Below are 197,091 nucleotides of genomic sequence, written 5' to 3'. Positions count from 1 at the left end.
CGCCTGACGACCATAGCACGCGTGAACCACCTGATCCCTTGCCGAACTCAGAAGTGAAACCGCTTAGCGCCGATGGTAGTGTGGGGTCTCCCCATGCGAGAGTAGGTCATCGTCAGGCACTTATACCGCAGAAAACCCAGCCAACCGGCTGGGTTTTTTGTTGCCGGGAAGAAAAGTTTCCCTCATCCAGATTGCCGCGCTGCGCTCGCAATGACAGAGCTAACGGTAGTGCGGCTGAGGTGACAGAGCCATGTCATGGCGAGGAGCGCAGCGACGCGGCCATCTCAAGTCTGCGGCCGCATACTTCAAAGATTGCTTCACTGCGTTCGCTTTTAAAAAGCTATCGCCATTTGTGATGTTAAAGCAGTTGTTTTAAATTCATCTAGAACAATAGCTTGTGCATTTACTGTGGTATTGTTGCCAAGCAACATCTAGTATGATGATGCAAGTACCCATTGTAAAAATCTCAGGAGGAGAAACGATATGACGACGGAAATAGCCAAAAAGTTAGCAATTGCTCTATTCATGGCGTTAATGGCAGGCGGGTTGGTCGCTTGTGATGACCAAGGTCCTGCCGAAGAAGCGGGCGAAAGTATTGATGAAAGTGCAGACGAAGCCGGTGAGAGCATGGAAGAGCTCGGCGAAGATATGGAAGAAGCTGCCGAAGATTAAGTGGGCGCCATCTGCATTTTTAAATTAGCTAAGCAGCCGCTGAAAAGCGGCTGCTTTGTTTTTGTAGGGTGTCTATCATGGTGCTAATAACGATAAAAACGAGGTAAGAGCATGCAGCTACAACGGGATAAAAGTCTTCTGTTAATGGTCGATTTTCAAGCTGGCCTTCTGCCTGTCATTGCGGGTGGTCAAGAAGCAGCTGGCGAGGCGGCCTGGCTAGGCGAAATGGCTTGCTTACTTGAGGTGCCGGTGTGGTTGACAGAGCAAAACCCAGACAAGCTAGGGGGTATTGCATCATCTCTGTTGGCTGCACTAAGCAACTATCAACGTTGGCAAAAACAGCATTTTGGCATCATGGCAGAAACTGATTTTGTCACCGCATTAAAGGCATCAGGAAGAACCCAGATCATACTGTGCGGTACAGAAGCGCATATCTGTGTACTGCAAACGGGCCTAGGGTTATTGGCGGCAGGCTATAAGCTCTATTGGCTCAGCGAAGCATCAGCCAGCCGACGACCGCAAGAGGCAATGTTTGCCCGTGAGCGCGCCTGCGCAAGTGGTGCGGTGGGTGTGACAGCCGATATGGTGGCTTATGAGTGGCTGCATCGTTGCGACACGGCACAGTTTAAAGAGGCGCACCAGCGGCTCTTAAAGCCGCGCTCTTCACGCCCCGTACGTTTTTTCTAGGCCGCCTCTTGCGTTAGCGATCGGCTTCTTTGCGAGTAAACACGAAAGTATCGCCCTGAGAAGATGCCGCATCAAAACGATAGCCTGCCACATCGAACGTCTTAAGTTGGTCAGGCTCATTGATCTGTTGCTGAATGAGCCATGCGCTCATCATTCCCCGTGCTTTTTTGGCATAAAAGCTAATGATTTTGAACGTACCATTCTTCTCGTCTTTGAATACCGGCGTAATTACCCGTGCATCGAGTTGCTTAACGTCAACTGATTTAAAGTACTCATTAGAGGCGAGGTTAACCAGCACCTTGGAGCCACTTTCAGTGATAGCTTCATTGAGGGCAGGCGTTAAAACGGGCTTCCAATAGGCGTAAAGATCCTTGCCAGCTTGGTTAGCCAGCTTTGTCCCCATCTCCAGCCGGTAGGCTTGAATCAAGTCGAGGGGCCTTAGCAGGCCATATAGGCCTGAAAGGATACGCAGATGCGATTGCGCATAGCGGTTCTCAGCCGCACTAAAGCTTTCAGCTTGTAGACCAGTGTAAACGTCGCCCTGAAATGCCTGTGCAGCGGGTTTGGCATTATTCAGAGTGAAAGGAGGCTGCCACTCTTCGAAACGAGCGGCATTCAGGCCCGCTAACTTATCGCTGATGCCCATGAGCTCACTGATCTGCTGCGGCGAATAGTCGCGTAAAATGTCGATTAGCGTTTGGCTTTGTTCTAGAAAGGCGGGCTGGGTAACCTGCTTGGTGGTGGATGGGGTTTCAAAGTCCAGCGTTTTGGCGGGAGATATAACGCTCAGCATTGCATGCTCCTGTACGTGCCCAGGTAAGTAAAAGCCGCTTATAAGTGGCCTTAGTATACCAAGCCTCGGCGAAGGCCGAGGCTATAATGGCGATAGCCTGCCAATAACCCCACTGGCGGGCTAATTGGCCGGCGTTTTTAAGGGCAGGGATTGGGCATGCGGCGATGAATATTGTCGATGGCCTCTAGTACCTCGTCATCTAGCTTGAGGCTTTCGCTGGCTAGGTTGCTTTCCAATTGTTCCATCGTGGTCGCGCCAATAATGTTACTGGTCAGGAAGCTGCGCGAATTAACAAATGCCAGCGCCATTTGGGCAGGGTCCAAATCATGCTGCTTGGCCAGCGACACATAGGCTTGCGTAGCGGTTTCTGCTTCCGGTGAGGTGTAGCGCTTGAAGCGCTCATATAGCGTTAGGCGACCTTTCGGCGGCTGGGCGCCGTTAAGGTACTTACCGGAGAGGACGCCAAACCCTAGCGGCGAGTAGGCAAGTAGGCCAGCATCTTCACGATGCGCAATTTCAGCCAAACCGACTTCGAAGGTGCGGTTGAGAAGGTTGTAAGGGTTTTGCACCGAGGCGACCCGCGGTAGGTCCAGCTTGTCGGCAAGTTGCAGCGAGCGCATTACCCCCCAGGGAGTATCGTTAGAGAGCCCAATGGCCCTTACCTTGCCTGCATCCACCAGCTCTTTTAGTGCTGAAAGCGTTTCTTCTAAGGGTGTCGCCTCTTCGTCTTCGCTATGCACATAGCCTAATTTGCCGAAGAAATTAGTTTGGCGGTCAGGCCAGTGTAGCTGGTAGAGGTCAATATAGTCGGTATTTAACCGCTCTAGGCTTGTGTCAATCGCTTGATGGATATGCTCGCGCGTTAGGCGTGGGCCGCCCCGAATATGGTCAAGCCCTGGGCCTGCCGCCTTGGTCGCAATGATGAGGTCATCTCTAGCACCACGCTGTTTTAACCAACTGCCGATATAGCGCTCAGTAAGGCCCTGGGTCTTGGCCATCGGTGGCACTGGGTACATTTCAGCGGTATCAATAAAATTGATTCCAAAAGCCACGGCACGGTCAAGTTGCTCGTGGGCTTCGGCTTCGCTATTTTGCTCGCCGAACGTCATCGTGCCTAAGCAGAGTCGGCTGACCTCCATGCCGGTTCTGCCAAGTGGGCGTGTTTGCATTTTTATCTCCTTGTTTAAGGCGGAATTGCCACAAGATAATCTGCTATTACCAGAGTGGTTTACGACGTATGTAGCGCATGTTAGCGAGGCGCTTGGAAAGCAGCAAATTAATGGGGTTGAGTCGTCGCCAAGGCAGGCGTATGCTTGCCAGCCCATCGACCGGCTAAAGGCCGGTTTCTCGTGTGGTCGGTAGCAATAATAGAAGTGGCTGCTGGCCCAAGGTCCCAACAGATAGGCAGGGTGGTTTGCCATGCTGCAGGCATCAACGTTGTTTACTCAGCTAGAGTTTCGTCTAGCTGAAAGGCTGTTTCATAATCGCTGGTTGTTACCGCGTTCTCCGCGTACCCAGCGTTTAACGATGCGCTTGTTTAAGCGTTGTGCGGAGGCGGGTCACCCTGATGCGCTCTCCGTTTACGGCCATATGCTCTTTCATCGCAGTCAGACGCCGCAAGATAAAGCGCGCGGTGCACGATACGTTCTGGAAGCAGCGCATGCTGGGGACTTAAAGTCGCAGTACCAAGTAGCGCAAATCCATGAGCATGGCTGTGTGCAATATCCGCGTCGCGAAGATTACGCGGTGACGTGGTACGCACGCGCTGCCCAGGCGGGGCATTTTTTAGCCGCCGAACGCCTTGCCCGCGCCTATCGCCTGGGTGAGCTAGGCTTGACGGTGGATGATGAACGAGCCGCATACTGGCAGCGACAGGCGGATCAGCAGTCGCTAGATGACGTGGCCGTCGCATAAAGCGCTACCGCGTTCTGATTGAGTGAGGAAGGTTGTGTCCGAGACGCTACCCACAGTACTAGATATTGAAGCGTCCGGGTTTGGGCGTGGCAGTTATCCCATCGAAGTAGGCATTGCACGTGCCGATGGAAGCTGTTGCGCCTTTCTCATTCAACCATTAGACGAGTGGACGCACTGGGACCCGAAGGCAGAGTTGTTGCACGGTATTTCCCGAGAACGCCTTATTCAGGAAGGCTACCCGGTTCGCCAAGTAGCCCACTGGCTGAATGACGAGCTACGAGAGCTAGGCAAGGCCTACAGCGATAGCTGGGGTTACGACAATACGTGGCTTTCACTTCTGTTCCATCATGCGGGTATGCTGCCGCGTTTTCGTCTTGAAGCGCTCAGGATCCTGCTTAGCGAAAAGCAGCAGGCGCTATGGAGCGACACCAAAGAAACGATGATCGCCGAACGCGGCATTCACCGCCACCGAGCAGGCGAAGATGCCCGATTGTTGCAATTGACCTATCAACATACCCTCCGGCTGACCGGTCACGCGAACTTTTAAGTGCTGCTGTTCTGATGAGCGTTATAGCTGGGCTTCTAGGGCATCAAGCAGTTCATTCGGTGTCGAGGCGTCAAGCAACATATCGCGTGTCGCAGTGGCTAAAAAACCATGGCTAACGGTATTGTCTAAAAATGTGAGAAGCGGCGTGTAAAACTCATCGATGTTGAGCAGTCCCATGGGTTTTTCATGCAAGCCTAGATAACCCCACGTCCAAATTTCAAATAGTTCCTCAAAAGTGCCTATCCCGCCAGGTAAAGCAATAAAGGCGTCGGCGTTAGCTGCCATGGTGGCTTTTCGCTCGTGCATGTTACGCACCCGAATCAGCTCGCTTAATCCAAAATGTGCCTGCTCTCGATCTACTAGGTGATCGGGCATTACGCCAATCGCCTCGCCGCCCGCATCAAGTGCTGCGTTAGCCAGCGCTCCCATCAGGCCGATACGTGCACCGCCATATATCAATGTATGGCCGCGTTCGGCGAGCGCGCGCCCCAACGTCGCCGTTGTCTGTCGAAAAGCTGGGCTATTGCCTTCCCGAGAGCCCAGATAGACACAAATTCGAGCCATTCGTTTTACTCCCTTAGTGCTTAAAAAAATGAAACATGCCTGCTCCGCTCTTAAGGCAGGCAGCGATCGACATGGTGGTGTTGATCCATCCACTGGCCTATCACATTGTTACCGCATAAGTGGTGAGCATACTGAGTATGCAGGCAGCGCACTTGGTGCCAATTACTAATGCCGCCAATGCCGCGTTCGGTCATCACATCGGTGTAGCCCAATTGCGCAACGTCGTGCCGCTGTGCATCGCTCATATAATCCCAGCGAGCGGCCACATAATCGCGGTGGCTTTGCAAATAAGCCGCAAGGAAGTCTGGCTCTTCCTGAAGCCGCTGTTCAAGCGCTTTGATAACGCCAACGGCTTCAATGCGGGAAATCTCTACTTTCAGCACATCAGAGCAGAGCCAATACAGCGTAGGGAAGGGTTTGCCATCAACGATGGGGGCCATACGTAGCACTAGCGGGGTGCCTTCACCATCGGTAGCAGCCACGGCTTCGATCCCACGTGGTGCACGGCCAAGCTGTTGAGCAATAATAGCGAGCTGACGTTCGTCAGGCGCCTGATTGGTACGTATCACCATCGGGTTGGTCTCTCACAAATTTGTTAGAGCGGCCAACAGCACGGAAAAAGCAGCGGTTGAGCTGTTCGGGCGACGCGACATAGCACCACGTCCGCTCACAGTATTCAGCGGCTCGTGCCATTAGCACATCATAGAGGCGGTTGAAGGGGGCATCATAATCGTAGGGGTCTGCACCAAACAAGCGGATATGCGGATAGTCGGCGAAGCGCTCAATAAAGTAGTGTTCAAGATCCGCCTCAACGGCACGGTGTTGCGCAACGTTATCCGGGTCTATCCAAAGGTTGTAGCGGATGGCCATAAGCGTGGCTCCTATTGCCCCGGCAGCGTGGGTCAGCGTCAATTAGGCGGACTCAGGCGCATCTTGCAGATGCGCCGTTAGCGCCTCGCGTAGGTTGCCCTCGATGGGCATGGCGCACTTGGCTTGGTGATCGTACTGCACCATCACGGTGTGGCCCAGGTTGGTGAGCTTGCCGTGCTGACGGGCCTCTTGGGTCACCGTAAACGAACTATTGCCCAAGCGCGTTAAATACGTGCGTATTTCAATGTCGTGGCCGTAAAACAGTTCAGCGCGGTAATCGACTTCCATGCGGGCCATGATTAAGCGCCACTGCTTGGGGTTTAAATCAGGCGTAAACAGTTTGAATAAGTCGTTACGGGCAAGCTCAAACCACGCCGGTAGACGCGTATTGTTGATATGACCGAGGGCGTCGGTATCGTAAAACGCAGGCTCAATGGTGCGCGTAAACATGGTGTGTCCTTGTTTTTGGTGAAAGGTTAGTAATGACGGCTTGTTAATGGACGAGATTAGCAGTCGCACTCAGGATTAACCCAAGCAAGCGCTTGGTCAAGTAAAGCGGCGTCGATACCATGCCATTAGTTGCATCCAGCCCAGTAGCCATAGTGTCGCCGCCGCAAATCCTGCCAAGCTGCCCCACAATAGCCCTAGCGTTGGGTAAGTATAAGAAACACATAGCGTATAACTCAGCAATGAGCCAAGCCCCATCGGGTAGTGTTTGATGACAGTGGCCACCGGGGCCGCACCGTGATTGAGATGCAGGATCAGCAAAAAGGGCAGCATGGTGACAGGAAAGGCGGCCAGTGTTCCTGCCCATGCGGGCGGCAGCCAATGCGCTAAGCTCGTAATGGCAAAGATGATCGCGGCAGCAAGGCAGGCCCGTGCAGCAAGGGCAGGAAGCGAAAACGAGCGACTCGGTGGGCTTTTTACATCTGGAATAGGGCGGAACAGCAGGCTAAAAGCGGCAATAGCCCCTAGGGTGACCAGCGTGCCGCTGAACCGAGTAAAATCAAACTGGGCGAGTAGCGTGCTGGCGGCCAACCACGCACTGAAACCACCTAACAAGCCGCTGATCATGCCTTTAACACCGGATTGGCGTCCTGCTAGCCAATAACCGGCACCTAGCGCCATCGTTGCAGTAAACCCAGCCAGTGTATGTATTGCACTTTGGGTCGCAAACGCGGGCGAAATTTCTAAGCCGATAAAAAATAGCGCCAGTGCCGTGCCCAATGGGTAGCCCGCCAGCAGCCCGGCCATACGCGGGCTGGCGCGCACTGCAATGGCCCCTAGGCCCAGCACCATACTGATTGAGAGGCCGAGCTTTGCTAGCTGCCAAGTGAGCGGAATTTCTATCATGCGGCGTGTTCCTTACTGTTATTGTTTTGATGCGGTTGATACATCGCTTTTTATCAAACTATTTCGCGGTCGCGGTCGCGACCGCTTTGGCTTTGGAACAGCACGTACTGCTAATTAGACTAAACGCAGCCCTTGCTGGTCGCGCCAAGCGGCTTCGAGTGCCTCTTGCAGGGGCGATTTTAAGTGCGCAGGAAGCGCATCTTGAGCGGCTTGAAGGGAATCAAAGGTGCGGTTACGCAACCAGCAGTAGGCCCAGGCACAGGCTTCAGCATCGCTATCCGGCGTTGGGCGGGCAGGCATCTGGTTAAGTAAAAAGACCGCGGTTTTGGGCGCCCATAAGGGAATTTCATCGGCGTTAGCCGTACTCCACTTATCCAGTGTTGCGCCGCTGGGCGTCGCCTCGGGCTCGCCCAGCTTTGCCACCCGAGCCGTCTCCGCGAGAATCAACGCCAAGCGATCAGCATCGGCTTGGCCAAGTGCACGCCACTGCCGCAGCAGCGCGGGCAGTCCCGCCCGCATCTTGGTATAAAAGTCATCTTGCGGCATGCTTGGTATTACCTCTGTTCAATAAGTGAGATTTTCATGGCCTATGATTTTGCCACGCCTGTGGAGCGACGCCACCCAGAAGGTGGCTGGGCATCGCAAAAATGGCACCGCTACGCTAGCGAGGTGCTGCCGCTCTGGGTCGCCGATATGGACTTTCGCTCTCCACCAGGGGTAGTGGAAGCGCTGCAGGCAAGGGTAGCGCATGGTGTCTATGGCTATGGCGAAGTGCCTGCTACGTTAACAGAAACCCTGTGCCAATGGAGCGCCGAGCATTATGACTGGCCCATTCAGCCCGAGTGGCAACAGTGGCTGCCGGGGGTAGTGCCTGCCCTGCATTTGGCTGCGCTCGCGCTAACCGCGCCTGGCGATGGTGTGTTAACCGTTGCGCCCATCTATCCACCATTTCTGGCCGTGGCAGAGCGCACCGGACGGCTATCCCAGCAAGCCATGCTGAAGGCGCCCTCATCGCCCAATGAGGAGTGGCAGTTGGACATTGCCGCCTTGGAGGCAGCGATTACGCCACGTACTCGCTTGCTATTGTGGTGCCAGCCGCACAACCCGACAGGCCGTGTATGGCGGCATGAAGAGCTGGCGGCGCTGGCAGAGCTAGTCGAGCGCCATGACCTTTGGGTGGTGTCCGATGAGCTTCACTGCGATCTGTTGTTGGCTGAAGGCGCGCGTCACCGCCCTTTGGCGGCTGCATTTCCTGTCCTTGCCAAGCGCACCATCACCCTATGGGCGCCGTCTAAAACGTTTAATCTGGCGGGGTTAACCAGCGCCTGTGCCGTTATTCCCGACCCTGAATTGCGCCAGCGTTTTGCGACAGCGTCGAAAGGGCTCCTGCCCGATGGCAACGTGCTGGGCTTAGTCGCGGCGGAAGCGGCTTATCGTGATGGTGAGCCCTGGCGTCAGGCGTTGTTAAGCGTACTTCGCGAGCACCGCGCCACGTTAGCGGCACGCATAGCGAACTGGCCGGGTGTTGATTGGTGCGCCCCGGAATCGACGTACCTTGCGTGGTTGGATATGCGTGAAGCTGGATTGGGGGAGGCGCCGTATAAGGCGCTGTTAAAACAAGCGGGGGTCGCGCTTTCTGACGGAGCGGCCTTCGGCTGCCCCGGCTTTGTGCGGCTTAACTTTGGCACCACCGCTTCGCAATTGGAAGCGGCGTTATCACGCATGGATACAGTGCTAAAAAGGCAGTAGGCCTGCTTAGTAAAGCATGGCAAACAATTTACGGCGGTAGGTAACGGTGAGCGGGTGGTCGGCGCCGAGTGCGTCGAACAACTGCAACAGCGTTTTACGCGCCGCGTCATCGTTATAGGCGCGGTCCTGTTTCATCAGCGCCAGCAGTGCTTCCAGACCTGCATCGTACTGGCCGTCGGCCACCTGCCGCAGGGCACGCTGGTACTGTGCTTCGCTATCGGTGCGCTCACCGAGGGCCGCAATCTCCTCAACTGAGAGCGCCTGTTCGCCAAACTCGATGCTGGCCCGAACGCCCCGTGCCGGCGCTGCATCGCGCTCTTCCGGCGGTAGGTTATCGAGCACTTCACGGGCCTCGCTGCCACGCCCTTCAGCCACCAGCACCCGGGCGAACGCGACTTGATAAGCGTAGTGTTCCGGGTATTGGGTCATCAGGGTTTGATAAATGTCGCGCGCGCCTGCGATATCGCCTGCTTGCAATGCTTCTTCCGCCTGCTCTTCCGGGGTGGGAGGCGCTTCACCGGGGGCGGGGAAGTAGCGATTCAGCCACTCACGGACCTCCTTCTCGGGCAGCGCTCCCTGGAACCCATCTACTAAGCCGCCTTGGCTAATCAGCTTCACATCGGGCGCTGAACGCACGCCGAGCTGACCGCCAATTTCCGCATTTGCCTCTATATCGAGCTTGCCGAGTAAGAAGGCGCCTGCGTACTCCACCACTAATTTTTCGAGTACTGAGAGCAGGGTACGGCTGCTAGCGGTGGAAGGCGAATAACAGCCCATCAGCACCGGCACCTGCATGGAGGCTTCCAGCACTTGCTGAATATTGCCTGCGTTCAGCTCGATAATGACGTCTTCAGGACGCACCGCCGCACTCTCATTAGTGGGGGCAGCAGCATTGGTATTTCCAGTCTCCGCGGTGAGCGGTTTACCTGAACGGGGATCAATAATCGACATGGGTAGACTCGTCAGCAAAAAATGAATACTAGTTACCCATGATATGCAGGCATCGTCCGGCGGATTCAAGGAAAAGGAGGGAAATAAAGCGCTATTGGCGAAAAAACCGCAGTTTAACGATAACGGTTTTTCTGGGTCTTTTTACATAACGCGCGGACACAAAAAAACCAACACCCATAAAGGTATTGGCTTTTTTGTAATTTATAGTGGGCACTCCACTTATCTTATAGGTTACTAATGACACGTTGTTATTGATTCCCCTCTGCAAAAAAAGCATGGCACATCTGGGACATCACTCATACAGTTACAGCTTATGAAAATTTAAAAAAAGCTTGAGGGTGAGGCGTCATGGCGACACTTGAAAGGGTTATGTATGTTGAGGACGATCCTGATATCCGAGAAATTGCAGCCATGGCGCTGGAGGACGTGGGTGGATTAACTATTAGAGTTTGTGCATCTGGTGAGCAAGCTCTTCAGGAAGCAGCTGAGTTTTCTCCTCAGATGTTTTTGCTAGACGTGATGATGCCTGGCATGGATGGTCCCGATACTTTACTGGCGCTAAGGTCCCAGGGACATATTACCGAAGCGACTGCCGTGGCCTTTATGACCGCCAAGGTGCATCCTGAAGAGATTGAGCGTTATAAAAAAATCGGTGCAGTAGGTGTCATTTCAAAACCGTTTGATCCAATGGCTCTCGCTGACGATGTTCGAGCTATTTGGAGGGCTTTCCATGGTTGACCCAACTACTTCCCATGCTTTTAACGTACGGATGCAAAAGCTCACCGCGGCGTATTCAGTGCGTCTCAAAGGTGAGTTTGAACAGCTTAAAAGAATTGCTGAAAGGCTGACAGAAAAACCTTCATGCCCTAAATCCCTTCAGCAGTTAAATTCAGCATTGCACTCACTAGCGGGCTCCGCAGGCACCTTCGGATATGTACAGCTTGGCCGTCAGGCCCGTGAACACGAGCAGATGGTGGCAAAAGTGGTAGAGCTGCCAGCCGATGCCTCGCAGCCCTTGCCTGTTACGCAATGGGTTTCCCAATTAGAAAAAGCGCTTGAAACAGACGAAAATCAAAAAACGGCAGTGTGCATCGAGACCTCCAAAGTGGGAAATGTAGAAGGGGAACCCTCCATTTGGCTGATAGAGCGTGATGCCATGTTGGCTGACTATATGATTCAGCAGCTTCACAGCTTCGGTTTTCGAGTACGGCATTTGAATGATGCACAAGAGCTCGATCAAGAGAAAAATACACTACCTGATTTGATATTGGTCGATCATCGTGCCACTCAACTTGCAAATCGCCAGGCTAATCCGGTTACTGTTTGGCAGCGCCATTTAAATCGATTTACCTGTCCGGTTCTCTTTACTGGTACTGAAGAGAGCTTCACTGCACGTCTCCACGCTTTGCGCAGTGGAGGAGTCAATTACTTTGTTAAGCCTCTGGATACGATTAAGCTCGCTTCTTATATGGCGCAGTTGATTAAATCGACAGATAGCATGCCAGAGCGGGTGATGGTGATCGAAGATGATGTCGAATTGGCTCAATATATCCAATCTGTACTGGAAGAAGCGGGCATGCAGGTCTCAGTGCTTGAGCATCCCGTTGTGCTGTTCGAAGCGATTAATGAATTTAATCCTGAGCTGATTCTGATGGATCTTTGGTTGCCCGACGTTACCGGTGCAGAGTTGGCAGCATTGTTAAGGCAGCTGGAGCGTTGGTCAGAATTACCGATTGTATATGTGTCGGCTGAACCCAATGCAGGGCTTCGAGGCCAAGCTCTACTGAAAGGAGGGGATGCTTTTCTAGAAAAGCCTATCGACACTGATCTTCTTATCAACCTGTGCAGAACCCGTGTTAAGCGCCTACGTAAGCTGGAACAAACCAAAAATCGCGATGGCCTTACAGGACTATTGAAGCACGCCAGCATTAAAGAAGCGTTGCAAGATCAGTGGCAACTAACGAAACGGAAATCCCAAGCCTTTTGTGTGGTGATGCTCGACATTGATCACTTTAAATCAGTTAACGACACTCATGGACATGCCGTAGGCGACTTAGTGATTGCCGCCGTAGGCACCTTGTTGCGGCAGCGCTTTAGAAGTACCGACAAATTGGGAAGATACGGAGGTGAAGAGTTTACATTGGTACTTATTGACTGCACTGCCAACAATGCTTTACTCATGGTGAACACCCTCCGCGAAGATTTCGCTGCTATTAAGTTCACCGGAGGCGGTGAACGGTTTTCCTGCACCTTGTCTGCAGGCGTGGTAGACAATAAACATTTTCCTGACGACTCGGCAGATGCGCTACTTAACCGAGCTGACCAAGCGCTTTATAACGCGAAAAACAGTGGCCGTAACAGGGTCTGTCTGGCGGCAGAATAGCATTGTCAGTGAAGCGGCAGCGGAGTTGGAAAATGAAGGCACCACTGATCCCCAAAAATGAAACTGAACGCCAGTACGCGCTGGATAAGACGGGGTTACTGGGATGCAATTCAGAAACTCGTTTTAACCGCATTACGCGCCTGGCGCGTCACCTTTTTTCAGTGCCCGTTGCGGTTATCTCTCTCATCGACCAAGATCGGCAATGGTTTAAATCGTGCCAAGGGCTTGATGTTAAAGAAACTCCACGCAATATTTCCTTTTGTGGTCATACCATTTTAGTCAGTTCGCCATTGATTATTGAAAATGCGCTGAAAGACCCACGCTTTGCCGATAATCCTCTTGTCACCGATTCGCCCCATATACGCTTTTACGCCGGCGTGCCGCTGCACACCGGCGAGGGATATCGCATTGGTACGCTGTGCCTGATTGATACGCAACCGAGAAGCTTTTCATCTGAGCAGATTGAAATGCTTACCGATCTAGCGGCGACGGCAGAAGAGCTAATACAAGCCGATGAGATTCTTGTTAAATCATGCTCAAACCTTGAATCAGAACTGCTTACCAGCCGTGACAACTTAGCATCTCTGGTTAATAACATGCCTGGAGTAGCCTACCGCTGCTTGGCCGATAAGTGTTGGGAAATGTTATACATCAGCCCGCAAGTAGAGCAAGTATGCGGCTACACGGCGGAGGAATTGGTGGGTAGTCAAAGCATCTGCTATGCAGATTTGATTCACCCTGACGATGCGCCAGCACTAGAAGAGGCCGTGGCATCCGCCGTGGCAAAAAGCGAAGAGTGGCATGTTGAATACCGTATACGTCACCGCAATGATACCTGGCGTTGGGTAGAAGGGAGGGGCAAAAGTGCTCGTGACGATACGCATTACCTCGAAGGCTTTATTGTCGATATTACCCGTGAGCGACAAGCACTGAGCCAATTGAACCGGCACCATGAAGCGCTTGTACTACTCAACGATATTGCGTTTACACCATTCGCTACGCTGGATGAAAAAATCGACCAGGCTCTAAGAAGGGCCAGACACTATCTTAAGACAGATTTGGCTATCGTCAGCCAGGTTGAGAGTGACATCTATACAGTGCGTTGGATGAATGCCTTACCCGATATTCCTGTAAAAGCAGGGCAGCAATTCATTCTCAAGTCAACTTGGTGCCAACTAATTTTTTCTGGTGTTTCGAAAGAAGAGCGCGAACTTTTCCGGGCTAATGTCCCCAAAAGCGAGCTCCTTAACCACCCTTGTTATCAGGCACATCCATTAGGCACTTATGCAGGAATTGTAATTGAGATAGAAGGTCAGGCATTTGGCACCTTGAATTTCTCCGCTGCTCACCCCCGTCCAGAAGAGTTTGATGAAAGTGAACAGCTATTTGTACGCTTATTGGCACGCTGGTTAGCCGATACTTTAACCAACAGTCTCAACAACGAACGGCTGGTCAAATTAGTGGCTCAGATGCCGGGAACGGCCTACCAATTCCGCCTTTATACTGATGGCCGTATGACTTTCCCCTTCAGTTCACCGAAAATACAAGAGCTTTATGGAATAACGCCAGTACAGGGTGCTGTGGACGCTACTCCAGCGCTCGAATTAATCCATCCTGATGATCTCGAAGCTGTCAGCGCGGCCATCGAGCGCTCAGCCCTTACACTGGAAGAATGGCAAGTAACTTATCGTGTGTGGCATCAGAAAGGTAACTATCGCTGGATCATGGGACAAGCCAAACCAGAGCGTCTTATGGATGGCAGCACCCTATGGCATGGTTATCTGCAAGATATTCATGAACAAGAAGTGTCACGCCTTGCCTTACAGTACAGCGAGGCTCGCTTAAGGGGGCTATTTGAATTTTCACCCGTGGGTATTGCTTTGAATGATCTTGAAACAGGCCAGTTTATCGACCTGAATGACGCATTAATTTTACCAACAGGCTATACCCGCGATGAGTTTGTGTCACTGAGCTATTGGGATGTTACTCCTCAAAAATACCAGCCCGAAGAAGAAAAAGCGCTTTCAAGCTTAAAAGCAACGGGGCGCTATGGCCCTTTTGAGAAAGAGTATATTCGTAAAGATGGTAGCCGCTACCCTGTACGTCTACAGGGCATTCTAAGTCAAGATCAAGATGGTCGACAGGTGATCTGGTCATTGGTTGAAGACATCACCGAACGTCGCAAACTGGATAAGATGAAAGACCAGTTTGTTGCTACGGTCAGCCATGAATTGCGTACTCCCCTTACCTCGATTAAAGGCTCGCTAGGGCTGCTTAGTGGGGGTGTGGTGGGGCCCCTGCCCGATAAGGCTCAGGCTCTGGTAAGTGCTGCTGAACGCAATGCTCAACGTCTGTCCATATTAATTAATGATTTATTAGATATGGAAAAACTGGTGGCTGGCAAAATGCCGATGAACTTAAGCGTGCAATGGCTGGCCCCTTTACTTGATGAGGTCGTCGAGTCCATGAGCGGCTATAGCGAACGGCACCAGGTTTCTATTCAGGCGGCTGATGACTGGCCCAGCGTTCAGGTTAATATCGATGCGCTGCGTTTGGCACAAGCACTTACCAATTTATTGTCCAATGCGATTAAATTCTCTCCTCAGGGTGAAACCGTAGAGCTACGCGTTAAGCCTTATGAGGACACTATCGAGATTTCTGTGTGCGACCACGGCCCGGGCATTGAACCGGCATTTCGCGCTCATTTGTTCCAGCGTTTTACTCAAGCTGACGGCAGTGATACCCGTAAGCTACCAGGCACGGGGCTTGGGCTGGCCATTAGCCAAGAAATATGCCAGCAAATGGGTGGCCAAGTTGGTTACCGTGACGCGATAGACGGCGGGGCCAACTTTTTTATTGTATTACCAAGGGAAATGTCATGAAAAAAGCACCGCTGAGCGTACGAATTGTTCTGCTCGTGTTGGTTACGAGTGGCATTTTGGTCAGCGGAATGCTGGCAACTGTTTATCAGTTTTTGGTCACCGATTACGAATCTTTAGTGACACAGCGCGAAACCGCCGTGATAAAGCGCCTAGCCTCCGAGCTTGAACTGTCACAGCAGCAACGAATGCTGGGGCTGGAAGCGTTCGCTACCCGTTTACTCACCGATGATGGGCAACTGCGTAACAGCGAAGCGTTACAATCACTGCTGCGGCAGCCATCTGTAGCGAGTGATCTGTTTCCAGATGGCTTGTTTGTTTTTGACGCTGATGCCACTGCTATTGCAGAAGATCAATATGTTGCGGGCCGTTTGGGCACCAACTATGCTGACCGCCCTCACATGCAACGCGCTATGAGCACCAAACAGGCGGTAATCTCAGAACCGATTTTAGGGCGTACTACCGGGCTGCCGTTAATTTCATACTTGCAACCTATTTTATCTCCCGATAGCGACATTCTCGGTTACGCAGGTGGACTTGTTAATCTCGCGAACACGCCTCTCATTGAATCCCAAGGCGTGTCTGAAGCCGAATCCAACACGATTACCTTGATTATTGACCCAAAGCACCGCTTGTTTGTATCAATGCAAGAGGTATTCGACACCCCCGAGCCGTTGCCTGAGGATGGTGCAGATCCCCTAGTAGATGCGGCAATGGCCATCAGTCCGGCAGGAACATTAGTAGAGTATGAGCAACAGCAATATTTGGTAGCCAGCCAAAAACTGGACTCGCCGAGTTGGATTATCATTCGCGCAATTCCCTACAATGAAGCCATAGCACCAGCAAAAGCATCTTTTCGTCAATTTCTGCTAATTGCATTAATGGCCATGGCAATCGTTGGGTTAATAGGGGCATGGGTTGCACGCGGCTTAACCCATCCAATAGAAAGAATAACCCGTCGTATCGATCATATGGCTGACGATGCCCGTTTCGACAGTGATTTTCGGGAAGAGGGAGGTCCGGAAGTAAGAGCACTTGCTCGAGCAATGAACCGACTGGCAGAGGAACGAAAAGCCGCAGATAGCGCTATTCGCAAAGCCAAGCACTTCTTATCCAGCGTGTTTGATGCCGCCTCTGAGGTCGCCATTATTGCCACCGATAATACGGGGGTCATCACGGCCTTTAACAAAGGCGCCGAGAATATGCTTGGTTACGGCAAAGCAGATATGGTGGACAAACAAACCCTAATGAAAATGCACCTGGACGATGAGTTGAATTCACGTTCGGCGCGGTTAAGCAGTGAGATAGGCCAGCCTGTGAAGGGCTTCAGGGTGATCGTGGAAAAAGCCGAGCAAAATGGCTCAGAGAAACGGGAGTGGACCTTCGTTCATCAGGATGGCCATCATGTACCCGTGGCAATGGTTGTCACGGTTATGCGCGACAGTGCGGGTAAGGTTAGCGGTTATCTTGGTGTTGCTGAAAACATTGCCGAGCGTAAGCGCGCAGACAAGTTGAAAAGTGAGTTTGTGTCTACCGTCAGCCATGAGCTGCGTACACCGCTGACATCGATCTCGGGGGCGCTAGGGTTAATGGTAGGAGGTGGCTTTGGTGAGCTGCCTGAAAAAGCCGAGAAGCTCCTGAATACTGCCCATCGTAACAGCAAGCGGTTGGCTCACTTGATTAATGACTTGCTGGACATAGAGAAGATAGCTGCTGGAAAACTGCATTTCGATATGCAGCTTTGTTCATTATCGTCCTTAATTGAACAAGCACTGGAGTCTAACCGCCACTATGGCAGCAACCGGAATATTACACTTGCATTGGCAGGTAATGCGCCGGATGTACTTGTCTACGTTGATCAACAGCGGTTTATGCAAGTGCTCTCCAACTTGTTATCGAATGCTATCAAGTTTTCACCAGACGGTGGAACGGTGAAGCTTGCGGTGGAATCTAAGAAAAACAAGGTGATTGTCAGCGTTATTGACAATGGCCCCGGCATCGCCAGGTCGTTTCGTGAACACATTTTCCAGCGCTTTGCTCAAGTGGACTCCTCAGATACTCGCGCAAAAGACGGTACTGGTCTTGGGTTAGCCATTACGCGCGAACTGGTGGAACACATGGAAGGCAGGATTGATTTTGAATCCACCGAAGGGGAAGGATCACGCTTTTTCATTGAGTTTCCCATATTCCATGAGAATTTAGAAGACACGCAACATAGGCCTGCCATTGAAAATAACCAGGCTCCCCGCATTTTAGTTGTCGAGGATGATAGAGACGTTGCTAACCTGTTATGTATCATGCTCAAGGATGCTGGATATCAGGTTGAAACCGTTTTTACTGGCACCGACGCGCTGAGCCGTCTGCAACAAATGCATTACGACCTACTAAGCCTTGACTTAATGCTGCCAGACATTGGTGGGCTGGAGATTATTCATAAACTACGACAACAACCAAATACCGCAGACTTACCGATCGTGGTGGTATCGGCAAGAATAGAACAAGGTCTTTTAACGATAAAAGGTGATATAACCAATATTGATTGGCTGGCTAAACCCATTGAACAGCATCAGTTAATAGATCTAGTTCAACGACAGTTATCGGCCAAAAGCAAGGCTTATCCCCACGTGCTGCACGTTGAAGATGATGTCGACTTACATGAAGTGATTTGCGCCATGGCTGGTGATAGCTTCTCTTTTGAAGCGGCCCTCACATTAAAAGATGCTCGCAAACGATTAGTGCAAAGCGCGTTCGACGTTGTGCTCCTTGATATTGGACTGCCTGATGGGTCGGGTTGGGAGCTAGTATCTGATATTCGTAATTACCAGCCTGAAGCTACAATAGTCATTCTTTCAGGGGCTGATATGTCACAGCAACAGCATAGGCAAGTTGAAGCTGTTCTGCTTAAATCTAGGTTGTCGAGAGATACTTTGATTAATAGTATTAGTGCTCGTATTAAAGCGTTTCAATCAACGAAAAATTCACCTAAAAATCATCTTATTTAGTTTCATTGAAGCGCCTTTTGCGTGAGATACACTTAAGCCCGCCGCTGATCGGCAACGTAGTGCTATACCCATTGAGTTCGTTCAAGCTCGTCTGCTAGCATGGGCTTGGCTGTTAAAAAGCCTTGATATTCATCACAACCTAGCTGAGATAAAAAATCTAACTCTGTATTATGTTCCACACCTTCTGCAATCACCATCATATTCATGGTCTTCCCTAGTTGTATCATTGTTTTTAGCAATCTTGCATCACCGGTATGGGTCCAATGTCGAATGAAACTCTGGTCAATTTTTAATTTAGCGGCATCGATACGCTGCAAATAACTCAGGGAGCTATAACCGGTTCCAAAATCATCTAACGCTAGACGAACGCCTAAATCTTTCAGTTTACGGAGCAAGTATCGAGTGTGCTGCCAGTCGGATAGTAGTAAAGATTCTGTGATTTCAAGGACAATGCGCTCTGAATCTAGATGGTAGCTTGACAATAATGATGCCAAGATATTTAGAAAAAGTGGTTTTTGAATGTCTCGCGCGGACAGGTTAAGTGACAGGAATAATTCAGGATGTTTAGACTGCCAAACAGCAAACTGTGATAACGATTGTGTCAGCATCCGCTCAGTGAGAAGGGAGATTAAACCTTGTTCTTCCATAAGAGGAATAAACTCACCAGGCCCCAGTATGCCTCTGTCAGGGTGCATCCAGCGAGCTAAGGCCTCAACCCCCACCATTTTACCTTCATTTACCGTAAAAATGGGTTGGTAAGCGGCTAAAAACTGATTAGAGGCAAGCCCTTCTTTGATAGCATGTCCTAAGAAAAAACGCTTCTTTTGGACTTCTTTCATTGACTGGTCAAAATAGCATACGCTAGGCAGTATTGATTTTTTAGATTTAAAGACAGCCGTGTCTGCATTATCAAGCAGCTCTCCTGCACTGCTGATGCTTTGTGAGGCAAATGCAACACCAATATCTACTGAAAGCGCAATGGTGCCTTGGCTAGATGTTATATGGATGTCTTCTATTGCTTTAACCAAAGATTTAATATAATGAGCTATCGCGGCTTGGCTGCCGTAGCTATTGGTGAGAAGCATAAACTCATCGCCGCTTTGCCGATATAGAGTGTCTCCTGTATTTATGCATTGGGCCAACTCCCAGGCAAGTCGCTGTAATATATCGTCGCCGAAGTAATGGCCGTGTAAGTTGTTAATAGAGTGAAAGTCACGAATATCAATTTTTATGACAGCGGTTATTATGTCGGGATTTTGGTTTTTAAGTGCGTCATCAATATCAAGTCGTAATTTTGAAAGCATAGGAAGAGCTGTTAAAGGATCCTGGCTGACTTGTGTCTCTGCTACTGTTAAAGAGCTAGAATGGGTTCGGAAGTAACGTCCCTTTGTGACTCTAGATTTGACCACCATTAATAGCCGCCATAACTCTATCGGCTTATTGATAAACTCATCGTTAGCCAATCGAGCACAGGCTAACTGCATATCGGTATCAGCTTCTGCTGACATGAAAAGTAACGGAATGGTAGCAAATTCTTCATGTTGACGAATAATTTTACCCAGCTCAATGCCATTGCAACCCGGCATGTAAACATCTATCAGTATCAACTCGGGATGACTGTGATCTAACAGGCTTAAAGCATCCTGTGCGTTAGTTGCACTAGTTACTTTATACCCCGCTTCTACGAGTAATGACCCATATAGGCTAAGTAAATCACTGTCATCGTCCACTAACATCACTCGATAAGGATCACTTGGGGCAAGCCTCAGTTCAGAATGTAATAGCGATAACAGTTTGGGGATATCGATAGGCTTTCTTAAAAAGTGGGTACCGCCTGCACGCACTGATGCTAAACGTAGGTCAAAGGAGTCATGCCCGGATATAAAAAAGACGGGCAGGGGGGCCCCGTCTTTTTGATGCCATGTACGCACCTGATTTGCTCCTGCAAATCGTTGGCCAGAAAAGTCCATATCCACAATCAAAGCTAATGGCTCATATTGTGCAATTGCTTGATTTAGTTGATGGATATCTTCTTGGTAATGAATGCAGTAGCCGTACTGTGTAAGTACCTCTGTCAAATTTGCTGAAAAATCAGGGTCATCATCAATTAACAATATATCAATCGTCTCGGCGATATCTCTTTCACAGGTTGTATATATAGGAAAATTATTGGTTAGCCTCTCTTCATCCTCTGTAGATGAGTCTCGCTCAAGGACATTGAGCAATGCACGCAATGGACCGGATATAATGGATGTAGAATCTGTTAGTAGTAGGTGACGAGCTGTTTCACAGGCCTGCTCAAGCTCATTGGCTAATTGGGACAATTCTGCAAAGCCATAAACCTTTCCAGAGCCATTCAGTCTATGAGCTATGCTCATGATATTTTCAAAGCGTCTGTCATCCTCGTTTACTGCTAACCACTCCCATTCGAGCTCAGCTTTGTACGTCAGCAATCGATTCCTGTAAGCGGATAGCAATTTTTGCATTTTCTTGTGGTGCGAGCTGTTCATTTGGCTACCTAATCGCATATCTAATTTTGTGCTAATGTTTACTTATGTTCTTTTGCTTTTTTATTAAAAACAAGAAGTTAAATGTCATGTGTATGCTGAATCTTTAGCTTACAATCTTCTGCAGCACTGATCTTTTGTTTGTCTTATGGTAATTTCATTACAGGTTATCCACTGATAGAGATATTTTATTTCTGCCCACCACATTTGAACCAACCTTCGTATGAGCGATGTGTTTTTTATAGTACTTAGCTCAAATTTTAGCCACAAAATGCACTGAGAAATAAAATTTATTTAGTATTCGGTTGTCATAATTGTCAATCCCATTTTTTGGTCCTTTTGGGAAAGCTCCGAACAAGCCTCAAATCAGCGAAAATATAGCCATCGTCGCCAACCTAGGATTCATTACTGACAATCCCGTCCGACCCTGAGTAGCAAGCAGAGTATGAAGAGCCCCACTCGAGTCTTTGGAACGAGTGAGAGCTAGTCTTTAAAGCAGTTAGAGAATAAAGCCGCTTGCTGCTAATCCAGTGTCCATCTATGAGGGAGTCCGCCATAATCCTGCTTGTCTATCTTCTGAGCGCGATTTCCCTATTTAAAGGAGGGATTATCCATGGCTGCAAAATTATTATGTTTCTCTAATAAGTAAATAGCCCCGTGAGTAGAGCTAGAGTCAGGAGATATGCTATGCCCATAATTCAGTTGTGCGATGGGCTGCTTGAATTTTGACGATAATCGAGAGAGGGAAATAGAAGGGTGAAGAAGTGAGAGCGATGAGTGGCCTGAAGCTTGTAAGAATAAAGTTCAAAGTCAGCATCTAAGTGAATATGCCAGAGGAAGTTAGCAAAAAAGCAAAACCAAAAAAAGCAGATCAGTAAGATGCTGATCTGCCTTTCGAAATATTGGTAGCGGGGACCGGATTTGAACCGATGACCTTCGGGTTATGAGCCCGACGAGCTACCAGACTGCTCCACCCCGCATCAACGTGTGGCGTATTTTACAGTGATTTTACGTGAAGTCAATAGCGGTATTAACACGTTCGGCTTATGGCAGTGGCGGGTTTACTGCTGCAACATGAAGGGAGTGCAGCTATGCTTCAGGTAGCGATAACAAAAAGCTTACGTTGGTGCATTGCTCAAGCCAATAATGCACTAGGGTAGTACAAGCGCAGTCGCGCTTTTTCACAATGGCTTGCGGCGCAATGTGCGTGCGGTTAGATCCAAGCCATTTGTCATATCAGGGAGGTAGTCAATGGCCAATCAAGCCCCCGTCGCCTGGGTAACTGGTGGAACTGGTGGTATCGGTACGGCAATTTGTCGTTCGTTGGCAGAGGCGGGTTATCTGGTTGTCGCGGGTTACCGCAACCCCGATAAGGCCAAAACCTGGCTCGAGTCGCAGCATGCTGACGGCTATCAAAATATCGAATTGTCCGGTGTCGATCTTGCTGACCACAACGCCTGCCTGGAAGGTGCCCGCGAAATTCATGACAAGTACGGTCCCATCAGTGTACTGGTGAACTGTGCGGGTATTACCCGCGATGGCACCATGAAGAAGATGTCGTATGAGCAGTGGTATGAAGTGCTCGACACTAACCTCAACAGCGTATTTAACACCTGCCGCAGTGTTATTGAGATGATGCTTGAGTCTGGCTATGGCCGGATCATCAATATTTCATCCATCAATGGCCGTAAGGGGCAGTTTGGTCAGGTTAACTACGCGGCAGCGAAAGCCGGTATGCATGGTTTGACCATGTCGCTGGCGCAGGAAACAGCGACCAAAGGGATTACGGTGAATACCGTTTCGCCTGGCTACATTGCTACCGATATGATTATGAATATTCCAGAAAAAGTGCGCGAAGCCATTCGGGAAACGATCCCCGTGAAGCGCTACGGCACGCCAGAGGAGATTGGCCGACTGGTGACTTTCTTAGCCGATAAGGAGTCCGGGTTTATTACTGGCGCTAACATCGATATCAACGGTGGGCAGTTTATGGGCTAGCAACAAGTCCTAAGCGCATCAACGCTAACTTCCCTACCGGGGAGAATGTAAACGGGAGGCTATCAGCCTCCCGTTGTTATTGGTGCGTTTGTTAACTGCTAAGGCAACGGAACGTTTGCCAATCGGTTTAGCAGGTTATCCAGCTCTTCTACCTCAGCGGCCCATAGCGTCGCAGGCATCGGCCCTAGTGCCAAAAGCGCGACGAGAATATCGTTGACCTCTTGATCACGGCTGCGCTCCTGATTAAACCCTTCGTTCAAACGTTCTACCTGGATGGCTAATCGCAGTGGCTCGTCGCTTTGCCGTACGCTACCTATGGCCAGCATCGAGAGGTGCACCCGCAGTCGTGCAAGAGATTCCGCCAGCTTGGCATGCTCTGCGTCGGACAAAGGCGCCTGCGTGCCATGGCGCTGCTGGTTTCGGGTGTGGTGGGCCTCTTTAAAGGCTGTGGGAAGCGGGACGCTGAGCACTGTCTGCGCAACCACATCGTCGGGCGCTTTTTCGGTTAAGTAGCGCTGGTCAGCCGCTAAGTGAGCATTTACTAATGGCATGATGGCATGCCACTGCTGAACCGTGCGGGCGACGGCAAGACGATTTAGGCGTTCGCGCCGTGCTCGCACAATGCCACTCATTCGTCGCTGCATGCCTTCACTACGGCGATTCCGTGGCAGCGGTTCCAACTGGTTGGCTTGGTCAAGAAAGCTATCCAACGTGGCGGCTTCGCTGGCCTCATTGGGTTGCCAGCTATCCATTTGGTCGATGAGGGCTTGCATCTCATCCAGTTGTTGTTGCTGGCGTGCTGCCTGCTCATTTTTATGCGCATCACGCTGGGCAAAAAGTTGGTCACACTCGTGACGGAAAGTTTTCCACAGCGTTTGCTCTTCACCTTTGGGCGCACGGCCTAGCGCTCGCCACTGCTGCTGTAGCTGCTTGGTTTGGTGAATGCGTTGTGCCAAGGGCTGGCTGTCTTCATCGCGCAGTGCGGCGACCTGGCTAATTAATGCGCGCTTCTGTGAGGCAATCGTGTCAGCGCGCTGATCGATGAGCGACTGCAGCTGGTGGCGAATTGTGCCAAAGCGTCGGCCAACGGCTTCTGAACGGTCACGGGGCACCGGACTATAATGGCGCCATTGGTGGCGTGCTTTGTCGCGAATTTGCCGAAGTACATCGGGATCGGCGTCTTCAGCAGGTTGAGCCAGCAAGCTTTCAAGTTGCTCGCAAAGTGCTTCTCGGGCGCTGAGGTTGGCTTCGCGCTCTTCGCTCAACTGCTCCCGCCAGGGAGCTAAGCGTTCATGAATGCGATCCGAAGCGCTACGAAAGCGCGTGGCCTGTTCGCGATTGGCCGCGGCATCGCCGAGCGATTTCCACTCTTTGACGAGCTGATGATGATGGCGGTCAAGCGCCTCTTCCGCCATATATTGATCGTTGGCTAACGCTTCAATGCTGGCACATAGCTGTTCTCGCTTGGGTCCGGCGACAAAACCACGCCAATCGCGCAGTTCTGCCAGCCGAGCTGCTAAATGTTTCAAGCGAGTTTTAAGCGGTTGAGCGGCAGCGCTTTCGAGCCCTTCAATTCGTGGCTTCAGCCGCTGATGGAGGCGGCTGGCGCTTTTAAACGCGCCACGCTCAAGTAAGCGCTCAAAGGAGTCGAGCTCGCCCGCATAGGTGCTGAGGGTGGCTTGATCCTCCACTGGTGGCGAGGGAGTGGTCGTTTCATCGCTAAGCACTGCCTGGGCACGTCTGAGCAGGGCGGGTGGCGTTAAGGTGTCGGGCCATTGGCATTCGTTAATGTATGCCGACAGGGTGGCGTCATCGTCATTCGCCAGCGCCGTTTCGATGCCAGTGCTCACCGTACACCAGCGCTGCCACGCCTCTAAACACTGGTCATAGTGCTGAATGGCCAGGGTATAACGCTGGCGCATGGTCTCGCTCGGCGGATGCATATCGGAAAGCGTTTGCCAGCGCTGACCGAGTAGCTGGCGCTGGGCGCGCAGGCTATCAATATCCTGAATGGTCATGGCTGCCGCGTGGCACAGGCCATCCAGGGTCTCTTCTATCCCTTCCAGTAATTGCTCACGAGTGTTTTCGGCTTCGTCGCGGCGCTCGGCGCTTTGTTGGCGAGCCTGCTCCTGCGTCGCGTGATCGTGCAATGTTTTGCGACAATTGAGCAGCGCTTGATGAAACCTTTGCTCCTGCTCAACGCTGGGCGGCTGTGTTAGCTGTTCCCACTGGCGTTCAAGATGGCGGAAACGCCCACCGTAAAGGGGCTCCCAAGGCGCACGCGCGTGCTGCTCCAGTTGGTTGAGTAGCGTTTCACGCTGCTGTGCTTCCGCTTCCAGCCACTGCGCGTCGCTGCGCAAACGGTTGAGGCGCTCCCGTGCTAAACGAGATACTTGGCGATCACGGCGTGCTTCTTTTAGTAAGCGCTTAAGCCCCTCTTCATCCTCAATGCGCTCGGCAGCTTGATGACGTACGGCCGCAACGCCGTTATGGCAAGCCTGATGAATCAAATCATCCTGCTCAGTCAGCCTGCTAAGCGCCAATAAGCGTAACGTTAGATTGTCGGCCTGTAAGGCAATCGCGTTTAACGCTCGCGGCTCTTCAAGACGCTCGACCAGCGCTTGGCGTTGCTGTAGATCCGTGTGGCCTTCACGCCCGCTGAGCCGTTGGCAAACCGCATTGAACCACGCTTCATCCTGCTGGTGACGCGGATAAGCATCGACTAAGCCTGCGCAGTCATCCAAGGCCAGCAGCGCGGCAAGGCGAATCTGGCTATCGGTATCTTGTGAAAGCGACTGAAGCGCTTGGCGCTGTTCTGCCTGTTGTGGGTCCAGTCGCTGGAGAGCCTGACGGCGCACTTCGGGGTCGGGGTGTTGCCATCGAGGTGCGAACAGGCGTCTTAACAGTCCGTGCATGGATCATCCTGCTGGTGCGTAGCGTGAAAAAAATCGTTAGTCAGCCACACGGCGGTTGCAGTCGCCGGCGCTGTCGCTTAGCTTGGCCTTACTATTTTGTAATAAGCATGGTGTGGTAAGCGACTATTTTCTAGACCACAATGCGTGATAGTACGCTACCTTTAACTTATCTGAACATGACAGGGAGTTCGGCCATGAGCCTTAATGTGGATAGTGCCGCAGTGGCCTTTACCTTCAAAGGCGGCATGCTACCGATGACCGTCATGGAGCTAAGTAGCGCTGACCCGGAACGAATCCGGCAGCAGTTGGCTGGTAAGCTTTCCCAATCGCCTGCTTTCTTTCAGCATACACCGGTTGTGCTCAGCGTGGAAAAGTTGGATGAACCGCACTTAGCCCTAGAGCGTATTTGCGCCGTGTGCCGCGATCATAAACTGCTCCCCGTGGCGGTTCGCGGTGGTTCTGAGCCGGTCCGTCAGTCGGCCTGGGCGCTGGGGCTGGGTTGGTTCCCTCCGGTAGAGGAGGGGCGCCCACGAGTGCTCGAAAGCGTTGATACTTCTCCCGTGCATGAAGTCACCCGAGACGACACGCAAGTCGGCGGTATAGATGCTCCTGCGCTCGCCACTCGCCTCTATCGGGGGACCGTTCGCTCGGGCCAGCAGGTAAGCGCTGCCGAGGGAGATTTGGTCGTTATCGGGGCTGTCAATGCAGGCGCAGAAGTATTGGCCGCTGGCAGTATTCATGTTTACGGCGCTCTGCGGGGCCGTGCACTGGCGGGTATTCATGGCAATACCCACGCGGGTATTTACTGCCGTGAGCTGGAAGCAGAATTGCTCTCGGTGGCCGGTAATTACAAACGTTTAGAAGATATTGACTCACAGCTTCTGGGACGGCCCGCAGAAGTTCACTTTACAAAAGAACAGCTTGAAATTAAGCCATTAGGTTAAGGTCTTTTTATGAGCGCGCAATGGTGTTTCATCTTTAGCGACGCCGAAGGCGCTATCCGTTACAGTATGGCTTGTTGATGACATTGACGTTCCTGTTATGCGCAAAGCGCCAAATGAGCTGCGCTCGCGATGAACGACTTCAAGAAGGAAGTGACTCTTGGCCAAGATAATTGTAGTGACCTCTGGTAAAGGAGGGGTCGGTAAAACCACCAGCGCGGCAGCCATTTCAACTGGCCTTGCCCTGCGCGGTAAAAAAACCGTTGTGATCGATTTTGATGTGGGCTTGCGTAATCTCGACCTGATCATGGGTTGCGAGCGTCGCGTTGTGTACGACTTGGTCAATGTGATTCAGGGCGAAGCGGGACTTAATCAGGCGCTGATTCGTGATAAGCGCGTCGAAAACTTGTTCATTTTGCCGGCTTCGCAAACCCGCGATAAAGACGCTTTGACTCAGGAAGGGGTCGCGGAAATTCTCGAAAAGTTGAAAGAAGACTTTGATTACATACTCTGTGATTCACCCGCTGGTATTGAGCGTGGTGCGCAGTTGGCAATGTATTTTGCCGACGAAGCCATTGTCGTCACCAACCCCGAAGTTTCTTCAGTGCGCGATTCGGATCGCATTTTAGGGCTGCTTGCCTCTAAAACCCGACGTGCTGAGCAGGGCGAAGACCCCATCAAGGAGCACCTGCTGGTAACGCGTTACAATCCGGAGCGCGTTACCTCTGGCGATATGCTGACGCTGGACGATATTCGCGAAATTTTGGCGATCAATCTGCTGGGCTTGATTCCTGAGTCGGAGGCTGTCTTGCGTGCTTCCAACCAAGGCGTGCCTGTTACGCATGATATTTCAAGCGACGCTGGCCAAGCCTATAGCGATACCGTATCGCGCCTGCTTGGTGAAGACATGCCGCTGCGCTTCCACGAAATGCAGCGTAAAAGCCTGCTGAGCCGCATGTTTGGGGGAGGTCGTCGATGAAACTGCTGGAGTTCTTGAAGCGTGAGCGCAGGAAATCCGCCTCGGTAGCCAAAGAACGTTTGCAAATTATTGTAGCGCATCAGCGTAGCCAGCGCGGCCAGCCTGACTATATGCCGCTACTTGAGCGTGAGCTGTTAGAGGTGATTCGCCGTTACGTACATGTAGACGACGATGCCATTCAGATTTCATTAGACAGCGAAGACAACTGTTCGGTGCTGGAGCTAAACGTCACCCTGCCCAAAAGCTAATCTTAACCGCAGATCTTCACCGCTAATCAAAGTGCGTAAGACGCGGCGAAAGGGGTGGCGGGTGTGCTACGCTTGGGCTTTTCATTGCCCAGCGGAGTGTTAGTGCATGGCGCCACCCAATGCTGCCCCTGCCAGTTTTCTTTGGCATGACTATGAAACCTTCGGGGCTGACCCGCGTCGCGATCGGCCCGCCCAGTTTGCCGCGCTTCGCACCGATGCCGACCTCAATGAGATCGGTGATCCCATCGAGCTTTACTGCAAACCGGCCGATGACTATCTGCCTCATCCCACGGCCTGTTTGATTACCGGCATCACGCCTCAAAAAGCCCAGCGCCATGGTCTCCCCGAAGCCGAATTTGCGGGTGAGATTCAGCGCCATATGAGCGAGCCGGGCACTTGCGTAGTGGGCTACAACAGCCTGCGATTCGATGATGAGGTGTCACGGCATCTTTTTTACCGCAACCTGCTCGACCCCTATTCTCGCGAGTGGCAAAACGGTAATTCCCGCTGGGATTTGATTGATATTGTGCGCGCCTTCTATGCGCTGCGCCCGGGTGGCATTGAGTGGCCGCTACGCGATGACGGCTCACCCAGCTTTAAGCTTGAGCATTTGACGGCGGCGAATGGCATTGCCCATGAGGGTGCCCACGATGCGGTAGCCGATGTGCGGGCGACGATTGCGCTGGCCCGTTTGCTCAAAGCGCGTAATGCCAAACTGTTCGACTATCTGCTTGGCCTGCGCGGTAAGCGCGCAGTGGCGACACAGCTCGACCTGCCCGGTGCCAAACCACTGCTGCATATCTCCCGCCGCTATCCCGCCAGCCGAGGCTGTAGTGCGTTAGTCATGCCGCTGGCCGAACATCCGACAAATCCGAATGGGGTGATCGTTTACGATTTAAGCGTGGACCCCAGTGATATGCTGAGCATGTCCGCTGAGCAGGTTCGTGAGCGCGTGTTTGTTAGCCAGCAGGATTTAACCGAAGGCGAGGCGCGTATCCCGCTGAAAGTGATTCATATCAATCGCTGCCCCGTGGTTTTTCCTGCGAGCGCCCTAAAAGATGTCGATGGGCCGCAAAAAGGCGAATACGGCACTATTGTAAAACGCTTAGGCTTGGATATGACGGCCTGTCGGCAGCATTGGAAAACCTTGCGCGATGCCAGCGGCGTGGCCGACAAAGTCGCCGAGGTGTTTAACGCAGGCTACGAAGAGGCACCGCAAGACCCGGATCTAATGCTCTATTCAGGCAGCTTTTTCTCTGCCGCTGACCGGCAGCAGATGGAACGAGTGCGTGAAATGGAGCCATGGGACTTGGTGGGGCAACGATTTGCGTTTCAAGACTCACGCCTGGAAGAGATGCTGTTTCGCTTTCGTGCGCGCAGTTATCCCGACACGCTGGAAGGCGAAGAGCGGGAGCAGTGGGAGGCGTTTCGCTGGATGCGCATTAACGACCCTGCGTTAGCAGGCTTTACGCTGAAGGCGTTTGCGCGGCAAATCGAGCAGTACAACCAGCAAACCCTCACTGATCGAGAGCGCCAGATCCTGGAAGAGCTCGTCATGTTCGTGGAAGCGATGATGCCTGCTCAGGCGTTTGACGCCTGAGCGGCTTAAGTTGAGTGATGATGCGTTACGGGGCGGCTTGCTCTACACGCACGTTGGGCAGTGGTGAGAGGCTCTCCCGATAATGGCTGACATCGCTCGGTTCATCGCCAGGGTTGAAGCGCACATCGAGCATGTGCTCACGCAGCGATGGCCAAAGCGCCTTGATGTCATCGAGGCTGACGTCGAGGACTAACTCCGCCAGTTGGTCACGGCGGTCAAAACGCACGTCTTCCAGGGCAGTTGCCTGCCAGTACCGGTTGGCCATGCCAGGTAAGCTCGTATCGCGCTGGCGCAACTGGTCGTGTACCGCTTGGCGATAGGGAGCTAATGCTTCATCGGTTAACGGCTCGAGACGTTGGCCTGCCTCCTCCAGAAACGTATCAATGCGCTCGGCGATGGTGTCGCTGTCGACATCCGGTGATTGCACCACTAGCGCAATACCAGCCGCTTCGAGAAGCGGCGAATAGCCCGCGTTAACGATGTAGCCGAGCTGCTGCTCAGTGCGTAACTGCTGATAGAACGGCGTATCTAGCCACTGGGCAATCACGCTCGTCGTCGCTTGTTCCTCCAGCGTTTGATCGCGGGCTTGCAGATAGCGCAGCACCAATGATTCATCTCGCGAGCTATGCGGGTGTAGTACCGCATGCGCTTCATCCGCTGCGAGAGGGGTTAGGTTAGGGATCTCATCGCGGGTTAGCCGTGGGCGCAGCTGGGCGCGCATTAACTGTGCCTGTTCGCGAGCCAGCGCTTCATCAAGGTTGCCGACCGCCATGGCATCGACATAAAGGTTTTCCAGAAAGCGTTGGCGAAAATCCTCTAAATGATGACGCTCAAAGCGGTCGCTGGCGGCAAGCAGTTCAGCAGTCGACCACTGTGGTGTGAGCAAGGCTTCGCCCAGCATTCGGCTGGCTTGGCCATATAGCGATGATTGAGGGGCGTTGCGCCATTCACGCTGCAGTTGATAACGCACACGCTCGAAGGCGCTGTCGGTGATCGGCGCGCTTTTGAGTTGTTCAATCGCCTGTTCGATCAGGGGCGTTTGTCCATCCCGCCAGCCTGAGAATGAGAGCGTCATGCCGCGGGAGTGCGGGTAAGCGCTAAAGGATTGGCCTGCCAGCCATGCTGGGTAGAGCGATTCATTCAAACTGTCGTTAAGCCAACTGGCCAATAAGCGTGTTAACACCGCCTCGTCGGGGGAATAGCTGGCGGTTGGGTTTTGTAGGCTGACGCGCCACTCGACGCTCGGCGTATTAAAGCGCGCATCCTGCATGTGCCAAGCGGTAAATGACGGCGTATCGACCAGCAGGCTGGGATGATCATCCTGCCCCTCCAGTAAGGTTAAATCACTGGCAATAAAGGGGTTGGGGCCGGGCAGTGCCAGGCCGCTTAACGCCTGGCCCGGTTGGTCGGGCGTCTGCTCTTTCCACTGCGTGTTGAACCATGGTGAAACGGTATCGCTCTCCACGTCAGGCCCCGAGTAGAAGCGCAGCATGTTATCGGCCGTTAGCGCATCCAGATAGGCTTGCTGACGCTCGGCATCGGGGCCATCCATGCGGTAAGCCGCGTATTGCACGTCTTCGACCGGATAGCGCGATAGGCTCATGGAGAGGCGAGTGGCTTCCTGTTGTGGGGCGCCGTGCTGTTGGAAGCGGAATCCCTGCTCGTTGAGGTCTGCTTGTTCCTCGTAGCGCCACTCGGCGAGGCCGTCATTGCGCAGTTGTTCAATGGCTGCCAACAGTGTGGCTTCAATATCGTCCAAACGTTCGGCGCCTGCGGGCGTCAGGCTGATAGAGATAGTGAAGAGCGCTTCGTTACCGTCACCACGACCAATGCCAGCGGAAAGCCCATCGGCCAGCCCGGAATCGCGCAGCACCGAGAGCAAGCTGCCATCGCCTTCGTCACCAAGCAGATGCGCAATAAGCTGTGTTGGCTTACTGCGGTAGTCATCGGTAGGGTCGGGCACCGGGAAATAAAAGCGTAGCTGACGACGATCTTGGAGCGATTGCCGTTCGATGTAGCGCGGCAGCGTGTCAGTATCGATCAGCGGCGCGTCAATGGTCGGCGCGCTTAGGTCTCGGTCGGGAATAGCTGCAAAGCGTTCGGCGACCCATTTTTCTAACTGATCCAGTGGCTGGGGGGCCACAATCGCCAAGTTCATTACGTTGGCATCGTAATGTTGGTGATAAAAATCAATCACTCGCTCACGCAGCGGCGTTTCGCCCTCTGGCGGGCTGGCAAGTGTCTTACGGCTACCCACGGCAAAGCCGGTGGTGGGGTTTTCAGGGTTTAAAAGCTGATTCAGCACATCGTTTTCACGGCGGGATTCGTCACGGATCCGCGCCATATACTCCGAGTGAACGATATTGCGTTCACTCTCCAGGTGGTCTGCATTAAACAGCGGCGAAAGGAAAAATTCGCTGAAGCGATCTAACGCCCCCGGCAGCGCCGATGGCTCAATGTCAAAGAAGTAATTGGTGTCCTGTTGGGCGGTAAAGGCGTTGTGCGAGCCGGCGTTATTAGCAATGTAGCGCTGATAGCCGTCGGACTCAGGATACGGCTCTGTGCCTAAAAAGAGCATGTGCTCCAGAAAGTGGGCCAACCCCTGAAGGTCGTCAGGGTCCTGAGCGCTGCCTACGCGAACGTTCATTGATGCGGCTGCTTTATCTGCCTCGGGGTCGCTGACCAATAGCACATTGAGGCCATTTTCAAGCGTTAAAACCCGGTAGTCGCGGCTGTCATAAGGACTGGTGATCGGTGTGACGGTTTCTTTAACAGCGTCTCCTGCGTCCGTATCGGCAATGACCTCATTGTCGGCGGCTAACGCGAGCGGCGCTACCCAGAGGCTTATGATGACACCGAGCAATGCACGCCGAGGCAGGTGATGCCAGTGCTTTAAACAAGGGGGTTGCAACATTACAGCTCCTGAGGCACAGCCCAGCGCAGCATAGACCCGGTAGGATGGGCGCAAGTCGATGACTGATAGGCGGGATTGTTGACATGTTTAGATACCGGAAAAGCGCCCAACAGTTCCAAAGGCGCGGGTGTTAATAGCGAATTAAGTGTGTCGGTATCGGTATCTGGGTTGAGCCAGGCGGATAACGCATGGCTGGGAATGATGGCAGGGAGACGATCCGTGAGCGGTGAGAGCAGAATATTAGCGGGTACGGTAATCAGGGCAGTGGAATCGGTGAATGCCGTTAAGGTGGTGTGATAGCGGCACCACAACGCGCCCAGTAGTAGCGGCGCCCGGGATACCTGCGTCACTAGATAAGGCTGTTTACTGCGTGGCTGTGTTTTCCATACATAGAAACCGCTCACCGGGATAACGCAGCGCCGGGTGCCGAACGCATCGCGAAACATCGCCCGTGATTCCAAGGTTTCAGACCGGGCGCAGTGGGGGGCGTGATCCAGCACTTCTAGCCAAGGAGGTGTCAGGCCCCAGAAAACCGACGCGAGCCGATACTCGCCCTGTTCAAGGCGAATCGCCGAAATAGGTCGCCGAGGCGCTAAGTTAGCGGACTCAATCAACGGGTCCTGGCGATCAAGCGTTGGCAATAAACGGGTGAGCGGTAAATTTTGCACATGCAGTCGACCCGTCATGCCTGTCTCCTTAAGCAAAATCGTCGTGGAAGTGGCCCTGGACGCGAGGGACTTCGCGCAATAAAGCACGAAATGTAGTGTTTTAGTGTCGAAAACAGTGTTCGATGTAAGGTATCCTATATTACCTCTTGCTCCCGCTAAAGTGCAGTGAGGCATTCCTCCTCGTTTGCCGTTGACCTTAAGAGATCGCCATGGCCCGTCCTAGACAGCATGCGCCCGATGCCCTCCATTCTCAGGTCATGCACGCTTGTGATGAATGGTTGGCTGAGCAGCCAGTCCATGGACTTTCACTACGTGCTCTGGCCAGGGAAGTTGGCTGCGCCCCCAGTACGCTACTTAAACTCTATGGCAGCTTCAATAACTTATTGCAGCACGTCAATGTGGAAACACTGGCGCGTTTGCAGCACACCATTACCAGCCTGGTGGATGATGATCCTGAGCCGTGGTTGCGTTCGCTAGCCCGTGCCTATTGGCTTTTCGCTGAGCAGGACTGCTACCGCTGGCAGTTGCTTTTTGATTACCCGCTGGCGAAAGAGGGTGAGCTTGATCAGCGCCAGAGTGATTTGATTGAAGCGCTGTTTACGCAAGTGGAAGCATCGCTCAAATCTTATCAGCCCGCCTTGGACGACCTTGAAGCTCGCCGTTTGGGGCGTACGCTGTGGGGCAGTGTGCATGGGCTCGTCCAGCTTGGCCTGAACGAGCGCCTGGGCTACTGGCAAGGCCAGCAGTTGAAAGTGGACGAGCTGCTGGATCAACTGATGAGTACCATTCTGGCGGGCTTACGCCATCGTGAGGCGATAACGTGACGGGGTGGGTGAATGCGACTCGCCAAGTGCTGCGCTGGCTGATTTTTATCTCTATGCGCCTTTGCTACCGGCTGCAGGTGCATGGTCGCCAGCATATCCCCGCTCATGGGGCGGCGCTGGTGGTGTGTAACCACGTAAGCTTTATGGATGCCCTGGTGCTCGGTGGCGCTAGCCCCCGGCCATTACGCTTTGTGATGGATCAGCCGATTTTTGACTCCCCTTGGCTTAAGTGGTGGTTCCAGCTGGTGGGCGCTATTCCCATTGAGTCTGAGCGGCGCAGTCCTGGCGCACTGAGGCGCGCCTTGGACGACGTTAGCACCGCGCTTCGCCAGGGGCAGGTCGTGATGGTCTTTCCCGAAGGCCGACTGACCCCAGACGGTGAGATTCACACTTTTCGCCGTGGATTGGAGACCATACTGGCCAGGGATGACGTGCCGGTTATTCCGGCTGGGTTGGCGGGTCTATGGGGCTCCTGGACGTCTCATCATGGTGGCAAGGCGCTGAAGAAGTACCCAAAGCGGTTTCGGGCGCCGGTGAGCTTGCACTTTGGCTCACCGCTCAACCGTTTGGATGCCGATGATATGGCGCTGCGGCGGTTTCTAGAAGCCAGAGTGAGGGCGTTAAAAGCAGCGGCCGATCAGGATCTGGCCAGCCGCCGTTAAGCTTTTTTTGGGCTCTCTCTTTAACTTAATCCTTCGCCTTTATCGCCGCTTAACGGCGTGGTGTCCGCAGCTTTTGCCAGCAGCGCGCCGAGGTAATGAGATTATCGCGAATCTCTAAAATCTCCATGCGCATGTTATCGATCTGTAGGCACGCAGGGCCTTCAGGGAAGGCCTCAAGGTGCTCCAGAATTAAACCATTGAGCGTTTTGGGGCCATCGGTAGGTAACTGCCAGCCAAGCATCTTATTAATTTCGCGGATGTTGGCAGTGCCTTCGATGACGTGGCTGCCATCGTCCTGCTGGTGAATCTCTTCATCTTCAGAGACGTCGGTGGTGAACTCGCCAACGATCTCTTCGAGAATATCTTCCAGCGTGACCAAACCCTCAACATCGCCATACTCATCCACCACAATGCCAATGCGCCGTTTCTGCTTTTGAAAATTGAGCAGTTGGGTATGCAGCGGCGTCGACTCGGGAATGAAATAGGGCTCACGGGCTTCCTGTACGATGGACGCTTTGGTGACTTCGTCCCGGGAGAGGAAGCGTGCCGCGTTGCGCAAATGCAGCATGCCAATAATATTGTTGATATCGCCTTTGTAGACAGGTAAACGGGTGTGCTGGCTGGTACGAATCTGGGTCAAGATATCTTCAAGCGAATCATCCAGATCAATACCCAATACCTCGTGGCGGGGCACCATGATGTCGTTGACGGTCACGTTCTCAAGGTCAAGAATCGACAGCAGCATGGCGCGGTGCCGGTAAGGAATTAACGTGCCCGCTTCGTGAACCACCGTACGCAATTCATCACGGGTTAGGCTGTCACCGCCGTTATCCACGCTTTTAACGCCAACCAGCCTAAGCAGACCGTTAGACATAACATTAACTAACCAGACCAACGGGTAGAGCAGTTTCAGCAGTGGCTCTAGCGCGTAAGAGGTGGGGTAGGCGATCCGCTCAGGCTTGATGGCTGCATAAGTTTTCGGCGTTACTTCAGCGAAAATCAGAATGGTAATGGTCAATAGGGCGGTGGAGATGGCCGGCCCCGAGACATCACCAAAGAAGTGAATAGCAATAATGGTGGCAATGGATGCGGCCAAGTTATTGACAAAATTGTTGCCGATCAGGATAACGCCAATCAGGCGGTCTGGACGAGTGAGCAGGCGCATGACCCGTTTGGCTCTGCGATCGCCGCTGTTGGCCTGATGGCTCAAGCGGTAGCGGTTGATCGACATCATGCCGGTTTCAGAGCTGGAGAAGAACGCAGAAAGCAGTATTAGTAAGGCTAGCAGGCCGAACAGTAATCCCAGAGGGAAGTCGTCGCTCAAGTCGAAAAGTCCTTTATGGCGTATTAAGCTCGATTTGTAGAAGGTCGCGTGTAGTGTGTCAAGACAACCAAAGGTGTGGTTTGCGCCCTTAAGCGGTTATGCTGCTATCGGTTGAGTAAGATTTCGAGTACAAACTTGCTGCCAAAGTAGGCCAGCACGAGCAGGCCGCAGCCACCGAGTGTCCAGCGAACGGCACGCATACCGCGCCAGCCAAAGCGATAACGTCCAATCAACAGGATTGTGAAAATCACCCACGCCAGCAACGAGAGCACGGTTTTGTGTGCCAAGTGCTGGGCGAAAAAGTTGTCCAGAAAAATAAGGCCGCTCGCAATAGAAAGGGTCAACAGAATAATGCCTGCCCAGACTAACTCGAAGAGTACTCGTTCCATGGTTGTAAGCGGGGGGAGCGACTGAACGATGCCACGAATGTGATGATGGCGCAGCGCTTGGTTCTGTAGGCCAACCAGTACGGCTTGAACGGCGGCAATCGCCAACACGGCAAAGGCCAGTGCTGAACTTATCGCATGCAATAAAATGCCCGGTGTCAGTCCGGTATGGCCGCCCTGATTGGGTAGCCAAGTGGCGGCGAGTAGCGCAATACCCGCCAGCGGGAAGAGTGCAATCCCGGCGTTAAGCACCGGCTTGAAAAGACTGGCAACCAGCACGACATTGACCGCGACCGCCATCAGCAAGGTGGCACTAGTGGTAAAGCCAGGCAGTAGCCCAGGGGATTGGCCGACTAATTTGACCACGACGGGAATATGCAGCAACAAACCCAGCACGGCGAGCAGGCGTACCATACCCTGGCGGGGCGGCACACGCCGGAATAACGTCATGCCCTGCCAAATAGCAGCGGCAACGTAAAGAACAAAAGCAATCGTGGCGAAAGGGAGCGCCTGCATGATGCTATCCGTGCGCCTTGCAGCGCGGTTCAGTGAACAGATTAACGAACTAAGCGAAATTACGACTAAAAATCACGCCACTACTATAACGAATCCAAACGGCGTCGCACAGCAGTACAAACACAGTAAAATAGCCAGAGCGCTGAATACCCCCCCCATGGAGACTCAAGGCGTGAGCGCGTATAATCGCCCCAAACCAGTTCATGGCGTGCGCGCCGACGGCAGTGACGGAGGCAGAGAGGCCCCATGTTTCAGAATCTAAGCGAGCGTCTTTCCCAGACGTTAAAGTCGATTAAGGGTCAGGCTCGCCTGACCGACGACAATATTAAAGATACCCTGCGCGAGGTACGCCGCGCCCTGCTTGAGGCCGACGTTGCATTGCCGGTCATCAAGGAATTCATTGAGCGCGTGCGCGAGCGGGCGGTTGGGCAGGAAGTATCCAAAAGCCTGTCGCCGGGTCAGCAGTTCGTCAAAATCGTCCAGCAGGAGCTGGAAGCGATTATGGGCGAAGCCAATGACGGCTTTGTACTTAAAGGCTCTCCCGCCGTTGTGTTGATGGCTGGCCTGCAGGGGGTGGGTAAAACCACCTCTGTGGCCAAGCTGGCCCGTTACCTGCGCGAGCGCGAGAAGAAGAAAGTATTGGTGGTGTCTGCTGACGTTTATCGCCCGGCGGCGATCGACCAGCTCGAAACCCTGGCCAAAGAGGTCGAGGTGGATTTCTTCCCCTCACGCTCTGACCAGCAGCCGGTCGCGATTGCCGAAGCAGCCATCAAGCACGCCAAAATCCAGTTCCACGATGTGGTGCTGATCGATACCGCGGGTCGTTTGGCGATCGATGAAGCGATGATGGCGGAAATTCAGGCGCTGCATAAAGCGGTCTCCCCCCAAGAGACGCTGTTTGTCGTCGACGCCATGACCGGTCAGGACGCTGCCAATACCGCCAAAGCGTTTAGCGAAGCGCTGCCGCTGACCGGGGTAATCCTGACCAAGGCTGACGGTGATGCCCGTGGCGGTGCGGCGCTGTCGGTACGTCACATTACCGGCAAGCCAATCAAATTTATGGGTGTCGGTGAAAAAGTCGACGCCCTGGAGCCGTTCCACCCAGACCGGGTTGCCTCGCGCATTCTGGGCATGGGCGACATGCTATCGCTGATCGAGGAAGCCGAGCGCACTGTCGATAAATCCAAAGCCGAGCAGTTGGCCAAAAAGGTCAAGAAAGGCGACGGCTTTGATTTAGAAGATTTTCGCGACCAGCTTCAGCAGCTCAAGAAAATGGGTGGCATGGGGGGCTTGCTAGGCAAGCTGCCTGGCATGGGTCAGATGGCTGAAATGGCCCAAGGTCCCGGCCCTGAGAAAGAGCTGGGCAAGCTAGAAGCGCTGATCAACTCCATGACGCCGAAAGAGCGCCGCAAGCCCGATATTATCAACGGCTCGCGCAAACGTCGTATTGCTTCGGGTGCTGGCCTGCAAGTGCCAGACCTTAATCGGTTGCTCAAGCAGCATAAACAGATGCAGAAGATGATGAAGAAAGCCGGCCAGAAGGGCGGCATGCAGAAAATGATGCGCGGAATGTCAGGCATGATGGGTGGCGGTGGCCCCGGCGGACCAGGTGGAATGGGCGGCCCCGGTGGCATGGGCGGAATGGGTGGTCCAGGCGGATTACCTCGGCGTTAACACGCCCGCCGCAAAGTGCTGATGCGCTTGGTAAGGTTGACGGCCTATCAGTTTTCTGGCTGTCAGGCTTTCCAAGCCGAGCGCATTTGCGTAGAATGCGGCCTCTTCATGCGTGGGTGTTGCCTAAAATACGTTAAAAACGTAGCGGTAACAGTCTCGGTGAAGGTCGTAATGGCGCTAAGCAGGCTTTGCGCAAGCATAGCGTCAAGAAAACAGCACGAAGAGTGTTCCGATAGCGGTTAGCGCTAACAACACACTCTCGTAACCTCAACCGAAGGATAGTTATCGTATGGTTACCATTCGTTTGGCCCGTGGTGGCGCCAAGAAGCGTCCCTTTTACCACCTGACCGTTACAGATTCTCGTAACGCGCGCGACGGTCGTTTCATCGAACGTATCGGCTTCTTCAACCCGGTTGCCCGTGGTCAGGAAGAGCGTCTGCGCGTTGACCTAGACCGCGTTGTTCACTGGCAGAGCCAAGGCGCCCAGCTGTCTGGTCGTGTTGCTGAGCTGGTTAAAGAAGCACGCAAACAGGCATAAGCCTGCTTGTGGAATAGATTTTCTGAGAAATAGGTTCTCTGAGAAAGTGAGTGCTGGGTTAGCTGAGGTCGTCAATGACGCGTTTTGAAGTAAGCCAAACTGACGACACGCATGTGGTGCTAGGCAAGCTGACTAGCCCTTATGGGGTGAAAGGTTGGCTCAAGGTGTACTCCTACACCAGCCCAATGGACAGCATTCTCGAATACCCAGAATGGTGGGTGCGCCAGGGTGAAATCCTTAAGCGTATAAGCATCGTTCAGGGGCGTCGACAAGGTAAGGGAATAGTCGTGCAGCTTGAAGGCGTCGATGACCGTAGTGCGGCGGAGGCATTAGCCCAAACGGATATTTTGATGCCCAAAGAAGCACTGCCTCAACTTGCTGAAGACGAATACTATTGGCATGAGCTTGAAGGCATGGCGGTCTTCACTCAGGCCGGCGAGCGTTTAGGACGGGTAAGCTACCTGTTTGAAACCGGCGCCAACGATGTCATGGTGGTTCGCGGTGATTCAGACGCAATCGACAAGCGCGAGCGGCTGCTGCCCTTTTTGCCAAACGATGTCATTGTCGAAATCAGTTCCCAAGAGGGCCGCATGGTCGTCAATTGGGATCCCGAATTTTGAGCGAGATGAACAGTGACAGGATGGCTGACTCGATAGAGCCGGACATGGGCAATGAGGTTGTGACGCCTGCCATGTGGATTGGTGTCGTGTCGTTGTTTCCCGAGATGTTCGACGCGTTAACGCAACAGGGCGTGGTCGGGCGAGCGGTAGAGAAACAGCGTATCGCACTGGAGTTTTGGAATCCGCGGGATTATGCCACTGACCGCCACCGCAGCGTCGATGACCGCCCTTATGGCGGTGGTCCAGGCATGTTGATGAAAGTCGACACCCTGCGCGCAGCGATCTTTGCAGCCCAGGAACGGGCGCAGCAAGCCACCGGCTTAGTGCCGACGGTGATCTACCTTTCGCCCCAGGGGCGTAAGCTGGATCAGCAGGGCGTTCAAGCACTGGCTTCCGCCGGCCCTTTAGTGGTCGTGGCAGGACGCTATGAAGGCATTGATGAACGCGTGGTGGAAAGTGACATCGATGAAGAGTGGTCGATTGGCGACTATGTGCTGAGCGGCGGTGAGCTGCCGGCAATGGTGTTGATCGATGCAGCGGCAAGGCTGATTCCCGGCGTGCTGGGCCATCAGGATTCCGCTGTCGAAGACTCGTTTAATGACGGCCTGTTAGACTGCCCGCACTACACCCGTCCAGAAGTCATTGACGGGCGCCAAGTGCCGGATGTGCTGTTAAGCGGTAATCATGCAGCCATCAAGCGTTGGCGGTTAAAGCAGTCACTTGGCCGTACATGGCAACGTCGTCCAGATCTGCTGGAAGGGCGATCGTTAGATGCCGAACAGCATAAGCTGTTGAACGAGTTTATCGAAGAACACGCTCTGTCAGCTAAAACTAAGTAGACCAGAGCGGCGGTGCAGGGCGGACAAGGCGAGTAGTTTTTAGATAATAGCCAACGCACCTGTGTCACCCATAACGACTCCCGCGTAGCTCGTTTTGAGCGCCGGGATCACGGCTTCCGCCACCCATGATTGAGCGGTCAAGCCAACACGTTATTCAGGAGTATGATGATGAGCAGTAAAAGCAAAGTGATCCAGGCGATCGAATCTGAGCAAATGGGCAAAGAAATTCCTGCCTTTGCCCCAGGCGACACCATTGTCGTTCAGGTAAAAGTAAAGGAAGGCACTCGCGAGCGTCTCCAGGCGTTTGAAGGTGTGGTCATCGGTAAGCGTAACCGTGGCCTGAACTCCGCGTTCACCGTGCGTAAAATTTCACACGGCGTTGGCGTCGAGCGTACCTTCCAGACCTACAGCCCGCTGGTTGACTCGATCGAAGTCAAGCGTCGCGGTGATGTGCGTCAAGCCAAGCTTTACTACCTGCGCGAGCGCAGCGGTCGTTCTGCACGTATCAAGGAAAAGCTGGCTTAAACGCCACTCTTCTGTGGGCGTGCGCGGTGCTTTTGACGCGTCGCGCCCAGATACTAAGACCCCGTCACCGCTTTGCGGGGCGGGGTTTTTTTATCTCAATGCATGTTTATGCCGCTTATCCAAAACGGCTGGAGACTGCTGACGTATGAGCGTTATCGATGCATTTTTAGATGCTCTCTGGCTTGAGCAGGGCGCCAGCGACCATACGTTAGCCGCCTACCGGCGTGACTTAACCGCTTGGCAGGCGCATTTGGATAGCCATGGCGAAGCGCTGGTGGCGCCGCCACCGGAACGCATTAGCGAATGGTTTGCTAGCCGCCGTGAACAGGGCTACCAACTGCGTAGCAATGCCCGGCTGCTGTCGACATTACGTAGCTTCTATCGTTGGGGGCGTTTAAATAATCAAGTGGCGAGCGACCCGCTCACTGATATCAAGCTGCCGCGAGTAATTCCTGGCTTGCCAAATACGCTGGAAGAAGATGAGGTCGAGCGGCTGCTATTGGCACCCGATACACAGACGCCGTTAGGTGTGCGTGACCGCGCCATGCTGGAGTTGCTTTACGCCTGCGGCCTGCGAGTCTCTGAGCTAGTAGGGTTAACCGGGGATGCGGTTAACCTTCGCCAAAACGTAGTCAGGGTGCGCGGTAAAGGCGATAAGGATCGCCTGGTGCCGATGGGTGAAGAAGCCGCCGATTGGCTGGCCCACTATATGAAGACCGCGCGACTGGCGTTAATGAGTGACCCAACACGCCCGGCACTGTTTCCCGGGCGGGGTGACAAAGCGATGACCCGGCAGACGTTTTGGCACCGCATCAAAGTGCATGCCATTACCGCGGGAATCAACCGACCGCTGTCACCGCACACGCTGCGCCATGCATTTGCCACTCATTTATTGAATCATGGGGCCAATTTGCGAGTCGTACAATTGCTGCTGGGTCATAGTGATCTTTCGACGACCCAAATTTATACCCATGTGGCCCAAGCGCGCTTGGAAACGCTACATGCAGAACATCACCCACGAGGTTGAATTGATGATGCGTCAAGGCCGTTTTTTAGTCGTTCCGTTCCTAATCGCGGGTAGCTTATTGCCGGCTGCTGTACAGGCGGATGCAGTGTCAGACCGCTTGGCTGAATCGCTTAGCGTTAATGGTCAGGCGATGCCCGTGGAAGCGGTGGCAGAGACGCCAATCAGCGGTATCTACCATGTGCAGCTGGAGAGTGGAGAATCCTTCTACACCAATGCGGATGGCAGCTATTTCTTGGTTGGTGACCTTTATGAAAATACCCCTGAGGGGTTGGTTAATCTGACCGAGCAAGAGCAGAACCAAGTGCGTGCGGATGCGTTGGCCGCCGTCCCTGACAGTGAGCGCGTAATCTTTCGTGGGGCCGATGAACCCAAAGCGACCATCACGGTATTTACCGACCCCACCTGCCCCTACTGCGCGCGTTTGCACGACACCATTCCCGAACTCAATGAGCGCGGCATCGCCGTTCATTACTTGGCCTTTCCACGCGCTGGCATGGGAAGTCAAGCGGCTACCACGCTCCAGCAGGTATGGTGCTCGGATAACCGCAGCGAAGCGATGAATCAGGCCAAGGAGGGCGATGCCATTGCCAGCGCAGCAGACTGTGACAACCCGGTCGCCGGTCAATATGAGCTTGGCAAAGCTTTGGGAGTGCAGGGTACCCCAGCGATTATTTTGCCTGATGGGCAATTAGTGCCTGGATTTGTGCCCCCCGAACGGCTCACCGCCATGTTAGGCTTGGATGATAACTGAAACAAACAAGCGTGCTGCTTAAACTAGGCGGCTAACAACGCTGAGATACTGTCTTGAGATCCGCACCGTCAGGTGCACGACACGAAAGGGGAAGTATTTTGAAACCGGTAAGAGTAGGTATTTGTGGTTTAGGCACTGTCGGTGGCGGCACCTTCAACGTATTGACCCGTAACGCTGACGATATTATGCGTCGCGCTGGCCGCCCTATTGTGATTGAGCAGGTTGCTCATCGCAGTATTCATCCTGACTGCGATATTACCGGCATCAATGCGACCTCTGATGTGTTTGACGTGGCCACCAACCCCAATGTCGATGTCCTGGTGGAATTGATTGGCGGTTACGATATCGCCCGCGAATTAGTGCTAACGGCGATCGCCAATGGCAAGCATGTGGTGACTGCCAACAAAGCGCTGATTGCTGTGCACGGCAATGAAATTTTCAAAGCTGCTCACGAGAAGGGCGTTATCGTAGCGTTTGAAGCCGCAGTCGCGGGCGGTATTCCGGTCATCAAATCGCTGCGTGAAGGCCTGGGCGCCAACCGCATCGAGTGGGTGGCGGGCATTATCAACGGCACCGGCAACTATATCCTTACTCACATGCGTGACGAAGGCCGTGCCTTTGAAGATGTACTCGCAGAAGCCCAGGCGTTGGGTTATGCCGAATCTGATCCCACCTTTGATGTGGAGGGCATTGACGCTGCCCACAAGCTGACGATTCTAGCCTCGATTGCCTATGGCGTACCGCTGCAGTTCGAGAGAGCCTTCACCGAAGGTATTTCACGGATTACCGCGGAAGATGTCGAGCAGGCCGATAACCTCGGCTATGTGATCAAACACCTGGGGATCTCCAAACGCACCGATCAAGGCCTAGAGCTGCGCGTGCACCCTACCCTAATTCCCAAAGAGCGCCTGCTGGCCAATGTGCATGGTGTGAAAAATGCCATTGCGATTATGGGCGATGCGGTTGGGCCGACGCTCTATTACGGTGCCGGTGCAGGCGCCGAGCCGACTGCTTCAGCGGTCGTGGCCGATCTGCTCGATGTGGCGAGGGATATCTCTACCGATCACCACTACCGGGTGCCTTACCTGGCGTTCAGCGGTATTGATGAAGATGTCAGCCAGTTGCCCATCATGCCGATGGAAGACATTACCACCGCCTACTACCTGCGTCTGCTAGCGGTAGATCGCCCGGGCGTGCTGGCGCGAGTAGCTACGATTCTGGCCGAACAGGGCATCTCTATCGAAGCGCTAATTCAGAAAGAGGCTACCGAGGGCGAGCTGGTTCCCATCATTCTGCTGACGCACCGTACGAAAGAGAAACAAATGAACGATGCGATTCGTGAAATCGAATCCATGGCCGATATCGCTGGGCCGTTAACGCGTATTCGCGTGGAAAGCCTGGACGAAGGGGAGTAAGCACAAATGCGCTATATCAGCACGCGTGGGCAGGCGCCCGCGCTCTCGTTTGAAGAAGTTGTGCTTACCGGCATGGCCAGCGACGGCGGCTTGTATGTGCCGGAAACACTGCCTGAGTTTTCTCATGAAGAGCTAGCCGAGATGGCCGGGCTCTCCTACGCGGAGATCGCTTTTCGAGTGATGAAGCCGTTCGTCAATGGCGAGATCGATGATGCGACGTTCCGCAGTATCGTCACCGAAGCCTACGCGACGTTCAATCACGATGCGGTCGTGCCGCTTAAGCAATTGGATGCCAATCACTTCCTGCTCGAGCAGTTTCATGGCCCGACCTTGGCGTTTAAAGACGTGGCGCTACAGTTGCTCGGTCGCCTGCTAGATCACTTCCTGAAAAAGCGCGGCGAGCGCGCGGTGATTATGGGCGCGACCTCGGGTGATACCGGCTCCGCGGCGATTGAAGGCTGTCGCCACTGCGACAACCTGGATATCTTTATTCTGCATCCTCACAACCGGGTCTCGGAAGTACAGCGCCGTCAAATGACCTCAGTACTGGCCAATAACGTCTTCAATATTGCCATCGAGGGTAATTTCGACGACGCCCAGGCGATGGTCAAGGCAAGCTTTGCCGACCAAACGTTCCTGAACGGTACGCGACTGGTGGCGGTGAATTCGATCAACTGGGCACGCATCATGGCGCAGATCGTGTACTACGTCGCCTCAGGCGTTGCGTTGGGTGCACCGCACCGCGAGGTGAGCTTCTGCGTACCGTCGGCTAATTTCGGTAATGTGTTTGCGGGCTATATGGCTTACAAGATGGGACTGCCTGTGAAGCAGTTCATCATCGCCACTAATGCGAACGATATTCTGCACCGCACCCTGACCGCTAACGACTTCTCCAAAAAGGAGTTGGCGGCCACCCTGGCGCCCTCTATGGATATTGTCGTGTCGTCCAACTTTGAGCGGCTGCTGTTTGACGCCTACGACCGCGACGGGCTCGCCGTGGCAGCGCTGCTTGAGCGCTTCCAACAGGAGCCAACGGCTCTGGCGGATGCACCGCTTGCCAAGCTGCGTGAGAAGTTCGCCAGCTACAGCGTGGATGACGCAACAATTTTGGAAGTCATCCGCGAGGCCCATAAGCGTACCGGCGAGATGCTCGACCCGCACACCGCGACTGGCTATCGTGCTGCCGAGCGCGCGCGTATCGATCAGTCCACGCCGATGATTACTCTGGCGACGGCACATCCGGCCAAGTTTGCGGAAGCGGTCGTCAAAGCGGGTTTCCCGGGCGTACCGCTACCGCCACATATGGAAGATTTGATCGAGCGTGAAGAGCGTTATACCGTGCTGCCTGCCGAGCTTGCCGCCGTGCAGCAGTATGTCGCGGAACATCGGCGTTAACACGTTGATGGCAGAGCTACCCCATAACACGCTGTCCGCTAGCACACTTTCGTTTAGCAAGACCGAGCCACGTTTAGAGCCTCGTCCAGTGGATGAGGCGCTTTACGCCCGTGCCCAGGCAGAAGGGTTAAGCGAGCTTCAGGCACGGCTATTGGCTTCCCGGTTACCCGGCTACAGCGGCGAGCTGTTGCCGTTAATTTCGCCTAGCCTGCGCTACCTAGTGCATCCCGAGAAGCTTGCGGATGGTCGCCGCGCTGCTGAGCGTATCGCCCAGGCGGTGGCAGAGGGCGAAGCCATTGGTATTCTTACCGACTACGATGTGGATGGCATTACTTCCCATGTGGTGATCCGGCGCACGTTGGTGGAGCTGTTCGGCGTGCCTGAGGGTAAACTGCATAGCCTGATTGGCCATCGTATTCACGACGGCTACGGGATTAGCCTGCCGCTGGTAGAGCGTACCCTGGCGCAGAAGCCGTTTCCCACCCTGGTCATCACCGCCGACTGCGGCAGCTCCGATGAACCGCGTATTGCGCGTTTGAAGGCGGCGGGTATCGATGTGGTCGTTAGCGACCACCACGCGCTGCCGGTGGAGGGGCCGCCAAGCTCAGCATTTGCCTGCGTTAATCCTACCCGGGATGATTGCGACTACCCCGACAAAACCATCGCTGGCTGCATGGTGGCGTGGCTATTGATGTCGCTTGCCCGCAGTGTGCTGATTGAGTGGGGGGCGCTATCGGAATCGACGCCCAAGCTTTCGCCCTGGCTCTCTTACGTCGCGTTGGGCACGGTCGCGGATTGCGTCTCCTTGGGCGGTAGCCCCGCCAATCGCGCGGTAGTTAATCATGGATTAACACTGATCAATCGCATGGACGCCGCCTGCTGGCGCGCCATGGCCACTAGGCTAGGTGCCGACAGCGTGCCCTTTAACGCTGAGACGTTAGCGTTTCAAATGGGTCCGCGCATCAATGCCCGTTCACGGCTGGATGACCCCTACGCGGCGCTGCACTTTATGCTGGCCGAGAACGATGGGGTCGCCAATCGTCAGCTCGATGTACTGGACCAGGATAATCAGTCGCGCAAAGCCATCGAGGCGGATATGGCTGCCGAGGCGCGCACCTTGGCGGCGAGCGCCCTGAGGGCCGATGAACCCGCGGTGGTGGTGTTGCTGGAAGATGGTCACCCCGGCGTGCAGGGTATTGTCGCGTCGCGGTTGGTGCAGGCTTATGGCCGACCGGCACTGGTGCTCACCCAAGCGGCAGCCCCTGGCATGTTGACAGGGTCTGGGCGCTCGATCGACGGGCTGCACCTGCGCGACGCCCTTCAGCGCACGTTTGAGCTTGCGCCCCAGGCTTTGCCACGCTTTGGCGGCCATAGTGGCGCGGCCGGGGTAGGCGTGCCACGGGAGCAGCTTGACGTCTTTAAAGCGGCCTTTCTCCAGGCGGTAGACGAGCAGTTGGAGGGGCGAACTCTCTACCCGCGGCTGTGGACTGATGGCGAACTTTCAATGGCGCAGCTTTCGCTGACCACCTTGCAAGAGATCGAGATGCTTGGGCCCTATGGTCGAGAGTTTGACCCGCCGCTGTTCGAAGGCCGCTTTATCGTCGAGGCGTTGCGCCCGGTGGGAGCCGAAGGCTCGCACCTGATGCTGGAGCTTTCCACGGGCCCGGTGACCTGCAAAGCGATCTGGTTTCGTGCCTTAACGCCAGGAGAGCTGCCTGGTTTTAACGTGGGCGATACGCTGCACTGCGCCTATAAGCTTAACCGTAATCGCTGGCGCGGTCGTGAGACGCTCCAGTTGATGGTCGAGCATGCCAGCCTAATTTGAGCGACAAATCGTAAAATCTACTCACCCTTTAAATAAGGACGCACTATGCGCGTGGAAGATTTACCCAAAGATCAACATCGCCCCTACGAAGATGTGATGGCGATGCTGCTGGGCACGTTCTTTGTCGCGCTGGGAGTGACTTTTTATACCCATGCGGTGCTACTCACCGGCAGTACCGCCGGCTTAGCGCTACTGCTCAGCTATATGACCAGTAGTCTCACCGGTTGGGGTTTTGGGGTATATTTCTTCGCTATCAACCTGCCATTTTACTATTTGGCGGTTAAACGAATGGGCTGGAGTTTTACCCTCCGCACGTTTGCCGCCATCGGCCTGGTCTCGCTGTTTTCGGAGCTGACTCAAGGCTGGGTGCAGTTTGCCAGCGTGCCTTCGATCTACGCTGCGTTAATGGGCGGCGCACTGATGGGGATCGGCATGCTGATGCTGTTTCGCCACCGCACCAGTCTCGGTGGCATCAATATTCTCGCGCTCTACTTGCAGGATAAACACGGCTTTCGTGCAGGCTACGTTCAACTGGCGATTGATGGCGTTATCTTGCTAATTGCGCTGACCCAATTACCGCTGGATCGTGTGGGTTATTCGGTACTAGGGGCGTTGACGCTTAATCTGATTATCGCCCTGAACCATAAGCCAGGGCGCTATATAGGTGTGAGTTAGATAGCGTTCAGCTAAGCCAGAACCACCACACTATTAACGCGATGAGACCCACGCCTGCCACGTTGATCAGTAAGCTCATGAGGCGTCCTCCTGACGTGGGGATTTCCACAGCCGCAAGCGGTTGGCATTACTCACCACGGTGATGGAGGAGAGCGACATGGCAGCACCGGCAATCATTGGCGATAACAGCGTGCCCGTCAGCGGATAGAGTGCCCCCGCCGCGATAGGAATACACAAAAGGTTATAGCCAAACGCGCCCACCAGGTTCTGTTTGATATTGCGCAGCGTGGCGCGGCTGATCTCTATCGCTGATGCCACACCGTGCAGCGAACCGCGCATTAGCGTGATACCTGCGCTCTCAATGGCCACATCGGTGCCCTGGCCAATGGCAAAGCCTACGCTCGCCCGGGCCAGCGCCGGGGCATCATTGATGCCATCGCCCACCATGCCAACGATTTCCCCCGCCTTTTGACGGCGCTCGATCTCGGCGTGCTTATCTTCAGGCAACAAGCCTGCGCGGTACTCATCGATGCCTACTTCTTGAGCAATAGCCTTGGCAGTGTGCTCGTTATCCCCGGTTAACATCACGATGGTTAAACCGTCTTTTTGCAGGCGCTTGATCGCGGCCACGGTATCGTGGCGAAGCGGGTCACTGATGCCAAACAGGGCGGCCAGCTTGCCATCCACCGCTAGGTACACCAGTGTGCGGGCCTGTTTCTCCAGAGCACGGGCCTGCTCTTCACCCGCGTTGAGATCCACGCCGGCTTCGCTTAACAGGCGCGCATTGCCCAGCAACAGCGCTTTGCCGTCGGCGGTTTGGGCTTTTACCCCGCCACCGGTCACGCTGTCGAAACCATTAATCTCGGCAGGGAGAGCGTTGTGTTCATCCGCGTAATTCATTAACGCTGCTGCCAGCGGGTGCTCGGAGCCGCGCTCAAGCGCGTGCACCCATTCCAGCGCGGTGGATTGCTCAACATCAAACAGTTGCGCATCGGTAACGCTAGGCTTGCCCTGGGTGAGCGTGCCGGTCTTATCGACGACTAACGTGGTCAGCTTGCTAGCGGTTTGCAGCGCCTCGCCGCTGCGTACCAGCACCCCGTGCTCTGCTGCTTTACCAACACCGATCATGGTCGAAATCGGCGTCGCCAAGCCCAGTGCGCAGGGGCAGGCAATGATCAGCACGGTGGTCGCCGTGACCAGCATATGAATCACCTGGGGGGCGGGCCCAACGTTGAACCACACCAAGGCGGTGAGGACGGCAATAATCATCACCGAGGGTACAAACACGCTGGACACCTGATCGGCGAGCTCGCCAATCGGAGGGCGCGAGTTTTGAGCGCTCGCTACCTGTTCGGTAATCTGGCCGAGCCGCGTATCGGTGCCTATTCGCGTTGCTTTATACACAAGCCCGCCGCGGCCATTTACCGTGCCCGCGCTGACGTCATCACCCGCCTGTTTTGCTACAGGTACCGGCTCACCGGTGAGCATCGACTCGTCGATATGGCTTTGGCCTTCGGTTACCTGGCCATCTACAGGTAAGCGTTCACCAGGGCGGACTCGGATCTGGTCGCCCACCTGCACGGCATCGATCTCAATCTCCTGCTCGTGTCCGTTGCGAATCACCCGTGCAGTGTGGCTCTGCAGGTCGAGCAAGCGCTTCAAGGCATTGCTGGTGCGGCCGCGAGCGCGCAGTTCCATGGCATTGCCAAGCAGGATCAGCCCAATCACCATGGCAGAGGCTTCAAAATAGATGCCCTGAGCAACTTCCGGCAGCCAAGGTGCGAACAACACGACCACCATGGAATAAAGCCAGGCGGTGCCGGTACCCATCGCGACGAGCGTATCCATATTGGCTTGGTGGTGTTTAACGCTCTTCCAGGCGTTAACGAAAAAGTGGCGCCCAGGAAAGGCCATGATGCCCAGCGTTAATAAACCAATGACCAGCCAATAGAGACGTCCTAAGCCCATTGGGTGAGGGTGGAAAAACAGCATACTCACCATAAGGGGAATCGCCAGTGCCAACGAGATGGCACTGCCGCGAAGCCGTTTCTGATAGGTCTTGGCCTCCTGTTCACTGCGCACGCGTTCCGCTTCGCGCATGTCCACAATTGGCTCAGCGCCATAGCCCACCGATTCAACGGCGGCGATCAATGCCTGTGTATGAGCACTGCCAAACACCTGCGCTGAGTGGCTACCGAAATTAACGCTGGCGGTATCAACGCCCTCGGTACGCTCAAGCGCCTTTTGAACGCTTTTAACGCAGCTGGCGCAGGTCATCCCGCTAATGGCCAGCCGCTGTTTCTTGCCTTGCCCTTGCAAATGGGAATGGGCGCTGGCGGTTTTTTCAGTGTCTGGAGTAGGCGCTGCAGACGCTTCATTCTGGCTCGCTCCGCCACGGGCCGTTTCATCTGCTGCCGTTTTGACGGGCGGGTAGCCCGCATCGCTTAACCCCTGGTCGAGGTCAAGGTCAGGCAAGCTTGTGAACACTTCAAGGCGTTTCTCATCAGGCGTGCCAGTTACCTCGGCACTTGGGTCGAGGCGTTGAATAGCCTCACGCATGCGTTTTACGCAGCCTTGGCAGCTCATGCCTGGAATGGACCGCACGGCAGCGCCGGTGCTCATCGAAAAGGGGGTGTGACGGCCAGAGGAGTCGCTCATGGGGTCTCCTTGGTAGACGGTGAGTCAGGAAAGCTTTCGATTAAGCGGCATACGCTATGCCCGTCAGGCGTGCCATCGGGCATGTGTTGCCAGCTCTCTAGGGCATGCTCCATGCGCTCGGCCAGTGCTTCGAGTTCGGCAATGCGCGCCCGGATTTGAGGCAGCCGACTGGCAAGCAGGTCACGCACCAAGGGGCAGGGTGAGTCGCCTTGGTCGGCGTGACCCAGAATGTCGCGAATTTCGGCCACGCTAAACCCCAGTTTGCGTGCCCGCTGGATAAAGCGAAGCCGCTCTAAGTCAGTATCTGAAAAGAGTTGATAGCCGTTATCGGGATGCCGCTGTGGGACGAGTAGCTGCTCACGCGCATAGTGGCGCACGGTTTCGGCGGTGACGCCGCCGCGTTTAGCAAGCTCGTTAACCTTCATACCTGTCCTCCCGCCCAGCTAAATAGTCACTTTATCAGTGTAGAACCTATGGGTAACCCATAGGTCAAGGGTGCCTTCTTATCTCAGTCAAAATTACTAAAACACTGATTTAAAACGAGCGTGCGACTAATGTATAAGGTAAAAATAAAATAAAACGCTCGTTTGCCCTTGAACCTTTGGCGCAGTTGAGAGAAAACAGTCATGTAAAAAACAAAGAGAGTGGATCGTCGGTATCCACTGGATCATCGGGAAGAGAGGCCCACTATGAATAATAAATTTAATAAGCTCACCCTGGCCGCTGCCATAACAGCCGCCTTCGCCAGCCAAGCCCATGCAGGCGGGTACCAAATCAATGAGCAGAGCGTTAGTGGGCAAGGTTATGGCCATGCAGGACGTAGCTCGAATGTGCATGATGCCACCATCGTCTATGGCAACCCGGCGGGCATGTCGTTTTTAGACCGGGCTCAGGTGACCGTGGGTGGCACTTATCTAAACGTAAAAACAGATATAGACAACGCTTCAGCCAGCCGTTCTTTGCAAACTCCAGCAGGTGCATTGCCTCTGGGCTCGGTAGCTGGAAGCAATGATGGCGATATGGTACCAGGGACACTGGTGCCTTTTGCCTTTTACGCGCAGCCGGTCAATGACCAGCTAGCCTTTGGTTTTGGGGTGTATGCGCCTTTTGGTTCAAAAACCGAGTATGAAGACGATTTCCAAGGGCGTAATCAGGGTAACTATACCGAAGTCAAGGTGATGACCGCCCAGCCAACCGTCTCCTATCGCTTTAATGAACAGTGGGGCGTGGGGGTAGGCGTTACGTATAACCGCGTAGAGGGTGAGCTGCGCCGGCAAGTGCCTGTTGCCGTTGGGCAAGCACCGAATGGGGCACCTATTATTACTGAAGTCGACTCACGCGTTGAAGGTGATGACGAGGCGTGGGGCTATAACCTGGGGGTAATCTATCAGCCAGTGCCGGAAACCACGCTCGGCTTGACGTATCGCTCGAAAGTGGATTTCAACCTGGAGGGCAACTTCTCTGCAAGCTCGCCTGTGCTAGACCAACTAGGTATCGGCACCGTAACCGATACTGCTGCGCTGGATTTAACCACGCCTGAAACGGTTAACTTTTCGCTGACTCAGCAAATGAGCGACAACCTTAAGTTGATGTTTGGTGCTTCCTGGGCGCGCTGGAGCGAATTTGACCAGATTCTGGTCACCGGTACCGAGCGTGGCGAGATCACTAACGAGCAGCAGAATTACTCTAACGCTTGGGCCTTCTCCACTGGCGGCGAATATCAATTGACGCCTCAGCTTGCCTTGCGTGCCGGCGTTGCACTTGACTTTACCCCAACCCAGGATGAAACGCGTAGTGTACGGATTCCGTCGGATGATCGGCGTATCTTCTCAATCGGTGCTGGCTGGAGCCCCACACCAGACCTGACCGTGGATGTAGCGTACTCTTATCTGACCGAGCGTGGCACCCAGGTAGATCAGTCCAAAACCGACAGTTTCACAGTGGCCGGTCAGCGCACGCCGCCCATCACATCAAACTACTCAGCTGATTATAAAAACGAAGCCCACGGTATTGGCGCGCAGTTAACCTATCGCTTTTGAGCCCTTACAGCGTTAATCTCCACCGAAACCCGGCACCCGCCGGGTTTTTTATTGCCTTGAGAAAGGCGCATTGGATGCGGGGCGTGTCGGCTTTCGTTACACTATGCGCCTTTCTGATGAATACACCCTGTACGATCAGGCACAGCAAACGCTAGGGCGATCCCATGTTGGAAACCAACCCGATTCACAACCAGATCAAGGACCTGTCTGAGCGGACAGACGTTCTTAGGGGGTATCTTTGACTATGCCGAGAAGAAAGATCGGCTAGAAGAGGTTACCCGCGAACTGGAAGACCCCAATGTCTGGAACGATCCAGACTACGCGCAGAAGTTAGGTAAAGAGCGCGCCTCCCTCGAAGCCATTGTGGCCACCATTGATGATCTTGAGCAGGGCCTTGGCGACAGCCGGGATCTGTTGGAGCTTGCTGAAATGGAAGAGGACGAAGGCACGGTCGATGAGGTGCGCCAAGAGCTGGACGTTATGCAGGCAGCGTTAGAAAAGCTTGAGTTTCGGCGCATGTTCTCCGGTGATATGGACCAGAACAACGCTTACTTGGATATTCAGTCCGGCTCCGGTGGTACGGAAGCCCAAGACTGGGCCAATATTTTGCTGCGCATGTATCTGCGCTGGGCGGAGAGCCACGGCTTCAAAGCCGATATCACTGAGATCTCGGCGGGGGAAGTAGCGGGCATCAAGTCGGCGACGGTACACATTCAGGGCGACTACGCTTTTGGCTGGCTGCGCACCGAAACCGGTGTACATCGTCTTGTGCGTAAAAGCCCGTTCGATTCCGGCGGCCGTCGACACACTTCTTTTGCGTCGGTATTCCTGTCACCGGAAATTGACGACAGTTTCGAGGTAGAGATTAATCCCTCGGACTTGCGCGTTGATACCTACCGCTCCAGCGGCGCGGGCGGTCAGCACGTAAACACCACCGATTCGGCCGTGCGGATTACCCACGAGCCGACCGGTATTGTCGTGGCCTGCCAAGGCCAGCGCAGCCAGCACGCTAACCGCGACTTTGCCATGAAGCAGTTGAAGGCGCGTCTGTGGGAGCACGAGATGCAGAAGCGCAACGCCGCCAAGCAGGAGGCCGAGGACTCCAAGGCGGATATCGGCTGGGGCAGTCAGATTCGCTCTTATGTGCTTGACGATCAGCGCATCAAGGATTTGCGCACCAGCGTACAGTCCAGCAACTGCGATAAAGTGCTCGACGGGGATATTGATCAATTTATCGTCGCCAGCTTGAAGCAAGGTTTGTAATCTTTTTAGCGTTTGAACATGAACAGGGTGCCCCATGGCTAACCAAGACGCGTCTTCTGCAGACAACGAAAACCACCTGATCGCCGAGCGCCGTACCAAGTTGGCGGCTCGCCGCGAGCGTGCCAATGAGCAGGGAAAAAGTGCGTTTCCCAACGATTTTCGCCGCGACAGCTTAACCGTTGAGCTACAAAACGCCTTCGGCGATAAAGATAAGGCCGAGCTTGAAGCGCTGGATCACCACGCCGCTGTGGCAGGTCGTGTGATGCGTCAACGGGGCCCCTTTATTGTAATTCAGGATGTGGCCGGCCAAATCCAGCTCTACGTGGATAAAAAAGGCCTACCCGCCGACGTACTTGAGGACGTTAAAAGCTGGGATATCGGTGACATCGTCGCCGCCCGTGGGCCGGTACACAAATCCGGCAAGGGCGATCTGTATGTGATGATGAAAGAAGCCCAGCTGTTAACCAAGAGCCTGCGCCCGCTGCCGGATAAGTTTCACGGCCTAACCGATATGGAAGCCCGCTATCGTCAGCGCTATGTGGATCTGATCATGAATCCGCAGTCGCGCAAGGTGTTTGAAACCCGCGCGGCGGTCATTAGCTCCATGCGTCGCTTCTTTGAAGCGCGCGGCTTTATGGAAGTGGAAACGCCGATGCTGCAGCCGATCCCCGGCGGCGCGGCGGCACGGCCTTTCATTACGCATCACAATGCGCTGGATATCGACATGTATCTGCGCATTGCACCGGAGCTTTACCTCAAGCGTTTGGTGGTGGGTGGTTTTGAAAAGGTGTTTGAGATTAACCGCAACTTCCGCAACGAAGGGTTATCCACGCGTCATAACCCAGAATTCACTATGGTGGAGTTCTACTGGGCGTACGCGGATTATCGCGACCTGCTCGATATGACCGAAGCGATGCTGCGCACCGCGGCGGAGGAAGTGCTGGGCAGCGCGGTGATCGAGTATCAGGGGGCGAGCTACGATTTCGGCAAACCGTTTACCCGCTTGACGCTGCGTCAGGCGATTCTTGATCACGGTGACGGCATTGCCGACAGCGATTTGGATTCGTTGGAGGCGGCGCGGGCAACCGCTGAGAAACTGGGCATCAAGGTCAAAGAGAGCTGGGGCCTGGGTAAGGTGCAAACGGAGATATTTGAAGAGGTGGCTGAGCATAAGCTCGACCAGCCGACCTTTATCACCGAGTACCCGGCTGAAGTGAGCCCGCTTGCCAGGCGTAACGACGCCAACCCCTTCGTCACCGACCGCTTTGAGTTCTTTGTCGGTGGGCGCGAAATCGCCAACGGTTTCTCGGAGCTCAACGACGCTGAAGATCAGGCCGAGCGCTTCCGCGCCCAGTCGGCGGAAAAAGACGCTGGCGACCTGGAAGCGATGTACTACGATGCGGATTATGTGCGCGCATTAGAGTACGGCATGCCGCCTACTGCAGGTGAAGGTATCGGTATTGACCGTCTGGTGATGCTGTTTACCGACAGCCCTTCCATTCGCGATGTACTGCTATTCCCGGCGATGCGCCCTGAAGTGGGTTAAACCGTTCAATAGCGGATGAAAAGTTGGTAAGGGCGCGTTATAGCGCCCATAATGGTCAACGTTTCGACGGCGAGGAGAATCCCATGAAACTGCTTAATCGCTCCGCACTGAGCGTCAGGCCGACCCAGCCCTTTGTGGACTGGATCAACGCGCTGGAACCCACCATGGGAGACGACGACCTGACCCTGGACGACGTCGAACGTGAAAGTACCATTTATCTGATTCCAGAAATGGATACCCCAGAGGCGCTGGAAACCTTTGTGCGCGATCGTTGCGTAGAAATTCTTGAAACTGAGCTACGCGCTTGGGAAGAGGATGAGCGTCAGTGGCCCGATAAAATCGACTGGGCGCTGTTTCAAGAGTTTGTACGCGTTGAGCATAGCTATTTAGCGATCGATTTGGACGATGAGACAGCCCTTGAAATTTCCGAAGTGGATGATGCGCTGTTGTTAGACAGTGAGCAGGATTAGCGTGCTAATATTTTAGCCAAGCTTTGTTTGCTTGCACGGCGCTTTGATATGACTGCTTGGCGCATGATGAAACCGGCTTAGGCCGGTTTCTTTGTTTTCGATAAAGTAGTTTTGAAGACAAAAGTTTAGCTTTTTCGATTAGCAACACGCCTGCCTAGGAACTTCGCTATGCGTCTGTTTGAAACCCGTCCTGGAGACGATGGCCTGCCGGGGCCCGAACGTGCCTTGGCCGTGCTGGCGTTGGTGACCGGCACGTTAATGGCGGTGGTCGATACCACCATGATCAATTTAGCCCTGCCTACCATCGCCGCAGATTTAAACGTGTCGGCCTCCCGTGCCGTGTGGATTACCAACCTTTTTCAGGTTGTCTGTGCCGCGTTTTTGCTGGTATTTGCGGGCGTCAGCGAGTTGATTACCCGGCGTCGGCTCTACCTGTTCGGGCTGGCCACCTTTGTCGCCGCTGCGCTGGGGGCAGCGCTGTCGCGTAACCTGGAAACGCTGCTGGTGTTTCGCGCTTTCCAGGGGCTGGGAGCGGCCGCCACGCTCTCCATCGGTCCGTCGCTGTATCGGGCCATTTTCCCCTCGCGCCTGCTGGGCAGCGCGCTGGGCTTAAGTGCCTTGGTGGTCGCGGGCGGTTATGCGGCCGGGCCTACGCTGAGCGGGGTGATCTTATCGTTTGCCGACTGGCCCTGGCTGTTTGCCTTGAATGTGCCGCTGGGCCTCTGCTCGCTATGGTTGGCCAAGCGTGCCTTGCCCCAAGACGAGCCGCGAAAAGGCAGCTTCGATGTGGCTGGGGCGCTGCTCTCTATCGTGATGTTGGCGAGCTTTTTTATCGCCATGGACGCTGTCAGTCATGCAGCGCCGATTTGGCAAAGCGGTGGCTGGGCGTTACTGGCGGTGCTGGCCTGTAGTGGGTTTATTGCGCGCCAGCGTCGTGCGCCTTATCCATTGCTGCCGCTCAGTGTGTTTGCCGAGCCACGCTTTACGCTGGCGGTCTCTGCCTCAGGGCTTGCCTTTATAGGCCAGGGCCTTACGTTTGTGGCGCTGTCGTTTTTCTACCAGGAGCAGATGGGCTTTTCACCGCTGGAGACCGCTTGGCTGTTCACTCCCTGGCCGCTGGCGATCATGCTTGTTGGCCCCATTGCCGGGCGCTTGGCCGACCGCATCAATCCCAGCATTCTCTCCAGTACGGGGCTTGGCTTGCTGATCATTGGCTTGGTGGCGCTGGCGCTCGTCGACGAGTCAACCGGGGTGGCAGGCAGCCTATGGCGCACCGCGCTATGCGGTATTGGTTTTGGGCTGTTCCAGCCGCCCAATAACCGCGAAATGATGGGTAGCCTGCCGCCGGCGCGCAGCGTCAATGTTTCTGGGGTAATGAGTACCACCCGCACGGTAGGACAGTCGTTCGGCGTTGCCTTGGTCGGTGCAGCGCTGGCGTTGGGGTGGCCTGTCCAGGTAACACTCTGGCTGGGGGCGGGCACGACGCTACTGGCACTGTTGGCAAGCGTGGCGCGTATGCCGCTGGCAAAGCGTGCATTACACGCTCGTCGGGCATCGTCTGCTGGCCCGTAAGCGCGTACAATAAACTGGTTTGTGATCTCAAGGAGAACCCCATGACGCTGCAGACACAGATTGAGCAGAAGTTAGCGGCACTCGCGCCGGACGTGCTGCAGGTTGAAAATGAAAGCCACATGCATAACGTGCCCGCCAACTCTGAAACGCACTTCAAAGTGACGCTGGTCAGCGATAGCTTTGACGGCCTGATGCCAGTCAAACGTCATCAAAAGATATATGCCCTGTTGGCCGATGAGCTGTCAGGCCCGGTCCACGCCTTGGCGATGCATCTTTATACGCCTAGCGAGTGGCAAGCCCGTGGCGGTGATCGGCCTGATTCTCCCCACTGTCGTGGCGGCGGCAAGTGAATCAAGAAGTCACACGGCGCCACTATTTGGATGCCATGGGCATCACCAGCTGGGGTGGCCGCTATCAGCTTCCCAATGCGCGGCCTTCTGAGGCCTGCGAGTGGGAAGACGCTGCCCCGGACGCTATACCCCCCCGGGAGCGGCTGCAGGCCCTGCTGGATGACGCTCCTTCGCCCAAGCGTCAATCGTCAAAACCTCAAGCGACCGAATCCCCGGTCTCAACTGAAGCCATAGCATCCCCTTCGGCGGTGCGGGCACTGCTGGGCCAAGACAAGCCAACACCGCAGAAGCAGGCGTCAGACAAGCCGGTAACGGCTGATCCCGCTACCTCAGCGCTCTCTGCTGATGCAGCGCCTGCTGCGCGGGCCAAACCACTCGCGTTTGCGCTTTCCTGTCTATGCCTTAACGGACGTTGGCTAATGCTGCAGGCTGGGGAAATGAGCGCACTTGAACGGCAGTTATTGGCCAACCTGCTGCACGCGGCGGGCGTCCATCGCGGTGAACTGCCTCAGGTGACCCACTTCTCATGGCCGCCAATGACCAATGCGTTTGCGGTTGAGGATCCACTCGCAGAGGCGCGTGAAGGAGTAGCGGCGTTTATCGAGGGGCAGGCAAGCCGGCAAGGGTGGCAGTTAGCGCGGCTACTGTGGTGGGGAGAACTGGGCAGTGAGCAGGCACCGCTGGATAACGTTCTGAATATAGCGGAAGGTCACAGTAATACGCTCTCGCTGCCGGTGTGGCAGGGCCCCACGCTGGCTGCCCTGCTGGAGGGGGCTCGTAGTAAGCGTGATGTGTGGCCAGCACTACGCGCACTCGACCAGCAGTGGACCCAGGATAATTCAGTGGCCGCGGGGCCAAATGCTGATGATCACTGAACTCAGCGTTGACCATCTAGCTTTACTCACAGCATTGGAGCGACACGTGCAAAGCGGCAGCTCCGATTCACAATTGCTTGAAGCCCTGGGTAGCCAAGATGCCAGCGTATTGGGTTGGTGGCATGACCAGCAGTTGCGCGGGTATGCCATCGTGGCACGGTTGCCGTTTGAGGCGGAGCTGCAAGCGCTAGGAGTGGTGCCGGAATGCCGGCGAAGTGGCGCAGGCTTGGCGCTGATGGAAGCCGTTTTAGCGCAGGCTCAGCGCTGGGCGAGTGAACGGCTGCTGCTGGAAGTACGGGTGGGTAATCTGAGCGCTATTCGCCTCTACCAGCGCTGCGGTTTTGGCGAAGACGGGCTTAGGAAAGACTACTATCCGGGCAAGGTTTCTCCTCTACCCCCGCACGACCCGGCGGCTCCCATCACCGCCGGACGTGAGGATGCGCTGCTGATGTCGAGAGCGCTTTAAGCGAGGCGTTAGCAACCCTCGAGGGTAAAGGCTAAACGAGGGTAGAGATTAAGAAGCGCTGGTGGTATCGAGGCTGTCGAATTTGCTGAGCAGGCTATTGAGACGACGCTCCCACTCTTCACGCTCCTCTTTGAGCTTGGCGTTTTCGCCGCGCAGCTCTTCATTTTCCAGCTTCATCATTTCCAGCGCATCAACAGTATCAGTGACTTTCTGTTCAAGCTGGTTAAATAGTTCCAAACTCATGTATGTCTCCCAAGCGTAAATACGAGAACCCAAAATCGGTTGCTTACAAAGTGCCCAAAATAACAAGCGGAAAGCTTGCTAACAGGCACGAATGTGGCGAGCGTAACGCCACTGCTGCGCGGCGGCAAGCGCTGTTTATAGCGGGTGGCGTTGATAAAGACGCGCGGTGCTTTCCCCTGCCTGGGTTTCACGGTGTAATTGCCAGTTAGCTGGCACGTTAGGCGTCAGGGATGTCTCTGTTTCAAGGTAAATCATCGCCTCTGCGCTTAACCAGCGGCCCTCTTCTAACGCTGAACAGCAAGGCTCGGCTAACTGTTGATGAAAGGGCGGGTCGAGAAATACCAAAGAATAGGATTTGGCAGGCCGTGCCAAGTAGGCCTGGACATCAGTCACATGCACGGGACTTGAGGTAATATTAAGGGTGGTAAGATTTGTTGACAGCTGCGCTGCCACGCTTGGATCGTGCTCGACGAAATCGACACAGGCTGCGCCACGGGAAACGGCTTCAATGCCAAGCGCGCCAGTGCCTGCAAATAAGTCCAATACCTGTTGACCATAAAGCTGTTGGCCTAGCCAATTAAACAGCGTTTCTCGCACGCGGTCAGGGGTTGGGCGCAGGCCAGGGCTATCTAGTATGGGTAACTGACGACGGCGAAACTCGCCACCGATAATGCGTAATTTACCCACTGGCTTACCCAGTGGTTTGCCGGCCCGCGGCGAAGTTGAACGGCGGGACGCAGATGAGCGGGAAGAGCGTTGTCGTGTCATGGAACGGATTGTAGCGGCCCGCTTATCCAAAGTCTTGGTCTGCGGTGGTAGGATGGCGTTAATGTTCACTATTTATGTCGAGTAACACACATGTTTGGTTTTTTTAAGCGTAAGCACAAGCAGGACCCACAGCAGGCCCCTCAAGATACACAGCAGGCAACTGAAGAAGAACAACGTCTAAAAGAGCCCCCTCAAGAGCGGGCTGATGAAAAGGAAATTGAGGCCCCCGAGACCTCTTCGGAAACTGTTGAAGAGGCCACGCCCGTGCCGAAGACTGTGCCAGAGCCAGAGCCAGAGCCAGAGCCAGAGCCAGAGCCAGAGCCAGAGCCAGAGCCAGAGCCAGAGCCAGAGCCAGAGCCAGAGCCAGAGCCAGAGCCAGAGCCTGTGCGTGAAACGCCGCCTCCTGCTGCATTGCAAGAGAAGCCTGGCGCGAAAATAAGTGGGCAGCAAAGCGAACAGAAAGGTTGGTTTGCACGCATTAAATCCGGCCTGGGTAAAACCCGTGCGAATCTCTCGGATGGCATTGCCGATCTGTTTTTAGGTAAGAAGCAGATTGATGACGAGCTGCTGGAAGACCTGGAAACGCAGCTGTTGATGGCCGACGTGGGCATTGAAGCGACGACCGAGATTATCGGCCGCTTGGAAGCGCGTGTCTCGCGCAAAGAGTTAAATGACCCTGAAGCGCTCTATCGTGGTCTTCAGGAGGAGTTGACCAGCATGCTGGCGCCCGTCGCCAAACCGCTAGCGATTGAGCCGCCGTTACTTGAAAACGGTCAAACGGGCCCGTTTGTCATCTTGGTCGTTGGCGTCAACGGGGTCGGTAAAACGACCACGATTGGCAAGCTGACCCAGCGTTTTCAGCGTGAGGGTAAAAGCGTCATGCTGGCGGCCGGCGATACCTTTCGCGCGGCCGCCGTTGAGCAGCTCAAGGTTTGGGGCGAGCGTAATCGCGTGCCCGTAATCGCTCAGCACACCGGTGCGGACAGCGCCTCGGTCATTTACGACGCCGTCGCGGCTGCCAAGGCCCGCGGTATTGATGTACTGATTGCCGACACCGCAGGACGCCTGCATAACAAAAGTCACTTGATGGAAGAGTTGAAAAAAGTCCACCGGGTCATGCAAAAACTGGATGCCACCGCGCCCCATGAAGTGATGCTCGTGCTGGATGCAGGCACCGGCCAAAACGCCATCTCTCAGGCCAGCACCTTTAATGAGGCGGTACCGGTTAGCGGGATTACCTTGACTAAGCTGGATGGAACCGCCAAAGGCGGCATTATCTTTGCTCTGGCCAAACAGTTGGAAACGCCGATTCGCTTTATTGGCGTGGGGGAGGGAATTGATGATCTGCGCCCCTTCGAGGCCAAGGATTTCGTTCATGCACTGTTTGATCGCCAAGGGGACGATGCTAGCGCATGATCGCCTTTGAGCATGTGGGAAAACGCTATGGCGGGCGCTTTGAAGCGTTGGCGCATCTGAATTTTCGCGTTGCCCGTGGCGAGATGGTGTTTCTGACCGGTCATTCCGGCGCAGGGAAGAGTTCCCTACTGCGCTTAATTATGCGCCTTGAAAAGCCCAGTCGTGGCCGCGTGGTGGTGGCTGGCCACGATATCGCCCAGTTGCATGCCAGTCAGGTGCCTTTTTATCGGCGCCAGATTGGCGTGGTGTTTCAAGATCACCAGTTGCTCTTTGATCGCAGCATTTTTCATAATGTCTCGTTACCGCTGGAAATCCAGGGAGTCGAGCCTCGTGAAGCCGGCCGGCGAGTACGCGCCGCGTTGGATAAGGTGGGATTGCTGCACCGGGAAAAAGCGTTGCCCATCGAACTTTCTGGCGGTGAACAGCAGCGCGTCGGGATTGCGCGGGCAGTGGTTAACAAGCCTGCCCTCCTGCTCGCCGATGAGCCCACGGGCAATCTGGACCCCCAGCTCTCGGCGGATATTATGGCGCTGTTCGAGGACTTTAACCGCATTGGTACCACGGTCATGATTGCCAGTCACGATTTGGCCCTGATCGCTCGGTTGCGCCATCGGATCCTGCGTTTAAGCGATGGTCGGCTGGTAGCCGATGAGGGAGCCTTATGAAACCCTCCGCCACGCCAAAGCGCCGCTCGGGTGCCGCCTTGAAAACACCGCGCAAACCTGTTGCCAAGCCAGCGGCCGATAAGGCTTCACAGCGGGGCGCAAGGTCACAGCAAACGCGATTCTCCAGCCGCCTGCGTGCTTGGGGTCGCCATCACCGCAGCATGGCATGGGATAGCTTTCATCGCCTGATACGTTATCCGTTAGGTAATCTATTGACCATGCTGGCCATCGCCATTGCGTTGGTGCTGCCCGCCGCGCTGTGGTTGACCTTGGACAGTGCCCGCCTACTGGATGCCGAACTTGATGAAAGCGCTACCCTGACGGTTTACTTGGCGCTGAGCACAGATGACGCTCAGGCAAGCCGTATCGAAGAGGCAGTCAACGCCGAGCCGAGTGTGCTTGAGACGCAGATGATCAGCGCTGAGCAGGGTATGGCAGAATTTCAGCAGTCATTGGGACTCGATGATGCCTTGGCAGGGCTGGAAAGCAATCCGCTGCCCATCAGCATCGTAGTGCACCCGGCTAGCATCAGCCCAGCCGCCATGGAGCAATTAGCCACTACGTTGGAAGGGCTCTCAGGGGTCGATGAGGTACGCGTTGATCTGGCATGGGTGGAACGGTTAAGGAATCTGGCCGAACTGGGCAGGCGCGTTGCGCTAGCGTTAGGGGCGCTGTTTGGCCTGGGGGTGCTATTGGTGGTGGGCAATACGATTCGCCTGTCGGTAGAGAGCCGCCGTCGGGAAATTGAAGTGGTGATGCTGATTGGTGCCACCCATGCGTTTGTTCGTCGGCCGTTTCTGTATAGCGGTGCGTGGTACGGCGTGGGCGGTGGTTTATTAGCGCTTGGCCTGCTGGGGTTAGGCAACCATTGGCTCTCCTTGCCAGTGGCCGCGTTGGCTGCCAGTTATGGCGCCAGTTTTTCATTACCACAACTTGACGTGACAGGCTCTACAATTCTGCTATCTTGCAGTACACTACTAGGCTGGCTAGGCGCTTGGTTGGCGGTTACGCGCCATCTCTCAAGTATCCGACCACGATGAGCACGATGGTTAGCCGGGCGACGAACAGTGTAAGACTGACGCCACTATTTATATCGCAGCAACAGCAGGCGGGGCAGCCATTTCTATCTGTGCTGTATGGCTCCGCGGGAACCTTATCCAAGCGATAAGGTCTTTGTAAGACAGCGACATTGTAATAGGTTATTGATAACGTGCTAAGTCAACCACGATGGGTTACAGGGGAGACCACCTGCACATGAGCACTAGTCTTCTACCGGTTGGGCAACTTTCACCAGGCGGCGATCTGGGCGGTTATATCCGCGCGGTCAATGGAATTTCGGTTTTAAGTGCCGATGAAGAGCGGGAGCTAGCATACCGTCTTTATGATGAAGGTGACCTTGAGGCGGCACGCCGCTTGGTCATGTCGCATTTACGCTTTGTCGTTCATATCGCACGTAGCTACTCCGGTTATGGGTTACCCCAGGCGGATCTGATTCAAGAAGGAAACGTTGGCTTGATGAAAGCCGTCAAGCGCTTCGACCCGAATCAGGGCGTTCGTCTCGTCTCTTTTGCTGTGCACTGGATCAAGGCGGAAATCCACGAATTTGTGTTACGCAACTGGCGAATCGTCAAAATTGCCACCACAAAGGCGCAGCGCAAGCTGTTCTTCAATCTACGCAGCGCTAAAAAGCGCTTAGCTTGGCTGAACAACGACGAAGTCGACGCCATCGCTAAAGACCTTGATGTTAAGCCAGAGGTTGTGCGCGATATGGAAGGGCGCCTCTCCTCTTACGACGCAGGCTTTGATGCGCCCGCTGGCGAAGATGAAGAAAGTACTTACCAAGCGCCCGTGTATTTCCTGGACGATGCGGCGTCCGACCCCGCTACGCAGCTTGAGGACAGCAACTTCGAGGAAGACTCGACCCGCCGCCTGCAGGTCGCGCTTGAAGGCCTCGATGAGCGTTCGCGGGATATCCTCCAGCGCCGCTGGTTAGCTGACAGCAAAGAGACGCTGCACGACTTGGCCGATGTGTACGGTGTCAGCGCAGAGCGTATTCGTCAGCTAGAAAAGAATGCGATGAAAAAGCTGCGCCAGAAAATGGGCGAGCCGATGGTGGCATAAGCCATCTACATACTATGTGTCGTAATACCATGCGTCGTATAAAAAAACCGGCCCTTACAAAAGGCGCCGGTTTTTTTGTACTTTGCGATGGTGGTTGGCTCTAGGGCCCGTGGTGGTTGGGGCTAGGCGGGCTGCACCGCAGCGCGCAGTAATTGCGCTGACAGCAGCGACCACTGATCTTCCCAATGTTCGGTCGGCAGGCGCTTAAAATCGCTACGCACGTACTGCGAAATTCGCCCTTCCGCCTGTGCCGCCAGTAAGTTGGCTGCGGCGGAGGCGGGGATGGTTGGGCGAAGCCCTTCACGTAGTTCGGCCTCGCGCAGGATCTGCTTGAGCTGTAACTCCAAGCGTTCGAACAGTTGATTAACCCGCTGTCGGAGTCGGGCGGTTTCGCCAGTGAGCACGTCGCCTCCCATTACCCGAGCCAAGCCAGGATTTTTTTCGGCAAAGCCGAGCAGCAGCGCGAGTATCGTGCCGCATCGGGTCATAGCGTCGGGTACGTCGTCTAAAATGCGCGTAATGCGTTCAAAAATACTCTCTTCGATAAAGTCGATCAGCCCCTCGAACATACGCGCTTTGCTGGGGAAATGACGGTAGAGTGCCGCTTCAGAAACGCCTACTTGGCGAGCGAGAGCGGCGGTAGTAATACGTTTACCACTGTCTTCTTCAAGCATTAATGCCAGGGCTTGGAGTATCTGCTCGCGGCGGCGTGGTTTTTGATCTTCGCTCATAATGTGCCCTCCGTCGCGGTTAGCTCGCGTCCGTGATTAGGGTGCCCACCCCAGCATTGGTGAAAATTTCCAGTAGCACCGCGTGGGGAACACGGCCATCGATAATGTGCGAGCTATTCACGCCGCCCTTGACCGCATCCAGGGCACAGCGAATTTTGGGCAGCATTCCACCATAGATGGTGCCGTCTTCGATCAACGCGTCGACTTGCGTGGTGGTTAAGCCGGTGAGCACCTCGCCTTCAGCATTCATTAAGCCAGCGACATTGGTGAGCAGCATCAGCTTTTCGGCGTTGAGCGCTTCGGCAATCTTGCCTGCTACCAGGTCAGCGTTGATGTTGTAGCTATGACCAGCAGCATCCACGCCGATCGGCGCAATAACCGGGATAAAGTCGCGAGCCGCCAGCATCTCAATCAGCTCAGTAGAGATCGATTCAACTTCACCCACATGGCCGATATCGATAATCTCTGGGGCCGTCATTTCGGGGCTTTGATGTTCGACCTTGAGCTGGCGGGCGCGAATTTGCGCGCCGTCTTTGCCGGTCAAGCCGATTGCTTTGCCACCGCTTTGGTTGATCAGGTTGACGATGCTTTTGTTAACCAAGCCGCCCAGCACCATTTCAACCACGTCCATGGTTTGCGAATCGGTCACCCGCATGCCGTTGACGAAGCGCGACTCGATGTTGAGCTTTTTGAGCAGATCCCCGATTTGTGGCCCGCCACCGTGCACCACCACTGGGTTAATGCCGACCTCTTTCATTAACACGATGTCGCGTGCAAAGGAGTCGATCAGGGTGCTTTCGGTCATGGCATTACCGCCGTATTTGACCACCACGGTTTTACCGGAAAACTGCTGAATGTAGGGGAGGGCTTCGGAAAGCACCTCCACAACGACCTGCGGGTCGCGACTGACTGAACTCATGAGGTTGTCCCTTGCGAACGTTTATTATGCTGCTAACGTTTATGCTGATTTATTGTTGAGGGCCGCGCTTTCTAAATGTGCGTGGTCCCTTCGGCGCTGAGCGGTTATTGAGGTAGCTCTAGGTCAGGCGCAATACGCTTTAACGCGTCATTAAAAACCGTTTTGATACGTGCTAGGGCAGCGGCACTCTTCCCTTCAAAGCGCATGACGAGGGCAGGGGTAGTGTTAGAAGCGCGACATAGCCCCCAGCCATCCTGATAGTCAACGCGAATACCGTCCAGCGTGGTTTTGATACCTTCGCCGAAGTCGCCCTCGCGAGCAAGCTTATCCACCAGAGAAAATTTGTTAGCGTCGGTAACCGCGATATTAATTTCCGGCGTGCCAATGTCCTGGGGAAAGTGGGCGAAAAAAGTATCCGCATCGTCGGGCTGGTTGGCGAGAATTTCCACCAGACGAGCAGCAGCATAGAGCCCATCATCAAAACCGTACCAGCGTTCTTGGAAAAAAATATGGCCGCTCATTTCCCCGCCCAGCTGAGCGCCGGTCTCTTTCATACGTGCCTTGATCAGCGAGTGACCGGTGCGCCACATCTCCGGCTCACCGCCTGCCTCGCTGATCACCTTGACCAGATTGCCGGTGCACTTGATATCAAAAATGACCTTGGCGCCGGGCTGGCGCGTGAGCATGTCGGTGGCAAATACCATCAACATGTGGTCGGGATAAATCAGCTTGCCCGAGGGGGTGACCACTCCCAGGCGGTCACCGTCCCCGTCAAAGGCAAGCCCGATATCGGCGCCCGTTTCTTGTACCTGGCGCATCAGGTCCAGCATGTTTTCCGGCTTGCCTGGGTCTGGGTGGTGATTCGGAAAGTGACCATCGACCTCGTCGAACAGAGCAATCGTTTCAATGCCCAGGCGAGCTAGCAACTGTGGGCCGAGTTCGCCAGCGACGCCATTGCCACAATCGACTACCGCCTTGATAGGCCGGTTGATACGAACATCACCCAGGATGCGCGACAGATAGGTTTCCCGCAGATCCTGCTGGGTGATGCTGCCTTGGCCTGTTGCCAGCGCACCGGACTGTATACGTTCAAACAGCGCCGTAATCGCATCGCCTGACAGCGTTTCGCCGCTTAGCACGATTTTAAAGCCGTTATAATCAGGCGGGTTATGGCTACCGGTGACCATCACGCCTGATTGGGTGCCCGCCAGTACATGCGTGGCGAAGTAGAGTACTGGTGTGGGCACCATGCCAATGTCGATCACGTCGCAGCCTGCGGCGTTAAGGCCACGCATCAGCGCCGCCTGTAGCCGGGGGCCTGAAAGACGCCCATCGCGCGCAACTACCACGCTTGACTCACCTCGCGCAGCGGCTTCAGAGCCCACCGCACGTCCAATCATTTCTACCGTGTTTTCGGTGAGCGTGTCATCAACGATGCCGCGAATGTCATAGGCGCGAAAAATCGAAGCGGGTACGGTCTGTGCGTTCATAGGCTTCCCAGCTAATCAGAAATGGCCTTGTAAAGTTTCATGCGCGCTATCCTGGCCGCTGTTACTGACTTCCGGTACTGCCAAACCCACCGCTGCCGCGTGATGAGTCTTCGAAAGCGTCCACGAGAGTGAGCTCGGCCTGTACAACAGGGACAAGCACGTACTGTGCCAGTCGGTCGAACGGGGTAAGGGTGAAGGTGCTCACCCCCCGGTTCCAGACCGAAATCATCAATTCGCCCTGGTAATCAGAATCGATCAGGCCGACCAAATTGCCCAGCACAATGCCGTGCTTATGCCCCAAGCCGGAGCGCGGTAAGATCATTCCAGCCAACGTCGGGTCTTCAATATAGATGGCAATACCCGTGCGCACGAGTTGGCAGTCGCCAGGGGCCAGGGTCAGAGGCGCGTCGAGTAGCGCACGTAGATCCATGCCTGCAGAGCCTGCCGTTGCGTAAGAGGGAAGATAGTCGTGCAAACGTTCATCTAACACTTTGCACTGCAGACGGGGGCGGGGGCTCATAACGGCTCTCCAGAAGCTTCGTGAAACTTTTTAGGGGGTTAATGGGGTGTTTTCGCCGATAGGAGAACGAGCGCCTGATGAATGATCGTAGCGGCCAGTTGGCGTTTCGGCTGAGGGGCTTCTGTTCGGCTTTCTACGCCTTTTGCGGTTCGCCATAGCAACCAAGCGGCATTCTGGTCGCTGCCGAAACCCAGCCCAGCCTGAGAAACATCGTTGGCGACGATCATGTCTAGTCCTTTGCGCGTGAGCTTGTCCTGCGCATAGCGCTGTATGTCTTGGGTTTCGGCGGCAAAGCCAACCACCAGCGGGCGCTGTTCAGCGGGCAACGCCGCTATGTTGGCAATAATGTCGGGGTTCTTGACCAGGGTGAGGGTAAGGGTGTCGTTACCATCCTGCTTTTTGAGCTTATGCTCGGCAGGCGCCGCTGAACGATAATCAGCAACCGCCGCGCAACCAATAAACAGCGAAGCCTGAGGCGCTAGTCGCTGAGACTCGGCGTGCATCTGCTCGGCAGACGTCACATCAATTCGCGTGACGCCCTGCGGCGTGGGTAAATTGACCGGCCCACTCACTAGCGTTACCCGGGCACCCACGGCGGCGGCGGCAGCGGCCAGGGCGAAGCCCATTTTTCCTGAGCTATGGTTAGAAATGTAGCGAACTGGGTCTAGCGCTTCGCGCGTCGGACCTGCGGTAATCACGACATGTGGCGCATTGGCACGAGGCGTGGTCAGCAGCGTCGTGACGGCGCTAAAGATAGCGTCGGGCTCGCTCATGCGGCCAGGACCGACGTCGCCGCAGGCCTGATCGCCAGCGGCGGGGCCAATTTGCTGCCAGCCATCGTCTTGAAGCTGCATTACATTGCGCTGCGTGGCCGGGTGGCGCCACATCGCCTGGTTCATTGCCGGGGCAATCATTTTCGGTGCTTCTGAGGCCAGGCAGAGCGTAGTGAGGAGATCGTCAGCCATGCCGTGAGCTAAGCGAGCGATTAAGTCGGCAGTGGCCGGCGCAATCAGCACCACATCTGCCCAGCGGGCGAGTTCGATATGGCCCATGCCTGCCTCGGCTTCCGGGTCCAATAACGAGGTGCGCACTGGCTCGCCGGAGAGCGCCTGCAGGGTGAGCGGGGTAATAAAGGCCTGGGCTCCGCTGGTCATCACCACGCGCACCTCGCAGCCTGCCTGCTTGAGCAGGCGCACAAGCAAGGCGCTCTTGTAAGCAGCAATACCGGCGCTAACTCCCAGTAGCACCCGCTTGCCAGCAAGCGTAGACGCCGTGGTGAAAGCGTTGGTCGGGGTGCTTGTTGTGTCAACAACAGAAGCCATGTCAGTCATCCGCATCAGCGTTCGTGAGGAGGCCTACCATACCACTGGCATCATCAATTTGGCATATATGGGGGAAACAAGGGTAAGCTAGGTTTACTGAGGCTGATCGTCGTGGGCGGGGTTGGCGACGGTTGGTGTTAATTACCAAGGGTATGCAACGCGGGAAGGTGCGATGGGAATCAATCACTGGCCAGAGGGTGAGCGGCCCCGGGAGAAGTTATTAAACGCAGGGGCACAGGCGCTTTCGGATGCTGAGCTGTTAGCGATTTTTTTGCGCGTTGGGGTGCAGGGGCGCTCGGCGGTCGATTTGGCGCGGGACTTATTGGCAAGCTTTGGTGGGTTGCGCCAACTGCTGGAGGCGGACCAAGCGAGCTTTTGTAGCGCCCGGGGATTAGGCGCCGCAAAGTATGCTCAGCTCCAAGCCACGCTTGAATTATCGCGTCGCCATTTGGCTAGCCAATTAGCGCGTGGCAATGCGCTGACATCACCGGCCTTGGTGCGCCATTACTTGAGTTCACAGCTACGCCATTTAGGACATGAAGAGTTTGCGGTGCTTTTTTTGGATACACAGCACCGAATTATTCGCTATGAATCGCTATTTCGCGGTACCCTAGACAGCGCATCTGTTTACCCCCGCGAAGTTGCCAAGCGCGCATTAGAACTTGGCGCTGGCGCTGTTATCCTGGCGCATAATCACCCCTCTGGTGTGGCAGAGCCAAGCGATGCTGATCGACGAATCACTGAACGTCTAAAAGACGCGCTCGCTCTTTTTGAAGTGCGCGTGTTGGATCATTTCGTGGTGGGAGATGGAGACGTGGTCTCTTTTGCCGAGCGTGGCTGGCTGTAAGCAGGATCAATACGCAGTGCGCTATGAAACATTGATTAAGTAAAATGAGCAAAAAGGCGCTTTTTTAGCCTTTTTGTGGGTTTTGCTTGCTGCAAGTCGGGTGCTCTGGTATAAAGTGCCACCTTTAAACTTGGGTTGAATAACGGATTTGGATAAAGCTTGGCGGTTAACGGCGCCGATACCTTCCCTGCTCCGGTTTGCCCGACAGTTTTGAACACTCAGGTAATCATATCCTGGCCAAGCAGTTGGAGGCTCTAATGTCCAAAGTATGTCAGGTTACCGGCAAGCGTCCGGTAACTGGAAACAACGTTTCACACTCCCAGCGTAAGACACGTCGTCGTTTCTTGCCAAACCTGCACACCCACCGTTTTTGGGTTGAGTCTGAAAACCGCTTCGTCAAGCTGCGCGTTTCCACTAAAGGAATGCGCATCATCGACAAGAAAGGTATCGACACAGTTTTGGTCGCTATTCGTAAGCGCGGCGACGCTATCTAAGTAAGCCTATTGGGAGAGTTGAACCATGCGCGATAAAATCAAGTTGGTGTCTAGTGCCGGTACAGGTCACTTCTACACCACTGATAAGAACAAGCGGAACACCCCGGATAAGTTCGAATTCAAAAAATTCGACCCGGTCGTCCGTAAGCACGTTATCTACAAGGAAGCCAAGATCAAGTAATCGCGTAAGCGATCATGATCGGCTTTCTCTGCAGGCGAGCGCCTGTTCAAAAACCCGGCCTCAAGCCGGGTTTTTGCATGCACGCTTTTTATGCCCAGCGAGCTTGGCTAACCCATCTTCATTAGGCTGTCATCACTAGCCGTTACGATGCTCAACTATGCCTGAATTGCCCGAAGTTGAAACGACCCGACGCGGGATTGCCCCTTATATCGAAGGCCAAGAGGTCACCGAAGTGCGGGTGCGCCAGCCGCGGCTGCGAGTGCCTGTGCCTGATGATTTCGCTGAGCGGTTGGTGGGTGCACGCATCGGTGTCTTGAAGCGGCGTGCTAAATACCTGCAAATACCCATTCACTCTATACCGCCATCCGGTAGTGCTGATGCTACGCTGCTGTGGCACCTTGGCATGTCGGGCAGTTTACGCATTGCTAACGTGGGTGATTTGCCTAAAAAGCATGATCACGTCGATGTGGTTACCGCCAATGGCTATGTGTTGCGCTACCACGACCCGCGTCGGTTTGGCTTTGTGGACTGGCAGGCCGATGACGAGACGCAGGATAGGCGTCTTGCACATCTAGGCCCCGAGCCCTTGTCCGATGCGTTTAACGGCAAATGGCTCTACAGCCTCTCGCGCAACAAGCGGGTGGCGGTAAAACCCTTTCTGATGGATAACCAGGTGGTGGTGGGTGCCGGTAATATCTATGCGGCAGAAGCGCTGTTTATGGCGGGCATCGATCCCCGCCGGGCAGCGGGGCGAGTTTCCCGCGCTCGCTACGACGCTTTAGCTCTTGCCGTGAAAGAAGTGTTGGCGGCGGCGATTACGCAAGGTGGTACTACGCTGAGAGACTTTGTCAGTGGCCAGGGCGAGCCCGGCTACTTCGCCCAGCGGCTGAATGTTTACGGCCGCCACGGCCAGCCCTGTTTACGCTGTGGTGCAGAACTACGCCGCATTACGCTAGGTCAGCGCGCCAGCGTGTTTTGCCCTGGCTGTCAGCGTTGATGACGGACGCTTAAAGCGACCTTGCGCTATTAATATCGATTGTTTCTTATGTGTGATTGCTTTGCTTACGTTTTTTGGAGATTGTTGTGACCCAACGCCTGCGCCTGAATAAAAATGCTGACCGCCGCCTTAAAGCGGGCCATCTCTGGATCTACTCCAATGAAGTGGATATTAAAGAGACCCCCTTGAAGAACTTTGCAGCAGGCGAAACCGCTCTGGTAGAAGCCTCCAACGGAAAAGTCATGGCGGTGGCTTACGTTAATCCCCATTCGTTAATTGCAGCTCGAGTCATGTCGCGTGACCCTGAAATGCGTTTGGATCGTTCGCTGTTTGTCCATCGCTTTAACCAAGCGCTGGCGCTACGTCAGCGGCTTTATGATCAGCCCTATTACCGCTTGATTCATGGTGAAGGCGATCTGCTGCCAGGCTTGGTGATCGATCGCTTTGGCGATGTGCTCGTCGTGCAGCTCAATACGGCCGGCATGCAGGCGTTGGCGGATGAAATCGTGGATGCACTGGAAAAAGTCATCAAGCCGGAAGTCATCGTCTTCCGTAATGACACCGGCGGTCGTCGTCAGGAAGGGCTCGAGGCCCATGTGGACGTCATTAAAGGGGCGCTGCCGGACGAAGTGGTGTTGGAAGAGAACGGCGCTCGCTTTATTGTGCCGGTTCTCAATGGCCAAAAAACCGGTTGGTTCTTCGATCACCGCGTTAACCGCGAGTGGCTTAATCGCCAAGTGGCGGGTAAGCGCGTACTGGATGTCTTCAGTTACGTGGGTGGTTGGGGCGTTCAGGCCGCCGTTCATGGCGCGCAAGAGGTAATGTGCCTAGACTCTTCAGGCCCAGCGCTAGACCAAGTCGCACGCAACGCTGAACTGAATGGCGTGCAGGATAAGGTGGCTGTTAGTGAGGGCGATGCGTTTGAAGCCTTGGCAGCCTTGAAAGCTGACGGCAAAGAGTTTGATGTGGTCGTTCTTGATCCACCCGCCTTCATTAAAAAGCGCAAGGATATTCCTAGCGGCGAGCGTGCCTATGCCCGCTTGAACCGCGAAGCGATGCGCTTGCTGGGACGTGATGGTCTATTGCTGTCGGCCTCTTGCTCGATGCATTTGGCACCCGAGCGGCTGATGGACGTAGTGCGTGGTGCGGTTCGCCACCAGGATCGTCACGGTCAGGTGATTTTTCAAGGCCACCAAGGCCCTGATCACCCCGTTCATCCAGCTATTCCTGAAACGTCTTATCTGAAAGCGTTGGGCGTACGCGTGTTCCGCGACTAGTTTATGAGAGTCAGGATAAAGAGGAGCCAAGGATGGAGTGGGCGCTGTCCGATCCGTTTGTGATCGATATCGATGTGTCTGATGAGGCGATCGATGCCTATCAGCACGTCAATAATAGCGAATACCTACGCTGGGTTGAGCAGATTAGCTGGGCGCACTCGGTCGCGCTCGGCCTCTCTATCGAGCGTTACCGAGAACTTGACCGGGCAATGGTGGTACACCGCCACGAGCTGGATTACCTCGCGCCGGCTTTTGCAGGCGACGCACTTCAATTAGCAACCTGGATTGTCGATTGCGATGAGCGCTTCAGTTTGACCCGTCGTTTTCAGTTAGTGCGCGTTAGCGATGCTAAAACGCTGCTGAAGGCCCGCACACGCTTTGCCTGCGTGGCGCTCTCAACGGGGCGGCCCAAGCGTTTACCCAGCGAGTATCGGCGTATTTACGGCAGCGCGGTTATTGTCGAGTGACGCTGGGTGGAGTGGATTTTTTCGTGCAGAAACGGTAATCGCTAGATTTTTCTCCTAAAAAACGCCTTAACCGGCGTTTTTTTTGTTTTGCATTCCTGGGGTGGTGGTCAGCGTTGGCTGTGCTGTAATTTGCTTAACAAGACCGCTGACCTTAAAAGCACAGGGAAAAACCAATGCAAATCGCCGTCCCCAAAGAGATTAAAAATCACGAATATCGTGTAGCGTTAACACCCACTGGTGCGCGGGAATTAACCGGACGTGGCCATCAGGTCAGCGTTCAAGCGGGGGCCGGTGAAGGTGCCGGCTTTGCCGATGCTGATTATCAGGCCGCCGGTGCCCAAATAGAAGCCGATGTGGACGCTTTGTGGCGCAATGCCGAGCTGATCCTCAAGGTGAAAGAGCCACAGCCGGACGAGGTGGCACGCCTCACTTCACGGCACACGCTGTTTACCTATCTGCACTTAGCCGCCGAAGAGCCCCTTACCCGCGGGCTGATGGAGAGCGGTGCCACCTGTATTGCCTACGAAACGATTACCGATGCCCGTGGTGGTTTGCCGCTACTGGCACCGATGAGCACCGTCGCTGGGCGCATGGCCGTGCAAGCGGGGGCCCACAGCCTGGAAAAAGCCCAGGGTGGTGCAGGTGTGCTGCTGCCCGGTGTGCCCGGTGTGGCGCCGGGTAAAGTGACCGTCATTGGTGGCGGTGTGGTGGGCGAGAACGCCGCTCGCATGGCGCTAGGTTTGGGCGCTGAAGTGACTATCTTAGATAAATCTCTAGCGCGTCTGGAAGTGCTGGATGACCGCTACCAAGGGCGTATTAAAACGGTTTACTCCACCGCAGACGCGTTGGAAACCGCCACGCGCGAGTCGGATATGATTATTGGTGCGGTATTGGTGCCCGGCGCCGCTGCGCCCAAATTAATCACTCGCCGGATGTTGGCTGGAATGAAGCCTGGCAGCGTATTGGTCGATGTGGCGATCGATCAGGGCGGCTGTTTCGAAACTAGTAAGCCCACGACTCATGCCGAGCCGACCTTCATTGTCGATGGGGTGGTGCACTACTGTGTCGCCAACATGCCCGGTGCCGTGGCCCGCACGGCTACTCAAGGGTTGACCAACGCCACACTGCCCTTTGTACTAGCGTTGGCGGATAAAGGCTGGCAGCAGGCGCTACGCGACGACCCGCATTTTCTTCCCGGCCTTAACGTGCACGCAGGCCAAGTCACCTACCAGGCTGTGGCAGACGCTTTCGGGCTAGCAAGTAGTGATCCTGATAAGATGGTGAGAAGTTAAACAATAGAAAGTGACTGGCTAGGCACTGGCTTAATCTAGGCACTGGCTTAATAGTGTGGCGGAAGTTCATCCTCAGGGCGCGGGCCGCTCTGGGGTTCGCTTGTTTGAAGGGCCTGATGCTGCTCACGTAGGCGTTCTCGCATCAAGCCGCTTAGCTGCTCAAGTTTTTCCAAGCGGCGTTCCTGCTGCACCACGGCTTGATCGAGTGTGTCGAGCCAGTGCTCTTGATGCGCTAAGCGGCTTTCCAAAGATTCAACAAGTTGAGTCAGCTCAGTGGGCGATAATTCGTGGGTCATGATAACATTGCAACCTTATGTAGTAGTATGCCGGTGCTATTGGGAATGGGCCTGATAGTGCGGGTATTGTCCTTCGTCTGTTACCCATACAACAAGAGAGCTTTTATTTTCTATGAACCCAAAAGTTGTGTTTCGCTGTTTCTTAATCAGTGTATTACTTGCCGCCCCCACGCCACTTTTGTTGGCGGGGATTGTTCGTTTAACCGATAGTACCCTCGCGGAGCAGTGGATGGCCGAGCTGGCCATTAGTGGCGTTAGCGGTATCTACATTGCCGTTGCGATAGGGTGTTTTATTGTTCTCTGGATTGCCACGTTAGCGTCTGCGGCGTTTGCACCCTCGGTCGTGGTAGCGTCTGATGTGGTGGCGCGTTCTAAGCCCGTATCACGCCAGCCCCAGGCGCCCGCTCCTATGGACGATGAGGAAGAGGATATCATCGACCCCAATGATGGCCGTGAAGAAGGGGAAGTGAAGTGGTTCAATACCAACAAAGGCTATGGTTTTATCACTCGCGATAATGGTGAAGATGTCTTTGTACACTTTCGCGCCATTCGTGGCCGTGGCCCGCGTATGTTAGCTGAAGGCCAAATTGTGCGTTACCACGTGATTAAAAATGAGCGTGGTTTGCAGGCCGACGATGTGAGCATTATTGAGTAAACGCAAGTTGAGTAAGTAAAAGTCGAGTGAGCAATAAGCGAGTTTGTTAAAAAGTGCTAGTAAACGACCCCACTCCGGTGGGGTCGTTTACGTTGGGGCTATTAACGACCCGAATCGGGCCACTCGATCGCTCTCTCCTGGCCGTCGGGCAGCACTTGCCAGAAACGGTCCGGGTCATCGCCAGGGTTCCAGCCGCCCAACGAGCATCGTACTTCGGTCTGAAGCGCCTCGGCGGCTTGCTGGGCACACTCTTGATCGGTCAACCAAGGTGTGTGGTTGCTATCAAACCATAGGCTGGCAAAGCCATCGGCGGCTTTGTCTACGAATAATACCGGCACGCAGTCGCCCTGATACTGACCACGGGTTTGCCATTTGCCTTTGCCTGCTGGGCTAAGGGGTGGTGCTATTAGCGTGCTTTTAAGCCACTCATTGAGCGCCTCCAGCGAGACGCTGGCCAGGTAGATTTCTATATCGGGGTAACGCTCCATCATACGTTTACCTCGCCAGATATAAGCAGCGCCTGCAGTGTCGCTTCATAAATCCGACTCAAATCATCGAGGTCGCTAGCGCGCACGCGCTCATTGACCTTATGGATGGTGTCGTTCAGCGGGCCTAGCTCGACCACTTGGGCGCCTAGGGTGGCAATGAAGCGGCCATCAGAGGTGCCGCCGCTGGTCGATAGCGCTGGGCGCTCGCCAGTCACCGCTTCAACGCCTTTGATGACAGCATCGACAAGCTCGCCTTCAGTGGTCAGGAAGGGCTCGCCGTTCAGCGTCCAGTCTATCTGATACTCCAAGCCATGGTGCGCGAGAATAGCCTCGGTGCGCGCTTTGAGCTCATCAGAGGTCACTTCGGTCGAGAAGCGGAAGTTAAACACCACTTCCACATCGCCAGGGATCACATTGGTAGCCCCGGTGCCTGCGCGTAGGTTGGAAATCTGAAAACTGGTAGCGGGAAAAAAGTCGTTGCCAGCATCCCAGTGTTCGTTAACCAGCGCATCGAGTGCTGGCATCGCCTGATGAATAGGGTTGCGCGCTAAATGCGGATACGCCACATGGCCTTGTACCCCCTTGATGTGCAACGTTGCCCCGAGGGAGCCGCGTCGGCCATTTTTGATCATATCGCCTAGGCGCTTGGTGGACGAAGGCTCGCCGACGATGCAGTAATCGAGGCGCTCATTGCGCTCGCGGAGATGCTCAACCACGGCGCGGGTGCCGTCGACTGCCGGGCCCTCCTCATCAGAGGTGATCAAAAAGGCGATACGGCCATCGTGCGCCAGGTTTTTTGTCACAAAGCGCTCAACGGCGGTCAGCATGGAGGCCAAGCTGCCTTTCATATCGGCAGCACCGCGCCCACATAGCATTCCCTCTTCATCGATACAGGGCTCGAAGGGCGGGTACTGCCAGTTGACATAAGGGCCGCTGGGCACTACGTCGGTGTGGCCGGCGAATGCCACGACGGGGCCGTGATGGCCGCGAACGGCCCAGAAATTCTTCACATCCCCAAAGGGCAGCCGCTCAATAGTGAAGCCGAGCGCTTGTAAACGCTCGATCATGAGTGCCTGGCAGCCTTCGTCATCCGGTGTCACCGATGGTCGGCTAAGCAGCTCAAAGGCGAGTTGCAGCGTCGGTGACAGCGTTTCAGGCTCAGTTGTGGGCATGCAACGCCTCATTCAGGGCGATGGCGGTTTTGTTCGTCAGGCACTCGATGCGACCATTCTGCGAATTGCGGCGCCACAGCTGATCATCTTGACCAGCAAGCTCGCGGGCGGCGACGGTATTCACTTCCTGGCCCTGGTCATCCAGCAGGGTCACTTTGGAGCCTGCCGTGATATAAAGCCCCGCTTCCACCGTGCAGCGGTCGCCTAGCGGAATGCCGATGCCCGCGTTGGCGCCGATTAAACAGCCTTCGCCGACTTTTATCACGATATTGCCGCCGCCGGAGAGCGTGCCCATGGTCGAGCAGCCGCCACCGAGATCCGAGCCTTTACCCACCATTACGCCTGCTGAGATGCGACCTTCAATCATTCCTGGGCCTTCGGTGCCCGCATTGAAGTTGACGAAGCCTTCGTGCATCACGGTGGTGCCTTCGCCCAGGTAAGCGCCTAGACGAACCCGCGCTGTATCACCGATGCGGATGCCCGTCGGCACCACGTAGTCGGTCATTTTGGGGAACTTGTCAACGCAATCCACGGAGAGTGCACGCCCCGCCATGCGCGCCTTCAAACGGCGTGCAGGCAGCTCTTCAATATCGATCGCGCCTTCGTTGGTCCAGGCAATATTGCGTAGCAGGCCAAACATGCCGGTCAGATCCACCCCATGGGGCTTCACTAAACGGTGGGAGAGCAGGTGTAGTTTGAGATACACCTCGGGAGCCGTTTGCGGCGGCTGGTCGGTGTCTAGGAACATGGCAACTAGCGGACGCTGGCTAGCGGAAAGCGCTTCAGCAAGCTCTGCCTGGGCAGAGTGCCCAGTGGCTTCTAGCGCTTTTGCTAAGCGTGTGCAGTCTTCTGGCAAAAAGCTAATGGCGGCGTTGCCTTGGGGAGCGTCCAGGGCTTGCTGAGCGGCCTCCACCAAGCTTGCCGCCGGGTTGAGCAATGGTGCCGGATAGTAGATTTCCAGCCAGTCGCCCTGGGTGTTTTGGGTGCCGATTCCAAGCGCAAAGCTCAACATAATAGAGTTTCCTGTAGTGATGAGTCGGGGAGAATAAAGAGTGAGTGCGGCTAAGCGATTAACCGCTCAGCTTGTCGTAATCGCCGTCGCGGTAGCCAACTAAAATGGTCGAGTCGTCTACTTCTAGTAGCGGTCGCTTCAGTAGCGTGGGATGTTTCATCAGCACCTGACGGGCAGACGTATCGAAGGCGTCTTTCTCTTCTTGAGGGAGGTCGCGCCAGGTTTTGCTGCGCTTGTTGACGACATCGACAAGCGGTACCCGTTCTAAAATATGCTCAAGCAGACCCGCCGAAAGGCCATCTTTGCGCAGGTCGTAGGTCTTGAACGCAATACCTTTGCCTTCCAACGCTTTTCGCGCCTTACGGCAGGTGTCGCAGGTGTTGATAATATAAAGCGTCAGCATACAGCCTCCATCAAGCAAAGCGTTATCGCGGTTAACCGCGCTCAATTAGATGACGAATACGCTGAGCCGCTTCCAGCGTAGGCGCCAATTCGGCCACCAGTGCTAACCGCACGCGCCCAACGCCTGGGTTGATGCCGTTTGCTCCCGTGCGCCCCATTAAGCTGCCGGGCAGCACGCTAACATGCTGTTCGGCAAACAGGCGCTGGGTGAAAGCAATGTCGTCGCCGCCCGGTACTGCGGGCCAGAGATAGAAACTGGCTTGAGGTGCAGGGAAGCTCATGACAGGCGCAAGCACATCGGTCACAGCGCTAAATTTCTCCCGGTAGGCATCGCGATTAGCGCGCACATGCTGCTCATCCTGCCAAGCGGCAATAGACGCGTGCTGAATGGGCAGCGACATGGCACAGCCATGGTAGGTTCGGTAACGCTTAAACGGCGTGAGCAGGGCTGCATCGCCCGCTACAAAACCGGAGCGCAGGCCGGGCAAGTTAGAGCGTTTGGAGAGCGAGTGAAACACGATACAACGACGATAGTCATCGCGACCCAGCTCGGCGCAGGCTTGTAATAGCCCGGGCGGTGGGGCGGTCTCGTCTAGATACAGCTCCGAATAACACTCGTCTGAGGCGATGATGAAGTCGTGCTCATCGGCCAGTGCAATGAGCTGCTTGAACTCCTCAAGAGGCGTCACGGCGCCGGTGGGGTTGCCCGGTGAACAGATAAACACCATCTGCACCTCGCGCCATGTAGCGGCAGGCACCGCACTAAAGTCAGGTCGAAAATTGTTCTCAGCGATGCAGTCCAAATAGAGCGGCTCACCGCCTGCCAGCAGCGTTGCACCTTCATAAATCTGATAAAACGGATTGGGTACCGCGACTTTCGCCGGCCGTGTGCGATCCAGCGCTGCCTGCACAAAGGCAAAGATGGCCTCCCGAGTACCGTTGACCGGAACGACGTGCCGTTCGCTGTCGAGTTCGCGTAGCTGAAAGCGTTGGGTTGCCCAGTTAGCGATGGCTTCACGTAGCGCAGGTAAACCGTTGGTGGCGGGGTAGCGGGCCATTTCCAATTGGTGCGCTACTAATGCTTCCAGCGCCGCGGAATAGGGGGCGTGCTGGGGCTCACCGATGGTCAGCGGGATAGGCGCCAAGCCGGCTGGGGGCGTTAACTCAGCTTTCAGCGCGGCCAGCTTTTCAAACGGGTAGGGATGCAGGGCGTCGAGGTCGGCGTTCATGGTATGTCCGTTGATGGCTGGCGGCGTAAGCCGACGATTATAGGCAAGCCCCGGTGCAGGCTCAAACCTAACCGGGGTTGGGAAGAGGCTTAAACCCCTAACACTTCAATCAGCCGCTCACGTAGCTGCTGTTGTCGTTCAGGGTCGGTCAGTGGTTCGCCTGCCTTGGTGGTAATGAAAAAGACGTCCTCCACCCGCTCGCCAAGGGTGGCGATTTTCGCCGCCGAAAGCGAAATATCCTGCTCCATGAAGATCCGCCCCACGCGGGCCAGTAGGCCGGGGCGGTCGGGGGCCGTTAGTTCCAGCATGGTGCGCTCATTGGCCGGGTCCTGCTCGATAAGCACCTCGGTGGGTACCTTGAAATGCTTGAGCTGGCGCGGTGTATGACGCGTGACGATATCCGGGTAGTCATCGGGGTCATCGAGCTCTTCCACCAAGTGCAGTCGCATCTCCGCGATGTGCGCAGGGTCGCGAATCGGTTGGCCGTGGCTGTCGAGCACAATAAAGGTATTGAGCGTCCAGTCGTTGTGGGAGGTGGCAATGCGGGCGTCGTGGATCGACAGCCCCAGTTGCTCCATGGCAGCGGCGGTGGCGGCGAACAGGTCATCCACTGAGCGCGTATGGATAAACACCTTGGTGCCGCCTTCGGCCATGTCGGCAGTGGGGGCGCTGATCAGCACCAGCGGCAGCGGCGACTGGTTATGATTGAGGATCCCTTGGGTCTGCCAGACAATTTCGCTAGGCGCGTATTGGAGAAAGTAATCCTCGCCGAGGGATTCCCAGAGCTGGTCGATTTGTGCCCGGTTGACGCCGATGGTTTGCAGCAGCGAGCGTGCCTCGGTGCGCGTTTCGCGCACCCAGTCGTCACGGTCGGGCGGGTTGTTCAGGCCACGCCGCAAGGCGCGCTTGGTTTCGGCGTGCAATTGACGCAGCAGCGACGCCCGCCAGCCGTTCCACAGCGTCGGGTTGGTCGCGTTGATATCGGCCACGGTGAGGACATAGAGGTAGTCGAGGCGGGTTTCATTACGCACCACCAGAGCAAAATCACGAATCACATCGGGGTCGCTAATGTCGCGCTTTTGCGCGGTCATCGACATCAATAAATGGTGCTCCACCAGCCAACTGACCAAATTGGTATCGTGGGGCGAAATATGATGCCGCTGGCAGAACTGTTCGACGTCTCGGGCGCCGATTTCCGAGTGGTCACCGCCACGGCCCTTGCCAATGTCGTGAAACAGGCCGGCCATCCACAATAGATCCAGCTTGGGAAGCTGCTGCATCAATGCTGCCGCTACCGGGAAATCACCCTTTGCCTCCGGTTTGCGGAAGCCGTGCAGAAACTTGAGTAATCGCAGGGTGTGGGCATCGACGGTGTAGATATGAAACAGGTCGTGTTGCATCAATCCCACGGCGCGCCCAAATTCGGGCAAGTATTTGCCCAAAATGCCGTAGCGGTTCATGCGGCGGAGCTGGCGCGGCACGTTACCGGGGGCGCGCAAGATAGCCATGAAGAGCCGCTGGTGGCGCGGCTCCTCCCGGTAGTGGTCGTCAATTTGGTGGCGGTGGTCGCGAATTAGCCGGATGGTGTCGGCACGTACCCCTTCGATCTCAGGGTGCTTTGCCATCAGCAGAAACAGCTCCAGCATGGCGGCGGGCCGCTCGCGAAACAGGTTGCGTGAGCGCACCTGAATATAGCCGCCTTTGGTCTCGAAGCGCTCATTCAGCTTGACGGTCTCCAGCGCTTCCTTTCCACGTAGGATCACTTCGTCAAAGTGCTGCAGCAGCATGTCGTTGAGACCCGCCAGCGCAGTGACATGCCGGTAGTAACGCTTCATGAACTGCTCAACCGCCAGCCGCTCTGGCGTATCACGGAAGCCGAACATCTCAGCGATAGTGCGCTGATGGTCAAACAGCAGACGGTCTTCGGCGCGGTCGGTCAGCATGTGCAAGGCATAGCGCACCTGCCATAAAAAGGCCTGCCCCTGGCTTAAAATGCGTAGCTCGGCATCATTCATAAAGCCGTTAGCGACAATGTCGGTGTACTGTTCGGTGCCGAAGTGGCGCTTGGCCACCCAGCCGATCATCTGGATGTCACGCAGCCCGCCCGGCGAGCTTTTGAGGTTTGGCTCCAGGTGATACTCAGAGTTGTTGTAGCGGTAGTGGCGAGCAATTTGCTCCTGCCACTTGGCCTCAAAGAAGCGGTCAGCGGGCCAAATATGCTCGGCGCTGAGGCGCTCGCGCATCGCTTCGCGCAGCGCCTCGGGTCCTGCGATCAACCGTGATTCGAGCAGATTGGTAATCACGGTCACGTCAGCTTCGGCTTCCCGTTCGCAGTCGTTGAGCGAACGCACGCTATGCCCGATCTCTAGGCCAATATCCCATAAAAAAGTGATAAAGGCGGTGAGCGGTTCGCGGTAGGCGGTGTCGTCGTCCTGCGCCAGCAGTAGCAGCAGATCGATATCGGAGTGCGGGTGCAGTTCGCCCCGGCCATAGCCGCCGACAGCGACTAGCGCAATGCCGTCATCGGGCCACTCGTGTTGCGCCCAGGCAATCGCCAGTAGCTGATCCAAGTACCAAGCGCGGCCACGCACTAGATCACGGATATCCGCCCCGGTGCGAAACTGGTCATCCAGCCGCGCTTGCAGTTCGCGCAGCGCTGCCTTGAAAGGGGTAACCGGCGAACGCGAGCCAGCAAGCTCGGTACGGAACAGGTCTAAGTCAAAAAGCGAGGTGTCCGGTTCAAACCGGTAGTGGTGGAGAAGCATCAGTTGGACAAAAAACTGAAGTCTTCATCGCTGCGCGCGGTTAGGACTTCAACACCGGCCTCGGTCACCAGCAGCGTGTGTTCCCACTGGGCAGAAAGGCTGCGGTCTTTGGTGACGGCGGTCCACCCATCGCGCAGTACCTTGGTTTTATAGCCGCCGACATTAATCATCGGCTCGATGGTAAAGCACATGCCCGCGGCGAGTTTAATGTCGGCGTCCGCTGCGTAACCGTCGTAGTGCAAAAATTGCGGCTCCTCGTGGAAGTCAGCGCCGATACCGTGCCCACAGAAGTCACGCACCACCGAGTAGCCGTGCTCTTCGGCATGCTTTTGAATCACTCGCGCCAGTTCGGAAAGGCGCACGCCCGGTTTCACCCGCTCAATGCTTTTATACAGGCACTCTTGGGTGATGCGGCATAACCGTTCGCCCTGAATGGTGTCGCCGATCACGAACATGACACTGGAGTCGCCGTGATAGCCGTCTTGGGTCTTTACGGTGATATCCAGGTTCATGATGTCGCCGTTTTTGAGCTTCTTGGCGTCATCAGGAATGCCGTGGCACACCACATGATTGATAGACGTGCAGGTTGCCTTCGGAAAGCCGTGATAGTTCAGCGGCGCCGGGGCTGACCCCAGCTCATTAACGATATAGTCGTGACAAAGGCGGTCAATTTCCCCCGTACTCACCCCGCCCTGAATATGCGGCGTGATCATTTCAATGACGCTAGCCGCTTGGCGCCCGGCTTCGCGCATGTGTTCGATTTCAGAAGGCGTCTTGATGGGAACGTTCATGAATGCTCGATATGGGTTCTGGATGGATAATTGGATGGCGCAATTTAAGACCGTCAAACCGGGTGCGACTTCATCTTGGCAATGATCTATGGTATAAAGCCGCGCGCTTTCCTGCAATCGTGTTTCCGAGCTTCTTGGCTGGGAGAGACGGCAGTAGGGCAGGGCGATGAATCCGCAGCGTGCCTTTCAAGCGTCATGCTGCTTGATTAATCACTAAAAACATCAAGCCTTAAAAACACACATGCACCGGCACATGGTCCCGGGTGCCGCTGGCAGCGTCTAACGTGGTCAACGGTCGGATCCATGGGGTGCGTGGAGGCCTAACCCGAGTTTCAGGAGTTTTACCATGTCTCACGTTAATATGCGTGACCTGCTCAAAGCAGGTGCTCACTTCGGCCACCAGACCAAGTACTGGAACCCGAAAATGAGCAAATTTATCTTCGGCGCGCGTAACAAGATTCACATCATCAACCTCGAGCACACCCTTCCGGCGCTGAACGAAGCGATCGATGTGGTCGAAAAGATGGCGGCATCCAACAACAAAATTTTGTTTGTTGGCACCAAGCGCAGCGCAAGCAAGGTAATTAAAGAAGAAGCGAATCGTGCAGGTCAACCGTTCGTCAACCATCGCTGGTTGGGCGGCATGTTGACTAACTTCAAGACCATTCGTCAGTCGATTAAGCGTCTGCGTGATCTTGAAACCATGCGCGAAGACGGCACGTTCGAGAAGCTGACCAAGAAAGAAGTCCTGATGGCGACTCGCGAGCAGGACAAGCTTGAGCGTTCTATCGGCGGTATCAAGAACATGGGCGGCCTGCCGGACGCACTGTTCGTGATCGACGTTGACCACGAGCGTATTGCGATCAACGAAGCCAACAAACTGGGCATCCCGGTTATCGGCGTGGTGGATACCAACTCCAACCCCGATGGCGTTGATTACGTAATCCCAGGTAACGATGACTCTATCCGCGCTATCCAGATTTACGTTAAAGCGATTGCGGATGCGTGTGGTCGTGCCAAAGAAGGTAACGCTCAAGAGTTCGTTGAAGTGACCGAAGAGGCCGCTGCAGCTGAAGACAACACGGCTGCCGAGTAATCGCAGCCGTGGGTGCGGTAAGTAGAAGTGCCGCATCAAGATAAAGGGGGCTATGCCCCCTTTTTCCCGCGACAGATGAACCGTCTGGGCGGAAGAATTTGCCGGCACTCGATACCGGCCCCGCAATACAGAGAGACATAGGGCAGCGTGATACATGATGGTCATTTATCATGCCTATACTCTGTGTTGCGTTTAACTCTCATAGAACCATTTCAGAGGTGAATTCTCATGGCAGCTATCAGCGCCTCTCAGGTCAAGGAACTTCGCGAGCGTACCGGTCTCGGCATGATGGAGTGTAAAAAAGCACTCACCGAAACTGACGGTGATATCGAAGTTGCGATTGAAAACCTGCGTAAAAGCTCAGGCCTAAAAGCGGCTAAGAAAGCCGACCGCATCGCCGCAGAAGGTGTGGTAGTAACGCGTGTAGCGGAAGACGGTAGCTACGGCGTAATGGTCGAAATCAACTCCGAGACTGACTTTGTTGCTCGTGATGATAACTTCATCGCGTTTGCCGACAAGATCGCCGGTGCTTTCTTCACTGCAAAAAGTGAAGATGTTGCCGCCGTCATGGCGGGCGAGCTGGAAACGGCGCGCGAGCAGCTGGTACAGAAAATCGGTGAAAACATTGGCGTGCGTCGTGCCGTAGTGGTTAACGCTGCTGACGGTGGCTTGGTCGGTGAGTACGTCCACGGTGGCCGCATTGGCGTTTTGACCGTGCTGACCGGTGGCTCATCGGAAGTTGCGAAAGATGTGGCCATGCACGTGGCGGCGATCAATCCCTCCGTTGCCCATCCGGAAAACATGCCTCAGGAAGAGCTGGACGCTGAAAAAGCGATTATCCTGGCACAGCCAGACATGGCTGGTAAGCCGGAGCAGATCGCTGAGAAGATGGTTCAGGGCCGCTTGAAAAAGTACCTGGCAGAAAACAGCCTGACCGAGCAGCCGTTTGTAAAAGACCCGAACCAAACCGTTGCTGAGTTCGTCAAAGCCGCGGGCGGCGAAGTGGTTGGTTTCACTCGCTTCGAAGTGGGCGAAGGCATCGAGAAAGAAGAAGTCGATTTCGCCAAGGAAGTTATGGAACAGGCTGGCCGTCGCTGAGGTCAGAGGTTTCAGAAAGATGATGGCGTGCGCGCGAGCGCACGCCTTCGTGTATCCGGCCCTTGTATAATCGCTGCTAATATAACCGGCTATTTTATACCGGTTTTATAAGTTAACAATTTTATACATAGGGGCTGCCCCGCCTGCCTGTATTCAGGTCTGCCTCAGGAGAGATGCCATGTCACGTGATGTTCAAGAGTCTACCCCCCACGTAGCACCCAACAAAGGCAACGCTGAGAGTTCGAAGTCAAAATACAAACGTATTTTGCTCAAGCTTTCTGGTGAAGCGCTGATGGGTGAGCACGATTTTGGTATCGACCCAAAGGTGCTTGATCGCATGGCACTGGAAATTGGTCAGCTCGTCGGCATTGGGGTGCAAGTCGGTATCGTGATTGGCGGCGGTAACTTGTTCCGTGGCGCGGCGCTCAATGAAGCGGGTATGGATCGAGTCACCGGCGACCATATGGGTATGTTGGCCACTGTTATGAATGCGTTGGCCATGCGGGACGCTTTAGAGCGCTCCAATATCCGTTCGCGGGTGATGTCGGCCATTCCGATGAGTGGGGTGGTCGAGCACTATGATCGACGTACCGCCATTCGTTACTTAACCTCAGGGGATGTGGTGTTATTCTCTGCGGGGACAGGCAACCCCTTCTTCACCACCGACTCTGCTGCTTGTTTGCGTGGTATTGAAGTCGATGCGGATGTGGTGATTAAGGCGACCAAAGTCGATGGTGTTTACAATAAAGACCCGGTAAAAAATACCGACGCTGTGAAGTATGACCAACTCTCTTACGATGACGCCCTGGATCAAAAATTGGGCATTATGGATTTGACCGCTATCTGCCTGGTACGTGACCATAATATGCCGGTGCGGGTATTTGATATGAATAAGCCTGGTGCCCTACTGAATATGGTTGTAGGGGGCAAGGAAGGCACGCTGATATACAGAGGGTAATGACGTGATCAACGATATTAAGAAAGATGCCGAATCGCGCATGAAAAAAAGCGTTGAGGCGCTGCACAGTAACTTTAATAAAATTCGTACCGGCCGTGCTCATCCGAGCATTTTAGACGCCGTGACTGTGGATTATTACGGTAGCCAAGTACCGCTTAGCCAGGTGGCCTCGGTCAACGTTGAAGATGCCCGTACGCTGACGATTGCGCCGTGGGAACAGGGCATGGTGCAGAAAATCGAAAAAGCTATTATGACTTCCGATCTGGGTTTGAATCCGGCCAGCGCAGGCAACGTGATTCGTGTACCGATGCCGATGCTGACCGAAGAAACCCGCAAAGGTTACATCAAGCAAGCGCGTAGCGAAGCCGAAAATGCGCGCGTGGCAGTACGTAATGTTCGCCGTGATGCCAACGGTGATTTCAAGTCACTATTGAAAGATAAAGACATTACCGAAGACGATCAGCGTGAAGGCGAAGATGCGATTCAAAAGTTGACGGATAAGTATATCGCCGAGATTGATAAAGCGCTGGCCGCGAAAGAGCAGGATCTGATGCAGGTGTAAGCCTGCACTTTATGCAGCCGCGGGCAGCTTATGCTGCCCGTTTTGCCACACTCTGGCTGGTTTTTTTATGACTGATCTTTGGGGCAAGAATCCATGACGCCACCGCAGCTTCCTGAAGGACAGCAGGATCAAGCCTGTGCACCTTCTCAGGCCGGGGAGGCGCCGCCGTCTCACGTTGCTATCATTATGGATGGCAACAATCGCTGGGCGCGCGCGCGCGGGCTTTCAGGCGTCCGTGGGCACCGAGCAGGGGTGGAAACGGTACGTGCCGTCATTCAGCGCGCCGCAGAACGCGAGGTGAAAACACTCAGCCTGTTCGCGTTCTCTAGTGAAAACTGGAAGCGCCCAGCGGCGGAAGTTAACGCGTTGATGGAGCTGTTTTTGATGGCGCTAAAGCGTGAAGTCAAAAAACTCAATGAACGTAATGTTCGTCTTTCCATTATTGGCGAACAGCGCGGCTTTTCTCATGCTATCCAGAAGCACATTCAGCGTGCTGAAGCACTGACGGCGCACAATACGGGCATGCACCTGGTGATTGCTGCTAACTATGGTGGCCAATGGGACATCGCCCGCGCGGCACGTACATTAGCCGAGCAGGTGGCAAAGGGAGAGATAATACCTTCAGATATCGACGAGTCGCGCTTTGATACCGCGATGGGAGTCGCCGATATACCGCAGGTAGATCTGTGTATTCGCACCAGTGGCGAGCAGCGGCTCTCGAATTTTATGCTTTGGCAGCTGGCTTATGCCGAGTTGCACTTTTCACCCCTGCTATGGCCTGATTTTGGTGCGGATGCGTTTGATGCCGCACTAAACGACTTTTGCCATCGCCGTCGTCGCTTTGGCATGACGGACGAACAAATAGAGGCGCAAGGTGCTTAAACAGCGGATTATCACTGCAGCTTGGCTAGCGCCGCTGGTGTTAGCTGGCCTGTTTGGATTAGAGGGAGGTGCCTTTGCGCTGTTTACGGCGCTGATTGTGCTTCTTGGCACCTGGGAGTGGGCCAATTTAGCTGGCGTCACCCGCGCCGCGCAGCGTGCTCAGTGGGTGGCCGTAATGGCCGCATTGATGCTGGTAATGTGGCTGGCGGGTGCCGCAACGTCGGCATGGCCGCTATGGGTGGCTGCTGCTGGGTGGTTAATCAATTTTTACTGGGTGATTCGCTATCCAGCAGCAGGTTATCAGTGGCAAGCCACTACGCGGCGACTAGCGATGGGGTTGTGGGTGTTGTTGCCTTGCTGGGTCGGCTTTAACGTACTGCGTGAGAGCGGTATGGCTTGGCTGCTGTTCGTGCTGCTGCTTGTCTGGTGCGCCGATATTGGTGCCTACTTTGTAGGGCGCAACTGGGGGAAGCGTAAACTGGCACCTCGCGTCAGCCCTGGTAAATCATGGGAGGGTGTTTACGGCGGCTTAGCGACAACAGCGCTTCTCGCCATCGTATTTGCCGTATGGCTATCACTGGATATGGCCGGGAGTCTCACGCTCATGCTGGTGACGGCAATCGTTACCTTGACCTCTGTGCTTGGGGATCTGCTTGAAAGCATGCTCAAGCGCCACCGTAATATCAAAGATTCAAGCCAGCTGCTGCCAGGCCACGGCGGGGTGTTGGATCGCATCGATAGCCTGACGGCGGCAATTCCGCTGTTTGCACTGTTTTACCTTGAAGTGCTGGTGCCTGTTCTGGCTCAGGGGCAGCCGCTATGAGCCAACACTGGCATCAGCAAGCGAGTTCGTCCAAGCAGCGCGTAACGGTGCTAGGTTCAACCGGCTCTATCGGCACCAGCACGCTGGATGTGATTGGCCGCCACCCCAACCGTTATAGCGTCTATGCGCTGACTGCGCATACCTCCAAAGAGTCCCTGTTAGCGCAATGTTTAGCGCATCGGCCTGAGGTCGCCGTGCTTGACGGTGAAGTCGACGCCGCTTGGCTACGCCAAGAGCTCAAACGTTCTGGCCAGCAAACTGAGGTCCATTCAGGTCCTGACGCGCTGTGCGAGGTTGCCCGAGATGCTAGCGTTGATTGCGTGATGGCGGCCATCGTGGGGGCTGCCGGTTTATTGCCTGCACTGGCGGCCGCTGAAGCAGGCAAACGCATTCTGTTGGCCAATAAAGAAGCGCTGGTGATGAGCGGCGCACTGTTTATGGACGCTGTTTCGCGTTCAGGCGCAACGCTATTACCGATTGATTCCGAACATAATGCCATTTACCAGTGTCTACCTGCTGAACATCGCGGCGGCTTGGCGCGCCACGGCATTAGCCAACTGATGCTTACCGCTTCCGGGGGGCCATTTCGGACCTGGGGGCAGACCGAGATCGACAAAGTCACACCCGAGCAGGCCTGCGCCCACCCTAACTGGTCCATGGGGCGTAAGATCTCCGTGGACAGTGCCACGTTGATGAACAAAGGGTTAGAGCTCATTGAGGCCTGCTGGCTTTTTGATGCCACGCCTGAACAGATTCAGGTGGTGGTGCACCCGCAAAGTGTGATTCATTCCATGGCGGCGTATCATGATGGCTCGGTGATTGCGCAGTTGGGTAATCCTGATATGCGAACGCCTATTGCCTATGGTTTAGCGTGGCCTGAACGAATCGATGCGGGTGTCGAGACGCTGGATCTCTTTCAGGTGGCGCGGCTAGATTTTGAAGCCCCCGATGAAGTCCGTTTCCCGTGTTTGGGACTTGCCCGTGACGCGATGCAGCAGGGCGGGATGGCACCGGTGGTATTGAACGCGGCCAATGAAGTCGCCGTCGATGCCTTTTTACACCGCAAACTCGGCTTTACAGCCATTGGGCAATTGGTCGCCGAGGTTTTATCGTGCCCCTATGAAGGCCAAGTTGATAGTCTAGAGAGCGTTTTAGCCACCGACCAATGGGCACGGCAGCAGGCATTAGCGTTAGTCACAAGGTGGTCCGCTTAAGCATTCGCTGAGCTGGTCGTTAAGCGCGGGGCGTTAAGGAGTGCAGTGTGGGCCTGATACAGAATATTTTAGCGGTCATTGTAGTGCTGGGCCTGCTTGTCACTTTTCATGAGTTTGGCCACTTTTGGATGGCCAGGCGTTGTGGCGTCAAAGTGCTGCGTTTTTCGGTAGGTTTTGGCAAGCCGCTATGGTCACGGGTAGACCGTCAAGGTACTGAATATGCCATAGCCGCCATACCGTTGGGTGGCTATGTCAAAATGCTCGATGAGCGTGAAGCGCCGGTACCAGAAGAGCAACTCGACCAAGCGTTTAATCGCAAGACAGTGTGGCAGCGCATTGCTATTGTGGCAGCCGGACCAATTGCCAATTTCTTACTGGCGATTGTGGCTTACTGGGCACTGTTTGTCGCAGGAACCACGGTGGTTTCGCCCATGGTGGGCAGTGTGGCGTCTGGCTCTCCGGCTGCTGAGGCAGGGCTTTCCAATGGCGTTGAAATCGTTGCCATTCAGGGCGATGAAGTGCGCTCTTGGGAAGATATAAATCTAAAGCTAGTGTCGATTATTGGCTTCAGTGGTGAGTTGGATGTCGACGCACGCTCTGAGGGCGCCACTGACACCCAGCGCTTTTTATTACCGGTGACTGATTATTTGGTGCGCCAAGATCCGCCCCAGCCGCTGCAAACACTGGGGATTACTCCTTGGCAGCCTGAGTTCCCGGCAGTGTTAGGCCAGGTGGTCAGCGGAGAAGCAGCGGAACAAGCAGGCCTCATGGCGGGCGATACCATGGTCGCAATTGACGGCGAGCCTGTGGATGATTGGATGCACTTCGTCAATATCGTGCGAGGTAGTGCTGGCGAAACGCTGCGACTCACCTACGAACGTGATGACGAGCAGAAAACCGTTAATTTAACGCCCGGGCGTAATAGTCTAGAAACAGGCGTTGAGATTGGTTATATCGGTGCGGGTGCCGAGCAAGTCGAGTGGCCGGCTGCGTTTCAGCGTGAAATCCGTTACGGGCCTGTTGAGGCGGTAGGTCAGGCATTATCGCGTACCGGAGAAATGACGCTATTAACCGTCGATGCCATACGGAAAATGCTAGTAGGGCTCATTTCGCCTTCCAATCTGTCGGGACCGATCACCATCGCGCAGGTCTCTGGCGATTCAGCGCGAGCAGGGATGGAAGCGTTTATTGGTTTTCTAGCGTATCTTTCTATCAGCCTTGGGGTGCTTAACTTACTGCCTATCCCGGTGCTCGATGGTGGCCATTTGCTTTATTATTTTATGGAGGTCGTGCGTGGACGACCAGTCTCTGAGAAAACCCAAGCTGTAGGATTGCGCATTGGGCTTGCCATGGTCGGCACCCTAATGTTGATGGCTCTCTATTTTGATCTGATGCGCCTGTGGTAATGACGCGTGTAGCGTGCGGATGGCCTTGTCATCTGCCTGCACAAATGTATATGGTGCCTTTCTGGAATGATAGGCAGACCAACGCGAGCGAATTGACTGCATGAAAATCAAGACCCTTGGAATGGCGGCACTCTTGCTGGCAGGCGCCAGCGGCGCCCAAGCACAATCCTTTGATGTTTCAGACATTCGAGTGGAAGGACTGCAGCGGGTATCCGCCGCCTCGGTCTTCAATGCATTTCCGGTGAGCGCCAACGAGCGCGTCAGCGAAGCGCAGTTGGCTGCCGCTGCCCGTGACTTGTTTGCTACCGGATTATTTGATGATGTCTCTCTGGCACGTGAGGGGGATGTGCTGGTTATTCAAGTGGTTGAGCGTCCAACCATTGCACGGCTAGATATTAGCGGCAATGACCAGATATCCGAAGAGGATCTGCGCAATGGTTTGCGTGAGTCGGGGCTGTCGGAAGGACAAGTGCTTGAGCTCTCAACCCTGGAGGAGATTCAGCGCGAACTGGAAGGTGTTTACCAGTCTCAGGGCCGCTACAGTGCAAGCATCGACACCGAAGTCGAAGAAGTTGATGAAGGCCGGGTCCAGGTCAATATCAATATCAACGAAGGCGAAGTCGCCAAGATCCGGCAAATTAATATTGTCGGTAACGAAGCCTTTGACGACGAAACGCTGCGTGAAGTGTTCGAACTGAATGACCGCCCTGGACGCATTTTCGGCTGGTTCTCTAGCGACGAGTACTCCCGTGAAGCGCTATCCGGCGACATTGAACGACTGCGTTCGTTTTACTTGGATCGTGGCTATGTCAATTTCGATGTCACCTCAACACAGGTGTCGATTGGGCCGGAAAAATCTGAAATCTTTATCACTTTAAACGTGGATGAAGGTACGCAATATCGTGTTGGTAATATTCGTTTCGCGGGCGATCTACAGATCAGCGAAAACGAAGCTCGCCAACTGCTGACCGTTGAAGAGGGTGAGATTTTTTCCCGCGGCGATGTCAATACGTCTACGGAAGCGCTACGCCAGCGTTTAGGTGCTGAAGGTTTCGCTTTTGCTGACATTCAGGGCGTTCCTGAAATGTCAGACGACGGGGAAACGGTGGACCTGGTCATTGCCGTCAATCCTGGTGAGCGAGCCTATGTACGTCGTATCGAGTTCTACGGTAATACCACCACTCAGGATGAAGTGTTGCGGCGTGAAATGACACAATTGGAGGGCGCGCCTGCCTCCACTGAGGCCATTACGCAATCGCGTCAGCGACTGGAACGCCTGGGCTTCTTTAGCCAAGTGGAAGTGGATACCCAGCCGGTGCCTGGTGAGCCAGATTTGTTGGACGTGACCTATAACGTCGAAGAGCAGCCTTCCGGCTCTGTCTCTGCAAGCGTGGGTTTCTCTCAGAGTGCTGGTGTTATTTACGGCGTAGGCCTATCGCAGAATAACTTCCTCGGTACGGGTAATCGCGTCAACGTGGGTGCGCAGCGCAGTGATACGTTTACCAGCGTTAACTTTGGCTTTACCGACCCGTACTGGACGTTGGATGGCATTTCTCGCGGCTACAATCTGTTCTACCGCGAAACTGACTATGCCGACTCGGACATTTCGACATTCTCGACGGATGCTTATGGGGCCGGTATCAACTTCGGTTACCCTGTTAGCGAGCTGTCGCGGCTTAACTTCGGCGCCAGCGTTGAAGACCTCACGGTAAAAACCTATTTCGATACGGCTTCGGAAATTCGTCGTTACGTCCAGGACGAGGGTGAAGATGCGCAAAGCCTGAAGCTGACCGCCAGTTGGACACGTAACAACCTCAACCGCGGCATTATGCCAACGGATGGTAGCTATCAACGTCTGTCTCTAGAGACGGGAGTGCCAGGCAGCGATGCGGAGTACTACAAGCTGCGCGCGCGCGCTCAACAGCTGTTTCCGATTAATAATGATGAAACCTGGGCGTTCAAATTTACCGGCAATGTCGGCTATGCCGATACGCTGGGCGGCAACGAACCCTTCCCCTTCTATGAAAACTTTTACGCAGGCGGCCTTGGCTCAGTGCGCGGTTTCACCTCGAATACGCTTGGTCAGCGCACAACACCTGCAACCGAAGGCGGTCGTGATCGCACCCTAGGTGGTAATGTTTCCATCGAAGGCAGCGCCGAAATTATTTTCCCGATGCCCTTTATTGAAGATCAGCGTGCGCTACAAACCTCGCTGTTTTTGGATGGCGGCAACACTTTCCTGAGTTCGTGCTACGACGTGCTTGCAGAAGATGCTGCCCGTCAGCAGTGTAACTCCGGTGTTGATCTTGGTGATCTACGCTACAGCGCTGGTATTGGCCTCTCTTGGCTGACGCCGGTGGGCCCGCTGACCTTTAGCGTCGCCGAGCCATTGAACGATGAGAGCGGGGACGATACTCAGTTCTTCCAGTTCTCATTGGGACAAACGTTCTAATTTTGCTAGACCGCGTGCCATGGCGGCGCGCGGCTGGCGTGACCTAAGGAGTTAACACAATGCGTAAGCTGACAGCAGTTGTATGCCTGTTGGGCGCGATGATTTTGCCTGCCCACGCTGCGGAAGTTGCCGTATTGGACTGGCGTGCGGCGCTGATGAATACTCAGTCTGCACAAGCATCAATGAGCACCCTGGAAGGGCAGATTGGCAATCAGCAGCGTGAAGCGCAGAATCTAGGCAATGAACTGCAACAGCTGCAGCAGCGTCTTCAGAACGAAGGCGAAACCATGGCACAGTCCCAGCGCGAGTCGCTGATCAGCGAATTGCAGCAAAAGGGCAGTCGCTTCGAACAGCTTCGTCAAGAAGTCATGCAGGCTCAGCAACGCTCTGAACAGCAGTTTTTAGAAAATGCTGAACCGAAGTTGGAGCAGGCAGTTGCGCAGGTACTTGAACGTCACGGTATTGATGTACTGGTCGAACCCCAGGGTGTGCTCCACTCCGGTGTGGATTTGCCCAATGTGACCGACGAAGTCACACAGATTTTTGATACCCTGAACTAAATTTAAATGCTACTTGGTGTGGCCCGTCCACACCAATGCTTCCTTGGGCTCTCATGACGCACGCTTCTCATCACCTCACTCTTGCAGACATTGCGCGACAGCTGGGCATTTCCGTTAGCGGCAATGCCCAGCAGCCGATACGTGGTTTGGCGACGCTAAAAGAAGCGCAGCCTGATCAAGTGGCCTTTTTAGCGAATCGCGCTTATCTGAAAGATTTAGCGACCACCAAGGCAGCGGCGGTGCTCCTGCACCCTGAGCATGGCAAACACTGTCCGGTACCGCGTCTTGAGATAGAGAATCCCTATTTAGGTTACGCCAAGCTTTCTCAGCTGTTCGATCCGTTGCCCGCCCGCGACATCGTGGGCATACACCCAACCGCGGTCGTGGCGGACAATGCGCAAATCGGTGCCGATGTGTCCATTCAGGCACATGCAGTGATCGAGTCCGGCGTCGTTCTGGGTGACCGAGTTGTCATTGGTGCTGGTAGCGTGGTCGGAGCTGACAGCATTATCGGCGCAGAAACGCGCTTGCACGCCAATGTCACGCTTTGCCATGGTGTGGTGGTGGGTAAACGCGGCATCTTACAAAGCGGTTGTGTCATCGGTGGCGACGGGTTTGGTTTTGCCCACGATGGCGCAGGCTGGCATAAGATTGCCCAGTTGGGTGGCGTTGTCCTGGGAGATGACGTTGAGGTCGGCAGTTGTTCGAGCATCGACCGTGGTGCGCTGGGTGATACGGTGATTGGCAATGACGTCAAAATCGATAGTCAGGTGCAAATTGCTCATAACGTGACCATTGGCGATCATAGCGCCTTAGCTGGCTGTGTGGGAATCGCGGGCTCTACCAAGGTAGGTAAACACTGTATGCTAGGGGGTGGCGTGGGTCTCTCAGGGCACCTGACCATCTGCGACGGTGTTCAAGTGACGGGGATGAGTTTAGTCACGAACTCAATCCATGAACCAGGGGTCTACTCCTCTGGTACTGGCGCCATGGCCAACACCCAATGGCGTAAAAACGCAGTTCGATTTAAACAGCTTGATGACATCGCTAAACGTCTAGCGAGGCTGGAAAAAAAACAGCGCAATGAGTAAGCGCTTTGGGTCGTCGCTGTGCGTTTTACCACTGCTGGCTTGAGGCTAAGTAGCAGTGGGGTATAATTCTCAGCCTTTTAATCAGCAGGCGTGCTGATATTTGCCTGAAGCTCTTCATGAGTTCCAGGTTTTTTGTCATTTTAGAGGTCGCTACGATGGTTATGGATATTAATGAAATTCGCGAGTACTTGCCCCACCGTTACCCCTTTTTGTTGGTGGATCGAGTAACGCAATTAACCACCGGCGAATCCATCGTGGCGTATAAAAACGTCAGCATCAACGAACCGTTTTTTAACGGTCATTTTCCCCATCACCCGATTATGCCCGGTGTCTTAGTATTAGAAGCACTGGCTCAAGTATGTGGCATTCTGGGTTTTAAAACGGTCAACAAACTACCTGCCGATGGTTACGTTTATTATCTGGTCGGCAGTGATAACGTGCGCTTCAAGCGCCCGGTAATGCCGGGTGACAAGCTCACGCTCGAAGCTGACGTTATCAAAGGCAAGCGGGGTATTTGGAAGTTCGCATGCCGAGCCACGGTGGATGGCGAATTGGCTTGCGAAGCAGAAATTATTTGTGCCGAGAGGAAGGTGGCTTGATACATCCTACTGCACTTGTCGACCCGACGGCGCGTCTTGCTGACGATGTTGAGGTAGGCCCTTTTAGCATCATCGGCCCCGACGTCACTATTGGCGCTGGTTCGGTGATTGGTCCGCATGTGGTGGTGAAAGGGCCCACCACACTGGGCGAGCGTACGCGTATTTTTCAATTCGCCTCGGTAGGGGAAGACTGCCAGGATAAGAAATACGCAGGCGAACCAACGTGGTTGGTAATGGGCGACGATAACGTGATTCGAGAAGGCGCTACGCTGCATCGTGGCACGGTACAGGATCGCAGTGAAACGAAGATTGGTTCTCGCAACCTATTCATGGCTTATGTCCATGTAGGTCACGACTGCGTCATTGGTAGTGACTGCATTTTGGCCAACCAGGTCACCCTCGCTGGCCATGTGACCATTGGCGATCATGTCATTTTGGGCGGTCTCGCAGCGGTTCACCAGTTCTGCCATTTTGGTGATCATGCCATGGCCGGTGGCGGCTCGATCATCACCAAAGACACGCCTGCGTATATCATGATCAACGGCAACCCAGCCGAAGCGCGAGGCTTGAATCTGGTAGGACTGAAGCGACGTGGTTTCAGCCGTGAAGCGATAAGTGCACTAACGGCCGCCTACAAGATGGTCTATCGCCAAGGGCTGACCACCGAACAGGCGCTCGCTGAAATGCGCAGCCGCTTTGAATTACCCGAAATCGAGCATTTCGCTGCCTCCATTGAGCGCTCGACCCGCGGTATCACCCGCTAATTTATGCTAAGCCGTCTGTGATTATGCAATGATGACCCTGCAACGTGTCTACCTCGTGGCTGGGGAACTCTCCGGCGATATCCTAGGCGCTGGACTGATGCGCGAGCTTAAAGCGCGCCACCCTGGCGTCGAGTTTCGTGGCATTGGCGGGCCTCGTATGCAGGCGGAAGGCATGGAGAGCCGTTTCCCCTTAGAGACCCTCGCGGTAATGGGCCTGGTTGAAGTACTTAAACACCTCCCCGAACTGATCCGTGTGCGACGTACCCTGAAAGCCGAAGCCTTGGCCTGGCAGCCGGATATTATGCTCGGCATTGATGCGCCTGACTTCAATTTAGGCTTGGAGCGACAGCTTCGCGAAGCGGGCATTACCACCGCTCATTACGTGAGTCCTTCGGTATGGGCGTGGCGCCAGGGGCGGGTGAAAGGCATCGCCAAATCGGTAGACGGCATGCTGACACTGCTGCCCTTTGAGGCCGCCTTCTATCGTGAACACCGTGTCCCCGTCGCCTTTGTGGGCCATCCCCTGGCCGACGAAATGCCGCTGGAGAATGATCGTGCTGCCACCCGGCAAGCGCTGGAACTGTCGCCAGATAGTCAGGTATTAGCGCTGTTGCCCGGCTCGCGAGCCAATGAAATTCGTTTTTTGGGGGACACTTTTCTTAAGGCCGCCGAACAGCTCTGCCAGCGTCATCCTGCGCTTAAGGTAGTGATTCCCGCGGCCACCGCTGACCGCCGCTATGAAATTAGCGCGCTGCTGACTAATTACCCTGTGCTTGCGGAGCGCACGACACTGCTGGATGGTCAGGCCCGTGAGGCCATGGTAGCGAGTGATGTGGTATTGCTGGCCTCAGGCACTGCCGCACTGGAAGCCATGCTGTGTCACCGCACCATGCTGGTGGCCTACAAAATGGCTCCCGCCACTCACTGGTTGGCTAAACGAATGGTGAAAACTCAATGGGTGTCGCTGCCCAATTTGATTGCCCAGGAAACGCTGGTGCCGGAACTGATTCAAGACGCCGCCTCGCCGGAGGCGATTGCTGACCAGCTCAGTGGCATGCTGGCAGATGAGGCAAGCCGCCATGGGTTGGAAACACGCTTTGCCGAGATGCACGCGACACTCCAGCGCAACGCTAGTCGGCGCGCCGCCGAGGCGATCAGCCAGCTAGCAGCAGGTCAGCCACTGGAGATTGTTGATGGCAATTGAGCATTGGTTGATTGAGCACAAGGATTTTCAATCGCTAGAAATTACTTACAGTGGTGAGCGTCTGGCAGGGGTGGATGAAGTAGGACGCGGGCCGCTGATCGGCAGCGTGGTGGCCGCAGCGGTCATTTTAGATCCTGCTCAGCCGATTGAAGGTCTCACCGACTCCAAAAAACTGACTGCCAGTAGGCGTGAAGCGTTGGATAGCCAAATTCGCGAGCGGGCATTAGCCTTTGCCGTGGCAGAAGCCAGCGCTGCCGAAGTGGATTCACTGAATATTTATCACGCCACCCACTTGGCCATGCGTCGAGCGATTGATGCACTGGCACCGGCGGCGGAATACCTACTTGTCGATGGCAACAAATTACCTGGCCATCTGCTGCCTGGGCAGGCCGTGGTAAAAGGCGATGCGCGTCACGCGGCCATCGCCGCCGCATCCATTCTGGCCAAGGTCGCCCGGGATGCCCAGATGGTCGCCTTGGATGAGTGCTATCCTGAGTATGGTTTCGCGCGCCATAAAGGCTACCCGACCAAAGAGCACCTGACGGCGCTTGCAGCTCACGGGCCACTGGCCGAACATCGTCGTAGCTTTGCGCCGGTGCAGCGCCAGTTGGCGCTGCTTTAACGTATTTCTTCTTTATCTAGCGTTTTCTGAGAGTCCCATGACGGTCCCGTTCGTTCATTTACGTTTGCACAGTGAATACTCCCTGGTCGATGGCCTGGTTAAGCTCAAATCGCTGGTCAGCACGACTGCTGAGCGGGCGATGCCAGCGCTGGCCTTGACCGATGAAACCAACCTGTTTGGTCTGGTCAAGTTTTACAAAGCCGCCCAGGGTGCGGGTTTAAAGCCGATCATTGGCAGCGATTTATGGCTGCAGAACCCTCACGACGAGTCGCACCCTTACCGGCTAACGCTGCTGGCTATGAACGATATTGGCTATCGCAACCTGACCGAGCTGATCTCGAAGGGCTGGACCCATGGCCAGCGTCAGGGCCGTGCCATTCTCGATAAACAGTGGGTGCTGGAACAGAGCGAAGGGTTGATTGCGCTGTCTGGTGCACGAGAGGGCGAGATTGGCCGTCATCTGCTCTCTGATCATGAGCGTGAGGCGCGGCAACTGCTTGAAGAGTGGCAGGTCGCGTTCCCTGATCGTTTTTATTTAGAGCTGGTGCGCACTGGGCGCCCGCTAGAAGAGACTTGTATTCACGCCAGCGTCCAACTGGCGATTGAAACCGGCACGCCGGTAGTGGCCACCAACGACGTACGCTTTTTAGAGCGCGAAGATTTTTGGGCGCACGAAACTCGCGTTGCCATCGGTGAAGGCAAGGCGCTGGACGATCCACGCCGTGAGCGCCGCTACACCGAAGAGCAGTACCTAAAAAGCCCCGACGAGATGGCGGCGCTGTTTGCCGACATCCCCGAAGCGCTGGAAAACAGCGTGATGATCGCCGAGCGCTGCAGCGTGGACGTGCGGCTGGGTGAGATTTTTCTACCCGAGTTCGAGATCCCTGAGGGCATGACCCAGGATGAGTTTTTCCGCAAGGTGTCACACGACGGCCTAACGGATCGCCTCGACTTTCTCTTTCCCGCCGAGCGCTATCCCCGTGAAAGCGATGAGTATAAAGCGATTGACCAGCGCTACCGTGACCGGCTGGAGTTTGAGCTCAACGTTATTATCCAGATGGGTTTCCCCGGCTATTTCCTGATCGTGATGGACTTTATCCAGTGGGCCAAGGACAACAGCGTCCCGGTAGGCCCCGGACGTGGTTCCGGTGCCGGTTCGCTGGTGGCTTACGCGCAAAAGATTACCGACCTGGATCCGATCGGCTACGACCTGCTGTTTGAGCGCTTTTTGAATCCGGAACGTGTCTCCATGCCCGACTTCGACGTCGACTTCTGCATGGAAAAACGCGACAAGGTGATCGAGTACGTGGCCGAGCGCTACGGGCGCAACGCGGTTTCTCAGATTGTCACCTTTGGCACCATGGCGGCCAAGGCCGTAGTGCGAGACGTCGCCCGAGCCCAGGGCCGCCCCTATTCGCTGGGGGATAAGCTATCCAAGCTGATCCCCTTTGAAGTGGGCATGACCCTGGCCAAGGCCATCGAGCAGGAACCGGCGCTCAAAGAGTTCATCGGCAACGATGAAGAGGCCGAAGAGATCTGGGAAATGGCGCTCAAGCTCGAGGGCACCACGCGGGGCACCGGTAAGCACGCTGGTGGCGTAGTAATTGCACCTACCAAACTGACCGATTTTTCACCGCTGCTCTGCGATGAAGATGGCGCCGGTTTAGTCGTTCAGTTTGATAAAAACGATATTGAAGAGGCCGGGCTGGTCAAGTTTGACTTCCTGGGCCTGCGAACGCTGACGATTATCGACTGGGCGCTGGAAATGGTCGATAAGGTGCGCAGCGTCAATAGCCAGGGGCCACTCAATATCGACAGCATCCCGCTGGACGACGCGCCGACCTTTGAGATGCTCAAGCGCGCCGAAACCACCGCGGTGTTCCAGCTAGAATCCCGCGGCATGAAAGAGCTGATCAAGCGCCTGCTGCCTGACTCGTTAGACGATATGATCGCCCTGGTGGCGCTGTTTCGCCCCGGCCCCCTGCAGTCGGGCATGGTTGACGACTTCATCAACCGTAAGCACGGTCGGGCAGAAGTCTCTTACCCACACCCGGATTACCAGCACGAGCTGTTGAAACCGGTGTTGGCGCCCACCTACGGCATCATCCTCTACCAAGAGCAGGTCATGCAGATCGCTCAGGTGATGGCGGGCTACAGCCTCGGCCAGGCCGATATGCTGCGCCGGGCCATGGGTAAGAAAAAGCCCGAAGAGATGGCCAAACAGCGCGATGGCTTTATGGAAGGCTGCGCCGCCAACGGTATCGATAAAGATCTGGCCGGTAACATCTTTGATCTGGTAGAGAAATTCGCCGGTTACGGCTTCAACAAGTCACACTCGGCCGCCTACGCCTTAGTTTCCTACCAAACCGCGTGGCTCAAAGCCCACTATCCGGGGCCCTTTATGGCCGCCGTTATGTCCACGGAAATGGACAACCTGGATAAAGTGGTACCGCTGATTGAGGAGTGTCGCAACCTTCGGCTCACCGTGACGCCGCCGAACGTTAACGTGGGCGGCTATAAATTTACCGTCGATACCGATGCGCGGGTGGTTTACGGCCTGGGCGCCATTCGGGGGGTGGGCGAAGGACCCATTGGCGCCATTGTCGAAGCGCGCGAGGCCGATGGTCCGTTTAAGGATATCTTCGACTTCTGTCGTCGTATCGATTCCAAGCGGATGAATAAACGCACCCTGGAAGCGCTGATTCGCTCCGGTGCGCTGGATACGATAGGTCCCAATCGCGCGGTGCTGTTTGCCGCCATGGAAGACGCGCTAAAAGCAGCAGCACAGAACCATGCCAACCAGAATCTAGGCATGCTCGATATGTTTGGCGATGCCTTTAGCAACGATGCAGAGGCCGGTGAAGGCGACAGCAACGTTTACGTCGAATATATCAATGCCCGCGAGTGGACCGATCGCGAACGGCTCTCTGGAGAGAAAGATACCCTGGGTCTTTACCTCACAGGACACCCGATCGACGAGTACGAGCGGGAGTTAAAACGTTTTGTCTCCACGCGGATCAGCGATTTAAAGCCTTCTCGTGACCCACAGCGGGTTGCTGGATTAGTGGTCGGCGTGCGCACCATGAAGTCCAAACGTGGTGATACCATGGCGTTTATCACCCTGGATGACCGCACTGGACGTATAGAAGCGTCGCTGTTTGGGGAGCTTTTTGAGCAGTTGCGCGGTCAGATTGAGGCCGATCAAGTGTTGATCGTGGAGGGCGAGGTTTCCAGCGATGAATTCTCTGGCGGTTTGCGTCTGCGCGGCAAGGATGTCACGCCGATGGTGACGGCGCGCATACGCTACGGTCAGGCAGTGGAGCTCGCCCTGGATGCGGGGCAGATCAATGGGCGTTTGATCGAGACGCTGCGCGACAGTTTAACGCCCTATCGTGATGAGGAAGGCTTGCCGGTGAGGCTGCAGTACCGTCACCCAGCGGCAGTGGCTTGGCTGGAGCTCGCCGACGAGTGGAAAGTAGCGCCCAGCGATGATTTATTGCTGGCGCTTAGGGATGTTCAGGGCCAGGCGGGTGTTCAGTTACGTTATCGTTAAAGTACCGTAAGGTAGGCACTCAACTTGCGTAGCAAGGTCAGGGTGCGATAATGCTCATTATTCTCTCATTGCTTATCAATAATTACTTTGATCAGGCTTGTTTTTTACAAGCAGCTTATAGGCAGCGCCGATGAATCCTAACTATCTCGATTTTGAACAGCCCATTGCCGAACTACAGGCAAAAATTGAGGAGCTGCGTTTAGTCAGCTCCGATAGCCAAGTCAACCTTTCCGACGAGATCTCTCGGCTGGAAGAGAAAAGTCGCAAGCTGACGGAATCGATCTTCAAGGATTTGACTCCCTGGCAGGTTTCCCAACTATCCCGGCACCCCCAGCGCCCTTATACGCTTGACTATCTAGAGCACGTCTTTACCGATTTCGACGAGCTGCATGGCGATCGTAATTTCGCCGATGATGCCGCGCTAGTCGGTGGCATCGCGCGCTTGAACGACTCGCCGGTGATGGTGATTGGCCATCAAAAAGGCCGCGATGTAAAAGAGAAAGTTCGCCGCAACTTCGGTATGCCCCGCCCTGAGGGCTACCGTAAAGCGTGCCGCCTGATGGAAATGGCCGAGCGCTTCAAAATGCCGATTCTGACGTTTATCGATACCCCTGGTGCTTACCCCGGCATTGATGCGGAAGAGCGCGGTCAATCTGAGGCTATCGCCTACAATCTAGCCGTTATGTCGCGGCTGAAAACACCGATTATCTCCACGGTGGTGGGCGAAGGTGGCTCCGGTGGCGCGTTGGCCATTGGCGTCTGCGATGAGCTGCAGATGCTGCAGTACTCCACCTACTCGGTGATCTCGCCGGAAGGCTGCGCCTCGATTCTATGGAAGAGCGCCACCAAGGCTTCTGATGCTGCACAGGCCATGGGGATTACCGCTGAGCGTCTAAAAGAACTGGGCTTTGTCGATTCGTTGATCAAAGAGCCGCTCGGTGGGTCTCACCGTCACCCGCTCACCACTGCCGAACGCGTCAAAGAGGCGCTCACGGCGAGTCTGGAGCGCTTGCAGGCGATGGATACTGACGCGCTATTAGAGCGCCGTTATAAGCGCTTGATGAGCTATGGCGCCTCAGCCGCTTAATACGCTTGAAGGCTTGCTCAACGACGCCCTGGCGGAAACCCCGTCGGGGCGCTCTATTTGGGTGGCACTTTCGGGCGGTTTGGACTCGTGCCTAATGTTAACGCTGGCCGCCGGGGTCTGCGAGCGAGCTGACCGTCGCCTGCGGGCCATTCATGTCAACCATGGCTTACAGGTGGCAGCATCAAGATTTGAAGCCCACTGCCGGACGCTGTGTGAACGCATCAATGTGCCGTTATCCGTCGTCGAGGTGGCAGTGGACACCCACGGCGACGGTATTGAGGGCGCGGCGCGCAATGCTCGCTACGAGGCCTTTTTTGCCACGCTACCCGCGGGCGATACGCTTTGGCTCGCCCAGCACCAGAACGATCAAGCCGAAACCTTTCTGCTGGCGGCCCTGCGCGGCAGCGGCATACGTGGTCTGGCGGGTATGCCGTACCGGCGTGATACCCAGGGCATCACGCTGCTGCGGCCGTGGCTAACCCAGGGTCGGGAAACGCTTGAAACCGTTGCGCGGTCACTGGCTCTCGCCTGGTGCGAAGACCCCACCAATCGTGATGTTGAGCTTGATCGCAATCGCCTACGCCACCGGGTGCTACCGGCGCTGCGTGAGCGTTGGCCAGCGGCAGAAACGGCGCTGGCAAGTAGCGCCCAACACGCCAGTGAAGCCGACACCTTGCTGTATGAATATGCCCAGCAAGAGCTACAAACGCTGCTAGGTGACAGCCATTCCCTCATGATTAACGCCCTGCGGTCACGCTCTCGCCCCCGGCAACGACTGCTGGTGCGCACGCTCTGCCAACAGCAGAGCTTGCCAACGCCTCCCCAAAAACGTTTGGAGAGCCTGTTGGATCAGCTACACGCCAAACCCGATGCCGCCGTATGCGTCGAATGGCCGGGCGCTCAGGCGCGCCTGTGGCGCCAGCGGCTCTATCTGATGGCGGCTCTTGAGCCGCTACCGGCGTGGGAAGTCAGTTGGGATGGTCAAGCGCCCCTGGAAACGCCCATCGGGCCGCTGGGCTGGCAAGTGTCCACGTTAAAAGCGCCATCCCAGCCGTTCTCTCAACCGCTCAGGGTCACCTGGCGTCAGGGGGGGGAGGTCATTCGCTTGGCTGGGCGTGGTAGGCGCGATGTGAAGCGACTGCTGCAGGAGGCGGAAGTGCCGCCCTGGGAGCGTGAACGGCTGGTGGTGATCATGCAGGAATCAGCGTGTCTGGGAGCGATTGATCCCGCCGGCAAGCTGCTTTGGCAAGCCGAGGGGGTCGCCTTTACGCGTCTGACTTTGTCTACTGAATTAAAAGCTTGAACCCGGCGGCTTCCATGAAAGCCTGCTCTTGCTCCAAGTCGGTGCTCAGTAGTGTGGGTTCATCGCTTTCCGGAAGTGTGATGATCAAGCTATCGCTGTCGGCGCTTATCGCTGGCAGCGGGGGGGCGTTTTCAGGCCGCGAATGGTTGAGCAGTACGGCTAAACGCAGCAGCCTGGCAAGCTTCTGAGTCACGGCCTGCTGCGCGTCAGGCAGTGCCTGCCACTCTTTCAAGGGGAACTTGCGACGATGAGCCCGCACCAAAAAAGCTAATTGTCGCTGTTCAGGGCGTGAAAAACCAGCGAGATCGGAGTGCTCCAGCAGGTACGCACCGTGGCGATGAAACTGGCTATGAGAAATGGCTAAGCCGATTTCATGCACGTGGCTGGCCCACTGCAAATAGCGCCCTTGATCAAGGTTTAGTGACCACGCATGGCGTACCCGTTGAAACAGTCGCTCGGCAGTGTCGGCAACGTTAAGCCCCTGGCGGTTATCAACATCGTAAGTGCGCTGTAGTGACTCCAGGCTTTTCGAGCGCGAATCTTCGGCGGTATTACGCCCGGCCATGTCGTAGAGAACGCCTTCACGCAGCGCGCCGTCGGCGAAGCGCATCTGGGTTAAGTCAAAGGCTTCAAAAATCGCCCCAAGAATGGCGATCCCCGCTGGGAAGACTTTGGCGCGGTCGGCCTTGAGGCCTTCCAGCTCGACTTTGTCCAGCTGTTTGCACTTGAGTAGGCGCTCGCGCAATTTCTTCAATCCGTCACGGGTGATAACACCTTCATGAGGCGTATCGCCATAGGCGTGCAGTATGCTGGCGGCGGCCTTGATCGTGCCGCTTGAGCCGACCGGGTCGTCCCAGCCCAGACGTTGATAAGGGCGTTGAATATTGGCCAATTCCGAAAGGGCGGCCAGCTCGGCGCGGCGCATGCGTTTTTCGTTCAATTCACCGTCGGGAAAGAAGCGCCGGGAAAAGGTAACGCAGCCCATGCGCAGGCTTTCCAGTGCCTTGGGCTCAAAGGCTTCACCGATGATAAATTCGGTCGAGCCGCCGCCAATGTCGACTATCAGGCGTCGGCCGTTTTCAGCCAGCGCGTGAGCGGCGCCGAGATAGATCAGGCGCGCTTCCTCGCGGCCGGCAATAATTTCGATGGCATGGCCAAGTTGGGCCTCTGCGCGCTCAATAAATGCCTGGCTATTGCGTGCGTCACGAAGCGCGTTAGTACCTACAACGCGCAGGTTGGCATTGGTAATATCGCTTAAAAAGGGCGCGAAGCGGCCTAGGCAGTCCAACGCGCGCTGCATAGCAGCTTCACTCAGCATGCCGTCATCGTCTAGGCCCGCGGCGAGCTGCACTTTTTCACCTAAACGAGCCACCACCTGAAGTCGTTCATGCTGGTAGTTGGCCACCAGTAGGTGAAAGCTGTTAGAACCCAGGTCAATGGCGGCTAAGCGCTGTGGCGCACCGTTGTCTGCCTCAGTGGCAGGGGTGTCAATGGGGAGCAAAATGTCCTTGGGCATGAGCTTTCCTTCGTGTTGGCTGTGCCAAGGTTGCGGTGACCTCCATCTATTGTCAATTGCAAAGCTTGCGTTTGTCGCAGCGCTTGACTACCATCGAACAACTGGCTTGATCTGACCTAGTTAATTAGCGTGTCCATAAGCACTGCGCTGTTAAGGTTAATGATTTAGATTGATTAGATAAATCACCTTGCACGCGTCGTTCAAGTACGGCACCTTGGTCACCCCAGACGTTATTTACTGTTTATGCTGTTAGCGTCAGCCAGAATTCCAAGTCGTCAGATAGCCCACTGGTTTAACCACTCTCCTGTGGTAACCAGAGTAGACAAGTGTTAGCACCCTCGAGTTGAGTCTTAATAACAACTAGCAGCAGCGTTGTTAGCTAAGTCCAACGCCGTTCCTTTCATCTTCGAGCTCGTGCCTTTACCGGGGTCTGAACGCATCACACGGCGTCACTTTCACGCCTCCTGTCTTACTCCCGGCGCCTGGCGCCCAGCTTCCATGAGCAACTTTCTAACACACCGATGAATCTCACTGAACTCAAGCAAAAAACCGTTCCCGAGCTCCTCGATATCGCCCGTGAAATGGGTATTGATAACTTGGCCCGTTCGCGCAAGCAGGACATCATTTTCGCCATCCTCAAGAAACACGCCAAAAGTGGTGAGGATATCTATGGCGACGGTGTGCTGGAAATTCTCCAGGATGGCTTTGGCTTCCTGCGTAGCGCTGATAGCTCCTATCTCGCCGGTCCCGACGATATCTACATATCGCCTTCACAGATCCGCCGTTTCAATCTGCGTAAGGGTGACTCCATTTCCGGCAAAATCCGTCCGCCGAAGGAGGGTGAGCGCTATTTCGCCCTGCTGAAAGTCAGTCAAATCAACTTTGACCGTCCGGAAAATGCCAAGCACAAGATTCTGTTTGAGAACTTAACGCCACTGTTCCCAGACGATCGTATGCGTATGGAGATCGGTAACGGCTCCACGGAAGACCTAACCGCGCGGATCATCGATCTAACCGCGCCGATCGGTAAAGGCCAACGTGGTTTGCTGGTATCGCCGCCCAAGGCGGGTAAAACGCTGATGTTGCAGAACATCGCTACCTCCATCACGCGCAACAACCCAGAGTGCCATCTGATCGTACTGCTGATCGATGAACGCCCTGAGGAAGTGACCGAAATGTCACGCACCGTGCGTGGTGAAGTGGTGGCGTCGACCTTCGATGAGCCGCCTGCGCGTCACGTGCAAGTGGCCGAAATGGTCATCGAGAAAGCCAAGCGTTTGGTTGAACACAAGAAAGACGTGGTCATCCTGCTCGACTCGATTACTCGCTTAGCGCGTGCTTACAACACTGTGGTACCCAGTTCTGGCAAAGTGCTCACCGGTGGTGTCGATGCCCACGCCCTTGAGAAGCCGAAACGTTTCTTTGGCGCGGCGCGTAATATCGAAGAGGGCGGCAGCCTGACGATTATCGCCACGGCGCTGGTAGATACTGGCTCCAAGATGGACGAAGTCATCTTCGAAGAGTTCAAGGGTACCGGTAATATGGAAGCCCACCTGGACCGCAAACTGGCCGAGCGTCGCGTCTTCCCAGCAATCAATATCCGTCGTAGTGGCACACGTCGCGAAGACCTGCTGGCCTCTGAGGATGAAATGCAGCGTATGTGGATTCTGCGTAAGCTGCTCAACCCGATGGAAGATACCGCCGCTACGGAATTCCTGATTGACCGTCTGAAAGATACCAAGACCAATCTTGAGTTCTTTGAAGCGATGAAGCGCCGCTAGCTGGTCTTAGAAAGAGCGCCGCTAGCTTGTTGAGGGAATAAGCGCCGCTAGCTTGTAGTCAAAAAGAGCGCCGCTAAAGCGGCGTATTCGCCAGCCAGGGAGCGTGCCTTGAAGTACAAAGACTTGCGTGAGTTCATCGCGGCGCTTGAAGCCCAAGGTGAACTCAAACGTATCCACGTCGAAGTCGATCCTTACCTGGAAATCACCGAAATTTGCGACCGCACGCTGCGTGCCGGTGGCCCGGCGTTACTGTTTGAAAACGTCAAAGGCCACGACATGCCGCTGTTGGGGAATTTATTTGGCACCCCCAAACGGGTCGCGCTAGGGATGGGGCAGGATTCGGTAGAGGCGCTAAGAGAAGTGGGTAAGCTATTGGCGTTTCTTAAAGAGCCTGATCCGCCCAAGGGCTTGAAAGATGCTTGGGACAAGCTGCCGATCTTCAAGCAAGTGCTCAGTATGGGGCCCAAAAACGTCAAGCATGCGCCGGTACAAGAGGTGGTGTATGAAGACGATGAGGTCGATCTTGGTCTGCTGCCGATTCAGCATTGCTGGCCGGGCGATGCAGGGCCTCTGGTGACCTGGCCACTGGTGATTACCAAAGGGCCGCTCAAGAAGCGCCAAAATCTAGGGATTTACCGACAGCAGAAAATCGGCAAAAACCGTCTAATCATGCGCTGGCTTTCCCATCGTGGCGGCGCCTTGGATTTTCTCGAGTTCCAGAAAGCCCACCCAGGCGAGCCTTTTCCGGTGGCCGTGGCGCTGGGTGCCGACCCTGCGACCATTTTAGGTGCGGTTACGCCCGTGCCGGATTCGCTTTCAGAATATGCCTTTGCAGGCCTGCTGCGTGGTTCGCGTACGGAACTTGTAAAGTGCGGCCATGCGGATCTTGATGTGCCTGCGTCGAGCGAGATTATCCTCGAAGGCTTTATCTATCCGGATGACATGGCGGCGGAAGGCCCCTTTGGTGATCACACCGGTTACTACAATGAGGTCGACCACTTCCCGGTGTTTACCGTCACGCGAATGACCATGCGCCGTGATGCGATTTACCACTCGACCTATACCGGGCGTCCGCCGGACGAACCGGCCATTCTCGGCGTGGCCCTGAACGAAGTGTTCGTGCCCATTCTGTGCAAACAGTTTCCCGAAATTGTCGACTTCTACCTGCCGCCGGAAGGCTGTTCCTACCGCATGGCGGTCGTCACCATGAAGAAGCAGTATCCCGGCCACGCCAAGCGCGTAATGATGGGGGTATGGAGTTTCCTTCGCCAGTTTATGTACACCAAGTTCGTGATCGTGCTGGATGATGACGTGGACGCGCGTAACTGGGAAGACGTGATTTGGGCGATCACTACCCGTATGGATCCCGCACGCGACACCGTGATGGTTGAGAATACACCCATCGATTATCTCGATTTCGCCTCACCGGTCTCAGGGCTCGGCTCCAAAATGGGGCTTGATGCCACCAACAAATGGCCAGGCGAAACCGATCGCGAGTGGGGTACTCCCATCGTGATGGACGAAACCGTCAAAGCGCGGGTGGATGAACGCTGGGAAGCGTTAGGCATTGGCCTTGAGCTGCCGCCCGCTCGCCTTTAAATGCGCTGTACCGCTGACCGAATTTGTTAAAAGAGGCTTTCATGAGTGCAAGGACGTTGACTTGCCAAGTCACCGAGGTTGAAAACTTAAACCCCGATGTGTTTGGCGTAACGCTAGCCGGGCGCGCCGAAGCCATGCAGCATGCCCCGGGGCAGTATTTAGAGCTGAAGTTAGACGATACGACGTGGGTGCCGTTTTCCATCGCCAGCGCTGAACGGGGCGATGGCATCATTGAATTGCATATCCAACACTGGCCGGAGCGAGATAACTCCGCGCGGCTACGTGAGCTGCTGCAGGTGGCCAACCAACTGACGTTGCGCCTGCCGGGAGGCGAGTGCGTACTGGACCGTCAAAGCGAGCGGCCACTGATGTTGATAGCGGCGGGCACAGGTTTCTCCCAGATGAAAGCGATCATCGAAGCGGTGCTTCATGAGCAGCCGACGCGTGAAATTTCGCTATGGTGGGCCGCACGCGAACACCGCGATCTCTATTTAGAGCAGTTGGCCAGCCAGTGGGCGCAAACCCACGTCAACGTCGCGTTTCATGCTGTGACCGAGCTGCCACTGGAAGAGCCATTGGCCGCCGGAGAGAGCATCCATCATCATCTGGGGCGCATCGATCAAGTGTTGCAAGCTGCCGAGATTACCCCAGATACTCATGATGTGTATTTATCAGGCTCTCCAGGCATGGTCTACGCCTGTCTGGATGTGCTCGACGCTAAGGGTGTGCCGCTTGAGCGCGTGTTCTCGGATGTGTTTGCCTACGCCCCGCGAACTACTTAATATGACCTCATATTTTTGAATTCACTGATATAGCGTTGATAAAAAGGAGGCTAACATGGCCCATCACGACGAAGATTTTAAAGACGACTCGGGTTTTCTCGCCATTTTCCTAGGCGTGGTTGTGCTCGTTAGCATAACGGCACTGCCGGCGACGATTGGTTGGTTGCAAGCTTTTAGCGGTTGAGTGTTGCCATTTACAACGCTTGCAGGCAGGATAAAACCACAACGCCATTGCGGTAGCCCAATAGGCTATTTATTACTAACGGAAGCAACCATGCAGTCATTCATCTCCACACACAGCGTTAAGCAACAGCCAGAGATGGCTGGTGGCGTGCGTGTGGTCATGAATCGTGCGGCTTCTTATTGGTATTGGTTTAGCCACGGTGTGCCCCTGGCCGACGCCTAACGTCGCGCCACCAGGCACACCACTCGGTTGCCTGCCGCAAGCACAGAAGCCCCGGTCGGTAACCCCGCCGGGGCTTTTGGCGTTTTGGATCTCTGCTATTGACGGGGTTGGTCAATTTTCATCGTTTTTACATCAAGGAGCAGCATCATGATTTATCGTGCACTGACGAACGCTTTCGCAACTGGCTATGTGGGCTATGGCTATGGTTGGCGATTTAGCGACGCGCGGTCGGTGCTAGCTGCCACCTCCGACCGCGTTTGCCTGGGTGGTCACTTAGTCAAACGATGTAAGATTTCGGAGAGTTAATTATGAATGCGCCCATCAGCACTGTTGTCAATCACCCGATCACTAGCACGGCCCAGGTCGCTATGCGAAGCGCCTTTAAAACCACGGCCAAAAGGCTGCCCACCCCTGCCGAACTCCGTCAGCACCTACCTCTAAATGGCGCTTTAAGTGAGCAAATTGAGCGCCAGCGCCATGCCGTCCAGCAAATTTTAAATGGGTACGATGACCGTTTGCTGGTGGTCGTGGGCCCTTGCTCGGTGCATGACCCAGACGCCGCGCTTGAGTACGCCGACCGCTTGGCGGCACTCAGTGAAGAAGTGAGTGGGCAGCTATTACCCGTTATGCGTGTCTATATTGAAAAACCACGCACCACCGTGGGCTGGAAGGGGCTGGCCTATGACCCAGACTTAGATGGTAGTGGCGATATGCCCCGTGGTTTGACATTGTCCAGGGAGCTAATGCACGCCGTGGCCGCGCGTGGTCTGCCGGTGGCTACCGAACTGTTACAGCCGATGCTGGCACCTTACCTGGATGACTTGCTGAGCTGGGTCGCGATTGGCGCGCGCACCACCGAATCCCAGCTGCATCGCGAGCTGGCCAGCGACCTTAGCGCTGCCGTCGGCTTTAAAAATGCTACCAGTGGCGATATTCAAGTGGCCATTGATGCCATGCAGGCCGCAGTCCACCCCCACCAGCGTTTCGCCGTCGATCCTCAAGGCTTCCCGATCGTCCAGCAGTCCGAAGGCAATCCCCATACCCATGTGGTGCTGCGCGGGGGGCACGGTGAGCCCAACTACCAGGCCAAGCACGTGAGAGCGGCGACCACTGCGCTGCGTAACGCAGGCCAAAACCCGCGACTGATGGTGGACTGCAGCCACGCCAACGCGCGTAAGGATCATCGCCGTCAGAGTGAAGTGATGCTGGATGTGTTGGCGCAGCGTCAGGCGGGTGATGCCAACCTAGTAGCGCTGATGTTGGAAAGCCATCTATTTGAAGGCAAGCAGCCGCTCAAGCCAGGCGCTATGCGCTACGGTGTGTCGGTGACCGATGCCTGCGTAGGCTGGGAGACGACCGAGCACTTACTTAAAACCGCCGCGGAGCGTTTGAGTTAAGCCTCGCTAACACTAGTACTTGTTTGCCCTGGCCAGCCCCGTATCATAAGAAACTTATTTTGATGATGAGGCTGGCCATGGTTTTTACCCTAGAACACCACGACCCCGAGACCTACCGGCGTAAAGCCCGCATGATCAGCTTTGCCATGGCAGGGCAGCTGATTATTTTTGGCCTGCTGTTCTCCATGCTCCTCACTTCCACCTTTGGCAGCAGCCTCTGGCTTAATGCCCTTGGTGTGTTCCTCGGCTTGCTGGCGACCAGCGCGCTCTTTGCCGTGCTACGTGAGCGCCCCTGGATGACCGAAGTACGCTATGTCTGGCAACTCAAGCATCACTTGTCGCAAGTCAGCGGCTACCTCTCCCCACTGCGCAAAGCAGTGGAAGAGAATAACCGCACGGCGCTGGATCTGCTCACCTTCTATCATCAGGGCATGACGCAGTTGGCGGAGCTTAATGGCCGCACCACCGACGACGACGCGGAGCGGCTAGCTGAAAAAAGTCAGGTTAAGAGCAAGCGTGAAGCGCTAGGGTTACCCCCGCGGGTGGAGCGTATCGATACCCATGACCTGCAGGCGTTCAAACGCGGATAAACACTATAGACAGCAAGAGCATCAGACACAAAGGGAGCGCGTTGTATGAATAGGTTAAAAACATGGAGTGGCGCCATTGCCGCAGCAGGCATGATGGTCGTCATCGGTGGCTGTGCAGCGGCGCCTTCCGCTGAAACGACGACAGCTAACCAAGCCACACTGGATAACCGAGCCCCTTTTTTACCATCGGCACTTTTTCCCGGCTCGGCGCAGCGCTTCGATGCGTGGCACTGTAGTCCAGCGCGTCAGCATTTAATCACCGCTGTCGACGGTGAAACGCTGCGTCTTTGGTCGCTGCATGGCGCCTGGCAGCTGCCTCAAGCGGTGGTGGCTAGCGGCGCCCGCTATCAAGACGGCGAAATCAGCTTCTGGAATCGCGGTGAGCAGGCATTGGTCGAAACGCCCCGCGGTCAACTCAAATGCGAGCTGGCTGATAGCCGTGATGCCTCAACCCGAAAGGATCATCCAGGCGTAATGTTCCGTGGCCAGGGCAACGAACCCGGCTGGTCGGTTGCCTTGGCGAACGATACCCCCACACTGACGATGGAACTTAACTATGGGCAAGAGAGTGTCCAACAACCCTATATGGTCAGTGTGATGGACAACGAAGCAGGCAGAGTGGTTATCGAAAACGCGGATGTGGAACCTTTCTTTCGCGTTCGCATTGAAGCCGGCGCATGCTTTGACGACATGAGCGGCAAGCCTTTCCCTGCGAGGGTCACGCTAACCTACGGTGGAGAGCAATATAGTGGCTGTGGCCAAGGTATTGCCCCCTAGGTTTATCTAATAATAGTAGCTCAGCAGCGGTAGATAACACGCTCGGCCCGCCACTGCTGTGCCACGAAATCGCTGGCGCAGAGAGCCGAGGTGTTGCCCGCGGCGCGGGCGGCAAGCCGGGAGAGCGTTGTCATATGAATACCGCGCGAGCTTTCTACCTGTTCGCTCACTGCTAGCGGTACCCAGCGCTCCTCCTCTAAGGTTGCCAGGGTAAAGCTGAACGGGTGAAAGCCTGGAAAACCGAGCCGTATGTCAGTGGCAATGAGCGTCTCTTTGCCGTTCAGCCAACGGGCTTCATAGCGCAGAAAAGGCCCGGCAAACCATGCCAAACGCTGTCCTTGCTGGCTGGCTGAAAGGGGCGCTTCCAATGCTGCATTACGAATGAGCGGTTCCAGGCGGGGCGGGCTATCACCATCAAACACACTGATTAAACTTTCATAATAGCGGTCACCCTCCACCACGGTGGCGCGCCACAGCACGATATTAAACGGGGTTGGCTGTATCAACAGGGGCGCTTCTTGCAGCCCCTGCTCCGCCAGCAACGGGGTGATACGCTGTTCGACCATTAACTTCGCCCCCGCCGCTAAAGCAAGATACGTACAGCTAATGGCAAGCCCCCAAGTACAGGCCCTTCTAACCCGCAAAGAGACCAAACCGACGCCCAGGGCGATGAGCAGTGCAAGGGTGTAAAGCGGGTCGATAATGAAAATGATCGGCCACGCAGCAGGCGCTATATCGAGTGGCCACAATAGCTGAGTACCGTAAGTGGTCAATGCATCGAGCAGCGGGTGCGTCAGCAGAATAAGCGAAAAAAAGCACCACCAGCGGGCTAAACTAATCGTCCGAACGGGCGCGAAGCGAGGGCACAAAAATGCCAGCAGAGTAGCCAAGCCCGTCAGTACAAACAGTGAATGGCTAAAGCCACGATGCTCGGTAACATTGGCCACGGCGTCACCGTAATCCAATATCACATCAAGGTCCGGTAAGGTGCCCAGAACAGCGCCAACGAGAATGGCTTTCCGGCCCAAACGTCGACCTAGCACGGCACCGCCAATGGCGGCGCCAAGCGCAGCTTGCGTGACTGAATCCACAGGTTTCTCCGACGGGTAAACCCAGCTAAGATAAACGTTATGATTTAATTGTACAGCGTTGCGGCGTTTTATTCGCGCTGTCACGCTTTTGTAAAGAGTGGCTACGCTCTTTTTTCTCAGGAGTCGATATGCAATACCTACATACAATGGCACGTGTGAGTGATCTAGATGCTTCGCTGCGTTTTTACTGTGATTTGCTTGGTCTTAAAGAAGTCCGCCGTAAAGAGAACGAAAAAGGCCGCTTTACGCTGGTGTTTTTAGCCGCCCCTGAAGACGAAGCGCGCTCCGAGCGCCTGACAGCGCCCGAGCTAGAGCTGACCTATAATTGGGATCCAGATGAGTACACTGGCGGGCGCAACTTTGGTCACTTGGCCTATCGCGTTGACGACATTTACGCCCTTTGCCAGCACCTTCAGGACAACGGCGTAATCATTAATCGGCCGCCTCGCGATGGTCATATGGCGTTTGTAAAATCGCCCGATGGCATCTCGGTCGAGCTGCTGCAAAAAGGCGACGCGCTCGAGCCGCAAGAGCCCTGGGCGTCAATGGAAAATACCGGTAGCTGGTAACTATTCCAGAAAGGCTATCAAACAAGGACGATTCACCATGACCAAGAAAAGCTGGCGTTTATTGCCACTGCTCGCCTCCATCGTGCTCCTTTTAAGCGCCTGTAGCAGTGCGCCAGGGCCAAGCACATCGCCGCAAGGGCCAAGTGGTTCCTCGCTTTCGGGCGCCATTGTCGAGCAGCGCTGGAACCTGTTGTTGGTGGGCACCGATGAGCGGCTGTCGATGCCGGAAACACCATTTTTCCAGATATCACGTGATGGAAGCGTTAGCGGTCATGACGGCTGTAACCGCCTGACGGGCAAGGTAACGCTGGGTGAGAATCAGCGCATTGCGTTTAGCGAGTTGGCCACTACGCGTATGGCATGTCCGCAAATGGGCGATGCCAAGCGCGTCACGGATATGATGGAAACCGCTTACCGCTACTTGATCGACCATGACCGCTTGGTCTTTTTTGGGCCAGATAGTCGGGTGTTAGGCGGCTGGCGCGAAGGCAATTAATCCAGCCATTTAGTCTTTAATGGGCGGGTTGAAGCGGGCGATAAAGCGCGCATCGATCCGCTTTTTCCATAGCCATACCCACTTGCCGGCAAAGCCGATAGCCCCGCGGCTGGCGATAGCATGGCCGTCACCGGTACCAATCAGTGCCAGCACGCGGCGGGGTGGCTGCCAAGGCGTCAATGTCTTTTGGTGGCAAGCGGCACGCAGGTTGTCTGCCAGTAAAGGTCCCATGCGCACCGCATAAACGCCTGCACTGGGCAGCGGTGGTGTAAACGCCGCGCAGTCGCCGGCGGCAAAAATCCCCGATTGGCCGCTGACTTCCAGCGATACGTTAACACGGATAAAACCCTTCTCGTTCAGCGGCAGGAGCGTATTTTTTAACCATTTCTGGCCCACCGCGCCGGTCGCCCAGAGCACGATGTCGGCCTTAATCCGCTCGTCTACGTCATTACTTACCCCGCCCGCTACCAAGGCGTGGCCCCGTACACCAGCGTGTACGCTAATACCTGTACGCCTCAGTGCCCGCGCCATTAACCAGCGGGGCAACCTACCAGCGCCCGGCAGCAGCGTTTTGGAGGCGCTAATCAACGCGCCTTGCCAGTCAATATCCGGGCGCTGGCGGCGTAGCTGTGCCAATACGCTCATCAGGGTTTCGCAGCCCGCTGCACCGCCGCCCACGCTAACGACGTTCTGCTGCGTACCTTGAGGGAGCTTGGCAACCTCTTCTTTTAACGCCTGCCAGCGTTGGTGCAGGGAACTAAGCGGGCGCATGGCCAGCAGCGTGGGCAGCGCTTCATTATTGTTTTCCGTGTTAAGCGCTTGGGGCAGTTGGAGGGTCGAGCCCACGTTGAGAGATGCCACGTCAAACGGGAGAACGCTGCCATCCGCCAGCGTTACTTGGCGCTTGGTGGTATTGAGCGCCACGGCCGGAGAGGCGATAAACTGAGCGCCCACACGCTGGCACAGCGCGTCGATATCCATTTGAGTTTCACGCAGCGTGCATTCCCCGGATAGCCACGCCGGCACGCTACCGGAGTACGCCGCGAAGGGAGCGTCGCTAACAACGGTAATCGCGATGTTCGGATCGGGTCGTTTGGCAAAGGCTTCGAGAACAAAAGCGTGGGCATGGCCCGCACCGATGAGTAATAGCTGCTGCATGGGTATTGCCTATGAAAAACACGCTGCCAGAGATTAGCAAATAACGACTTGGTTTTTACCCGCCACCTTGGCCAACGTCATGCCTTGGTCTGCGCGTTCAAATAAATCGCGGGGCTGGTCGCCGGGCTGGACAAGCGTCAGTCCGACACTGATGGTCACTGGCTCGTCGATGGAAAAGATATGCTGCTCTACGCTTAGGCAAAGCCGGTTGGCAAGTTTAAGGCTAGCGCCCTCGTGAAGCCCTTTGGCAACAACGATAAACTCCTCCCCTTCCCAGCGGCCAAGGTGGTCATCGGGTATTAGGGTTTGCTGCATCAAGTGGGCAATATCACGCAAGATAGCATCGCCCACTGCATGCCCATAGGTGTTGTTGATACGTTTAAAATCATCGATATCAACCATCAGCATAGCAAAGCTGAGGGTTGAGTGGCTCAAATCCTCAATGACCAACTCCGTATAGTAGCGGTTCCAGCATTTGGTCAAAAGATCGGTATGGGCAAGCCCTTCAAGGCGTTGATTGGTTTTGGTGAGCTGGTGATTGAGGTGTACGACTGCTTGGGCCGTAATGGCTAGGGCCAAATCATCTGCCAACTCCACCATCATAGAGGCTCCCTGCGGCATCCAGTAGCTCAGCGAGTCTGAAACTGCCGCGGAGTTCAACGATTTCGTCCGTAGCGTTATGTCGATTTAACGGCTGCAAGTGATGAAACAACTGATGCTTGGATGGGTACTCACCGAAGTAAGCGTCTTCCCAGTAGTTTTATCGGGCCTGATTATTTTAAAACCAATGATTTATTCACCTCGGCGCCAGTGGAAGTAACGCTTTAAGAGCGCCAGTACTCTTTCAGGCTTGTGGGCGTTTTTCCATACGCCCGCCGTGGCTTTGGCAGCTTCGCCAAGCGTGGGATAGGGGTGGATGGTGCCTAGCAGTTTATTGAGTCCCAGTCCGTGTTTCATGGCGATGGTAAATTCGCCCAGCCATTCGCCAGCGTTTTCGGCAACGATTGTCGCACCCAAGATTTTATCCTTGCCGGGCAGGGTAAGCACTTTGATAAAGCCCTCAGTGGCGCCTTCGGCAATAGCGCGGTCGCTTTCGCTCATGGCGTAGCGGGTCACTTCATAGGCAATGCCTTTAGCCTTAGCCTCTTTTTCGTTCATCCCCACTCGTGCTACTTCCGGCTGCACATAGGTGACTGCAGGCATAAAGCGGTAATCCACTGCGAAGCTTTTCAGTTCGCCAAACAGCGCATTGACCGCTGCGTGCCACGCTTGGTGGGCCGCCGCGTGGGTGAGTTGATAAGGTCCGGCGACATCACCGCAGGCCCAGATATTGGGTAGACGGGTTTGCAGGCGCTCGTTAATTTCAAGTGTTCCCACGTTTGTGGTTGTGATACCCAGTGCCTCCAGCCCCAGGCCCTCCAGATTGGCTTGGCGACCGGTACTCACCAGCAGGTAGTCAAAGGCTAGCAGCTGTCGCTTGCCGTGATGTTCCACCACGAGCTGATAGCCGCCATCGTCGTTGAGCACTTCCAGCGCCTTGGCATGGGTCATTACCGTTACGCCTTCGCTCACCAGGGTGCTTTCGACTAGCTCACCAACCTCTTGATCCTCGCGGCCCAGCAACTGGGAAGCGCCTTCCACTAGGATCACCTGGCTGCCCAAGCGGGCAAAGCTCTGGCTCAGCTCACAGCCGATGGCTCCACCGCCTAACACCACTAAACGTTTGGGTAGCTCAGTAAGCGCCCAGAGATTCTCGGAGGTTAGAACGGGAGCGCTCTCTATGCCTGGCAGCGACGGCACCCGGGGGCGTGCACCGGTGGCGAGTACGATATGACGGGTAGTGAGCGTTTTATCGCCCAACTGCACTTCCCAGGGCGAGATCAACTTGGCGTGCTCTTGGTACACTTCAACGCCTAGGCCGTTATAGCGCTCTACGCTATCGTGGGGTTCGATATCACTAATCGCTTGGTGCACATGGCCCATTACTTTGGCGAAGTCGACCGCTGGCTCGCTGGCGGTGACCCCGAACCGATGGGCGGTACGAATCTCATGGGCGGCGCGAGCAGCGCGGATTAACGCCTTGGAAGGCACGCAGCCAGTATTCAAACAGTCGCCGCCCATTTTGTGCTTTTCCACCAACGCTACTTTGGCGTTCACCGCACTCGCAATGTAGCTCGTGACCAGCCCCGCCGAACCGCCACCGATGACCACAATGTCGTAGTCAAAGCGGTGGGGTCGGGTAAAGCCTTTGTAGGCCTTGCGCTTTTGCACCAGCAGCACGATGCGCCGGGCAATCCAGGGAAACACCGCCAGCAGGGCAAACGAGGCTAACAGCACCGGTGACACGATCCCTCCGAGACTTTCCAGCTCCCCCAGCTGCCCGCCCGCGTTCACGTAAACCGCCGTGCCGGGCAGCATGGCCAGTTGGCTCACCCAGTAGTAGGTAACGGTGTTGATCCGCGTGAGCCCCATTACCAGATTGATCATGAAAAACGGGAACACCGGTACCAAACGCAGCATGAATAGGTAGAAGGCGCCCTCGCGCTCCACGCCACGATTCACCGCTTCAAGCTGGCGTGGAAAGCGCTTTTCGATAGGTTGACGAAAGAGAAACCGCGAGAGCAAAAAGGCCAAGGTCGCGCCCATGGCGCTGGCAAACGAAATGATCAGCAACCCCCAGCCAAGGCCGAAAAGTGCACCGCCTAGTAGCGTTAACAGCGTGGCGCCCGGCAAGGAAAGGGCGGTCATCGCTACGTAAACGGCAAAAAAGATACCCGCGACTCGCCATGGGTGCTGCTCGAAGGCGGCTTGGAAGTCGCTTTGGTAAGCCTTGAGGGTGTCCAGCGTGAACCACTGATGGGCACCAGTGATAAAGAACACACCAATGGCAATGACCAGTAGCGCTGCGATCAGTAAACGTTGTCGGGTCACGGTAAGCTCCGGCGGCAGGGGGTAAACAGAGTGAACGTTGCTAACTCAGTGGGCAGTCGCGCTGTTTCCTTACAGCGCAGCGGCTACCCCTTTCCAGCGCTGCCAATCTTCGGGCCGGTCTATATCCCAAATGGTGGCCGGGTAAGCGGCGCGAAGGCTAAGCGCTTCGATACGCTGGCGGGTTGCGCTTAGCACTTGATGGCTCCCCCAGGGAATGCTTTCAAAAAGGCCCGGATAGTCGCGCTGGGCGCCGATCAACCCGTAGCCACCATCCTCAGCGGGTAGAATGACCACTTCATAACGGGTGAGTTGCTGCGCGCAAGCGGTGATGAGTGCGCTAGTAATGCTCGGGCAGTCGCTGCCCATCACCATGGCGGGCTCAGGCGTATGGTTCAATGCGTGACGTATACGTGCGCCTAAGTCGCCATCGGGCTGGCGCTTTAACGTCAAGCCAAACTGCTCGTGAAGCTCGATGAATAAGGGGTGCGCATGGTCAAGTGCTGTCCATAGCGTGACGTTTTCGGCCGGTAGCGCCTGACAAGCATTTGCGACGCAGTGGCGCAGCAGTTCCGCGTGGGCATTAGCGGCGCCTTGATTGCCCAGTAAAGGGGCCAAGCGCGTTTTCGCCTGCCCGGCTAGCGGGGCCTTGGCCAGCAGGTGGAGCTGCGGCAGCGCCAGTCGGTTGGCCAGCGTTTCAGCGGGCATCACGATACTCCTTGGCAAGTTGGGTGGCGCTGACGCCGCGCCAGTAGCGATAGCGCAGCCGCCACATTAGGCGGATCGTTTTCCAGGCACCGAACTGATCCCAGCGCCTCCCCGAGCTTATCACTTTCGCTGTCAGGCAGGCGGGTGGCGATACCCGTTTGAGCCGTTTGGTGAGTTCAATATCCTCCATTAACGGCTGTTCGGGAAAACCACCGATTGCCTGGAACGTGCTGGCACGCACAAAAATGCCTTGATCGCCGGTCGCGATGCCGGTGAGTCGGGAGCGCTGGTTGATCATTTTACTGACCACTGGGAGCCAGCGGCTGTGTCCGGCGAGCAGGATATCGAAACGTCCCCAGGCGTGGGTGTTAAGCGCGTGGAGCAACTGTTCGACGGCGCCTGTCGGCAAGTGGGTATCCGCGTGTAGAAACAGCAGGGCCGGGGCGCTGGCATGCTGAGCCCCTAAGTTCATCTGCACGCCTCGGCCGGGAGGGCTGCTGAGCACACGGTCCGCCAGCGGTTTCGCACTACGCACGCTGTCATCGCCACTCCCGCCATCCACCACGATCACTTCGACCCCCTGGGCACGCAGCGTTTGTAGCGCCATTAAATGGGTTGCCAGCGTAGGCGCTTCATTGAGCACCGGGATGACGATGCTCAGGCGCGGCGCGCGTTCAGCCGAGCGCAATGACAGGCCCTCCCGCCGCGTCCGCATCAGCATGGTCGTGGGTGACCAGCAGCGCAGGTAGGCCGGCATCACGCAATCGGCTAAACACTAGCGAGCGCATCTCCTCGCGAAGTGCGGTATCCAGTTTTGAAAACGGTTCATCCAGCAGCACCGCCTGGGGCTTAGAAAGCAGCAGGCGCATCAGGGCTACTCGCGCCTTTTGGCCACCGGAAAGCGTGGTCGGGTCGCGCCCTTCAAAACCCGCTAGCCCTATCTGTTCAAGGGCTTGCGTGACTTGTTGATGCTTATCCTTACTTTGCCGCGGTAGCCCAAAACGCAAATTGCCCGCCACACTCAAGTGAGGAAATAAAAGCGGGTCCTGAAACAGTAGCCCGATGCCGCGCGCCTCCGCGGGGCGGTTTAATAGGTCACGTTCACCCAGCCACACTCCGCCACTGGCAGTAAATGTGCGGTCAAGAAAACCTGCAATATACGCCAGTAAAGTGGACTTCCCCGAGCCCGAGGGACCCATCACCGTTAGCACTTCGCCGGGGGCAATGGTGGCATCCACCGCCAACAGTTCGCGACCTGCGAGGGCGATGGAAACCTGCTCAAGGCGTAGCGATGCGTTAGGCGTAGCAGTCACGGTCATCCCTTTACGTCGAAAGTTCACGGCGCCCAACGCCCAAAAAGCGGGGAAGCGCCAAGGCAAGCATAAAGCCAATCAGCGGCAGGCCCGCTTGCACAAGCGCCCACACGCCAATCAAACGTCGGTTACTGCCCGACGCCAGTGCCACCGCCTCGGTGGTGACGGTGGTCACACGCCCGGCACCCAGCAGCTGGGTAGGCAAGTACTGGCCAATACTGATTGCCAAGCCCACCGCAAAGGCGGTTAACACCGGTGCGAGCAGTAACGGTAAACGAACCCGCCAAAAAGCAGCGCTACGCGAAACACCCAATGAGCGTGCCACCTGTAGCCAGCGTGGATCCAGGCGCCGGTACGCCTCGGAAAGCGACAGGTAAACATAGGGCAGCACGAACAGCAGGTGGCCGGCGATCACCAGCCCGAGCTGGGGGCGAATATTCAGGCTTTCCGCGGCTACTACCAGGCCAAATAGAAAGGCGATCTGCGGCACTAGCAGCGGTAAATAAAGCAGCCACAGGGCGCGCTTGGGCTTTAGATGTTGGCGGTGTTCGTTTTCCAGTGTTGCCAGCACGAGTGCTGTGGCAAGGCTTGTCGCGATAAGCCCAATCAGGGCGGTATTGACCAGCGGCGTGATCAGCATGGCGCCACTTCGCTGCCAATGGTCAAGGGTAAACATTTGCGGCAGTAGATCAGGGAAGCGCCAAAAACCGGCCACTGAAAACAGCCCCAGCCCGACCAGGGCGGCCAGCGCAGTACCCGTCGACACCAGCAGCGACCAGCGGCCCACGGTACGCAGGAAAGCGTCGCCCTGGTGGCGGTGGCCATTGGTGAGCCAGTTGGCCCTTAGGTTGCGCGTCAGCTGTTCCAGCAGCCACCAGCATAACAGTGCCGCCAGCGTCACACCCAGTTGCAGCACTGCGGCCGCCGAGGCCATAAAGCGGTGGTTGATATCTGGGTCGTTAAACCAGCTTAAAATCGACACGCTCAGCGTAGGGGGCAGTGTGGGACCGAGAATCATCGCCATGTCGACCACCGAGGTTGCATAAGCGATCACCGCATAAACCGGCAGGCGAATCAGCGGGTAGAGCGAAGGCAGCACGGTTTTTAACCAAGCAATGGTGGGCGCATAGCCCAGCGACCGCGCCAGCATCAGACGCTTTTCCGGGGCCAGTTGCGGTAGCGCCGCCAGGCTCATCAGCAGTAGAAACGGCACTTCTTTCAATACCAGCCCCGCCATTAAGGAGAGCCCCCAGGGATCGTTGATGATCAATACATCCGGCGGGCGCTCCCAGCCCGTGAACGCAGGGGAAAACAGCCGGGCCATGAGGCCCGAAGGGGCGATCAAGAAGGCAAAACCAAACGCAACGGCGGCATGGGGGATGGCCAGCAGCGGTGACACCAGCCGCCGAATAGCGCGGTCCAACCAAGTGCCCTGGCTGGCCGCCAGAAACAGCACCACGATCATCAACGCCATCGCCGTGCTGACCAGACCACTGGTAAAGCTGACGGCGACAGAACGGCCAAGCCCCGGTTGAGAAAACAGCATTTGCCAGGGCGCTAGGCTAAGGCTGTAGCTGCCAAGCGCTGGCAGGTAGCCGAATGCTGGCAGCAGCACCATGAGTAACCCCGCCCCAACGGGAAGTACCAGCAAGGCGATGATAAACGCCGGGGCCAGTCGCAACATGCGCTAGTTGACGCCGTAGCGCTCAAGCCAAGCGTCTTGCAGGGTGGTCATCCAACTGGGGTGGGGCTCGGGTAAGGTGTTCGAGAGCGCGTCCGCCGGTAGCTCTGACGGGTGGCGTTCGCCCTGTTGAAAGCGGGCTTGATCAGCGGCATCGAGCTGATCGATATCCAGCACGCTACGGTCGCCCCACATGGCCAGCGACTGCTTTTCGGCCTGGGCCGTTGGCGAAAGCAAAAATTCGGCGAGCACCATGGCGCCGGCTTTATGGGGGGAGTTATAGGGGATTGCCACAAAGTGAACGTTACCCAGCGTGCCCTCTTCCAACACGTAGCTGCGCACGCTGTCGGGTAGCTCATACTCCATGACCGCCACGGCAGCATCGGTGGGGTAGAACGAGAACCCCAGACTCAGCTCGCCGTCGCTCATCAGCGTGCGTAGGTTGGGGCCAGAATCGGGGAAGGAGCGCCCGCTGCGCCACAGGTGTGGATGTAACGCGTCCAGGTATGACCACAGTGGCGCGGTGACCGCCTCGAAATCGCTCTCTGCCACCGGCTGATAAAGCGCCTCATCCTGCTCGGTCAATTCGATCAGCGCCTGCTTCAGAAAGGTGCTGCCGGTGAAGTCAGGAATACGTGGATAGCTGAACTGGCCGGGATTGGCTCGAGCCCAGGCGAGCAGCGCCGGCATGTTTTGGGGTGGCGACTCGGTTTGGGCGCTGTCGTAATAGAAAGTGATCTGCGCCTTGCCCCACGGCGATTCGTAGCCTTCGGTGGGCAGGGTAAAGTCGGTGACGACCTCGGGATTGTCCGCGGCGTTGGTTAGGGCGAAGTTGGGCAGCGCTTCGGCGAAGGGGCCGAACAGCAGGTCGCTTTCACGCATTGCGGCAAAGTTTTCACCGTTGATCCAGATCAGATCGATGCTGCCATCGTCGTCGTTGCCCGCCTGCTTTTCGGCCAACACCCTTGCCACCGCGCTGCCGGTGTCGTCCAGCTTCACGTGTTCCATCTCAATGCCATACTGCGCCTGCATTTGTTGCGCTACCCACTCGATATAACGGTTGGTGCGCGTATCGCCGCCCCAGGCATTCCAGTAAACGGTTTGGCCTTCGGCTTCTGCCACGACACCTTGCCAGTCGGCTGGGTCAGGGTTAGCCACGGCCGGTAGCGCAACGGCTAGCAGAGTGGCGGTAAACGCAGCAGTCAGGGGCTTGCCCGCACGGAGATAGTGAGTTGGCATCGCGTACCTCATCGAAGAGAAAATAAAAACGTTATAGGGAGGCTTGCAAGCACTGCAGCTCGCCGTGTACATGGTCAATGATCGGCAGCGAAAGGTAGTGCTCCACGCGGTCACGCACGTGGTCGATGACCGCGGGGTCGGTGAGTTCCGCCGACCAGTCTTCACCGCGCTGCTGTGCATCTTTAGCATTCAAATGCTGGGCGCGCCACTTGGCACACCACGTCAACGACCACAGCCAGGTCGCTCGACGGCAGGCGACCAGCGTGTCGACATCGGGCGACGTCTCCGTCGCCGCTTGCCAGCGACGGTAAAAACCAATCACCTCATCAAGGCTTAGCACGGCCTGACTGCTAAGATCCCAGGTGGTCGAGGTGTAGAGCGACGTGTGGGCAAGGTCGATACCCGGCAGACCGTAGCGGCATTTCTCCAAGTCCACCAAGACCGCGCGGCCGTCTTCGTGGATCAAAAAATTGCCAGGGTGGGTATCAAAACTGATCAGCGTCGGTGTCTCATCGCTCAAGCGCGGCGGGAGCAGATCCAGCTCCTGCTTGATACGCTGGGTGACTTTGCGTGCCAGTTGAGCGTCGGCTAGCCAGTTTGCCTGCTGGCGCACCTCTTCAACCATCGCCTGCCATGGGTTTTCAGGCGCAAGCAGCGGGGCTTTCGCCTCGCTAGCGGGCAACGGTTGGCGGTGTAGGCTGGCCAGGGCATCTGCGATAGCGGCGAGGTCTTGCGGTAGGTTGGCTTGGCGACCACGGATCGCCTCGACCAGTAATCCGCCCCGCGGCAGTGCTTCGCTCGGCGGCAGGGTGTCATGCAGGATTGGCGTATGCCCGCCTGGGCTTGAGCGGCGGTAGCAGGCCGCCTGGTAGGCAAGGTTTTCAGTCGGGGACAGATTCATCTGGCTCTGTTTGGGTAGCCGCGCTACCCAGTCATGGCCATCGTGGCGATGCACCCAGACATGGTCATGCGCCAGGCCGGTATCCGCCATTGGGACAAGACCGCGGTGCGCAATCCCGGCCTGCTCAAGTTCAGTCCTCAGCGCTTCTAATCGCGCCTCAGTCGGTGTTGGCATAGAGCTTTCCATGTCGTTGCTGAATCAGCGATGCCACTTAGTGGTCGTGGTGCTACCGACCTTACACCTTTCATAAGAAAAAGTGGTTCAGGTGGATTTAAGATGGGGGAGCATCTCGTTAGCTTAGTTAGGCTTCGAGTTGTCCTGGCTAAGCGAACAGCGAGGACCAAACAGAAACGGCCCCTTAGCGGTGCCGTTTCTGTTTCAGCGAGCTTAATTAACCGCGCCTACAATGCCTCGATTTTCGCGCGCTGCTCTTGTAGTAACTGCTTGGTGGCTTGGAACTCGGCGAGCTTGCCGCGCTCTTTTTCGACCACGGCGACCGGCGCCTTGGCGATAAAGCCGTCGTTGCCGAGTTTCTTCTCAATGCCGCCGATGAGCTTGTCCTGCTTTTCGATCTCTTTGCCAAGGCGGGCCATTTCGGCGTCTTTGTCGATCAAATCCGCCATCGGCACCAGCACTTCCATATCGCCCACCAACTGCGTCGCTGAAAGGGGGGCATCGTCAGGGTTGTCGAGCCACGTGACACTTTCCAGTTTAGCGAGCTTGGAAAGGAAGCGGCGGTTGCTCTCCAGGCGCTCGGCATCTTCGGGCTTACCCTTGGTCAACAGCACATCGAGGGGCTTGCCGGGGGCAATGTTCATCTCGGCGCGGATGTTGCGCACGGCAATGATGACGCCTTTGAGCCACTCAATGTCCAGGCTGGCCTGTTCATCGATTTTACTCTCATCGGCTTCTGGCCAAGCCTGCAGCATGATCGACGCGCCGTCACCCATAAATACCCCGGCGAGTGGCGAGACGCGCTGCCAGATCTCTTCGGTAATATACGGCATCATCGGGTGAGCAAGCCGCAGGATGACCTCCAGCACTCTCACCAGTGTGCGCCGCGTTCCTCGCTTTGCCTCCGGCGTGGCATTTTCGTCCCACAGCACGGGCTTGGAGAGTTCCAAATACCAGTCGCAGTACTCGTTCCAGATGAATTCATACAGCGCTTGGGAGGCGTGGTCAAAGCGGTACTCATCCAGCGCCTTGGTGACCTGGGCTTCGGTTTTCTGTAGCTGCGAGATGATCCAACGGTCGGCCAAGGAAAGCTCAACCTCGTCGCCGTTAGTGCCGCAATCTTCGCCTTCGGCATTCATCAGCACGTAGCGTGAGGCGTTCCACAGCTTATTGCAGAAGTTGCGATAGCCATCCAGACGGTTCATATCAAACTTGATATCTCGCCCGGTGGTGGCCTGGGAGAGGAACGTAAAGCGCAGGGCGTCGGTGCCGTGGGCTTCGATGCCGTCCTTGAACTCATCCTTAGTGGCTTTGGCAATCGCCTTGGCCTGTTTGGGCTGCATCATGTTGCCGGTGCGCTTGTCGAGTAGCGCGTCCAGCGTAATCCCATCGATCAAGTCGATAGGGTCGAGCACGTTGCCCTTGGATTTAGACATCTTCTGGCCCTGGCCATCGCGCACCAAGCCGTGCACGTAAACCGTCTTAAACGGCACCTGCTTGGTGAACTTCAGGGTCATCATGATCATCCGGGCCACCCAGAAGAAGATGATATCAAAACCGGTGACCAGCACGCTGGAGGGGTGAAAGGTCTCAAGCTCCGGCGTTTTTTCCGGCCAGCCTAAGGTACCAAACGTCCACAGGCCCGAACTAAACCAGGTGTCGAGTACGTCTTCGTCCTGTGTCAGCACGACATCGGGTTCAAGGGCGTGCTTCTCGCGCGCCTCTGCTTCGCTGCGGGCAACGTACACATTGCCTTCGGCGTCGTACCAGGCGGGAATGCGGTGACCCCACCACAGCTGGCGTGAGATACACCAGTCCTGCAGGTCGCGCATCCAGGCAAAGTACATGTTTTCGTAGTTTTTAGGCACGAACTGGATGTCGCCATTTTCCACCGCTTCGATGGCAGGCTTGGCGAGTGATTCCACGGCCACAAACCACTGATCGGTGAGTAGCGGCTCGATCACATCACCGGAGCGGTCGCCATAGGGCAGGGTATTGTTAACGGCTTCTACCTGTTGCAGCAGGCCTAGGGCATCCATGTCGGCCACGATCTGCTTGCGTGCTTCAAAGCGGTCAAGGCCTGCGTACTTGGCCGGTAGCGTGGCGTCTTCATCGGGCTGTGGCTGCCCTTTAAGATCGAAAATCTCGGCGCTTTCAAGGATGGTGGCGTCTTTAGAAAAGACGTTGATCAGCAGGTGGTTCTGGCGCTTGCCCACCTCGTAGTCGTTGAAGTCGTGCGCAGGGGTGATTTTCACACAGCCCGAGCCTTTCTCCATATCGGCGTGCTCATCGGCCACAACAGGAATGCGACGACCCACCAACGGCAGTTCGATAAACTTGCCGACCAACGAGGCGTAGCGACCGTCTTCGGGGTTGACCGCCACGCCGGTATCGCCCAATAGGGTTTCCGGGCGCGTGGTGGCCACGACCACGTAGTCTTTACCGTCGGCCGTTTTAACACCGTCCGCCAGCGGGTAGCGGAAGTGCCAGAAGCTGCCTTGCTGCTCTTTGTTTTCGACTTCCAGATCAGAAATGGCGGTGTGCAGCGTTGGGTCCCAGTTGACCAATCGCTTGCCACGGTAAATCAGCTTTTCTTCGTGCAGACGCACGAACACTTCTTGCACCGCTTTGTAGAAGCCGTCGTCCATGGTGAAGCGCTCGCGCGACCAGTCGACGCTGGCGCCCATGCGACGCAGTTGGCGGGTAATATGCCCGCCGGATTCGTGCTTCCAATCCCACACTTTATCGATAAAGGCGTCACGGCCCAGATCGTGGCGGGTTTTACCCTCTTCCGCGGCGATTTTACGCTCTACCAGCATTTGCGTGGCGATACCGGCGTGGTCGGTGCCTACCTGCCACAGGGTGTTGTTGCCCTGCATGCGTTTCCAGCGCGTCAGGGTATCCATGATGGTGTCCTGGAACGCATGGCCCATGTGCAAGCTGCCGGTTACGTTGGGCGGTGGAATCATGATCGAAAATGGCACGCCCTGGCCGGAGGGTGCAAAACGGTTATCGGCCTCCCAGCGTTCGTACCAGCGGGTTTCGATCTGTTCGGGTTGGTAGGTCTTTTCCATGGAGAGTCGGCTCACAGCTGGCAACAAAGGTGAAAATGTATAGCGCGAGAGTATACAGCGTGAGTGCCTGGGACGTCAGGTGCTACTCACGCTCGTTGTGGGCACCAACCATTTAAGAAAAGTGTTTATGGGTAGCAAACCCGCGCATGGCGAGTAGTCCGAGGATGGGGCCCGGCAATAGCCACCAAATGACCGCAAGCGATTGGCTCGACCAAAGGGCGGTGACCAGCGCAATAGAAGGGATGGTCAAGCCAAAGCCGATAGCGTTCATCATCGCCAGGGCTGCCCCCAGCCGCTCGGGTGGTGCTGTAGCCGAGGCCAGCGCTGAAAATTGAGCGGAATCGGCAATGACGCTGACGCCCCATACGCCTAGCAGGGCCAGCAATAGCCAAGGAGAGGCGCTGCCCAAGAGTGGATATACCAGACACAACGTGCCAGAAACCGCCAGCGCCAGACAGGCGACGCGGTCGCTGCCAATGTGGCGGCTGAGGGTGCCCGCCAGTACGCAGCCGGGCAAGCCGAGCGCAATGACTGCAAAGCTTAGCCAGGGTTGGGCGCCGTCGGCAGCGCCAAGACGCTGCAACTCGCGAGCGACCAGAAACGGCACCAGCGCCCATAAGGCATACAACTCCCAGCAGTGGCCGAAATAACCCAGCGCGGCGGCACGAAAGCGCGGCTGTTTAAAAGCGGCCAGCCCGGCCCAGGGGCGCCCGCTTTTGGCGGTCGCCGGGAGGTGCGGTCCAACGCCCAGTTTGAATATCATCAGCGCGGCGACCAGCGCCAACAATGAAGCCAAGAGCAGCGGCCACTGCCAGGGCAGGTGCAGGGTTAATCCGCGCAACAGGTGCGGCGAGGCGATGCCCAGTGTCAACATGCCTACTAGCCAACCCAGCGCGGCGCCCGCGTGGCTAGGTGTCCAGCTCACCACCAGCTTCATGCCAAGCGGGTAAATACCCGCCAAGCAGAGCCCAGTCGCAAAGCGCGCCACGGCTGCCAGCGTCACGCTTTCGGCGATACCGATAAAGGCGGCGTTGACCAGCGCGCCGAGCACGGCGGAAACCGCAAACAGGTGGCTGGCGCGCACTCGGTCGGCAAGGCCGGTGGTGGCGATCAGCAGGGTGCCGGTAATAAACCCGGCTTGTACGGCAATCGTCAACAGCCCCAAGTCGCTTTCGCTAAGACCCACGGCTTCCTGCAGCGCAAGCCCCACGCCATTGACACTGAACCACAGCGAAGTGCCGAACAGTTGGGCGATGACGATAACGGCTAGTGGGTAAGGTGTGAGCAGCGATGCGGGCATATCAGGTCTCTTCCGCTGAGTTGTCGTTGTTAGAAGCTTGTGAGACACGTAGGTTTTTTTAACCCAGCTTGTGTGGCACGACCTCATGGCCCAGCTCTTTATAGCGCTGCCAGCAGGCACGTTTGGCGACCAGCACCTGTTGGTGCTGATTGATGATTTCGGCAATGCGCGCATAGCGCTCAACGCCTTCGGGAATATCTGGGTGCAGATTAAGCAGCGCGGTTTCTTCTGTCGGCACCGGCAACTGCTGCCAGCCTAGTGTGATCGGCACGCTGGCAGCCATCTCGCTATCTTCCAGGGCGTGGGGTAAATAGGCATCGGGGCGGAAATTCCACAGCGCGCTGTCGGCCTGCTCGGCAAGGGCTTTGTCTTCACAGTGCAAGTGCAAGCGATAGCCTTTGCGCCAGATGGTCTCGGCCAGTTTGCAGGCGAACTGTAAGCGCGCTTCCAGCGTGGTATCGGGCAGGATATAGAAATCAATGCGCGCCATAGCGGTTCCAGGTAAGCGGTTTCAGATACATCGGTGGCAAACAGCACCGCCGCAAACATGCGGCGGTGCTGAACGTGGGTACTAAGCCCGCTTAAACCAGTTGGGTGAGCCAGCCGTGCTTATCTTCACTGCGGCCGTACTGAAGATCGAGCAGTGTGGTACGCAACCGCATGGCGATCTCGTTGTTGCTGCTCGCCGTTAGCTTGATACGCTCGTTTTCAGTGACCAGTTCGCCCACCGGAGTGATGACCGCGGCGGTGCCACAGGCAAAGACTTCGGTGATTTCACCCGAGGCCGCGCCTTCACGCCATTCATCAATACTGATGGGGCGTTCTTCAGGGGTAAGGCCTGCGTCTTTGGCCAGCGTTAGTATGGAGTTACGGGTAACCCCTTCGAGAATGGTGTCGGTCAAGCGCGGCGTTACGAGGCGACCATCTTTGAACACGAAGAACAGATTCATGCCGCCTAGCTCTTCAATCCACTTGTTTTCTGCCGCATCGAGGAACGCTACCTGGCCACACTGGTGTGCCTCGGCCTCTTTTTGTGCCGCTAACGAGGCAGCGTAGTTGCCTCCGCATTTGGCAAAGCCGGTGCCGCCGGCGGCGGCGCGCTTATAGTTTGAAGAGAGCCAGATCGATACCGGTGCAACACCTCCTTTGAAGTAGGCCGCCGCTGGGGAGGCGATCACGTAGTAATCGACTTCCTGCGAAGGGCGTACGCCTAGAAATGCTTCCGAGGCGATCATGAACGGACGCAGGTAAAGGCTGCACTCATCAGACGCGTTAGCTGGGGTAGGCACCCAACCATGATCTTGAGCCAGCAACGCTTTTAGCGAACCAATGAAGTCTTCACCGGAAAGCTCCGGCAGCGCCAAACGACGGGCGCTGCGACGGAAGCGCTCGGCATTTTTCTCGGGGCGGAACGTCCAAATCGAGCCATCGGCATGGCGGTAGGCTTTAATACCCTCGAAAATTTCCTGGCCGTAATGCAGCACCGAGGCGGCAGGATCAAGAGTCAACGGGCCGTAGGGGCGCACTTGGTGGCCGTGCCAAGCGGCGTCGCCGGTCCAGCGTATATGCGCCATGTGGTCGGTAAAGTAGCGACCAAAACCGGGGTTTTTAAGAATGTTGTCGCGAATCTCATCGGCCATCGGCTGATTGGATGGCAGGGTTTCAAAACTGGTTTCGAAGCTGGCAGTGGGCACGGCTGTTACTCTCCGCTGAACCGGCCCTGTAAGAGGGGCGGTTGGGTGTTATTGACGAAACGCTAAAGATTCAGCGAGTTTAAGCCCGCTGTACCTTGATATATTCAGGTTTAACGGTTGCCACGCTGAAAGGCAACCGTTGCGCACCGATCTTGTTGACCTGCGGCGCCATCAGGCGTCGCTATTTTCTACCTGGGCATCGGTTTCGCGGTCCAGCAGGTACTGGGTTAACAGCCCGACAGGGCGGCCAGTGGCGCCTTTTTGTTTGCCAGAGTGCCAGGCGGTACCGGCGATATCCAAGTGTGCCCAGGGGAAGTGGTCAGCAAAGCGTGATAAGAAGCAGGCTGCCGTGATCGTACCGGCCGGTCGGCCACCAATGTTGGCCAAGTCGGCGAAATTGGAATCCAACTGCTCCTGATACTCATCCCATAACGGCAGGTGCCAAGCGCGGTCCCACGCGCCTTCGCCTGCATCCAGCAGATCAAGGGCGAGGTCATCGTCGTTGGAGAGCAGGCCGGTGGCGTGGTGGCCCAGGCCAACAATGACGGCGCCAGTGAGGGTGGCGATATCGACCACGCTGGCGGGGGTGAAGCGCTCGGCGTAGGTCAACGCGTCACAAAGCACCAAGCGCCCTTCGGCGTCGGTATTAAGCACTTCGACGGTCAGGCCTTTAAGGGTCTTGATGATATCACCGGGCTTGGTGGCATTACCGTCGGGCATGTTTTCCGCAGCGGCAACGATAAACACCAGGTTGAGCTTCGGCTTGATTGCCAGTACCGCTTTGACCGTGCCGAATACGCTGGCAGCGCCGCACATGTCGAACTTCATTTCGTCCATGCCTTCGCCAGGCTTGAGCGAAATACCGCCGGTATCAAAAGTAATGCCTTTACCGACCAGCACATGGGGCGCTTCTTCAGCACTTTCGGCGCCCTGATACTTCATGACGATCAGGCGTGTCGGCTCTTTGCTGCCGCGACCCACGGAAAGCAGAGAGCCCGCGCCCAGGGCTTCCAGCGCTTCTTCATCGAGAATGTCGACCTCGAGCGCACCCTGGGAGTCGCGGCCTAGTTGTTCTGCCTGCTCGGCAAGGTAGCGAGGGGTGCAGATATTGGCAGGCAGGTTGCCGAGAGTGCGGGTGTAGTTGATGCCCTGGCCAATCGCATTGCCCACCAGAGCGCCCTGTTTGACCTGGGGAGCCGCATCGGTGTCGCTGATAAACAGCGTTAGCTTGGCCAAGCTGAAAGCCGGGGCTGGTGAGGATTTGAATTGATCAAAGCGATAAATGGCACGCTCAGCCGCTTCCATCACCTTACGTGCTTTCCAGGCCGGGTCGCGGTCCTCGAGTGGTACATCACCGAAGACCACGCTGGCTTCATCAATAGGTAGTTTGACCAGCGCAGCCATGGCGGCATCCAGCGCTTTGATGAAGGCAGCTTCCTGGCATTTTTCGCGCTCACCCAAACCCACTAGTAAGATGCGCTCAGCGCCCAGGCCCGGCGCAAAAGGGATTAGTTGCACGTTGCCCAGCGCTGCGTCAAAGTCGCCGCGTTCCAACAACTGACCAATCAGTCGCTCGCTGGCATCGTCCAGTTTGGCAACGGAGGGCAAAAGGTCGCTTCCTTTGAAAACCGGTACCAGCAGGCAGGCCGTTTCGGTTTTGGCCGGGTTCGCAGTCTGAACGGAAAATTCCATGACGGCTCCAACAAGACAAGCATCGAGGGAATCGGGATAATGCCTCGTTGCTTTTGATTATGAAAAGAACAGTGAAGAGTTTGATTAGTGTACCCAAGCCATCCACTTATTGCATGGCATCCTGCACGACTAGCCGGAGAGCGCGTTGATTTTATTTCGATATCTCACTCGCGAAGTGTTACTCACCATGTCGGCGGTCGCTGGCATTCTGTTGCTGGTGATCATGGGCAGCCGCTTTATTCGCTATTTTTCGGACGCCGCGGAAGGCGATATCCCGGTCGCCATGCTAGGCAGCCTGATGATGTTTCATCTGCCTGGCTTTATGGAACTGATTTTACCGCTGTCGTTTTTTTTGGGCATCCTGTTGGCCTATGGGCAGCTCTACATGAACAGCGAAATCACCGTCATGGTCGCTTGTGGAATGAGCCCTACGCGGCTGCTGAAAGTGACGCTGTTGCCTGCCAGCGTGGTGGCGGTGTTAGTCGGTGTCTGTAGCCTGTGGTTGACGCCTTATGGGGCGCTGCAGACCGAAACGGCGCTCGAAGAGCAGCGCAGCCGCCTGGACGTTTCCGTGCTGGCGCCGGGGCGCTTTCAGGAGTTTGGTGGTGGTCGTACCGCGTATATTGGTGGCTTCTCGAGTGACGGCACGGAAATGCAGGATGTATTGGTGCATGAGCAGAGCCAGCAGAGTGACGAAGGCACCCACGACTTCGTGACCCGCGCCGCATCGGGCTATCAGGAAACGCGGCTGGAAACCGGTAGTCGATTTTTGGTGCTGGATGATGGCGAGCGTTATGGGGTGACGCCAGGTGAGCAGAGTGCCGAGCGCCTCACCTTTGAGCGTTATACGTTGCGCTTAGGGCTAAACCGAGACCGGCAGGAACTCGATTCCTTGGAGTACGCAACCACCTCTGAGCTGTGGAACGACCCGCGCCCGCGTGCCCAGGCCCAGTGGCAGTGGCGTGCTGGCCTGCCCTTGATGGTGTTTGTACTGGCGCTAATGGCGCAGCCGCTTTCCCGGGTTAATCCCCGCCAGGGGCGCTTTGGAAAACTGTTACCCGCCGTTTTTTTATACGTAGCCTATCTCAGCTTGCTGCTGGCAGCGGTCGATGCCATTGGCAGCGGTACCTGGTCCAGCCTGTTGGGGGTATGGCCGGTACATGGATTGTTCTTAGGGCTGGGGCTACTAATGCTGTGGCGCTCGCAACGTAAGGGGATGCGCTAATGGTGCTTGACCGTCTTGATCGCTACATTGCCCGTAACGTGCTGGCGGCCATTGTTGTCGTTCAGTTTGTGCTGTTGGGCTTGGATATTACCATTGCCTATATCGATGATTTAGGCGATGTGCAGGCAGGCTACACGGCTTTAGATGCGCTGCTTTACCTGCTGATGCGTACCCCTTGGCGTTTCTATCAATACGCGCCGGTAGCGGTATTGATTGGCGCGCTGATTGGCCTGGGCAGCATGGCCTCCAGCAATGAACTCACCGTTATGCGCGCCGCTGGCCGCTCGTTGGCGCGCATTGTATGGGGCGTAATGAAGCCCGTGCTGCTGGTGGTGGTCGTGGTACTGCTGGTGGCTGAGTATCTCAGCCCGCGCACCGAACAGTATGCCGAGGCGTGGCGTTTGGAAAAACTTCAGGGCGAAGGCGCCATGCTGACCAGCCGCAGCGGCTGGCAGATCGAAGGCGACAGTGTTTATCGTTTTGGGGCGATTCGAGCGGATGACGTGGTGCTAGATTTAACCCGCTACCGTTTTGATGACCGTCAGCTGGTCGAAGCCACCCACGCCCAACGTGCACGTTGGGATGGCGACGCTTGGCAATTGGAAAACATCGCGACGACACGCATTTTCGATAATCACACCGAATCTGATCAATCGGCGAGCATGGGATGGGACACTGCTTTTACCCCCACCCAATTGGAGCGATTATTGCGCGATATCGAGAGCCAAGCACCTAGTGAGCTGTGGGCCTACGCCCAGTTCCTTGAGGCGCAGGGCCTGCAAAATGATCAGGCGCTGCTCTACTTTTGGCAGAAGATGCTGATGCCGCTCACCATGGGGTCGTTGGTGTTGATTGCTGCGTCTTTTGTGTTTGGCCCACTGCGCACCGTTGCGGCGGGCACCCGGGTGTTTTATGGCGTGGTGACCGGGCTGAGTTTCAAGTACGTGCAGGATTTGCTGGCGCCTGCCTCGACCATTTTTGGTTTCTCCCCCGTCTGGGCAGTGCTAGTGCCGACATTGGCCTGCGCGGGGGTAGGCGTCTACTTCCTACGTCGCAATGGGTAATACCATCATGGTAAAAGCTTGCTTTCTGCTCACCCAGGCGCGACTTGATCACCCAATGGCATATAAGAACGGATAAGAGAGAGTTATGGGAACACGACGCTTTAACCAGTTGGACAGCGTTTGGCCCGCAGGCCTTGGCCGCCGCTTGGGCGCCATGTTGTATGACGGCTTTCTGGTCACCGCTATCTGGATCGCGGTGACCGTCGTACATATGGTGTTTTATCGTTATGTACTCGGTCAACAGCCCGAGGAAATTGGCACCACGGCGGGCGATATCTGGAGCCTGCGTCTCTTGCTGCTGTTTTTCGTCACGCTGTTCTTTGTCTTTTCCTGGAGGCAGGGGGGAATGACGCTAGGCATGCAGGCGTGGCGGCTGCGAGTGCAGACGTTGGAGGGCTGCTCACTAACGGTAAAACAGTCACTCATTCGCTGCGCGGTGGCGTGGCTGTCGCTGTTAGCGTTGGGCTTAGGTTACCTATGGGTGCTATTCGATAAGCAGCGGCGCAGTTGGCCGGATATTGCATCAAACACGCAAACAGTGGTGCTGCCGAAAAAATAACGGTCATTGCTTCATGTTTTTTGAAAGCTGAAAACACTGCTAAGCCAGTAGGTTAACGCGACCCTCCTAATTAGTAAGACGAATGAATAACAACAAGCAGCCATTTCTACTTGAAAAGACCTATGCGAATCATTTACATTCACCTCATGACTTTTATGAGGTGTCGCCATGTACGTTTGTGTGTGCAAGGGAGTAACCGACCATCAGATTCGCCAGCAGGTTAGCGACGGAGCGCGCAACTGGCGAGAAGTACGCGAGGCAACCGGCTGCGCAACGCAGTGTGGTAAATGTGCGTGCTATGCAAAATCTATTACCCGTGATGCAGTGCTAGAAGCGCGACAAGAAGCCGATATGGGACTCGCTTACGCTGTGTGACGCGAATCACTATTATTAGGGTTATCTTTAGCAAACAACTGATTTGCTTGAACTTTTATTCATCTTATCTATACTCTCTGGAACGCTGAGAGTATAGATGTATGCTTCTATACTTCACTCCAAACGTAACTGCTTGATCGCATTGTCTAAAGTAGATTAAACATCAGCATTACAGTAGAAAAGGTGACGTCATGAAAGGTGATATAAAAGTTCTTGAGCATCTCAATAAAGCGCTCGGTAACGAATTGGTTGCGATCAACCAGTACTTTTTGCACGCCAAAATGTATAAAGATTGGGGGCTGAAAGCGCTGGCTAAATGGGAATATGATGAATCTATCGAAGAGATGCAGCACGCCGACAAGATCATCGAGCGCATCCTGTTCCTGGAAGGTATCCCCAACCTGCAAGACCTTGGCAAGCTGCACATTGGCGAAAACGTCAAAGAGATGCTCGAAAGCGATCTAAAAATCGAGCACGATGGCCGTAACGACTACATCGAAGCCATCACCTACTGCGAGAGCGTTAAAGATTACGTGACCCGCGATATGCTGCGCGATCTGCTCGCCGATGAAGAGGGTCATATCGACCACATCGAAACAGAACTGAAACTGATCGAACAGGTTGGTATCCAGAACTACTTGCAGCGTCAAATGCAGATGGCGGGCGAAGAGTAAAACGCTTTCCCCAAGCTATCAGCCAGCTTTTCAGTTTAGCAAAAGCGCAATGTAAAACGGGCAGCCTAATTGGCTGCCCGTTTGCTTTCGTAGCTGCTTAACGTGGGTAACGTAAACGCTAGTACATTAAGCGCTGGTTGCCAACGTATTCTCCCTGGCTACACCCAGCTCTGCAGGTTCATCAACCGCAAAGGTCGTGCGGCTCAAGCGGCGTACACGCTTCATAAACAGGGCGATGCAGATGAGTGTGCCCAGTGCCGCCACTACATAGCTTAAGTGCAGCGGTAAGCCAAAACCGATCGGTGCATAGGCCAGATAGGTAAAGGTGGCCATGGTCATAAAGGTGGCCGGGATCGACGTGATCAAGTGAGGTTTACGCGACAGCACTAAGTACATGGTGCCCACCCATAGCGCGATCACGGCGGTGGTTTGGTTCGCCCAGGAGAAATAGCGCCACAGCAGTGTGAAGTCCATGTGGGTTAATGCATAAGAGACGACAAAGAGCGGCAACGCGATCATCACACGCTTCATGATCGGCTTCTGATCGATCTTGATGTAATCGGCAATGATCATGCGTGCGCTGCGGAAGGCGGTATCGCCAGAGGTGATCGGTAACACAATCACACCGAGTACGGCCAGGGTGCCACCGATAGCGCCGAGCATGGTCGTAGAGACTTCGCTTACCACCGCAGCAGGGCCGCCAGCAGCCAGTACATCGGAGAGTGATTGGTCGCCGTAGAACAGACTCATCGCCGCCGCCGCCCAGATCATCGCAATGATGCCCTCGGTGATCATCATGCCATAGAAGATTTTGCGCCCATTGGTTTCATTTTCAGTGGTGCGCGAAATAATCGGCGTTTGGGTAGCATGGAAGCCTGAAAGCGCACCGCATGAGATCGTTAAAAACAGCAGCGGAAAGATCGGCGCAGCTTCAGGGTGCATGTTTTGGAAAGAAAGCTCGGGGATTGGGGCGCCCGTGACAATCAAGCCGATACCAATGCCCGCCGCGCTAAACAGCAATAGCGCGCCGAAATAGGGGTAGATGCGCCCGATAACTTTATCAATCGGCAGCAGGGTGGCGATCAGATAGTAAATAAAGATCGCAACGATAATAAGCGTTAACGACAGCGAGGTCATATTGGCCAGCAGCGCTGCAGGTGACGTAACGAAGACGGTCCCGACTAATAGCAGCAGCAAAATCGCAAAGCCATTCACCACGTGCTTCATCGCTTTGCCGAGGAATTTACCCGCTAACTGGGGTAAATGGGCACCATGATTGCGAATCGAGATCATACCTGTCAGGTAATCATGCACCGCACCGGCAAAAATGCAGCCTACTACTATCCAGATAAAGGCCACTGGGCCATACAGCGCGCCGAGAATAGGACCAAAAATAGGACCCACCCCCGCAATGTTCAATAACTGAATTAGCGAGTTACGCGTTGTGTTCATCGGTACATAATCGATGTTGTCGCGCAGGGTAAATGCTGGCGTACGCCGTTTGCGGTCGGTGACGAACACACGCTCAACAAACTTCCCATAGGTGAAGTAACCCGCTATCAGCAGCAGGATCGATACGATAAAAGTGATCATCTAGGGTACCTACAGCAGTAAGGGAGAGGGGCGAGTGCGCCAATGGCACACAAGCAGACACTTTTTTAGCCGAGGCGAATTTACAGATAAGCGCTAGGTAGCACAGCTAGACTTTAGTTGATGGTTACCGACAAAACGGGCAGCGCTATGGCTGCCCGTTCAACTGCTCTCTAAGCACGCTTATTTTAGGATTCAATGGCACCACAGGCCATACGTGTTCCACCACCCCCTAAATGGGGCTCATCTTCGTAGGTGTCACCGCCTTCGTGAATCATCAGCGCACGGCCGGGCATATCTTCCATGCTCAGACGAGGAGCCAATACAGGTAAGTTAGCCTCGCCGTCTTCATTAACGGTTAGCACGGGTAAGTCACCCAAGTGGCCTTCACCATAAGGGCCCTGATGGGTGCCTGTTTCCTCAGGATCATAGTGACCACCTGCTGATAGTGCCGGCGTCATTTCGCCGCTATCATTTTCAGCCGGTTCACAGCTGGCATTTTGGTGAACGTGAAAACCGTAAACGCCAGGCTCAAGATCGGTTAGGGAGGGTGTCAGCAACAAACCGTGATCGGTATGCTCTAGGGAGACGGTACCAATGGACTCTTCAACTCCCTCGGCACTCACTTTATGCATTTCAACATCAAGCGTCTCGTTAGCGTGCGCCGCTGAAGCGGCGAGCAGTAGTGAGGCAGTCAACGCAGTAACGGGTAGTGTATAGCGCATATTGATCTCCTTCCTGATCCATGGAAATGCTTTGCAATGTTGCTTATTTAAGGTAGCTGCCAAGCGATTTGTTCGCCAACTTGCCCGACAGATGACATCTCGAGGCCCAGCCGCGACAATAGCGGGCTGTTTTATAATGGACGACGTTTTTTGTCGCCAGCTTTTACCAGGGAGCGTTATGACGCCACTCAACATCCTTTATCAGGATGAGCATCTCGTCGCGGTACATAAGCCGTCAGGGCTATTGGTGCATCGCTCGGCGTTAGCACGTGGCGAAACCGAATTTCTGCTTCAGCGGCTGCGGGATCAGTTAGGTAAGCGAGTCTATCCCGTTCATCGGCTGGATAGGCCGACGTCGGGAGTGATTGTATTCGCGCTCTCTTCAACGGTGGCCGGCCTACTCAGTGAAGCTTTCAGTGAGCGGCAGGTAGAGAAGCGCTACCTGGCAGTGGTGCGTGGGAAAGCCCCGGAAAGTGAGCGGCTGGATTACCCGCTCCGGGAAGAAGACGGTACGCGCCCTAAGGCGGAAATGCCGGCCATGCCCGCCATGACCGATATTCGTCGTCTCGATAGCGTGGAGCTGCCCGTGCAGGTCGACCGCTACCCGGTGGCGCGCTACTCGCTGGTAGAGACACGCCCGCTGACCGGGCGACGCCACCAAATTCGCCGCCATCTCTCCAGGCGGGGCTATCCCATTATCGGCGACGCCAAGCACGGCAAAAGTGTTCACAACCGCTTCTTTGCCGAGCAGATGGGGGCGCCACGCTTACTGTTGGCAGCGACCTATCTAGCCTTTGACCATCCACTGTTGGCCAAGCGTGTACAATTAAGCTGCGCCTTGGACGACACGATGATCGCGCTGTTTAATCACCTTGGCTGGGCAGGGCATTTGCCGCTGGATAGCGTACGAACACCGCCCATTGCCACGCCTTCCGCCTTGCAAGCACTGTGAGCCTGCCGTTATGTCATTGAATGAGACCCCAATCTCTCCTGTTTCAGCGTCGAGCGACTATGATTTTCGCTTTGGCGGTATTCGCCGCCTGTATGGCCAGCGTGCGGCGCAGGCGTTTCGCCGTGCTCATGTGGTCGTGGTCGGAGTAGGCGGTGTGGGTAGCTGGACGGTAGAGGCGTTGGCCCGCTCGGGCATTGGCAAGCTCACGCTGATCGATCTAGACGATGTGTGTGTTTCCAACATCAACCGCCAGCTCCACGCGCTGGATGGCACTATTGGCCAGCCTAAAGTGGCGGTGCTTGCCGAGCGCTGCCGCCTAATTGCCCCCGAGATCGAGATAATTGCGGATACCGCCTTCGTCACGCCCACCAACCTGGCCGAGCGCATTCCCGAGGATGCCGACCATGTGGTGGATGCCATCGACAGCGTCATCGCCAAAGCCGCGCTGATCGCCTGGTGCAAGCGGCGCAAAATACCGATTACCGTGACCGGCGCGGCGGGTGGTCAAACCGATCCAACACGTATTCAAGTGGCAGATTTAACCCGCACCGAGCACGATCCGCTGCTCTCCAAAGTACGCTCAAGGCTGCGCCGCGATTACGGCTTTTCCCGCAACCCCAAACGGCGCTTCTCGGTGGAGTGCGTCTACTCCGACGAGCAGTTGGTCTACCCCAGTGCCGACGGCGAAGTGTGCCTGCAAAAGCCTGGTAGCAATGAGGCCACCCGGCTGGACTGCGCCTCCGGCTTTGGCGCGGCGACGTTTCTGACCGGCACCTTTGGCTTTGTCGCCGCCTCCAAAGTGCTGGAGCGTCTGGCCAAAAAAGCTAATCAGCCCGCCGCCATCAACGCGACTCAAAAGGAAAGTGAATGACTGCCCCCGTTCCCGGTATTTATCGCCATTACAAAGGCAACCTTTATGAAGTGATGGGTACCGCTCAGCACAGCGAAAGCGAAGAGACGTTAGTCGTCTACCGCGCACTCTACGGCGACTACGGCCTCTGGGTGCGCCCGCTTGACATGTTTACCGAAAGCGTTACGAAAGAGGGGCACACCCAGCCGCGCTTTGCGTTGGAGAAAACGTTCTAATCGTTCTCTATTGCTTATATTCCATAATCAGCTATTTTTATAACAATTTTAACGCGGCAGGGTGGCTGCTTGTAGCCTTGCCGATACAGGGCTGGAGTTCGCATGAAGACCTTTGCCATTTCTCAAAGCACGTGCGCGGGCTCGCCGGACGTGGCGGGCTTTTTTGATCCGCGCACTTTTAGTATTCAATACATCGTTAGCGATCCCGCCACCAAGCAGTGCGCGATCATTGATCCGGTGCTGGATTTCGACGAGAAGTCAGGCGCAACGGCGACTTTCTGTGCTGACGCACTGCTGAAGCATATAGAGGAAAAAGACCTGACGGTGGCGTGGATTTTGGATACACACCCACACGCGGACCACTTTTCGGCGGCCCAGTACCTAAAAGAGAAAACCGGCGCGCCGACGGCGATTGGCCAGTACGTCACCAACGTGCAGTCGCTGTGGAAGGAGATCTACCACTGGCCGGACATGCCCACCGATGGCCGCCAGTGGGACACACTGTTTGTCGAGGGCGATACGTTTGCCATCGGTGAGCTCAGCGCTCGCGTGCTGCACTCTCCTGGCCATACGCTGGCCTCTATTACCTACGTGATCGGTGATACCGCCTTTGTCCACGACACTTTGTTTCAGCCTGATTTTGGCACCGCACGCGCCGATTTTCCCGGTGGCAGTGCCAAATCCCTGTGGCACTCCATTCAGCAGATTCTCGCGCTGCCGGTCACTACACGGCTGTTCACCGGTCACGACTATATGCCCGACGACCGTGAGCCGCAGTGGGAAAGCAGCGTCGATGAGCAGCGAGCCAACAACCCGCACCTAGTGGGTAAAAGTGAGGAAGAGTACATTGCACTGCGCCACCAGCGGGATAGCGAGCTGCCTATGCCCAAGCTGATGTTGCACGCGCTGCAGGTGAATACCCGCGGTGGTCGCTTGCCGGAGCCAGAAGCCAACGGCAAGCGCTATCTGAAAATCCCCCTGGATGCGCTGGAAGGTGCGGCCTGGGATTGAGGTTTCCGCGGCTACTACTCCTTTCAGGCTTAGCTGCTCCTAATTTCCCGACATTGGAGAAAACAGCGTGAACACGTTAGGTTAGCCGCTGATGCCTTGACGACTCTCCAGGAAATGGCCATGACCTCAGCTTCGCCGCAGCAGACGCTAAAAGCAGTATTCGGTTTTGACGACTTTCGCGGCGGCCAGCAGGCAGTGATATCGCACGTCTTGAAGGGGCACTCCACGGCAGCCATTTTTGCCACTGGGGCGGGGAAATCACTCTGCTATCAGCTTCCTGCGCTGCACCTGCCGCACCTGACACTGGTGGTGTCGCCGTTGCTTGCCCTCATGCAGGATCAGCTTGCTTTTCTGCAAGCCCGCGGCATTGCTGCCGCAAGTATCGACTCCACCCAAGAGCGCGAGGCCACCCGCGATGTCATGGAGCGGGCCAAACGCGGCGAGCTAAACATCCTCATGGTCTCGGTGGAGCGGTTGAAAAACGAGCGCTTCCGCAATTTTCTGCGTCAGGTACCGATATCACTACTGGTCGTCGATGAAGCCCACTGCCTCTCCGAGTGGGGGCATAACTTCCGACCTGATTATCTCAAACTGCCGGATTACCAGCGTGAGTTTGCCATTCCCCAGGTATTGCTGCTCACTGCCACGGCCACTCCCGCGGTGATTGCCGATATGCGCGAAAAGTTTGCCATCGCCCCAGAACATGTCGTGACTACCGGCTTTTATCGCCCAAACCTTGAGCTGCTGGTCGCGCCGTCCATGGAAGATCGCCAGCAGCAGCTTGTTGAGTGGCTAAGGCCACAAATGCAGCCTGGCGGCGAAGCGCCCACGATCATCTATGTCACGCTCCAGCACACGGCAGAGCAGGTTGCTAGCGCCCTACAGGCTCAGGGCATCGCTGCTCAGGCGTACCACGCGGGACTGGCGTCCCAGCAACGTGACGAGATTCAGCGCCAGTTCATGAGCGGCGAGTCGCACTGCATCGTGGCCACCATTGCCTTTGGCATGGGCATTGATAAGGGCAATATTCGCAACGTGGTGCATTATGACCTGCCCAAATCCATCGAGAACTACAGCCAGGAGATTGGCCGGGCAGGTCGCGATGGCCTGCCTTCCACCTGCCTGACCATGGCCGGGCGTGACGGTCTGCGGGTGCTAGAGAACTTCGTCTACGGCGACACGCCTGAATACAGCGGTATCGTTCGATTGCTTGAGGAGATCGCCTCCGCCGCCAACACGCCAGACCGTCAGTGGGAAGTGCTGCTCAATACGCTTTCCCGCGATACCAATATTCGTCTCCTACCGCTGAAGACGCTGCTGGTGCGGCTGGAAATGCATGGGGTGATTGCACCGCGATTTGCATTTCTGGCCGAGTATCGGTTGCGCTATCACATCGAGCCGGTGGCATTGGTGAGCCGTTTCGAAGGCGAGCGTGCAGCCTTTGTGCGTCTACTGGTCGATCATATCCCGATTGCTCGCACCTGGGGCACGGTAGATTTCGAGCGCTTGCACCGCGCGGGGCAGACACAGCAGGTCGACGCCTCCCGCCACCGGGTGATCACCGCGCTTGAGTACTTTCAGGACAAGAGCTGGCTGACCCTGGAAGGCAAGCGGATGACCGACGTGTATGAGATCTGCCAGCCGAATGTTCCGATAGAAGCGCTGGCTCGCCAGCTATACGACGACTGCCTGAGCCGTAAACGCAGCGAGATTGAACGGCTACAAGCGATGTTGGCGCTCTTTGAGTCGGAGAGCTGTCTGACGCGGCGGTTAGCGGAGCACTTCGGTGATCGCACGTTTGATAGTCCATCCGACACCGAGCAGGGCCGTTGCGGGCACTGCTCGGTATGTTACGGGCAACCCGTAGCGCTGCCGGACGCGCCGCCGCTGCCTGCCCCGAGCGATGCTGAGTTTCAGCGCCATGCCGCCTCGTTCATTCAACGGCACACCGAGCAGTTCGGTCAGCCGCCCAATGCGCATCGGCTGGCGCATTTCCTGTGTGGCTTGACGATGCCTGTGTTTACCCCGCTCAAAGCCCGTCGTCTTGAGAGTTTTGCCGTGTTCGAACAGCGCGCTTACCCACAGGTGCGTGAGTGGGCTGCGCGCCATATGTCGCATGGGTAAGAGACTTAGGGAAGTGCGGCGGAACTGAGCTTTAAGTGCAGCAGCTCGGCGGCACTTTTGCCGGCCACTGCGCCCAGCACGACGGCACTCAGCAGCCCGTTGCCGGAAAGGTAGCCACTGTCGTTGGAGCCCGACACCCCACGCGCCGCACCGCCTGCGGCAAAAAGGTTGGGCAGCGCTTGGCCGTGGGTATTGAGCACGCGGGCCTTACGATTCACTTCTAAACCGCCCTGGGTATGAAATAGCGCCCCTGTCACTCGAATGGCGTAGTAGGGGGCTTTCAGCAGGTTGGCGGGGTCAAAGCGGCGGCCAAACGCATCGGCCGTTAGCTGCTCAGCGTGCTGCTGCATTTGGGTGAAGGTGGGTTGCAGTGCCCCAAGGGGAAGTTTCAGGCCAGTGGCCATCTCTTCAAGGGTTGAGAAACTGCGTACTGCGCCGCTCTCCTGGGCGTTACGGTAATCTTCGAACGCCTGGGCAGACTCATGAATGCGGGCGTCATACAAATTCCAAGCCACTTGCTCCGGTTGCGCCAGCACTTTGGCCGCCTGTTCGGAGTAGCCACCGTGCTCATTAGAAAAGCGCTCGCCCTTGATGTTGACCTGAACGCCCCCTTGCATCATGAGCGCCCAGCTAATCAGCGTTTGATGGGGGGTGGCGAGCGAACCGTGGCCTTGGCAGGCACCTAAGTCTTTGGTGCTCGCGCCCATTTCCTGGCCCCATAGCAAGGCGTCACCCTGGTTGCCCCCGTGACCGTAATACAGCGCGTGTTTCAGCGTGGGCAGATAACGTGCCACCAGCTCTGGGTTGCCGCCATAGCCGTTGCAGGCCAGAACCAGCGCATCGCAGCCAATGCTTTCGCGGCTGCCGTCTGGGCGCTCCATGGTGACGCCCCGTATGCGCTGGGTGCTATCCACGTGCAAATCCACCACCCGTGCCTGGGTCAGGATATCAATGCCTGCCGCTTCAGCGGCGTTGAGGAGCGCGCCCATCAGCTCTTCACCGGTGCGCCGTGGCGTGGCGTGCATGCGCAGGTGACGGTGGCCGGGGTAAAGAAAGCCTTCCACCAGCTCAAAGGGCACGCCGTGCTGATCCGCCAGCCATTCGATGGTTGGGCCGGATTGGCTGGCCAGCAGTTCGACGATGGCCGGGTCGGCCTCAAAGCCATTCTTCTTTTGAATATCTTCTGCCATGGCCTCAGCAGAGTCCGTGACGCCTAGCTCATGCTGAAAGCGCGTATTGGCGGCGGGAATAAACCCCGACGACATCGCTGTGCTGCCACGGGGCAGGGCGTCGCGCTCTAAAACAGCCAGCTCAACGCCCGCTTCCTGGGCGGCCAGGGCTGCTACCAGGCCGCAGGCCCCCGCTCCGATAATCAGCAGCGGCAGGTGGGCATCAAAGCCGTCATGTGTGTAGGGGATGATCGCCATTAAGCCTGCTCCGCAGCTTGGTGGAAGGCATCTAGAATTTCACCCGCCGGGGCCTGCCATACGTCTGGATGCCCGCTGATATGCGCCAGTACTTCTTCCAGGCAAGCAATTCGATGGGGCTGACCCACCAGCCAGGGGTGCAGGTTCAGCGCAAACAGGCGCCCGCCCTGTTCACGGGACTCTTCCAGCAGGAAATCGAAGGCGTCTTTAACCTGTGTCACCCAAGCGTCTTCCGAGTGCAGGTTTTGACTCATCACAAATTGGTCTTCAATCTCGGTGGCCAGCGGCATCATGGTCAATCTGCCGGTTTTGGTTTCACAAGCATAAGGCATGTCGTCGTTCACCCAATCGGCGCAGTACGCGATGCCGTTTTCTGCCAGTAGGTCAGGGGTGTTGAAGCTCTGGTGCTTGGCGGGGCTTAGCCAGCCGCGTACGGGTTGGCCGGTGACGCGGCGCAGGGTTTCCACAGAGCGCTTGATCAGCTCGGCCTCTTCTTCAATCGGTTGGCCGCCGTAGTGCAGGTGATCCATGTTCCAGCCATGGGCGATAAATTCACCGCCGTGCGCTTTCAAGCGCTGCACCAGGTAGGGCGTCTGCTCGGCGAGCTGAGCATTGATAGCAAACGTAGGCGTAACGTTGTGCGCGGCCAAGGCTTTGAGCACGCGATAGATACCCACCCGGTTGCCGTAATCGCGCAGCGAGAAGTGGCGCAGATCTGGATAGGGCATGGTCATGCCGTTAGGAACTTTGAACGGCTCGCCGCGCTGATTGAGTGGGTAGAACTGCAGCGAAATATTGATCCACACTGCCAGGGTTTTACCCTCAGGCCACGTTACCGGGGGGCGTTCACTTAGCATCGACCATGCATAGCGGTCGTGGTCGTAGCCGTGGCGGCGCAAGGGGTAGTCGAGATAGTCGTCATTAAGCGCCATAGCGTTATCCCTTTTTGCCTACAGTGGCGGATTGGGCCGCCATGCTGTCGAGAGCGGCATCGTAATAGTGGGTCATATAGTAGTCGGCGATCTCGCGTCCGGTGGCGACCCATACATCCGGGTGCCCAGTGATGTACTCCAATGCCTCTTCAAACGCCTTGATGCGGTGCGGGCAGCTCACCTGGTAGTTGTGAGTGGGAATGCACATCACCGTGCCAGACTCCGCGCCCTCTAAATACAGGCGGTCAAAGTGACGCTTGAGCATGGTGGCGTACTGGCGCGGCTCTACTTTATTTACCGCATAGACGATGGTGTCATTCATCTCCAGCGAGTAGGGCATGGAGATAAACCGCTTGCCTGAGCGGACGCTGATAGGCGTCGGTTGGTCGTCATGGAACAGATCGCAGGTATAAAGCCCGCCCCGCTCGCCGAATAGCTCTGCACCTACTTCGGCAAATAGATCCAGGGTGAGCTCTGAGTGTGAGAGCGCAGGCGCCAGATACCCCGCGCAGGCTTGGCCGGTGTGGCGATGAATGGTTTCCATACTGTCGCGGATCATCGCCCGCTCTTGGGCTTCGCTTAGCCCATAGGTGTAGCGGGTGTTGTAGATGCCGTGGCTAAAAAACTCCCAGTCGCGCTCTTTGCACATCTGGATGATTTCCGGATGGTGCTCGCAGAGCGCTACGGAAAGCGATACCGAACCGCGAATCCCGTACTTATCCAGCAGGGCCATTTGGCGCTGGTGGCCCACCCGGTTACCGTAATCGCGAATGCTGTAGCCGGGTACCGAGGGGTGTGGGTGTGGCCACGGCTTGCGGCTCGGGTTCTGCGGCGGATCGAGTTCGTAGTACTCGATATTGGGGGCGACCCAGAAGGCGACCTTTGCGCCGCCGGGCCAAGTAATTTTGGGGCGCTGGTCGTAGGCCCAGTAGTCGTAAACGCCGAGAGACTCTTTCATCGCTAGCTCCTCGCCTTATACATCGCCTTCAAGCCACGCCAGCACGTCAGCAACGGGCATGACATCGGTGTATTTGAGGTGCAGGTCGGTCAGGTTGGCGTAGTGGTAGCTTTCATGTTTATCCGCGACGCACTCCATCGGGACAATGGTGCGATAGCCACGGGACAGACTCTCCACGGCAGTCGCGCGTATGCAGCCCGAGGTAGAGCCGCCGGTGATGATCACCGTGTCGACCTGGTGCCATACCAGCAGTGACTGCAGCGGCGTTTCAAAAAAGGCCGAAGGCATGCGCTTGGTGTAGATCACGTCGCGGCTGCGGTCGATCTCGCAGCGCTCGTCGAACTCAGCACGCTCGGAGCCGTACTTGATGTTTTGCAGTGAATCGGGAGTGTCGGTGCGGGTGCCCCACACGCCCGCATCTTCAGCGGAGTCCAGGAAGGCGACATGAGTCCAGACCACCGGCCAGCCCTTACCCCGAAAGCCACGCGCCAACTGGTTGGTGTACTCCAACTGCTTGGGGTCGGTTTCGTAGGCAGTCTTGAAGAGATCGGTACGGGTGTAGGCCTTTTGGGGGTCTACATTGACCAGCACGGCTTTGTTGCCAAAGCCAAAGGGCACCCGCTGGGGGTTGGCCATGACGTCGTTAAAAATCTCTTTTGCCGTTTTATCGGTGGTCTGCATCGTCGTCTCCTGAGTAGTCGTTATTAGTGGCTAAGCCGTCAGTGCATGGATACGGTTGGGTTAGCGATTGTCGTACTGTTCGCCAAGTTCCAGCATCGCCTGGGTGCCTAGGTAGTCGTTGAGCTGTTTGAAGTCGAGCATCTGGTCGCGGAAGGCATCGGTAGTACCATCCTGTTTCAGCGTGGCAAAGAAACGGCTGGCCATATGGGTAATCGCCCGCACCAGTGCGCCGGGGAAAATCACCAGCGAGAAGCCAAGGTCTTCCAGCGCCTGGGCGTTCTGCAGCGGCGTGTCGCCGCCCTCGACCATATTGGCCATGATCGGCACTTTGCCTTTGAACTGGGTCATGATCTTGCTGATATCTTCGTCGCTGCGAATACCTTCGATAAACAGCATATCCACGCCCGCTTCATAATAGGCTTGGGCGCGCTCGATGGCGCTGTCGGTGCCTTCCACGCCCAACGCGTCGGTGCGGCCGATGATAAGCGTGTTATCGCTTTCACGGGCATCCAATGCAGCATGCAATTTACCGACCATCTCGCCTTTTGAGACCAACGTTTTACCCCGCAAATGGCCGCAGCGCTTCGGGTAGGTCTGGTCTTCCAACTGAATGGCGTTAGCGCCTGAACGCTCCAGCAAACGTACGCTGCGCATCACGTTCATGGCATTGCCAAAGCCGGTATCGCAATCCACCACCACGGAAAGGTTGGTACGTTCGCGAATATGCGACATGGCGGTGCAAATTTCGGTAATGCTGAGCAAGCCAATGTCAGGCCGCCCGAGTTGGGTGTAGGCCAGGCTGGCACCGGAAAGGTAGACCGTATCAAAGCCTGCCTGCTCGGCAAGGGACGCGCCGAGTGCATCAAATACGCCGGGTGCGACCACGATGGGGCTGTCTTGTAACTGCTGTTTGAGCTGGGCGGGCTGGTGTGGCGTTTGCTGTTGGCGTGTCATAACTATCTCGTCATTGTAAGGTAAGCGAAAGGTACGTTAAGCGTTAGCAGTGGTTGTTGGTTCTAGCGGCAAGAGCCAAGTCATTCCAAACGTCCTGGCGGGTAATCAGGCCATCGGTTAATTCAAAGCGGTCAATAAAGCGCACACCGGTCGATGTGCTGCCATCCAGCCACTCCACGGCTAGCTCGCCATGGCAGACCACCACGCAGTGGTTTGGATATAAGCATTGATCTACTGCGTGAAATGTTTTGCTCACACGGCGATAGCGGGTTTTTGCCCACTCCACGACTTCGTTTAGTCGCTGCATGGGCGGCGCGCCAGGGAATTGCATCACCACGTGAGTCGCAAGGTAGCGCTCGGCACTGGCTAGGTCTCGCGCTTCCATGGCGGTTAAGAAGGCGCGTACCTGCTCTGTGCTGTGGTTATCTGCGTATGACATCGTCAGTTCTCTTTACGCCAGCGGTGCCCCTTAGGCCATGTCGTAAGCGATACCCAAGGGCGCTGGTTCTGTAATAATGACTTTCAAACGACAGTAATTGTGTTATTGATTAGCTGTCGATATGTATTATATATAATACATTTTTATGTCTATTATTGTCCCTGCGTCAAGCCTGTTATGAATTTTTTGAACCACATCCTGAGGAGAGGCATGGATGAGTGAGGCAAAAACCTCTGCGGTGGGTGGCACCAAATCACACCGCATTTATCTGCTTTTGAAAGATGCCATCTTGAGTGGGCGGCTGCCTGCAGGCAGTAAATTAGCAGGTGAAAATAAGCTGGCGGAGCAGCATGGAGTTTCGCGCGTCACCGTTCGGCGGGCCATGGAGGCGCTGCAAGCGTCAAGAATGGTAGAGCGGAAGGCGGGAGTGGGTACTGTAGTGCTGGAGCAGCCGCTGGACGCTACGGTGATGACCGCCAGCGTGTCTAACCTGATGCCCAACATGGTCAAAATGAGCCAAGCGTCCCAGGTGCGCTTGTTGGAGTTTGCCTATGTGCTACCTCCGGAAATGATCCGTGAGCGGCTGGGTATGGCGCAGAGCGGTAAGGTTCAGCGTTCGGTGCGTGTTCGTATGGTCGACGATAAGCCATTTTCCCACCTGGTGACCCACGTACCGGAAGCGATCGCTCTGCACTACAACGAGATGGATTTAGCCAATACGCCGCTGTTTGTGCTGCTTGAGCGTAGCGGAGTGAAGGTGGATCACGCTTCCCAATCGATCTCTGCTACGTTGGCCAGCCATGAGGTCGCGGAAGCGCTGGATGTACCCGTAGGTTCGCCGCTGATCTCGCTGACCCGTGTGGTGTTTGATGAGCTGGGGCGAGGCGTTGAACATCTGGATGCGCTCTATCGTCCGGATCGGTATCGCTTCCAAATTGATCTGGAGCGTAATGGCGACGATAACTCCCGCTACTGGGAGCCCAAGGTAGGTGGAATGCCCACCAACGGGAAGGATGAGTAGTGGGATTGGTTGATTTTTTAATGTATTAAATTTAATACAGATTTAAAATTAAAAAAAATACATTTGACCTGTGTTGTTAAATTGCGCTAGTTGTATTGGGTGAGAATGATAAGTCCAACGAAGGCCGAGGCAACGAGCGAAGACCATGAGTACCCCAACAACGCTGTTTGACAAAGTTTGGCGCGCCCACGAGGTTCACCGCAGTGAAAGCGGACAGAGCCTGCTGTGGATTGATCGTCACTTTGTCCATGAAGGCTCCTTTCATGCGTTCAATAAACTCGCTGAGCGAGCCCTGCCCGTTGCCCGGCCCGATCTGACCTTTGGCATTGCTGACCATTACGTACCGACGCTAGCCCGCGATTTGGCAGGCGTTGCCGATCCCAAAGTGCGCTCAATGATCGAGCAGCTCTCCCAAAATACCCAGCAGCATGGGGTGACGCTGTTTGGCCTGGATGACCCACGCCAGGGGATCGTGCATGTTCTCGGGCCGGAGCAGGGGCTCACTCAGCCTGGGATGGTGATGGTGTGTGGCGATAGCCATACCGCTACTCATGGAGCTTTTGGCAGTATTGCCTTTGGCATTGGCGCATCAGAAGTCGCCCACGTGCTGGCCACACAAACGTTGTGGCAAAGCAAGCCCAAGGTGATGCGCATCACGGTAGAAGGCCAACTGGCCGAAGGTATCACCGCCAAGGATATCGCGCTCACCTGGATTGCCCGTTTGGGTGCCGATGGTGCGCGGGGCTACGCCATCGAGTACGCCGGAGAGGCGATTCGCTCGCTCTCCATGGAAGCACGGCTCACGCTGTGTAATCTCTCCATAGAGGGCGGTGGCCGCTGCGGCATGATCGCGCCGGATCAAACCACCTTCGACTATTTGCGCGAGCGCCCCTGGAGCCCTCAAGGGGAGGCTTTCGACCAAGCCTGCGCTTACTGGTCCACGCTCTACAGCGACCCAGGCGCCAGCTTTGATCTTGAAGTGACGCTGCATGCCGATGAGATTGCGCCGACAGTGACCTGGGGCGTCTCGCCGGAAGAAGCGTTGCCGATTGACCGGGCGGTGCCTGATCCTGACCAGCTAGGTGACCCGGCGAAAGCGCGCCAAGCCCGGGATAGCTTGTCCTATATGGGGCTAACGGCGGGGCAAAAGCTCACTGATATCACCATTGATCGGGTGTTTATTGGCTCCTGCACCAACGCGCGTATCGAAGATTTGCGCGCTGCGGCGGCGGTAATGGCGGGCCATAAAAGCCGCGTGCCCGGTATGGTCTCGCCCGGCTCCACGCTGGTGAAAACCCAGGCAGAGGCTGAAGGGCTGGACCGCATTTTTATCGATGCCGGGCTTGAGTGGCGCCACTCCGGCTGCTCCATGTGTGTGGGGATGAACGGTGATCTGGTGGCAAGCGGCGAGCGCTGTGCTTCCACCACCAATCGCAACTTCAAAGGCCGCCAGGGGCCAGGGGCGCGTACGCATCTGATGTCACCTGCCATGGTGGCCGCTGCGGCGGTCAGTGGACGACTGGCCGATGTGCGGACGCTAACGGCGGGCAGTGACTCATCCGTTCAGGCTTCAGGAGCGCAGTAATGCAACCGATTACCGTACTAGACACCCTTGGCGTTGCCCTTGCTGCCGCTAATGTGGACACCGATCAGCTTATTCCCGCGCGCTTTATGAAAGAGCCACGCAGCGTAGGCTATGGCCAGTTTTTGCTTTACGACGTTCGCCACGATGAGCAGGACACACCTAACCCCGAGTTTATTCTTCATCGCCCTAACGCAAATGATGCCGAAGTGATGGTTAGTCGCCGCAATTTTGGCGCAGGGTCATCTCGTGAAGCGGCGGTTTATGCGCTGGTCGACTACGGCTTTCGCTGTGTGGTGGCGCCGAGCTTTGGCGATATTTTTGCGTCGAACGCCGTCAATAACGGCTTGCTGCCTGCGGTGGTGGAAGAGGACGACGCCGAGCGTTTGCTGGCAGCCCTAAGCGATGCACCCGCCGCGATACACGTCGATTTAGAGAAGCAGATCGTCCGTGTGGCAGAAGTAGAGGTCAGTTTTTCGATTAGCCCGGTTTGGCGCACTAAATTGCTAAATGGCTGGGATGACATTGATATGACCCGCCAGCATGCTGACACCATTACCGATTTCGCTGCTCGATATACAGCTCAGTTTCCCTGGACGTCGGCGCAGCCGCCAGAAAACGCCATTATAAGTAAAGGGTAGTGGCAGCAATGGCTACCCCAGAATGAGTTTCAATAAAAACACCACGCACGCTTGCAGCAGACGTTTATAAGAAAGGTTAATCAAAAACAGCTTTATAAAACGACTTATAAGAATGCAACAGAAACAATAAACGCTATAACGCAGACTACCTCGTGCAGGAGACTAACGAATGAAAAAAGTAACGCTTACCCTGGGCATGCTCACCGCCCTAGCTTCCGCTCAAGCGCTGGCCGTTGATGAAATCACCGCCGTGCATGCCTTTCCACCTTCGCTTATCTATACCCAGAGCTTTCTGGAGTTCGTCGACAAGGTGAACGAACGTGGTGAAGGGGTAGTGCAGATCAACGTGCGTGGCGGCCCTGAAGTGATCGGACTTTCTGAACAGCCTGATGCCGTGCGTAACGGCGTCGTAGACATGGCTTACACCGCGGCAAGCTTTTATGCTGGCACCGTGCCAGAGCGCGATGCCATGGTCGCCTCGAACACCAATGCCATTTACGCCCGTGAAAATGGCGGCATCGACCTACTTAATGACATTCATCAAGAGAAGATGGGCACCTACTACTTGGGCTGGTTCGACAGCGGGGTCAGCTACAACTTCTATACCATTGATGAGCCCACTATTGATGACGACGGTAATCTAAACGTTTCAGGCCTACGCCTACGCAGCAACCCGGTGTATGACGCCTTCTTTCAGGACTACCTGGGCGCGCAGCCAATCAGCCTGCCAACCACCGATGTTTATGCGGCCCTGGAGCGAGGCGTAGTGAACGCGACCGGCTGGACGCAAATTGGTCTGAAAGACCTCAATTGGGATCGTTTCCTTAACTACCGGGTTGACCCTGCCTTCTTCTCTACCGATATGGGGGTGATCGTTAACCTGGATAAGTGGAGCCAGCTCAGCCAGGAGTCGCAGCAAATTCTTCAGGAAGTCGCCATTGAGCATGAGCGCGAGAGCACTGAGAAATTGGCTGAATTAGCCAAAGAGCAGCAGGCGCAGCTCGAGGCTGATGGGATGCAGGTAATCACGCTGGAAGGCGAAGCTGCTCAGCGATTCTCCGATGCGGCCCGTGATGCCACCTGGGAAAGAATGCGTAGCCAGATGGAGCGCCATCCCATGGGGCTTGAGCACTACGATACATTGATCGAGAAATTCAACGATCTATAGCAATGACGGGGCGCCGAGTGATCGAGCGCCCCCTTTGTGTGGCTAATTCTCAGGACTTCTTATGCGCTACGCACAACGCGGCTATTTGCTGCTGCTCAATGGCATGGCTTTGCTGGCCGCTATCATGCTGGTCTGGTTGATGGTGGCAGTGGTGCTCTCTGTGGTCATTCGCAACTTAGGGCTCCAACCGTCGGCATGGTTCTTTCTCTCCACTGAGTACGCCATGTTCTACCTCACGCTTTTGGGCGCGCCTTGGTTGGTGCGCCACAAGGGGCATGTGCACATTGAGCTGTTGACCTCCGTGCTACCGTTGCCCGTGCTCAATATTCTTAGTCGCGGCGTTTCATTACTGTGTGTAGTGGTGTGCGGTGTTCTGGCGTGGAAGGGGCTGGACTTGGTGTTGCTCAATATTGAACGCACCGATTATGACGTTCGGGCTTTCTTCGTACCGAAATGGATACTGACCATTGTGTTTCCCATCAGCTTTACGTTGATGGCGATCGAGTTTGGCCGCTTTGTCGTCGGCCATGAGATTCTTCACAGTGGCGAAGCGGGGATTAAAGAATAATGGAATGGTATTTTGCGCTCGCCTTTTTGCTCTCACTAATTCTGTTTTTTATGGCCATTGGTACGCCGATTGCCTTGGCTTTTTTAGCCGCCAACGTTATTGGCGCGTGGCACTTTATGGGAGGGCAAACGGGCATCTTACAAATGCTCAATAACGGCTTTGGCGCTCTCTCTAGCTTTAACTTGGTGCCCATTCCGCTTTTTTTGCTGATGGGCGAACTGTTTTTTCGCACGGGTTTGGGCATGAAAATGTTCAATGCCGTCGACCAATTGATGGGCAAAGTGCCGGGGCGATTGTCTTACGTGACGGTGGTAGGCGGTACAGCATTCTCCACTTTGAGCGGTTCTTCCATGGGTTCCACCGCGCTGATGGGGTCCTTGCTGGTACCGGAAATGGAGCGCCGGGGCTATAAGAAGAAAATGGCCATTGGGCCGATTCTAGGTACCGGCGGTTTGGCGATTATTATTCCGCCTTCTGCGCTGGCGGTACTGTTGGCGACATTGGCAAAGGTGGATATCGGCGCCCTACTGATTGCCGGTATTCTGCCGGGGCTGACGTTGGCAGGCTTCTATATTGTCACCATTTTTATACAAACTAAGTTGGATCCGTTAGCCGCACCCAATTACGAGCTTGAACCGGTACCGCTGAAAACCAAGTTAAAATTAATAGTCACCGATATCCTACCTATGCTGAGTGTCATGGTCATTATCGTGGCGCTCATGCTGATTGGTTTTGCTACGCCGTCAGAAGCCGCGGCCTTTGGCGCCCTAGGCGTGATTATTCTGGCGTTTATCTTTCGCTGCATGACCTGGGAAGCATTCAAGCTTTCCGTCACCGGGGCGCTAAAAGTCACCTTGATGGCTTACTTGATCGTGTTTGGTTCGGCCACGTTCAGTCAGTTGCTTGGTTTCTCCGGTGCCTCGGGTGGTTTAATTGGCTGGGCTACCAGCTTTGATCTCTCCCCGATCCTGATGCTATTGGCGATGTTTGCGGTGCTGTTGGTGCTAGGTACCTTTATGGAGCAGATCTCCATCATGATGCTCACCGTACCGATTTTCTTTCCTCTCGCTCAGGCGCTGGGGTTCGATTTAGTGTGGTTCGGGATAGTCGTTCTGCTCGCTTTAGAGATTAGTTTCTCGACACCGCCGCTAGGGCTGCTGCTTTTCGTCATGAAAGGCGTCGCACCTGCCGGTACCAGCATGCGAGAAATCTACTCAGCGGCGATCCCATATATCCTCTGTTCGATGCTGCTGGTCGCGGTGTTGATCGTTTTCCCCAGTTTGGCCACTTGGCTGCCCAGCATGCTACAGTAATTTATTCCATAGTGTTGCGAACTACCCCCTGTGCCATTAATGGCACAGGGAAAATTTAATAGTTCTAAAAAGCTTGACTCCTGTGTAAAAGGTAGCTAATTTTTAATCCATGGTGGTCTGACCATCAGATGATAGGTCCATAAAGTTATGTAACAAAGAGCAAATAACTAATGAAAATTGAGCCCCTTGAGAAAAAAAGTTTAAGTGATGATGTTGTCGCAAAAATAAAGTCAATGATTGTTAGTGGTGAGCTCAAAGAAGGGGATCGAATCCCAAATGAGAGAGATCTTTGTGAGCAGTTTGGAGTAAGTCGAGCTTCAGTTCGCGAAGGCCTTAAAATACTTTCTCTGCAAGGTTTATTAAATCGAACAAATGCTGGCACCGTTATTACTACTAATTTTTCTTCTATTTTAGAAGAAACTCTCGCATTAAAAATTTTACTAAATGACTGTAGCTATGAAGATGTTACTGAAGCGCGTATGTTTCTCGAGAAAACGATGGTTGGTTTAGCCGCTAGTCGAATTGAAAAAAATGATCTAAATATTATGGCTGAGCAGCTAAAGTTAATGATACAGGCAGAAGCGGAAGATAATAATGATGATTATGTATTAGCGGATGTTGCATTCCATCAGCAAATCGCAAAGGCCTCTCACAGTCGTGTATTAGCAAGTCTATATAACTCCATTATTACTTTGGTGTTCCGTACCCAGAAAAGCGTTGGATATGACAAGCCAGTAATGAAAGAGTCCATCAAGTTTCACGGCAAAATATTGGAGGCTTTAAAGCAAAGCAATGCTGTGTTAGCAGAAAGGGAAATGGAGCTTCATTTAATGGATGTGCAGGAGAGGTTAAACCACCTAGTGAAGAAAGAAATGATAAAAACAGGAGTCTAAAAAATGTATGTAAGATATAGATATAATAATAATGAATACTGCGGTTTTATGAAAAGTGGAGAAATTACTAAGCTCATTGGTGATATGTTTGAAAACGCCGAACTTAGCGCGGAAAGAGTACCCGTATCATCAGTAACGCTGTTGCCACCATGCCAACCTACCAAGGTAGTCTGCGTAGGGCTTAACTACTTAGATCATGCTAAAGAAATGAACGAGGAGCTTCCACAAGCACCGCTGCTGTTTTTAAAACCGCCGACTACTGTTATTGGTAATGAGGACGATATAGTAGCGCCCGCCAATGCCGGCAGGCTAGACTATGAAGGCGAGTTAGCTATCGTAATCGGTAAAAAAGCAAAAAATATATCCTCTGCGGAAGCAAAAGATTATATCTTCGGGTTTACCTGTGCCAATGATTTTACCGCCCGGGAAATCCAGTTGAGTGATAAACAGTGGACGCGCGGTAAATCCTTTGACACTTTTTGTCCCCTAGGCCCTGGTATTGTTAAAGAAGTTAACCAAGCTAACGCTAAAATTCAGTTGAAGGTAAACGGAGAATTAAGACAAAACTCTAACATAAATATGTTTATCTTTGGAGTGGACGAAGTAGTGAGTTATATCTCGCAGTGCATGACACTGCAACCCGGGGATGTAATTCTGACAGGTACCCCCCATGGGGTTGGTCCTGTCAATCCGGGAGATGTCATGACCGTTACGATCGAGGGAATCGGTACCCTTACCAACACATTGCGAATAAGAAAAAGTTAAAAAAAGAAATAATAATCGCTTTTTATATTGGACACAACGACGATATGGTTGTTCTGACTATAAAATAACAATTATAAGTGAGGTGATAACATGAGTTTATCGGTTCTAATGACAGACACTATCTTTCCTGATACATCGCTGGAAAAGGATGTTTTCAAGCAGGAAGGTATCGATTTTAAGTTAAGTCCCGCCAGTGATGCAGGTACGCTTATTGAACTAGGTAAAAATGCTGACGCGCTACTGGTTGTTTATGCGGAAGTAAATGCCCAGGTTATTGAGAGACTTGAGCGTTGCAAAGTTATTGTTAAAGCAGGTATAGGGTATAACAATATAGACGTAGATGCTGCTACAAAAAAAGGCATTATCGTCGCTAATGTTCCAGACTATTGTCAAGGTGAAGTTGCAGACCATACTTTCAGTATGCTTTTAGCATTAGCCAGGAAAACCTGTAGCTTGAGCAATCAGGTTAAAAAAGGTACTTGGGATGCAAATCAAGGCAAAGATGTTCCCCGGATTAAAGGTAAAACATTAGGCCTGCTTGGGTGTGGTGCAATCGGACAGCAGGTTGCGGCGCGCGCTGAGCCGTTTGGTTTAAATGTAATCGGCTTTGATCCCTATAGCTCTCCAGAAAGACTTGAAAAATATAAAATTGAGAATATAACCAACTTTGACGTGTTTCTAAGTAAGGTTGATTTCCTTTCGCTACACCTTCCTTTAGCAGAAAGCACAAAAAATATTATCAGTAAAGAAACACTGTCTAAGATGAAGGAAACAGCCTTTATAATTAACACGTCTCGAGGAGGCCTAATCGACGAAAACGATCTCTATAGCGCTATTCTAGAAGGGAAACTCGCAGGCGCTGCCCTGGATGTGCTCGAAAAAGAGCCGCCGAGCGAAGCACCAAAGTTATCCCAGTTGGATAATGTCATTATTACCCCTCATACCGCTTTTTTATCTCGAGACTCTGTTGCGGATCTGAGAAAGAAAGCATCCATGGAAATTGCCAGAGCGCTTACTTCCGGTTTCCCCAATAATCCTGTCAACAAAACAAATAACAAGACCTAAACAAAGGATACAGAGATGAAAACTAAAATAAAAAATATTGTCGCCATACACGCCATTGCTGTTAGTGCTATATGTACAGTATTACCACTAAACGGATTTGCTCAGTCTAGTGTTAACATCAAAATGGCCCACAACGGTAATACAAATCCAGAAGACCCCCAGAACGTCGGCGTACAAGCCTTTAAAAACATGGTGGAAGAGCGTTCTGATGGTGATATCAGCGTTCAGATTTACCCCGCAGGCCAGTTAGGAGATGCCCGTACCATTGTTGAAGGTATTCAGTTAGGCACTATTGAAATGGCAGACGTTGAAAACGGCCCTATGGGCGGTTTCGTACCAGAAGCCATGCTGTGGGACCTTCCATTTATCTTCCGCAATATTGACCATGCCCATAAGGTATTAGACGGCGAAATTGGCCAGGCCGTACAGGAAAAGTACACAGACGTAGGGATTCGCCACTTGGCATACAATGATGGAGGATTTAGGTACTTCACTAATGACCAGCGGCCTATCCATTCTATGGAAGACCTTGAGGATCTCAAAATCCGCGTTATGGAAAGTGAAGTAATGATCAATACCATAAACGCGTTTGGCGCCTCAGCAGTGCCCATGTCTTTTGGCGAACTCTACACTGCCTTACAGCAAGGCGTTGTCGACGGCCAGGAGAACCCAATGAACCTGATTTATAGTCAGCGCTTCTATGAGGTTCAAGATTATCTTTCACTTAGCGAACACTTCTATTACCCCCGCCAGTACATTGCTGCTGAAAGCTGGTGGCAAACGCTTGATGAAGAGCACCAGAAAATCCTTGCCCAAGCGGCGGTAGAGGCTAGCAATATCCAGCGGGACTCTCTCGTTGAATATGAATTAAAGATGCGTAGTGTTCTCGAAGAAAACGGTATGCAGATTAACGAAGTAGAAAAAGACGCTTTTATCGAGGCCGCGTTTGAAGAAATCTACCCAAGCTTCTATGCAACGCTGGGTAGCGGTGATGCTTCACGGGGAGAAGCGCTAATTAGAGCCATTATGGAAACCGAGTGAACCACTGCGCCGGAGCGGAAAGTTTAATGCTCCGGCGCTGCTTTCTCACAATTATTATAACGAAAGGAGGCAGTGGTGATTAATAAGGAACAACTTTCTTTAGTGCGCCACTTGGATAGGCTAATTAAGATCAGCCTCGTTGCCATGATGATTACCATCGCTATGCTGACATTCTACCAGGTCATAATGCGTTATGGTTTCAACAAATCCAGCTCTTGGAGTGAAGAAGCGATACGCTTCACCTTTATCTGGAGTAGCTTTCTTGGTGTTGCCATGGGAGTTCGCGAAAAATCCCATATCGGTATTAGCATCTTGGTTGAACTGTTTAACCAGAAAGTGCAACGGGTTGTAGAAGGAGTGGGGTATCTCGCCATTATGGCATTTTCTGGTTATCTCATTTACTACGGATGGAAAGTGGTTATAGCCACAAGTGCCCAAACGTCACCAGCGCTGGGTGTGCCCATGAGTTGGATCTACTTGTCGATTCCCGTCATGGCGTGCTTAATATTTTTCTACAGTTTTATCGCAATTATTAATATAAAAAACACTTAAAATAATCTTTTAGAGGTTATGACATGCTGACGGTTCTCCTCACTTTTCTTGTGATCTGCTTTATGATCAATATACCCATCGGCTTTGCAATGGGTATTGCAGCATTAGCGAGCCTGGTGGCCAGTGGAATGATGCCGATAGAAATGCTACCGCAACGCATGGTAGCCGGTATAAATTCATTTCCACTGCTGGCAATTCCTCTTTTCATGATGGCTGGGTCGATTATGGAGCGAGGAGGAATATCCAAAAGAATTGTAGAGCTAGCCAGCGCTTTGGTGGGGCATTTCAAAGGAGGACTCGCAGCGGTTTCGGTCATGGCTTGTACCTTCTTCGCTTCGATTTCCGGCTCTGCTCCCGGCACAGCCGCCGCAGTAGGAGAGCTCACCATCCCTGAAATGGTGAAACGTGGTTATTCAGTCTCCTACGCCTCGTCTGTCGTCGCCTCAGCGTCGTGTTTAGGGGTCGTTATCCCACCCAGTATTACTTTTATTCTTTTTGGAATCGTGGCTGATGTGTCTATCGGGAAATTGTTCATTGCTGGAATTTTACCTGGCGCGCTGTTGGCCATCGCGTTAATCGCTATCAGCATTTTACGTTCCCATCAGCTAGGTTACCCAGCAGAAAAAAAGCAGAGCTGGCAGCAGCGATGGCAGAAATTACTGCATGCTTTTTGGGGTATTTTGATGCCAGTTATCATCCTTGGCGGCATCATGACGGGGGCCTTTACCCCCACGGAATCAGCCGGTATTGCGGTGGTATACGGCTTATTTGTCAGCATGTTCATTTACAAGGAGCTCCACTGGAGAGACCTCGTTCCGGTTTTTTATAAAGCGTCTTTAAACTCGGCAATGATTGTACTTCTCATCGCTGTAGCAAGCCCTTTTGGATGGATCATGATTATTGAGCAGGTTCCGCAGATGGCCTCTAGTGCAATTCTCGGGCTATCAACGAACGTTTATCTCATTCTTTTGCTGATGATCCTGCTATACCTAATACTTGGAACGTTTATGGAAACAGGCGCGATCATCTTGTTAGTAGTGCCCATATTTACACCCATCGCACAGCAATTAGGTATTGATATGGTGCATTTTGGTGTTATCACAGTGGTTGCTTTGGCCATTGGCATGGCAACGCCCCCGGTGGGCATTACCCTTTTTGCTACCTGTAGTATTTCCGGCGTTTCAATTGGTCAGTTATCTCGTATGGTAGTGCCGTTCTTGCTGGCTTTGATTGCCTGTTTGTTACTACTTACCTTTGTGCCCGCTATATCGACTCTTCTACCGAGCCTAATGTTTTAACTACAGGGCGGGGACGGCATTAGCTGAGTTTCTTGGTCATTGCGTTGCTCAAAAGGAGCTCACTGCAGGGATGAAAAATATCCCACAGTGAGTTCAACGCATAAGGGCTAGTTAATCCTCACTCCCAAGCAGGGAACGGGTCGGGTAGTTGTTTCCACGCCTCCATACCTTCCAGCAGCTCGTCCTCGATCAGCAGGCAATTATCCAGCGCTTCGCGCATTCTGGCTTGATCGAGGTTTTGACCGATAAACACCAGCTCTTGGCGCATATCACCAAATGGCTCCTGCCATTTTTCCATAATAAACTGACGCGTTTCGGGATCTGTTGGCCAACGTTCTTCGGGAATCGCTTTCCAGAACACGCCTGCCGGGCCGTGATGGGCGATGCCGCCTGCCTGACTCCACTGGCCTGCGGATTGGGGGCGGGTGGCTAGCCAGAAGAAACCTTTGGAACGTAACAGGCCTTTGCCGAACCACTCCTGGTTGAGCAGATCGTGAAATTTCTGTGGGTGGAAGGGGCGACGGGCATGATAAGCAAAGCTGCCAATCCCATATTCTTCGGTCTCTGGCACATGATCTCCGCGCATCTCTTTTAGCCAGCCTGGTGCGAGCTGGGCGCGCTCGAAATTGAATTTGCCGGTATCCAGCACTTTATCTAGCGGCACGCCGCCTTGAGTAATCGGCACTAATTCAGCATCTGGGTTAAGCGAGCGTAAAATCGCCTTAAGGGCTTCCAGCTCTCTATTGCTGATCAGGTCGGTCTTGCTAATGAGCAGCACATCGCAAAACTCGATTTGATCGACCAGCAGGTCGGCGACATTGCGCTCGTCGTCTTCACCTAAGCTTTCGCCCGCTTCAGCGAGGCTTTGCGCTTCGCGGTACTGCTCAAGAAAATTGGCCCCATCGACAACGGTCACCAGGGTATCTAACCGGGCGACGTGGGAGAGGCTCTGGCCGCTTTCATCTTCAAAGGTGAAGGTTTCCGCCACGGGCAGCGGCTCGGAAATCCCGGTGGACTCAATCACCAAGTAATCGAATTTTCCTTCTCGAGCCAATTGACTGACTTCTTCCAGCAAGTCTTCGCGCAGGGTGCAGCAAATGCAGCCGTTGCTCATTTCTACCAAACGTTCTTCTGAACGGTTGAGTGCCACGTCGCCATCCAGCGTCGATTCGCCAGGGCCGCCGCGCACCAGTGCACCATCAATGTTTACCTCGCTCATATCGTTGACGATCACCGCGACACGACGACCTTCGCGATTGGCCAAAATATGGTTGAGCACGGTGGTTTTACCAGCACCTAAAAAACCCGACAGCACGGTGACGGGTAGGGGAGAAAACGCAGTCATTGCTAGCAGGCCTCTAAATGTATTTATGTTATGTGATAATATAACAATATAGACGTTTAGATAAAGGCTTGTTTTGGGAACTGTCGTATCAGCGCTTATATTGCGTTGGACAGTAGCCGCGTAGAACACTCGGTGAACGCAACGCGGTATGTTTGGTTGCTCGGCCAGTGACGCGCTTCCGCCATAGGTGAAACGACGCGGGTTTGAGTTGGTGGCGCATTACCTCAATAACATCCGGTTCGGCTAAACCAAACAGCGTTTCTATCGCTTCAAACGGCGTTCGGTCTTCCCAGGCCATTTCGATAACGCGTGACTGCTCGTCATCGGGTAAGCGACGAAAGCGTTTAACGGGTGCTTTTGGCATCGATCACCTCAATGTATTTGAATGATGGGCATTTAGGTGGCGGGCAGTGTAACGCTTTTTAACATACCAGCGTAGCGCATCGATCACGATAAACATCGCGAGACTAACGCCTAAAACGGGGAGCGCCATACCGAGTGCGATAGCAACTAACAGCATGCTGAGCTTGGCTTTGGTCGGAAGCAATAACCATGGCTCGGAAACCGTCGGAAAACGCTGGCCATTTGCCGTGCGCAGTCGCCGCCATGCCATGACATAGCCCCACAACATCAGGGTGACAAGCCCGGCAGCGATCAATGCCAGCACGATTTGATTGACCAGACCAAACAGTACGCCCATATGCAGGTCAATTCCCCAACGAGTGAGCTTGGCGGCTAGTGGGAAGCTGGTAAAGTCGGTTTGATCGGTGACCGTCATGTTGCTCGGGTGCAGCGCGACTTGATCCACCTGGGTGGGCCAGCGCCGATCAATTTCTGCTACTCGCCAAGCCTGATTTTGACTGGTTGGTGGGGAGAGTTGAATGCGATCGGCCATTAGCCCTGCCGCACGTGCAGCCGTGAGCGCACGATCAAAATCTTCTGGCAGCAGCGGTGTGCTGGCTGAAACGGGGACTGCGTGACGGTGGTGCTCGGCATGCTCGTCAGTGATTTGGCTATCTCTATCGATTAGCGCCGTTGAAGCGCTAGGGGTACTCCACCCCCAGGCGTGGCGCAGCTCGGCAATATTACCGCCCGCCCACTGGGACCAGGTGAGGCCCGTCGCCGAAAAGAACAGTAGGCCTACGGCGAGTAACACACCTAAGGAAGCGTGGCGCCGACGGGTAGCGTGGGCAGTTGAAAGTGATTTCAACGAGCGGCGTTGCCACGCCCACAGTAGTACACCGCCTAGCGCGGCCAGCCAAAGCCAGGAAGCGGCCAGCTCGCTGTAAAGCCGACCCACATCTCCCATTAACAGTTGGCGATGAAAGTGATCAATGGCGGTACGAAGCGGTAAAATTCCGCTGGTGCCATAGACCGTTGTGTCACCCGTTACTGCCAGCGAAACCGGATCAATAAACAGCGCACGATGTTCCGAAGGGCCGAGACCGGAGGCGTTATACATCAGGCGTGTGGTCTCACCAAGCTCCGGAGCCGGACGAACGGCGTTGGGTAATGCCTCTTCACCTAAGTAGTTTTGAGCAGCGACAATCTGGCTAGCAAGTGGCTGTGATTCCCCCTCCGTCACGCCGTAAAGCGTGTCGTGATAGAGCCACTCTTCAAGCGGTGGGCTTAATAAGTAAGCAATCCCTGAAAGGGCTGCGATAAGGATGAAAGGCCCGATGAAAAAGCCAATATATAAATGCAGACGGCTGAACAGGGCAAACAGTAACTTTCCGGTACGAGCAGGGGAGCGCGGCGGCATGGCATTCATCCGAGTATGATCGGCAGAGTAGCTTGCCAGAGTAGACAATCCCCTACGCTATCGCTAGCGTTTTGGCGGCGGTAAAAAGTCGCATCTTCAATAACTAGTCACGTAGACTTGGCGGCCAGCAAGGCACGGAATAGGCCCTTCATAAGCACCGATTCATCGTGACGGATCTGGAATCCAGCCTCTGTGAGCAGGGGCTGGGCTTGGCGGGTAATATCAGTTGCCAGCGCTGATGTCAGATGATTCAGCAGGCGGCGACCCGCCCCAGCAGGCTGTTCATCCGGTTGAAATTTATCCATTACGCATAGCTGCCCACCTGGTTTTAGCACGCGATATGCCTCAGCAAGGCCTTTCCGTGGATTAGGCATGACCGCAATAATGAGATGCATAATGACAGCGTCAAAATGTTCTTCCGGGTAATTGAGTGCCTCGGCATCCATCACGCGGCACTCCACATCGCGATGTAGTGCCTCTGCGCGTTTAGCCGTCCGCTTCACCATAGCGGGCGCTAAGTCGGTGGCATGCACTTCTATATCTTGAGGCAGAAACGGCAGGTCTAGCCCCGTCCCTGCTCCTACCAATAACACCCGCATGCCAGGCTCCCAATCCACTTGGCCTAGCGCAATGCGCCTTGGCTTGCGAAATACGCGAGCGGCAACCGCATCATAAAACGGCGCATAAGCACTATAGCGTAGGCGATTCCAAGCGGTAGTGTTGAACATAAAGCCTCTTTGCAGCGCAACGCTGCGATGGCTGAACGGCGGGTACTGGTAATCTATAGCATAGACACAATTCCACCACCAACAGGGCATGCTAGCGACTTAGTATTCATTTCTCATTAGTGGCAATTTAGTGTGGTCAAACGTTTATAAATTCAATCTTGTTAACCTGCTATAGGTGCGATAAGTAAATTATTAAATAATGAGTATAATGATAAGTTACTTGGCTAGATTTTCGTACGTGTAGTGCTATTGTGGCGTGGCATTAGCAGGCTAATGATGCATGGTAAACCGTCTATTTAATTAACCTTTTTGCAACCGCTTGGTGAGGGCTTCAATCGTATCAATGATGAGTGTGCGATCCTCTGGGTTTAAAGGTGTTAGCAGTTGTTTGATTCTGTTTGATTGATCATCGACGTGAAAGCTTGCTTGGCCAAGTAATTCAGCTGCTTCGCAGTTAAAAATCTCAGCAAGTTCTATAAGTCGTAAGATGTTGGGTATTACTCGTCCGCGTTCTATACGTGAAACGGCTTCATTACCCACCCCTAAACGCTCAGCGACTTCTTCTTGGGTCATTTTGCTACGCACCCTTTGTTTGGCAATGGCCTTGCCAATACTGCCAGCTAACCGTTTCTGTTCAGTTTTATTCACAACGCCCTCCATTAGACCTAGATGGTTGGGGAACGACCTATTGACATGAAGGACTGTTTGGGTTGAATATCATCCTCTAAGGTTGGTTTGGATGATAAAGGTAACTGTTTGTTTCACCTGGTTACTCCTTGATGTTCAGCGGAAAGTGGAATTTAATTTAATTGGGCATTCAGTGAAGGAAAAAGGGGCTAGTCATCAGCGATAAGATGGGACCTGCCATGCAGGCAGATGTAAGCCTTGCGTTATAAAGATGATAAGTAAACGCATCGCAAGTAAATGGCAATTTCAATCCGTATTGATTGCGAAAGTGATTTTTTACTGAGGAAATAATAATAAAGAATTAAAAGCTTGGTTTTGAGTATTCATTGAGCGTTGTCCTATACAAAATTTGTGAAGTCCAATCGGTGACTGGAAATGTTTTTATGCAGCGGGTAGGGAAGCGTGTTTTCAAACATGGTATTCAAAAAGCGCTAGCAAAGAGCTTGTTTTTTGGCACGACTATATTCAAAGGCGTTTGATAACATGCCTCCTACTACTGCACCAGAAATTTTTCGACAGTTAGCGGATAAGCTGTCCAATGTCAGTGAAGAAGGTTTCTTTCACTACCTGGTGAGGTCGTTGGCCGATATGCTCAAGGTTGATTATGTCGCCGTAGAGCATGTCGATAGCCATCAGGAAGTAGCGACCACACTGGCAATGTGGTCGCAGGAAGCATTCAGGGAAAGGGCACCTTATTTTGTGGATGCCACGCCTTGTCAACAAGTTGCCTTCCTTTCAAAATTTTATGTTCCTTCCGAATTCCCTCAGCAGTTCCCAAGCGATGGGCAGCTCGCTGCCATGCGCGTTGAAAGCTATTTAGGTTTCGCCATCACCGCCCCTGATGGAGGCTTTTTAGGTGTTATCGCATTGATGCACACCTCTCACATGGTGCTTCCTCTCTATGCTGACGACTTATTACGTATTGCTTCGGCGCTGGCGGGCGCTGAGCTGGCACGACAGTTAGCCGAAAGCCAAACCCGCGAGCGGCTGTTATACAAGAAAAGAGAGCTGCAGCGCATTGGCCGTCGCAATGAAGTATTGGTTAACACGATTAATGAACAGCAACGCTTTCAGCAAGCGGTCATTAACGTAGCGACAGCGGTGTCGGCTGAAAATGGCGAAGCATTTCTGCATCAATTAACCATGCATATGGCCGAAGCTTTGTTTGCAGAGGTGGGATTTATCGCGTTGTTGGATGAGCAGGACCCAGATGTCGCGTATACCATAACGCTGTATGTAAATGGACAGCTTCAGGATAATTTTGCCTACTATTTACCCGGTGTTCCCTGTCATAAGGTAATGGTCGAACAAGAGTGCGTTGTTCATGAGGGCGCGGCCATTATGTTGCCTCGGGAGAGCAATGGGGCGCTGAGTTGGGTAAACGGTTATGTCGGCCGTCGGCTAGATAACAGTCACGGCCAGCCGATGGGCCTAATTGGAGTCATGTTTAAAAAGCCACTGAACGATGTGGAGATGGTGCGTAACATATTACAGCTATTTGCAGCGCGGGCAGCCTCTGAACTTGAACGCCAGCAAGATGAAGTGCGAATACGCCAACTAGCTTTCTGTGACCCAGGCACCCAATTGCCCAATCGGGCCGCTTTTATGCGCCATTTGGAGCGCGCCTTTGCCAATGAACACACGTCAACGCTAGCGCTTCTGCTGTTAGATCTGAACCACTTCAAAGAGATCAACGATACCGCAGGACATGACCTGGGCGACTTGGTGCTTAAGGCCGTTGCAAGGAGCTTTGCAAGCTCACTCGGCAAGGATGAATTTTTGGCTCGCTTAGGGGGCGATGAGTTTGTCGTCGTCTGCCCAGGGATGGGGGCGAGTGGCGCGCTAGCGACGGCACAGCGGCTGTGCGATAGCATCCTTCGTCCGCTTATTGTTGAACAGCACTCATTTGAAGTGTCGGTGGGCATCGGTGTTTCGCTTTATCCCCAACATGCGGCAACGCCACTAGAGCTATTGAAGCATGCCGATATCGCCATGTATCAAGCGAAGCGGCAAAAGCTTTCCGCGTGTTTATTTGAGCCCTGGATGGGCCGAGTGGTTGCAGAACAGCTACATATCGCAAAGCGCTTAGCATCTGCCATTGCAGAAAAACAGTTAAGTCTGCACTTCCAGCCCCAGGTTGATCTAAACAGTGGCGCATTGATCGGAGCAGAAGCGCTGTGCCGGTGGCATGATGAGGAGCTTGGCGATGTATCACCAGGTAAGTTCATTCCCATTGCCGAAGAGCGCGGCATGATCGTTGCGCTTGGGTATTGGGTGGTCGAAGAAGCCTGTCGACAGCTGGCGCAGTGGCACGAGCAGGGCTACACCATGCCAGGGCAGTTAGCGATCAATATTGCGGCCCAACAGTTTGATGAAGAAAACCTGGTCGCTAATCTGCTAAATAGCTGTGCTAATTTCAGCATCACCCCCTCACAACTTAGTCTAGAAATTACCGAAAGCGGCATTATGGACAATCCTGAAAAAGCGATTGCCATGACTGAGATGCTGAAGGGGCACGGGCTGGGACTATCCATTGATGATTTTGGCACCGGCTACTCCTCACTTGCTTACCTGAAGCGCTTTGCCGCCGATAAAATCAAAATCGATATCTCCTTCGTCCGCGATATGCTTACCAGTGATAATGACCGTGTTATCGTGGCTACCATCATTGCCATGGCGAACACGCTTGGGCTTGAGACCATCGCGGAAGGGATTGAGCGCCAAGAACAGATTGCGGCGCTGATGGTGATGGGGTGCACTCAGGGGCAAGGTTACTACTTTGACCGGCCATTGGCCGCCGAGCAATTTGTTCAGCGCTGGCTCAACTAAACCTGCTGCTCAATAATAGAAGTAGGCAACCAGCCTAGAATAGCGCCTATCCCCGTGGCTCAACCTATTGAGCAATTTCTAATTTTTGCCTCAGTCCTTTCAAAAAGCCCGGACAGTCAGGGTGCCAAGTAGTCTAGACTCATGCTATACCTAAAATGTAATCTAATCTTTACATGCGCGCATGGTGTGAGTCTGAGCGGCGGCGAGCATTATCAGAAAGACGCATTTAGCTGATCGAATGGACTCTATCGTATGTCGATACGGCAAAAAAGCGAAGTTGAATTCAGTCAAAGGATTGTACAGGAGCATTGCGCTAAATGAGTGGATCTACCCCGCGAAGTAAATTTTCACGTCGCAAACGTTTTTTATCGCTAGCCGCGCTAGGTGGATTGCTTGTTAGTAGCATCCCTCTTGAGGCTTTCGCGTTTGGCTTCGATGATGTCGCTCGCCGAGCAGAGGAACTCGCTCAGCAGGGCTACCGAGCCCCAGAGACGTCGTTGCCAAATGAGCTGCGTGAGCTTAACTACGCGGAGTATTCGCAAATACAGTACAAGCGTGATCGCGATGTGTGGAGCGGTAATGGCGTACCTTTCACTCTGAGCTTCATCCATGAAGGGATGCATTATGACAGTGCCATCCAACTAAACAGTATCGATCAAGAAGGCGAGGTCCATGGCTTTGCCTATAACCCTGATGATTATACTTACGGCGATTTAAATATCTCCGACGACGTTAAGAATAGCGATGGCCTGGGGATTGCCGGCGTTAGGATCAACCATGCCCTCAACGATGGGGATCGTAAAGATGAGGTGATGGTGTTTCTTGGGGCAAGCTATTTTCGCGCTATTGGTAGAGGGCAGGTTTATGGTCTTTCCGGACGTGGGCTGGCCGTTGATACAGGGCTACAATCCGGCGAAGAGTTTCCCCGCTTTAGCGAAATGTGGATCGTTGAACCTAACCCTGAAAGCCAATATTTGACGATTTTCGCTCTGCTTGATTCTCCTAGCGTTACCGGTGCCTATCGCTTCGTTCTTCGTCCTGGAGAGGACACTCTAGTCGATGTTCAGTCGCGCCTATATTTGCGTCGGGCTGTCGAGAAACTAGGCGTAGCGCCGCTCACCAGCATGTATCTATACGGCCCGGAGCAGCCCTCTTCGACACAGCACTATATTCCGGCTATCCACGACTCTAATGGTCTGTTAATTGATGATGCTCAGAATGGTTGGCTGTGGCGGCCGTTGACTAATCCGTCCAGATTGATGATGAATAGGCATGCTACGCCTCAGTTACGCGGGTATGGCCTGATGCAGCGTGGCCATAAGTTTAGCGATTATCAGGATATCGACTCACGTTATGATCTGCGCCCAAGCGCCTGGATTGAGCCACAAAACGAATGGGGAGCCGGTAGCGTCGAGCTGATTCAAATTCCAACTGACAACGAGACCAACGACAACATCGTATCGATGTGGTTGGCCGATGAAGCACATGATCCTGAAACACCGCTCGCATTCGATTACCGTATTACGTTCACAGATAATGAAAGCCGTCATCTTGATCCGCAACTTGGATGGGTTGAAGAAACACGTCGTTCACGGGGGGAAGTGATTCGCGATAACTTGGTGCGTGAGCCCGACGGTACGCTCGCTTTCGTTCTCGATTTTATCGGGCCCTCGCTTTCCGGTATCGGCAGCGATGCAGATATGATCGTTGAGGCAAGCGTTGGCGATAATGGCGAATTAGCCAAAAGTCGCGTTGTTCATAATCCAGCGAACAACGGTTGGCGTGTGTTTGTCAATGTGAAGCGCGATAATGGCAACCAGCCTTTAGATATCAGGGCCAAGCTAGTACTCGATGGCAAGCAGATGTCCGAAACGTGGTACTACAGGCTGCCCGCTAATGGCTGATGTAATGACTTCAACAAAGACAACGTCAACGGATTTTTATTTAGAGCGGTTGGCGTTGGAGACCCAGGATCGTAAGGAGCGTTACCAGTTACTGGTGGGTGATCTTGATCAACATGACATCGCTTCGCTGCATGCTGCATTGGGTGGGGATAACGAAACAGACAGTGAAGACAATACTGATCCTGCCGCACTGTCAGTGGGTCGACGCTTGGCGCTTGCCTATGCAGAGCCTCCTTTAGCGCCGCCAGAGGTATTATCAACGGATACCACCGGCATTACGAGCCTGCGCACAGCGCCCCCCATGCAACGAACGCCGTTGGCCCCCCAGCAGTGGTCGACCAACCCATTTGTGAATATTGGTCGACGTTTCAAGCGTTGGGCGAACGGTGATTTTCGTCGACGCACAAGAGAGTCTCCCTCCGCGTCCTGGAAGTGGGTGGCCAGAAGGCGCCGTTGGGTTTTATTGGTGCTGATTTTTGGCCAAAGTATTATCGCTGCCAACCAGATGCGTACGGTCCTTCCCGGCCAAGGCCTACAGTGGCTTGAAATCACTATCCTATCGCTGTTTGTACTGCTGTTCGCCTGGGTATCCGCCGGGTTTTGGACGGCTTTAATGGGGTTTTTCCAGCTATTACGCAGCCATGACCGCTACGCCATCGATAGCGAAGTGGGCGATGAGCCGATTGTTGATGAGGCCCGCACAGCGCTGTTGGTGCCTATCTGTAACGAAGACGTGGCCAGAGTGTTTGCCGGGGTGCGCGCCACGCTGGAATCACTGCGCAGCACAGGTAATGACCGGCATTTTGATATTTTTATTCTGAGCGATACGTCCGATCCGGATATTGCCATTCAGGAGACCTATGCCTGGCTGGTGATGTGCCGTGATCTGGAGGCTTTTGGGCAGGTTTTTTATCGTCGTCGACAGCGCCGCGTCAAACGCAAGAGCGGTAACCTTGACGATTTTTGCCGCCGTTGGGGTGCACTCTATCGCTACATGGTAGTGCTGGATGCCGATAGCGTCATGAGCGGGCAGTGCCTGACTCGGCTGGTGCAAATGATGGAGGTGCACGCCAGGGTCGGGATTATCCAAACCGCGCCACGCGCTTCGGGGCGTCTCAATCTATACGCACGCATGCAGCAGTTTGCGACGCGGGTTTACGGGCCGCTGTTTACCGCCGGGCTCCATTTTTGGCAGTTGGGCGAGTCGCACTACTGGGGACATAACGCGATCATCCGTCTGGCCCCGTTTATGCAGCACTGCATACTCGCGCCGCTGCCCGGTAAAGGCTCTATGTCCGGTGAGATATTATCCCATGACTTTGTCGAAGCCGCGCTGATGCGGCGCGCGGGGTGGGGGGTGTGGATTGCCTATAATTTGGAAGGCAGCTATGAAGAAATGCCACCTAATTTGCTGGATGAGCTCAACCGTGACCGGCGCTGGTGTCACGGAAATTTGATGAACTTCCGGCTGTTTTTCTCACAAGGCATACACCCCGTTCACCGTGCCGTCTTCCTGACCGGTTTAATGTCCTATCTTTCAGCCCCGCTATGGTTACTTTTCTTAGTCCTTTCTACGGCTCTTTTAGCCGTGCATACCTTTAGCACGCCCGATTACTTTCCTGAGCCGGGGATGCTGTTTCCTGTTTGGCCGCAATGGAATCCAACCTTGGCGGTGGGCTTGTTTGGCGTGACGGCATTACTGCTGTTCTTGCCTAAGTTGCTGAGCGTATTGCTGGTGTGGATAAAGGGCAGCCGTCACTTCGGCGGTCCGCTCAAGGTATTGATGAGCATGGTGCTTGAGTCGCTTTTCTCCATGCTATTAGCGCCAGTGAGAATGCTGTTTCACACTCGATTTGTGCTGACGTCATTGATGGGCTGGGCGGTTCAATGGCGCTCACCATCCCGGGAAAATAGCGACACGACGTGGGGAGATGCCATCCGTACCCATTGGAGCCAAACCCTACTAGGGGCTGTGTGGGCAGCGGGCGTGTACGCAATGGAACCTACCTTCCTTTGGTGGCTTTCGCCTATCGTCGTCGCGTTAATGCTCTCAATTCCGGTGTCGGCACTATCGAGCCGTGTTTCGCTAGGACAAATCAGCTTTCAACACCGGCTGTTTCGGATTCCTGAAGAAACCCAACCGCCTCGGGTGCTACGGCGCATGGTGAGCTTACTTACCCGTATGAACACAGGAATGTCGACCCCCTCTTTTGCCCAAGTGGTGGTAGACCCCGTGCCTAACGCGTTGGCAACAGCTTTAGGAACATCACGGCATAACGAGGTCGCGCCAATTCGTCAGCGTCGAGAAGAACGGGTTGCTCGCGCTGTATCGGTAGGGCCTGCGGGGATGGGCCGATTGGAGCGGTTGGATTTTCTGGATGACCCAGTGATGATGTCGCAACTGCATTACCGTGTATGGGGCGACAGCAGGGCGCATCGAAGCTGGTTTGAGTTAGGCATTCCAGGGCGCGAATCCAAGCACCTGCCTACGTTCAACTAAGCTTGCTGTTTTATTTAACGACGCTCGCGTTCAAACAAGCCGGCTGAGAGGCTGGCTTGTACGAGCGCTATGACCACTGGCTCATAACGTTTTCGCATTCAGTGTATGCGACGGGCACTCACCGAACTGCTGTTTATAATCGTGGGCAAACTGCCCCAAATGCCAAAATCCCCAATAAGTGGCAATTCCTGTGACCGACTGCTCGGGCGATGCCGCACGCAGTGCTCGGCGCACGCGGTTCAGCCTGGTCAGTCGTAAAAACTGTAGCGGGCTAATGCCTAAAATGGCTGTAAAGCTGTACTGCAGTGTTCGGCGGCTAACGTGGGTCAGTTGGCAGAGCTCCTCCATCGTCACTGGCCCGTCCAAATGCTCATCTACATAGCGCTTAACGCGGTCAACGACTTCCTTACGATGGGCGTAGCTAGGCGGCAGCTCGGTGCTGGGCTGCTCCCGCTGTAATAACGTCAGAAGCGCCATGAGCAGTATGTCTTGGTGAATATGGCTGGCAATTGCCAATGTCTGGCTGTTGAGCAGGCGCTCAATGAGAAACGATACAGAGCGCAGGGTATCGCGAGCTGCTTGCCGACGCGGCATTAAGTGCCAATGTGTATCTAAGCGAATCCCCTGTCGCTCGGCTGCCGCTGACAACGCAGGCAACTGGATCACCAGACCATAAATATCGAATTTTTCCGGCGTCACCAGTTCAAAATCACACCCGCCAGGGCGGCACATTACCTCGCCATCGGTGAGCGTTTGCCCATTGATGCGCGAACCTTGCTGGTTGGCGGGAATGCCGATCCATAGCGATTCTGGCCACACTTTGCACTGCTGTCGCAGCGCTTGGCCTGTATGTTCTTTGAACACCTGCATGGTTTCTAACGCCACTTCATCCAGCCGCCCGTAGAAGCTGCCTGGGCTGAGCTGGTCGTACTCCTGCTGCCACCGGGTTAAGTTTTGTGCATGCTCATCGGCATCAAATGCTTCCTGAATGCATCTTTTTGGTGCAAATGTGCTGTCGAGCGTGGTCATAAAGCTCTCCCCAGGGTGTTAGCGGCATTAAAAAACACTTGGTAAATGCATTAAGCAATTGTGTTTATTAGATTAAAAGGAATGTCGGCGAGTTTGCCAAAACTCGATACTCCCTCTCTAGTGATAGCGCTATGGTGGAAACAAGCAAGTTTTGTACCTCAACGCGCAGTCAGCGCGATGTAAAGCCGTCATGATAAAAAGGAACGCTCTATGGCGCAGACCTATCAAACTACGGTGGGGGGCCGCCACTACCGCTTTGCAAGCCTGGCGGAGTTGATGGCCAAAGCCACACCGCCGCGTTCCGGCGACCGTTTGGCTGGCGTGATGGCAGAGAGCGCCGAAGAGCGCGTGATCGCGCAAATGGTGTTGGCCGAACTTCCGCTGACGATTTTTTTGAACGAGGCGTTAATTCCTTACGAGGATGATGAGATCACCCGGCTCATTATCGATGATCATGATGCCGATGCTTTTGCCCCGCTTCGCCATCTGACGGTCGGGGACTTTCGTAACTGGCTACTTTCCGATCACGCGAGTAGTAACGTACTAACGGAGGTGAAAGCGGGGATTACCCCCGAAATGGCCGCTGCTGTTAGCAAGCTGATGCGCAATCAGGACTTAATTCTGGTGGCTAAAAAGTGCCGGGTCACTACCGCTTTTCGCAACACAATTGGTCTGCCGGGGCGTCTCTCTACTCGACTCCAGCCCAATCACCCGACGGACGATGTGACCGGCATTGCCGCAAGCATTCTCGACGGTTTGCTCTATGGCAGCGGCGATGCGGTGATTGGCATCAATCCCGCCACCGATAACGTCGCCCAGAGCGTCAAGCTGATGCGCCTAATGGATGAGGTGATTCAGAAGTATCAAATACCCACCCAATCTTGCGTGCTCACTCATGTCACCAATACCTTGGAAGCGATCGAGCAGGGCGCCCCGGTCGATCTGGTCTTTCAGTCGATCGGCGGTACTGAAGCCACTAATCGCAGTTTCGGCTTTGATTTGAGCACCCTCGCCGAGGCCGAAGCGGCGGCGCAGTCGCTCAATCGTGGCACTGTGGGCCGCAACGTCATGTATTTCGAAACGGGGCAGGGCAGCTCGCTCTCCGCCGACGCCCATCACGGGCTCGATCAGCAAACCTGCGAAGCCCGCGCTTACGCGGTAGCGCGTAAGTTCAATCCACTGCTGGTCAATACCGTGGTGGGCTTTATCGGCCCCGAGTACCTATTCGACGGCAAAGAGATCACCCGTGCGGGCCTTGAAGACCACTTCTGCGGCAAGCTGTTAGGCGTGCCCATGGGTTGTGATGTCTGCTACACCAACCACGCCGAGGCGGATCAAAATGATATGGATAACCTGCTCACGCTGCTCGGCGTGGCAGGCTGCAACTTCATCATGGGCATTCCTGGTTCTGACGACATCATGCTCAATTACCAGACCACCTCTTTCCATGACGCTTTGTATGCGCGGCGGGTGCTGGGGCTGAAGGCCGCGCCGGAATTTGAGCGCTGGCTCGAAGAGATGCAGATCTTCCAGGATGTCAGCACACATCGGTTAAACGACCAGCTCCCGGCCGCCTTCGCCAACAGCCTGCGTCACCTGCCCAAGGAGCCGCGCCATGGCACATGATCCGTCATCCCCCATCGTGGTGGAAAACGCCTGGGAGCGGTTGAATGCCTTTACCGATGCGCGCATTGGCTTGGGGCGTGCGGGCATCAGCCTGCCAACCAGTAAGCTGCTGGCGTTTCAACTAGCACACGCCCAGGCACAGGATGCGGTCCACTGCCCGTTAGACGTGGAAGCGCTCTCCAACGAGCTGACCCAAACCCTGGATTTATCTGAAGCGCCGCTGCGCCTGCACAGTCAAGCTCAAGAGCGCGCCATGTACTTGCAAAGGCCCGACTATGGGCGTCGCCTTAACGATGAGACCCGTGAGCACCTGCAGCAAGCGGCTGCGTCTCAGCAGCGCTTTGATTTGGCGGTCGTGGTGGTCGATGGGCTTTCGGCGCTGGCCGTGCAGCAAAATAGCGCCCCGTTTCTTCGCGCGCTTTACCAAACGTTTGATAGCGATGCCGCTGATTGGCAGCTAGCGCCGTTAACGATCGTCGAGCAAGGGCGGGTGGCCATTGGCGATGAAATCGGCGCACTGCTCAATGCTGACGCCGTGCTGGTGATGATTGGTGAACGACCCGGGCTTAGTTCGCCGGACAGCCTGGGGCTTTACATGACCTGGGCGCCTGAGCCGGGACTAAGAGACGACCGACGCAACTGCATTTCCAATGTTCGCCCGGCTGGCTTGCAGGTCGAGGAAGCGGCAAGACGCTTCTTTCTGCTGTTAAAAGAGGCCCGTCAGCTCAAATTGTCGGGGGTTAAATTAAAAGACCGCAGCGAAGACGATGTGCTGGAAGGTGACTCGGCATCAGGCGCCGCAAGCTCGACGCGAAACTTTCTGGTTGCTGATTAACAAACGTACACATCCAAGACCAGCACCCCAATAACAACACATACACAACAACATGGAACAACGTTGATAAACAACAGCACGCCGCTGACGACGATTTCGTTCCACACTGAAAGGGCAAAACGATGACACAACCATCGATTGATCAGGCGTATCTGGCGAAACGTCAGCTGCGCAAAGGCACCGCGGGCTGGATACTGCTGGCGGGGCTTGGGGTTTCCTACGTTATTTCCGGTGACTTCGCCGGCTGGAACTTTGGTATTGCAGAAGCGGGTTGGGGTGGCTTTGCGATAGCGGCCTGTTTAATGGCGTTGATGTATTTGGCACTGGTGCTGTCGCTTGCCGAAATGTCGGCAGCGATTCCCGCCGCGGGCGGCGGCTACAGCTTTGCCCGCCAGGCCATGGGGCCTGCCGGTGGTTACTTAACCGGGCTGGCGGTTTTGATCGAGTATGCCCTGGCACCGGCGGCCATTGTAATTTTCATTGGCGCCGCCGTTGAGTCGTTGCTGGGTATCAATGGCCCGCTGGTCTATCTCATTTTCTACGCGCTATTTATCGGCATTCACTTAGCGGGGGTAGGGGAAGCGCTAAAAGTCATGATGGTGATTAGTGGCTTGGCGGTGTTCGCTATTCTCGCCACCGCGGTCGCGCTGATCGGTGATTTTGATGCCGCTAACCTGTTCGATATTGCCGCCACCGATGCGGCGGGGGCGAGCACCTTTATGCCGTTTGGCTGGTACGGCGTTTGGGCGGCGCTGCCGTTTGGCATGTGGCTATTTCTGGCGGTGGAAGGCGTACCGCTGGCGGCGGAAGAAGCCAAAGACCCCGCCCGGGACATGCCCAAAGGCATTATCGGCGCGATGCTGTTCCTGCTCTTCACCGCGCTGCTGGTCGTGGTGCTGCTGGCCGGCGCCGCGGGCGCCGAGATGATCGGTCAAAGCGGCGTGCCGCTGGTGGATGCGTTGAACGCAGCGGGCAATCCGACCCTGGCAACCGTGGTGAACGTACTGGGCCTGGCGGGGCTGATCGCCTCCTTCTTCTCGATTATTTATGGCTACAGCCGCTTAGTGTTTGCGCTCTCCCGTGCAGGGTATTTACCCAAACCGCTGTCGCTAACCAGCGGCCGTAAAGTGCCCTATCGTGCCCGGCGTGTTTGGCTTTCTGGTGTCGTTGAGCGGTGAAGGCGATCTGATGCTGGGGATGGCCGTGGTGGGGGCGACGATCTCTTACGCGCTTATGGCGCTCAGCCATATTCTCCTGCGGGTAAAGCAGCCCGACCTGCCGCGCCCGTATAAAACCCCTGGCGGTGTCGTCACCTCAGGGATTGCGCTGGTGCTTTCCCTGGTCGCGCTAACTGGGGTATATGCCTTCGACCCACGTGCCTTCAACTACACCATCGTGCTGTTCGTTGTGGGCGCTGCCTACTTCTTCCTCTACAGTAAGCATCACCTTGTCGCGAAAACCGCCGAGGAGGAGTTTGCGCTGGTGGTGGCGTCACCGGAAGAGCTGAATGATAGTGGTTCAGACCCAGCGGTCACGACAGCGAAGCTGTAATTTGCGAGGCTAATCGCCTAGGCTGAACAAGCCTCTTTGCCCAGCGGCAAAGAGGCTTTTTTGGCTAATGATAAGGAGTCGTCATGTCGTTGACATTTGATAGCCCAAACGAGCAGCAGCGCTGGTACGCGGTGGATGATGGCGTAATGGGCGGTGTTTCACAGAGCACGTTTAGCGTTACTGACAACGAAGGCCACTTTCATGGCGAGATGTCGCTGGAAAACGGTGGTGGCTTTGCCTCCGTTCGCCGGGACCCTAACGGTTTTGAGCCCACCCTAGCGGATGCCCAGGGCATCGCGTTGACGGTGCGGGGCGGTGGGCGTACCTATCAACTGCGCCTTAAAAGCACCTCCCTTGGCAATGCCTCAGCGTACCGAGTGAAGTTTACCCCTTCACAAGATGCCTGGGAGACGCTGCACTTTTCATGGGATGCTTTTGAAGCAGTGCGGCGAGGCACCGTTCTAGATGATGCCCCCGCTATAACACCAAGTGACATTCACCAGCTCGGCTTCTTGATTGCTGACCGCACTGCTGGGCCTTTCTGTTTACGCGTCGAGCGTATTGAGAACGTGCGTTAATTAGCGTGGGCTACCCACCAAGGTCGTCTCGCATGTAGTTTTCCGTTACGCGAAGCTGGTAAAAATGATCAGGAGTTTGGCCCTTGAAACACTCTCCAGCGTACCGCTTAGCCACGACTATTTTGCACGGTTTTGATGAATACAGAGCGCGCTTTAAGGAGATTACCGCCGATGCCAGCCGCCGCTTCCGCGATGCCGCTTGGCGCGATGCGCAGCAAGCCTCCGCCGAACGAATCAATCTCTACAAGGAGAAAATCGACGTTACGCTTGGGCGCTTAAAGCGCACCTTCGACCCCGACCTCGTCTCACACTGCGAGAGTTGGCGCGAAGCGCGTCACCACTACGCCGAGCTGATTAGCCATCGGCTTGATTACGAGCTGGCCGAGACTTTTTTTAACTCGCTGTTCTGCGCTATTTTCCATCATCGCCATATCCGCAACGACTGGATGTTCGTGTATAGCTCACGGGAGGATGCTGCCCATCGCTCGGGAATTGATCTCTGCCGTCGCAAACAGGTGGATGGCGACTGGCAGGCGGCGCTCAAATGGGCGCTTATTGATGCGCCCTTCGAAAACCGTTTTGCGGCAATAGACCAAGATACCCATCTCGGCGCCACTTTTTTACAGCAGCACTTACCCGCCGCGATGTTGAACGCCGGTGATGCTGAAATCGAGTTACTGAATAGCGTCTTTTATCGCAATAAAGGCGCCTATTTGGTCGGGCGAATCCTGGGCGGCGGCGAGCAAGTACCGCTGGTGCTGCCGGTACTCCATGGCGAGGGATTTGGCGAGCAGCAGGGAGGCGACCCCTGCCTACACCTGGATACGGTACTGATCGAAACCGACGAGGTGTCGATTATCTTCTCTTTCACCCGCGCCTATTTCCAGGTGGAGGTGGCGGTACCCAGGGAGTTTGTCGATTACCTGCAGCAGCTGATGCCGCACAAACCTGAGGGCGAGCTTTACGCTGCCATCGGCTTCTTCAAACATGGTAAAACCGAGTTTTTCCGAGCACTGAATCGTCAGGTCGCCAAGCGCGAGGATCAATTTATTATCGCCCCAGGCGTGCGCGGTATGGTAATGGCGGTGTTCGTGTTACCCAGCTTTCGCACCGTATTTAAAATCATCAAAGATAAATTCGACCCGGCCAAAGATGTGACCCACGCCGTGGTACGCGAAAAGTATCGGCTAGTAAAACGCCATGACCGAGTAGGGCGCATGGCCGATACTCAGGAGTTCTCCAATTTTATTGTCCGCCAGGATCATTTTGCGCCGGAGTGCCTGGAGCACTTACTGGAAGTGGCGCCCTCAACCGTTGTGTTGAAAGACGACAAAGTCATTATCAAGCACTGCTATACCGAACGTATGATGACGCCGCTGAATATTTACCTAGAACAGTGCAGCGACCAAGAAAAAGCGATGGTGCTGAAGGATTACGGCAACGCCATCAAGCAGATGGCTGCGGCGAATATCTTTCCTGGCGATATGCTGTTGAAGAATTTCGGTGTTACCCGCCATGGCCGCGTGATCTTCTACGACTACGATGAGGTCTGCTACCTCACCGAATGCCGTTTTCGGCAACTACCCAAAGCTGTCGGCAACGATTATCAGGGGGGCGATACGCTATCCATCGGACAAAACGATATTTTCCCTGAGGAGTTCGGCCCCTTTATGTTCGCTAACCCGGTGCTGCGCCGCCTGTTTATAGAGCAGCATCCAGAGCTATTTGACCCCGGTTACTGGTTAGCGCTGCAGCAGGCCATAGTGGATGGTCGCGTCATTGATGTTTACCCTTACCGGAATAAGCAGCGTTTCGTCGGTAAGATAGGACAGCTGGTCTATTAGATTTTTATTTAGGTCGCCAACCAGTGACGATGAGGTAACCATGGCAGCAAACCCCCATTTGGTGGTGTTTACCGGTTCCGGAATTAGTGCCGAAAGTGGTATTAAAACCTTTCGTGCCAGCGACGGCTTGTGGGAGAACCACCCGGTCGAAGAGGTGGCCACGCCCCAGGGGTGGAAACGAAATCCCCAGCAAGTACTGGATTTTTACAACCAGCGCCGTGAGCAGATACGGCGTGCCAAGCCCAATGCCGCGCACAAGGCGTTGGCTGCTCTTGAGCAAAATGGCTTCGGCGTCAGTATCATTACCCAGAATATTGACGACTTGCACGAGCGGGCAGGCTCGCGCCATGTGCTGCACTTGCATGGCGAAATTTTAAAAGCGCGCTCATCGGTCGATGAACGCATGCGCTACCCGCTTCCCAAAGGCGGTATCGAGCTGGGCAATGTGTGCGATAAGGGCAGCCAACTGCGACCCGATGTGGTCTGGTTTGGCGAGGCGGTGCCGCTATTTGCGGAAGCCTGCGAACTGGTGAGTCAGGCGGACTTTCTGCTGGTCGTCGGAACGTCGCTGGCCGTCATGCCTGCGGCATCACTGTTATCCTACATTGACTACGATACCCCCTGCGCACTGGTCGACCCGGAAGCGGATATGCTTAGCCCGCCCGGCGTGTTGGCCATTAATACCACCGCCGGTGAGGGCGTTCCGGCGCTGGTCAATCGCTGGAAGCAGCAGGGTAATTTGCTGCTTTCCTGAGATTAAGATGACTCAAAAAACCACGCTTTCATGACGCTGGTAATTTGAGTGATTTCTGCTGTCGAGGTGATGTAGGCGGGCATGGTATAGAGCCAGCGCCCGATGGGGCGCAGCCAAACGCCGCGCTCGCGAGCGAAGTCGCCTATACCCTCTAACGCTTCAGCGGAGTGCGCTTCGATCACGGCGGTGGCGCCGAGCACGCGAATGTCGGCCACGGCCGGGTGTGCATTAAGTACTTGGTCTTCGAGTAGCTCACGCTGCAACTGCTGGCTGAGCGTGGCAATCTTGCCCAGATAGTTATCCTCCTCGAAGACATGCAGGCTTTCCAACGCCACGCGACAGGCCAGCGGGTTGCCCATAAAGGTAGGCCCGTGCATAAAGGCGTGTTGAGGCGTGTCGCCGATAAAGGCGTTATGGACGCGATCCGTGGCGAGCGTTGCCGCATGGCCCAAATAGCCGCCGGTCAAGCCTTTGGAGAGCACCATGATATCTGGCGTGACATCCGCGTGGTCGGCAGCAAACAGTTTGCCGGTGCGGCCAAAGCCGGTGGCTACCTCATCAAAAATCAGCAGCACCCCAAACTCATCGCACAGTTCCCTGGCGCCAGTAACATAGCCAGGTGAGGTCATATTGAGCCCGCCTGCTGCTTGTAACAGGGGCTCCATCAGCAGCGCGGCGATCTCATCATGGTGTCGCTCAAGCACGCTACGCAAGGCGCTAAGATCGTGCTCGACCTGCTCAGTGGTAGCATTGAATGGGGCAGTGGGGGCCGGGGCAAAATGGTGCTGTGGCAATAAGCTGGCGAACAGGCTGTGCATGCCTTCTGCGGGATCGCACACCGCCATGCAGCCGGTGGTGTCGCCGTGGTAAGCCTTCATCAGTGAGAGCATCTTTCGCTTACCGGGGTGGCCGGTGAGTACCTGGTACTGAAGGGCCATTTTCATTGCCACTTCCATGCCCACCGAGCCACTGTCCGAATAGAAAACGTGGTTCAGTCCGGTGGGGGTGATACGTACCAGTTCACGGGCCAACCGGTCGGCGGGCTCATGCGTCAAGCCGCCGAGCATGACATGACACAGCTCGCCCGACTGTTCGCGAATGGCAGCCACCAAACGCGGATGGCCGTAGCCGTGAATCATGCACCACCAGGAGCAGGTGGCATCCAGCAGACGCTCGCCGCTCTCGAGCACAAAGTGAGCGCCGTCACCGCCCACCACCTTGGGCGCGGGCGTCTGGGTTTTTAGGTGAGCATAAGGGTGCCAAACTGGCGTTTTCATAACGGCTCCAGGGAGAGATAGGGGGCGGCATTCTCGGCGTCGGGGGCATCAAGATGGGGGATGATGCCTAAACAGGGGGCCGCCAGCTTGGCGTTCAAATGGGCAATATTGGCCTCAAAGCGGTCTGTGTCAGCCGCAAAGGCGGGGTCTACCACGCTGCCAACCCATCCTGCTACTACCAAGCCGTCGGCGCGAATGGCTTCTGCCGTTAAGCGGGCATGGTTTAAGCAGCCTAGTTTTAAGCCAACCACCAGAATTGCCGGCAGCTCAAGCGCTATCGCCAGGTCGGAGAAATCTTCCTGCTCGTTTAACGGTACGCGCCAGCCACCGGCGCCTTCAATCAGGGTGACGTCTCTGGCTGTTTGTTTGATCGTTTCACTCAGCCAGTGAGTAACAGCGCTAACCTCAAGCCGCTGTCCCGCCTCTATTGCAGCTAGGTGCGGCGCGATGGCGGGGGCAAAGGCGATGGGATTCACCGTGGCGTAGCCGACCAGCGGCACGCTTTGATGCTGAAGGGCGAGGGCATCGCTATTGTGCAGGCCTTCATGCGTCGCTTGGCTGCCCGAGGCGATGGGTTTTAAGCCCAGCGTGCTCAACTGCTGTTGGCGGGCGGCATATAGCAAGCCGCTAGTCACCAATGTTTTCCCCGCATCGGTATCGGTGCCAGTCACAAACCAGACGTTCATAGCGATTTTTCCAATTGCAGCGTTAAGCAGTGGTAGCTCACGGGTAGGCCTTCCGGCTGGCGGAGTTGTTCAAAGCGCGCTTGTGCGGCGGCGATGTCATTTCGACTAAGGCTGGCTTGTGGCCGGGCAATCTGAGCGCCGACACCTTTGATAGACGCCATTACCGCCTTCAAGTCAGGGTAATAGAAGCGCTCAACGGTAGTCGTCTGCCGGGTGATGGTTAAGCCGCTTTCGCCGATGGCTCTGGCGACGCTGGCGCGATCAGGCGTTTGTAGCAGCGCCTCGGGGCGCTGCCAGGCAAAAGCGATCTCCCTCAGCGTGCCTGGCAGCAGCGTCGTCATATGCGCCTGCCCGCTGGGCGTGAGAATTCGGTAAAGCTCATCCATCACCGCGCCAATCTCGGAGCACCACTGCACCGCCAAATTGGAAAACACCAGATCGAAAAAACACTCATCGAATGGTTGGGCAGCAGCGTCGCCATGCTGCCACTCGATGCTGTCACCGTAGCGCTTTCGCGCCTGTTCCAGCATGCCGGGCGCTAAATCTAACCCGGTGATCTGAGCGCATGGGTAACGTTTCGCCAATCGCTGTGTCCAGTAGCCGGTGCCACAGCCTATATCCAGCACGTGGCGAGCAACCGGTGGTAGCGCATCCCAAAGCCGTTGACCTATCTGGCGCTGGGCCGTGGCGAGTGCATCGTAGCGGGGAGCGGCCCGGGAGAAGGCGTGGGCGACACGGGCCTGCCAGTTAGTTTCGCTGCTCAGCGTTAAATCACTCATAAAATTGCCGTGTTGGCGTTAGCCATCAAAGTGGTATGACGAATAATCGCAGTGGCAAGTGCCTGGGGCTGTGAGAGCATCGGGCAGTGGCCGACACCGTTTAGAATTACGCTATTGCTGCGTTGGGGAGGGGCGATTAATGGATCATGTTCGCCAATAAAACGCACAACCGGGCAAGGCGGCGCTGCTAAGCGTGAGCGATTATCAATCGATGCTAGCCAGTGCAGGCCCGTCGCTAGGGTGGTGTTATCGGCAGGCGGCATATCGCCCAGCCAATCACGCAGTTGCCGGTAAGCCTGCCGAGGGCTGGACTCTCCTTGTGCTTGCCAGCGCAAGAAGTGTTGCCACGTCGCGGTGGGGTCGCGCTGGCAGGCGCGTTGGAAGGCGCTCAGCTCGGCGCTAGTGACACCCCCTTTAGCACTGACCTCGTCTTTACTACAAAACGCATCCCCTGCACCGAGCAGGATCAAACCCCGGGGTGGGGGAAGATACGCCAGTAGCGCCGTCGCCAGTAGTCCGCCCATTGACCAGCCGACCCAGACCGCGTCGCTTGCTAGCGGCTCGGCCATAGCATCTGCCAACTCTTCCAGCGACGCGTTGGCCGCAAGCGGGTAAGTGTCGCCGTAGCCGGGCCACTCTACCGCCTGGACCGTTAGGCTGGTGGGCCAGAGCGCCTCAAGCGGCTGCCAAATACGCTGGTCGACTCCCCAGCCGGAGAGCAGTATTAAGTGCAGGGGCTGCATAACGCCTCTTGATGCTGGCAGTGGTGGAGCGCGGTTAATAGCTGGTCAATATCGTCGTGCTGATGGCGAGCGCTTAAAGTCACACGCAGACGGGATTCACCCTTGGGCACCGTTGGCGGTCTAATCGCCCCCGCCTGTATACCCTTGTGCTGGAGCTGTAACGCCCAGCTTAGGGTGCGCGCTTCCTCTCCCAGGATCAGCGGCTGAATGGGGGTAGCCGAATCGCTAAGAGGTAGCTCCAAATGCAGCGCCTCGCGTCGAAAGTAAGCGATATTGGCGTTTAGCTGAGCGCGGTGTTCGGGCTCCTCCTGAACGATCGACAGCGATTTGAGGGTGGCCGCAGCAATGGCCGGGGGTTGGGCGGTGGTGTACACATAACTGCGCGAAAACTGAATCAAGTGTTCGATTAACGCGCTATCCCCGGCCACAAACGCCCCAGCGGTGCCTAATGCTTTTCCTAACGTGCCGACAAGAACCGGCACGTCCGCGCTACTCCAGGTGCTGCCCACACATCCGCTGCCATTGTCGCCTAGTACGCCTACGCCGTGGGCATCATCAATCATCAGCCAGGCGCTGTGCTGCTGACTGACTTCGACCAGCGTGGCAATGTCGGCGATATCGCCATCCATACTGAAAACGCCATCGCTGACCACGAGCTTATGCGGGGACTCACTGCGCGCCAGCAGGCTTTCCAGATCAATGGCATCGTGGTGATGAAAGCGTCGCGAGCGGGCACCGCTTAACGCGGCGCCATCAATTAGCGATGCGTGGTTGAGGCGGTCTTGGAAAATAGCGGTATGGCGGTCGGCTAGCGCTTGTAGCACGCCAAGATTGGCCATATAGCCGGTAGAAAATAGCAGCGCACGTTCGCGGCCTGTCCAGCGCGCTAACGCTTCTTCCAGGGCGTCGTGAACCTCCAGGTGGCCGCTAACCAAATGCGAGGCGCCGGCGCCCGCCCCGTACCGGCGAGCGCCTTCCGCCTGGGCTTCAAAGACGCGAGGGTCCTGGGCGAGACCCAGGTAGTCGTTACCGGCAAAGTCGAGAGACGAACCGGAAGCGTCACTTGCCACAACTTGGCGGGTTCGCCAGCGTTGCGCCTGCTGGCGATCAGCGCAGGCATCGGCTAGCCGCTCTCGCCACGCTTCAGACACTGGCGTCTACCGCCAGCTCGGCGACGCGTTCGGCGTGCACCTGCTGCTGTGCCTGTTGGGCAAGGCGTGCCGCTTGGGTATCCTCGCTTTCGCAGGTCTCGCGCTTCTCAGGGTGCAGGCCCAGCTTGGCAAATAGCGCACGGTCGCGATCCACTTGAGGGTTGCCGGTGGTCAGTAGTTTGTCGCCGTAGAAGATTGAGTTGGCGCCTGCCAGAAACGCCAGCGCCTGGGTTGATTCGCTCATCTGCTCACGGCCAGCTGAGAGCCGTACATGGCTTTGCGGCATCATGATGCGGGCGACCGCAATGGCGCGTATGAACTCGATGGGATCTAAATCTTCGACATTTTCCAGTGGTGTGCCGGGCACTTTCACCAGCATATTGATCGGCACGGATTCAGGGTGCGGTGAGAGCTTGGCCAGCTGTTGCAACAAGGCGCTACGATCTTTGGCATCTTCGCCCATGCCGAGAATGCCGCCGGAGCAGACCTTCATGCCCGCGTCGCGCACATTGGAGAGTGTCTCCAAGCGGTCGCTGTAGGTGCGGGTGGTGATGATCTCGCCGTAGAACTCCGGCGAGGTATCCAGGTTGTGGTTGTAGTAATCGAGCCCTGCCGTGGCCAATCGTCTGGCCTGTTCGCCGTCGACCATCCCCAGCGTCATACAAGTTTCCAGGCCTACCGCTTTCACCTGACGAACCATCTCTTCGACTAACAGCAAGTCTTTATCACGGGGGCTGCGCCAGGCGGCACCCATGCAAAAACGGCTGGCGCCGGCTTGTTTCGCTGCCTTGGCCTGTTCGACCACCTTCTCAATTTCCAGCAGCTTCTCTTTTTCAAGCTGGGTATTGTAGTGGCCGGATTGGGGGCAGTATTTGCAGTCTTCCGGGCAGGCGCCGGTTTTGATCGATAGCAGGGTAGAGACCTGCACCGCGTTAGCATCAAAGTGGGCACGGTGAACCTGCTGAGCTTGAAACAGCAAATCATTGAACGGCAGCGCAAAAAGCGCGTTGATCTCTTCTAGCGTCCAGTCGTGACGCTGCTCATGAAGAAGCTGTTCGTAATGCATGGTCATCTGTAAACCTTTTTACCTTTAATGGTTGACGAGACTTTAGCGGCGTTGCGCTTTGGGTGTCAACGCTGAGATATTTTTAGGTTTACAGTGGTGTTGGAAATATTCGTCAAAAGACGACGCGCTCATTTATACTCTGCGCCCTTTTAGTCTTAGTTTCCCTACTCTTTGGAGCGCGGATGTCTGCTTTTGAAAGCTCTGTTGATGAGAGTGCTTTGAACGATCGCTCTATTGATCATGGCACCGTCACTCATGATTCAGATGCGGAGCACCCGCGCCCGCCCAGGCGTGAATTCAAAGCTCGCGGCAGTTTTGTTACGCGCTGTGAAGGTTGCAATTTACCGGCGCTAAATTGTTTGTGTCCCTATCAAGTGAAGGCGCAAAGCGTTGCTCAGGTATGGCTGTTAACGCATCCGATAGAGCACTACAAACCGACGAATACAGGTCGCTTGATTGGTGATGTGCTTAGCGAGACTCGAATCTTTACTTGGTACCGTAAGGCGCCGGATGCACAGCTGGCAGCGCTGTTGAAAGACCCCCGCTATGCCCCCTTTGTGATTTTCCCCGATGACCAACCCGACTATGCGGATCGGGTAGTGGGTATCGAGGCGGTTCACAAGGAGAAAGAGCAGGCGCGTATTCCAGTGTTTATCATTTTGGATGGCACTTGGCGTCAGGCACGGCGGATGTTTCGCAAGAGCGCTTACCTTGATCCACTTCCCGTACTGCCGTTGAATACCGAGCGGGAGACGCGCTATCGGCTGCGCAAACCGGCGTCAAAAGCGCATTTGTGTACGGCGGAAGTGGCGATTGAACTGCTGCGTCAAGGCGGGGATACGGTTGCTGCGGATGTGCTGGATGATTACTTTGAGGTGTTTAACGATAGCTACGCGGCAAGCCGCTTGCACCACAGAATCGACTCACCGACTGCGGCGATGCGGCGCCTATTAGCCAAGCAAGAAGCAGCGCCCATTGAGCAATGAGCGCTGTGATAGTCTATTTACGCGCTGCCACTGCCAAATAGAGCGCCGGCGATTCTGAACCCGGCTACCCAGGTGCCAATGGCAGACCCCAAGGTGGCCAGAATGAACACCAAAAGGGTGCGCGATACACGGTTTTGCCACCAGCCTTTTAATTGCGTGACATCATGGCGCAGCGATGAAAAATCGCGCACTTTGGGTTTGCGCATATAAAGCTCAACCCCAGCGGCGACAAAGCCTGCTCCAATCGTTGGGTTCAACGAGGTCAGCGGAGCGGCAAAGAAAGTCGCAATCACGGTCACCGGGTGCGCCAGGGCAATGATGGTCGCCCCGCCAGAGAGAATGCCGTTAATCAAGAACCACTCAAGTACCAACTGCCAGCCAAGGTCGGTATTACGCGAAAAACCAATCGCAAAGCCGGTGAGGACCAGCGCGGTAATCAGCCACGGCAGCGCTTTCCACAGTTTGGACGGCGGTGGCGTGGCTTCCAGCGATTCGCGCTCTACTTTAGGGTCGGCGGGCAGTGGGGCTTCCAAGTGTTCGCCGGTGCCTTTTAGGTGGCCCGCACCGATCACCACCAGCACATGCTGGTAACGCCCCGGCGGCGCCTCTTCGGCCAAGCGAAGCGCCATGTAGCGGTCGCGCTCGCGAATCAGCGGCGAATACAGCGCTTCGGACTCCGCGGCAAATTCGCTGAAGGTCGCTTCCAGCATATCACCCTCTTTGAGCTTTTCGATGTCTTCTTTAGAGACATCCTGCCGGGAAAGTACGCTGCCGATAAGCCCAGAAAAAAGCGAAAAGCGCTGCCACCACGGCACGTTGCGGTAGATGCGCTTCAGCGTTACGCCTACATCCCGGTCAACTAAGAGTAACGGTAGCTGGCGCCGGCTGGCTTCTTCCACGGCGGCGCGCATTTCTGCGCCAGGCTGGATGCCGGATTGATCGGCGATCCGTTGTTGAAAAGCGCCGAGCGCCAGGCTCGCCGCGACCATGCCTGCCTTGCCTTCTCTGAATACCTGGAAAAGATCCTGCTCGCCCATGGCGTCGGGGTTCGACATGCTGTGGTGGCGGGCATCACACAGCTCAATAGCGACCGCATCAAAAGCGTCACTTGCCAATAGCGCCCGCACATCGTCGGCGCTTTCAGCCGACACATGGGCCGTTCCCAGCAGCGTGTAGCGGGTTTCGCCGATCGTGAAGGTTTTTAATGGCCCGCTAGTGGCCGGCAGCGAGCTGGGCGTTTGCGCCAGTGGCCCACGCGCTTGCTGAGAAGCTTCTTGGTGAGACGTATCATCTTGGTTCATTAACAGCTCTCAAATCGATCAATAAGGGGCAGGCGTGAAGTGCTTAACGCCGCCAGAAAGCGGGCGTAAACAGTACGAGCACGGTAAAAATTTCCAGGCGTCCTAGCAGCATGGCCAGTACCAGTATCCATTTTGCCAAAATGGGCATTTCGCCGTAGTGGGCGCTAGCCTCACCCAGTGCGGGGCCTAGGTTATTAAGCGCTGAGCCCACGGTGGTCCACGCGGTTACCTGATCAACGCCGGTCGCCATTACCCCGACTAACATGAAAAAGAACAGCAGTACGTAAACGGAAAAGAATCCCCATACCGCTTGGGCAATGCTGTCTGGCACGCTGACCTTGCCCACTTTGACGGCAATGACCGCATTGGGGTGGATTAAGCGCATGATTTCGCGCATGCCTTGTTTAAGGATCAAAATAATCCTTATCACCTTCATGCCGCCACCGGTAGACCCAGAGCAGCCACCCACAAAGGCGGCGACAAACAGCAGAAAGGGCAGGGCGCCTGGCCACATGGAGAAGTCAGCGACACTGAAGCCAGCGGTCGTGGCGACCGAGACCACCTGAAAGACGCCGTGCCGTAAACCACGCAGCGTATCGTAGGTGTCCGTTAGCCACAGCGACAGCACGGTCACGACGATCAGGGCCAGCAAAAAAAGCATCAAAAAACGCGCTTCAGGGTCATGAAAATAGTGCATCAAACTTTTTTCACGCCATGCAATGAAATGCAGGCTGAAACTGAACGCTGAAATAAGCATGAAGGCGACACAGATCAACTCAATCGTGGCGCTATCAAAATAGCCAATGCTGGCATCGTAGGTAGAAAAGCCACCGTTGGCGATGGTGGAAAAGCTGTGGCTCAAGGCATCGAACCAGCTCATGCCCGCCAACATATAAGCCACCATGCAGGCCACAGTGAGCGTGGCATAGATATACCACAGCGCCTTGGCGGTTTCGGTGATGCGCGGCGTTAGCTTGGAGTCCTTGAGAGGGCCTGGTATCTCGGTACGGTAGAGGGCCATGCCGCCGACCCCGAGCGTGGGCAGGATGGCAACGGCCAGTACGACGATCCCCATGCCGCCCAGCCACTGGAGCTGCTGGCGGTAGTAAAGAATCGATTCGGGCAAAAAGTCGATGCCGGTGATCACCGTGGCACCGGTGGTGGTCAGGCCGGAAAACGACTCGAATACCGCATCGGTAATGCTTAGCGAGCCTTCGCCAAACAGCATTAGGGGGAGTGAGCCGAACAGGGCCAACACCGTCCAGAACATGGCAGCGATAATAAAACCATCGCGGATACGCAGCTCTTTTTGCGAACGTCGATTAGGTAAATACAGCAGCAGCCCGGTGGCCACCGAAATAGCGATACCGCTGATGTAAGCACTCCAGACGCCGTCGCGAAACCAGAGAGAGATTAGCGTTGGGGGCAGCATGGTAAGACTGAATAGCATCAGCAGCAGCCCCAAAATGCGCAAAATAACCCGCAGACTCATGGTTGTTGCATGCTCCTGTTATTGGCTGCCAGCGGCAGTGGTTCGGGGGTTATCAAAAGAACGTGAGACCGACTTGGAACAAGCGCTCCACATCACGAATGCGGCGTTTGTCGATCACAAACAGAATCACGTGGTCGCCGCTCTCCACCATCACGTCGCCATGGGCGATGATGACCTCTTTACCGCGCACAATGGCGCCGATCGTGGTGCCTTCGGGTAGATCGATCTCACGAATGGTGCGCCCAACCACTTTAGAGGACTGCTTGTCGCCGTGGGCGATCGCTTCAATCGCTTCTGCGGCACCCCGGCGCAGTGAGTGGACATTGACGATGTCGCCGCGGCGCACATGGGTCAGCAGGCTGCCGATGGTTGCCTGCTGAGGCGAAATGGCGATATCGATCTCGCCACCTTGCACCAAGTCTACATAAGCGGCGTTGTTAATCAGCGTCAGCACCTTCTTTGCGCCTAACCGCTTGGCCAGTAGCGACGACATGATATTGACCTCGTCGTCGTTGGTCAGCGCGCAGAAGATATCGCACTCTTCGATATTCTCTTCTTCAAGCAGCCGTTTGCTGGTGGCGCTGCCGTGAAGCACCACGGTGCGATCAAGCCGCTCAGAGAGCGTGGTGCAGCGTTCCAGGTTGTGCTCGATGATCTTGACCTGGTGGCTATGCTCCAGATGCTCCGCCAGCCGTTCGCCGATATTGCCGCCCCCTGCAATCACCACCCGGCGAAAATCCCGCTCGACCCGGCGCAGCTCGCTCATCACCGCGCGAATATCCCGCCGAGCGGCGAGGAAGAAGACCTCGTCGTCGGCTTCGATGACCGTATCGCCACGGGGAATGATTGGTCGGCTACGGCGATAGATCGCCGCCACGCGGGTATCCACATTAGGCATATGGCGGCGCAGAAACGCCAAATCCTGGCCCACCAGCGGGCCACCATAGAATGCTTTTACCGCTACTAGTTGCACCAGGCCACCGGCAAACTCCAGTACCTGTAGCGCACCGGGGTGCTCAATCAGGCGACGCACGTGATCGGTGACCACCTGCTCAGGGCTGATCAGTACGTCGATGGGAATCGCTTCGTGGGCAAACAGCCCCTTGCGGGTGAGGTACGCTGTAGCGCGCACCCGGGCAATTTTGGTGGGAGTGCGAAACAGTGTGTGGGCCACTTGGCAGGCGATCATATTGATTTCGTCGCTATTGGTCACGGCGATCAACATGTCGGCGTCTTCGCAGCCTGCTTGGCGCAGCACGATCGGGTAGGAGCCCGCGCCGGTCACGGTGCGGATATCGAGTTTGGTGTGCAGATCGCGCAGCTTTTTCGCGTCGGTATCCACGACCGTAATGTCGTTTTCCTCGCGAGCGAGGTGTTCTGCCAAGGTGCCGCCGACCTGGCCGGCGCCGAGAATGATGATTTTCATTGCTGAGCATCGGTTCCATTAAAAGCGCCAGCGCGATGTCGTTAAGACCAGAAGGCGGTCTTAGGACGCTGTTCTGACCCGCAAGGGGGCAGGAGGGTCTATCATGCGCTGCAATAAAGACGGCGGCCAGTGTAAACCAGCCGCCGCTGAAAAGCAGGTGAGGCTTATTCTAGCGTAAAGCCGACTTTAACCGTCACTTGCCAGTGCGCCACTTGGCCATCTTCAATGTGGCCACGGGTGTCGACCACTTCCAGCCAGCGCATGTGCTGGATGGTTTCGGATGCTTTGGCCAGTGCGTTCTGAACGGCTTCTTCGATCCCTTTCTCTGAAGATCCGGTCAGTTCTACGTGCTTGTAAGTATGATGACTCATAGTGTCTCCTTCCTTGTCATAAATTCACTGCCTTGGCATCAGTGGTGCCTAGACAGACCGCTTCTCTAGTCTGGCATAAAAAAAGCCATCGTGGCTGCCCTGTGCCGGAAACAGTTGGCGACCCGCGCCGCTGACAATGCCCCAGGCAACGTCGTTAGGCGTAGTCACATGAGCGTCAGGCGTGCGGGCAAGAAACGCCTCAATTTGCTCACTGTTCTCTTCCGGCAGAACCGAGCAGGTGGCGTAGAGCAGGGTGCCGCCTTCGCGCAGCATCGGCCAGAGGTTGTCTAACAGCTGGCGCTGAAGCTTGGCCAAGGGGCGAATATCGTCTTTACGGCGCAGTTTTTTGATATCCGGGTGGCGGCGGATAACACCGGTACCCGAGCAAGGCGCATCGAGCAAAATGGCATCAAAGGGCGTGCCACTCCACCAGTCACGCTCGGTGGCATCGGCGTGTTCGAGCACCGCTTCGACGCCTAACCGATTGAGGGTATCGTCTACCCGTGCCAGGCGCTGGTTATCGCTATCGATTGCGATTAGGTTGATATCGAACTGCTCCAGCAAATGCGCGGTTTTACCGCCAGGCGCACAGCAAGCATCCAAGACGTGGGCACCGGGGCGAGGCGCTAAAGCAGGCCCCAGCAGCACTGCCGAGAGCTGCGCCGCTTCGTCCTGAACGCTGACGTGCCCCGCGTCAAAGCCGGGAAGCGTGCTGACATCGCAGGGCGTTTCCAGCGTGATCGCATCGGGGGCGTGGGGGCATAAGTGGCCGCTCAATCCCTGCTCGGTCAACAGCGAGAGGTAGGCTTCACGGTCGTTGTGATGCTGATTCACTCTTAACGTCATCGGCCCCGGCTGGTTATTGGCTTCTACAATAGCGCGCCACTGCTCAGGCCATGCCTGACGCAAGGCGTTAAGTAACCAGGACGGATGCTCTAACGCTACACTCTCCTCCTTATCTACCTGCGCCTGAAGCGCCTCTGACTCGCGCTGTAGACGGCGCAGGCAGCCATTGAGTACGCGGGTGGCCCACTCTTTCTTGAGTAAGCGCGCCGCCCCTGCGGTTTCGCCGACCGCCGCATGGGCGGGAATACGCATGTAGAGCAACTGGTAGATACCCAGCAGCAGCAGAGCCTGCACATCGCTATCGCGTTTCTTGAAAGGCTGCTTAAGCAGAACGCTGGCTAATGCTTCCAGGCGGGGTAAGCGGCGGCAGGTGCCAAAGCAGAGCTCTTTGAGCAGCCCACGATCACGGGCCACCACACTATGTTCGTCCAGCCCGGCCAATGAACCTTGGTCGCTGAGTACCGGCGCCAGTGCGCGGGCCGCAGCGGCGCGTACTTCCTGGCCACTGCCACCGCTTGGAGGGGGGCGCTTTTGGCTCATGGTGTATCTCCTTCACTGGCCTGAGCCGTTGGTTTGCCTAAGTGAGTGCCGGTAGCAAGGCGCGCGTGGCGCGCATTGAGTAGCTCTCGAACGGCCATCGCTTTGCCGCCGGGCAGCTGCGCGATGGTGACACACAGCACGTCGCGACCATCGCTGCCGCAGGCAATGCGCAGATGGTCGTCACCGTGCTCAAGTAGCGTGCCGGGTTCGTTCGGCGGGTGGTCGCCTGTTTCGGCGCTTGCCATCAGCAGTCGCAGGCGATCATCGCCCAGCGCACACCAAGCAACCGGCCAAGGATTGAACGCACGAATTTTGCTGGCCAATTGGAGAGCGGGCTGGTGAAAATCGAGTTCGGCTTCCGCTTTGCTGAGTTTAGCGGCGTAGGTCACGCCTTCCTCCGGCTGCGGCGTGGCGGTAATGGCGCCCTTAGCTAGATCATCCAGCACGGTCACGAGTGCATTGGCGCCTTGAACCGCGAGGCGGTCATGTAACTCGCCACCGGTGGTGCGTGACGTAATCGGCGTGCGCACTTCAGACAGCATTGCGCCGGTATCCAAGCCCGCGTCCATCTGCATGATGGTGACGCCCGAGACGCTATCGCCCGCTTCGATGGCCCGCTGAATGGGCGCCGCGCCGCGCCACCGGGGCAGCAGCGAGGCGTGAACGTTAACGCAGCCTAAGCGCGGTATGTCCAACACGGCTTGGGGAAGCAGCAGCCCATAAGCGACCACGACCATGATGTCCGCATTCATCGCCGCTAGCTGGGCTTGTGCAGCGGACTCTTTTAAGGTTTGGGGCTGATAAACGGGCAGGTCGTGCGCTAGCGCCAGCTGTTTGACCGGGCTGGGCGTGAGTTTGCGGCCCCGCCCGGCAGGGCGGTCGGGCTGGGTGTAAACCGCGACTACCTGGTGTTGGCTTTCCAGCAGCGTTGCCAGACTCGAAGCGGCGAATTCAGGCGTGCCGGCAAAAACAACGCGCAATCGTGACATAAGTTGAGGGCTACCTGGCGTATCGAAAATGTAAGCAGGAAAAAGGGATCAGTAGAAAAGGACTTAGGCGTCCTGGATCTGCTTATGGCGTTTCTGCATTTTTTTGAGAATACGGTCACGCTTAAGCGGCGACAGGTAATCAACAAACAGCACGCCCTCTAGGTGGTCGTACTCATGTTGAATACAGTGTGCCAATAAACCGTCGGCCTCAAGCTCATAAGCATCGCCATTACGATCCAGCGCATTGAGCGTCACATTAAGATAGCGTGGCACTTCGGCGTAATACTCGGGAATCGACAGGCAGCCTTCTGACAGCGGCTCTTTTTCCTCGCCTATCGGCGTGTAGCGCGGATTGATGAGGACCAGGGGTTGGGAGTTGTCGTCGCTGACATCCATTACTACCACGCGCCGGTGGACATCGATCTGCGTGGCGGCGAGACCGATACCTCGGGCGTCATACATGGTCTCCAGCATATCATCGACGAGTTTACGCACTTCATCATCGACGGTTTCCACCGCGGCTGCCTTGGTGCGCAGGCGCTCATCGGGGAATTCAAGAATAGGAAGTTTGGCCATGGCGTTACAATCACCGTTATGCTGAGTCTAAATTAAGTCAAGCTAGGCAGTGACGAGCGTCTTCTCGCCTAGGTACTTTATGATGGGTCACTATATCATGCTGTCAACGTTTCTGGGCATGGCTGGCTGGAGCGAGGG

Annotated in this window: 181 protein-coding genes, 1 tRNA gene, 1 rRNA gene and 1 pseudogene; 108 read left to right on the top strand and 76 right to left on the bottom strand. The window is 55.3% G+C overall.

The genetic code is table 11. From position 1 onward, the window contains the following. Nucleotides 1–2 precede the first annotated feature (2 nt). From rrf to ACUN8H_RS05120, 3 genes are all read left to right on the top strand, one after another. Nucleotides 3–118: ribosomal RNA gene (gene rrf, locus ACUN8H_RS05130) — 5S ribosomal RNA — on the top strand. Nucleotides 119–483: 365 nt separating this feature from the next. Beyond that, nucleotides 484–672 carry a hypothetical protein gene (locus ACUN8H_RS05125; RefSeq protein WP_445531054.1) on the top strand — a complete coding sequence of 63 codons (189 nt, stop codon included), beginning with the start codon at nt 484–486 and terminating at the stop codon, nt 670–672. 111 nt (nt 673–783) lie between these two features. Then, complete coding sequence (locus tag ACUN8H_RS05120; protein WP_445531053.1) at nt 784–1,359, top strand: isochorismatase family protein; 576 nt, start codon at nt 784–786, stop codon at nt 1,357–1,359. Nucleotides 1,360–1,372: 13 nt separating this feature from the next. On the opposite strand, the gene yaaA is transcribed toward ACUN8H_RS05120, so the two are convergent. Both yaaA and ACUN8H_RS05110 read right to left on the bottom strand, forming a co-directional pair. Beyond that, nucleotides 1,373–2,152 carry a peroxide stress protein YaaA gene (gene yaaA / locus ACUN8H_RS05115; protein WP_445531052.1) on the bottom strand — a complete coding sequence of 260 codons (780 nt, stop codon included), beginning with the start codon at nt 2,150–2,152 and terminating at the stop codon, nt 1,373–1,375. Nucleotides 2,153–2,289: 137 nt separating this feature from the next. Then, nucleotides 2,290–3,321, bottom strand: coding sequence for an NADP(H)-dependent aldo-keto reductase (locus tag ACUN8H_RS05110; RefSeq protein ID WP_445531051.1), 1,032 nt, complete (start codon nt 3,319–3,321; stop codon nt 2,290–2,292). Between the two features lie 250 nt (nt 3,322–3,571). On the opposite strand from ACUN8H_RS05110, the gene ACUN8H_RS05105 reads away from it, so the two are divergent. Together ACUN8H_RS05105 and ACUN8H_RS05100 are read left to right on the top strand one after the other, a co-directional pair. Further along, nucleotides 3,572–4,066, top strand: a complete 495-nt coding sequence (locus tag ACUN8H_RS05105) for a tetratricopeptide repeat protein (protein WP_445531050.1) — start codon at nt 3,572–3,574, stop codon at nt 4,064–4,066. A 34-nt stretch (nt 4,067–4,100) separates the two neighbouring features. Beyond that, nucleotides 4,101–4,613 (top strand): hypothetical protein, encoded by a 513-nt coding sequence (locus tag ACUN8H_RS05100; RefSeq protein ID WP_445531049.1) that lies wholly within the window; start codon nt 4,101–4,103, stop codon nt 4,611–4,613. Nucleotides 4,614–4,634: 21 nt separating this feature from the next. Here the strand turns inward: ACUN8H_RS05100 and ACUN8H_RS05095 are convergent, their stop codons facing one another. The 6 genes from ACUN8H_RS05095 to ACUN8H_RS05070 form a co-directional block, all read right to left on the bottom strand. Continuing rightward, nucleotides 4,635–5,177: an LOG family protein gene (locus ACUN8H_RS05095; protein ID WP_445531048.1), complete on the bottom strand. Its 543-nt coding sequence runs from the start codon at nt 5,175–5,177 to the stop codon at nt 4,635–4,637. 50 nt (nt 5,178–5,227) lie between these two features. Next, nucleotides 5,228–5,749 carry a DUF501 domain-containing protein gene (locus ACUN8H_RS05090; RefSeq protein WP_445531047.1) on the bottom strand — a complete coding sequence of 174 codons (522 nt, stop codon included), beginning with the start codon at nt 5,747–5,749 and terminating at the stop codon, nt 5,228–5,230. Further along, nucleotides 5,721–6,047 (bottom strand): hypothetical protein, encoded by a 327-nt coding sequence (locus tag ACUN8H_RS05085; RefSeq protein ID WP_445531046.1) that lies wholly within the window; start codon nt 6,045–6,047, stop codon nt 5,721–5,723. Before ACUN8H_RS05085 ends, ACUN8H_RS05090 begins: the two co-directional genes overlap by 29 nt. Before the next feature lie 42 nt (nt 6,048–6,089). Next, a complete protein-coding gene (locus tag ACUN8H_RS05080; protein WP_445531045.1) occupies nt 6,090–6,497 on the bottom strand; it encodes an acyl-CoA thioesterase in 408 nt (135 codons plus the stop codon). A gap of 96 nt (nt 6,498–6,593) precedes the next feature. Next, nucleotides 6,594–7,400, bottom strand: a complete 807-nt coding sequence (locus ACUN8H_RS05075) for a hypothetical protein (RefSeq protein ID WP_445531044.1) — start codon at nt 7,398–7,400, stop codon at nt 6,594–6,596. 114 nt (nt 7,401–7,514) lie between these two features. Beyond that, nucleotides 7,515–7,946, bottom strand: a complete 432-nt coding sequence (locus ACUN8H_RS05070) for a hypothetical protein (RefSeq protein WP_445531043.1) — start codon at nt 7,944–7,946, stop codon at nt 7,515–7,517. A gap of 36 nt (nt 7,947–7,982) precedes the next feature. On the opposite strand from ACUN8H_RS05070, the gene ACUN8H_RS05065 reads away from it, so the two are divergent. Further along, nucleotides 7,983–9,149, top strand: coding sequence for a MalY/PatB family protein (locus tag ACUN8H_RS05065; RefSeq protein ID WP_445531042.1), 1,167 nt, complete (start codon nt 7,983–7,985; stop codon nt 9,147–9,149). Nucleotides 9,150–9,155: 6 nt separating this feature from the next. Here the strand turns inward: ACUN8H_RS05065 and ACUN8H_RS05060 are convergent, their stop codons facing one another. Beyond that, nucleotides 9,156–10,100, bottom strand: coding sequence for a co-chaperone YbbN (locus tag ACUN8H_RS05060; protein ID WP_445531041.1), 945 nt, complete (start codon nt 10,098–10,100; stop codon nt 9,156–9,158). Between the two features lie 348 nt (nt 10,101–10,448). Between ACUN8H_RS05060 and ACUN8H_RS05055 the strand changes: the two genes are divergently transcribed. Genes ACUN8H_RS05055 through ACUN8H_RS05040 form a run of 4 tightly spaced genes read left to right on the top strand, consistent with a single transcriptional unit; the run spans nt 10,449 to nt 18,364 of the window. Next, nucleotides 10,449–10,838: a response regulator gene (locus tag ACUN8H_RS05055; RefSeq protein ID WP_445531040.1), complete on the top strand. Its 390-nt coding sequence runs from the start codon at nt 10,449–10,451 to the stop codon at nt 10,836–10,838. Then, nucleotides 10,831–12,483 (top strand): diguanylate cyclase, encoded by a 1,653-nt coding sequence (locus tag ACUN8H_RS05050; protein WP_445531039.1) that lies wholly within the window; start codon nt 10,831–10,833, stop codon nt 12,481–12,483. Before ACUN8H_RS05055 ends, ACUN8H_RS05050 begins: the two co-directional genes overlap by 8 nt. A 32-nt stretch (nt 12,484–12,515) precedes the next feature. Beyond that, nucleotides 12,516–15,365: a PAS domain-containing protein gene (locus tag ACUN8H_RS05045; RefSeq protein ID WP_445531038.1), complete on the top strand. Its 2,850-nt coding sequence runs from the start codon at nt 12,516–12,518 to the stop codon at nt 15,363–15,365. Then, entirely contained in the window at nt 15,362–18,364 is a 3,003-nt protein-coding gene (locus ACUN8H_RS05040; protein WP_445531037.1) for a response regulator, read from the top strand. The genes ACUN8H_RS05045 and ACUN8H_RS05040 overlap by 4 nt, the downstream gene beginning before the upstream one ends. 62 nt (nt 18,365–18,426) lie before the next feature. Here the strand turns inward: ACUN8H_RS05040 and ACUN8H_RS05035 are convergent, their stop codons facing one another. After that, a complete protein-coding gene (locus ACUN8H_RS05035) occupies nt 18,427–20,874 on the bottom strand; it encodes an EAL domain-containing protein (RefSeq protein WP_445531036.1) in 2,448 nt (815 codons plus the stop codon). A 900-nt stretch (nt 20,875–21,774) separates the two neighbouring features. Beyond that, nucleotides 21,775–21,851: transfer RNA gene (locus ACUN8H_RS05030), tRNA-Met, on the bottom strand. Between the two features lie 271 nt (nt 21,852–22,122). On the opposite strand from ACUN8H_RS05030, the gene phbB reads away from it, so the two are divergent. Further along, entirely contained in the window at nt 22,123–22,869 is a 747-nt protein-coding gene (gene phbB / locus ACUN8H_RS05025) for an acetoacetyl-CoA reductase (protein ID WP_290695737.1), read from the top strand. A gap of 98 nt (nt 22,870–22,967) precedes the next feature. Here phbB and ACUN8H_RS05020 read toward each other — a convergent pair whose 3' ends face one another. Beyond that, entirely contained in the window at nt 22,968–25,784 is a 2,817-nt protein-coding gene (locus tag ACUN8H_RS05020) for a DUF349 domain-containing protein (RefSeq protein ID WP_445531035.1), read from the bottom strand. Between the two features lie 194 nt (nt 25,785–25,978). Here ACUN8H_RS05020 and minC point away from each other — a divergent pair, with 194 nt between their 5' ends. The 4 genes from minC to sbcB all read left to right on the top strand — a co-directional run bounded on the left by minC (nt 25,979) and on the right by sbcB (nt 29,552). Further along, entirely contained in the window at nt 25,979–26,728 is a 750-nt protein-coding gene (gene minC / locus ACUN8H_RS05015; RefSeq protein ID WP_445531034.1) for a septum site-determining protein MinC, read from the top strand. 157 nt (nt 26,729–26,885) lie between these two features. Beyond that, complete coding sequence (minD, locus tag ACUN8H_RS05010; protein WP_445531033.1) at nt 26,886–27,704, top strand: septum site-determining protein MinD; 819 nt, start codon at nt 26,886–26,888, stop codon at nt 27,702–27,704. Next, complete coding sequence (gene minE, locus ACUN8H_RS05005) at nt 27,701–27,952, top strand: cell division topological specificity factor MinE (RefSeq protein WP_035564989.1); 252 nt, start codon at nt 27,701–27,703, stop codon at nt 27,950–27,952. The genes minD and minE overlap by 4 nt, the downstream gene beginning before the upstream one ends. A 106-nt stretch (nt 27,953–28,058) precedes the next feature. Next, nucleotides 28,059–29,552: an exodeoxyribonuclease I gene (gene sbcB / locus ACUN8H_RS05000; RefSeq protein WP_445531032.1), complete on the top strand. Its 1,494-nt coding sequence runs from the start codon at nt 28,059–28,061 to the stop codon at nt 29,550–29,552. Between the two features lie 25 nt (nt 29,553–29,577). On the opposite strand, the gene ACUN8H_RS04995 is transcribed toward sbcB, so the two are convergent. Then, nucleotides 29,578–32,466, bottom strand: a complete 2,889-nt coding sequence (locus ACUN8H_RS04995; protein WP_445531031.1) for an insulinase family protein — start codon at nt 32,464–32,466, stop codon at nt 29,578–29,580. Continuing rightward, nucleotides 32,466–33,152, bottom strand: coding sequence for an SOS response-associated peptidase (locus tag ACUN8H_RS04990; RefSeq protein WP_445531029.1), 687 nt, complete (start codon nt 33,150–33,152; stop codon nt 32,466–32,468). The genes ACUN8H_RS04995 and ACUN8H_RS04990 overlap by 1 nt, the downstream gene beginning before the upstream one ends. A gap of 191 nt (nt 33,153–33,343) precedes the next feature. On the opposite strand from ACUN8H_RS04990, the gene ACUN8H_RS04985 reads away from it, so the two are divergent. Together ACUN8H_RS04985 and ACUN8H_RS04980 are read left to right on the top strand one after the other, a co-directional pair. Continuing rightward, nucleotides 33,344–33,958 (top strand): TetR/AcrR family transcriptional regulator, encoded by a 615-nt coding sequence (locus ACUN8H_RS04985; RefSeq protein WP_445531028.1) that lies wholly within the window; start codon nt 33,344–33,346, stop codon nt 33,956–33,958. Further along, on the top strand, nt 33,955–34,620 hold the full coding sequence (locus ACUN8H_RS04980; RefSeq protein ID WP_445531027.1) for a 1-acyl-sn-glycerol-3-phosphate acyltransferase: 666 nt from the start codon (nt 33,955–33,957) through the stop codon (nt 34,618–34,620). The genes ACUN8H_RS04985 and ACUN8H_RS04980 overlap by 4 nt, the downstream gene beginning before the upstream one ends. Before the next feature lie 49 nt (nt 34,621–34,669). Here the strand turns inward: ACUN8H_RS04980 and ACUN8H_RS04975 are convergent, their stop codons facing one another. Continuing rightward, nucleotides 34,670–35,944, bottom strand: a complete 1,275-nt coding sequence (locus ACUN8H_RS04975; protein ID WP_445531026.1) for an HlyC/CorC family transporter — start codon at nt 35,942–35,944, stop codon at nt 34,670–34,672. Nucleotides 35,945–36,048: 104 nt separating this feature from the next. Continuing rightward, entirely contained in the window at nt 36,049–36,846 is a 798-nt protein-coding gene (locus tag ACUN8H_RS04970) for a cytochrome C assembly family protein (protein WP_445531025.1), read from the bottom strand. Between the two features lie 246 nt (nt 36,847–37,092). Here ACUN8H_RS04970 and ffh point away from each other — a divergent pair, with 246 nt between their 5' ends. From ffh to ACUN8H_RS04915, 11 genes are all read left to right on the top strand, one after another. Continuing rightward, nucleotides 37,093–38,520 carry a signal recognition particle protein gene (ffh, locus tag ACUN8H_RS04965; RefSeq protein ID WP_445531024.1) on the top strand — a complete coding sequence of 476 codons (1,428 nt, stop codon included), beginning with the start codon at nt 37,093–37,095 and terminating at the stop codon, nt 38,518–38,520. A 289-nt stretch (nt 38,521–38,809) separates the two neighbouring features. Beyond that, the gene (gene rpsP, locus ACUN8H_RS04960) at nt 38,810–39,058 is read left to right on the top strand and encodes a 30S ribosomal protein S16 (RefSeq protein ID WP_007111767.1); all 249 of its coding nucleotides are present in this window, start codon (nt 38,810–38,812) and stop codon (nt 39,056–39,058) included. Between the two features lie 74 nt (nt 39,059–39,132). Continuing rightward, nucleotides 39,133–39,678 (top strand): ribosome maturation factor RimM, encoded by a 546-nt coding sequence (rimM, locus tag ACUN8H_RS04955; RefSeq protein WP_445531023.1) that lies wholly within the window; start codon nt 39,133–39,135, stop codon nt 39,676–39,678. A gap of 71 nt (nt 39,679–39,749) precedes the next feature. After that, a complete protein-coding gene (gene trmD / locus ACUN8H_RS04950) occupies nt 39,750–40,517 on the top strand; it encodes a tRNA (guanosine(37)-N1)-methyltransferase TrmD (RefSeq protein ID WP_445531084.1) in 768 nt (255 codons plus the stop codon). A 168-nt stretch (nt 40,518–40,685) separates the two neighbouring features. Then, nucleotides 40,686–41,042, top strand: coding sequence for a 50S ribosomal protein L19 (gene rplS, locus ACUN8H_RS04945; protein WP_008958726.1), 357 nt, complete (start codon nt 40,686–40,688; stop codon nt 41,040–41,042). Between the two features lie 145 nt (nt 41,043–41,187). After that, nucleotides 41,188–42,069, top strand: a complete 882-nt coding sequence (xerD, locus tag ACUN8H_RS04940; protein WP_445531022.1) for a site-specific tyrosine recombinase XerD — start codon at nt 41,188–41,190, stop codon at nt 42,067–42,069. Next, nucleotides 42,044–42,820 (top strand): DsbC family protein, encoded by a 777-nt coding sequence (locus ACUN8H_RS04935; protein WP_445531021.1) that lies wholly within the window; start codon nt 42,044–42,046, stop codon nt 42,818–42,820. The genes xerD and ACUN8H_RS04935 overlap by 26 nt, the downstream gene beginning before the upstream one ends. Nucleotides 42,821–42,918: 98 nt before the next feature. Further along, nucleotides 42,919–44,235 carry a homoserine dehydrogenase gene (locus ACUN8H_RS04930; protein WP_445531020.1) on the top strand — a complete coding sequence of 439 codons (1,317 nt, stop codon included), beginning with the start codon at nt 42,919–42,921 and terminating at the stop codon, nt 44,233–44,235. Between the two features lie 6 nt (nt 44,236–44,241). After that, nucleotides 44,242–45,630, top strand: coding sequence for a threonine synthase (gene thrC / locus ACUN8H_RS04925; protein ID WP_445531019.1), 1,389 nt, complete (start codon nt 44,242–44,244; stop codon nt 45,628–45,630). 7 nt (nt 45,631–45,637) lie between these two features. Next, a complete protein-coding gene (locus tag ACUN8H_RS04920) occupies nt 45,638–47,455 on the top strand; it encodes a single-stranded-DNA-specific exonuclease RecJ (protein ID WP_445531083.1) in 1,818 nt (605 codons plus the stop codon). 45 nt (nt 47,456–47,500) lie between these two features. After that, nucleotides 47,501–48,130, top strand: coding sequence for a YitT family protein (locus ACUN8H_RS04915; protein ID WP_295712356.1), 630 nt, complete (start codon nt 47,501–47,503; stop codon nt 48,128–48,130). Between the two features lie 75 nt (nt 48,131–48,205). Here ACUN8H_RS04915 and ACUN8H_RS04910 read toward each other — a convergent pair whose 3' ends face one another. After that, nucleotides 48,206–50,788 carry a heavy metal translocating P-type ATPase gene (locus ACUN8H_RS04910; protein WP_445531018.1) on the bottom strand — a complete coding sequence of 861 codons (2,583 nt, stop codon included), beginning with the start codon at nt 50,786–50,788 and terminating at the stop codon, nt 48,206–48,208. Next, nucleotides 50,785–51,213, bottom strand: a complete 429-nt coding sequence (locus ACUN8H_RS04905) for a MerR family transcriptional regulator (protein ID WP_445531017.1) — start codon at nt 51,211–51,213, stop codon at nt 50,785–50,787. The genes ACUN8H_RS04910 and ACUN8H_RS04905 overlap by 4 nt, the downstream gene beginning before the upstream one ends. Before the next feature lie 264 nt (nt 51,214–51,477). Between ACUN8H_RS04905 and ACUN8H_RS04900 the strand changes: the two genes are divergently transcribed. From ACUN8H_RS04900 to ACUN8H_RS04865, 8 genes are all read left to right on the top strand, one after another. Next, nucleotides 51,478–52,827 (top strand): OmpP1/FadL family transporter, encoded by a 1,350-nt coding sequence (locus tag ACUN8H_RS04900; RefSeq protein ID WP_445531016.1) that lies wholly within the window; start codon nt 51,478–51,480, stop codon nt 52,825–52,827. Nucleotides 52,828–52,991: 164 nt separating this feature from the next. Next, a protein-coding gene (prfB, locus tag ACUN8H_RS04895; RefSeq protein ID WP_445531015.1) for a peptide chain release factor 2 occupies nt 52,992–54,090 on the top strand; the annotation gives its coding sequence in 2 pieces (ribosomal slippage) (nt 52,992–53,066 and nt 53,068–54,090; 1,098 coding nt in all). A 34-nt stretch (nt 54,091–54,124) separates the two neighbouring features. Continuing rightward, complete coding sequence (gene lysS / locus ACUN8H_RS04890; RefSeq protein ID WP_445531014.1) at nt 54,125–55,636, top strand: lysine--tRNA ligase; 1,512 nt, start codon at nt 54,125–54,127, stop codon at nt 55,634–55,636. A gap of 83 nt (nt 55,637–55,719) precedes the next feature. After that, entirely contained in the window at nt 55,720–56,106 is a 387-nt protein-coding gene (locus tag ACUN8H_RS04885; RefSeq protein WP_445531013.1) for a hypothetical protein, read from the top strand. 168 nt (nt 56,107–56,274) lie between these two features. Next, nucleotides 56,275–57,678 carry an MFS transporter gene (locus ACUN8H_RS04880; protein WP_445531012.1) on the top strand — a complete coding sequence of 468 codons (1,404 nt, stop codon included), beginning with the start codon at nt 56,275–56,277 and terminating at the stop codon, nt 57,676–57,678. A gap of 41 nt (nt 57,679–57,719) precedes the next feature. Next, a complete protein-coding gene (locus tag ACUN8H_RS04875) occupies nt 57,720–58,028 on the top strand; it encodes a BolA family protein (protein WP_445531011.1) in 309 nt (102 codons plus the stop codon). Continuing rightward, nucleotides 58,025–58,903, top strand: a complete 879-nt coding sequence (locus ACUN8H_RS04870) for a hypothetical protein (RefSeq protein WP_445531010.1) — start codon at nt 58,025–58,027, stop codon at nt 58,901–58,903. Before ACUN8H_RS04875 ends, ACUN8H_RS04870 begins: the two co-directional genes overlap by 4 nt. Further along, complete coding sequence (locus ACUN8H_RS04865; RefSeq protein ID WP_445531082.1) at nt 58,893–59,369, top strand: GNAT family N-acetyltransferase; 477 nt, start codon at nt 58,893–58,895, stop codon at nt 59,367–59,369. The genes ACUN8H_RS04870 and ACUN8H_RS04865 overlap by 11 nt, the downstream gene beginning before the upstream one ends. A gap of 48 nt (nt 59,370–59,417) precedes the next feature. Here ACUN8H_RS04865 and zapB read toward each other — a convergent pair whose 3' ends face one another. Continuing rightward, a complete protein-coding gene (zapB, locus tag ACUN8H_RS04860; RefSeq protein ID WP_290695797.1) occupies nt 59,418–59,612 on the bottom strand; it encodes a cell division protein ZapB in 195 nt (64 codons plus the stop codon). 135 nt (nt 59,613–59,747) lie between these two features. Next, on the bottom strand, nt 59,748–60,380 hold the full coding sequence (rsmD, locus tag ACUN8H_RS04855; RefSeq protein WP_445531009.1) for a 16S rRNA (guanine(966)-N(2))-methyltransferase RsmD: 633 nt from the start codon (nt 60,378–60,380) through the stop codon (nt 59,748–59,750). A gap of 90 nt (nt 60,381–60,470) precedes the next feature. Between rsmD and ftsY the strand changes: the two genes are divergently transcribed. The 4 genes from ftsY to rpoH all read left to right on the top strand — a co-directional run bounded on the left by ftsY (nt 60,471) and on the right by rpoH (nt 64,582). Further along, a complete protein-coding gene (gene ftsY, locus ACUN8H_RS04850; RefSeq protein ID WP_445531008.1) occupies nt 60,471–61,796 on the top strand; it encodes a signal recognition particle-docking protein FtsY in 1,326 nt (441 codons plus the stop codon). Then, nucleotides 61,793–62,461 (top strand): cell division ATP-binding protein FtsE, encoded by a 669-nt coding sequence (ftsE, locus tag ACUN8H_RS04845; RefSeq protein ID WP_445531007.1) that lies wholly within the window; start codon nt 61,793–61,795, stop codon nt 62,459–62,461. Before ftsY ends, ftsE begins: the two co-directional genes overlap by 4 nt. Then, complete coding sequence (gene ftsX, locus ACUN8H_RS04840; RefSeq protein ID WP_445531006.1) at nt 62,458–63,501, top strand: permease-like cell division protein FtsX; 1,044 nt, start codon at nt 62,458–62,460, stop codon at nt 63,499–63,501. Before ftsE ends, ftsX begins: the two co-directional genes overlap by 4 nt. Before the next feature lie 214 nt (nt 63,502–63,715). After that, nucleotides 63,716–64,582 carry an RNA polymerase sigma factor RpoH gene (gene rpoH, locus ACUN8H_RS04835; RefSeq protein WP_290695808.1) on the top strand — a complete coding sequence of 289 codons (867 nt, stop codon included), beginning with the start codon at nt 63,716–63,718 and terminating at the stop codon, nt 64,580–64,582. Nucleotides 64,583–64,704: 122 nt separating this feature from the next. On the opposite strand, the gene slmA is transcribed toward rpoH, so the two are convergent. The 5 genes from slmA to coaBC all read right to left on the bottom strand — a co-directional run bounded on the left by slmA (nt 64,705) and on the right by coaBC (nt 69,564). Next, nucleotides 64,705–65,313 carry a nucleoid occlusion factor SlmA gene (gene slmA, locus ACUN8H_RS04830; protein WP_445531005.1) on the bottom strand — a complete coding sequence of 203 codons (609 nt, stop codon included), beginning with the start codon at nt 65,311–65,313 and terminating at the stop codon, nt 64,705–64,707. A gap of 19 nt (nt 65,314–65,332) precedes the next feature. Further along, nucleotides 65,333–66,232, bottom strand: coding sequence for an acetylglutamate kinase (argB, locus tag ACUN8H_RS04825; RefSeq protein WP_290695812.1), 900 nt, complete (start codon nt 66,230–66,232; stop codon nt 65,333–65,335). 104 nt (nt 66,233–66,336) lie between these two features. Continuing rightward, nucleotides 66,337–67,722, bottom strand: coding sequence for a phosphomannomutase/phosphoglucomutase (locus ACUN8H_RS04820; protein ID WP_445531004.1), 1,386 nt, complete (start codon nt 67,720–67,722; stop codon nt 66,337–66,339). A gap of 61 nt (nt 67,723–67,783) precedes the next feature. Continuing rightward, nucleotides 67,784–68,242, bottom strand: coding sequence for a dUTP diphosphatase (gene dut / locus ACUN8H_RS04815; protein WP_445531003.1), 459 nt, complete (start codon nt 68,240–68,242; stop codon nt 67,784–67,786). Nucleotides 68,243–68,280: 38 nt separating this feature from the next. Then, a complete protein-coding gene (coaBC, locus tag ACUN8H_RS04810) occupies nt 68,281–69,564 on the bottom strand; it encodes a bifunctional phosphopantothenoylcysteine decarboxylase/phosphopantothenate--cysteine ligase CoaBC (RefSeq protein ID WP_445531002.1) in 1,284 nt (427 codons plus the stop codon). Between the two features lie 172 nt (nt 69,565–69,736). Here coaBC and radC point away from each other — a divergent pair, with 172 nt between their 5' ends. From radC to ald, 7 genes are all read left to right on the top strand, one after another. Further along, on the top strand, nt 69,737–70,411 hold the full coding sequence (radC, locus tag ACUN8H_RS04805) for a RadC family protein (RefSeq protein ID WP_445531001.1): 675 nt from the start codon (nt 69,737–69,739) through the stop codon (nt 70,409–70,411). 257 nt (nt 70,412–70,668) lie between these two features. Next, the gene (gene rpmB, locus ACUN8H_RS04800; protein WP_022520205.1) at nt 70,669–70,905 is read left to right on the top strand and encodes a 50S ribosomal protein L28; all 237 of its coding nucleotides are present in this window, start codon (nt 70,669–70,671) and stop codon (nt 70,903–70,905) included. A gap of 25 nt (nt 70,906–70,930) precedes the next feature. After that, nucleotides 70,931–71,086 carry a 50S ribosomal protein L33 gene (rpmG, locus tag ACUN8H_RS04795; RefSeq protein WP_007111734.1) on the top strand — a complete coding sequence of 52 codons (156 nt, stop codon included), beginning with the start codon at nt 70,931–70,933 and terminating at the stop codon, nt 71,084–71,086. Nucleotides 71,087–71,243: 157 nt separating this feature from the next. Beyond that, nucleotides 71,244–72,083 (top strand): bifunctional DNA-formamidopyrimidine glycosylase/DNA-(apurinic or apyrimidinic site) lyase, encoded by an 840-nt coding sequence (mutM, locus tag ACUN8H_RS04790; protein ID WP_445531000.1) that lies wholly within the window; start codon nt 71,244–71,246, stop codon nt 72,081–72,083. 86 nt (nt 72,084–72,169) lie between these two features. Next, complete coding sequence (locus tag ACUN8H_RS04785; protein WP_445530999.1) at nt 72,170–73,360, top strand: class I SAM-dependent rRNA methyltransferase; 1,191 nt, start codon at nt 72,170–72,172, stop codon at nt 73,358–73,360. A gap of 32 nt (nt 73,361–73,392) precedes the next feature. Continuing rightward, on the top strand, nt 73,393–73,827 hold the full coding sequence (locus ACUN8H_RS04780; protein ID WP_445530998.1) for an acyl-CoA thioesterase: 435 nt from the start codon (nt 73,393–73,395) through the stop codon (nt 73,825–73,827). Nucleotides 73,828–74,000: 173 nt separating this feature from the next. After that, nucleotides 74,001–75,119, top strand: coding sequence for an alanine dehydrogenase (gene ald, locus ACUN8H_RS04775; protein ID WP_445530997.1), 1,119 nt, complete (start codon nt 74,001–74,003; stop codon nt 75,117–75,119). Nucleotides 75,120–75,166: 47 nt separating this feature from the next. On the opposite strand, the gene ACUN8H_RS04770 is transcribed toward ald, so the two are convergent. Continuing rightward, complete coding sequence (locus tag ACUN8H_RS04770) at nt 75,167–75,415, bottom strand: SlyX family protein (RefSeq protein ID WP_445530996.1); 249 nt, start codon at nt 75,413–75,415, stop codon at nt 75,167–75,169. A 112-nt stretch (nt 75,416–75,527) separates the two neighbouring features. On the opposite strand from ACUN8H_RS04770, the gene ACUN8H_RS04765 reads away from it, so the two are divergent. Beyond that, complete coding sequence (locus ACUN8H_RS04765; RefSeq protein ID WP_445530995.1) at nt 75,528–76,070, top strand: cold-shock protein; 543 nt, start codon at nt 75,528–75,530, stop codon at nt 76,068–76,070. Nucleotides 76,071–76,171: 101 nt separating this feature from the next. Here the strand turns inward: ACUN8H_RS04765 and ACUN8H_RS04760 are convergent, their stop codons facing one another. The 7 genes from ACUN8H_RS04760 to map form a co-directional block, all read right to left on the bottom strand. Beyond that, nucleotides 76,172–76,561 (bottom strand): hypothetical protein, encoded by a 390-nt coding sequence (locus ACUN8H_RS04760; protein ID WP_445530994.1) that lies wholly within the window; start codon nt 76,559–76,561, stop codon nt 76,172–76,174. After that, entirely contained in the window at nt 76,558–77,730 is a 1,173-nt protein-coding gene (dapE, locus tag ACUN8H_RS04755; protein WP_445530993.1) for a succinyl-diaminopimelate desuccinylase, read from the bottom strand. The genes ACUN8H_RS04760 and dapE overlap by 4 nt, the downstream gene beginning before the upstream one ends. After that, nucleotides 77,717–78,742 carry a 2,3,4,5-tetrahydropyridine-2,6-dicarboxylate N-succinyltransferase gene (gene dapD / locus ACUN8H_RS04750; protein ID WP_445530992.1) on the bottom strand — a complete coding sequence of 342 codons (1,026 nt, stop codon included), beginning with the start codon at nt 78,740–78,742 and terminating at the stop codon, nt 77,717–77,719. The genes dapE and dapD overlap by 14 nt, the downstream gene beginning before the upstream one ends. A 58-nt stretch (nt 78,743–78,800) precedes the next feature. Beyond that, entirely contained in the window at nt 78,801–79,145 is a 345-nt protein-coding gene (locus tag ACUN8H_RS04745) for a Spx/MgsR family RNA polymerase-binding regulatory protein (RefSeq protein WP_445530991.1), read from the bottom strand. Between the two features lie 31 nt (nt 79,146–79,176). After that, nucleotides 79,177–80,373 (bottom strand): succinyldiaminopimelate transaminase, encoded by a 1,197-nt coding sequence (gene dapC / locus ACUN8H_RS04740; RefSeq protein ID WP_445530990.1) that lies wholly within the window; start codon nt 80,371–80,373, stop codon nt 79,177–79,179. A gap of 89 nt (nt 80,374–80,462) precedes the next feature. Continuing rightward, nucleotides 80,463–83,138 (bottom strand): [protein-PII] uridylyltransferase, encoded by a 2,676-nt coding sequence (locus ACUN8H_RS04735; protein WP_445530989.1) that lies wholly within the window; start codon nt 83,136–83,138, stop codon nt 80,463–80,465. Beyond that, entirely contained in the window at nt 83,138–83,929 is a 792-nt protein-coding gene (gene map, locus ACUN8H_RS04730; RefSeq protein WP_445530988.1) for a type I methionyl aminopeptidase, read from the bottom strand. The genes ACUN8H_RS04735 and map overlap by 1 nt, the downstream gene beginning before the upstream one ends. Nucleotides 83,930–84,275: 346 nt before the next feature. Between map and rpsB the strand changes: the two genes are divergently transcribed. The 18 genes from rpsB to tilS all read left to right on the top strand — a co-directional run bounded on the left by rpsB (nt 84,276) and on the right by tilS (nt 105,203). Next, nucleotides 84,276–85,025, top strand: a complete 750-nt coding sequence (gene rpsB, locus ACUN8H_RS04725) for a 30S ribosomal protein S2 (protein WP_240716930.1) — start codon at nt 84,276–84,278, stop codon at nt 85,023–85,025. Nucleotides 85,026–85,253: 228 nt separating this feature from the next. Then, nucleotides 85,254–86,123: a translation elongation factor Ts gene (gene tsf, locus ACUN8H_RS04720; protein ID WP_445530987.1), complete on the top strand. Its 870-nt coding sequence runs from the start codon at nt 85,254–85,256 to the stop codon at nt 86,121–86,123. A gap of 178 nt (nt 86,124–86,301) precedes the next feature. Continuing rightward, a complete protein-coding gene (gene pyrH / locus ACUN8H_RS04715; protein ID WP_445530986.1) occupies nt 86,302–87,081 on the top strand; it encodes a UMP kinase in 780 nt (259 codons plus the stop codon). A 4-nt stretch (nt 87,082–87,085) separates the two neighbouring features. Continuing rightward, entirely contained in the window at nt 87,086–87,643 is a 558-nt protein-coding gene (gene frr / locus ACUN8H_RS04710) for a ribosome recycling factor (protein ID WP_113268506.1), read from the top strand. A 93-nt stretch (nt 87,644–87,736) separates the two neighbouring features. After that, on the top strand, nt 87,737–88,525 hold the full coding sequence (gene uppS, locus ACUN8H_RS04705) for a polyprenyl diphosphate synthase (RefSeq protein WP_445530985.1): 789 nt from the start codon (nt 87,737–87,739) through the stop codon (nt 88,523–88,525). Then, complete coding sequence (locus ACUN8H_RS04700) at nt 88,518–89,348, top strand: phosphatidate cytidylyltransferase (RefSeq protein ID WP_445530984.1); 831 nt, start codon at nt 88,518–88,520, stop codon at nt 89,346–89,348. Before uppS ends, ACUN8H_RS04700 begins: the two co-directional genes overlap by 8 nt. Then, a complete protein-coding gene (gene ispC / locus ACUN8H_RS04695; RefSeq protein ID WP_445530983.1) occupies nt 89,345–90,562 on the top strand; it encodes a 1-deoxy-D-xylulose-5-phosphate reductoisomerase in 1,218 nt (405 codons plus the stop codon). Before ACUN8H_RS04700 ends, ispC begins: the two co-directional genes overlap by 4 nt. A gap of 47 nt (nt 90,563–90,609) precedes the next feature. Next, nucleotides 90,610–91,968 (top strand): RIP metalloprotease RseP, encoded by a 1,359-nt coding sequence (gene rseP / locus ACUN8H_RS04690; protein WP_445530982.1) that lies wholly within the window; start codon nt 90,610–90,612, stop codon nt 91,966–91,968. A gap of 100 nt (nt 91,969–92,068) precedes the next feature. After that, complete coding sequence (bamA, locus tag ACUN8H_RS04685; RefSeq protein WP_445530981.1) at nt 92,069–94,420, top strand: outer membrane protein assembly factor BamA; 2,352 nt, start codon at nt 92,069–92,071, stop codon at nt 94,418–94,420. Between the two features lie 59 nt (nt 94,421–94,479). Continuing rightward, nucleotides 94,480–94,980 carry an OmpH family outer membrane protein gene (locus ACUN8H_RS04680; RefSeq protein ID WP_445530980.1) on the top strand — a complete coding sequence of 167 codons (501 nt, stop codon included), beginning with the start codon at nt 94,480–94,482 and terminating at the stop codon, nt 94,978–94,980. Nucleotides 94,981–95,033: 53 nt separating this feature from the next. Next, nucleotides 95,034–96,071, top strand: coding sequence for a UDP-3-O-(3-hydroxymyristoyl)glucosamine N-acyltransferase (gene lpxD / locus ACUN8H_RS04675; protein WP_445530979.1), 1,038 nt, complete (start codon nt 95,034–95,036; stop codon nt 96,069–96,071). 155 nt (nt 96,072–96,226) lie between these two features. Then, on the top strand, nt 96,227–96,670 hold the full coding sequence (gene fabZ / locus ACUN8H_RS04670; protein ID WP_008959868.1) for a 3-hydroxyacyl-ACP dehydratase FabZ: 444 nt from the start codon (nt 96,227–96,229) through the stop codon (nt 96,668–96,670). Further along, on the top strand, nt 96,667–97,434 hold the full coding sequence (gene lpxA / locus ACUN8H_RS04665; protein ID WP_445530978.1) for an acyl-ACP--UDP-N-acetylglucosamine O-acyltransferase: 768 nt from the start codon (nt 96,667–96,669) through the stop codon (nt 97,432–97,434). The genes fabZ and lpxA overlap by 4 nt, the downstream gene beginning before the upstream one ends. A gap of 31 nt (nt 97,435–97,465) precedes the next feature. Next, a complete protein-coding gene (lpxB, locus tag ACUN8H_RS04660; protein WP_445531081.1) occupies nt 97,466–98,638 on the top strand; it encodes a lipid-A-disaccharide synthase in 1,173 nt (390 codons plus the stop codon). Further along, nucleotides 98,628–99,260 carry a ribonuclease HII gene (gene rnhB, locus ACUN8H_RS04655; RefSeq protein ID WP_445530977.1) on the top strand — a complete coding sequence of 211 codons (633 nt, stop codon included), beginning with the start codon at nt 98,628–98,630 and terminating at the stop codon, nt 99,258–99,260. The genes lpxB and rnhB overlap by 11 nt, the downstream gene beginning before the upstream one ends. Before the next feature lie 37 nt (nt 99,261–99,297). Next, the gene (gene dnaE / locus ACUN8H_RS04650; RefSeq protein WP_445530976.1) at nt 99,298–102,813 is read left to right on the top strand and encodes a DNA polymerase III subunit alpha; all 3,516 of its coding nucleotides are present in this window, start codon (nt 99,298–99,300) and stop codon (nt 102,811–102,813) included. Nucleotides 102,814–102,943: 130 nt separating this feature from the next. Next, complete coding sequence (accA, locus tag ACUN8H_RS04645) at nt 102,944–103,900, top strand: acetyl-CoA carboxylase carboxyl transferase subunit alpha (RefSeq protein ID WP_290695881.1); 957 nt, start codon at nt 102,944–102,946, stop codon at nt 103,898–103,900. Beyond that, nucleotides 103,881–105,203 carry a tRNA lysidine(34) synthetase TilS gene (gene tilS / locus ACUN8H_RS04640; RefSeq protein WP_445530975.1) on the top strand — a complete coding sequence of 441 codons (1,323 nt, stop codon included), beginning with the start codon at nt 103,881–103,883 and terminating at the stop codon, nt 105,201–105,203. The genes accA and tilS overlap by 20 nt, the downstream gene beginning before the upstream one ends. Here tilS and ppx read toward each other — a convergent pair. After that, complete coding sequence (ppx, locus tag ACUN8H_RS04635; RefSeq protein WP_445530974.1) at nt 105,184–106,719, bottom strand: exopolyphosphatase; 1,536 nt, start codon at nt 106,717–106,719, stop codon at nt 105,184–105,186. The genes tilS and ppx overlap by 20 nt on opposite strands. A gap of 521 nt (nt 106,720–107,240) precedes the next feature. On the opposite strand from ppx, the gene rho reads away from it, so the two are divergent. The 8 genes from rho to ACUN8H_RS04595 all read left to right on the top strand — a co-directional run bounded on the left by rho (nt 107,241) and on the right by ACUN8H_RS04595 (nt 114,051). Beyond that, a complete protein-coding gene (rho, locus tag ACUN8H_RS04630; protein ID WP_007111700.1) occupies nt 107,241–108,500 on the top strand; it encodes a transcription termination factor Rho in 1,260 nt (419 codons plus the stop codon). Between the two features lie 108 nt (nt 108,501–108,608). After that, on the top strand, nt 108,609–110,099 hold the full coding sequence (ubiD, locus tag ACUN8H_RS04625) for a 4-hydroxy-3-polyprenylbenzoate decarboxylase (protein ID WP_445530973.1): 1,491 nt from the start codon (nt 108,609–108,611) through the stop codon (nt 110,097–110,099). A 41-nt stretch (nt 110,100–110,140) separates the two neighbouring features. Continuing rightward, entirely contained in the window at nt 110,141–110,881 is a 741-nt protein-coding gene (locus tag ACUN8H_RS04620; RefSeq protein WP_445530972.1) for an FAD-binding oxidoreductase, read from the top strand. A gap of 55 nt (nt 110,882–110,936) precedes the next feature. Further along, nucleotides 110,937–111,065, top strand: coding sequence for a hypothetical protein (locus tag ACUN8H_RS04615; protein ID WP_445530971.1), 129 nt, complete (start codon nt 110,937–110,939; stop codon nt 111,063–111,065). Nucleotides 111,066–111,155: 90 nt separating this feature from the next. Continuing rightward, nucleotides 111,156–111,287 (top strand): hypothetical protein, encoded by a 132-nt coding sequence (locus ACUN8H_RS04610; protein ID WP_445530970.1) that lies wholly within the window; start codon nt 111,156–111,158, stop codon nt 111,285–111,287. Nucleotides 111,288–111,595: 308 nt separating this feature from the next. Next, a complete protein-coding gene (locus ACUN8H_RS04605; protein ID WP_445530969.1) occupies nt 111,596–112,684 on the top strand; it encodes a 3-deoxy-7-phosphoheptulonate synthase in 1,089 nt (362 codons plus the stop codon). Nucleotides 112,685–112,761: 77 nt separating this feature from the next. Further along, the gene (locus ACUN8H_RS04600; RefSeq protein WP_445530968.1) at nt 112,762–113,274 is read left to right on the top strand and encodes a DUF3087 family protein; all 513 of its coding nucleotides are present in this window, start codon (nt 112,762–112,764) and stop codon (nt 113,272–113,274) included. 45 nt (nt 113,275–113,319) lie between these two features. After that, nucleotides 113,320–114,051 (top strand): MliC family protein, encoded by a 732-nt coding sequence (locus tag ACUN8H_RS04595; protein WP_445530967.1) that lies wholly within the window; start codon nt 113,320–113,322, stop codon nt 114,049–114,051. A 20-nt stretch (nt 114,052–114,071) separates the two neighbouring features. On the opposite strand, the gene ACUN8H_RS04590 is transcribed toward ACUN8H_RS04595, so the two are convergent. Beyond that, complete coding sequence (locus tag ACUN8H_RS04590; RefSeq protein WP_445530966.1) at nt 114,072–115,142, bottom strand: metal-dependent hydrolase; 1,071 nt, start codon at nt 115,140–115,142, stop codon at nt 114,072–114,074. 128 nt (nt 115,143–115,270) lie between these two features. Here ACUN8H_RS04590 and gloA point away from each other — a divergent pair, with 128 nt between their 5' ends. Together gloA and ACUN8H_RS04580 are read left to right on the top strand one after the other, a co-directional pair. Then, nucleotides 115,271–115,711 carry a lactoylglutathione lyase gene (gene gloA, locus ACUN8H_RS04585; RefSeq protein ID WP_445530965.1) on the top strand — a complete coding sequence of 147 codons (441 nt, stop codon included), beginning with the start codon at nt 115,271–115,273 and terminating at the stop codon, nt 115,709–115,711. 37 nt (nt 115,712–115,748) lie between these two features. After that, complete coding sequence (locus tag ACUN8H_RS04580) at nt 115,749–116,207, top strand: META domain-containing protein (protein ID WP_445530964.1); 459 nt, start codon at nt 115,749–115,751, stop codon at nt 116,205–116,207. A gap of 9 nt (nt 116,208–116,216) precedes the next feature. Here ACUN8H_RS04580 and ACUN8H_RS04575 read toward each other — a convergent pair whose 3' ends face one another. From ACUN8H_RS04575 to ACUN8H_RS04510, 14 genes are all read right to left on the bottom strand, one after another. Continuing rightward, nucleotides 116,217–117,365 carry an FAD-dependent oxidoreductase gene (locus ACUN8H_RS04575; RefSeq protein WP_445530963.1) on the bottom strand — a complete coding sequence of 383 codons (1,149 nt, stop codon included), beginning with the start codon at nt 117,363–117,365 and terminating at the stop codon, nt 116,217–116,219. A gap of 33 nt (nt 117,366–117,398) precedes the next feature. Then, the gene (locus ACUN8H_RS04570) at nt 117,399–117,968 is read right to left on the bottom strand and encodes a GGDEF domain-containing protein (RefSeq protein ID WP_445530962.1); all 570 of its coding nucleotides are present in this window, start codon (nt 117,966–117,968) and stop codon (nt 117,399–117,401) included. A 189-nt stretch (nt 117,969–118,157) separates the two neighbouring features. Beyond that, on the bottom strand, nt 118,158–120,296 hold the full coding sequence (locus ACUN8H_RS04565) for an FAD-dependent oxidoreductase (RefSeq protein ID WP_445530961.1): 2,139 nt from the start codon (nt 120,294–120,296) through the stop codon (nt 118,158–118,160). A gap of 69 nt (nt 120,297–120,365) precedes the next feature. Next, nucleotides 120,366–121,001 (bottom strand): TIGR04282 family arsenosugar biosynthesis glycosyltransferase, encoded by a 636-nt coding sequence (locus ACUN8H_RS04560; protein WP_445530960.1) that lies wholly within the window; start codon nt 120,999–121,001, stop codon nt 120,366–120,368. Then, the gene (locus ACUN8H_RS04555; protein ID WP_445530959.1) at nt 120,991–121,689 is read right to left on the bottom strand and encodes a TIGR04283 family arsenosugar biosynthesis glycosyltransferase; all 699 of its coding nucleotides are present in this window, start codon (nt 121,687–121,689) and stop codon (nt 120,991–120,993) included. Before ACUN8H_RS04555 ends, ACUN8H_RS04560 begins: the two co-directional genes overlap by 11 nt. Next, a complete protein-coding gene (locus ACUN8H_RS04550; protein ID WP_445531080.1) occupies nt 121,676–122,320 on the bottom strand; it encodes an ATP-binding cassette domain-containing protein in 645 nt (214 codons plus the stop codon). The genes ACUN8H_RS04555 and ACUN8H_RS04550 overlap by 14 nt, the downstream gene beginning before the upstream one ends. Before the next feature lie 4 nt (nt 122,321–122,324). After that, nucleotides 122,325–123,998, bottom strand: a complete 1,674-nt coding sequence (locus ACUN8H_RS04545; protein ID WP_445530958.1) for an ABC transporter permease — start codon at nt 123,996–123,998, stop codon at nt 122,325–122,327. A gap of 3 nt (nt 123,999–124,001) precedes the next feature. Next, nucleotides 124,002–125,234, bottom strand: coding sequence for an ABC transporter substrate-binding protein (locus ACUN8H_RS04540; protein WP_445530957.1), 1,233 nt, complete (start codon nt 125,232–125,234; stop codon nt 124,002–124,004). A gap of 31 nt (nt 125,235–125,265) precedes the next feature. Further along, a complete protein-coding gene (locus ACUN8H_RS04535; RefSeq protein ID WP_445530956.1) occupies nt 125,266–126,309 on the bottom strand; it encodes a phosphotransferase family protein in 1,044 nt (347 codons plus the stop codon). Nucleotides 126,310–126,536: 227 nt separating this feature from the next. Then, nucleotides 126,537–129,383, bottom strand: a complete 2,847-nt coding sequence (locus ACUN8H_RS04530) for a valine--tRNA ligase (RefSeq protein ID WP_445530955.1) — start codon at nt 129,381–129,383, stop codon at nt 126,537–126,539. Nucleotides 129,384–129,495: 112 nt separating this feature from the next. After that, nucleotides 129,496–130,683: an MFS transporter gene (locus ACUN8H_RS04525; protein WP_445530954.1), complete on the bottom strand. Its 1,188-nt coding sequence runs from the start codon at nt 130,681–130,683 to the stop codon at nt 129,496–129,498. A gap of 58 nt (nt 130,684–130,741) precedes the next feature. After that, nucleotides 130,742–131,173, bottom strand: a complete 432-nt coding sequence (locus tag ACUN8H_RS04520) for a DNA polymerase III subunit chi (RefSeq protein WP_445530953.1) — start codon at nt 131,171–131,173, stop codon at nt 130,742–130,744. A 91-nt stretch (nt 131,174–131,264) separates the two neighbouring features. After that, on the bottom strand, nt 131,265–132,377 hold the full coding sequence (locus ACUN8H_RS04515; RefSeq protein ID WP_445530952.1) for a branched-chain amino acid aminotransferase: 1,113 nt from the start codon (nt 132,375–132,377) through the stop codon (nt 131,265–131,267). A gap of 171 nt (nt 132,378–132,548) precedes the next feature. Further along, complete coding sequence (locus tag ACUN8H_RS04510; RefSeq protein ID WP_445530951.1) at nt 132,549–134,069, bottom strand: leucyl aminopeptidase; 1,521 nt, start codon at nt 134,067–134,069, stop codon at nt 132,549–132,551. Nucleotides 134,070–134,214: 145 nt separating this feature from the next. Here ACUN8H_RS04510 and lptF point away from each other — a divergent pair, with 145 nt between their 5' ends. The 5 genes from lptF (at nt 134,215) to bfr (ending at nt 137,966) form a co-directional block, all read left to right on the top strand. Next, nucleotides 134,215–135,294 carry an LPS export ABC transporter permease LptF gene (gene lptF / locus ACUN8H_RS04505; protein ID WP_445530950.1) on the top strand — a complete coding sequence of 360 codons (1,080 nt, stop codon included), beginning with the start codon at nt 134,215–134,217 and terminating at the stop codon, nt 135,292–135,294. Further along, the gene (gene lptG, locus ACUN8H_RS04500; RefSeq protein ID WP_445530949.1) at nt 135,294–136,358 is read left to right on the top strand and encodes an LPS export ABC transporter permease LptG; all 1,065 of its coding nucleotides are present in this window, start codon (nt 135,294–135,296) and stop codon (nt 136,356–136,358) included. The genes lptF and lptG overlap by 1 nt, the downstream gene beginning before the upstream one ends. Before the next feature lie 85 nt (nt 136,359–136,443). Continuing rightward, nucleotides 136,444–136,917, top strand: coding sequence for an RDD family protein (locus ACUN8H_RS04495; protein WP_445530948.1), 474 nt, complete (start codon nt 136,444–136,446; stop codon nt 136,915–136,917). 168 nt (nt 136,918–137,085) lie between these two features. Further along, nucleotides 137,086–137,292 (top strand): (2Fe-2S)-binding protein, encoded by a 207-nt coding sequence (locus tag ACUN8H_RS04490; RefSeq protein WP_445530947.1) that lies wholly within the window; start codon nt 137,086–137,088, stop codon nt 137,290–137,292. Nucleotides 137,293–137,483: 191 nt separating this feature from the next. After that, entirely contained in the window at nt 137,484–137,966 is a 483-nt protein-coding gene (gene bfr, locus ACUN8H_RS04485; RefSeq protein ID WP_339884191.1) for a bacterioferritin, read from the top strand. Nucleotides 137,967–138,092: 126 nt separating this feature from the next. On the opposite strand, the gene ACUN8H_RS04480 is transcribed toward bfr, so the two are convergent. Next, nucleotides 138,093–139,559 (bottom strand): carbon starvation CstA family protein, encoded by a 1,467-nt coding sequence (locus tag ACUN8H_RS04480; RefSeq protein WP_445530946.1) that lies wholly within the window; start codon nt 139,557–139,559, stop codon nt 138,093–138,095. A gap of 185 nt (nt 139,560–139,744) precedes the next feature. Continuing rightward, on the bottom strand, nt 139,745–140,281 hold the full coding sequence (gene sodC / locus ACUN8H_RS04475; RefSeq protein ID WP_445530945.1) for a superoxide dismutase [Cu-Zn] SodC: 537 nt from the start codon (nt 140,279–140,281) through the stop codon (nt 139,745–139,747). Between the two features lie 178 nt (nt 140,282–140,459). Between sodC and ACUN8H_RS04470 the strand changes: the two genes are divergently transcribed. From ACUN8H_RS04470 to ACUN8H_RS04450, 5 genes are all read left to right on the top strand, one after another. After that, entirely contained in the window at nt 140,460–141,233 is a 774-nt protein-coding gene (locus ACUN8H_RS04470; RefSeq protein ID WP_445530944.1) for a pseudouridine synthase, read from the top strand. Between the two features lie 10 nt (nt 141,234–141,243). Next, nucleotides 141,244–142,104: a tRNA cyclic N6-threonylcarbamoyladenosine(37) synthase TcdA gene (gene tcdA, locus ACUN8H_RS04465; protein ID WP_445530943.1), complete on the top strand. Its 861-nt coding sequence runs from the start codon at nt 141,244–141,246 to the stop codon at nt 142,102–142,104. After that, nucleotides 142,101–142,319, top strand: a complete 219-nt coding sequence (locus tag ACUN8H_RS04460) for a DUF1653 domain-containing protein (protein ID WP_445530942.1) — start codon at nt 142,101–142,103, stop codon at nt 142,317–142,319. The genes tcdA and ACUN8H_RS04460 overlap by 4 nt, the downstream gene beginning before the upstream one ends. A 102-nt stretch (nt 142,320–142,421) precedes the next feature. Next, entirely contained in the window at nt 142,422–143,330 is a 909-nt protein-coding gene (locus ACUN8H_RS04455) for an MBL fold metallo-hydrolase (RefSeq protein ID WP_445530941.1), read from the top strand. Between the two features lie 120 nt (nt 143,331–143,450). Beyond that, nucleotides 143,451–145,454 (top strand): RecQ family ATP-dependent DNA helicase, encoded by a 2,004-nt coding sequence (locus ACUN8H_RS04450; protein ID WP_445530940.1) that lies wholly within the window; start codon nt 143,451–143,453, stop codon nt 145,452–145,454. A 5-nt stretch (nt 145,455–145,459) separates the two neighbouring features. On the opposite strand, the gene ACUN8H_RS04445 is transcribed toward ACUN8H_RS04450, so the two are convergent. Genes ACUN8H_RS04445 through ACUN8H_RS04420 form a run of 6 tightly spaced genes read right to left on the bottom strand, consistent with a single transcriptional unit; the run spans nt 145,460 to nt 150,845 of the window. After that, nucleotides 145,460–146,881, bottom strand: coding sequence for an FAD-dependent oxidoreductase (locus ACUN8H_RS04445; RefSeq protein ID WP_445530939.1), 1,422 nt, complete (start codon nt 146,879–146,881; stop codon nt 145,460–145,462). Then, nucleotides 146,881–147,813 (bottom strand): polysaccharide deacetylase family protein, encoded by a 933-nt coding sequence (locus ACUN8H_RS04440; protein ID WP_445530938.1) that lies wholly within the window; start codon nt 147,811–147,813, stop codon nt 146,881–146,883. The genes ACUN8H_RS04445 and ACUN8H_RS04440 overlap by 1 nt, the downstream gene beginning before the upstream one ends. Nucleotides 147,814–147,817: 4 nt before the next feature. Continuing rightward, a complete protein-coding gene (locus ACUN8H_RS04435; protein ID WP_445530937.1) occupies nt 147,818–148,771 on the bottom strand; it encodes a polysaccharide deacetylase family protein in 954 nt (317 codons plus the stop codon). 15 nt (nt 148,772–148,786) lie between these two features. Next, complete coding sequence (locus tag ACUN8H_RS04430; protein WP_445530936.1) at nt 148,787–149,452, bottom strand: isochorismatase family protein; 666 nt, start codon at nt 149,450–149,452, stop codon at nt 148,787–148,789. 60 nt (nt 149,453–149,512) lie between these two features. Beyond that, on the bottom strand, nt 149,513–150,406 hold the full coding sequence (locus tag ACUN8H_RS04425; protein WP_445530935.1) for an isocitrate lyase/PEP mutase family protein: 894 nt from the start codon (nt 150,404–150,406) through the stop codon (nt 149,513–149,515). A gap of 43 nt (nt 150,407–150,449) precedes the next feature. Next, complete coding sequence (locus ACUN8H_RS04420; RefSeq protein ID WP_445530934.1) at nt 150,450–150,845, bottom strand: nuclear transport factor 2 family protein; 396 nt, start codon at nt 150,843–150,845, stop codon at nt 150,450–150,452. A 214-nt stretch (nt 150,846–151,059) separates the two neighbouring features. On the opposite strand from ACUN8H_RS04420, the gene ACUN8H_RS04415 reads away from it, so the two are divergent. From ACUN8H_RS04415 to ACUN8H_RS04360, 12 genes are all read left to right on the top strand, one after another. Next, nucleotides 151,060–151,866, top strand: a complete 807-nt coding sequence (locus ACUN8H_RS04415) for a GntR family transcriptional regulator (RefSeq protein ID WP_445530933.1) — start codon at nt 151,060–151,062, stop codon at nt 151,864–151,866. A 145-nt stretch (nt 151,867–152,011) separates the two neighbouring features. After that, nucleotides 152,012–153,451: a 3-isopropylmalate dehydratase large subunit gene (gene leuC, locus ACUN8H_RS04410; protein ID WP_445530932.1), complete on the top strand. Its 1,440-nt coding sequence runs from the start codon at nt 152,012–152,014 to the stop codon at nt 153,449–153,451. Continuing rightward, entirely contained in the window at nt 153,451–154,089 is a 639-nt protein-coding gene (gene leuD, locus ACUN8H_RS04405) for a 3-isopropylmalate dehydratase small subunit (protein WP_445530931.1), read from the top strand. The genes leuC and leuD overlap by 1 nt, the downstream gene beginning before the upstream one ends. A gap of 169 nt (nt 154,090–154,258) precedes the next feature. Then, nucleotides 154,259–155,257, top strand: a complete 999-nt coding sequence (gene dctP, locus ACUN8H_RS04400; RefSeq protein ID WP_445530930.1) for a TRAP transporter substrate-binding protein DctP — start codon at nt 154,259–154,261, stop codon at nt 155,255–155,257. A gap of 61 nt (nt 155,258–155,318) precedes the next feature. Next, nucleotides 155,319–155,825, top strand: coding sequence for a TRAP transporter small permease (locus ACUN8H_RS04395; protein WP_445530929.1), 507 nt, complete (start codon nt 155,319–155,321; stop codon nt 155,823–155,825). Next, a complete protein-coding gene (locus ACUN8H_RS04390) occupies nt 155,825–157,138 on the top strand; it encodes a TRAP transporter large permease (RefSeq protein WP_445530928.1) in 1,314 nt (437 codons plus the stop codon). The genes ACUN8H_RS04395 and ACUN8H_RS04390 overlap by 1 nt, the downstream gene beginning before the upstream one ends. Before the next feature lie 170 nt (nt 157,139–157,308). After that, nucleotides 157,309–158,031, top strand: a complete 723-nt coding sequence (locus ACUN8H_RS04385; RefSeq protein WP_445530927.1) for a FadR/GntR family transcriptional regulator — start codon at nt 157,309–157,311, stop codon at nt 158,029–158,031. 3 nt (nt 158,032–158,034) lie between these two features. Then, on the top strand, nt 158,035–158,796 hold the full coding sequence (locus ACUN8H_RS04380; protein WP_445530926.1) for a fumarylacetoacetate hydrolase family protein: 762 nt from the start codon (nt 158,035–158,037) through the stop codon (nt 158,794–158,796). A 90-nt stretch (nt 158,797–158,886) separates the two neighbouring features. Next, nucleotides 158,887–159,861: a C-terminal binding protein gene (locus ACUN8H_RS04375; protein ID WP_445530925.1), complete on the top strand. Its 975-nt coding sequence runs from the start codon at nt 158,887–158,889 to the stop codon at nt 159,859–159,861. A gap of 15 nt (nt 159,862–159,876) precedes the next feature. Then, nucleotides 159,877–160,902: a DctP family TRAP transporter solute-binding subunit gene (locus ACUN8H_RS04370; RefSeq protein ID WP_445530924.1), complete on the top strand. Its 1,026-nt coding sequence runs from the start codon at nt 159,877–159,879 to the stop codon at nt 160,900–160,902. 75 nt (nt 160,903–160,977) lie between these two features. Beyond that, entirely contained in the window at nt 160,978–161,454 is a 477-nt protein-coding gene (locus tag ACUN8H_RS04365; RefSeq protein WP_445530923.1) for a TRAP transporter small permease, read from the top strand. 23 nt (nt 161,455–161,477) lie between these two features. Then, the gene (locus ACUN8H_RS04360) at nt 161,478–162,752 is read left to right on the top strand and encodes a TRAP transporter large permease (protein WP_445530922.1); all 1,275 of its coding nucleotides are present in this window, start codon (nt 161,478–161,480) and stop codon (nt 162,750–162,752) included. 118 nt (nt 162,753–162,870) lie between these two features. Here ACUN8H_RS04360 and zigA read toward each other — a convergent pair whose 3' ends face one another. From zigA to ACUN8H_RS04335, 5 genes are all read right to left on the bottom strand, one after another. After that, the gene (gene zigA, locus ACUN8H_RS04355; protein ID WP_445530921.1) at nt 162,871–164,097 is read right to left on the bottom strand and encodes a zinc metallochaperone GTPase ZigA; all 1,227 of its coding nucleotides are present in this window, start codon (nt 164,095–164,097) and stop codon (nt 162,871–162,873) included. An 88-nt stretch (nt 164,098–164,185) separates the two neighbouring features. After that, nucleotides 164,186–164,461 carry a TIGR03643 family protein gene (locus tag ACUN8H_RS04350; RefSeq protein WP_445530920.1) on the bottom strand — a complete coding sequence of 92 codons (276 nt, stop codon included), beginning with the start codon at nt 164,459–164,461 and terminating at the stop codon, nt 164,186–164,188. A gap of 3 nt (nt 164,462–164,464) precedes the next feature. After that, complete coding sequence (locus ACUN8H_RS04345) at nt 164,465–165,859, bottom strand: PepSY-associated TM helix domain-containing protein (protein ID WP_445530919.1); 1,395 nt, start codon at nt 165,857–165,859, stop codon at nt 164,465–164,467. 107 nt (nt 165,860–165,966) lie between these two features. After that, nucleotides 165,967–166,587: a class I SAM-dependent methyltransferase gene (locus ACUN8H_RS04340; protein ID WP_445530918.1), complete on the bottom strand. Its 621-nt coding sequence runs from the start codon at nt 166,585–166,587 to the stop codon at nt 165,967–165,969. 300 nt (nt 166,588–166,887) lie between these two features. Further along, nucleotides 166,888–167,235: a helix-turn-helix domain-containing protein gene (locus ACUN8H_RS04335; protein WP_445530917.1), complete on the bottom strand. Its 348-nt coding sequence runs from the start codon at nt 167,233–167,235 to the stop codon at nt 166,888–166,890. Nucleotides 167,236–167,757: 522 nt separating this feature from the next. Here ACUN8H_RS04335 and ACUN8H_RS04330 point away from each other — a divergent pair. From ACUN8H_RS04330 to mdoH, 3 genes are all read left to right on the top strand, one after another. Further along, entirely contained in the window at nt 167,758–170,103 is a 2,346-nt protein-coding gene (locus ACUN8H_RS04330) for a putative bifunctional diguanylate cyclase/phosphodiesterase (protein WP_445530916.1), read from the top strand. Nucleotides 170,104–170,420: 317 nt separating this feature from the next. Continuing rightward, complete coding sequence (locus tag ACUN8H_RS04325; RefSeq protein WP_445530915.1) at nt 170,421–172,007, top strand: glucan biosynthesis protein G; 1,587 nt, start codon at nt 170,421–170,423, stop codon at nt 172,005–172,007. 4 nt (nt 172,008–172,011) lie between these two features. Further along, the gene (gene mdoH, locus ACUN8H_RS04320) at nt 172,012–174,507 is read left to right on the top strand and encodes a glucans biosynthesis glucosyltransferase MdoH (RefSeq protein WP_445530914.1); all 2,496 of its coding nucleotides are present in this window, start codon (nt 172,012–172,014) and stop codon (nt 174,505–174,507) included. Between the two features lie 81 nt (nt 174,508–174,588). Here mdoH and ACUN8H_RS04315 read toward each other — a convergent pair whose 3' ends face one another. After that, nucleotides 174,589–175,536, bottom strand: coding sequence for a helix-turn-helix domain-containing protein (locus ACUN8H_RS04315; RefSeq protein ID WP_445530913.1), 948 nt, complete (start codon nt 175,534–175,536; stop codon nt 174,589–174,591). Nucleotides 175,537–175,746: 210 nt separating this feature from the next. Between ACUN8H_RS04315 and ACUN8H_RS04310 the strand changes: the two genes are divergently transcribed. The 6 genes and pseudogenes from ACUN8H_RS04310 (at nt 175,747) to ACUN8H_RS04285 (ending at nt 182,724) form a co-directional block, all read left to right on the top strand. Next, nucleotides 175,747–177,162: an ethanolamine ammonia-lyase subunit EutB gene (locus ACUN8H_RS04310; protein ID WP_445530912.1), complete on the top strand. Its 1,416-nt coding sequence runs from the start codon at nt 175,747–175,749 to the stop codon at nt 177,160–177,162. Continuing rightward, nucleotides 177,152–177,997 (top strand): ethanolamine ammonia-lyase subunit EutC, encoded by an 846-nt coding sequence (eutC, locus tag ACUN8H_RS04305; protein WP_445530911.1) that lies wholly within the window; start codon nt 177,152–177,154, stop codon nt 177,995–177,997. The genes ACUN8H_RS04310 and eutC overlap by 11 nt, the downstream gene beginning before the upstream one ends. A 122-nt stretch (nt 177,998–178,119) precedes the next feature. Further along, nucleotides 178,120–179,548, top strand: a pseudogene (eat, locus tag ACUN8H_RS04300) (ethanolamine permease). Nucleotides 179,549–179,631: 83 nt separating this feature from the next. Next, a complete protein-coding gene (locus ACUN8H_RS04295; RefSeq protein ID WP_445530910.1) occupies nt 179,632–180,126 on the top strand; it encodes a CIA30 family protein in 495 nt (164 codons plus the stop codon). An 83-nt stretch (nt 180,127–180,209) separates the two neighbouring features. Then, nucleotides 180,210–181,970, top strand: a complete 1,761-nt coding sequence (gene aceK / locus ACUN8H_RS04290) for a bifunctional isocitrate dehydrogenase kinase/phosphatase (protein WP_445530909.1) — start codon at nt 180,210–180,212, stop codon at nt 181,968–181,970. A gap of 40 nt (nt 181,971–182,010) precedes the next feature. Beyond that, entirely contained in the window at nt 182,011–182,724 is a 714-nt protein-coding gene (locus ACUN8H_RS04285) for an SIR2 family NAD-dependent protein deacylase (RefSeq protein WP_445530908.1), read from the top strand. 2 nt (nt 182,725–182,726) lie between these two features. Here the strand turns inward: ACUN8H_RS04285 and bioA are convergent, their stop codons facing one another. The 6 genes from bioA to bioB are packed head-to-tail and all read right to left on the bottom strand — an operon-like array spanning nt 182,727 to nt 188,432. After that, a complete protein-coding gene (gene bioA, locus ACUN8H_RS04280) occupies nt 182,727–184,001 on the bottom strand; it encodes an adenosylmethionine--8-amino-7-oxononanoate transaminase (RefSeq protein WP_445530907.1) in 1,275 nt (424 codons plus the stop codon). Then, on the bottom strand, nt 183,998–184,687 hold the full coding sequence (bioD, locus tag ACUN8H_RS04275; protein ID WP_445530906.1) for a dethiobiotin synthase: 690 nt from the start codon (nt 184,685–184,687) through the stop codon (nt 183,998–184,000). The genes bioA and bioD overlap by 4 nt, the downstream gene beginning before the upstream one ends. Beyond that, a complete protein-coding gene (locus tag ACUN8H_RS04270; protein WP_445530905.1) occupies nt 184,684–185,466 on the bottom strand; it encodes a methyltransferase domain-containing protein in 783 nt (260 codons plus the stop codon). Before ACUN8H_RS04270 ends, bioD begins: the two co-directional genes overlap by 4 nt. Then, the gene (locus tag ACUN8H_RS04265; protein WP_445530904.1) at nt 185,463–186,209 is read right to left on the bottom strand and encodes an alpha/beta fold hydrolase; all 747 of its coding nucleotides are present in this window, start codon (nt 186,207–186,209) and stop codon (nt 185,463–185,465) included. The genes ACUN8H_RS04270 and ACUN8H_RS04265 overlap by 4 nt, the downstream gene beginning before the upstream one ends. Next, complete coding sequence (gene bioF, locus ACUN8H_RS04260; protein ID WP_445530903.1) at nt 186,191–187,360, bottom strand: 8-amino-7-oxononanoate synthase; 1,170 nt, start codon at nt 187,358–187,360, stop codon at nt 186,191–186,193. The genes ACUN8H_RS04265 and bioF overlap by 19 nt, the downstream gene beginning before the upstream one ends. Then, complete coding sequence (gene bioB, locus ACUN8H_RS04255) at nt 187,353–188,432, bottom strand: biotin synthase BioB (protein WP_445530902.1); 1,080 nt, start codon at nt 188,430–188,432, stop codon at nt 187,353–187,355. The genes bioF and bioB overlap by 8 nt, the downstream gene beginning before the upstream one ends. Nucleotides 188,433–188,608: 176 nt before the next feature. On the opposite strand from bioB, the gene ACUN8H_RS04250 reads away from it, so the two are divergent. Beyond that, complete coding sequence (locus tag ACUN8H_RS04250; protein WP_445530901.1) at nt 188,609–189,412, top strand: tRNA-uridine aminocarboxypropyltransferase; 804 nt, start codon at nt 188,609–188,611, stop codon at nt 189,410–189,412. A 17-nt stretch (nt 189,413–189,429) separates the two neighbouring features. Here ACUN8H_RS04250 and ACUN8H_RS04245 read toward each other — a convergent pair whose 3' ends face one another. The 7 genes from ACUN8H_RS04245 to def form a co-directional block, all read right to left on the bottom strand. After that, nucleotides 189,430–190,713, bottom strand: coding sequence for a TraB/GumN family protein (locus tag ACUN8H_RS04245; RefSeq protein ID WP_445530900.1), 1,284 nt, complete (start codon nt 190,711–190,713; stop codon nt 189,430–189,432). A gap of 43 nt (nt 190,714–190,756) precedes the next feature. Further along, a complete protein-coding gene (locus tag ACUN8H_RS04240; protein ID WP_445530899.1) occupies nt 190,757–192,205 on the bottom strand; it encodes a TrkH family potassium uptake protein in 1,449 nt (482 codons plus the stop codon). Nucleotides 192,206–192,257: 52 nt separating this feature from the next. Further along, on the bottom strand, nt 192,258–193,631 hold the full coding sequence (trkA, locus tag ACUN8H_RS04235; RefSeq protein ID WP_290698682.1) for a Trk system potassium transporter TrkA: 1,374 nt from the start codon (nt 193,629–193,631) through the stop codon (nt 192,258–192,260). A gap of 164 nt (nt 193,632–193,795) precedes the next feature. Next, on the bottom strand, nt 193,796–194,002 hold the full coding sequence (locus ACUN8H_RS04230; protein WP_240717036.1) for a dodecin: 207 nt from the start codon (nt 194,000–194,002) through the stop codon (nt 193,796–193,798). Between the two features lie 48 nt (nt 194,003–194,050). After that, a complete protein-coding gene (gene rsmB, locus ACUN8H_RS04225) occupies nt 194,051–195,388 on the bottom strand; it encodes a 16S rRNA (cytosine(967)-C(5))-methyltransferase RsmB (protein ID WP_445530898.1) in 1,338 nt (445 codons plus the stop codon). Further along, a complete protein-coding gene (gene fmt, locus ACUN8H_RS04220; protein WP_445530897.1) occupies nt 195,385–196,377 on the bottom strand; it encodes a methionyl-tRNA formyltransferase in 993 nt (330 codons plus the stop codon). The genes rsmB and fmt overlap by 4 nt, the downstream gene beginning before the upstream one ends. A gap of 63 nt (nt 196,378–196,440) precedes the next feature. Continuing rightward, nucleotides 196,441–196,953: a peptide deformylase gene (gene def / locus ACUN8H_RS04215; protein ID WP_445530896.1), complete on the bottom strand. Its 513-nt coding sequence runs from the start codon at nt 196,951–196,953 to the stop codon at nt 196,441–196,443. Nucleotides 196,954–197,091: the final 138 nt, after the last annotated feature.

The sequence above is a fragment of the Vreelandella sp. V005 genome (genome assembly GCF_052645115.1).
This window is presented reverse-complemented; position numbering and strand designations above follow the sequence as displayed.

Coding starts and splice junctions, on each gene's coding strand:
- ACUN8H_RS05125 (WP_445531054.1), top strand. CDS start 484: ATGACGACGGAAATAGCCAAAAAGTTAGCAATTGCTCTATTCATGGCG.
- ACUN8H_RS05120 (WP_445531053.1), top strand. CDS start 784: ATGCAGCTACAACGGGATAAAAGTCTTCTGTTAATGGTCGATTTTCAA.
- yaaA (WP_445531052.1), bottom strand. CDS start 2,152: ATGCTGAGCGTTATATCTCCCGCCAAAACGCTGGACTTTGAAACCCCA.
- ACUN8H_RS05110 (WP_445531051.1), bottom strand. CDS start 3,321: ATGCAAACACGCCCACTTGGCAGAACCGGCATGGAGGTCAGCCGACTC.
- ACUN8H_RS05105 (WP_445531050.1), top strand. CDS start 3,572: ATGCTGCAGGCATCAACGTTGTTTACTCAGCTAGAGTTTCGTCTAGCT.
- ACUN8H_RS05095 (WP_445531048.1), bottom strand. CDS start 5,177: ATGGCTCGAATTTGTGTCTATCTGGGCTCTCGGGAAGGCAATAGCCCA.
- ACUN8H_RS05090 (WP_445531047.1), bottom strand. CDS start 5,749: ATGGTGATACGTACCAATCAGGCGCCTGACGAACGTCAGCTCGCTATT.
- ACUN8H_RS05085 (WP_445531046.1), bottom strand. CDS start 6,047: ATGGCCATCCGCTACAACCTTTGGATAGACCCGGATAACGTTGCGCAA.
- ACUN8H_RS05080 (WP_445531045.1), bottom strand. CDS start 6,497: ATGTTTACGCGCACCATTGAGCCTGCGTTTTACGATACCGACGCCCTC.
- ACUN8H_RS05075 (WP_445531044.1), bottom strand. CDS start 7,400: ATGATAGAAATTCCGCTCACTTGGCAGCTAGCAAAGCTCGGCCTCTCA.
- ACUN8H_RS05070 (WP_445531043.1), bottom strand. CDS start 7,946: ATGCCGCAAGATGACTTTTATACCAAGATGCGGGCGGGACTGCCCGCG.
- ACUN8H_RS05065 (WP_445531042.1), top strand. CDS start 7,983: ATGGCCTATGATTTTGCCACGCCTGTGGAGCGACGCCACCCAGAAGGT.
- ACUN8H_RS05060 (WP_445531041.1), bottom strand. CDS start 10,100: ATGTCGATTATTGATCCCCGTTCAGGTAAACCGCTCACCGCGGAGACT.
- ACUN8H_RS05055 (WP_445531040.1), top strand. CDS start 10,449: ATGGCGACACTTGAAAGGGTTATGTATGTTGAGGACGATCCTGATATC.
- ACUN8H_RS05050 (WP_445531039.1), top strand. CDS start 10,831: ATGGTTGACCCAACTACTTCCCATGCTTTTAACGTACGGATGCAAAAG.
- ACUN8H_RS05045 (WP_445531038.1), top strand. CDS start 12,516: ATGAAGGCACCACTGATCCCCAAAAATGAAACTGAACGCCAGTACGCG.
- ACUN8H_RS05040 (WP_445531037.1), top strand. CDS start 15,362: ATGAAAAAAGCACCGCTGAGCGTACGAATTGTTCTGCTCGTGTTGGTT.
- ACUN8H_RS05035 (WP_445531036.1), bottom strand. CDS start 20,874: ATGAACAGCTCGCACCACAAGAAAATGCAAAAATTGCTATCCGCTTAC.
- phbB (WP_290695737.1), top strand. CDS start 22,123: ATGGCCAATCAAGCCCCCGTCGCCTGGGTAACTGGTGGAACTGGTGGT.
- ACUN8H_RS05020 (WP_445531035.1), bottom strand. CDS start 25,784: ATGCACGGACTGTTAAGACGCCTGTTCGCACCTCGATGGCAACACCCC.
- minC (WP_445531034.1), top strand. CDS start 25,979: ATGAGCCTTAATGTGGATAGTGCCGCAGTGGCCTTTACCTTCAAAGGC.
- minE (WP_035564989.1), top strand. CDS start 27,701: ATGAAACTGCTGGAGTTCTTGAAGCGTGAGCGCAGGAAATCCGCCTCG.
- sbcB (WP_445531032.1), top strand. CDS start 28,059: ATGGCGCCACCCAATGCTGCCCCTGCCAGTTTTCTTTGGCATGACTAT.
- ACUN8H_RS04995 (WP_445531031.1), bottom strand. CDS start 32,466: ATGTTGCAACCCCCTTGTTTAAAGCACTGGCATCACCTGCCTCGGCGT.
- ACUN8H_RS04990 (WP_445531029.1), bottom strand. CDS start 33,152: ATGACGGGTCGACTGCATGTGCAAAATTTACCGCTCACCCGTTTATTG.
- ACUN8H_RS04985 (WP_445531028.1), top strand. CDS start 33,344: ATGGCCCGTCCTAGACAGCATGCGCCCGATGCCCTCCATTCTCAGGTC.
- ACUN8H_RS04970 (WP_445531025.1), bottom strand. CDS start 36,846: ATGCAGGCGCTCCCTTTCGCCACGATTGCTTTTGTTCTTTACGTTGCC.
- ffh (WP_445531024.1), top strand. CDS start 37,093: ATGTTTCAGAATCTAAGCGAGCGTCTTTCCCAGACGTTAAAGTCGATT.
- rpsP (WP_007111767.1), top strand. CDS start 38,810: ATGGTTACCATTCGTTTGGCCCGTGGTGGCGCCAAGAAGCGTCCCTTT.
- rimM (WP_445531023.1), top strand. CDS start 39,133: ATGACGCGTTTTGAAGTAAGCCAAACTGACGACACGCATGTGGTGCTA.
- trmD (WP_445531084.1), top strand. CDS start 39,750: ATGTGGATTGGTGTCGTGTCGTTGTTTCCCGAGATGTTCGACGCGTTA.
- rplS (WP_008958726.1), top strand. CDS start 40,686: ATGAGCAGTAAAAGCAAAGTGATCCAGGCGATCGAATCTGAGCAAATG.
- xerD (WP_445531022.1), top strand. CDS start 41,188: ATGAGCGTTATCGATGCATTTTTAGATGCTCTCTGGCTTGAGCAGGGC.
- ACUN8H_RS04935 (WP_445531021.1), top strand. CDS start 42,044: ATGCAGAACATCACCCACGAGGTTGAATTGATGATGCGTCAAGGCCGT.
- thrC (WP_445531019.1), top strand. CDS start 44,242: ATGCGCTATATCAGCACGCGTGGGCAGGCGCCCGCGCTCTCGTTTGAA.
- ACUN8H_RS04920 (WP_445531083.1), top strand. CDS start 45,638: ATGGCAGAGCTACCCCATAACACGCTGTCCGCTAGCACACTTTCGTTT.
- ACUN8H_RS04915 (WP_295712356.1), top strand. CDS start 47,501: ATGCGCGTGGAAGATTTACCCAAAGATCAACATCGCCCCTACGAAGAT.
- ACUN8H_RS04910 (WP_445531018.1), bottom strand. CDS start 50,788: ATGAGCGACTCCTCTGGCCGTCACACCCCCTTTTCGATGAGCACCGGC.
- ACUN8H_RS04905 (WP_445531017.1), bottom strand. CDS start 51,213: ATGAAGGTTAACGAGCTTGCTAAACGCGGCGGCGTCACCGCCGAAACC.
- ACUN8H_RS04900 (WP_445531016.1), top strand. CDS start 51,478: ATGAATAATAAATTTAATAAGCTCACCCTGGCCGCTGCCATAACAGCC.
- lysS (WP_445531014.1), top strand. CDS start 54,125: ATGGCTAACCAAGACGCGTCTTCTGCAGACAACGAAAACCACCTGATC.
- ACUN8H_RS04885 (WP_445531013.1), top strand. CDS start 55,720: ATGAAACTGCTTAATCGCTCCGCACTGAGCGTCAGGCCGACCCAGCCC.
- ACUN8H_RS04880 (WP_445531012.1), top strand. CDS start 56,275: ATGCGTCTGTTTGAAACCCGTCCTGGAGACGATGGCCTGCCGGGGCCC.
- ACUN8H_RS04875 (WP_445531011.1), top strand. CDS start 57,720: ATGACGCTGCAGACACAGATTGAGCAGAAGTTAGCGGCACTCGCGCCG.
- ACUN8H_RS04865 (WP_445531082.1), top strand. CDS start 58,893: ATGATCACTGAACTCAGCGTTGACCATCTAGCTTTACTCACAGCATTG.
- zapB (WP_290695797.1), bottom strand. CDS start 59,612: ATGAGTTTGGAACTATTTAACCAGCTTGAACAGAAAGTCACTGATACT.
- rsmD (WP_445531009.1), bottom strand. CDS start 60,380: ATGACACGACAACGCTCTTCCCGCTCATCTGCGTCCCGCCGTTCAACT.
- ftsY (WP_445531008.1), top strand. CDS start 60,471: ATGTTTGGTTTTTTTAAGCGTAAGCACAAGCAGGACCCACAGCAGGCC.
- ftsE (WP_445531007.1), top strand. CDS start 61,793: ATGATCGCCTTTGAGCATGTGGGAAAACGCTATGGCGGGCGCTTTGAA.
- ftsX (WP_445531006.1), top strand. CDS start 62,458: ATGAAACCCTCCGCCACGCCAAAGCGCCGCTCGGGTGCCGCCTTGAAA.
- rpoH (WP_290695808.1), top strand. CDS start 63,716: ATGAGCACTAGTCTTCTACCGGTTGGGCAACTTTCACCAGGCGGCGAT.
- slmA (WP_445531005.1), bottom strand. CDS start 65,313: ATGAGCGAAGATCAAAAACCACGCCGCCGCGAGCAGATACTCCAAGCC.
- argB (WP_290695812.1), bottom strand. CDS start 66,232: ATGAGTTCAGTCAGTCGCGACCCGCAGGTCGTTGTGGAGGTGCTTTCC.
- ACUN8H_RS04820 (WP_445531004.1), bottom strand. CDS start 67,722: ATGAACGCACAGACCGTACCCGCTTCGATTTTTCGCGCCTATGACATT.
- dut (WP_445531003.1), bottom strand. CDS start 68,242: ATGAGCCCCCGCCCCCGTCTGCAGTGCAAAGTGTTAGATGAACGTTTG.
- coaBC (WP_445531002.1), bottom strand. CDS start 69,564: ATGGCTTCTGTTGTTGACACAACAAGCACCCCGACCAACGCTTTCACC.
- radC (WP_445531001.1), top strand. CDS start 69,737: ATGGGAATCAATCACTGGCCAGAGGGTGAGCGGCCCCGGGAGAAGTTA.
- rpmB (WP_022520205.1), top strand. CDS start 70,669: ATGTCCAAAGTATGTCAGGTTACCGGCAAGCGTCCGGTAACTGGAAAC.
- rpmG (WP_007111734.1), top strand. CDS start 70,931: ATGCGCGATAAAATCAAGTTGGTGTCTAGTGCCGGTACAGGTCACTTC.
- mutM (WP_445531000.1), top strand. CDS start 71,244: ATGCCTGAATTGCCCGAAGTTGAAACGACCCGACGCGGGATTGCCCCT.
- ACUN8H_RS04780 (WP_445530998.1), top strand. CDS start 73,393: ATGGAGTGGGCGCTGTCCGATCCGTTTGTGATCGATATCGATGTGTCT.
- ald (WP_445530997.1), top strand. CDS start 74,001: ATGCAAATCGCCGTCCCCAAAGAGATTAAAAATCACGAATATCGTGTA.
- ACUN8H_RS04770 (WP_445530996.1), bottom strand. CDS start 75,415: ATGACCCACGAATTATCGCCCACTGAGCTGACTCAACTTGTTGAATCT.
- ACUN8H_RS04765 (WP_445530995.1), top strand. CDS start 75,528: ATGAACCCAAAAGTTGTGTTTCGCTGTTTCTTAATCAGTGTATTACTT.
- ACUN8H_RS04760 (WP_445530994.1), bottom strand. CDS start 76,561: ATGATGGAGCGTTACCCCGATATAGAAATCTACCTGGCCAGCGTCTCG.
- dapE (WP_445530993.1), bottom strand. CDS start 77,730: ATGCCCACAACTGAGCCTGAAACGCTGTCACCGACGCTGCAACTCGCC.
- dapD (WP_445530992.1), bottom strand. CDS start 78,742: ATGTTGAGCTTTGCGCTTGGAATCGGCACCCAAAACACCCAGGGCGAC.
- ACUN8H_RS04745 (WP_445530991.1), bottom strand. CDS start 79,145: ATGCTGACGCTTTATATTATCAACACCTGCGACACCTGCCGTAAGGCG.
- dapC (WP_445530990.1), bottom strand. CDS start 80,373: ATGAACGCCGACCTCGACGCCCTGCATCCCTACCCGTTTGAAAAGCTG.
- ACUN8H_RS04735 (WP_445530989.1), bottom strand. CDS start 83,138: ATGCTTCTCCACCACTACCGGTTTGAACCGGACACCTCGCTTTTTGAC.
- map (WP_445530988.1), bottom strand. CDS start 83,929: ATGAACGTTCCCATCAAGACGCCTTCTGAAATCGAACACATGCGCGAA.
- rpsB (WP_240716930.1), top strand. CDS start 84,276: ATGTCTCACGTTAATATGCGTGACCTGCTCAAAGCAGGTGCTCACTTC.
- tsf (WP_445530987.1), top strand. CDS start 85,254: ATGGCAGCTATCAGCGCCTCTCAGGTCAAGGAACTTCGCGAGCGTACC.
- pyrH (WP_445530986.1), top strand. CDS start 86,302: ATGTCACGTGATGTTCAAGAGTCTACCCCCCACGTAGCACCCAACAAA.
- uppS (WP_445530985.1), top strand. CDS start 87,737: ATGACGCCACCGCAGCTTCCTGAAGGACAGCAGGATCAAGCCTGTGCA.
- ispC (WP_445530983.1), top strand. CDS start 89,345: ATGAGCCAACACTGGCATCAGCAAGCGAGTTCGTCCAAGCAGCGCGTA.
- bamA (WP_445530981.1), top strand. CDS start 92,069: ATGAAAATCAAGACCCTTGGAATGGCGGCACTCTTGCTGGCAGGCGCC.
- ACUN8H_RS04680 (WP_445530980.1), top strand. CDS start 94,480: ATGCGTAAGCTGACAGCAGTTGTATGCCTGTTGGGCGCGATGATTTTG.
- lpxD (WP_445530979.1), top strand. CDS start 95,034: ATGACGCACGCTTCTCATCACCTCACTCTTGCAGACATTGCGCGACAG.
- fabZ (WP_008959868.1), top strand. CDS start 96,227: ATGGTTATGGATATTAATGAAATTCGCGAGTACTTGCCCCACCGTTAC.
- lpxB (WP_445531081.1), top strand. CDS start 97,466: ATGACCCTGCAACGTGTCTACCTCGTGGCTGGGGAACTCTCCGGCGAT.
- rnhB (WP_445530977.1), top strand. CDS start 98,628: ATGGCAATTGAGCATTGGTTGATTGAGCACAAGGATTTTCAATCGCTA.
- dnaE (WP_445530976.1), top strand. CDS start 99,298: ATGACGGTCCCGTTCGTTCATTTACGTTTGCACAGTGAATACTCCCTG.
- accA (WP_290695881.1), top strand. CDS start 102,944: ATGAATCCTAACTATCTCGATTTTGAACAGCCCATTGCCGAACTACAG.
- tilS (WP_445530975.1), top strand. CDS start 103,881: ATGGCGCCTCAGCCGCTTAATACGCTTGAAGGCTTGCTCAACGACGCC.
- ppx (WP_445530974.1), bottom strand. CDS start 106,719: ATGCCCAAGGACATTTTGCTCCCCATTGACACCCCTGCCACTGAGGCA.
- rho (WP_007111700.1), top strand. CDS start 107,241: ATGAATCTCACTGAACTCAAGCAAAAAACCGTTCCCGAGCTCCTCGAT.
- ACUN8H_RS04620 (WP_445530972.1), top strand. CDS start 110,141: ATGAGTGCAAGGACGTTGACTTGCCAAGTCACCGAGGTTGAAAACTTA.
- ACUN8H_RS04615 (WP_445530971.1), top strand. CDS start 110,937: ATGGCCCATCACGACGAAGATTTTAAAGACGACTCGGGTTTTCTCGCC.
- ACUN8H_RS04610 (WP_445530970.1), top strand. CDS start 111,156: ATGCAGTCATTCATCTCCACACACAGCGTTAAGCAACAGCCAGAGATG.
- ACUN8H_RS04605 (WP_445530969.1), top strand. CDS start 111,596: ATGAATGCGCCCATCAGCACTGTTGTCAATCACCCGATCACTAGCACG.
- ACUN8H_RS04600 (WP_445530968.1), top strand. CDS start 112,762: ATGGTTTTTACCCTAGAACACCACGACCCCGAGACCTACCGGCGTAAA.
- ACUN8H_RS04595 (WP_445530967.1), top strand. CDS start 113,320: ATGAATAGGTTAAAAACATGGAGTGGCGCCATTGCCGCAGCAGGCATG.
- gloA (WP_445530965.1), top strand. CDS start 115,271: ATGCAATACCTACATACAATGGCACGTGTGAGTGATCTAGATGCTTCG.
- ACUN8H_RS04580 (WP_445530964.1), top strand. CDS start 115,749: ATGACCAAGAAAAGCTGGCGTTTATTGCCACTGCTCGCCTCCATCGTG.
- ACUN8H_RS04575 (WP_445530963.1), bottom strand. CDS start 117,365: ATGCAGCAGCTATTACTCATCGGTGCGGGCCATGCCCACGCTTTTGTT.
- ACUN8H_RS04570 (WP_445530962.1), bottom strand. CDS start 117,968: ATGATGGTGGAGTTGGCAGATGATTTGGCCCTAGCCATTACGGCCCAA.
- ACUN8H_RS04560 (WP_445530960.1), bottom strand. CDS start 121,001: ATGCCCGCTGAAACGCTGGCCAACCGACTGGCGCTGCCGCAGCTCCAC.
- ACUN8H_RS04550 (WP_445531080.1), bottom strand. CDS start 122,320: ATGACCGTGACTGCTACGCCTAACGCATCGCTACGCCTTGAGCAGGTT.
- ACUN8H_RS04545 (WP_445530958.1), bottom strand. CDS start 123,998: ATGTTGCGACTGGCCCCGGCGTTTATCATCGCCTTGCTGGTACTTCCC.
- ACUN8H_RS04540 (WP_445530957.1), bottom strand. CDS start 125,234: ATGCCAACTCACTATCTCCGTGCGGGCAAGCCCCTGACTGCTGCGTTT.
- ACUN8H_RS04535 (WP_445530956.1), bottom strand. CDS start 126,309: ATGCCAACACCGACTGAGGCGCGATTAGAAGCGCTGAGGACTGAACTT.
- ACUN8H_RS04530 (WP_445530955.1), bottom strand. CDS start 129,383: ATGGAAAAGACCTACCAACCCGAACAGATCGAAACCCGCTGGTACGAA.
- ACUN8H_RS04525 (WP_445530954.1), bottom strand. CDS start 130,683: ATGCCCGCATCGCTGCTCACACCTTACCCACTAGCCGTTATCGTCATC.
- ACUN8H_RS04520 (WP_445530953.1), bottom strand. CDS start 131,173: ATGGCGCGCATTGATTTCTATATCCTGCCCGATACCACGCTGGAAGCG.
- ACUN8H_RS04510 (WP_445530951.1), bottom strand. CDS start 134,069: ATGGAATTTTCCGTTCAGACTGCGAACCCGGCCAAAACCGAAACGGCC.
- lptG (WP_445530949.1), top strand. CDS start 135,294: ATGGTGCTTGACCGTCTTGATCGCTACATTGCCCGTAACGTGCTGGCG.
- ACUN8H_RS04495 (WP_445530948.1), top strand. CDS start 136,444: ATGGGAACACGACGCTTTAACCAGTTGGACAGCGTTTGGCCCGCAGGC.
- ACUN8H_RS04490 (WP_445530947.1), top strand. CDS start 137,086: ATGTACGTTTGTGTGTGCAAGGGAGTAACCGACCATCAGATTCGCCAG.
- bfr (WP_339884191.1), top strand. CDS start 137,484: ATGAAAGGTGATATAAAAGTTCTTGAGCATCTCAATAAAGCGCTCGGT.
- ACUN8H_RS04480 (WP_445530946.1), bottom strand. CDS start 139,559: ATGATCACTTTTATCGTATCGATCCTGCTGCTGATAGCGGGTTACTTC.
- sodC (WP_445530945.1), bottom strand. CDS start 140,281: ATGCGCTATACACTACCCGTTACTGCGTTGACTGCCTCACTACTGCTC.
- ACUN8H_RS04470 (WP_445530944.1), top strand. CDS start 140,460: ATGACGCCACTCAACATCCTTTATCAGGATGAGCATCTCGTCGCGGTA.
- tcdA (WP_445530943.1), top strand. CDS start 141,244: ATGTCATTGAATGAGACCCCAATCTCTCCTGTTTCAGCGTCGAGCGAC.
- ACUN8H_RS04460 (WP_445530942.1), top strand. CDS start 142,101: ATGACTGCCCCCGTTCCCGGTATTTATCGCCATTACAAAGGCAACCTT.
- ACUN8H_RS04455 (WP_445530941.1), top strand. CDS start 142,422: ATGAAGACCTTTGCCATTTCTCAAAGCACGTGCGCGGGCTCGCCGGAC.
- ACUN8H_RS04450 (WP_445530940.1), top strand. CDS start 143,451: ATGACCTCAGCTTCGCCGCAGCAGACGCTAAAAGCAGTATTCGGTTTT.
- ACUN8H_RS04445 (WP_445530939.1), bottom strand. CDS start 146,881: ATGGCGATCATCCCCTACACACATGACGGCTTTGATGCCCACCTGCCG.
- ACUN8H_RS04440 (WP_445530938.1), bottom strand. CDS start 147,813: ATGGCGCTTAATGACGACTATCTCGACTACCCCTTGCGCCGCCACGGC.
- ACUN8H_RS04435 (WP_445530937.1), bottom strand. CDS start 148,771: ATGAAAGAGTCTCTCGGCGTTTACGACTACTGGGCCTACGACCAGCGC.
- ACUN8H_RS04430 (WP_445530936.1), bottom strand. CDS start 149,452: ATGCAGACCACCGATAAAACGGCAAAAGAGATTTTTAACGACGTCATG.
- ACUN8H_RS04425 (WP_445530935.1), bottom strand. CDS start 150,406: ATGACACGCCAACAGCAAACGCCACACCAGCCCGCCCAGCTCAAACAG.
- ACUN8H_RS04420 (WP_445530934.1), bottom strand. CDS start 150,845: ATGTCATACGCAGATAACCACAGCACAGAGCAGGTACGCGCCTTCTTA.
- ACUN8H_RS04415 (WP_445530933.1), top strand. CDS start 151,060: ATGAGTGAGGCAAAAACCTCTGCGGTGGGTGGCACCAAATCACACCGC.
- leuC (WP_445530932.1), top strand. CDS start 152,012: ATGAGTACCCCAACAACGCTGTTTGACAAAGTTTGGCGCGCCCACGAG.
- leuD (WP_445530931.1), top strand. CDS start 153,451: ATGCAACCGATTACCGTACTAGACACCCTTGGCGTTGCCCTTGCTGCC.
- dctP (WP_445530930.1), top strand. CDS start 154,259: ATGAAAAAAGTAACGCTTACCCTGGGCATGCTCACCGCCCTAGCTTCC.
- ACUN8H_RS04395 (WP_445530929.1), top strand. CDS start 155,319: ATGCGCTACGCACAACGCGGCTATTTGCTGCTGCTCAATGGCATGGCT.
- ACUN8H_RS04390 (WP_445530928.1), top strand. CDS start 155,825: ATGGAATGGTATTTTGCGCTCGCCTTTTTGCTCTCACTAATTCTGTTT.
- ACUN8H_RS04385 (WP_445530927.1), top strand. CDS start 157,309: ATGAAAATTGAGCCCCTTGAGAAAAAAAGTTTAAGTGATGATGTTGTC.
- ACUN8H_RS04380 (WP_445530926.1), top strand. CDS start 158,035: ATGTATGTAAGATATAGATATAATAATAATGAATACTGCGGTTTTATG.
- ACUN8H_RS04375 (WP_445530925.1), top strand. CDS start 158,887: ATGAGTTTATCGGTTCTAATGACAGACACTATCTTTCCTGATACATCG.
- ACUN8H_RS04370 (WP_445530924.1), top strand. CDS start 159,877: ATGAAAACTAAAATAAAAAATATTGTCGCCATACACGCCATTGCTGTT.
- ACUN8H_RS04360 (WP_445530922.1), top strand. CDS start 161,478: ATGCTGACGGTTCTCCTCACTTTTCTTGTGATCTGCTTTATGATCAAT.
- zigA (WP_445530921.1), bottom strand. CDS start 164,097: ATGACTGCGTTTTCTCCCCTACCCGTCACCGTGCTGTCGGGTTTTTTA.
- ACUN8H_RS04350 (WP_445530920.1), bottom strand. CDS start 164,461: ATGCCAAAAGCACCCGTTAAACGCTTTCGTCGCTTACCCGATGACGAG.
- ACUN8H_RS04345 (WP_445530919.1), bottom strand. CDS start 165,859: ATGCCGCCGCGCTCCCCTGCTCGTACCGGAAAGTTACTGTTTGCCCTG.
- ACUN8H_RS04340 (WP_445530918.1), bottom strand. CDS start 166,587: ATGTTCAACACTACCGCTTGGAATCGCCTACGCTATAGTGCTTATGCG.
- ACUN8H_RS04330 (WP_445530916.1), top strand. CDS start 167,758: ATGCCTCCTACTACTGCACCAGAAATTTTTCGACAGTTAGCGGATAAG.
- ACUN8H_RS04325 (WP_445530915.1), top strand. CDS start 170,421: ATGAGTGGATCTACCCCGCGAAGTAAATTTTCACGTCGCAAACGTTTT.
- mdoH (WP_445530914.1), top strand. CDS start 172,012: ATGACTTCAACAAAGACAACGTCAACGGATTTTTATTTAGAGCGGTTG.
- ACUN8H_RS04315 (WP_445530913.1), bottom strand. CDS start 175,536: ATGACCACGCTCGACAGCACATTTGCACCAAAAAGATGCATTCAGGAA.
- ACUN8H_RS04310 (WP_445530912.1), top strand. CDS start 175,747: ATGGCGCAGACCTATCAAACTACGGTGGGGGGCCGCCACTACCGCTTT.
- eutC (WP_445530911.1), top strand. CDS start 177,152: ATGGCACATGATCCGTCATCCCCCATCGTGGTGGAAAACGCCTGGGAG.
- ACUN8H_RS04295 (WP_445530910.1), top strand. CDS start 179,632: ATGTCGTTGACATTTGATAGCCCAAACGAGCAGCAGCGCTGGTACGCG.
- ACUN8H_RS04285 (WP_445530908.1), top strand. CDS start 182,011: ATGGCAGCAAACCCCCATTTGGTGGTGTTTACCGGTTCCGGAATTAGT.
- bioA (WP_445530907.1), bottom strand. CDS start 184,001: ATGAAAACGCCAGTTTGGCACCCTTATGCTCACCTAAAAACCCAGACG.
- bioD (WP_445530906.1), bottom strand. CDS start 184,687: ATGAACGTCTGGTTTGTGACTGGCACCGATACCGATGCGGGGAAAACA.
- ACUN8H_RS04270 (WP_445530905.1), bottom strand. CDS start 185,466: ATGAGTGATTTAACGCTGAGCAGCGAAACTAACTGGCAGGCCCGTGTC.
- ACUN8H_RS04265 (WP_445530904.1), bottom strand. CDS start 186,209: ATGCAGCCCCTGCACTTAATACTGCTCTCCGGCTGGGGAGTCGACCAG.
- bioB (WP_445530902.1), bottom strand. CDS start 188,432: ATGACCATGCATTACGAACAGCTTCTTCATGAGCAGCGTCACGACTGG.
- ACUN8H_RS04250 (WP_445530901.1), top strand. CDS start 188,609: ATGTCTGCTTTTGAAAGCTCTGTTGATGAGAGTGCTTTGAACGATCGC.
- ACUN8H_RS04245 (WP_445530900.1), bottom strand. CDS start 190,713: ATGAACCAAGATGATACGTCTCACCAAGAAGCTTCTCAGCAAGCGCGT.
- ACUN8H_RS04240 (WP_445530899.1), bottom strand. CDS start 192,205: ATGAGTCTGCGGGTTATTTTGCGCATTTTGGGGCTGCTGCTGATGCTA.
- trkA (WP_290698682.1), bottom strand. CDS start 193,631: ATGAAAATCATCATTCTCGGCGCCGGCCAGGTCGGCGGCACCTTGGCA.
- ACUN8H_RS04230 (WP_240717036.1), bottom strand. CDS start 194,002: ATGAGTCATCATACTTACAAGCACGTAGAACTGACCGGATCTTCAGAG.
- rsmB (WP_445530898.1), bottom strand. CDS start 195,388: ATGAGCCAAAAGCGCCCCCCTCCAAGCGGTGGCAGTGGCCAGGAAGTA.
- fmt (WP_445530897.1), bottom strand. CDS start 196,377: ATGTCACGATTGCGCGTTGTTTTTGCCGGCACGCCTGAATTCGCCGCT.
- def (WP_445530896.1), bottom strand. CDS start 196,953: ATGGCCAAACTTCCTATTCTTGAATTCCCCGATGAGCGCCTGCGCACC.